This window comes from Aminobacter sp. MDW-2 (assembly GCF_014250155.1).
Classification (GTDB): Bacteria; Pseudomonadota; Alphaproteobacteria; order Rhizobiales; family Rhizobiaceae; genus Aminobacter; species Aminobacter ciceronei.
Genome location: NZ_CP060197.1, coordinates 1204782 through 1435467, shown reverse-complemented (window position 1 = coordinate 1435467; position 230686 = coordinate 1204782). Strand labels below are relative to the sequence as shown.

Annotated in this window: 210 protein-coding genes and 10 pseudogenes (1 of these 220 running past the window's edge); 84 read left to right on the top strand and 136 right to left on the bottom strand. The window is 60.9% G+C overall.

From position 1 onward, the window contains the following. Positions 1 to 147: 147 nt before the first annotated feature. A complete protein-coding gene (locus tag H5P29_RS06980) occupies positions 148 to 1173 on the bottom strand; it encodes a hypothetical protein (protein WP_185910287.1) in 1026 nt (341 codons plus the stop codon). Between the two features lie 147 nt (positions 1174 to 1320). Here H5P29_RS06980 and H5P29_RS06975 point away from each other — a divergent pair, with 147 nt between their 5' ends. After that, positions 1321 to 1677: a helix-turn-helix domain-containing protein gene (locus H5P29_RS06975; RefSeq protein ID WP_185910286.1), complete on the top strand. Its 357-nt coding sequence runs from the start codon at positions 1321 to 1323 to the stop codon at positions 1675 to 1677. A 27-nt stretch (positions 1678 to 1704) separates the two neighbouring features. On the opposite strand, the gene terL (H5P29_RS06970) is transcribed toward H5P29_RS06975, so the two are convergent. The 15 genes from terL (H5P29_RS06970) to H5P29_RS06900 form a co-directional block, all read right to left on the bottom strand. After that, positions 1705 to 3201: a phage terminase large subunit gene (gene terL, locus H5P29_RS06970; protein WP_185910285.1), complete on the bottom strand. Its 1497-nt coding sequence runs from the start codon at positions 3199 to 3201 to the stop codon at positions 1705 to 1707. 4 nt (positions 3202 to 3205) lie between these two features. Beyond that, positions 3206 to 3787 carry a DUF5681 domain-containing protein gene (locus H5P29_RS06965; RefSeq protein WP_210328472.1) on the bottom strand — a complete coding sequence of 194 codons (582 nt, stop codon included), beginning with the start codon at positions 3785 to 3787 and terminating at the stop codon, positions 3206 to 3208. Continuing rightward, a complete protein-coding gene (locus tag H5P29_RS06960; protein WP_185910283.1) occupies positions 3784 to 5313 on the bottom strand; it encodes a DNA methyltransferase in 1530 nt (509 codons plus the stop codon). The genes H5P29_RS06965 and H5P29_RS06960 overlap by 4 nt, the downstream gene beginning before the upstream one ends. A 323-nt stretch (positions 5314 to 5636) precedes the next feature. Further along, positions 5637 to 5729 carry a hypothetical protein gene (locus H5P29_RS32490; protein WP_246787027.1) on the bottom strand — a complete coding sequence of 31 codons (93 nt, stop codon included), beginning with the start codon at positions 5727 to 5729 and terminating at the stop codon, positions 5637 to 5639. A 418-nt stretch (positions 5730 to 6147) separates the two neighbouring features. Then, a complete protein-coding gene (locus tag H5P29_RS06950; RefSeq protein ID WP_154387483.1) occupies positions 6148 to 7233 on the bottom strand; it encodes a sugar phosphate isomerase/epimerase in 1086 nt (361 codons plus the stop codon). Between the two features lie 11 nt (positions 7234 to 7244). Next, positions 7245 to 7388, bottom strand: coding sequence for a hypothetical protein (locus H5P29_RS06945; protein WP_185910282.1), 144 nt, complete (start codon positions 7386 to 7388; stop codon positions 7245 to 7247). A 40-nt stretch (positions 7389 to 7428) separates the two neighbouring features. Further along, the gene (locus H5P29_RS06940; protein ID WP_185910281.1) at positions 7429 to 9006 is read right to left on the bottom strand and encodes an ABC transporter substrate-binding protein; all 1578 of its coding nucleotides are present in this window, start codon (positions 9004 to 9006) and stop codon (positions 7429 to 7431) included. Between the two features lie 289 nt (positions 9007 to 9295). Beyond that, positions 9296 to 10330: a YeiH family protein gene (locus tag H5P29_RS06935; protein WP_154387480.1), complete on the bottom strand. Its 1035-nt coding sequence runs from the start codon at positions 10328 to 10330 to the stop codon at positions 9296 to 9298. 169 nt (positions 10331 to 10499) lie between these two features. Next, positions 10500 to 11807, bottom strand: coding sequence for a histidinol dehydrogenase (gene hisD / locus H5P29_RS06930; protein ID WP_154387479.1), 1308 nt, complete (start codon positions 11805 to 11807; stop codon positions 10500 to 10502). A gap of 23 nt (positions 11808 to 11830) precedes the next feature. Beyond that, the gene (locus H5P29_RS06925; protein WP_154387478.1) at positions 11831 to 12697 is read right to left on the bottom strand and encodes an ABC transporter permease subunit; all 867 of its coding nucleotides are present in this window, start codon (positions 12695 to 12697) and stop codon (positions 11831 to 11833) included. Then, positions 12694 to 13482 (bottom strand): taurine ABC transporter ATP-binding protein, encoded by a 789-nt coding sequence (locus H5P29_RS06920; protein ID WP_154387477.1) that lies wholly within the window; start codon positions 13480 to 13482, stop codon positions 12694 to 12696. The genes H5P29_RS06925 and H5P29_RS06920 overlap by 4 nt, the downstream gene beginning before the upstream one ends. A 51-nt stretch (positions 13483 to 13533) precedes the next feature. Next, a complete protein-coding gene (gene tauA, locus H5P29_RS06915; RefSeq protein ID WP_154387476.1) occupies positions 13534 to 14529 on the bottom strand; it encodes a taurine ABC transporter substrate-binding protein in 996 nt (331 codons plus the stop codon). A gap of 72 nt (positions 14530 to 14601) precedes the next feature. Then, the gene (locus H5P29_RS06910) at positions 14602 to 15330 is read right to left on the bottom strand and encodes an aspartate/glutamate racemase family protein (RefSeq protein ID WP_246670933.1); all 729 of its coding nucleotides are present in this window, start codon (positions 15328 to 15330) and stop codon (positions 14602 to 14604) included. Then, the gene (locus H5P29_RS06905; RefSeq protein ID WP_154387475.1) at positions 15327 to 16526 is read right to left on the bottom strand and encodes a DegT/DnrJ/EryC1/StrS aminotransferase family protein; all 1200 of its coding nucleotides are present in this window, start codon (positions 16524 to 16526) and stop codon (positions 15327 to 15329) included. Before H5P29_RS06905 ends, H5P29_RS06910 begins: the two co-directional genes overlap by 4 nt. Positions 16527 to 16544: 18 nt before the next feature. Continuing rightward, positions 16545 to 17573, bottom strand: coding sequence for a D-cysteine desulfhydrase (locus H5P29_RS06900; protein ID WP_154387474.1), 1029 nt, complete (start codon positions 17571 to 17573; stop codon positions 16545 to 16547). Positions 17574 to 17687: 114 nt separating this feature from the next. Between H5P29_RS06900 and H5P29_RS06895 the strand changes: the two genes are divergently transcribed. After that, complete coding sequence (locus H5P29_RS06895; RefSeq protein ID WP_154387473.1) at positions 17688 to 18599, top strand: LysR family transcriptional regulator; 912 nt, start codon at positions 17688 to 17690, stop codon at positions 18597 to 18599. Positions 18600 to 19160: 561 nt separating this feature from the next. On the opposite strand, the gene H5P29_RS06890 is transcribed toward H5P29_RS06895, so the two are convergent. From H5P29_RS06890 to H5P29_RS06870, 5 genes are all read right to left on the bottom strand, one after another. After that, the gene (locus H5P29_RS06890) at positions 19161 to 19604 is read right to left on the bottom strand and encodes a response regulator (protein ID WP_154387472.1); all 444 of its coding nucleotides are present in this window, start codon (positions 19602 to 19604) and stop codon (positions 19161 to 19163) included. Positions 19605 to 19747: 143 nt separating this feature from the next. After that, positions 19748 to 20047: a DUF982 domain-containing protein gene (locus H5P29_RS06885; protein WP_154387471.1), complete on the bottom strand. Its 300-nt coding sequence runs from the start codon at positions 20045 to 20047 to the stop codon at positions 19748 to 19750. Between the two features lie 16 nt (positions 20048 to 20063). After that, a complete protein-coding gene (locus H5P29_RS32485; protein ID WP_246670934.1) occupies positions 20064 to 20336 on the bottom strand; it encodes an NADH dehydrogenase ubiquinone Fe-S protein 4 in 273 nt (90 codons plus the stop codon). Between the two features lie 218 nt (positions 20337 to 20554). Beyond that, positions 20555 to 21064: an Hsp20/alpha crystallin family protein gene (locus H5P29_RS06875; RefSeq protein ID WP_154387469.1), complete on the bottom strand. Its 510-nt coding sequence runs from the start codon at positions 21062 to 21064 to the stop codon at positions 20555 to 20557. A 94-nt stretch (positions 21065 to 21158) separates the two neighbouring features. Then, entirely contained in the window at positions 21159 to 21626 is a 468-nt protein-coding gene (locus H5P29_RS06870) for an Hsp20 family protein (RefSeq protein ID WP_154387468.1), read from the bottom strand. 245 nt (positions 21627 to 21871) lie between these two features. On the opposite strand from H5P29_RS06870, the gene H5P29_RS06865 reads away from it, so the two are divergent. Further along, positions 21872 to 22123, top strand: coding sequence for a hypothetical protein (locus tag H5P29_RS06865; RefSeq protein ID WP_154387467.1), 252 nt, complete (start codon positions 21872 to 21874; stop codon positions 22121 to 22123). Here the strand turns inward: H5P29_RS06865 and H5P29_RS06860 are convergent. Together H5P29_RS06860 and H5P29_RS06855 are read right to left on the bottom strand one after the other, a co-directional pair. Continuing rightward, entirely contained in the window at positions 22117 to 22407 is a 291-nt protein-coding gene (locus tag H5P29_RS06860) for an usg protein (RefSeq protein ID WP_154387466.1), read from the bottom strand. The genes H5P29_RS06865 and H5P29_RS06860 overlap by 7 nt on opposite strands. Next, positions 22407 to 22754 carry a hypothetical protein gene (locus H5P29_RS06855; protein ID WP_154387465.1) on the bottom strand — a complete coding sequence of 116 codons (348 nt, stop codon included), beginning with the start codon at positions 22752 to 22754 and terminating at the stop codon, positions 22407 to 22409. Before H5P29_RS06855 ends, H5P29_RS06860 begins: the two co-directional genes overlap by 1 nt. 330 nt (positions 22755 to 23084) lie before the next feature. Here H5P29_RS06855 and groES point away from each other — a divergent pair, with 330 nt between their 5' ends. The 9 genes from groES (at position 23085) to H5P29_RS06810 (ending at position 30817) form a co-directional block, all read left to right on the top strand. Beyond that, on the top strand, positions 23085 to 23399 hold the full coding sequence (groES, locus tag H5P29_RS06850; RefSeq protein WP_067966797.1) for a co-chaperone GroES: 315 nt from the start codon (positions 23085 to 23087) through the stop codon (positions 23397 to 23399). A 33-nt stretch (positions 23400 to 23432) separates the two neighbouring features. Then, a complete protein-coding gene (gene groL, locus H5P29_RS06845) occupies positions 23433 to 25061 on the top strand; it encodes a chaperonin GroEL (protein WP_185910280.1) in 1629 nt (542 codons plus the stop codon). Positions 25062 to 25118: 57 nt separating this feature from the next. Beyond that, a complete protein-coding gene (locus H5P29_RS06840) occupies positions 25119 to 25340 on the top strand; it encodes a hypothetical protein (RefSeq protein WP_154387593.1) in 222 nt (73 codons plus the stop codon). Between the two features lie 127 nt (positions 25341 to 25467). Beyond that, positions 25468 to 26805 (top strand): Do family serine endopeptidase, encoded by a 1338-nt coding sequence (locus tag H5P29_RS06835; RefSeq protein WP_185910279.1) that lies wholly within the window; start codon positions 25468 to 25470, stop codon positions 26803 to 26805. Positions 26806 to 26849: 44 nt separating this feature from the next. Continuing rightward, positions 26850 to 28037 carry an NEW3 domain-containing protein gene (locus H5P29_RS06830; RefSeq protein WP_154387591.1) on the top strand — a complete coding sequence of 396 codons (1188 nt, stop codon included), beginning with the start codon at positions 26850 to 26852 and terminating at the stop codon, positions 28035 to 28037. Continuing rightward, positions 28037 to 28975: an ABC transporter ATP-binding protein gene (locus H5P29_RS06825; protein ID WP_154387596.1), complete on the top strand. Its 939-nt coding sequence runs from the start codon at positions 28037 to 28039 to the stop codon at positions 28973 to 28975. Before H5P29_RS06830 ends, H5P29_RS06825 begins: the two co-directional genes overlap by 1 nt. Then, complete coding sequence (locus H5P29_RS06820; RefSeq protein ID WP_154387590.1) at positions 28965 to 29918, top strand: ABC transporter permease; 954 nt, start codon at positions 28965 to 28967, stop codon at positions 29916 to 29918. Before H5P29_RS06825 ends, H5P29_RS06820 begins: the two co-directional genes overlap by 11 nt. A gap of 264 nt (positions 29919 to 30182) precedes the next feature. After that, positions 30183 to 30485 (top strand): DUF982 domain-containing protein, encoded by a 303-nt coding sequence (locus H5P29_RS06815; protein WP_154387589.1) that lies wholly within the window; start codon positions 30183 to 30185, stop codon positions 30483 to 30485. Between the two features lie 32 nt (positions 30486 to 30517). Continuing rightward, complete coding sequence (locus H5P29_RS06810; protein ID WP_246670945.1) at positions 30518 to 30817, top strand: DUF982 domain-containing protein; 300 nt, start codon at positions 30518 to 30520, stop codon at positions 30815 to 30817. A gap of 5 nt (positions 30818 to 30822) precedes the next feature. Here H5P29_RS06810 and H5P29_RS32480 read toward each other — a convergent pair. The 4 genes and pseudogenes from H5P29_RS32480 to H5P29_RS06795 all read right to left on the bottom strand — a co-directional run. After that, positions 30823 to 30948 (bottom strand): annotated as a pseudogene (locus H5P29_RS32480) (carboxymuconolactone decarboxylase family protein); the annotation flags it as partial. A gap of 244 nt (positions 30949 to 31192) precedes the next feature. Beyond that, positions 31193 to 31778: pseudogene (locus tag H5P29_RS06805) on the bottom strand (SMC-Scp complex subunit ScpB); the annotation flags it as partial. Between the two features lie 141 nt (positions 31779 to 31919). After that, a complete protein-coding gene (locus H5P29_RS06800) occupies positions 31920 to 32168 on the bottom strand; it encodes a DUF680 domain-containing protein (protein WP_154387586.1) in 249 nt (82 codons plus the stop codon). A gap of 115 nt (positions 32169 to 32283) precedes the next feature. Further along, the gene (locus H5P29_RS06795; RefSeq protein WP_154387625.1) at positions 32284 to 32538 is read right to left on the bottom strand and encodes a hypothetical protein; all 255 of its coding nucleotides are present in this window, start codon (positions 32536 to 32538) and stop codon (positions 32284 to 32286) included. A 451-nt stretch (positions 32539 to 32989) separates the two neighbouring features. Here H5P29_RS06795 and H5P29_RS06790 point away from each other — a divergent pair, with 451 nt between their 5' ends. The 3 genes from H5P29_RS06790 (at position 32990) to H5P29_RS06780 (ending at position 36498) form a co-directional block, all read left to right on the top strand. Then, on the top strand, positions 32990 to 34363 hold the full coding sequence (locus H5P29_RS06790) for an efflux RND transporter periplasmic adaptor subunit (protein ID WP_154387626.1): 1374 nt from the start codon (positions 32990 to 32992) through the stop codon (positions 34361 to 34363). A 2-nt stretch (positions 34364 to 34365) separates the two neighbouring features. Further along, positions 34366 to 35109 (top strand): ABC transporter ATP-binding protein, encoded by a 744-nt coding sequence (locus H5P29_RS06785; RefSeq protein ID WP_154387627.1) that lies wholly within the window; start codon positions 34366 to 34368, stop codon positions 35107 to 35109. 168 nt (positions 35110 to 35277) lie between these two features. Next, positions 35278 to 36498, top strand: a complete 1221-nt coding sequence (locus tag H5P29_RS06780; protein WP_185910278.1) for an ABC transporter permease — start codon at positions 35278 to 35280, stop codon at positions 36496 to 36498. A 582-nt stretch (positions 36499 to 37080) separates the two neighbouring features. Here H5P29_RS06780 and H5P29_RS06775 read toward each other — a convergent pair. Beyond that, entirely contained in the window at positions 37081 to 37953 is an 873-nt protein-coding gene (locus H5P29_RS06775) for a LysR family transcriptional regulator (protein ID WP_159097857.1), read from the bottom strand. Between the two features lie 148 nt (positions 37954 to 38101). Here H5P29_RS06775 and H5P29_RS06770 point away from each other — a divergent pair, with 148 nt between their 5' ends. Next, on the top strand, positions 38102 to 38365 hold the full coding sequence (locus H5P29_RS06770) for a DUF4242 domain-containing protein (protein ID WP_185910270.1): 264 nt from the start codon (positions 38102 to 38104) through the stop codon (positions 38363 to 38365). A 1144-nt stretch (positions 38366 to 39509) separates the two neighbouring features. Here the strand turns inward: H5P29_RS06770 and H5P29_RS06765 are convergent. From H5P29_RS06765 to H5P29_RS06750, 4 genes are all read right to left on the bottom strand, one after another. Continuing rightward, positions 39510 to 41210: a recombinase family protein gene (locus tag H5P29_RS06765; protein ID WP_154387443.1), complete on the bottom strand. Its 1701-nt coding sequence runs from the start codon at positions 41208 to 41210 to the stop codon at positions 39510 to 39512. Positions 41211 to 41284: 74 nt separating this feature from the next. Further along, complete coding sequence (locus H5P29_RS06760; RefSeq protein WP_185910277.1) at positions 41285 to 41827, bottom strand: DUF2924 domain-containing protein; 543 nt, start codon at positions 41825 to 41827, stop codon at positions 41285 to 41287. Positions 41828 to 41849: 22 nt separating this feature from the next. Beyond that, positions 41850 to 42290, bottom strand: coding sequence for a DUF3489 domain-containing protein (locus H5P29_RS32475; protein ID WP_246341055.1), 441 nt, complete (start codon positions 42288 to 42290; stop codon positions 41850 to 41852). 165 nt (positions 42291 to 42455) lie between these two features. Next, entirely contained in the window at positions 42456 to 42722 is a 267-nt protein-coding gene (locus tag H5P29_RS06750) for a hypothetical protein (RefSeq protein WP_154387441.1), read from the bottom strand. A 313-nt stretch (positions 42723 to 43035) separates the two neighbouring features. Here H5P29_RS06750 and H5P29_RS06745 point away from each other — a divergent pair, with 313 nt between their 5' ends. From H5P29_RS06745 to H5P29_RS06730, 4 genes are all read left to right on the top strand, one after another. Continuing rightward, positions 43036 to 43503 carry a MucR family transcriptional regulator gene (locus tag H5P29_RS06745; protein ID WP_154387440.1) on the top strand — a complete coding sequence of 156 codons (468 nt, stop codon included), beginning with the start codon at positions 43036 to 43038 and terminating at the stop codon, positions 43501 to 43503. Between the two features lie 357 nt (positions 43504 to 43860). Next, positions 43861 to 44766 carry a site-specific integrase gene (locus tag H5P29_RS06740; RefSeq protein ID WP_154387439.1) on the top strand — a complete coding sequence of 302 codons (906 nt, stop codon included), beginning with the start codon at positions 43861 to 43863 and terminating at the stop codon, positions 44764 to 44766. 3 nt (positions 44767 to 44769) lie between these two features. Next, positions 44770 to 45963 (top strand): IS91 family transposase, encoded by a 1194-nt coding sequence (locus H5P29_RS06735; RefSeq protein ID WP_185910276.1) that lies wholly within the window; start codon positions 44770 to 44772, stop codon positions 45961 to 45963. Continuing rightward, positions 45960 to 46190 carry a hypothetical protein gene (locus H5P29_RS06730; protein WP_154387438.1) on the top strand — a complete coding sequence of 77 codons (231 nt, stop codon included), beginning with the start codon at positions 45960 to 45962 and terminating at the stop codon, positions 46188 to 46190. Before H5P29_RS06735 ends, H5P29_RS06730 begins: the two co-directional genes overlap by 4 nt. 198 nt (positions 46191 to 46388) lie before the next feature. Here the strand turns inward: H5P29_RS06730 and H5P29_RS06725 are convergent, their stop codons facing one another. The 4 genes from H5P29_RS06725 to H5P29_RS06715 all read right to left on the bottom strand — a co-directional run bounded on the left by H5P29_RS06725 (position 46389) and on the right by H5P29_RS06715 (position 49339). Beyond that, entirely contained in the window at positions 46389 to 47906 is a 1518-nt protein-coding gene (locus H5P29_RS06725) for an E2 ligase fold family C protein (protein ID WP_154387437.1), read from the bottom strand. Positions 47907 to 47910: 4 nt separating this feature from the next. Next, positions 47911 to 48204: a Mov34/MPN/PAD-1 family protein gene (locus H5P29_RS32470; RefSeq protein ID WP_246787026.1), complete on the bottom strand. Its 294-nt coding sequence runs from the start codon at positions 48202 to 48204 to the stop codon at positions 47911 to 47913. A 191-nt stretch (positions 48205 to 48395) separates the two neighbouring features. Next, positions 48396 to 49016, bottom strand: a complete 621-nt coding sequence (locus H5P29_RS32465) for a putative metal-binding protein (protein WP_154387436.1) — start codon at positions 49014 to 49016, stop codon at positions 48396 to 48398. After that, complete coding sequence (locus tag H5P29_RS06715; RefSeq protein WP_246787025.1) at positions 49013 to 49339, bottom strand: DUF2604 domain-containing protein; 327 nt, start codon at positions 49337 to 49339, stop codon at positions 49013 to 49015. Before H5P29_RS06715 ends, H5P29_RS32465 begins: the two co-directional genes overlap by 4 nt. A 192-nt stretch (positions 49340 to 49531) precedes the next feature. Between H5P29_RS06715 and H5P29_RS06710 the strand changes: the two genes are divergently transcribed. Both H5P29_RS06710 and H5P29_RS06705 read left to right on the top strand, forming a co-directional pair. Continuing rightward, positions 49532 to 49894, top strand: a complete 363-nt coding sequence (locus tag H5P29_RS06710) for a transposase (protein WP_154387445.1) — start codon at positions 49532 to 49534, stop codon at positions 49892 to 49894. Then, entirely contained in the window at positions 49891 to 50742 is an 852-nt protein-coding gene (locus H5P29_RS06705; RefSeq protein WP_154387435.1) for an IS3 family transposase, read from the top strand. The genes H5P29_RS06710 and H5P29_RS06705 overlap by 4 nt, the downstream gene beginning before the upstream one ends. Positions 50743 to 50814: 72 nt before the next feature. On the opposite strand, the gene H5P29_RS06700 is transcribed toward H5P29_RS06705, so the two are convergent. After that, complete coding sequence (locus H5P29_RS06700) at positions 50815 to 52887, bottom strand: bifunctional diguanylate cyclase/phosphodiesterase (RefSeq protein ID WP_154387434.1); 2073 nt, start codon at positions 52885 to 52887, stop codon at positions 50815 to 50817. A gap of 922 nt (positions 52888 to 53809) precedes the next feature. After that, a complete protein-coding gene (locus tag H5P29_RS06695) occupies positions 53810 to 54253 on the bottom strand; it encodes a hypothetical protein (RefSeq protein WP_154387433.1) in 444 nt (147 codons plus the stop codon). A 409-nt stretch (positions 54254 to 54662) separates the two neighbouring features. On the opposite strand from H5P29_RS06695, the gene H5P29_RS06690 reads away from it, so the two are divergent. Then, positions 54663 to 55385 (top strand): GGDEF domain-containing protein, encoded by a 723-nt coding sequence (locus H5P29_RS06690; RefSeq protein WP_185910274.1) that lies wholly within the window; start codon positions 54663 to 54665, stop codon positions 55383 to 55385. 70 nt (positions 55386 to 55455) lie between these two features. Here the strand turns inward: H5P29_RS06690 and H5P29_RS06685 are convergent, their stop codons facing one another. Then, positions 55456 to 55887: a MucR family transcriptional regulator gene (locus H5P29_RS06685; RefSeq protein WP_246670929.1), complete on the bottom strand. Its 432-nt coding sequence runs from the start codon at positions 55885 to 55887 to the stop codon at positions 55456 to 55458. 362 nt (positions 55888 to 56249) lie between these two features. Here H5P29_RS06685 and H5P29_RS06680 point away from each other — a divergent pair, with 362 nt between their 5' ends. The 3 genes from H5P29_RS06680 to H5P29_RS06670 all read left to right on the top strand — a co-directional run bounded on the left by H5P29_RS06680 (position 56250) and on the right by H5P29_RS06670 (position 59915). Next, complete coding sequence (locus H5P29_RS06680) at positions 56250 to 56471, top strand: hypothetical protein (RefSeq protein ID WP_154387430.1); 222 nt, start codon at positions 56250 to 56252, stop codon at positions 56469 to 56471. A gap of 296 nt (positions 56472 to 56767) precedes the next feature. Further along, positions 56768 to 58981, top strand: a complete 2214-nt coding sequence (locus tag H5P29_RS06675; protein WP_185910273.1) for a bifunctional diguanylate cyclase/phosphodiesterase — start codon at positions 56768 to 56770, stop codon at positions 58979 to 58981. Positions 58982 to 59579: 598 nt separating this feature from the next. Then, the gene (locus H5P29_RS06670; protein ID WP_154387428.1) at positions 59580 to 59915 is read left to right on the top strand and encodes a hypothetical protein; all 336 of its coding nucleotides are present in this window, start codon (positions 59580 to 59582) and stop codon (positions 59913 to 59915) included. A 283-nt stretch (positions 59916 to 60198) separates the two neighbouring features. On the opposite strand, the gene H5P29_RS06665 is transcribed toward H5P29_RS06670, so the two are convergent. Next, positions 60199 to 61110 carry a LysR substrate-binding domain-containing protein gene (locus H5P29_RS06665; protein WP_154387427.1) on the bottom strand — a complete coding sequence of 304 codons (912 nt, stop codon included), beginning with the start codon at positions 61108 to 61110 and terminating at the stop codon, positions 60199 to 60201. 104 nt (positions 61111 to 61214) lie between these two features. Between H5P29_RS06665 and H5P29_RS06660 the strand changes: the two genes are divergently transcribed. Further along, positions 61215 to 62363, top strand: a complete 1149-nt coding sequence (locus H5P29_RS06660) for an acyl-CoA dehydrogenase family protein (RefSeq protein ID WP_185910272.1) — start codon at positions 61215 to 61217, stop codon at positions 62361 to 62363. Between the two features lie 220 nt (positions 62364 to 62583). Here H5P29_RS06660 and H5P29_RS32460 read toward each other — a convergent pair. Together H5P29_RS32460 and H5P29_RS06645 are read right to left on the bottom strand one after the other, a co-directional pair. After that, positions 62584 to 63184, bottom strand: a pseudogene (locus H5P29_RS32460) (IS630 family transposase); the annotation flags it as partial. A gap of 602 nt (positions 63185 to 63786) precedes the next feature. After that, complete coding sequence (locus H5P29_RS06645) at positions 63787 to 64659, bottom strand: LysR family transcriptional regulator (protein WP_246787047.1); 873 nt, start codon at positions 64657 to 64659, stop codon at positions 63787 to 63789. A gap of 148 nt (positions 64660 to 64807) precedes the next feature. On the opposite strand from H5P29_RS06645, the gene H5P29_RS06640 reads away from it, so the two are divergent. Next, positions 64808 to 65071, top strand: a complete 264-nt coding sequence (locus H5P29_RS06640; protein ID WP_185910270.1) for a DUF4242 domain-containing protein — start codon at positions 64808 to 64810, stop codon at positions 65069 to 65071. 468 nt (positions 65072 to 65539) lie between these two features. Here the strand turns inward: H5P29_RS06640 and H5P29_RS06635 are convergent. The 5 genes and pseudogenes from H5P29_RS06635 to H5P29_RS06620 form a co-directional block, all read right to left on the bottom strand. After that, positions 65540 to 65813, bottom strand: a pseudogene (locus H5P29_RS06635) (IS21 family transposase); the annotation flags it as partial. Between the two features lie 96 nt (positions 65814 to 65909). Further along, a complete protein-coding gene (locus tag H5P29_RS06630) occupies positions 65910 to 66827 on the bottom strand; it encodes a trypsin-like peptidase domain-containing protein (RefSeq protein ID WP_185910269.1) in 918 nt (305 codons plus the stop codon). A 54-nt stretch (positions 66828 to 66881) separates the two neighbouring features. Beyond that, complete coding sequence (locus H5P29_RS32455) at positions 66882 to 67346, bottom strand: thermonuclease family protein (protein WP_246787024.1); 465 nt, start codon at positions 67344 to 67346, stop codon at positions 66882 to 66884. Then, positions 67333 to 67635, bottom strand: coding sequence for a thermonuclease family protein (locus H5P29_RS32450; RefSeq protein WP_246787023.1), 303 nt, complete (start codon positions 67633 to 67635; stop codon positions 67333 to 67335). Before H5P29_RS32450 ends, H5P29_RS32455 begins: the two co-directional genes overlap by 14 nt. A 295-nt stretch (positions 67636 to 67930) precedes the next feature. Then, on the bottom strand, positions 67931 to 68947 hold the full coding sequence (locus tag H5P29_RS06620; protein WP_185910268.1) for a hypothetical protein: 1017 nt from the start codon (positions 68945 to 68947) through the stop codon (positions 67931 to 67933). Positions 68948 to 69094: 147 nt separating this feature from the next. Between H5P29_RS06620 and H5P29_RS06615 the strand changes: the two genes are divergently transcribed. Further along, positions 69095 to 69451: a helix-turn-helix domain-containing protein gene (locus H5P29_RS06615; protein WP_182576197.1), complete on the top strand. Its 357-nt coding sequence runs from the start codon at positions 69095 to 69097 to the stop codon at positions 69449 to 69451. Between the two features lie 31 nt (positions 69452 to 69482). Here H5P29_RS06615 and terL (H5P29_RS06610) read toward each other — a convergent pair whose 3' ends face one another. The 5 genes and pseudogenes from terL (H5P29_RS06610) to H5P29_RS32905 all read right to left on the bottom strand — a co-directional run. Beyond that, positions 69483 to 70979 (bottom strand): phage terminase large subunit, encoded by a 1497-nt coding sequence (gene terL / locus H5P29_RS06610; RefSeq protein ID WP_185910267.1) that lies wholly within the window; start codon positions 70977 to 70979, stop codon positions 69483 to 69485. 4 nt (positions 70980 to 70983) lie between these two features. Continuing rightward, positions 70984 to 71406 carry a DUF5681 domain-containing protein gene (locus tag H5P29_RS06605; protein WP_185910266.1) on the bottom strand — a complete coding sequence of 141 codons (423 nt, stop codon included), beginning with the start codon at positions 71404 to 71406 and terminating at the stop codon, positions 70984 to 70986. A 152-nt stretch (positions 71407 to 71558) separates the two neighbouring features. After that, complete coding sequence (locus tag H5P29_RS06600; RefSeq protein ID WP_185910265.1) at positions 71559 to 73088, bottom strand: DNA methyltransferase; 1530 nt, start codon at positions 73086 to 73088, stop codon at positions 71559 to 71561. A gap of 252 nt (positions 73089 to 73340) precedes the next feature. Continuing rightward, entirely contained in the window at positions 73341 to 73517 is a 177-nt protein-coding gene (locus H5P29_RS32910) for a hypothetical protein (RefSeq protein ID WP_371818651.1), read from the bottom strand. Between the two features lie 214 nt (positions 73518 to 73731). After that, a pseudogene (locus H5P29_RS32905) lies at positions 73732 to 74109 on the bottom strand (transposase); the annotation flags it as partial. Between the two features lie 661 nt (positions 74110 to 74770). On the opposite strand from H5P29_RS32905, the gene H5P29_RS06590 reads away from it, so the two are divergent. Then, entirely contained in the window at positions 74771 to 75130 is a 360-nt protein-coding gene (locus H5P29_RS06590; RefSeq protein WP_182576205.1) for a helix-turn-helix domain-containing protein, read from the top strand. A 25-nt stretch (positions 75131 to 75155) separates the two neighbouring features. On the opposite strand, the gene H5P29_RS06585 is transcribed toward H5P29_RS06590, so the two are convergent. The 5 genes from H5P29_RS06585 to H5P29_RS06565 form a co-directional block, all read right to left on the bottom strand. Beyond that, positions 75156 to 75785, bottom strand: a complete 630-nt coding sequence (locus H5P29_RS06585) for an alpha/beta hydrolase (RefSeq protein ID WP_154387511.1) — start codon at positions 75783 to 75785, stop codon at positions 75156 to 75158. A 38-nt stretch (positions 75786 to 75823) separates the two neighbouring features. Then, the gene (locus H5P29_RS06580) at positions 75824 to 76780 is read right to left on the bottom strand and encodes a glutathione S-transferase family protein (RefSeq protein ID WP_154387510.1); all 957 of its coding nucleotides are present in this window, start codon (positions 76778 to 76780) and stop codon (positions 75824 to 75826) included. Between the two features lie 66 nt (positions 76781 to 76846). Beyond that, positions 76847 to 77248 (bottom strand): DoxX family protein, encoded by a 402-nt coding sequence (locus tag H5P29_RS06575; RefSeq protein ID WP_154387509.1) that lies wholly within the window; start codon positions 77246 to 77248, stop codon positions 76847 to 76849. Between the two features lie 34 nt (positions 77249 to 77282). After that, positions 77283 to 77918: an NADPH-dependent F420 reductase gene (locus tag H5P29_RS06570; protein ID WP_154387508.1), complete on the bottom strand. Its 636-nt coding sequence runs from the start codon at positions 77916 to 77918 to the stop codon at positions 77283 to 77285. A gap of 120 nt (positions 77919 to 78038) precedes the next feature. Then, a complete protein-coding gene (locus H5P29_RS06565) occupies positions 78039 to 78926 on the bottom strand; it encodes a LysR family transcriptional regulator (RefSeq protein WP_246341094.1) in 888 nt (295 codons plus the stop codon). Positions 78927 to 80305: 1379 nt separating this feature from the next. Between H5P29_RS06565 and H5P29_RS06560 the strand changes: the two genes are divergently transcribed. Beyond that, positions 80306 to 81520: a M24 family metallopeptidase gene (locus H5P29_RS06560; protein ID WP_154387506.1), complete on the top strand. Its 1215-nt coding sequence runs from the start codon at positions 80306 to 80308 to the stop codon at positions 81518 to 81520. A gap of 302 nt (positions 81521 to 81822) precedes the next feature. Here the strand turns inward: H5P29_RS06560 and H5P29_RS06555 are convergent, their stop codons facing one another. Then, positions 81823 to 82602 carry a creatininase gene (locus H5P29_RS06555; RefSeq protein WP_154387505.1) on the bottom strand — a complete coding sequence of 260 codons (780 nt, stop codon included), beginning with the start codon at positions 82600 to 82602 and terminating at the stop codon, positions 81823 to 81825. 98 nt (positions 82603 to 82700) lie between these two features. On the opposite strand from H5P29_RS06555, the gene H5P29_RS06550 reads away from it, so the two are divergent. From H5P29_RS06550 to H5P29_RS06530, 5 genes are all read left to right on the top strand, one after another. After that, on the top strand, positions 82701 to 83615 hold the full coding sequence (locus tag H5P29_RS06550) for a LysR substrate-binding domain-containing protein (RefSeq protein ID WP_154387504.1): 915 nt from the start codon (positions 82701 to 82703) through the stop codon (positions 83613 to 83615). A 91-nt stretch (positions 83616 to 83706) separates the two neighbouring features. Continuing rightward, positions 83707 to 84843, top strand: a complete 1137-nt coding sequence (locus H5P29_RS06545) for a spermidine/putrescine ABC transporter substrate-binding protein (RefSeq protein ID WP_154387503.1) — start codon at positions 83707 to 83709, stop codon at positions 84841 to 84843. A gap of 130 nt (positions 84844 to 84973) precedes the next feature. Further along, positions 84974 to 85819: an ABC transporter permease gene (locus H5P29_RS06540; RefSeq protein ID WP_154387628.1), complete on the top strand. Its 846-nt coding sequence runs from the start codon at positions 84974 to 84976 to the stop codon at positions 85817 to 85819. Next, on the top strand, positions 85816 to 86652 hold the full coding sequence (locus H5P29_RS06535) for an ABC transporter permease (protein ID WP_154387629.1): 837 nt from the start codon (positions 85816 to 85818) through the stop codon (positions 86650 to 86652). Before H5P29_RS06540 ends, H5P29_RS06535 begins: the two co-directional genes overlap by 4 nt. Further along, positions 86649 to 87743 carry an ABC transporter ATP-binding protein gene (locus tag H5P29_RS06530; RefSeq protein WP_154387630.1) on the top strand — a complete coding sequence of 365 codons (1095 nt, stop codon included), beginning with the start codon at positions 86649 to 86651 and terminating at the stop codon, positions 87741 to 87743. Before H5P29_RS06535 ends, H5P29_RS06530 begins: the two co-directional genes overlap by 4 nt. A gap of 30 nt (positions 87744 to 87773) precedes the next feature. Here the strand turns inward: H5P29_RS06530 and H5P29_RS06525 are convergent, their stop codons facing one another. Continuing rightward, on the bottom strand, positions 87774 to 88775 hold the full coding sequence (locus tag H5P29_RS06525; RefSeq protein WP_154387553.1) for a GlxA family transcriptional regulator: 1002 nt from the start codon (positions 88773 to 88775) through the stop codon (positions 87774 to 87776). A 113-nt stretch (positions 88776 to 88888) separates the two neighbouring features. Here H5P29_RS06525 and H5P29_RS06520 point away from each other — a divergent pair, with 113 nt between their 5' ends. From H5P29_RS06520 to H5P29_RS06480, 10 genes and pseudogenes are all read left to right on the top strand, one after another. After that, positions 88889 to 90142 (top strand): sarcosine oxidase subunit beta family protein, encoded by a 1254-nt coding sequence (locus tag H5P29_RS06520; protein WP_154387554.1) that lies wholly within the window; start codon positions 88889 to 88891, stop codon positions 90140 to 90142. Between the two features lie 11 nt (positions 90143 to 90153). Further along, positions 90154 to 90456 (top strand): sarcosine oxidase subunit delta, encoded by a 303-nt coding sequence (locus H5P29_RS06515; RefSeq protein ID WP_154387555.1) that lies wholly within the window; start codon positions 90154 to 90156, stop codon positions 90454 to 90456. Beyond that, positions 90453 to 93452 carry a sarcosine oxidase subunit alpha gene (locus H5P29_RS06510; protein WP_154387556.1) on the top strand — a complete coding sequence of 1000 codons (3000 nt, stop codon included), beginning with the start codon at positions 90453 to 90455 and terminating at the stop codon, positions 93450 to 93452. Before H5P29_RS06515 ends, H5P29_RS06510 begins: the two co-directional genes overlap by 4 nt. A 10-nt stretch (positions 93453 to 93462) precedes the next feature. Further along, a complete protein-coding gene (locus H5P29_RS06505) occupies positions 93463 to 94023 on the top strand; it encodes a sarcosine oxidase subunit gamma (protein WP_154387557.1) in 561 nt (186 codons plus the stop codon). 317 nt (positions 94024 to 94340) lie between these two features. Beyond that, positions 94341 to 94754: a hypothetical protein gene (locus H5P29_RS06500; RefSeq protein WP_154387558.1), complete on the top strand. Its 414-nt coding sequence runs from the start codon at positions 94341 to 94343 to the stop codon at positions 94752 to 94754. Between the two features lie 206 nt (positions 94755 to 94960). Continuing rightward, on the top strand, positions 94961 to 96667 hold the full coding sequence (locus H5P29_RS06495) for a hypothetical protein (protein WP_154387559.1): 1707 nt from the start codon (positions 94961 to 94963) through the stop codon (positions 96665 to 96667). Positions 96668 to 96685: 18 nt separating this feature from the next. Further along, on the top strand, positions 96686 to 97642 hold the full coding sequence (locus H5P29_RS06490; protein ID WP_154387560.1) for a LysR family transcriptional regulator: 957 nt from the start codon (positions 96686 to 96688) through the stop codon (positions 97640 to 97642). Between the two features lie 298 nt (positions 97643 to 97940). Beyond that, on the top strand, positions 97941 to 98414 hold the full coding sequence (locus H5P29_RS06485; RefSeq protein WP_182576171.1) for an ASCH domain-containing protein: 474 nt from the start codon (positions 97941 to 97943) through the stop codon (positions 98412 to 98414). A gap of 543 nt (positions 98415 to 98957) precedes the next feature. Next, a pseudogene (locus tag H5P29_RS32445) lies at positions 98958 to 99579 on the top strand (IS630 family transposase); the annotation flags it as partial. Then, positions 99572 to 100600 carry an IS630 family transposase gene (locus tag H5P29_RS06480; protein ID WP_210328471.1) on the top strand — a complete coding sequence of 343 codons (1029 nt, stop codon included), beginning with the start codon at positions 99572 to 99574 and terminating at the stop codon, positions 100598 to 100600. The pseudogene H5P29_RS32445 and the gene H5P29_RS06480, both read left to right, overlap by 8 nt. 86 nt (positions 100601 to 100686) lie before the next feature. Here H5P29_RS06480 and H5P29_RS06475 read toward each other — a convergent pair whose 3' ends face one another. The 5 genes from H5P29_RS06475 to H5P29_RS06455 all read right to left on the bottom strand — a co-directional run bounded on the left by H5P29_RS06475 (position 100687) and on the right by H5P29_RS06455 (position 106595). Further along, positions 100687 to 102207, bottom strand: coding sequence for an amidohydrolase family protein (locus H5P29_RS06475; protein WP_154387562.1), 1521 nt, complete (start codon positions 102205 to 102207; stop codon positions 100687 to 100689). Positions 102208 to 102489: 282 nt separating this feature from the next. Next, positions 102490 to 103584 (bottom strand): ABC transporter ATP-binding protein, encoded by a 1095-nt coding sequence (locus H5P29_RS06470; protein WP_185910264.1) that lies wholly within the window; start codon positions 103582 to 103584, stop codon positions 102490 to 102492. Further along, entirely contained in the window at positions 103581 to 104417 is an 837-nt protein-coding gene (locus H5P29_RS06465) for an ABC transporter permease (protein ID WP_154387629.1), read from the bottom strand. Before H5P29_RS06465 ends, H5P29_RS06470 begins: the two co-directional genes overlap by 4 nt. Continuing rightward, complete coding sequence (locus tag H5P29_RS06460; RefSeq protein ID WP_154387628.1) at positions 104414 to 105259, bottom strand: ABC transporter permease; 846 nt, start codon at positions 105257 to 105259, stop codon at positions 104414 to 104416. Before H5P29_RS06460 ends, H5P29_RS06465 begins: the two co-directional genes overlap by 4 nt. A gap of 199 nt (positions 105260 to 105458) precedes the next feature. Beyond that, on the bottom strand, positions 105459 to 106595 hold the full coding sequence (locus H5P29_RS06455) for a spermidine/putrescine ABC transporter substrate-binding protein (RefSeq protein ID WP_154387361.1): 1137 nt from the start codon (positions 106593 to 106595) through the stop codon (positions 105459 to 105461). A gap of 539 nt (positions 106596 to 107134) precedes the next feature. Here H5P29_RS06455 and H5P29_RS32440 point away from each other — a divergent pair. From H5P29_RS32440 to H5P29_RS06440, 3 genes and pseudogenes are all read left to right on the top strand, one after another. After that, positions 107135 to 107504: pseudogene (locus H5P29_RS32440) on the top strand (transposase); the annotation flags it as partial. 307 nt (positions 107505 to 107811) lie between these two features. Then, positions 107812 to 108351, top strand: a pseudogene (locus H5P29_RS06445) (ISNCY family transposase); the annotation flags it as partial. Between the two features lie 513 nt (positions 108352 to 108864). Further along, entirely contained in the window at positions 108865 to 109773 is a 909-nt protein-coding gene (locus tag H5P29_RS06440; protein WP_154387362.1) for a LysR family transcriptional regulator, read from the top strand. On the opposite strand, the gene H5P29_RS06435 is transcribed toward H5P29_RS06440, so the two are convergent. From H5P29_RS06435 to H5P29_RS06415, 5 genes are all read right to left on the bottom strand, one after another. Beyond that, positions 109770 to 110504 (bottom strand): helix-turn-helix transcriptional regulator, encoded by a 735-nt coding sequence (locus H5P29_RS06435; protein ID WP_182576234.1) that lies wholly within the window; start codon positions 110502 to 110504, stop codon positions 109770 to 109772. The genes H5P29_RS06440 and H5P29_RS06435 overlap by 4 nt on opposite strands. A 91-nt stretch (positions 110505 to 110595) precedes the next feature. Beyond that, positions 110596 to 111195: a HupE/UreJ family protein gene (locus H5P29_RS06430; RefSeq protein ID WP_154387363.1), complete on the bottom strand. Its 600-nt coding sequence runs from the start codon at positions 111193 to 111195 to the stop codon at positions 110596 to 110598. A 68-nt stretch (positions 111196 to 111263) separates the two neighbouring features. Continuing rightward, positions 111264 to 112487 carry an agmatinase family protein gene (locus tag H5P29_RS06425; RefSeq protein WP_108606004.1) on the bottom strand — a complete coding sequence of 408 codons (1224 nt, stop codon included), beginning with the start codon at positions 112485 to 112487 and terminating at the stop codon, positions 111264 to 111266. 365 nt (positions 112488 to 112852) lie between these two features. Next, positions 112853 to 114475: an APC family permease gene (locus H5P29_RS06420; protein ID WP_210252544.1), complete on the bottom strand. Its 1623-nt coding sequence runs from the start codon at positions 114473 to 114475 to the stop codon at positions 112853 to 112855. Positions 114476 to 114720: 245 nt separating this feature from the next. After that, on the bottom strand, positions 114721 to 115656 hold the full coding sequence (locus H5P29_RS06415; protein WP_154387365.1) for a LysR family transcriptional regulator: 936 nt from the start codon (positions 115654 to 115656) through the stop codon (positions 114721 to 114723). Positions 115657 to 115887: 231 nt separating this feature from the next. On the opposite strand from H5P29_RS06415, the gene H5P29_RS06410 reads away from it, so the two are divergent. Next, a protein-coding gene (locus H5P29_RS06410) for an IS5 family transposase (RefSeq protein ID WP_154387366.1) occupies positions 115888 to 116657 on the top strand; the annotation gives its coding sequence in 2 pieces (ribosomal slippage) (positions 115888 to 116199 and positions 116202 to 116657; 768 coding nt in all). 81 nt (positions 116658 to 116738) lie between these two features. On the opposite strand, the pseudogene H5P29_RS32435 reads toward H5P29_RS06410, so the two are convergent. Both H5P29_RS32435 and H5P29_RS06405 read right to left on the bottom strand, forming a co-directional pair. Beyond that, positions 116739 to 117102: pseudogene (locus H5P29_RS32435) on the bottom strand (CusA/CzcA family heavy metal efflux RND transporter); the annotation flags it as partial. 733 nt (positions 117103 to 117835) lie between these two features. Continuing rightward, positions 117836 to 119299 (bottom strand): aspartate aminotransferase family protein, encoded by a 1464-nt coding sequence (locus tag H5P29_RS06405; protein ID WP_154387367.1) that lies wholly within the window; start codon positions 119297 to 119299, stop codon positions 117836 to 117838. Between the two features lie 831 nt (positions 119300 to 120130). Between H5P29_RS06405 and H5P29_RS06400 the strand changes: the two are divergent. After that, positions 120131 to 120637, top strand: a pseudogene (locus H5P29_RS06400) (DDE-type integrase/transposase/recombinase); the annotation flags it as partial. A gap of 250 nt (positions 120638 to 120887) precedes the next feature. Here the strand turns inward: H5P29_RS06400 and H5P29_RS06395 are convergent. The 6 genes from H5P29_RS06395 to H5P29_RS06370 all read right to left on the bottom strand — a co-directional run bounded on the left by H5P29_RS06395 (position 120888) and on the right by H5P29_RS06370 (position 126394). Continuing rightward, positions 120888 to 121349: a carbon monoxide dehydrogenase subunit G gene (locus H5P29_RS06395; RefSeq protein WP_067956337.1), complete on the bottom strand. Its 462-nt coding sequence runs from the start codon at positions 121347 to 121349 to the stop codon at positions 120888 to 120890. 369 nt (positions 121350 to 121718) lie between these two features. Then, entirely contained in the window at positions 121719 to 122723 is a 1005-nt protein-coding gene (locus H5P29_RS06390) for a glyoxylate/hydroxypyruvate reductase A (RefSeq protein ID WP_246670921.1), read from the bottom strand. 87 nt (positions 122724 to 122810) lie between these two features. Further along, the gene (locus H5P29_RS06385; protein ID WP_246670922.1) at positions 122811 to 124034 is read right to left on the bottom strand and encodes a TRAP transporter large permease; all 1224 of its coding nucleotides are present in this window, start codon (positions 124032 to 124034) and stop codon (positions 122811 to 122813) included. 64 nt (positions 124035 to 124098) lie between these two features. Continuing rightward, positions 124099 to 124575, bottom strand: coding sequence for a TRAP transporter small permease (locus H5P29_RS06380; RefSeq protein ID WP_067956331.1), 477 nt, complete (start codon positions 124573 to 124575; stop codon positions 124099 to 124101). Between the two features lie 35 nt (positions 124576 to 124610). Beyond that, positions 124611 to 125417, bottom strand: coding sequence for an Asp/Glu racemase (locus H5P29_RS06375; RefSeq protein WP_246787022.1), 807 nt, complete (start codon positions 125415 to 125417; stop codon positions 124611 to 124613). Then, on the bottom strand, positions 125414 to 126394 hold the full coding sequence (locus tag H5P29_RS06370) for a TRAP transporter substrate-binding protein (protein ID WP_185910263.1): 981 nt from the start codon (positions 126392 to 126394) through the stop codon (positions 125414 to 125416). Before H5P29_RS06370 ends, H5P29_RS06375 begins: the two co-directional genes overlap by 4 nt. Positions 126395 to 126670: 276 nt before the next feature. Here H5P29_RS06370 and H5P29_RS06365 point away from each other — a divergent pair, with 276 nt between their 5' ends. Continuing rightward, positions 126671 to 127615 (top strand): LysR family transcriptional regulator, encoded by a 945-nt coding sequence (locus H5P29_RS06365; protein ID WP_067956329.1) that lies wholly within the window; start codon positions 126671 to 126673, stop codon positions 127613 to 127615. A gap of 91 nt (positions 127616 to 127706) precedes the next feature. On the opposite strand, the gene H5P29_RS06360 is transcribed toward H5P29_RS06365, so the two are convergent. From H5P29_RS06360 to dctP, 4 genes are all read right to left on the bottom strand, one after another. Further along, complete coding sequence (locus H5P29_RS06360; protein ID WP_067956327.1) at positions 127707 to 128975, bottom strand: ArgE/DapE family deacylase; 1269 nt, start codon at positions 128973 to 128975, stop codon at positions 127707 to 127709. A 73-nt stretch (positions 128976 to 129048) separates the two neighbouring features. Next, complete coding sequence (locus tag H5P29_RS06355) at positions 129049 to 130362, bottom strand: TRAP transporter large permease subunit (RefSeq protein WP_154387369.1); 1314 nt, start codon at positions 130360 to 130362, stop codon at positions 129049 to 129051. 5 nt (positions 130363 to 130367) lie between these two features. Beyond that, entirely contained in the window at positions 130368 to 130883 is a 516-nt protein-coding gene (locus H5P29_RS06350) for a TRAP transporter small permease (protein WP_067956325.1), read from the bottom strand. A 202-nt stretch (positions 130884 to 131085) separates the two neighbouring features. After that, on the bottom strand, positions 131086 to 132102 hold the full coding sequence (dctP, locus tag H5P29_RS06345) for a TRAP transporter substrate-binding protein DctP (RefSeq protein WP_169808302.1): 1017 nt from the start codon (positions 132100 to 132102) through the stop codon (positions 131086 to 131088). Between the two features lie 250 nt (positions 132103 to 132352). On the opposite strand from dctP, the gene H5P29_RS06340 reads away from it, so the two are divergent. From H5P29_RS06340 to H5P29_RS06330, 3 genes are read left to right on the top strand one after another with little or no spacing between them, the layout of a single operon-like run. After that, complete coding sequence (locus H5P29_RS06340) at positions 132353 to 133222, top strand: xanthine dehydrogenase family protein subunit M (protein ID WP_067956323.1); 870 nt, start codon at positions 132353 to 132355, stop codon at positions 133220 to 133222. After that, positions 133219 to 133707: a (2Fe-2S)-binding protein gene (locus H5P29_RS06335; protein WP_067956321.1), complete on the top strand. Its 489-nt coding sequence runs from the start codon at positions 133219 to 133221 to the stop codon at positions 133705 to 133707. The genes H5P29_RS06340 and H5P29_RS06335 overlap by 4 nt, the downstream gene beginning before the upstream one ends. A 1-nt stretch (position 133708) precedes the next feature. Further along, the gene (locus H5P29_RS06330; protein WP_154387370.1) at positions 133709 to 136051 is read left to right on the top strand and encodes a xanthine dehydrogenase family protein molybdopterin-binding subunit; all 2343 of its coding nucleotides are present in this window, start codon (positions 133709 to 133711) and stop codon (positions 136049 to 136051) included. Positions 136052 to 136143: 92 nt separating this feature from the next. Here H5P29_RS06330 and H5P29_RS06325 read toward each other — a convergent pair whose 3' ends face one another. The 6 genes from H5P29_RS06325 to H5P29_RS06300 form a co-directional block, all read right to left on the bottom strand. Then, positions 136144 to 137622, bottom strand: a complete 1479-nt coding sequence (locus tag H5P29_RS06325) for a pyridoxal-phosphate dependent enzyme (protein WP_154387371.1) — start codon at positions 137620 to 137622, stop codon at positions 136144 to 136146. A 9-nt stretch (positions 137623 to 137631) separates the two neighbouring features. Next, positions 137632 to 138840 (bottom strand): diaminopropionate ammonia-lyase, encoded by a 1209-nt coding sequence (locus tag H5P29_RS06320; RefSeq protein ID WP_154387372.1) that lies wholly within the window; start codon positions 138838 to 138840, stop codon positions 137632 to 137634. Positions 138841 to 138965: 125 nt separating this feature from the next. After that, positions 138966 to 139649 carry a GntR family transcriptional regulator gene (locus H5P29_RS06315; protein ID WP_208993679.1) on the bottom strand — a complete coding sequence of 228 codons (684 nt, stop codon included), beginning with the start codon at positions 139647 to 139649 and terminating at the stop codon, positions 138966 to 138968. Positions 139650 to 139736: 87 nt separating this feature from the next. Then, positions 139737 to 140069, bottom strand: coding sequence for a cupin domain-containing protein (locus H5P29_RS06310; protein WP_067956317.1), 333 nt, complete (start codon positions 140067 to 140069; stop codon positions 139737 to 139739). A gap of 32 nt (positions 140070 to 140101) precedes the next feature. Next, positions 140102 to 141757: a thiamine pyrophosphate-binding protein gene (locus H5P29_RS06305; protein WP_169808301.1), complete on the bottom strand. Its 1656-nt coding sequence runs from the start codon at positions 141755 to 141757 to the stop codon at positions 140102 to 140104. Beyond that, positions 141747 to 142523: an SDR family oxidoreductase gene (locus H5P29_RS06300; RefSeq protein ID WP_158282797.1), complete on the bottom strand. Its 777-nt coding sequence runs from the start codon at positions 142521 to 142523 to the stop codon at positions 141747 to 141749. The genes H5P29_RS06305 and H5P29_RS06300 overlap by 11 nt, the downstream gene beginning before the upstream one ends. Before the next feature lie 167 nt (positions 142524 to 142690). Here H5P29_RS06300 and H5P29_RS06295 point away from each other — a divergent pair, with 167 nt between their 5' ends. Continuing rightward, a complete protein-coding gene (locus H5P29_RS06295; protein ID WP_185910262.1) occupies positions 142691 to 144148 on the top strand; it encodes an aldehyde dehydrogenase family protein in 1458 nt (485 codons plus the stop codon). Positions 144149 to 144819: 671 nt separating this feature from the next. Then, on the top strand, positions 144820 to 146046 hold the full coding sequence (locus tag H5P29_RS06290; protein WP_067956305.1) for a cyanate transporter: 1227 nt from the start codon (positions 144820 to 144822) through the stop codon (positions 146044 to 146046). Between the two features lie 131 nt (positions 146047 to 146177). Here H5P29_RS06290 and nadE read toward each other — a convergent pair whose 3' ends face one another. Beyond that, positions 146178 to 146999: an ammonia-dependent NAD(+) synthetase gene (gene nadE, locus H5P29_RS06285; RefSeq protein WP_246787046.1), complete on the bottom strand. Its 822-nt coding sequence runs from the start codon at positions 146997 to 146999 to the stop codon at positions 146178 to 146180. A gap of 199 nt (positions 147000 to 147198) precedes the next feature. After that, positions 147199 to 147459, bottom strand: coding sequence for a hypothetical protein (locus H5P29_RS06280; protein WP_246341081.1), 261 nt, complete (start codon positions 147457 to 147459; stop codon positions 147199 to 147201). Between the two features lie 138 nt (positions 147460 to 147597). On the opposite strand from H5P29_RS06280, the gene H5P29_RS06275 reads away from it, so the two are divergent. Further along, positions 147598 to 148536 carry an IS481 family transposase gene (locus H5P29_RS06275; RefSeq protein ID WP_067967844.1) on the top strand — a complete coding sequence of 313 codons (939 nt, stop codon included), beginning with the start codon at positions 147598 to 147600 and terminating at the stop codon, positions 148534 to 148536. 521 nt (positions 148537 to 149057) lie between these two features. On the opposite strand, the gene H5P29_RS06270 is transcribed toward H5P29_RS06275, so the two are convergent. After that, positions 149058 to 149765 (bottom strand): GntR family transcriptional regulator, encoded by a 708-nt coding sequence (locus H5P29_RS06270; RefSeq protein WP_067956303.1) that lies wholly within the window; start codon positions 149763 to 149765, stop codon positions 149058 to 149060. A gap of 210 nt (positions 149766 to 149975) precedes the next feature. Between H5P29_RS06270 and H5P29_RS06265 the strand changes: the two genes are divergently transcribed. From H5P29_RS06265 to H5P29_RS06245, 5 genes are all read left to right on the top strand, one after another. Then, positions 149976 to 150917, top strand: a complete 942-nt coding sequence (locus H5P29_RS06265; RefSeq protein ID WP_067956302.1) for an ABC transporter permease — start codon at positions 149976 to 149978, stop codon at positions 150915 to 150917. Then, positions 150917 to 151798, top strand: coding sequence for an ABC transporter permease (locus H5P29_RS06260; protein WP_067956301.1), 882 nt, complete (start codon positions 150917 to 150919; stop codon positions 151796 to 151798). Before H5P29_RS06265 ends, H5P29_RS06260 begins: the two co-directional genes overlap by 1 nt. 9 nt (positions 151799 to 151807) lie before the next feature. Beyond that, positions 151808 to 153403, top strand: coding sequence for an ABC transporter ATP-binding protein (locus tag H5P29_RS06255; RefSeq protein WP_067956299.1), 1596 nt, complete (start codon positions 151808 to 151810; stop codon positions 153401 to 153403). 106 nt (positions 153404 to 153509) lie between these two features. After that, the gene (locus H5P29_RS06250) at positions 153510 to 155024 is read left to right on the top strand and encodes an ABC transporter substrate-binding protein (protein ID WP_246341011.1); all 1515 of its coding nucleotides are present in this window, start codon (positions 153510 to 153512) and stop codon (positions 155022 to 155024) included. 66 nt (positions 155025 to 155090) lie between these two features. After that, positions 155091 to 156251 carry a Xaa-Pro peptidase family protein gene (locus H5P29_RS06245; protein ID WP_083948398.1) on the top strand — a complete coding sequence of 387 codons (1161 nt, stop codon included), beginning with the start codon at positions 155091 to 155093 and terminating at the stop codon, positions 156249 to 156251. A gap of 390 nt (positions 156252 to 156641) precedes the next feature. Here the strand turns inward: H5P29_RS06245 and H5P29_RS06240 are convergent, their stop codons facing one another. Next, positions 156642 to 158120, bottom strand: coding sequence for an amidohydrolase family protein (locus H5P29_RS06240; protein WP_154386994.1), 1479 nt, complete (start codon positions 158118 to 158120; stop codon positions 156642 to 156644). A 118-nt stretch (positions 158121 to 158238) separates the two neighbouring features. Beyond that, complete coding sequence (locus H5P29_RS06235) at positions 158239 to 159807, bottom strand: ABC transporter substrate-binding protein (protein WP_067956292.1); 1569 nt, start codon at positions 159805 to 159807, stop codon at positions 158239 to 158241. 193 nt (positions 159808 to 160000) lie between these two features. Between H5P29_RS06235 and H5P29_RS06230 the strand changes: the two genes are divergently transcribed. Next, positions 160001 to 161476 carry an amidohydrolase family protein gene (locus tag H5P29_RS06230; protein WP_067956291.1) on the top strand — a complete coding sequence of 492 codons (1476 nt, stop codon included), beginning with the start codon at positions 160001 to 160003 and terminating at the stop codon, positions 161474 to 161476. An 88-nt stretch (positions 161477 to 161564) separates the two neighbouring features. Here H5P29_RS06230 and H5P29_RS06225 read toward each other — a convergent pair whose 3' ends face one another. Next, entirely contained in the window at positions 161565 to 162311 is a 747-nt protein-coding gene (locus tag H5P29_RS06225) for an aspartate/glutamate racemase family protein (RefSeq protein WP_067956290.1), read from the bottom strand. Between the two features lie 11 nt (positions 162312 to 162322). Continuing rightward, complete coding sequence (locus tag H5P29_RS06220; protein ID WP_067956289.1) at positions 162323 to 162958, bottom strand: flavin reductase family protein; 636 nt, start codon at positions 162956 to 162958, stop codon at positions 162323 to 162325. 137 nt (positions 162959 to 163095) lie between these two features. Here H5P29_RS06220 and H5P29_RS06215 point away from each other — a divergent pair, with 137 nt between their 5' ends. Then, positions 163096 to 163773, top strand: coding sequence for a GntR family transcriptional regulator (locus H5P29_RS06215; RefSeq protein ID WP_067965981.1), 678 nt, complete (start codon positions 163096 to 163098; stop codon positions 163771 to 163773). Between the two features lie 16 nt (positions 163774 to 163789). Here H5P29_RS06215 and H5P29_RS06210 read toward each other — a convergent pair whose 3' ends face one another. Genes H5P29_RS06210 through H5P29_RS06180 form a run of 7 tightly spaced genes read right to left on the bottom strand, consistent with a single transcriptional unit; the run spans position 163790 to position 170574 of the window. Then, a complete protein-coding gene (locus H5P29_RS06210; RefSeq protein WP_154386995.1) occupies positions 163790 to 164770 on the bottom strand; it encodes an ABC transporter ATP-binding protein in 981 nt (326 codons plus the stop codon). Then, on the bottom strand, positions 164767 to 165750 hold the full coding sequence (locus H5P29_RS06205; RefSeq protein ID WP_154386996.1) for an ABC transporter ATP-binding protein: 984 nt from the start codon (positions 165748 to 165750) through the stop codon (positions 164767 to 164769). Before H5P29_RS06205 ends, H5P29_RS06210 begins: the two co-directional genes overlap by 4 nt. Further along, positions 165743 to 167239 (bottom strand): amidohydrolase family protein, encoded by a 1497-nt coding sequence (locus H5P29_RS06200; RefSeq protein ID WP_154386997.1) that lies wholly within the window; start codon positions 167237 to 167239, stop codon positions 165743 to 165745. The genes H5P29_RS06205 and H5P29_RS06200 overlap by 8 nt, the downstream gene beginning before the upstream one ends. Then, positions 167236 to 168429, bottom strand: coding sequence for an amidohydrolase family protein (locus H5P29_RS06195; protein WP_154386998.1), 1194 nt, complete (start codon positions 168427 to 168429; stop codon positions 167236 to 167238). The genes H5P29_RS06200 and H5P29_RS06195 overlap by 4 nt, the downstream gene beginning before the upstream one ends. A 5-nt stretch (positions 168430 to 168434) precedes the next feature. Beyond that, the gene (locus tag H5P29_RS06190) at positions 168435 to 169385 is read right to left on the bottom strand and encodes an ABC transporter permease (RefSeq protein WP_154386999.1); all 951 of its coding nucleotides are present in this window, start codon (positions 169383 to 169385) and stop codon (positions 168435 to 168437) included. A 17-nt stretch (positions 169386 to 169402) separates the two neighbouring features. Continuing rightward, a complete protein-coding gene (locus H5P29_RS06185; protein ID WP_154387000.1) occupies positions 169403 to 170371 on the bottom strand; it encodes an ABC transporter permease in 969 nt (322 codons plus the stop codon). 59 nt (positions 170372 to 170430) lie between these two features. After that, on the bottom strand, positions 170431 to 170574 hold the full coding sequence (locus tag H5P29_RS06180) for a hypothetical protein (RefSeq protein WP_154387001.1): 144 nt from the start codon (positions 170572 to 170574) through the stop codon (positions 170431 to 170433). Positions 170575 to 171370: 796 nt separating this feature from the next. Here H5P29_RS06180 and H5P29_RS06175 point away from each other — a divergent pair. After that, positions 171371 to 173179 carry a HAMP domain-containing methyl-accepting chemotaxis protein gene (locus H5P29_RS06175; protein ID WP_154387002.1) on the top strand — a complete coding sequence of 603 codons (1809 nt, stop codon included), beginning with the start codon at positions 171371 to 171373 and terminating at the stop codon, positions 173177 to 173179. Between the two features lie 150 nt (positions 173180 to 173329). On the opposite strand, the gene H5P29_RS06170 is transcribed toward H5P29_RS06175, so the two are convergent. The 6 genes from H5P29_RS06170 to H5P29_RS06145 all read right to left on the bottom strand — a co-directional run bounded on the left by H5P29_RS06170 (position 173330) and on the right by H5P29_RS06145 (position 178135). Continuing rightward, positions 173330 to 173761 (bottom strand): heme-binding protein, encoded by a 432-nt coding sequence (locus tag H5P29_RS06170; RefSeq protein ID WP_154387003.1) that lies wholly within the window; start codon positions 173759 to 173761, stop codon positions 173330 to 173332. 97 nt (positions 173762 to 173858) lie between these two features. Further along, the gene (locus H5P29_RS06165; RefSeq protein ID WP_154387004.1) at positions 173859 to 174671 is read right to left on the bottom strand and encodes an ABC transporter ATP-binding protein; all 813 of its coding nucleotides are present in this window, start codon (positions 174669 to 174671) and stop codon (positions 173859 to 173861) included. A 23-nt stretch (positions 174672 to 174694) separates the two neighbouring features. Beyond that, complete coding sequence (locus tag H5P29_RS06160) at positions 174695 to 175459, bottom strand: ABC transporter permease (RefSeq protein WP_154387005.1); 765 nt, start codon at positions 175457 to 175459, stop codon at positions 174695 to 174697. A 153-nt stretch (positions 175460 to 175612) separates the two neighbouring features. Next, positions 175613 to 176155 (bottom strand): VOC family protein, encoded by a 543-nt coding sequence (locus H5P29_RS06155; protein WP_208993677.1) that lies wholly within the window; start codon positions 176153 to 176155, stop codon positions 175613 to 175615. Positions 176156 to 176183: 28 nt separating this feature from the next. Beyond that, positions 176184 to 177176: an ABC transporter substrate-binding protein gene (locus tag H5P29_RS06150; protein ID WP_208993675.1), complete on the bottom strand. Its 993-nt coding sequence runs from the start codon at positions 177174 to 177176 to the stop codon at positions 176184 to 176186. Between the two features lie 47 nt (positions 177177 to 177223). Next, on the bottom strand, positions 177224 to 178135 hold the full coding sequence (locus H5P29_RS06145; RefSeq protein ID WP_246787021.1) for a fumarylacetoacetate hydrolase family protein: 912 nt from the start codon (positions 178133 to 178135) through the stop codon (positions 177224 to 177226). Positions 178136 to 178265: 130 nt separating this feature from the next. Between H5P29_RS06145 and H5P29_RS06140 the strand changes: the two genes are divergently transcribed. Together H5P29_RS06140 and H5P29_RS06135 are read left to right on the top strand one after the other, a co-directional pair. Continuing rightward, positions 178266 to 179075 (top strand): glutathione S-transferase family protein, encoded by an 810-nt coding sequence (locus tag H5P29_RS06140; RefSeq protein WP_185910261.1) that lies wholly within the window; start codon positions 178266 to 178268, stop codon positions 179073 to 179075. 11 nt (positions 179076 to 179086) lie between these two features. Beyond that, positions 179087 to 179686 carry a malonic semialdehyde reductase gene (locus H5P29_RS06135; RefSeq protein ID WP_154387007.1) on the top strand — a complete coding sequence of 200 codons (600 nt, stop codon included), beginning with the start codon at positions 179087 to 179089 and terminating at the stop codon, positions 179684 to 179686. A gap of 104 nt (positions 179687 to 179790) precedes the next feature. Here H5P29_RS06135 and H5P29_RS06130 read toward each other — a convergent pair whose 3' ends face one another. From H5P29_RS06130 to H5P29_RS06120, 3 genes are read right to left on the bottom strand one after another with little or no spacing between them, the layout of a single operon-like run. Beyond that, positions 179791 to 180195, bottom strand: coding sequence for a RidA family protein (locus tag H5P29_RS06130; protein WP_185910260.1), 405 nt, complete (start codon positions 180193 to 180195; stop codon positions 179791 to 179793). Beyond that, complete coding sequence (locus H5P29_RS06125) at positions 180192 to 181106, bottom strand: dihydrodipicolinate synthase family protein (RefSeq protein WP_154387009.1); 915 nt, start codon at positions 181104 to 181106, stop codon at positions 180192 to 180194. The genes H5P29_RS06130 and H5P29_RS06125 overlap by 4 nt, the downstream gene beginning before the upstream one ends. Before the next feature lie 5 nt (positions 181107 to 181111). Further along, a complete protein-coding gene (locus tag H5P29_RS06120) occupies positions 181112 to 182068 on the bottom strand; it encodes an alpha/beta hydrolase (protein WP_067956255.1) in 957 nt (318 codons plus the stop codon). A 194-nt stretch (positions 182069 to 182262) separates the two neighbouring features. On the opposite strand from H5P29_RS06120, the gene H5P29_RS06115 reads away from it, so the two are divergent. From H5P29_RS06115 to H5P29_RS06070, 10 genes are all read left to right on the top strand, one after another. After that, the gene (locus H5P29_RS06115) at positions 182263 to 182667 is read left to right on the top strand and encodes a VOC family protein (protein ID WP_067956254.1); all 405 of its coding nucleotides are present in this window, start codon (positions 182263 to 182265) and stop codon (positions 182665 to 182667) included. 100 nt (positions 182668 to 182767) lie between these two features. After that, positions 182768 to 183703, top strand: a complete 936-nt coding sequence (locus H5P29_RS06110; RefSeq protein WP_154387010.1) for a 2-hydroxyacid dehydrogenase — start codon at positions 182768 to 182770, stop codon at positions 183701 to 183703. 81 nt (positions 183704 to 183784) lie between these two features. Continuing rightward, on the top strand, positions 183785 to 184435 hold the full coding sequence (locus tag H5P29_RS06105; RefSeq protein ID WP_067965975.1) for a GntR family transcriptional regulator: 651 nt from the start codon (positions 183785 to 183787) through the stop codon (positions 184433 to 184435). A 303-nt stretch (positions 184436 to 184738) separates the two neighbouring features. After that, positions 184739 to 185683, top strand: coding sequence for a sugar ABC transporter substrate-binding protein (locus H5P29_RS06100; protein WP_185910259.1), 945 nt, complete (start codon positions 184739 to 184741; stop codon positions 185681 to 185683). Positions 185684 to 185781: 98 nt separating this feature from the next. Then, entirely contained in the window at positions 185782 to 186585 is an 804-nt protein-coding gene (locus H5P29_RS06095; protein ID WP_067956248.1) for a sulfite exporter TauE/SafE family protein, read from the top strand. A gap of 181 nt (positions 186586 to 186766) precedes the next feature. Next, positions 186767 to 187894, top strand: coding sequence for an ROK family transcriptional regulator (locus H5P29_RS06090; RefSeq protein ID WP_067956247.1), 1128 nt, complete (start codon positions 186767 to 186769; stop codon positions 187892 to 187894). A gap of 110 nt (positions 187895 to 188004) precedes the next feature. Beyond that, complete coding sequence (locus H5P29_RS06085) at positions 188005 to 188700, top strand: ABC transporter permease (RefSeq protein WP_371818650.1); 696 nt, start codon at positions 188005 to 188007, stop codon at positions 188698 to 188700. Next, positions 188697 to 189494 carry an ABC transporter ATP-binding protein gene (locus H5P29_RS06080; RefSeq protein ID WP_067956241.1) on the top strand — a complete coding sequence of 266 codons (798 nt, stop codon included), beginning with the start codon at positions 188697 to 188699 and terminating at the stop codon, positions 189492 to 189494. Before H5P29_RS06085 ends, H5P29_RS06080 begins: the two co-directional genes overlap by 4 nt. A gap of 31 nt (positions 189495 to 189525) precedes the next feature. After that, entirely contained in the window at positions 189526 to 190500 is a 975-nt protein-coding gene (locus tag H5P29_RS06075; protein ID WP_371746551.1) for an aliphatic sulfonate ABC transporter substrate-binding protein, read from the top strand. Positions 190501 to 190569: 69 nt separating this feature from the next. Continuing rightward, the gene (locus H5P29_RS06070; protein WP_154387013.1) at positions 190570 to 192060 is read left to right on the top strand and encodes a sulfatase; all 1491 of its coding nucleotides are present in this window, start codon (positions 190570 to 190572) and stop codon (positions 192058 to 192060) included. A gap of 207 nt (positions 192061 to 192267) precedes the next feature. Here the strand turns inward: H5P29_RS06070 and H5P29_RS06065 are convergent, their stop codons facing one another. The 13 genes from H5P29_RS06065 to H5P29_RS06005 form a co-directional block, all read right to left on the bottom strand. Next, positions 192268 to 192621, bottom strand: coding sequence for a DUF779 domain-containing protein (locus H5P29_RS06065; protein ID WP_067956239.1), 354 nt, complete (start codon positions 192619 to 192621; stop codon positions 192268 to 192270). Positions 192622 to 192774: 153 nt separating this feature from the next. Next, positions 192775 to 194292, bottom strand: a complete 1518-nt coding sequence (gene adh, locus H5P29_RS06060) for an aldehyde dehydrogenase (protein ID WP_154387014.1) — start codon at positions 194290 to 194292, stop codon at positions 192775 to 192777. 172 nt (positions 194293 to 194464) lie between these two features. Then, on the bottom strand, positions 194465 to 194869 hold the full coding sequence (locus H5P29_RS06055; RefSeq protein ID WP_067965970.1) for a GFA family protein: 405 nt from the start codon (positions 194867 to 194869) through the stop codon (positions 194465 to 194467). Between the two features lie 88 nt (positions 194870 to 194957). Next, on the bottom strand, positions 194958 to 195923 hold the full coding sequence (locus H5P29_RS06050; RefSeq protein WP_154387015.1) for a helix-turn-helix domain-containing protein: 966 nt from the start codon (positions 195921 to 195923) through the stop codon (positions 194958 to 194960). Between the two features lie 137 nt (positions 195924 to 196060). Continuing rightward, entirely contained in the window at positions 196061 to 197863 is a 1803-nt protein-coding gene (locus tag H5P29_RS06045) for an NAD(P)/FAD-dependent oxidoreductase (RefSeq protein WP_154387016.1), read from the bottom strand. Between the two features lie 303 nt (positions 197864 to 198166). Continuing rightward, on the bottom strand, positions 198167 to 200065 hold the full coding sequence (locus H5P29_RS06040) for a sigma-54-dependent Fis family transcriptional regulator (protein ID WP_154387017.1): 1899 nt from the start codon (positions 200063 to 200065) through the stop codon (positions 198167 to 198169). A 125-nt stretch (positions 200066 to 200190) separates the two neighbouring features. Beyond that, positions 200191 to 200736, bottom strand: a complete 546-nt coding sequence (locus H5P29_RS06035; protein WP_067956234.1) for a chromate transporter — start codon at positions 200734 to 200736, stop codon at positions 200191 to 200193. 3 nt (positions 200737 to 200739) lie between these two features. Further along, positions 200740 to 201324: a chromate transporter gene (locus H5P29_RS06030; RefSeq protein ID WP_154387018.1), complete on the bottom strand. Its 585-nt coding sequence runs from the start codon at positions 201322 to 201324 to the stop codon at positions 200740 to 200742. A 1-nt stretch (position 201325) separates the two neighbouring features. Continuing rightward, the gene (locus H5P29_RS06025; RefSeq protein ID WP_067956232.1) at positions 201326 to 202960 is read right to left on the bottom strand and encodes an ABC transporter ATP-binding protein; all 1635 of its coding nucleotides are present in this window, start codon (positions 202958 to 202960) and stop codon (positions 201326 to 201328) included. Positions 202961 to 202962: 2 nt separating this feature from the next. Continuing rightward, a complete protein-coding gene (locus tag H5P29_RS06020; RefSeq protein WP_154387019.1) occupies positions 202963 to 203862 on the bottom strand; it encodes an ABC transporter permease in 900 nt (299 codons plus the stop codon). Between the two features lies 1 nt (position 203863). Continuing rightward, positions 203864 to 204781 (bottom strand): ABC transporter permease, encoded by a 918-nt coding sequence (locus H5P29_RS06015; protein WP_067956228.1) that lies wholly within the window; start codon positions 204779 to 204781, stop codon positions 203864 to 203866. 72 nt (positions 204782 to 204853) lie between these two features. Next, complete coding sequence (locus H5P29_RS06010; RefSeq protein ID WP_246341009.1) at positions 204854 to 206380, bottom strand: ABC transporter substrate-binding protein; 1527 nt, start codon at positions 206378 to 206380, stop codon at positions 204854 to 204856. 47 nt (positions 206381 to 206427) lie between these two features. Next, positions 206428 to 207054 carry an RraA family protein gene (locus tag H5P29_RS06005; protein WP_154387020.1) on the bottom strand — a complete coding sequence of 209 codons (627 nt, stop codon included), beginning with the start codon at positions 207052 to 207054 and terminating at the stop codon, positions 206428 to 206430. Positions 207055 to 207184: 130 nt separating this feature from the next. On the opposite strand from H5P29_RS06005, the gene H5P29_RS06000 reads away from it, so the two are divergent. Both H5P29_RS06000 and H5P29_RS05995 read left to right on the top strand, forming a co-directional pair. Next, complete coding sequence (locus tag H5P29_RS06000) at positions 207185 to 208075, top strand: LysR family transcriptional regulator (RefSeq protein WP_067956216.1); 891 nt, start codon at positions 207185 to 207187, stop codon at positions 208073 to 208075. Between the two features lie 178 nt (positions 208076 to 208253). Next, positions 208254 to 209183, top strand: coding sequence for a DUF4105 domain-containing protein (locus H5P29_RS05995; RefSeq protein ID WP_246790444.1), 930 nt, complete (start codon positions 208254 to 208256; stop codon positions 209181 to 209183). A gap of 83 nt (positions 209184 to 209266) precedes the next feature. Here H5P29_RS05995 and H5P29_RS05990 read toward each other — a convergent pair whose 3' ends face one another. Continuing rightward, a complete protein-coding gene (locus H5P29_RS05990) occupies positions 209267 to 210361 on the bottom strand; it encodes a fatty acid desaturase (RefSeq protein ID WP_154387021.1) in 1095 nt (364 codons plus the stop codon). A gap of 225 nt (positions 210362 to 210586) precedes the next feature. Here H5P29_RS05990 and H5P29_RS05985 point away from each other — a divergent pair, with 225 nt between their 5' ends. Next, positions 210587 to 211852, top strand: a complete 1266-nt coding sequence (locus tag H5P29_RS05985) for an AGE family epimerase/isomerase (RefSeq protein WP_067956213.1) — start codon at positions 210587 to 210589, stop codon at positions 211850 to 211852. A 16-nt stretch (positions 211853 to 211868) separates the two neighbouring features. Here the strand turns inward: H5P29_RS05985 and H5P29_RS05980 are convergent, their stop codons facing one another. After that, positions 211869 to 213851 carry an acyltransferase family protein gene (locus H5P29_RS05980; protein WP_154387022.1) on the bottom strand — a complete coding sequence of 661 codons (1983 nt, stop codon included), beginning with the start codon at positions 213849 to 213851 and terminating at the stop codon, positions 211869 to 211871. 232 nt (positions 213852 to 214083) lie between these two features. On the opposite strand from H5P29_RS05980, the gene H5P29_RS05975 reads away from it, so the two are divergent. After that, entirely contained in the window at positions 214084 to 215415 is a 1332-nt protein-coding gene (locus tag H5P29_RS05975) for a sensor histidine kinase (protein ID WP_067956207.1), read from the top strand. Between the two features lie 11 nt (positions 215416 to 215426). Here the strand turns inward: H5P29_RS05975 and H5P29_RS05970 are convergent, their stop codons facing one another. Beyond that, positions 215427 to 216509: a DNA topoisomerase IB gene (locus tag H5P29_RS05970; RefSeq protein WP_154387023.1), complete on the bottom strand. Its 1083-nt coding sequence runs from the start codon at positions 216507 to 216509 to the stop codon at positions 215427 to 215429. 203 nt (positions 216510 to 216712) lie between these two features. Between H5P29_RS05970 and H5P29_RS05965 the strand changes: the two genes are divergently transcribed. Beyond that, positions 216713 to 217480 carry a metallophosphoesterase family protein gene (locus H5P29_RS05965; RefSeq protein WP_312874174.1) on the top strand — a complete coding sequence of 256 codons (768 nt, stop codon included), beginning with the start codon at positions 216713 to 216715 and terminating at the stop codon, positions 217478 to 217480. Positions 217481 to 217488: 8 nt separating this feature from the next. On the opposite strand, the gene H5P29_RS05960 is transcribed toward H5P29_RS05965, so the two are convergent. The 6 genes from H5P29_RS05960 to H5P29_RS05935 all read right to left on the bottom strand — a co-directional run bounded on the left by H5P29_RS05960 (position 217489) and on the right by H5P29_RS05935 (position 225017). After that, positions 217489 to 219861 carry a polysaccharide biosynthesis tyrosine autokinase gene (locus tag H5P29_RS05960; RefSeq protein WP_154387025.1) on the bottom strand — a complete coding sequence of 791 codons (2373 nt, stop codon included), beginning with the start codon at positions 219859 to 219861 and terminating at the stop codon, positions 217489 to 217491. A gap of 152 nt (positions 219862 to 220013) precedes the next feature. Then, entirely contained in the window at positions 220014 to 220907 is an 894-nt protein-coding gene (locus H5P29_RS05955; protein WP_067956202.1) for a UTP--glucose-1-phosphate uridylyltransferase, read from the bottom strand. A gap of 64 nt (positions 220908 to 220971) precedes the next feature. Beyond that, entirely contained in the window at positions 220972 to 221922 is a 951-nt protein-coding gene (locus tag H5P29_RS05950) for a glycosyltransferase family 2 protein (RefSeq protein ID WP_154387026.1), read from the bottom strand. Then, positions 221912 to 222841, bottom strand: a complete 930-nt coding sequence (locus H5P29_RS05945; protein ID WP_067956200.1) for a glycosyltransferase family 2 protein — start codon at positions 222839 to 222841, stop codon at positions 221912 to 221914. Before H5P29_RS05945 ends, H5P29_RS05950 begins: the two co-directional genes overlap by 11 nt. After that, positions 222838 to 223824 carry a glycosyltransferase family 2 protein gene (locus H5P29_RS05940; protein ID WP_154387027.1) on the bottom strand — a complete coding sequence of 329 codons (987 nt, stop codon included), beginning with the start codon at positions 223822 to 223824 and terminating at the stop codon, positions 222838 to 222840. Before H5P29_RS05940 ends, H5P29_RS05945 begins: the two co-directional genes overlap by 4 nt. Positions 223825 to 223853: 29 nt before the next feature. Then, positions 223854 to 225017: a glycosyl transferase family 1 gene (locus H5P29_RS05935; protein ID WP_154387028.1), complete on the bottom strand. Its 1164-nt coding sequence runs from the start codon at positions 225015 to 225017 to the stop codon at positions 223854 to 223856. Between the two features lie 166 nt (positions 225018 to 225183). Here H5P29_RS05935 and H5P29_RS05930 point away from each other — a divergent pair, with 166 nt between their 5' ends. After that, positions 225184 to 226584: a polysaccharide pyruvyl transferase family protein gene (locus H5P29_RS05930; protein WP_246341091.1), complete on the top strand. Its 1401-nt coding sequence runs from the start codon at positions 225184 to 225186 to the stop codon at positions 226582 to 226584. Here H5P29_RS05930 and H5P29_RS05925 read toward each other — a convergent pair. The 4 genes in view from H5P29_RS05925 to H5P29_RS05910 are tightly spaced (at most 40 nt apart) and all read right to left on the bottom strand, a layout consistent with a single transcriptional unit that may run on beyond the window. Continuing rightward, positions 226486 to 227946 (bottom strand): lipopolysaccharide biosynthesis protein, encoded by a 1461-nt coding sequence (locus H5P29_RS05925; RefSeq protein WP_067956195.1) that lies wholly within the window; start codon positions 227944 to 227946, stop codon positions 226486 to 226488. The two genes, H5P29_RS05930 and H5P29_RS05925, sit on opposite strands and share 99 nt — an antisense overlap. Beyond that, positions 227943 to 229124, bottom strand: coding sequence for a glycosyltransferase (locus H5P29_RS05920; protein WP_154387029.1), 1182 nt, complete (start codon positions 229122 to 229124; stop codon positions 227943 to 227945). Before H5P29_RS05920 ends, H5P29_RS05925 begins: the two co-directional genes overlap by 4 nt. A gap of 33 nt (positions 229125 to 229157) precedes the next feature. Next, complete coding sequence (locus H5P29_RS05915; RefSeq protein WP_154387030.1) at positions 229158 to 230237, bottom strand: glycosyltransferase; 1080 nt, start codon at positions 230235 to 230237, stop codon at positions 229158 to 229160. A 40-nt stretch (positions 230238 to 230277) separates the two neighbouring features. After that, on the bottom strand, positions 230278 to 230686 hold the 3' portion of the coding sequence (locus H5P29_RS05910; protein WP_067956191.1) for a UDP-glucose/GDP-mannose dehydrogenase family protein. The gene runs 923 nt beyond the window's last position; only the last 409 of its 1332 coding nucleotides appear in the window; its start codon lies beyond the right edge, outside the window; the stop codon is at positions 230278 to 230280.

The following is a 230686-nucleotide window of genomic DNA, read 5'->3' as shown; positions in this document are numbered from 1 at the left end:
CTGGTGCAGACGGATCGCCGCATTTTAGCGACCCTCCCCTTTTCTCGGGCTTAGAGCCTGCGGTCTCATGTTCGGGGTTGCTTGGGCTGACTGGTGTGTTCGCCACTGGCAACGTCGGAAATTCTCACGACATCAAGCCGTTACCAGCTATCGCTCTGAGACAAAGCCAAACCCCTCAGGTCCGAACTTCGGCAAGAAATCCTTCTTGCAGAACCGCTTGTCACCACCACTTAGGATGCCATTGGCGATCACCAGATATGGCTCGACCTTGGCGGTGAACGCCTTCTGGTCGACGTCGTGCGCCTGCAGGTAATCGACCATAGAGGCCGCATTGAAGTCGTAGCCGCAAATCTCAGCTCCCCTGATCGCAAGTGCAGCGTTGAACAGGACTTCATTGTCTAGAGATGCGACCGGCTGAGAGGCTGCGGCCGGCACCTCTGCCGCCTCTTTGACCGCATTGCTGATCTCGTCGACCGATTTTTGTCCGCAAAGGGCGAGGCCGGCGTCAATCACAGCGTCGACGAGCTTGATATGTGTCCCGCGTTCGAGTTCTTCGACCGGTGCCACCTTGTCATTTGCCAACACGATGCCGTCGCCAGCCTTGTGGCGAACAAACTGCCGGGCCTTGCTATTGGCGGCAATGAAGCGCTCGCCGATGGTGAAGAAGACCGCGTTGTTGCCGTCGACGAAGCAGATCACGTTGGTCGAAAGCTCCTTGATCGACCAGGCACCCGCCGGGACATCCTGTTTGACCAGGACCTTGGTTCTCGGTTCCCGATAGCTCACCCGTTTGCCCAACGCCTTGTTGATGTGGGTAAGGCCGACAATTTCAGGGGCTGATGGGCCAGCAGGCGTAGCTGTGGTTGTCGTGGCAACGACATCGGTGGTTGCCCGTGGCGAAGGCCCGGCATCTTCCGGCGGCCGACTTGCTGATTGAGGTTCTGGTGCTGGTGCAATTACTGTCGCGCCGCCTTGGTCCCGAGGGGCAGGCGCCCAGCCCAAGGCGATTGCAATAACAAACGGCCCGATCAGGATGCCAGGCAGTCCCAGGAAGAATGCCTGGGTTCGCGATCGAAACGGCGGCACTGGCCTGAACAGGCTCGCCAAGACAAATATCAGTCCGAAGAGCCAGACGATGACGAGCAATGCCGTCAGGTCGTTGGAAGCACCCATGATTCGTTCTCCAATGGCGTCCGGGTGTCTGACCGGATCGTAAGCATCATTGGAGTGGACATTGGCGTACTATCGATACGATTTACAAGTCAATTCCGTATGTTAGATCGGTTCAAACTCCGAATGCCCGCATTCATGATACGGCTCATGGAGCTCAAACAGGCACTCGGACGTCGGATCAAAACGCTGCGCGACCTGCGTGGGCTGACGCAAAACGACCTCGCTGCTGAAATCGGCCGCAGTCTTGATGCTGTCTCAATGATCGAGAGGGGGCTCAACTGGCCATCAATGGCCACGGTGGAGAGGATGGCTACTGCCTTTAAAGTATCGACGACGGAGCTGTTCAACGACCTCGGTACAACGGGCTCGGCCAACGGCCAGGATTTGGTGGTTGTCGGCAGAGAACTGCTGGCTAAACTCGGCCAGCCAGAACTCGAGGTGGCTGTGGCGACGCTTGAAGCGTTGGCTCGCAAATCAGCGGCAGCATCTAGCGCTCGCCCGTGAAAGGGGTCGGAGCCGCCATAACCGTTATCAGCGCCGATTGATAACGTCGCGCCTTTCGCGAATACGCTGACCAGTCGTCGGATCGAACCTCAGAATACGATTGCCGAGAGACTGCATGAAACGCAGGAATTGCTCCATGCTATCGACCTGATCGTCGTGTCGCGAACCTGGGAAGGCCAACACCTCTTTCAGGAATTCGCCACGCCACAAGGCAACTTCCGGGATGAGCACCCTGCCTTGCTCAATGAGCGAGGATACGCCGGCAACGCGGCTGACCTTGTCGCCCCGAGGGGTGCTCTTGGGGAGGTACGCGTCCCGATAGACTAAGGGTAGATCCTTGAGGAGCGCGAACCCTGTTCCGGCGCGCTCGATCAGGATGATGCCGGGCCGAAACTGACGCGCAAGTCGTAAGGCCTCTTTGCGCAGATCGGGATACTCAAGCTTCTTGCGACACAGGTCGAGTAGATAAAGTTGCTTTCCCTTGACGCCCCAGGTTGTGCAAACGGAGAAATCGTTTTGCTCCTCAGCGCTCGAAGCGGTGTCCCAGCTTTGCGCGACCAGATCGAACTCTTCTCGTTTTGGCGGCGTACGGTAGCTCCTTAACCAGTCACGTCGGATCAGATTGCCGGTCAGCGGGATCGGCTCCTGCTGATATTGTGCCGAGAACTGATGTGTGCCGATGTCTTGTCTTAGGGCGTCAAGATGGTCTTGGCCCTCCCGATCCTGCTGGATCAGTTCGCCAGCCCGGCGGTGATAGGTACGGTTGTTGAGGCCATTGCCGGTACGGTAGATGGTATCGACAGTGGCAATCGCGGGGATGTTCAGAACTGTCCAGCTATGGTCGTCGCGCTCGGTCAGGTGCCCGACCAGATCGTTTTCGTGGAGGCGCTGCATGACGATGACGATCGCGCCATCCTTCTTGCTATCGAGGCGCGACACAACTGAATTGTGATACCAGGTGTTGACTGCGGTTCGTTCGGCGTCCGACATCACCGAGCCCGCCTTGATCGGGTCGTCGATGATGATGAAGTCGCCACCTCGTCCGGTGAGTGTTCCGTCAACTGAGGTGGCGTAACGAAACCCGCCTGACGTGGTCTTTTGCTCGATCTCGGTGTTCTTGGTCTTGCTCAGCCGGGTCTTTGGAAAAAGACTGGCGTAGAGTGGGAGATCCAGAACACGCCTGAACTCATTCGAAAGGCTCTTCGTTAGGTCCTGCGAGTAGGAGATGGATATCACCTTGCGTGTCGGGTCTCGCCCCAGAACCCAGGCGGGGAAGGCAATCGAAGCGGCAAAAGACTTAAGGTGTCGTGGTGGAAGCGTGATGATGAGCCGCTTTAAGGCACCACGTTCGACTTCCTCGAGATGCCAGGCGATCGCGTCGATATGCCAATTGGGCTGATAGCCGTCGCCGTTGAGTTCGCCGAAGACACTACCCACAAAGGCGCTAAGCGACCTTCGCCGCAGCTCTGCGAGAAACTGCGACGGGTTGTCTAGGGCGATGAGAGTTGGCTGAGCCCCACTCATCGAGTTAGTCCTCTCGCTTTCTGCTTTGAGGACCGATCGACATATCCAGTGCAGTGTCACCGAGAAGATGCCGGAGTTGGGCTTGGTCAGCGGGTGAAAGAGCCTGCTCATGAACTGGATTGTGTTCAGGCTCGGCATCCTCGCCCGCAATCACGATCAGCGCCTTTACGGTGTTGAGGTCGCCCTTGATGGCTTTCACCATCAACGACTTGATCAGGGCCTCTCGCTTGGTGATCCTGCGGGTGCCATCGCCGTCACGGATCTCAATCAACTGCTTCAGCTCTCGCTGAAGGATAGTCTTGAGCGACAGGATTTCTTTCGGCCGACCTTTCGGGTTGCCGCTTTTTCCCGGTTTGAATTGCGTCGCCTTTGGCGGTTTGCCATAGCCGACATCATAAGGCTTGCTGGCGCTGTTGCCGATGCGCACCGATTGCGATGGGGCATTCGGCGTGCTGGGCGGAGCCTTACCATAAGGACTGGGAGCTGCAGCCTGCGACGGCGGCGGCCGACGGCGCCGCGGCGCTGCTGCATCATGAGATGATCGGACAGGATTGCCCGTGGGGTCGCTTCGCGAGGGCCCGCTCATACCCGACCTCCCTTGCTGGCAACGACGCCCGGCTCCATGAGCCAGGTCGGAACACGCCGGCGCCGCGGTACGGGAGGGTTGGATTGCCCCAAGCCAACTTGCTGTGCAGAGGCCGGCATGACCAAAGAACCGTCGTTGAGAGGGCACGTATCAAAGGTGTCGGTGCCGTCTGTCTGGCCAGAACTTTCGGCGCGACGCATCTCGCTCATCGCATGGAAGCCAAGGCCTGTCTCAGCGTGAACCGCCTCGATGCCGAAACGCTCTTCAAAGCGCCGTAGAGCGACATCGACATAAAGCGGATCGAGTTCGACACAGCGCGCAACCCGACCCGTCTTTTCTGCGGCGATCAGCATGGTGCCGGAGCCACAAAAGCCGTCAATGACGATGTCGCCACGTCGCGAGGCATCCTTAATGATGTCGGCGATCAGGTCGACCGGCTTGACGGTGGGATGATCGGCAAGGCGTTTGTTGCGTTCTCGGCCAAAGCTGTTGAACCCAGGTATATCCCAGACATTGGTCCGGTTGCGGCCATGACGTCCAAGCTCGATGTTGTTGAGATGGGAAGCGCCGGGTTTTTTGAACACGGCGCAGAGTTCATGGGCGGAGCGGTACAGGCTTCCCATGCCACCCTTCATCTTGTTCCAGACAGCGAGGTTGAGCAGTTCGTAATCAAGCCCGCGTCCCGCCGCGAGCAGGGTTTCGATGTGTTTCCAGTCCATGAAGGAATAGATCAGGCCGCCAGGCACGAGGTGCCCAGCCATTGCCGACAAGCTCGATGTGAGGAACTGCTCAAACTGCTCAGGAGACATCTCGCCCGAGGCTTCGGCAAACTCCCGGTAACGGGTCTCTCCGAGCCCCATGATGCTGGCGATCCCGACATTGTAGGGCGGATCGATAGCAACAAGCCGTGCCGTCTCCCCACGCAACAAGGCGGCATAGGTTGCCTGTAGCTTGGCGTCTCCACAGATCAGACGGTGTTGTCCGACCTGCCAGACATCGCCGAGCCGAGACACTGCAACATCAGCGGGAACAACATCCAATTGATCGGCCGGATCACTGCCATCCCCGGCATCAAGCACAACATCGAGCTCTCCTGTCGAAAACCCGGTCAGCTCAAGCTCGAAGGTGGTGTCGAGCACCAGGATGTCTTCGAACTCAAAACGAAGTGCACTCTCGTCCCACGCAACGCCTTCGGCGAGTTTGTTATCGGCAATGCGGTAAGCCCTGATCTGAGCCTGAGTCAGATGATCAATCCGGATGACTGGCAGTTCCGAAAATCCGAGCCGCCGCGCCGCTTCGAGCCGGGCCAGGCCCGTGATCACCGTAAGGTCTGCGTCGACGATGATCGCCCCGATAAAACCGAACTGTCCGATGGATCGGGCAACCGCTTCAACATGGCGCTCAGTTATTTTGCGCAAAGCTCGCTTGGGCTCGATCAACCGGTCGATCGCAATCATCTCGACCTCGGGATGATTGGATCTGGCCCGAGCATCGTCAAAGCTACCTGCACCTTGTTTGTTTGACATGACAAAGACCTCCTCGTTCCGCCGGAGAGATCCGGCGAGATCAGCAAGATTGAAATTTTCGAAAGGCCTGCCCGTCCGCACTACAGGTTTGGGCCATCCCTCAGCGGGACAGCTAAATGTTGCTGATTCGGGTCTCAGAGAACAAGCATGGAGACAAGTATTTTTTCGCATGCTTCACAACGGCCCGCGCCGTGACAAGAAATTGGTGAGGGGGTGCAAGCACAGGATAAGAATATAGTGATTTGAGTATCACTAATGTTACGAAAAACAGAAACACGTGTCGAGTTTCCTGAGTTCCAGCTTGCTGTTTGTTCGCATGACGATCAGCCGATCGCGGCAGCGTCATCGATACGGTAGCGTCGTACTCGGTCTTTGCCGGTCTTGCTGGTGAGTTTGAGGCCGAGCTTCTTCTTCACAGTCCCAGAGAGGAAGCCGCGCACCGAATGGTGCCTGCCAGCCAGTCGCCTTGATCAGTTGATCAGGCGTTGTTCCCTTGACCAGCCTGTGCTTCTTCAACACCACATCCGTCTTGGTTCAGTCGGTCGGGCCTTCATGACGATGTTGCCGCGGAACACCACCTCGCCGATGGTCTTTTTCTATCCGCGCCTTCTTAGGTAGCCGTACGCTGACCTTATTCCAGCCCTCCCATTCGCCGTATCACTCGTTGATGACGGACGGCCGGCCCACAGGTATCGGTCAGGCAGTAGAGGATTGTCGGCCTTGAATAGGCAGGCGCCGCTACCCGACACTGAAAACCATCGGCGAGCCCGACAGAGGTCGTGGTTCGCAGGTACCAGTCCCTGCTCCCGCCAGCGGCGCCTTTGACTAAGTGACCTAGGCGGTACTCAGTGGCAGGCCGAGCTCCTCGCAGATTCCCCTGATATGGACCGCACTCGTCTTGATGTAGTCGACCGTCTCGGCATAGTGGTAATTCTTCACTGCCCAGGCAGCGAAGCTTTCGCGGTCCAAAACCTCGCCGCTGGCGATGCGGGCGGCGTAGTCCTGCACCATCTTCATATAGTCGGCATATTCCTCGACGCTGAGGTCGGGGTGGCCTTCGAGCCATTTCGGATCGGCGATCTCGATGATTAGTTTGGGCGGATTGCGCGGCCGGTCGGAGAAGGATTCGTAGTTCTCGATCGACAGGTTGAGATCAGGATTGGCCGCGGCCAGGATCGGCATGATGGCGCGGAAATCGACGACGCCGCCGCCGCAAGGACGCATCTGGAAGTCGAGCACCTCGCCGTCATAGGCGATCAGCGCGTCCTTGATGTGGGACTGGCGCACATAAGGTGCCACGCGCTTCGCCGCCCAGACAGGGTGCTCGGCGCGCTGCAGCACGTTGGCCGTGTCGAAGACGATACCTGTCGTATCCGGTCCGACTTCCTCGACCAGCCGTACCAGTTCGAAAGAGGTGATCTCCTCATGCGTCTCGAGGTTCAGATGGATGCCGAGGTCACGGGCGATCGGCGCGAGCTTCTTGAGGAAACGCGCGGTGGCGTCGAGTTGCTCTTGCCAGGTCACGTCGGTGCGGAAGCGGTCATAGGCGAAGCGGCCGGTATAGGCCGGCTTGTAGTTGGCGGTCGCCACCCAGAGTTCGCGGCAGTCGATGTCGGCACAGGCCTCCATCATGCGGCGAAAGCCGAGCACGATGTCGCCGTCACCAATCAGGCGCAGTTCGGGCGCCTCGGGCGTTGCATAAGGATTGACCTTGCCAAGTCCGGTTTCGAGATACATGCCAAGTTCGTCGGCGCGCTGCTTGATCTCGCCGAGATAGCTGGCATCCAGCGTCGGGCTCATGTCGAGGACAGTGCGGAAGAACAGACCCTCCATGCCCAATTCCTTGGCATGATCGAAGCTGGCCACAGGTCCGCGCTTGGTGGCTTCCGGAATCTTGCGGCCATCGACACCGATACGCATCGGCAGTCTCCTTAGTAAATGTCAGTTTGCGGTTTCGAGGCGGCGCGCAGCGCGACGGGCGTGGCCGACTGCAGGATCGGGCACCGGTGCGGCGGCCAGGAAGCGACCGCGCCGGCTGCCATCTGGGCCTCATCGCCGGGCATCAGCTTGATCATCAGAACGACCAGCGAGGCCAGTCCCCATCTCAGACCTCGCTTACGGCTTGGCGAGCCGGAAGTCCGCCAGCTCGGCCGGTGGAGCGAGCATGCTGGCCTTGAGGTCTGCAAGCGTGCCGACACGGTAGGCGGCTGGCTTGTAGACACCATACATGTCGACCATCACGGAGTCATTGTCGAGAATGGTCTGGACCTGCTTGTAGATGTCGCAACGCTTGGCGTCGTCGGCGGTTGCGAGTGCGGTGTCAAGCAGCTTGTCGACCTCGGGATTCGAATAGCCGGTGCGGTTGGTGCCGACGGCATCCGACTTGTAGCCCTTGACCAACATGATTCCGGCGTCGGGGAGTTGGGCGAAGTCTTCGAGCAGCATCATCTGCGGGATCGAGTTCGGATCCTTGAGGCTGGCGAGGTAGTTCGGGAAGGCGATAGGTTCGAGTTCGAGCTCGACGCCGATCTCGCGCAGGTTCGACTGAAACAGGGTCGCTTCCTGCTTCTGCAGTTCGAACACCGGCTGGAAGTTCATCTTGAGCTTCAGGTTGGCGGCGCCGGCCTCGGCGAGCATCGCTTTGGCAGCGTCGAGATCGCGCTTCACCTCTGGCAGTTCAGGACGGCAGTCGAGGCGGGCCGGCAGCGGGCCATTGGCGATCTTGCCGTTGCCGCCACGGATGCCGCGCAGGCCGCCAGCATAGTCGTAGACCATGCGTAGCGCCTTGCGCACCTTGGGATCGGCGGTCGGGCCGACCTTGGTGTTGAACAGCACCTCGGCCTGGTAGCTGGCGTTGATCGGCACCACCTTCAGTGCCGGGTCGGTGGCCATGGCGGCCGCGTCACGGTCGGCAATACTGAAAGCAACATCGACATTACCCGCGCGCAGTTCATCGCGAAGTGTCGAGCTTTCGTCGATGCGGCGGATGACGATGGATTCGGGGCGGCCGGCTTCGACTGCCCAATAGCCCGGGAACAGGTCGATCACCACGGCCTGCGACTGGTCGCCCAGCACGTAGGGGCCCGAGCCGGCATCATGCGCCTGGAGCCAGCCTTGGCCGTCGTCGGCGCCCTTGTTGGCTTCTACCAGCGCCGAATTGAGAATATAGATCTTGCTCAACGACGGTAGGAACAGCGTGTTCGGCTTGGACAGGTTGATGGTGAGGTGGGTGTCGTCGGTGACGGTTGTCGAGTCGTAGCCGTCGATCAGCGAGGCGACGCCGGTGCCGAGGCGCTTCAGGCGGTCGAGCGTGTAGGCTACATCCTTGGCGGTCAGCGCCGTGCCGTCATGGAACTTCACGTCGGGACGCAGCGTAAACGTGATCGACTTGGCATCATCCGAATAGGCGTATTCGGTGGCCAGGCTGCCGACCAGCTTGGTGTCGTCGTAGGTCACCAGCGTGTCATATAACGCCCTCGCGATGGTGTTGGTCTGGTTGTAGTCGGCGCGCAACGGATCAAGCGTATTGATCTGGCCGCCCCGGCCAACAATTATGGTATGCTCGCGATCCGCGGCCAATGCCGTCGAACCGCCCAGGCCAACAGAAATAGCGAGTGCAACGCCGCCAGCGGTCACCAGAAACTGCCGCCGGCTGTGCGACAGAACCGAAAAGATCAAGAAGAAAGCTTGCATTAACTGAACTCCCTTGCTCCGTTTAGTGTCATTGTCGATCATCGCTGCAATTTGATCTACGGTCGGCGTACCCCGAATTCTATCTTATACTTTGTTTGGCAGCTGATCGCGCGATTGACGGACAGCGAACTTCTCCTGCAATGCATACCCATCAATACCTATCGGCCCGAGCAGTATCTTTCTCCCTTGCATGCTAACAGTGACCATTCGTTGGACCTCACGAAGTCCTGTCGCTTGATCGAGATCGCTCTTCTCGCACCAAGGACTGTGTTGCGTTCCAGCGGTTTCATCAGGCGTGCCCCAGATAGTAGATGCCGGCGAGGATGAAGAGGCCGATGAAGATGGTCTCGGCGACGATGAGGGCGACGGCGTCGCCGCCGACGTCGAGTACTCGGCGCAGCGAAGTCTTCATGCCGACAGCGACGATGCCGGCGAGCAGGGCCCAGCGCGATGTCTCCATACCGACCTTCGACACCGCCTCCGGGATGAGGCCGAAGGAGTTGATGGCGGCGAGAATGAGGAAGGCGATGACGAAGCCGGGCAGCAGCGGCGGGCGCTTGCCGCTCTCGCCAACCGAGCCGACATTGCGGGTGGCGAGCGAGACGATCAGCACGACCGGCGCCAGCATGGTGACGCGGATGAGCTTGACCAGCGTCGCCGTCTCACCCGCCTCAGGCGAAACCGAGAAACCGGCGCCGACGACCTGGGCGACGTCGTGGATGGTGCCGCCGAAGAAGATGCCGGTGGCGCGCGCGTCGAGGCCGATGGCCTGGGCGATCATCGGGTAGAAGATCATGGCGAGCGTCGACAGCACCGTCACCGACAGCACGGTGAAGATCAGGTTACGCTCGGAGAACTCGTTCTTGGGTAGCACTGCGGCGATTGCCATGGCGGCTGAGGCGCCGCAGATGGCGACCGAGCCGCTGGTGATGAGGGCAAGGCGCCAGCCGCGGCCGAGAAGTTTGGCTGCGGCGAGGCCGAACAGGATGGTCGCGGCGATCGCGGCAACCAGAAGCAGGATGGTGCTGGCACCGAGCCCGATCAGCAGGTCGACGCTGATGCGCATGCCGAGCAGGGCGACACCGATGCGCAACACCTTCTTGGCGCAGAAGTCGATGCCGGCGACGCAGCGTCCTTCCTCCGACAGGAAATGGAACGCAATGCCGAGCAGCAGCGCCATCAGCATCGCCGGCGCGCCATAGTGGTCGGACAGGAATTGTGCCGCGATCGCCACCGCACCGGTGACGGCAAGGCCAGGCCAATAGGTCTGTACCACCGAAGGCAGACCCTGGAAGTGCCCTTGTATCGCTGAGGCAGTACTCATTAGTTCAATCCTGGTCATTAAGCCGTAAGCGGAGGAGCTTGATATCCGCCCTTAACAAGCGGGCTGTCGTCTATTGGGAGCGCGCGCTACGTCCGCTTCGCGGGCACACGTCAGCACGTTCGATGCCGGCAATCGGCATCGAACTGTCCATCATCGCGGCTACGCCCGCCTATTCGATAGCAGTCAGGTCAAAGGATTCGGTCGGGAAAAACTTGGCCAGCCTGACGTCTGCTGTACGGGCATGACCCTCCATCCCCTCTAACCGTGAAATGCGCGCCGTTGCCTCCGCGACCGAACGTGAGCCCTGCCGGGTGGATCGCTGCCAGGTTACCGTTTTCATATACTTGTGAACGGATAGGCCTCCGGTATAGCGAGCAGCACCGGAAGTCGGCAACACATGATTGGGTCCGGCGGCTTTGTCGCCAAATGCTACCGTCGTTTCTTCGCCGAGGAATAGTGAACCATAGGCGCGCAGACGTGCGAGCCACCAATCCAGATCCCTCGCTTGGATGTGCAAATGTTCTGGAGCGTATGCATCCGCCACGGCGGCCATTTCGTCACGGTTCGAGCAAACGATTACTTCAGCATAGTCGTGCCATGCGGCGGCAGCACTCTTGGCATTCAACTCCGGCAAGGTAGCTATCAGCCCAGGCACAACCTTAATAACCGCTTCTGCGAGACTCTCGCTGTCTGTGACGAGCCAGACTGGGGAGTTGTAACCATGTTCGGCTTGCCCAACGAGATCCCAGGCTACGATCATGGGGTCAGCCAAGCTATCCGCCACAACCATCGAATCCGTCGGCCCGGCGAACATGTCGATGCCAACGCGGCCAAATAAGATACGCTTGGCCTCCGCCACATATTGGTTTCCTGGACCCACAAGAATATCAGCCTTCGGCAGGCCAAACAGGCCGAAAGCCATCGCCGCGACGCCCTGTACTCCACCGAGGTTCAAGATCCGATCGGCACCGCAGAGCTTCATCGTATAGAGCATCGCGGCGGGAATACCGGTTCCTGGTTTTGGCGGCGAGCAGGCCGCGACGTGCGAAACACCAGCAACCTTTGCCGTCGTGATAGTCATTATCGCGGACGCGATGTGACTGTACCGACCGCCCGGCACATAGCAACCAGCCGCTTCTACCGGCAGCTGCTTCTGACCGACCCAAAAACCGGGCTGCACCTCTAGCTGGCAGTCGGAGATTGTTGCCTTTTGCGCTTCCGCGAAACGACGAATGTTATCGTGAGCAAAGCGGATATCCGCTTTGAGCTTCTCCGGCACGGCCTGTTCAGCAGCCGCCACCTCCGCATCCGAAACCAGCACATCGCCGTGCCAGTTATCCAGCTCCCGAGCAAAACGCAGCGCCGCAACATCACCGTCGTGCTCGATCTGGTTGAGCATCGACTGAACCGAATTGCGGACCTCGTCTTGACCACTTTCAGCCGTGCGTTCGGCTCTTTTAAGGTAGGTAATCGACATGATTTCTATTGCCTCAGCAGCGGTTATACTTTGCCCTTCCACGGCACGGCTTTACGTTCGACATAGCGCATCAGCATGTCGAAGGCGTAGGCGATCGCCGCGATGATAATGATGCCCATGATGACCGTCGGGGTCTGCAGAAACTGTGACGCCGACAACACCATGTAGCCAATGCCTTTGGTGGCAGCGACCATCTCGGCCGCAACCAGCGTCGTCCAACCGAACCCGATCCCAATGCGCATTGCCGTGAGAATTTCCGGCAAGGCCGCAGGTAGGATTACCTGGCGCAAGACCTGCCATCGCGACGCTCCAAAGGAATAGGCCGCGTGTACCTGCTCGATTGCCGCCGAGCGAACGCCGGAACGCGCCCCGAGCGCGACAGGTGCAAAAACAGACAGGAATATCAGCAGCACCTTGGACATCTCGCCGATGCCGAACCAAATGATCATCAGTGGCAGGTAGGCGAGCGGCGGGATCGGTCGGTAGAACTCGATCGGAGGGTCAAACAGTCCGCGAGCTGCAGGACTCATTCCCATCGCCAGTCCTAGCGGAATGCCGATGACACATGCGAGCAGGAAGGCGCCAAATACGCGCGCGGTTGAAATCGCAATGTGTTCCCAGAGCGGCGTCCCGGTGAAGCCATTCGCAAGAACGTTGGCGAATTCAGTTGCTATGGCCTGCGGCGAAGGCACGAAGAGCGGCTTGACCCAACCGAGCGTTGTTACCAGCCACCAGAAGAGCAGAAGTCCGCCTATCGTCGCTAAGCTGAGCTTGAAAGTGTCGCCCTGCCCTGGCACTCCATAGGTTTCGCCCGGCTTTGAAGGACGAGAACGCGAAAGGCGTCCTAAGAAACCGGCTCCAGTTGTGGGCACGCTGTTGTCGGCACTCATGCTGCTTCCTCCTCGTCCGCGAATATGATGCTCAGAACCTTTTCACGCATGGCGATGAAGTCGGGCGCAGCCTTGACCTGTCGTGCGGTCATCCCCCCGAGGAAACGCTGTGAGAAGGGCAGATCGAAACGGTGCGCGATACGGCCCGGTCGAGGTGACATAACGACGAGTTGAGTCCCCATGAACAAGGCTTCTTCAACACTATGCGTGATGAAGAAGACGGACTTCGACGTTTCCTTCCATACCCTGAGGATGAGTTCCTGAGCTTTTTCTCTGGTCAACGCATCGAGGGCGCCAAGTGGTTCATCCATGAGCAGCACTTTTGGATCGCACGTCAGCGCTCTCGCGATACCCACCCGCTGCTGCATCCCTCCTGACAGCATGTAGACCGGCGAATCTTCGAACCCCCGCAAGCCAAGCAACGAGATATACTTGTCAGCCACGGCATAGCGTTCTTCGCGCGGCGTGCCACGAATCTTCAGGCCAAACGCGACATTGTCGCGAACGTTCAACCACGGCAGCAGCGCGTGTTTTTGAAACACAACTGCCCTGTCAGCGCCCGGTCCTGCGACGCGACGTTGGTCGAGTAGGATTTCGCCGCTGGTAGGGGAGAGAAAGCCAGCTATGAGATTGAGCAACGTCGACTTTCCGCAGCCCGACGCACCGAGCGCCACTACAAAATCGCCATCGTTTATTTTGAGTTCGATCTGCCTCAATGCCTCAACGGGTGGCCTGCCGCTGCCACTCGGATAGACAACAGAAGCGTTCTTTATGTCGAGCGCCATCTTTTCCTCCCGAGGTCCCGGTTTCCACTTGGAAACCGGGACACTTCGTCCTCACTTTCCTGCCTGCTTGGCGATATCGACGTTCACAAAGCTGTTGTAATCGCCAAGAGCGCTGTTGATCCGGCCCGCGCCTTTTAGAAACTCTGCCGTCGCTTTCATGGTAGCCGGCGCGCCGCCAAGCCATGTGTCGCCCACTTGGTCGGAAAGTGGGACAAAGGCGAACCCCTTGAGGATAGTCGGAATCTGCTCGGGAGCGGCGCCAGTTCGTTCAGCGATGGTCTTGACGGGAACGCTGTCCGGCGTCCAAGCGGCCGGATCTGCCAGATACGCCAGGTTCGCTTCGTTCATCGTTTTGGCGAAGGCCACCAGTGCGTCGCTGTTGGCCGCGGCGAACTCTTTGTTGACGACCCAGCCGTCAAATGTCGGGAACCCCCAGGCAGCGGTCTTGTCAGCGCCCACCAGCAACGTGCCATTCTTCAAAATTTCGGCTTGCACCGGCTGCCAAATGAAGGCCGCGTCGATCGCGCCTTGCTGCCATGCCGCGGCTATCTGGTCGGGCGGCATATTCATGACGGTGACGTCAGTCTCGGATAGACCTGCATGCTTGATCGCCCCCATCAACGAAAAATGCGCCGTCGAGCCGACGGGAACTGCAACGCGCTTTCCTTTGAGGTCATCAAGCTTCGTGATACCGGATTCGTTGCGCACAATCAGCGACTCGGCCTCACCGATCACCTGTGCAAACATGAAAAGTTGAAGGTCAACTCCCTGACTGGCGGCAATCGCCAGAGGCGAAGATCCGAGTTCTGCAAGCTTAATGTCGCCAGACGCCATTGCGGCGATCACATCTGCGCCTGAGGCGAACTTGCGCCACTCGATATCCCAACCGGTGGCTGCTTCGAATTTTTTCTCCGCCACAGCAACCTGCATCGGTGTCGGGTTTCCGAACTCGCCGATGACAACCTTTTCAGCCGCTGTCGCAGCTCCCATCACCATGCCGACAATGAGCGCAGATCCAGATAGTATTTTAATTGCGTTCCTCAACATGTTCTCCTCCATCCAGTAGGAATCTAACAATTTCTATGGTAGTTTCTGTTTTCCTCACCCCGACGCGGGTCCTTATCTAATCACCGAAGTATTCAACCCGGTTGTTGCGAATTTTACGATAGCGTCAGCAAGCACGTCGATGCTGTCGACTACACGATACTTGCCTGAGATTGCGTCGGTTACGATCGAAAACTCACTGCAAGCGACAAGTAGAGCGTCCGCGCCGGCCTTGATCAGTTCATCTGCCGCAACGCTTAATGTCTCGCGTGCAGCTGCGTTGGCGCTCGAGATCTTGATGGCACGGATGGCTGCGAGCATGCGTTCGTCATCAGAAGGAAAAAGCGTCGTGATATGCCGCTTCGCGAACGCGCGTTCATAAATTCCAGTCAACCGGATCGCCGGCGAAGCCAGAATGCCAACACTAAATGACCCCGCCTTCATTGCCGCTACCCGCTCTGCGGCAAGCTCCACCATATCCAGGAAGGGTATCGTGGTCGCCTCGACGATAGCAGGCGCGTAGTTGTGGGCGGTATTGCAAGGCATAGCGAGGGCCTCAGCGCCGGCTACCTCTAGGCCCCGCGCCATGTTGGCGAGAACCGGTCCCGGATCCTCACCACCACCTTCAATCAGCGCCTTGATCCGAGACGGAACCTGGGTGTTGTTGTCGACAAACATCGGAACATGGTCGGCATCATCAGTCGCCGAAGTGCGTTCGATAACCTTCGCCATGAGCAGAACAGTGGCTTCCGGGCCCATTCCACCAATAATTCCGACCTTTCGGAGCGGGGCACGCAACATCATGGCTCCCCCCTACACAGATTGCGGACACAGTCGGCGATTACGTCTGCGATGAGTTCGCAATCCTCCAGTGTGAATGTGAGCGGTATCCGCATATCAAACAGGCCGGAGAGAACCTCGTCGGTGACGGGCATCGGTTGAGGCTCGAAATACCGCCAGCTATGATGATTGCTGGTAAATGCGATTGGAACGTCAGCACCAAACCATTTCAGTTCCACCCCGCGGTCGAAGTTGGCGGCGACGAATCTTTGCGCGGCATCCGCCGAGATGCCCGGAATGCAAAACTGGATCGAACTACCAACGTAGCGCTCTTCGTCCGGCCGTTCAGGAACGTGAACCTGCGGTATAGATTTGAGCGTCCGCTCGATGACACGATATCGATCATTCCATCGACCGATGTTTGCCTCCAGAGACGCCAATTGCGGTCGTAAGATCGCTGCCCGCAGATTGTCCATTCGACCCGACATGTTGGGCGTTTCAAGGCGAACTGTATCGAACACCGATTTGTCCGGCGCAGCGCCGTGACGCTCGTAAAGCATGTACGAGCCGGACAGAATGATGGCACGCGCCATGAACTGTGGGTCGTTTGAAGTGATCAGACCGCCTTCACCAGAGTTCATGTGCTTGTAGGTTTGCGTGCTGAAACAACCCGCGAGGCCAAAATTGCCGCTTTTCACGCCGTTCCAAGTGGCACCCATGGTGTGCGCGCAATCCTCGATCAGGGTAACGCCTGTTTTCTCGATAAGAGCCTGTAGCCGCTCCATGTTGGCGAGATGACCTCGCATGTTGGACAGGAGCAGAAAGCGCGCCCCGGTGAGGTCGACCTTGCGGGCGAGATCATCAAGATCAATGACCAGATCGTTCGTGATTTCGACGAGTACCGGCCTGCCTCCAGCGCTTACAATCGCCCCTGGCACCGGCGCCAAGGTAAAGGCATTGGTTAGCACCACCGCGCCCGGCGCCAGGCCGGCGGCCCGCAAACACACACTCATCGCGTAGCCGCCCGAGGCACAGGCCAGACAGAACTTGGCGCCTTGATAGGCAGCGTATTCCGCTTCAAGGGCGGAAACGATCGAGGTCTCGCCAGCAAGAGAGTTGTAACGATGAATGCGGCCGGAGCGCAAAACGTCCACCGCAGCAGCGATTCCATCTTCGCTGATTGGTTCCTGCTGGGTGAAGTTACCGGTGAAGCGCTTCATGTTGCGGGTTGCCTTATGTCATTCGGCCGCAACGGATGCTGGGCGACGATCGTAACCAAAGGTGTTGGTATAGCCAAACAGCGCGGCTGATCCGCCGGTGTGCACGAAAACGACGCGTTCGCCTTTTTTGAAGTGTCCCTTTCGGACCAAGTCAATCAGTCCGGCTGCACCCTTGCCGGAGTAGACAGGGTCGAGCAGTAGACCTTCGAGCCGCGCGAACATTTCGATTGCCTCGATACCCGCCGGCGTAGGAATGCCATAACCGTCCCCGACGTAATCGGTGTTCGCGACAATGTCTTCGCGTTGGACGACGCCCGGGCAGCCGAGTTTTTCGGCTGTGGCGACTGCCAGGATATAGACGTTCTCCTCCTGCTTCTGTTTTGGCGCTCGGACACCGATGCCCAACAACGGAATATTGGCGCTGATCGCTTTTAGGCCGACGATGAGCCCCGCCTGGGTCCCCGCACTACCAGTCGCATGCACAATGTGATCAATAGTAAGTCCGAGGTCATTCGCCTGGCTCACCAGCTCCAACGCACAGTTTGCATAACCAAGAGCGCCTGTTGGGTTCGAGCCGCCCCCGGGGATCGTGTAAACCTTTCGCCCACTGCTCCGGAACTTGTCTGCCAGAAGCTCCATCTCTGCATTCATATCGAGGCCACTGCCGCGTTTCTCGGTGGTAGCTCCATGGAGATGATCCAGGAAGACGTTGCCATTATGATTGTAGTTCGGATCATTCGATCCGGTTCGGTCTTCCAGTAGAATATGGCAATCCATACCGAGTTTAGCCGCAAATGCGGCTGTCTGGCGAGCGTGGTTCGACTGCGTTGCGCCTTGTGTCATCACAAGGTCGGCGCCCTGCGCCAACGCTTCCGCCATCAGGAATTCAAGCTTGCGTGTCTTGTTGCCACCTGTCGACAGCCCGGTGCAGTCGTCCCGCTTTATCCAGATTTCAGGACCGTTCAGTTCACGCGACAACCGCTCCAAAGGCTCTAGAGGGGTCGGAAGATGGCCCACGCGGATTCGCGGGAAACGCGCCAGGTGCATAGCGAATAGCTCCTCTCGAAAAAATGCTTCACCGGTATATTCTCGCAACATATCTGGCTTTTCAAATGCATAATTATCGACATAATATGCACTTTCTGCATTTTGAGGTGCCCTATGCGCGGAGAATGGCTAGAGGACATTCTAGCGGTATTTGATACGGGCTCCCTCAACAGGGCGGCCGAAGCGCGCTTGCTGACGCAGCCTGCCTTTTCCAGGCGCATCGCCGCTATTGAAGACTACCTCGGCGTTGAGTTGCTCGATCGGTCCCGCAAGCCGGCAAGCCTGCTGGCTGGCGTCAAAGACCAAGAGCTCAAGATTCGTGAGATTGTTGCCTTGACCCGTGAACTGGTTCTCGATCTCAAAACGCAAGATCGGAAAAGTCACAACCAAATCGTCGTCGCCAGCCAGCACGCCCTAACGACATCAGTAGCGCCGCACTTCGTTAGATTTTTGACGTCTGAGATAGATCTGAATATCCGCCTGCGCTCAGCCAATCGTGATGAATGCACAGCGATGTTAATGACCAAACAGGCTGACCTAACCTTTACCTATCGCGCAAACTACGAAGAGGCTCGAACGAGAGGTGACTACATTGAGGAGATCGTTATCGGAGAGGAACGGTTCGTCCCGGTGGCTTCTTCCGATTGCTCAGCAATGTTTCGTGACGCCTACAACAAAGGAGAACTGCCAGTCATTGCGTATCCATCCAATGTCTTTATGGGCGAAGCGATGATCCGTGAAATCTATCCCTCATTGAGAAGTTCTACAACTATTCGGAAGCGCACAGAGACAGCCTTAACCCTTGCAGCACATCAGTTGGCTTTGGCTGGCGTGGCCGTCGCTTGGGTTCCTCGTTCATTGGCCGAATCAGATTTAGCGCTAGGACGTCTCGACTGCTTGGTGGACATACTTCCAGAAACGACTTTTGCGATTACAGTCCAGCGACTAGAAGGTCACAAGACAGCCACGGAAGGCGCTGTGTGGGACACCATCGGAATGTATTCCTATGTGGGACCTAGCGGCTGATAGCAAGCTCAGACGCATTTGGCGGTAGAGACGCGAACGTTACTGCGCTGATTCTACCTTTAATAGTGGCGGAGCCTGTCGCTCAAAGCCCTTCTCCGCCGCCCCACCCGTTCAAGCAGATCGAGTTCAATAACGGCAACGAGGGTATGAGATCCGATGCAGTAGTGGCGAATAAGTGGAGGGAACTTCTCAAGGCGAGCATCGTTGTAGGCGAAAATGAGGGTCTGATGTAAACGTATCGGTACACCGTAGTTGGCGTCATGGTCGATGGTCGACGGAAACCACGAAGGGAACATAGTCCTTGGCGTGCTGGTCATGAATTAGAACTGGCACTGATAAGCGCGCTAGAAAATGGGGGGCTGCATGATCCAAGGGAGGTAGCCGGCACGACTAGTCCTTGGAAACATATTCCTTGCTCCGAGGAGTTTGCCGACCGGGAATGTCGGCCAGCCAGCCGGCATGCAAGAAGCCCATGGTATCGACCCGCAAGCGAGCGCTAGACAGATCCGAAGCGGATTCGTCGCGCATCCTAAGAACTTCGAGGTTGGTCGGTAGTTGCACCTAACGGAGCGACGGTGCCAACTTCATCTGCGTCGGCGCAGTTGGCAATGCGCCCCCCGCGCCTCGGTGAATGTAGGCATTGGCAAAATCGATCACGCGAATAAGCGTCTGCGGTTCATAAGGCTTGGTGAGTGCTCCGATAGCACCGGCAAAATCTTGCGGGATCAGCTCAGGCGTTGCGGTCATAAACACCACCAAGACGTGATGATGGTTTGCCAGTCGAAGGGCAATCTGCGGCCCTGTTAGACCGTCTTTTAGATTAAGATCGACGAGAGCCAGATCTGGTGTGTGCAGTCGAGCTAGCTCCAGCGCCCGCTCTGCGTGATCCGCCATGCCCACCACGACCATCCCTAATTCGATCAACTGAAATTCCAAGTCTAGCGCGAGAAATATTTCATCCTCAACAATAAGTACCTTGAGCGTTGGCTGACTGAATTGAACCATCCTGAAATCCTTATCGCGCAACGAAAGCGCATGCCTTCCGCGTGCGCCCGCCAATGTCGCTTGGCAACAGAAATCCCCCCCAGCAGGAAAGGTTCCCTGGGCAGCCAGAAGGGGCGCTAAGGATGCGAATTAAGCAGCATTACTCAAAGTGCGCTTTGGCGCGACTGCTTTCGACCGTCCTTCGGCAATGGCGGCAATAGCTCGGCGCTGATCAGAACGCCGGCAATTCTGGCAAAGCTGACAAAGGCTTGTCGCGCCTCTTCGGCGGACATTTGTCCGGCGATCGCCGCATTGCAGCTTCTCTCGGCGCAAGTGAACACCGGCCCCCGACGACCTGTCGGCCAGTGCTTCAGGAACCTCATCGCATCCTGGACCGAGTCGATCTCTTGGACAGCGCCGTTTGTTTCAACCTGCACCGGAGCCAAGAAAGTGAGTTTTGCCATGCTTACCTCCCTGTGGTTATGTCAGGTGCCTTGAGCTGCATTTCCGTGGCTCCCGGAGAAGCGATCGAACGTTTGGTCGAGGCCGTTCTGGCGGGGAATTCACCACGGCGTAGGCTAGGTTTTGCCTTTCAGCGAAGGCTATGGCCGCTTCCAGGGTCGGAAAATCAAGCGTGACCTGGGTCAGCGTATCATCCCCTCCGGTGTAGCCCATCAAAGCGTCAATGAAGGGCGGCGTCCGCCGTTCGAACACCAACCGCCACGGTTGAGCCCCGCTGCGGGCAGAGGTCATAACGGAATGGCCAGGCCGGAAAATCCGCGCCGAACTTTGCCCGCTCAGTGGTGGCCGCTTGGCGGGAAACGACAGCTGACTCGTTGCGTTCGCCGTCCGCCCGCAATTCAACTGGATGCGATCCGTCTCGACGTTTGGTGTCAGCGGCGCCGTCATCGACTCCTCCTCGCCTGAAGATGCCGGCCGGGACCTTGGGCACCCGACCGGCCAGTCAGCGATCATTTGGTGGTATTGATCGCGATGCGCTTGGCGTTCGCCTGCGCCTTTTCCGTCTTGGGCAGGGTCACTGTGAGGACGCCGTTCTTGAATGCCGCCTCCACCCTGTCCTCATCAACCTCGCGGCCAAGAGCAAGGCGCCGCTCGAAACGCCCGTAATAGCGTTCGCTGAACTGACGATCCTTGTCTTCGGTTTCCGATTTCTTCTCGCCGCGAAGTGTGAGAACACCGTCGTCAAGCAGAACCTCGACGTCGTTCTCGTCAAGTCCGGGCATTTCCGCGACCACCCGGATTTCCTTGTCGTTCTCCGAGAATTCGACGCTTGGCCAGGCGCCGTTGCGAGGCGTCATGCGGCCAAACACCGACGGTGTGTCAAATCCCCGGAACACCTCGTCGAACAGCCGGTTGACGTTGCGATGCAGCGACATGAACGGATCCATGTCTTCGCTGCGATAGATCGTCGGAGCCTGGTTATTGCCACGGTTCCATGGAATCAGGTCACGCACACTCATTGTCGTTTCCTTTCGTCTTTCTTGTCCTTTCTCGTCAGGTCACGACGACACCCCACCCCAGATGGGGTGTCGCGCTGGCCGGGTTCAGGTAAGATCATGCCGCTACGTTGCCTTCGATCCGCTTCGACGCAGACTTCTTGTCAGCGTCGGCGTTAATCGCGATCCGTCGGGGCTTCATCTCCTCGGGAATTTCCTTCTTGAGGTCGATGATCAGCAGGCCGTTCTCGAGCTTGGCACCCATGACACTGACATGGTCGGCGAGTTCGAATCGACGGTCAAAGGTCCTCATCGCCAGTCCATGGTGGAGATACAATACCTCGCCATTTTCTGTCTTCGAGCCGTTGATGACGAGCAGGTTCGGCTCATGGGTGATCGAAAGCTCGTCTTCTGCGAACCCAGCGACCGCAAGCGCGATACGATAGGTGTCTTCACCGAGCTTGACGATGTCATAGGGCGGCCAGTTGTCGGCCTGAGGTGAACTGGATCTTTCGAGCAGATCGAAAATCCGGTCGAAGCCGATGCTCGACCTGTAGAAGGGGGAGAAGTCCATATTTGTTCTCATAGCTACATCCTCTTTGGAGCAACATAGGTACGAGGAAGCGCCAAGAAGCCTGGCGCTCCCTGACCGTGCCGGCCCTTTGCAGCGGCCGACGAATTATGAGTTGGGAAGCGATCTGCGCGACGTCAAGGGGCGAGCAATCGAGCCGACATTTTGACGGCGTGGTGACGGATTGGCAGGCCCGAGCCGCTGGAAAGCGCTCCGTCCAATGCCCATCTAGTTCGCTGGCGAATCGATGGAGGCAAGCGATGACCATGACGCGGGAAGACGTTGTCTCGGTCCTCGGACCGGTGGACGATACCGTAATTGCGGAAGTGATCCTGTCCGGCGCTTCGCTCGATGAACTCAGGGAGGCGTGGGGTTGGGCTTTCGGCGACGACGCGTTGATGGGGCAAGGCCGCCCACTGCCCGGAACGCGGGTTGCGGCACTGATTGACTTGATTGAGCCCGACGATGACGAGATAGAGGGCCCGGCTGCACCGGGCCCTGGTGCTCACTGAATCGTAAACACCCCGTCCACTGCTTGCCATTCCGCAGGTTTGATCAGGCGGTGGTGGGCAACGCGCACGGAATGGAGCGCGCCTTCAAGTTCCTGTTCCCAGTAGCTGAGGAAACCTTTCAGCGTCGGGAATTCCGGTGCGAGGTCGTATTCCTGCCAGACAAAAAGTTGCAACAACCGCGGGTAATCAGGAAGGTGATAATGAATCTCCGCGGTCGTGAGGCCGTAACCGTCCATCTGGAGCCGCAATTCTCTGCTTAGCACAAGCTTCTTCTCGGTCACCATCAAGCGTCCAATCTTTCCGGACGTTCGCGGTTGCCGCCCTGGTCGAATTTGGAGGCGACGTCGGCGCAGATTTCATCGAGCCGGCGAAGCGCATCCATGACGGCATCGAAAGTCACCGGGGCCGCAACGCCTGGTGGCTTGCGCAGGGCCGGTATGGATTCGACCGCGCATGCATCCGATGCCCAGGAGGCAAGAATGGCGCGCTTTTCCTGAATGTCGAGCTGATCGTCCGTCACCACATCGTCGGGATGGCTGAAGAACCGGGCCGGGAAAAGCAGACGGTCCAGTGACAGATCCGCGGTTTCAGGGGCGAGCGAGGGGATGATCGTCGGGACGGTTCGTTCCATCGATGGTCCTCCGTTAAAAAATCTCCTTTGCGTTGACGTTCCGACGGGTCCTGAGCGAACCATAGTCGGACAAAAATTTTGGAGGATTCGAACGAAATTTCAAGCCCCCGCAATCGCGGCTTCGCGGCGGATAGCTGCATGAATACAGCGTGCTAGCACTCCACAAGGCCGAGTGCTAAAATTTTTCCAACCACCTCTTGAAACTTAAAAACACCTCACCCAGATCGATTGCGCGCGATGCCGAAAAAGGGTCGCGCACCCCGCGCCGGATCCGCTTCGGATGCGGCGCGGAGGAACCTCAAAAATCTGTTTGTCCCTGAGGAGAACGACATGACGTTCCGTCCATTGCACGACCGTATCTTGGTCCGCCGCATCGAAGCCGAGGAAAAAACGGCTGGCGGCATCATCATCCCCGACACCGCCAAGGAAAAGCCGCAGGAAGGCGAGGTCATCGCCGTTGGTCCGGGCGCCCGCGACGACAGCGGCCAGTTGCTGTCGCTCGACGTCAAGGTTGGCGACCGCATCCTGTTCGGCAAATGGTCCGGCACCGAGATCAGGCTCAATGGAGAGGATCTCCTGATCATGAAGGAATCCGACGTTATGGGCGTGATCGATGCCGCGGTCCAGGCGAAGAAGGCCGCCTAGGTGGCACCCGGCGTTTAAGAAGGAGCAAGAAAAATGGCTGCTAAGGAAGTCAAATTCCATACCGAAGCCCGCGAGAAGATGCTGCGCGGTGTCGACATTCTCGCCAATGCTGTGAAGGTCACGCTCGGTCCCAAGGGCCGCAACGTTGTGATCGACAAGTCGTTCGGCGCCCCTCGTATCACCAAGGACGGTGTCACCGTCGCCAAGGAGATCGAGCTGGAGGACAAATTCGAGAACATGGGCGCGCAAATGGTGCGCGAGGTCGCGTCCAAGACCAGCGACATCGCCGGCGACGGGACCACAACGGCGACCGTGCTTGCCCAGGCGATTGTCAAGGAAGGCGCCAAAGCTGTCGCTTCCGGCATGAACCCGATGGATTTGAAGCGCGGCATCGACAAGGCGGTCGACGCCGTGGTCGCGGAACTCAAGGTCAATGCTCGCAAGGTCACCAAGAACGACGAGATCGCACAGGTCGGAACGATTTCGGCCAATGGTGACGCCGAAATTGGCCGTTTCCTCGCCGAGGCGATGCAGAAAGTCGGCAACGAGGGTGTCATCACCGTCGAGGAGGCAAAAACCGCCGAAACCGAACTCGAGGTCGTCGAAGGCATGCAGTTCGATCGCGGTTATCTGTCCCCCTATTTCGTCACCAACCAGGACAAGATGCGCGTCGAGTTGGAAGAGCCTTATGTCCTGATTCACGAAAAGAAGCTGTCCAACCTGCAGGCTTTGCTTCCGGTTCTGGAGGCGGTGGTCCAGTCTTCCAAACCGCTGCTGATCATCGCGGAGGACGTCGAGGGCGAGGCCTTGGCCACCCTTGTCGTCAACAAGTTGCGAGGCGGCCTCAAGGTCGTAGCCGTCAAGGCGCCTGGCTTCGGCGATCGCCGCAAGGCGATGCTGGAAGACATCGCCATTCTGACCGGCGGCACGGCGATCTCGGAAGATCTCGGCATCAAGCTCGAAAATGTGACGCTGAACATGCTGGGCCGCGCCAAGAAAGTGGTGGTCGAGAAGGAAAACACCACCATCGTTGACGGCGCAGGCTCCAAGATCGAGATTGAGGGGCGTGTTGCCCAGATCAAGGCTCAGATCGATGAGACCACCTCGGACTACGATCGTGAGAAGCTGCAGGAACGCTTGGCCAAGCTCGCCGGGGGTGTCGCCGTCATTCGCGTCGGCGGCTCGACCGAGATAGAGGTGAAGGAGCGCAAGGATCGCGTTGATGACGCGATGCATGCCACCCGGGCGGCAGTTGAAGAAGGCGTGTTGCCGGGCGGTGGTGTTGCCTTGCTGCGCGCGGTAAAGGCTCTCGACAATGTCCAGGCCGAAAATCCCGACCAGAAACACGGCGTCGAGATCGTGCGGCGCGCCCTCGAAGCCCCGGTGCGACAGATTGCGGAAAATGCTGGGGCCGAAGGCTCGATCATCGTCGGCAAGCTGCGCGACAACGCCGAGTTCGGCTACGGCTGGAACGCACAAACCAATGAGTTTGGCGACCTCTACAGCCAAGGGGTCATCGATCCGGTGAAGGTGGTGCGCACAGCACTTCAGGACGCTGCGTCCGTCGCTGGCTTGCTGGTCACCACCGAGGCGATGGTGGCCGAGAAGCCGAAGAAGGACGCTCCGGTGCCTGCAATGCCCGGCGGTGGCATGGACTTCTAAGAGACAGATAGGCCGTGTCCGCGTCTATCCGGGCGCGGACACCCCGATGGGACTGCCATGGATATGATCAAGATCAACAAGATTGCGCCGCCGCAACGTGCGGCGACCGAACTGGATTATGAGACCGAGCTGAAAACCGTGCTGGAACCGGTACTGACCGAGGTGCTCGACATGACTGAATCCGCAGGCTGGGACCGGCGGAAGGCGGCGTACACGGTGATGTTCTTGGCGGCGCGGCAGCTGTCCGACGGAAAAGCGAACCCGAAAACGGATGTTTGACGCGGTCGCAAACTGAAACTGGCGTTCGCCGGCAAATGAGAGGAACGGACAATATCGTCCGTTCACGGTAGAACCGATGGCCAGCCGGTGGCGTCGAAAGGAGGAAACTAGAGTTCGGGGCCGAAAAATGACCACGCATTCGTCGAGTTATCTTGCTGCGCTTTCGGCAATCTTTCTTGTTTTGGCGCCGACGCCCGCATTGGCAGCCGCACCGCAGCCCGTCATTAGCGCCAGCGCCGAGCGCCCTCTTCCCGATGTTTTGCAAGAAGTGACGCCGGCTGTCGTCAACATTGCGGTCACCTCCGGCTCCGCAGCCCAGACCAATCCGCTTTACAATGATCCCTTCTTCCGGCGCTATTTCAACATGCCCGATGCGCAGCCGAGATTGAGCGCCGGATCGGGCGTCATCGTCGACGCCGAAAAGGGGTTCGTCCTCACCAACCATCACGTTGTTGCCGACGCCAGCGAGATCACGGTGACGCTGAAGGATCGGCGCCGCTTCACAGCTGAATTGATCGGCAGCGACCAGGCGACCGACATCGCGTTGCTCAGGATTAAGGGCGATAGGCTTACTGCCCTTCCCTTCGGGGATTCCGATACGCTTCGCGTCGGCGAACCGGTGGTGGCGATCGGCAATCCATTTGGTCTCGGCCAAACCGTTACCGCTGGTATCGTCAGTGCGCTTGGCCGGAGCGGCATCAACATCGAGGGCTACGAAGATTTTATCCAGACTGATGCCTCGATCAATCCGGGCAATTCCGGCGGCGCATTGGTGACACATGACGGGCGTTTGGTTGGCATCAACACTGCCATCATCGCGCCGGCCGGCGGCAATATCGGCATTGGCTTCGCTGTCCCGATCGCGATGGCGTCGACTGTGATGAAGCAACTCATTGAGCATGGCGAGGTGCGTCGGGGTCGTATCGGCATCGCCATCCAGGATTTGACGCCGGACCTCGCAGACGCGCTCAAACTCACCGAGAATTCCGGCGCCGTTGTCAGCAGCGTCGAAGACGGCTCGCCTGCTGCCCAAGCCGGGCTACTGGCCGGCGACGTGATCATCAGTGTCGATCAGCACCCGATCTCCGGCTCAGCCGATCTGCGAAACCGGGTTGGCCTAGCACCCGCCGGATCGGAGGTGGGCATCGAGTACCTGCGCGACGGCGCGCGAAAGTCTGTCACTCTGCGTATCGAACCTGAAAAGGGAGCAAAAACGGCGGCGCTGCCCGATCGTCTGGAGGGCGCGCAAATCGAAGATGCCGCTGGAAACGTGTTCGTTTCCCGCGTCGACGAAGGCAGCGCCGCAGCCCGTGCCGGCCTGCGAGCTGGGGACGTGATTGTCGCGGTCAACCGGCAGCCGGTCACAACCACGGTCGAACTGGCCACGGCACTGCGCAACACCGCCGGCACGATCGCGCTGGATCTGTTTCGTGGTGGGAACAAGCTCTTCCTGGTTATCCGCTAGGAGCATCCGAGTAGAGCAACGTGTTCATCGATTGGGAGAAGGAGATGAAAAAATCTGTTCGATGGATAATCGCCGCAGGAGCGGCCATTGCAGCGGCGTTGATCCCGGTTCCGGCGCTCGCGCAGGATCAACCAGCAAATCCTCAAGAGTTAACCGGCTTCTGGCTGACGACACCGCATCCTGACCTGGCGATCCGACCCGGCGAGACCGAGTCGATCCCGCTGACTTTGCGTAACCACAATCTGCCGCCTCAGCGTGCGTCGCTGGAGGTGTCAGGCATTCCCGATGGCTGGAAATGGTCGATCAAGGGTGGCAACCGCGAGGTTGGGGCCGTCATTGTGTCGCCCAATGCCACGGAAGAGGTCAAGCTCGAGCTGACGCCACCGGAGGGTGCGACCGGCACGAGCGTGCCGATCGACGTCAAGGCTCGCTACGGCAATCAAACGGCCGATTTGCCGATTACCGTGAAACTATCGGATGCATCCGAGGGCGGCTTGGAACTGAAACCGGAATTGCCGGCGCTGCGGGGTACTGCGCGCTCGACCTTCAGCTTCAAGGTCGAAGTGACCAACAACGGCGCCGAGGAAAGCTTGGTCAACCTGGCCGCCACTGCCCCCGAAGGCTTCCAGACACGCTTTAAGCGCGGGTATGGCTCGGAAGAAATCACCGGCTTGCCAATCGAAGCCGGCGCCACTCAAAACATTACGCTCGAGGTCACACCGGCACGCGCCGCGCCAGCTGGCAGCTATCCGATCGCCATGGAAGCTGCGGGTGGTGGCGCCAGCGCCGCGACAGAACTCAGCATTGAGGTGACGGGTCAACCGGAGGTCGCGTTGAGCGGCCCTCAGGAACGGCTTTCGGGCCAAGCGGTTGCCGGCAAGGAAACGACTTTCCCCTTTACGCTTGCCAACACTGGGACTGCGCCAGCGACGGATATCGAACTTTCGGCCTCGCCACCCACTGGCTGGAAGGTGGAATTCGAGCCGAAGACCGTTGGCACGCTTGCGCCGAACGCTACCAGCGAAGTCAACGTAAAAATCACACCGTCCGAGCGTGCTATCGCCGGCGACTACATGATCAATGTTCGCGCCAGCGGTGGAAGCGTGTCGGAATCGGCGCAGTTCCGCGTGACGGTCAATACATCGACAATGTGGGGTGTTGCCGGGCTCGGCGTCATTGCCGCGGCCGCAATCGTCCTCGGCATGGCTGTAATGAGGTATGGGCGGCGATGATGAACACCACAGTCATAACAGCAACTGGACTGGTCAAACGCTACGGCACGGCAACCGCGGTCGCAGGAATAGATCTGTCGGTTGAAGCAGGAGAAGTTGTCGGACTGCTTGGGCCGAACGGCGCGGGCAAGACAACCACAATCCTGATGCTGCTCGGCTTGACCGAGCCGAGTGAAGGCAGCGTACGCATCCTTGGCAAAGATCCTCTGCGCCAGCCCCTTGAGGTCAAAAGAGAGGTTGGCTACCTGCCGGACGCCGTCGGTTTCTACGATGCCATGTCCGGCCGCGAGAACCTGGCTTATACCTCCCGTCTCGCAGGCATGTCAAAGGATCTTGCTCGTGAACGGATCGCCGCGGCCCTCGAAAAGGTGCGACTGATTGAGGTCGCCGATCGGCAGGTCGGCACCTATTCCCGTGGCATGCGGCAGCGTCTTGGCATTGCAGAACTTCTCATGCGCAAATGCAGCGTTGCCATTCTCGACGAGCCGACTTCGGGTCTCGATCCCCAGTCGACCCAGGAATTGCTCGACCTGATCCAGGCATTGAGCCGCGACGGCATGACCATTTTGTTGTCGTCGCACATGCTCAACGTGGTTCAATCGATTTGCCATCGCATCGCACTGTTCAATAAAGGCAAGATCGGCTTTCTGGGCACGATAGAGGAGCTGGCAGCGCAAATTGGTGGCGGCGCCTTCATCGTAGACGTTGAGGCGGACGGCATCGATCTCGCCAAGGCGGCCGGGATGGCGCTGGGGGTACGATCTGTCGTCCCGGGACGACATGGACACTGGCTGGTCGAAGCGGAACGCGACGTGCGCCCGGAACTAGCTCGCTTCGTCGTTGAAGGCGGCGGAGCGTTGAAGAACCTCGACTTGCGTCAGGCAAGCCTCGACGAGGCGTACACTCGCTATTTCAGGGAGGTTGGCCATGATGCGTGAAGGCTCCCCCTTCAAAGGGGTCGCGACCATCGCCCTCAAGGAAGCGGCCGATCACATGACCAGCGCACGCATGCACCTGATCATGCTGCTTGTCCTGCTCACCGCCATCGGCGCTGTTTATGGCGCGATCGGTCGCATCAGCCAAACCACGGCTGAGGATCCCTACCTGTTCCTCAAGTTGTTGACCGTCGCTCAAGAGCCCCTACCGTCGTTCGCTGCATTCCTCGGCTTTCTGCTGCCCCTCGTGGCAATCGCGCTCGGCTTCGATGCCATCAACGGCGAGCACTCGCGCCGGACCATGAGTCGGCTCCTCTCGCAGCCGATCTATCGGGACGCTGTGCTCTTCGGAAAGTTCCTGGGTGGACTGCTGGTCATTGCGATCGCGCTGCTGACGCTATGGCTTCTCATGGTTGGCCTCGGCATCCTTTTCCTTGGCCTTCCGCCGTTGGCTGGAGACCTCGTTCGCGGCATCGCATATCTGGGGGTGACACTGGCATACGCTGGCGTCTGGTTGGCGCTTGCGATCACGTTTTCAACGGTCATTCGCTCGCCCGCCACTTCTGCGCTGGCGGCGCTGTCGGTCTGGCTGGTGCTGACAGTGTTCTGGGGAATGATCGCCCCGTTGATAGCAAATGCTTTCACTCCGATCGATCCGCTCGACCCGATGAGTGTCATCACGCAGTTTGAGACGCAGCAGGCTGTTGCAAGACTGTCGCCGCAGATGCTCTACGGTGAAGTGACAGCGATGCTGCTCGACCCAGCCGCCCGTTCCGTCGGTCCGCTGTTCTTCGATCAGGTCCAGGGTGCAATCGTCGGCGCGCCGCTACCCACAATGCAGAGCCTTCTGATCGTATGGCCACAGATCTCAGGGCTGGTCGCTGCAATGATCCTGCTCTTCACCATTGCCTATGTCGTCTTCCAACGCCAGGAGGTCAGGGCATGACGTCGACGCGTCTTAATCATTGCCTCGGCGCCCTCCGAAGGCGGGATACTGATCTCCCCGATGCCTCGGCCTACTGCATCGGGGAAGTAAGAACGTGGCTAGACGGTCGCGAGCATCCGCTATGCCTTGACGGCATGGCTCGAGGCACCGGTGAAGGCCTACAGCGCCTTGCCCCCGCTTCGCAACGTGCATGAAATATCCGAGCGCTGCGAGTTACAGACAATACCGCTTGCCAAAGCGTCCGATGAAGAAAGGAGGAAACCAATGGAACACAACCTGTTCGAACGTCCCGTCACCATCCTCGTCGGTCTCGGTTTCCCGACGGAGGTCAAGTCCGTGACTGAAGCCATCGCAGTTCTTTACGAATGGCCACCGTCAAGAAGGGATCCGGCGCATGTGATTGCTTTCCACGCCTGCAAGGCAGCGCTCGCCGGTGAGATCGAAGCGGAAACCGCCCGCGGCATGTTTGTCGCCTTTGCCCGGAGACATGACCTTCTTGCCCCACGATCCGAAAATGTAGCCCCAACCCCTTCGATTGGCGAATTCGGTGCGGCCACAATGCACTGAATGGCGGCCAAGCTCGGCGCGAGCGTGCCAACATGGTCCGCGAAGCAAACCTGATGGATAAAACGATGAACGATGTGCGCTTTCCAGATCCGGTTAAGCTGACGCTGAGGCCCTGGGGCGAACGTGTCGTTGCAAGTTCGTTGGAAGCGATCGAGTTTATGAACGAGCATTGGCCTGACTGGGCTCGCGGTCGCTCGTATCGAGCCGCTTATCGCGCATGCCGCGACGCTCTTGATGGCTGGCGAGCGCCGAAAGAGGCCCGAAAGGCTTTCATGAAAGCTGCAAGCCGTGCCGGTTTGATCTCGTCAACCAAGAGACGACAGCACCTCTGAAGGGTGTCGCGGCGGCTCAGACCATTATCCATCGCGCGGTTAAGGTGATACGGCATCTGCGCCACCTCGCCCGAAGCGATCAGCTCAACGACCGTGATCAGGCTCCGGTCGCGCGGCTTCATGTCCGGACGCAACGCGTTGAATGTCGTCCGACATGATGGGTGCCCTTTACTGAACAAGTGTAGGCCCGTCGGTAAGCCCGGCCATGATAGCAGCTGTGGCTATGCGTTTCATATGACATCCTTCCAAGTCTGCATCAGTAGCCGAACGATATTGGATGAACAAATCCGATAGGTTTCATGAATGTCACTCATAAAATGAAGGCAATCCCACGCTGACGGCACTTGAATGCTCAACGGCGGAGTTGCGCCGGACCTATTCATCGACCTCTATGCCAATTTGCGATGCGTCACCGCCGGCCAACTCCAGCAGGATGTCGCCAGCCAACAGCTCTTCCTTAGACAGCAGTCCCGCATCCTCAAGCGCTTCAAAATCCGGCAGATCGCGCAACGTGTCGAGCCCGAACTCAAGCAGGAATTCTTTCGTCGTGACATAGGTGTAGGGCGCTCCCGGCGTCGGGCAGCGCGGTCCGGAGGCGATAAAGCCGCATCTGCGCAACGTGCCGATCAGATCACGGCTGATCTCCTTGCCGAAGAAAGCGGAGAGCTCGGCGCGAGTGGATCGGCTGGAAATACGCCACGCACATCAGCACCAACGCCTCCGACTGCGAGAGGTCTATTGTGCGTTCATCGGCGCCGGTGCGAATGGCGTCGGCGTAGGCCGGCCGCGTCAGCTGCTTGCCGACGATGCGCGCAAGAACCTCGCGCGGAACGGGTTCGCTCGCCGCGAAGATGGTCGCCTCGACGCGGTTCATCCATTCGCGCCAACGAACTTCTGGGGGCGCTGATTCTACCTTTAATAGTGGCGGAGCCTGTCGCTCAAAGCCCTTCTCCGCCGCCCCACCCGTTCAAACAGATGGCATCCCGGCGGTTTGTCTTCACCCGATCGCCGGGCTTCCTCGGGATTAGCGACGAGGCGACTATGGTGCAGGCGCAATCCGCAACTGCGAACCATAGTGCCCTTCTGAACCCTGAAACTAAGTTCAGTTGAACGTCGGTACGATCCACGGGTTGATGTCGATACCGATCCGCGGCTCTTTCGCGCCGATGGAGTTGGTGGTTGCCGGGCCGCGATCGTCCCTGATCGAGCCCGTCGAACCGCAGTCGAGCTTTTTGCTGGATACGGTTTGGCTGCACACCGTGGGTTCGTGCGTCGTCTTGTTGGTGTCGTTTGCCAGCGCAAAATCGCTCGTCGCAGCGAGCGCCGCGAGTGCCAGAATAGTCCGTCGCATTGTCATCTCCTTGCGCATAAACAGATCAGGGGGGCGCTGCCCCCCTGCGTGCGTTGCGTTGGATATCTAAACCTCTCAGGAGTTGGCTAACTCCGGGGGCAGATCACAGCTAAGTTCAGCTCCAGAACTGATCACAATTCGTGACGGCAGTATTAAGCTGCTTCTTGTCATTAGCGCTGCCGGTGTTGGAACCCGTCTGGCCATTTGCATTCTGTTTGGCAATGTTGTCGACGCAATTTGCGATTGCCTTCGCTTGGCCTTGGTCGTTATTAGGATTGGTATCATCTGCATTGAAGGCCAGCGCAAAAGTGCTGCCCATGGAAAGTGCGAGGGCAGTTGCGAGAAGTGTATTTGTCAGCTTCTTCATCATTTCCTCCATCTCACTTTACAGCCAATAGGTCTCCGGCCGATTCCGAATTCACATTCGCAATCGCGCTGATACAAGTCACCGGAAACGACGCAGAATTAACGCCCACTAAGCGGCATTTTCAAGAGTTTTCAAGAATCCGTGACGCATCGAATCGATTGATTCTTTGTTATCTAGATCGTTAGATTGATCTAAAAGACAGTGACATCCCCCAATTGGGTCATGTTATTTCGATGACATAGATCAATTTACTTTCGCGTATTCGTATTTTATGCCTTAAAGACGGTGATCGTCTCCTGAATTTCTCTACCTTCCGCAACCGCTCGTTATGGAAACGCGCCTCGCATTGGAATAGTGTGCTCGGATGGGCGACACCTCAAATGGAAGTCGACATGTAGCAGCTTGACGCAAAATGGCGGTACCGCGCTGTTTTGTCCGGCAAATGTGAGCTCAAATGAGAAAGCTGGTCGGATCCGTCGCCGTCGTGCTTCTGGGTGCCGGGGCCGTGTATGGCATGGGAAGCAGTGTCGGATGGCCTCCTTGGCGGGAGGCCGCAGCCGCGACGCGCTACATGACGGCACCCGTCGAACGAGGCGACGTGGTGCAAACCGTGTCCACGACCGGAACACTGAATGCCTTCGTCACGGTGGAGGTGGGGACGCAGCTTTCCGGACAAGTTGCGCGTCTTTTCGTCGATTTCAATACCAACGTAAAAGCTGGACAAGCGCTGGCGCAACTCGATCGCAAGAGTTTTGAGGCACGCCTCGCAGAATCCAAAGCCTCAACTGCTGTCGCTGAGGCCGCCGTAAAAATCCAACGCTCTAGATTGGAACGCGCCCGGATCGACCTTCGCAACGCTGAGGCACAGCGGGCAGTTCTCATGGCCCGACTGGACAATGCCCGAGCGCAATCCGAGGTCACAGGCAACACATTCGAACGGTCCACTTCGCTTCGGAAAATGGGCAACACATCCAAAAGTCAGACCGAACTGGCACGCGCGGCACGGGATTCAGCAGCTGCTGAAATGCGGGAGGCGGAGGAAATTGTAGCCGCGCACGAACTGGTTGTGGCCGGAGCAGCGGTTGATTTGGAACGGTCGCAAGCCGAACTCGATAGCGCACTTGAAACCGTGCGTCAGAGGGAGGCTATCGAGGACTCGATGGAGATTGACCTTGAGCGCACGACAATTCGTTCCCCTATCGACGGTACCGTCGTCGGTCGGAATGTCAGTGAGGGTCAGACGGTGGCGGCAAGCCTCGAAGCTCCCGTCTTGTTCACCATTGCTGGCGACCTTCAGCGCATGGACATCTATGCACGCGTGGACGAGTCGGACATCGGCAAGATACGTGTTGGCCAAGCGGCTCAGTTCTCTGTCGATGCCTATCCGGATCGGCGTTTTTCCGCGATGGTACGTGACATTCGCAAGGCTCCGCAGGTCACGCAAAACGTTGTTACTTATACTGTCGTTCTTGGGACCACCAATCCTGGAGCACTTTTGCTTCCGGGGATGACCGCAACCGTCCATGTCGTCACATCGCAAGCCAGGGATGTCCTCCGCATACCGATGACCGCTTTGCGCTTTGCGCCAAGTGTGGCTGATGGGTCAAAGGAGCTCTCCCCCGGCAACGGCAACAATGGGGTGCAGACTACTGTGTGGACGCTTGACGGGACCCGGATTGCTGTCCCGGTAAGCGTCGTACTTGGTGACGATGATGGGAGCTATGCCGCATTGGTCGTCGGAGACCTGAAGGAAGGGGACCAAATCGTCGTAGGCGAAGCGGAAGAGGCAGCGCGAGACCGATTGTTCGGCTTCCGGCTTGGGTTCTGAACATGCTCCTCAAAGCCATTTCCCTCTCGCGGAGCTACGACCATGATAGCACCACTACCGTTGCCCTGCGCGACGCGTCATTCGATCTGATGGATGGTGAGTTTGTGGCGATCATGGGACCTTCGGGCTCCGGTAAATCGACGCTCATGAATATCATCGGTTTACTTGACCGACCAACATCCGGCAGCCTGATTTTTGCGGGCGAGCATACTGCGAACCTGTCGCCCGATCACGCAGCGCGGTTGCGGAATTGTCGGATCGGCTTCGTGTTCCAGTCATATAATTTGCTGGGCCGCAACACGGCTTTGGAGAATGTAGAACTGCCCCTCGTTTACGCGGGCGTGCGTAGACGCGAGCGTGAGCTGCGTGCGGCGGAAGCATTGGACAAGGTGGGGCTTTCTGACAAAGCACAACGATGGCCGCTGCAGCTCTCAGGTGGCGAGCAGCAGCGCATAGCAATCGCCCGGGCGCTCGTAACAGACCCCGCGCTAATCCTTGCAGACGAGCCCACTGGAGCGCTTGATAGCCGGACGGGCAACGAAATCATGGCGCTCCTCCAGCATCTCAATGAGCAGGGACGTACCATCATCATGGTGACGCATGACGACATCGTCGGAAGTCATGCGTCACGCATCATAAGGCTGCAAGACGGCACGATCATCGGCGACCAGGACGTACCTGATCGCTTGCTGACCGGGCCGACTGGGCGCAAATTACGTGGATGGGGCGTGACCGGCTTCGGTTAGTTCCTCAAGTAGTGACTGGAGAGCGTTCGAGTGCGTGCACGGGTAGGTAGCAAGGCAGACGATGGCTGTCCCCCGCTTTTTGGGATCATGGACAGTTGCTCATTCAAGCTCACTTGACCGGGAGAATCTCGATCAGGTCAGGCGTCCCCTGTTAGCAGGAGCAGTGACTTGAACTGGTGGGAGGGGTTTCGCATCGCGCGCAGGGCGCTTTGGGTGAACAGGCTGCGCAGCTTTCTCACCATGCTCGGCATCGTTGTCGGGGTGGCCTCGGTCATCGCGATGGTCGCGCTGGGATCGGGCGCAAAAGCACAAGTCGAAGAACAGATCCGATCATTCGGGGCGAATGTCTTGGTGATCGAGCCGATCGCAGGCCAAAGCGGCGGCGGTGCCCGCCTGGGCACTCTGACCGAGCCCGACGCCCGAGGCATTGCCGGGCTCCCCCCCGTGCGGGCAGCCGCGCCTTCGGTTCGCGGCCACGCTCAGATCGTACGTGGCAATAGAAACTGGAGCACAACCGTCAATGGTACGACCGTAGACTATTTTGTGGTCCGTGATTGGCCACTTTCGGCTGGACGACAATTCTCCAGCAAAGAAGAAAGTAGTGCTGACAAGGTCGTGTTAATCGGACACACGGTCGCCCAAGAGCTGTTTCAGGGAGGCAATCCAATTGGAGCCGAAGTCCGGATTCTGAATGCACCTTTTCAGGTCATCGGTGTTCTAGCGGCCAAAGGCCAGTCCGGTGCGGGGACAAACCAAGACGACGTCGTATTTGTTCCGATTTCCACCGCAAAGAGGCGGCTCTTCGGGGGCGGCGACGATGGCGACCGCCAGTCTGTTGCCTACATTCTTGCCAAGATAGTAAGTGAAGAAAAAGTCGGACCGGCGGTTGCTCAAATCCAAGCACTGCTGCGCCAGCACCACCGCCTAGGGTCGGATCGCGACAGTGATTTCATTGTTATCAATCCGGCAGAGGCTATGGCACTGCGCAACGCCACGACAACGACATTTGCCTGGCTGCTGGCTTCGATCGCATCGGTGTCCCTGCTCGTTGGCGGCATCAGCATCATGAACATCATGCTGGTCTCGGTCACCGAACGCACTCGCGAGGTCGGAATCCGGCTTGCCATGGGCGCGCGACGCAAGGACATACGAACCCAGTTCCTGATGGAAGCCATTACGCTCTGCCTGCTCGGAGGGTTGATAGGCCTCGTTCTAGGCGCCGGGATCGCCATTGCAGCAGGCCGACTCGCCGGATGGCCCATTTTCATTGGGCTCAACGCGCCGGTGCTCGCCATCGTTTTCTCCGCCTCGGTCGGTTTGTTCTTCGGATGGTATCCGGCATCCAGAGCAGCTCGGCTTGAGCCGGTTGAAGCACTTCGCCATGAGTAATCGAGTGGCCTGCCGACCGTTTGTCGGCCTGTTGAGAGGGCCCAGCCAATCAGATGGTTGGCCATTGTGTTTCTCTTAGTTTTTGGGAACAATGCTTAGGTCGGTTTTCGCGGGGGCGTTAAGCCAGAGCGGCATCAATGAGTGAACGACCCGTTAGCGCAGGCGACCATGTCCTTGTGCGGCTTGAAGTGACCCACCGACTTAACGGCGGCTATTTGATCTTGGCTGGGCCTGGCGTCACACCGATAACCGTCCATGAGGACGAAATCCTAACATTTGCGGCAGTCCAACGAGAGGCACCTGAAGGGAACGCCTGCTCGCTTAGCTGCGGTTGAGTAACCCCCATCGTCCCACGACGATTTCACTGGCCGACGCTGCTGACTTGGCCGGGTTCCGCAATCGTCCACGACATCGGCGCTGGCGCCGCAAGAACCATCGGTGGCACTCTGACAATGGCATCCGCCGTGAGTGAAAATAGCAAGCAGATAACTTCCCGTCGTATAGGGCGCATCCGGTCTCGATGAAAAAGCCGAGCAACTATGTCCGCCTCGCGGCTTAGCCCAGATCGCCGACATCGTCGATTCAACCCGGCCAATCGTATTTCTGGGCAGCGCGAACCATTGCTGCGGTGGCCGGACTGAATTGCCTTCCCGGCACGGTTACAAGGGAAATGGTCCGCGTCACCGACGGCTCGACAAGCGGACGCTGCAGAAGTTCGGGCAACGTGACGGAGTATTCCGGCATGAAGGCGAAGCCAATTCTGGCGAGCACCATCGATTGCACCCAGTCTTCGCGCTCAGAGCGAAAACGGGCGTACAGGTTCACATTGGTCTGTCGACAAACATCCATCACCATGTCTCGCATCTCGCATGACAGGCGATCAACATACGGTTCGTCGGAGAGGTCGCTCAACCGGATGGCGTCAACGGCCGATAGCCGATGGTCGGGCGGGAATATGACGACATAGCGTTCCTTGTAGAGCTCTTGGACGCGGAAGAAATCGCCAAGGCCGTCGAGAGGATTGAGGACGGCCAGATCGAGTTCGCCGCTTTCGAGACGGCTTTTCAGATCGCCAACTTTTCCTTCGCTGACCTCAAGGTCTACTCCGTGGAATTCCTTCTGGAACCGGGCGAGAAATCGCGACAGCTTCACATGGCCGATGGTTGACATGATGCCAAGGCGAATGGGCACCTGATCTAGAAGCCTGAAATTGTCGGCGAGAGTCCGGGCCGCTTCCGCCTCCTGCTTGATGTGTTGCAAATGCGGGAGAAGCGACCGACCGAACTCACTCAGGAGAACACGCTTTCCTTCCCGGTGGAACAAGGCCGCGCCAAGTTCATCTTCGAGGGTCTTTATCGCCTTGGTCAGGGCGGGCTGCGACACATTGCATTGGGCGGCCGCCTTGGTGAAGTTCAAAGCTTCTATGGCCGCCAGCACATACCGGACCTGAGACATCTCCACGGTTGACCCCTCCCAGAGCTCCTCGGAACAGGATGATACCATACCGATCCATAGCCGTCGGTTATGGATCGATAGAAAACAAGTCGTTCCCAGCGGGCCCTGATCGTGGTCTGCTCTCCCCGCATGAAAAGAGGAGGACGAGATGAGCGTCTATATGGTGGAACGGGATCTCAAAGGGATCAGCATGGAAGCCCTTGGTGGCGCGCAGAAAGCTGCGATCAGCAAGGCAACTGAGATGTCAGCCGCAGGCACGGAGATCAAGTATCTTCGCTCAACCTTTGCGCCCGAGGACGGCCGCTGCATGTGCCTCTTCGACGCCAATTCCGATGCCGACGTTAAACGTCTGAACGACGATGCAGGCCTGCCCTACCACAAGATCGTCCCGGCACTTGATCTTACACCGTGACCGATGAGGCCGCCTTACAAAGGGCGAGCGCAACTCCGCCTACCCAACGTTGCCGTTTTGTTCCCCGGCGGCGTTTTGCTTTTGGCATAAGTCGACGGGCCGGATCGTGAAGGAAGTGCGTGCGGCGAGCGAGCCCGCAAGCGTTGATTGCGGCGCTGGCCTTGCTGCCAGATTGGTACTGTGAAACCCGCTCGCGCTTTGGACTGAACTTCAAATCACCGCGCGAGCTCATCCGTCTCAGTGCTTAAACCCAACCGCCGGCTGTCCGGCGAAACGGGGTCCACTCCAGCATCCAGAGAGTCGCTGTCGCCGTACCGGACCCTCGGATCGATCAGGTGCGCAGGCGCTTCTTCAACAGATTGAACGATGACACCTTCTACAGCCATGGCTCGGGATCGTCCCTGAGCGGCGGCCTTACTCTGACGCTGCACAGGAAAGCGCCACGCATAGGGGCGTCATACCTTGCCGAAGTGAAGGGCCTTTTCTGGGCGTGCTCAATCGGGCGGGCTCAGTCACAAGCACCATGCGAGGGTCGTTGGGGTCAATATCAACCCGAAGTCTCCTCTCTTGGGCTGCGCTGGTCATTGTGGGTTGAGGTACCCAAGATCAGCCGCCTTGATGCATTGCAGCAGTGATGGCTTAGGTTCGTGACGTTTCCAGTCGCTTAGGTGATCCGACGGTTACGCCGCCTACCCTGCACGGATACCGAAATTCCCTACTAGGCTGAAAGACATTCCCTGTTCCGTTTCATAGGGAATTGCGACGTAAACCTCTGCGCTGCCTCAACAATTCGTCGCACAGAACCGATGAAGCACCTGAAACGTGACGAAATTCCCTGAATTTGGGGTGCTATCAGGCTAATCGTCGGTTGAGGCCCGTTCGCGAGAGACTGCGCACACCACCAGCGGAATATTGGCAAACCACCACTTCTCCCCTCGCTCAGAATTACCTCGACTTTTCCGTGGCTTAGCGCAGAGAGAGACCCAAGGGCTGGTCTCACCGGGCCCTGAGACCGGCAATTCTGGGGCAATTGCGGGCGCCGTCTCTGTGGCCGTTTTCCGTGACCAATTCGCCGGACAAATGATTATGCCTGCATCCCAAGGATGCAGGCATAACTGTGAGCTTGAACAGCGTGTTGCTGGAGTTAGCTGCGAAGCTGAGCGGCCTGCGCTGACCAATCCATCGATAGATCCAGCCGCGCCAAAATACGTGCGGACAGCTCGACGGGTTGCAAGCCCGTCAAGATCTCATTGGTAAGCTGCGGCGAGAGGAATGCCAGCGGTAATAGGCGACTAATCTCGGCCGGATGCACGTCGAAGTGATCGGCGATTTCGACGAGCGTGATTCCGGCTCGCTCGGTGAGCATTGCAAGGTAGAGTTGGGCCTTGGCAATGAGGGCTACAAGCGGCGCGGCCGGTTGCCGCGCTGGAGCATTTTCGGGATCCAGGATGAGTCGCGCTTCAATACCGCGTCGCTTGAATACGATCGGAACGACGATGGTTTCTATGGTAACGGTACTGGGATCTGTCGCGCTGGCCTCAACCAATTCAGTTTGAACGCTGACGTCGATCAGCATTCGGATCAAGGCAGCACGGTCGATGTCAAAGCAGATCTCCGTTGCAGAGAGTGTGATCCGTTTGAACAACATCTGCAGAATGGCCTTTGCCTGGACATTCGTTTGGCAGGACGCCAAGCGGTCGGCTATCTGTGATGCGCCGCTCAAGCCTGAAAGAACCATGTCTGGCGCGATATCAGCAGCAATCCACTCCGAGAGCTTGATCTGATCAGACAGTAGCCTCCTTGCGAAGGAGCGGACGACGTTTTCCAGCTCCGAAGCCGAAACGCGCCAGCCGCCCTCATCACGACGATCCTTCGGCAGGAGTCGGCTCGAGATGTAGTAGCGATAGCGCTTGCCACGATTGGTCGCATGGGTTGGCCGCAGCCGGTCTCCAGTTTCGTCAAAGACAATCCCTGACAGCAAATGCGTATCGGGATGAACGGACGAACCCTTCGCTCGGACGGCCCCTAGTGCCATCAATTCTTGGACCTTGTCGAACAACTCATTGTCGACGATGGGTTGGTGTTCACCGTCGTAGATGTTGCCGAGATGACGCAGCTTGCCAGTGTAGAGCGGATTGGCCAGCATCTTGTAGACCATGCCTGCATGCATCCGGCGGGTAAAAGGAACGGCACCGACCGCGCTGGCCGCTTGGCCGATCGCCTGCCTGTTTACCTCAGCTACAAGCGCCGGCACCGACCGAAGTTGCACATAGCGTTCGAACAGGCCGCGCACGAATCCGGCTTCCGGCTGTCTGATGACCAACTTTCTCTGCTGCACCGCATAGCCCAGTGGCACAGTACCTCCCATCCACATGCCCTTCTTCTTGGAGGCGGCGATCTTGTCACGGATGCGCTCGGCAGTGACCTCGCGTTCAAACTGGGCAAAGGACAGGAGCACGTTAAGCGTGAGCCTGCCCATTGAGGTGGTCGTGTTAAACTGTTGGGTGACGGAGACGAACGAGACATTGCTGTCGTCGAATATCTCGACGATGCGCGAGAAATCCATCAGAGAGCGGGTCAGTCGGTCGATCTTGTAGACCACCACGACATCTATCTTGCGATCGCGGATATCCTGGAGCAGCCGCTGCAATGCCGGTCGTTCCATCGTACCGCCCGAGATGCCACCATCATCATATCGGTCAGCGACCAGTTTCCAGCCAAGCCCAACTTGCGAGGCGATGAAAGCGGCACATGCTTCACGTTGAGCATCGAGTGAGTTGAACTCCTGATCGAGACCTTCCTCACTCGATTTGCGGGTGTAGATCGCACAGCGCAGCTTCGACATACCCAGCCTGGCTTCATCCGATGGCTGCCGGGTGCTGCCATTTCCGTAACTGTGTGACCGTCTTGAAGCCGCACTCATCGTGTCACCAGTCCGAAAAACCTTGGTCCCGACCAGTGGGTTCCAGTGATCTTGCGGGTAATTGCGGTCAGCGAGGAGTAGAGCTTACCCTCGAAGACATAACCACCTTCGATCACGTCGACGACATGTGTTCGGCCGTTCCAGTCGCGTATCAACCTTGCGCCCGGCTGTGCATCGCGGCGCTTCGGTTTCGATAAGCTTCCACTGCCCGTTTTGGCTCCAGCCGCCGCCAACGGCTGTTCACGGCGACTTGTGCTGGCAAGAGGCACGGTAGCTTGGGTACCATCAGTTTTCTGGGCGAGCTGATTGGCGCGGCGATCGGCCAAGGTCTTACTAACGTCCGCCATGGCGAACTTGAGGCGGCGGCGCGTCTCGGCGGAGTAGCTGCCGAGACGTTTGGCCTGGAGATGCCAGGCGGCCGACCGGATCAGGAGCTCGCGGCGCACACTGGTCGGGGGCAAGGAGCCATACTGCTTTTGCCAACGAGCGCTAAGTTCGTCCCGCGAGAGGGTTTCCAGTTCCGCAAGCTCCTGCTCCAAGTTGCCATCCGCTCTCATGGCGTCAGACCACCGCGGCGGCGTCATTGATGCGATACCGGCGCAAGCCGTCTTTGCTAGTCTCGCTGATAAGGTTCAGACCGAGTTTCTTCTTCACGGTTCCGGAGAGAAAGCCGCGCACCGAATGGGCCTGCCAACCGGTGGCGTCGATGAGCTGATGGAGCGTCGCGCCCTTGGTCAGCCGTAGCTTCTTCAGCACCATCTCTGCCTTGGTCTCGGTTGGCCGAGTCTTCTTGACCTTGGTCACTGACGTCTCGGATGTAGGCGCGCCCTTCGGCATCGTCTTCCCACGCACGACCTGTGCTTTGCTCTTCGGAGCCGGTTTCGCAGCGGCGCCCGGGTCGCTTGCAGCGCCCGCGCCTGCCTCACCCATCATAACGTCACTGGCAGCCTCTGCCCGCTTAAACTCGACTGCATCCGAGGTCGAAGTTTTGGAAATGGCCATAGTCTTTCTCCGCAAATCACAGCGCCGAACCATTCGGCGCCGGTACTGACGGAAGCCCGCATCTGGCGGGCGAAGAACTTTTGGGCGGGGTGGCCTCTCATCTCATCGGGGCAAAAGCCTCACCCCGTCTTAAGCAACCATGCTTGCTTTGGTCTGGAAGTCCACTCAGGTTGCCGATCGGCGCTGCGCTGCATGCACAAGGTCGAAGGCATCTCGCCAACTGCTCGATGCCCGTCCAATTGCGTCGCTGCCGACCTCTGCCAGCACGGTAAGCGCTGTCGGCTCAATGTTGTCTTGTGCAACCGCCAGGACCGTCAGATTTGAGATCACCGCATTGAGCCGTCGCAGTTCCGGCTCGATTCCAGACAGAACTGCTCGGAGGCGGGCATCGCCGTCATCCTTCAGCTGGGTCTTTACTTCTTCCTTCGGCATGAATGCCTCCGCCATTGCGTTCGACACCACACATGCTTGCTGTTGCCTGGAAGTCCAGCGGGAGATGACCAAATGTGCAGAACAAATTCTGACACCTAAGGATAGGTACCCTCAGTCGCACATATTGGAGTTAAGCAGCATGCGCAAAAATACGCTCCATCAGCTCACATCAGCTGTATTTTGCGAATGACACCGTCATACGGAGAATATTGTGTTATTCAGAAAATCTTTGGCTCATTTTCAGTTGCCGACATCAGTAGCTTCTATTAGACAGCAGTGGTGACCCCTCAAACATTATTCATTAAGGCTGGCCATGTCTGACAAAATTGCCGAATCCACGCTTCTGCTGCCCCTAACTGCAGATATTGTTGCTGCCTACGTATCGAACAATCCTGTGCCCGCCGCCGAACTCGCTGGTCTGATCAACCAGGTGCATCAGTCAGTTCAGGCATTGTCCACTGGTTCGAGCACCGAACCAGCCGGACCAACCGAAGTCCAGAAGCCAGCTGTCCCCATTAAGAAGTCCGTCACTCCGGATTACATGATCTCACTCGAGGACGGCCAGAAATACAAATCCATCAAACGCCATCTGATGTCCAAGTATGGCATGACGCCGGCAGACTATCGCGCCAAGTGGGGTCTCCCGAGCGACTACCCGATGGTGGCTCCCAATTACTCAGCGGCGCGCTCCGAACTTGCCAAACAGCTGGGACTCGGGCGGAAGCCGGCCAAGAATAAGAAAGCTCCTGCCAAGGCGAGCCGCACCGCAAAGAGCAAGTGATACGCGCGCTGCCAACGAGCGATCTGACTGGCTACTAGGGTCGGGACGTGCTTCGCGCCATTATCAAGGGCAAGGGACGTCGATTGCCAGCGTCGGTGTCCGACGGCGACTTCTTAAAGCGAGCATTTGTGCAGTCGGAGGATATCCTAACCCCTGCACCCCGACGTGGACTTCCGTTGAACCATTCATAATCCAGATGAGGCGCCTTCAGGTTCTGCACGACAGCTTTGCGCCTCCATGCACTAACCCGCTTCGCGGGAGGTCGCCTCGTTCTGAGATGACGCGACAGGCATGGGCCTTGAGCGGGTAGAAGCTGCGGCCTGACCATGGAGTTCCCTTCAACGAGAGGAACTCGCCATGGATACCCTGTTGACCAATGCACCGACCACGCCGCTTCGCCAGCGCATGCAGCAAGACATGCTCATGCGCGGCCTGGGCTCCCATACCCAGCAGGACTACGTTCGTCACGTCCGGCGCTTCGCAGTCTTCCTCCGACGCTCTCCCGATTCCGCGACGTCCGAGGACATCCGCCGCTTCCAGCTGTATCAGCATGAAAACGGCGTCGGCCCTGCGACGATAAACGGTGGGGTCTCCGCACTGCGGTTCCTGTTCCTGGTGACGCTGAAGCGGCGGGATCTCGCGCGTGCGCTGGTGATCACCCGGTATCAGCGCAAGCTACCCGACGTGCTGAGCGTGGAGGAAGCCGCCCGGCTGCTCGAAGCAGCACCAGGCATCAAGTACAAGGCCGCGCTCGGCGCCGCTTATGGCGCTGGTCTTCGTGTGTCCGAGGTCGCTCATCTCAAGGTCGACGACATCGACAGCACGCGCATGCTGATCCGCGTTGAACAGGGCAAGGGTCGCAAGGATCGCAACGCTATGCTCTCGCCGCAGCTGCTGGAACTGCTGCGGCTGTGGTGGCGCGAAGGCAAGCGGCGCGGGGTGATGCTCCCGCATGGCTGGCTGTTCCCCGGGCGCAGCTGCACCGATCCGATCTCTTCGCGGCAACTGCACCGCGCGGTTCAGGAGGCAGCCGAAGTCGCCGGCATCCGCAAGCGCGTCAGCCCGCACACGCTGCGGCACAGCTTCGCCACCCATCTGCTCGAACAAGACGTCGACATCCGCGTCATCCAGGTGCTGCTCGGCCACAGCAAGCTCGATACGACCGCGCTCTACACCAAGGTCTCGACCCGGACGATCCACGCGGTCGCCGGGCCACTCGACCGGCTCATGGCACTGATGGAAGGCAAGACGCAGCCCGGCTGATCCGTGCGCGCAGACCTGGAGGTCGCCGACATCTTCCGTGCCGCCGGTCCTGCCTACCGGGCCGCCCATGCCAGACACCTGGGCCTCACCCAGCTCAAGGTCATGTCGGCGATCGAGCACTGCCGCACCACAGCTCTTGGTGGTCATGTCGAAGCCTGCGAGGACTGCGGCCAGTGGCGGATCGCTTACAATAGCTGCCGCAACCGGCACTGTCCGAAGTGCCAGGGTGCGGCCGCGCGCGCCTGGCTTGCCGAGCGGGAGGCTGACCTACTGCCGGTCGGCTACTTCCATGTCGTGTTCACGCTGCCCGCCGAGGTCGCCGACATCGCCTTCCAGAACAAGGCGCTAGTCTACGACCTGCTGTTCAAGGCGGCATCGGAGACCATGCTGACCATCGCGGCCGATCCGAGGCACCTCGGCGCGCGCATCGGCATAACCGCTGTGCTCCACACCTGGGGCTCGGCGATGACCCACCACCCGCATGTCCACATGATCGTACCAGGCGGCGGCATCGCGCCGGACGGGAGCCGCTGGATCTCGTCGCGCCCGGCCTTCCTTCTTCCCGTGCGCGTGCTCGGCAAGCTCTTCCGCCGGCTCTTCCTCGCACGGCTGATCGCGCTGCACGACGCCGGCCGGCTCGCCTTCTTTGGGTCGATGGCGTACCTCGCCGAACGGCGGGCCTTCCTGCACCACTTGGCTCCCGTCGGGAAGAAGCGCTGGGTTGTTTACGCCAAGGCACCGTTCGGGGGACCGGAGGCCGTGCTCGCCTATTTATCGCGCTACACGCACCGGGTCTCGCTCTCGAACCGCCGGCTGATCAACTTCGACGAGAGCGGCGTCACCTTCCGCTACAAAGATTATCGTCGCAACGGCACCGACCGGCAGCAGGTCATGACGCTCGCGACTGATGAGTTCATTCGCCGCTTCCTGCTCCATGTCCTGCCGCGCGGCTTCCACCGCATCCGTCATTACGGCCTGCTCGCCGGCTCGACTCGGAAGAACCGCATCGCACGCGCCCGCGAACTGCTTTGCGTTGCCCCACCTCCCGATGACGATGCCCAGGACGAACCGGACGAATTCCGCCCGTCATGCCCGTGCTGCGGCGGACGCATGATCGTCATCGAGGCGTTCGAACGATGGAGGCAGCCGCGCGCACCGCCAGACACAACCACGGCGAACCCGGAGAACCATCCATGATTTGGCATGGCATGCTCAACCTTCAAACCGCTGGCACTCAGTCTCCGGTAGCGGATCTGCACACGCACATGGTGACCATCGACACCGACAGAGATGTGTCCGGCTGCACGCCGAGCCTGGAAAGCCGCGCACAAACTTCATGGAGCGGTCCGCTCGTGTCGATTACGGCGCTTCCGCGAGACGGTTACGCCATCGCCGACATCAGCCGAAAATCGAAATCCCCATAGACATCGACTGTGGCCCGCGGGTTCCTGCATGAGAGGCTTTCGTACGCCGGCTGGCACCCGAAACCCTTCACCATTCCAGTCGTTCGGCAGGCCCTTCCGAGTTCCTGAAAGCGGACATTGCTTTCGCTACGGCACCCGAAGGAACCGTAGCCGGGCCGATAGCGAAAACGTCGGTGGGCGTCGCCGATGCCGGACCTCTTAGGGGTACAAAGTCCCGTAGGCCTCAGTGTAGTCTGAATCCTGACAGATACAGCGCCCGAGCTGATCTTTCCTGCGGCGTTCGGTGATCACGTCTCTGGGCATCTTACGCTGCAGGTTGAGTTTTGCGGTGGTCCAGGCTGGAGTATTGCCGCCTGCGCCCTTCACGATCTCTGCCGCAAGCATGACGCCTGCCATGGCCGACTGGAACGCCATCGGTATTTCGACCTGCACCGGCCTGCCGCCTCCCGTAAGCTCGAAGACGACGCCACCGCAAATCGTCCCCTGATAAAAATTGCGAAGCGGCTGACCGACAAAAGGCAAGAGCGGCTCCGGCGGGACCGTCAGCCTACCCGCGATCTCGCGCATGAGATCCGGCGTCACCGGCGCTCCGTTGTGAAGCATCGGCCGCACCACGTCCATGATCCGGTCCTCAAGGCCCAGGGCCTGCGCGACTACCTGGTCTTCGCTGGGCGTAACACCGTTTGGTAGGTATAGACATGCCAAGCAGGCCATTTCGCCACCGAAGTCGTGGTGCGACACCCCAAGGTCACCGCGCTGCGTCCATGAATTGACGATCCGACGCGGCAGCGCAGCCTGGACGGCGATACGGTCGGCGGCTGTATCGAGCGCCACTGCGACATTTCGCAGGGAGCCCATCGCCGCCAATGTTTGCCACTTGACGCCTTGGCCTTCTACGACAACGGCGCTTTGGCCCTTCAGGTATCGGCGGGCAAGCTTGACCTTGCTTTGCCCCACGTCCCGCTCAAGCGCCATGACGTAGCGTTGCAGGTTGCTTTGGTCCAGTTCCTCCGCGTCGACAACCGACAAGCGGCCCTGGAGTCCTTCTACCCGGGCGAGCGCCCACAGAGTGCCATTGCCAATCGCCCCCACGCCAAGCAGATGCATGTCGTCAAGCATGGTGGCGTTAGCAAGCGGCGGATTGGCGTTTGAGCCGGGAAGATAATCAAAGAGCGAGAACGTGACGTCGCCGTCCATTCCGACGCCGCCAAGCTGCCCCGAGAAGACCAGCCGGAAAAGGTTGGCCGCTGCGATACACGCGGCGGCCCCAGCGCCAAACATATTGTCGCTTGTGCCCGAAGCCATGGGGTGGTTGGGTGAAAATCTGGCGAGCCAGCCGTCTGACCCCGCGTACAGCTTGGGACACGAGACTTGGGGGTCTGCCGATCCGATTACTAGGCACTGCGTGATCTTGGCCGACTTTCGGGGCAGGATCGTAATCTGGCCGTTGATCGAACGTGCCAGCGACCCCAGGCTTCTGGCCAGCTTCTTCGACTGCTCCCCCGCAGGAAGCAGGCAGATGGTTGGGTAGAAGCGCGATACCAGCCTGACGAGAAGATCGAGGTTTGCCCGTCCTTCGGACGAACATGCGTCGTCGCCAAAGGCGATCCCGATAACCAGGCCGTTGAGCAGTCCTTCGAAGGTTCTGGCGTCGAAAGCCTGCAGCACCTGGGAAGCCGCCGTGGCGGTGCGGCCGAAATAACTTGCAAGCGACATGACCTCACCCCACGATCTCGATCAACCGGCCCACATCTGCCGGCGGCACATGCGTCCACAATCCCCGCTGATCAAGCCTATAGACAGCCGTGCGAGACAGGTCGGCCGGCCCCCTTGCGAAATCCGGCACTACCAGCGACAGGGAGCCGGCCGCCGTCGCAAGCGCGTTATCGTCGTCGGTATCTGAGTGGTAGGCGTCGGTCGGATGGCTGTGTATTTGCGCAAGGATGCGCAGGCCATGGTCAAAGAGCCACACATTGATGCGGTGCAGTTCGTTTCCGTCGACGTAAACGCCCACGCCGTCTGGCCCTCGTATGAGCCGTTGCTCCGGGATCAGGGCCCTCTCTACCGTCGCCGTGTCGTCGGCTACTTGGCCAACCCAAAGTCCCAGGCCCTCATATCCCAACCGCCCTACGTCAAGCAGGTGCGAGTGGACGTCATCCAGGGCGACGCGCGGCACTACAAAACGCTTAGCGGCCGCGAGTCCGCCTACCTTGGCAGCGCTGCGAGGTTCACGTTGAACCCGGCGAAGGTCATCTGTTGTATCTGGTAGTTCACCGACTGGATCGGATTTATCCCGCTGGCCCAAATTTGCTCGAGAATAAAGTGCAACGAGCCTTCGCCAGAGCGACGATGCAACAGCCATGAGTCACCTGTATGAGCGGGATGATCGTGATACTCCCGGACGCCGGGGAGGCACACGAACGGTACATCTTCAGGATCGTGGGCCTGAAGCAGCGGCTGATAAGACAACTGCTGCTGCTGCGCCAAGGTGGCGACGGTATCGGGAGAAGCTTCCCCTACCCCGTTGAGCCGAAGCATTTGGAATCCCAAGCTCTTGAGCGGAAGGGCCTTCCCTGTTGCCGGATCGATGAAGGTCACTGAGGGCGGAACAAGATCATAGTTCGTGAAATCGAGCCGAACCCCACAAACCAAGATCCTTGGCGTCACCTTCACGGCGGCAAATAGCACCGTGACGACGGGGAAGGTGGCGTCCACCAGGAACCACCCGCGTTGCCGGTAGGTTTCTTCAAGCTGGCGATATCGCACAATTTCTCGGTCAAACTTGCGTCGAGAAACGGCCTCGTTGACGTATTGGCCGTCGATCAACCCGCGGCACCAGCCTTAAGGCTGAGGAACAACCTTTGGCCATCGACAATGCCAAGATCCTCGACCTTCTTGCTGCCATCAAGAACCGTACCGCCCTCATCCTTGAGTTCCCAATTCTCGGGAGGCTGCCCAACATTGCCGGAGTCGGTGAGGGCCTTGGCGATCACGGTGTGAAGCGGCGCATTGACGTTGGCTTCCACCGAAACCGGTTCGCCATTGACCACGATCGTCAGCGTTATCTTGTTCTTCGACGCCGTTGGCTTGGCAGTCGGTTCAATTTCAGTCTTTGGAGATTTTGCCATCTGCTTACTTTCGGTGAACACGAATCGCACATTATCAGAAGTATTGGTCCAAGTTGACCGGATTCGTTTCATGGGTGGAGGTCGCACCATGCGGTAAGGTGAGTATGTTGATTGCCACTGAGAACTGACCCGGCACTGGAGTGAACCCCGCTGGCTGGACCACGAGGACCCGAAAGACTGATACGCTCGATGGGCCTTGAACGAGGAAGGCTCATGAAGTCACGAGGTCCATACCGTCGGCATTCGACGCGATTCAAATTGCAGCTTTGCCAGGACATCCGCAGCGGCGTGATCGGGCGCCGTGATGCCCAACACACGTATAACGTTTCGGCAAATCTCATCCAGCTTTGGCTGACACAGTTCGACCGAGGCGAACTGAATGACGAGGAAGCCGAAGCCAGCGTCATCGCAGAATATGAGGCGCGCATCGCAGCTCTTGAGCGCAAGGTCGGCCAGCTCACGATGGAACTGGATCTTGCCAAAAAAACGCCGCGCCAGCCGACCGCCGGCGACAGCGACAGATCCTTCATCGTCACCGGCTCGCGGCCTGTTCCATCAGACGGGGGTGTGAAGTGATCGATCTGCCGAGGAGCACCTTCTACTATCGCGCCAAGGCCAAATCGACCAAACTCTCGGACACGGAGCTCGTCACCCTCATCGAGGACATCCAGGATGAATTGCCTTGCTATGGCTATCGACGGGTGACCCACGAGCTTGGCCGCCGCGGGCACGTGGTCAACCATAAGCGGGTTGCGCGGGTGATGAGGGAGGCAGGCTTGGGAATCAAGCCGCGGAGGCGCTATGTCCGCACGACCGACAGCAGTCACGATTCCCCGATCTGCCCCAACCTCTACCGCAATATGATCCCGGATCAGCCCGATATGGTTTGGGTTGCCGATTTCACATACATCCGAATTGCCACCGGCTTCTGTTATCTGGCCGTCATTCTCGATGCTTGCAGCCGCAAGGTTGTCGGCTACGCCTTGTCCCGACGGCTGGACACGCCATTGGCACTCGCAGCCTTGCGCTCCGCTCTGACAAGCAGGAGACCGCCATCAGGTTGCATTCATCACACCGATCGTGGGTGCCAATACGCATCCGAGACCTACCGAAGAGCACTCGAAGCCGCTGGACTGCGCGGCTCCATGAGCGCAATCGGCAACCCCTACCACAATGCGCAGGCAGAGAGCTTCATGAAGACTTTGAAGGTCGAGGACGTCTACGCGGCTGGATATGACAGCTTTGCCGATGTGGCCGAACGATTGCCCAGGTTCATCGAAGAGGTCTACAATTCGAAACGGCTGCATTCCGCCCTTGGCTATCGAACACCAGAGGAATTTGAAATTCAACTCGCTCAGAGGCGGCTTAGTTTGGCGTCCTCGCCTGGTCCAGCCCGCGGGGTTCACTCCAGCTTACTCCAGTAGGTATGCCCCATAGAAAGTCTTCGAAGAAAAGGGGCGATCGAACCATCAGTTCTTCAGGGCGCTGCCCTGGTGTCACATACGCGTGCGAACAGGGGGCTGCCGATCCTCTGAGGCCAGGTTGAGCGTCCGTAGGAATGCTTCGAAGCTGTCCTCGGAGAGCGGCTTGGAAAGGAGGAAGCCCTGCAATTCATGACAACCTTGCGATCTCAGAAAAGCCTCTTGTGCAACGGTTTCCACACCCTCTGCTGTCACCTCGAGGCCGAGGTTGGTTGCCATGGTGATTATCGAACGGACAATTGCGGTGTCTTCCAGACTACTGTTCGGCTGGATCTTCCGAATGAAGCTGCGATCGATCTTGATCTTGGTGAGTGGGTACCGGGTGAGATAACTCAAAGATGCATATCCCGTCCCGAAATCATCGAACGCGATACCGATGCCTTTCGCGCGCAACCGCTTTAGCGGGACAAGGATGGAATCATCGAGATCGAGTGCAATGTTCTCGGTGATCTCAAGCTCCAATGCCTGCGGCGGCAACCCGCTTTCATCGAGAGCATGATCGACGTCCCGGAGTAAAGTGCCGCAGCGGAACTGAGCCGGAAAAAGGTTGACGGCAATCCGGGGTAGATGCATCGAGCGCCAGACAACGGCGGACTTGCAAGCCGTGGTTAATATCCATCGTCCTACCTCTGGCGCAGTGGCGCTTTCCGCTAATGCATCAACGAAGGCTCCGGGCAAGAGCAGGCCCTTTTGGGGATGACGCCAACGGATCAATGCTTCGGCGCCGCTGACGGTCCTGTTGTCAGCTCGGAACTGGGGCTGAAAGTGAAGAGTGAACTCGCCATTGCCGCAGGCCCTACGAAGCTCAAGGTCAAGGTTTCGACGCGCCTGCGCCTTGGCTCGCAGCTGTGGTATATAAAACCGTCGGGTCTGTCGGCCGGCTGCCTTGGCATCGTGGAGAGCCAAACCGGCGTTCGCGATTAGTTCGTCTGCGCTCGTCCCGTCTGTCGGTGCGATTGCCACCCCGACGCTGGCCGAAATGAAAACGATGTGGCCATCGATGTTAAACTGCTCCCTCAGTTGGCCCTGCATTTGTTCCAGAACCTTGGTGACGACAGCCGGATCGTCGCAATCCGGGCCAATCACGGCAAACTCGTCGCCGCCGGATCGGTAGATGCTTGCTCCAACGCCAATGTCGGTCAAGCGTTGCGCGACCGACCTCAGAAGCGCATCGCCGACTAAACGTCCGAGCGTATCGTTTGTGTTTCTGAAACCGTCGATGTCGAACTTCGCCAGCGATATCAGACGACCACCGGCTTTGGACAGTAGTGCTTCGAGATCTTCTTGTAGGCTCACGCGGTTGGGCAGCCCGGTCAATTGATCGAAGAGAGCCAATTGTCGAAGTCTCTCCTCGGCAGCTTTTCGCTCGGTCGTATCGCGGCCGATGAAGTAGTAGCGCTGGTCAGCTTCCGACCAGACGCCGGACCAAGAAAACGGCACCGTGTGACCTTCATGGTGAACATATCTACAGCTGAAATTGCGCACGTTACGTCCGCGGCGCGCACGGCTCATTTCACGGCTGGTGTTGTACAGGTCAGCCGGCAGTACGAAGTCTCCGCCTAGGCTGCCAATCATCTCCTCCGGACTGTAACCGATCGTATTGATTGAACTCGGGCTGACGCGCACGAGCTTTCCACGACGATCCATAACGAGGATCAGGTCGAGCGAAGTCTCGAACAGCCGCTGCCTTTCAATAGACTGCTGAGCGAGCGCATCTGACCGGCGCTGAATTTCGAATTCGGCCTGGGCCCGCTCCTTGGATGCCAGAGGCAACCAGCGGAGCGTCAGCAGCCACAGCACGACACACGCGGCGACTACGTTCGCGACTTTCGGCAGTATAAGATAGCTCGGGTTACCCAGAAGGGTCGCGAACGAGTCTGGCAAAACCCCGTAGACACTCCCAAAGTACAGCCCGAAAAAGAGATTTTCGGCAATATTTCGAACTGTATCGAGGAGCAACACCGCGACCAGGAGCCTAACGGTGCCGAAGGTCCGCGGATTTCGTATGTATGCAACGCATAGTGTCGCGAAGACCGCCACCCAGAGGGCGATGATTACCCAATAGATTAGGGCGGCAGCGATATCCATGACATCAAGCCCCTCGGATAAGTGCTCGACGGAAAAAACTTAACGTTCTGATTTGATGTGCCCACTCTGGGGTAGCAGTGATGACAAATTTGGACCAGATAAAGTTGCTCCCTTTATCAACGCGAACGGACCCAGGAGCGATCACTGGCCAAGCCCAAGTAGATTTGAACCGCGCTCGGACACCTCTCACAATGCACTAACGCGAACACCAGCCTTCAGTTCCAAAACGTAAAAACAGTTCCGCTGCAACGGTTCGATACGGTGAATTAACGGTTATCCGGGGAGTCCCGCAGGACTTAGTCCAACATTGCCGCAGTCGGATACTTCTTGGTCCCATAGAATACGATGTTTGACGGCAGACTGACCCTGTCTCTGGACAGCGTCGGCGTGTTCTTGGGCGACTACCGCATCAGCGAAAACCTTGGTGACGTTTTCGCTGGCAGTGGCAACACGCGCGCCAACCAGACGCTTGATCAAGTTGCCCACATTGGCGGCGAGCCCGCTGCGAGCGGCAGCGCAGTTCTGCAGGAGGTAGCAAGGCGCTTGTGGGGAAGTGTTCTAAACGTAGATGGCAATCACTTCGTAGCTGTCGGTTCCCTCAACGTGTGTTCGACCCCGATCCCCATTATGCAATCCTCCCGCGCCCGCTCTCGAAACGCATTCCGATGTAGGGTAAACGAGTCTTGGTTTCGGACCCTGCAGTTTTGCCTCGTATGGACATCGGGCGGCTGAATTGTCGCGCCTCGCATCTCAGCACCGCCTATGCTGGCCGTTGCCCGGATACTTCCCTGGCTGCTCTTCATCCAAGGATCGTCTCGACTTGCTGTCGCACTTATCGTTACTGCGAACACGAGCTAGTTTGGCCAATCAAGGCGCCCTCAGGCCGGCCTTCGATTCTGATATGGCGAGCCAACAATCTGTATCAGGCTGGCGAAAGCGCCGAACTTGGGAATGACTGTACCGCCACTTGGTTTCGACAGGGCAAAACTCGACTACTGTCCTTGCGAAGCGCAAGTTGAACGGCGTGGCCGTCGGCCCCGGCGACCCTCACCACACCGCAGCCGCTAAACCCCATGGCTTTGGTAAACTCGACTAACGGCTGCCGCAATCGATTTGGCTTTGTGAGAGAACGTAAGAGCTTGCAAAGTTCATGAAGGTCAATTTCAAAGGCCTGCGGGTTTGCAAGTACCGCGTTGCAGCGTTTGATTTTGCTGGCAGGCGGCAAGTCTGTGCTTGGGGTGTTGACGCTAGGCGCGTCACGTCTGCTGCCGACACTTGTGTCTGCTGCCGTGGCTGCTCCGCTGAGTAGCAGCAGGACGATGGTTCCAAACAACATTTTTTTAGAAGCTGCCGACGCATTGGCCATGCTTGCTTCCTCCTACTGCGCTAGTAGTCTTAAGCGCTTCGACAAATGGCGGTTTTCATACTGTATTTCATAACCTTTAAATTCTTGCGTGTGGATAGTGACGTAGTTTAATAAAATTCTCCAAATACCAAACCGCACACCCAGACGTAATTGCCTGATCGCGACCTCAACCTCGCGCCGTCGAGTATGGGTCGGCCGAAGATCCCGCAAAACTCGAAGGGCCGGATATGAGCAGCCCCATTTACCATCCCGCAACGTGCAGCTTCCCAAAGTGGCAAGACAGGAACGGGGGCTATGATGCTAACCGTTGGCCTATCATTTTTGCCCTTTCATAAGGGATGCTTTAATGAGCTTGTCCTAGTTTAAAGAAATGACTCGGCGCAATCTCATCCTCGCAAAAGCAGCCGTCGTGACCGCGATTGCGGTTGTTTCCACTTTTGCACTTTCATTCTCTAGCCGACTAGCCCTAGGAATGCCGATCGACTGGCTCAGTTGGGTAGAGTGCATCGTGATCCCTATTGTCATCGCAATGCCAGTCGCCTCGTATATTTTTCATCAGTCTGAGATGTACAAGGAAGCCAGTGAGGCGCTCGCGAGATCCCATGCGGCATTGAGCGAGACCCACGAAAAACTCAACTATTCGACAAGCCATGATCCGGCGACCGGACTCCTGAACCGAGAGGCCTTCATTGGTCACCTGGCTCGTGTGGGCCGAGACGAAGAATATGACATGCTGCTCCTGATTGATGCCGACGATTTTACAAAGATCAATGACCAGCACGGCCATGCCAAAGGCGACGAGGCCTTAAATCGGATAGCCAAGGCTCTTCTGTATGCTACTCGCCCCAGCGATGTTGTGGGCCGAACTGGAGGGACAGAGTTTGGCGTCATCCTGCGTGGCGTCGACAAGGACAGTGCGATGTTGCGGGCGGAGATGATCAGACGGCAGGTCGAGACAATTCGCTGGATGAAAAGCGATCGCGGAAGCATCAGGACGACAGTCAGCATAGGCGGCGCCGAAATGCGGGGCTCTGTCGATACAGCACAGAGCCTGCGTCAAGCCGCTCGATGCTTATATGAGGCAAAGCAGCAGGGACGAAACCGTGTCTCATTCACCTACAAATTGGCATAGCCTTTCCCGGTAAGTGGACCAGAGGTGTTGCTGTTAGGCGATGTTGGGAGCAGGAGCATTTGTCGTGGTGCTATCTCACCAGTGCCGGTTTGGTCTTGCGGCCGAGCCCCAATTCCTTAGCCATCCGAGAGCGCAGTGCTGAATAATTGGGTGCGACCATGGGATAATCGGCAGGAAGCCCCCACTTTGCCCGATATTCCCCCGGAGTTAGTTTGTAGTTTGTCTCGATGTGATTTTTAATAGATTTAAACTTACGCCCATCTTCCAAGCAAATAATATAGTCTCCCGTCACGGAGATCTCAATCGGTACCGCAGGCCGTAAAAATCGAGGGTTGGAAGATGGTCCTCTCGGCGAATTTATTTCAACAAAAGATTTGTGAATAATTCCTATAAGATTGCCAACTTCATCTAAAGGTACAGCATTATTTGATAAATATGCGGAAACAACTCTCGCAGTGAATTGTACAGGAGAAATAGCTTCTACAAGCCTAGCAGATAGCATTTCCATTATTTTGTTCCCTTTTATTTTTATGTGATGAAATGGCCTATACGATGCTTTCCCCAGGGGCAAGATGCAATCAGGGTTGCATAACTGCGCGCAATAAATACCTTGGCGTGTATTTCGTCGTGCTACTCGCTACGGGTGGTTGTACTTTGTCAAGAGCACGCGCGCGTGTTGATTGACGTTGTGTTAGGATCAGCTAAATCACCTGCTTAGCCCCCCAGGTTGGCTCTGCCCGGGACACGCACATCGCTGGCGTGTATTGAATGAGTGACGACTTGCACGCTTGATCGCGTTCGTGAAAATGCCGAGTGCTGAAGCAGCGCTACATCGCGACAGCAGATCCAAAACTGGATGGTAGAATGCTTGACCTCGAACTGTCCGAAGCCCAGGAACTGGCGCAGGCTATGGGCGATCCGGAGTTCACTGACACTCTAGACGCCTATGAGGCCCTCGAAGTGTTGAAGCTGCTGACCGACGCCAAACTGGACGCCGACTCGACGGGCGATCGGCACCTTAGCCGCGAGATTGGTATGGGCATGCAGATCGCTATAGAGATCGCAGTCGGCCGTTTGATTCACTGACCATGGCAACTTAGGAAACCGGCGCGCGACGCCCTTGATCCTGCAAATGGCGGCGAGTCGGCATCGCTATCTCTGTTGACCGCACATGGTTGGCCTGAGGACCCTTTTTTACACCAATAGCTTTGACACCCACAAAGGAAGATCCACCACAGATTGAGGCATATTTGAACCCGGCAGATCATAGTTGGAATGGTCACATATTTAGAGGTTAAATTAGGTAATTCTTATTGAGTTAGAACTTAATCCATCGAGGAACATTACGCCAAGCAACAAATTTACCTTTCATGAGCTCTTCAATGGCCGGCGTGCATGTCCCTCCTCTCGGTTCGGGTTATCAAAAAAGAAGGATCCTCATAACCGCCGTTGTTCTCTCGCTTGGGATAGCAGCGGTGCTAGGGGCTGTCGTCAGCGGTGCTATCTATTCCATTGTGCGCACCGCCGATGAACTCGATGAGACAAGGGCAACTGGCGCCGCGGCGTCCGTACTAGAGTCGTTGCGTTCACAGATGGCCGGTACAGTCAGGGATAACGCATTCTGGGACGAGGCTTATCGCCAACTGGATTCGCCAACTCGAGATGCCTGGCTGATCGAGAACTGGGGATTCCCAAGTTTAGACTATCCGCTCTATGACATGGCACTGGTGATTGGACCCGACGACAAACCGCTGCTGCACTACCGCTCTGGCAAACCAATGGATGTGCAGCCCAGCGAGGTTTTCGACAGCTCCTTGGCTCGCCTCGTAGAGCGAGCGCGCGCTGCTGATGGCCTCCAAGGAGACGTCCATGCCGGTTTCATAGGAACAGTGCACGGGCCTGCGGTAATCGGCGCTGCGCGCATCCGTCCCTTCCTTCAGGGCATCCCACCGCCAGAGTCTTACATTCTGATATTTGAGAAGGATCTTGACGCCAACGCAATCAATGAGGCTGCGCAAAAATTCAACCTCCGTGGCCTTCAACTGACTGATACCCGCGTGGAGGGCACTATTGCGGTGCCTTTAAGAGATATTGACGGAAATACTGTAGGCTTCCTCAGCCTTCCATCAGAGAAGTCGGGAACACGCAGCTACGAACGCGTACGTCCGCTCATTTTCGGAGCGGCTGCAACACTGCTCCTGCTGATCGCCGGCATTGGCATAATTGGGCTGCTTTCGGTGCGTTCGCTCGCCAAAGAAGAGGCCCGTGCGAGAGAAAACTCGCTCCACGATCATCTAACCGGCGTGCTCAATCGTCCGGGCCTGTTCGAATATGTCGACAATCTCGCGCCCGATATATGCCGTTCGGCCATGATCGGCCTGTATCTGGTGGATATTGACGGCTTCAAAGCCATCAACGACCTGTGGGGGCAACACGTTGGCGATAAACTGCTAGGGGCTGTCGCAGCGCGCTTGACCGAGGAACTGCCCCCGGGAACAGCGATTTCTCGGTTGGACGGTGACCAGTTCGCGATCGTGTCGTTGGCCGACGCAGCCGGCAAGGTTGCCCATTTGCAATCCGCCGTAGGTGACGTGTTCGCAGAACCTTTCAAGATTGGACGACGCGAGATCGAGATCGGGGTCAGTGTCGGCGTGGCCGAGGCCGCATTGTCACAGGCGAATTTCCACGACTTGTTACGACAAGCCGAAATGGCTCTGCACCAGGCAAAGCATGGTTCAGATGGCGCGACGGTCGTCTTTCACTCGCAAATGGAAGCCGAACTTATTGAGCAAGCGAAGCTTGAACAACAGTTAATCGAGGCCCTGGATCGGCACGAGATCAAGGCCGCATTCCAGCCGGTCGTAGATGCACGTAGCGGGGATCTTTGCGGTGTGGAAGCACTGGCAAGATGGAACAGCGCGAACGGTCCGATTGCTCCCGATGTGTTCATACCAGTTGCTGAGAGGGCCGGGCTCATTGGAATACTGGGATCTCAAATCCTGGAACAAGCCATAGCCCAAGGCTCACGCTGGCCAGGCTTGCAGATTGCTGTGAACGTCTCCCCCGTGCAACTCCGCAATCGATACTTCGCTGGGGGCCTAAAGGCCACGCTCGATAAGTTTGGGTTTGAGCCCCACCGTCTTACAATCGAACTCACAGAGGGCGTTATTATTTCCAATGCCGATCAGGCGAAACGATCAATCTCCGAGATCAAGGCGCTCGGCATTAGGGTTGCTCTCGACGACTTCGGTTCCGGGTTTGCGAGTATCGGCGCCTTGCGGCAATTCCGCTTCGACCGCGTCAAGCTAGACAAGTCTCTTGTCGCGAGTATCGAACACAATGCGCAGGCTGCAGAAGTTTTCGATACCACTATCAAACTGGTAAATGCTCTCGGGGTCCCTGTCACCGTCGAAGGAATTGAGAATCGGCACCAGGCGGAGTTTGCCCGACAGGCCGGGAGCCATCAATTGCAAGGTTACTGGTTCTCCAAACCTCTGTCGAAGGAGGAACTGACCGAGTGCTTCCTTAGGCGCGACCGCTTGAGAGAGTTTCGGGTGGCTGGTTACGACGCTGTCGCCCATCAGCCGCTGGTATGAATATCCGGCCATCAAGGCCGACTTTGGGAGTGGAGCATGTGCCGGCCTCATGTGGAAGCGTGCTGGTAAGCGTCGGACGAAGAAGACCCCGCTCCCTGACAGGAGCGGGGCCTCAAATGTGCCTCGCAGGTAAAGTACTTGTTGGTAGAGCGCGTCAGGCGGGGTTGGGGGGGCACGCTCTACATCGCAACCATATCAAAACGTATTTCACCAGCAATAGCTAATATCTATTGACGTCTACGTTAGTGCGGCGGCGCACGAAAACAATATTCGATACCGACAGCGCAGTCGGAGCCCCGGGGCAAATTTGCCGAAATCTCCATCGACAGCAAAAAAATCTAACAAGGCACGCAAAACCCAGTGGCCGGCGACACGGGTTGGCGAGATTGCGCGCCTAAAAATGCACATGACAGAAGGTTAGAGGTCGGTTCTGCGAAAGCAGCCAGGCTGATATCCTGTGCGAAAAGCTTGGTTCTTAGCAACCAAAAGGACGCATTTAGCTTATTTATGCTGGCCTTTCCAATCTTCTGTATAGCATACGGCAGGTACACGAAGCGGGCATTTCATAGACTATCAGACGTTCTTGAAGGCTGCTAATATGGATATAAAGACTGACGAGTACAGCGCTTGGATCGAAGGCACTGACCTATATCTCAGTGGGGTGATGCGCCTGGAGAACAAGGCCGCTTCGGAGATCACGTCACTGGTACGTGACCTCCTCAGCTCTGGACCACCAGTTCTTACGGTGCACCTGTCCGACCTGGAATTTCTCAACTCGCAAGGCAGGAATATTCTGGCAAAATTGGTGATTGAAGCCCGAAATCATCCTCAGGTCCGGATGGTGTTTCGGGGCAATAGCAATATTGCATGGCAGGAACGGTCGCTGCCAAATCTCAAGAGAATATATCCGGGCCTAGTGCTGCTTATGGATTAAAAAGCGAAGGCCTGCCGGGGGGCTGCCCCGATGCCTAGTGGTCAGACTCAGACACTTCGAACCCTCAGAGTGGCTCACGCGGGGCGGTTTGCGTAGGGCAGCTTTGCGGACGAACCTACGGTGGGACGATACGCCGTTCAGACCTACACCGATCATTTACTGGGAAGCGACTTGCTGCAGCACAGCTGCGGCATGCCTGCCATTCGGGGTCGGCGCGATGTATCGATTGAGGTCATCTTCTGTGCGCGGGAGCCAGCGCACCGCGAATGTTTGACAATCGGCTTCACGCGGAGGCTTGTCGCTGCATCCAGCGAAGCAGGGCTTCCAAGGCCCCGGGCCTCGGGTGCTCGGCCCGATAGACAAAGTAGAAGCCGTAGCCGGGCAGAACGATATCGCTGACTCGCAGAAGACGGCCATCGCGAAGCTCCCGTGCAACGAGCACGTCACTACACAGCCCAAGACCCTGTCCGGCTACGATCGCTTCGATCCCGTGGTGCTCTTCGTGGAATTTCAGTTGCGGTGGCCGGACGGCGCCGCTGATTCGGTAGCCTGCCGCTCGGGCCGCAGTCTCCCAATGACGCCAAGTGGGCGCACCTGCGTCGGTCAGGGGCCAGCCGACCTCGACACGTGGCAGATCGAGGATCGCCTGAGGCTCGATCATGCGGACGCCTCCCTGAAGAATCGACGGCGCCGCAACGACGTGGAAGGTATCGCGAAGTAGCTCCACCGCGACTCCATCTGTCGGGGATCCCCGCGCATAACGGATCGCAACGTCAACTTCGCCCGTGCGAAGGTTCAGTACCGTATCCGTTCCCACAAGGTCGAGCGTCGATCCCGGCGCTTCCGCTCGCCAGCTTTCCAGGCGCGGCAGCAGCCAGCGCGCGGCGAAGGCGCTGGTTGTCGTCACCCGAAGATGGCCGATCGGGCTGCCAGGGGTAAGGCGCGCAAGCTCGTCCGAGATCGACAGAAAAGCGTCCCGGACAACCGGCAGAAGCTGTGCGCCCGCAGTGGTGAGCTGCAACGGCCTCGGCTGGCGCTGAAAAAGGGGCTGGCCGCAATAGCGTTCCAGTAGCCGTATCTGGTGGCTGACGGCTGTGGGTGTGACGGACAGTTCCTCGGCCGCCTTCCTGAAGCTAAGAAGGCGGGCCGCGGATTCGAAGGCCTGAAGCTCTCGAAGAGGCGGAAGGCGGTGCATGCGTCGAATTCTAGATGAATTGTACTCACCTTGCGCCGAATTCTTTGCTGTTGCCGCGCATCTCATCGAGTCCGACCATTCCGGCATTCTGGAAGGAGATCATCATGCTGGACGGACAATCGGCATCGACCGCTGCAACCATGATCGAAAGGTTCGAACAGATCCGCCCTTTGCTGGCAGAGCAATCCGGGCGCTTTGACGCGGATCGAAGGCTGTCGGACGAGGTGTTTGGTACCTTGAGCGAAGCGGGGTTCTTCCGCCTTCTACTGCCAGCTCAACTGGGCGGATGCGGGCTTTCGCCCCTCGACTTCATGACCGTGGTCGAGCATGCCGCAGCAGTTGATGGAACAATCGGCTGGCTCGTCGGAAACGGAGGCGGCATTTCGCGCGCTGGCGGCTATCTGCCGTTGGACGCCGCACAGAAGGTGTTCGGGAAACCGTCGGCCTTCGTCGCCTCAAGCACAAGCGCGATTGGCAAGGCGGTCCCTGCTAGGGGTGGATACCGCATCACAGGCCGGTGGCCTTTTGCCAGCGGCGCGCCACACGCCACGACCTTTGCCCCGCTTTGTGAAGTGAACGAACGCAGTGGGCGGATCGTTCTAGCGTTCTTGCCCCGTGAGGCCGTCAATCTGATCGACAACTGGCATGTGTCAGGGATGAGAGGCACCGGAAGCTGGGACTTCGAGGCAGACAATGCGTTCCTGCCAGCCGAATTCGTTTGCGACTTTCAGCCAAATCCTACCCACGCCGGTGTCGTCTATCGCCTTCCGGGCATTTCCGCCTTTGTCTGGACTGTTGCCACAGTGCCGCTTGGGATCGCGAAGGGCGCAATCGACGCGCTCATCTCGTTAAGCTCCGGCCACCGTCGTCAGGGCATGACCGTCCCTTTCGCAGAACGCGAACTGGCTCAGGCAGAGATCGGGCGCTGCCTTTCGCAGTGCAGGGCGGCTGGCGCCTACATGCGGTCAGCCATGTCGGCCTTGTGCGCGTCCGTCGAAAGCGAGGGCTCTGATCTGGTTGCGGCCCGGATCAACTACCGGCTTGCCTGTTCTCACGCCGCTGAAGTCGCAGTGAGCGTCGTACTGCGGGTGAACGATCTGATCGGAGCCCGGGCTCTTGCCGAGTCCCAGCCCTTCGAGAGGCGCGAACGCGACGTTCGCGCGGCGGCCAAGCACATCGCCATGAGTGCCGAGCAGTTTGTGATCGGTGGCCGCTACACTCTTGGCGGCGATATCAGCGGCGCAAGCTTCTAACGATGAGCGCGCTGGTCCCGACGTACTCCGCCGCGTCGGTCCGCTGTAGAGCTGCCGGGGCCGGCCGATCTTCGGCGTCGGGCGCGTGATCATCTGTTTCCACTGGCTGGTCCAGCCCCGTCCGTCTGATCGCGAGGATCGCGGTGGGGAGGCTTGGCCCTACCCGGAAGCGCCCAGCGGCCGCGAGCGGCGAGCCTATGGGCGCTGCGAGGCTATCGGGCTTGCCGATCACGCTCCCGTCGAGCACGTCAGAGTGACGAACAGGGTGGTTGTGCCGTGGCGCTTGTAGTCATGGGTCATCGTCGCGCCTCGGCCCTTCTTGAGCGGCAGGCGCGGCTGTGTCCGGTCGAGCGCTTGGATCTGGGACTTCTCGTCGACGCATAACACCACGGCATGAGCCAGAGGTGCCACGTAGAGCCCGACGATGTCATGCAGCTTCTCGGCGAAGGCAGGATCGGTCGAGAGCTTGAAGCGCCGCCAACGATGCGGTGCCACGCCATGTGTCTTCCCGATCCTCTCCACTGTCGAGACGGCGAGCCCGGAGACCTTTGCCATCGCACGCGCCGTCCTGGCTTCATGCGGCGGTGGCCTGAGCGTCATCTCGACAATTGCCTTGGTGCGGTCTTCCGCAACCGGTGCCCTTCCAGACGGTCGCCTTCGCTGATTGCCGCCATGATGGCATTCGTTCCCAGGCCTTCCGCGCTGAGCAGCACGATCCGGGCGCGCCAGACATGCTTCTGGGCCGAATTGCGGTCAGCGGTGATGCCCTCAAGCCGACGACTATTAGCATCGCTGAGTGTGATGGAAATCCCAGTGCGCATACCGCAGACTCGCACACGCCGCCATCTGACGGAATTCCCTTCGGGACTCATCCGTCTCGATCATACCACTAGTCTAGCCTATGACACTTACGTGGCTGCCCCCCTTCGGGTGCGGCGGCCATGCCGCAACGTGCAAGCGAACCAGATGGTTGGCCATTGTGTTTCTCTTAGTTTTTGGGAACAATGCTTAGGTCGGTTTTCGCGGGGGGCGTTAAGCCGGAGCGGCATCAATGAGTGAACGACCCGTTAGCGCAGGCGACCATGTCCTTGTGCGGCTTGAAGTGACCCACCGACTTAACGGCGGCTATTTGATCTTGGCTGGGCCTGGCGTAACACCGATAACCGTCCATGAGGACGAAGTCCTAACATTTGCGGCAGTCCACGAGGGGCACCTGAAGGGAACGCCTGCTCGCTTAGCTGCGATTGGGTAACCCCCATCGTCCCGCGACGATTTCACGGGCCGACGCTGCTGACTTGGCCGGGTTCAGCAATCGTCCACGACATCGGCGCTGGCGTCGTGTAGGGCGCATCCGGTCTGGATGAAAAAGCCGAGCAACTATGTCCGCCTCGCGGCTTAGCCCAGAGGCCCGAGAATCGTCGTTTTAACCCGGCCAATCGTATTTCTGCGCTGCCCGAACCATGGCTGCGGTGGCCGGACTGAATTGCCTTCCCGGCACGGTTACAAGGGAAATGCTCCGTGTCACCGACGGCTCGACAAGCGGACGCTGCAGAAGTTCGGGCAACGTGACGGAGTATTCCGGCATGAAGGCGAAGCCAATTCTGGCGAGCACCATCGACTGCACCCAGTCTTCGCGCTCAGAGCGAAAACGGGCGTACAGGTTCACATTGGTCTGTCGACAAACATCCATCACCATGTCCCGCATCTCGCACGACAGGCGATCAACATACGGTTCGTCGGAAAGGTCGCTCAACCGGATGGCGTCAACGGCCGAAAGCCGATGGTCGGGCGGGAATATGACGACATAGCGTTCCTTGTAGAGCTCTTGGACGCGGAAGAAATCGCCAAGGCCGTCGAGAGGATTGAGGACGGCCAGATCGAGTTCGCCGCTTTCGAGACGGCTCCTCAGATCGCCGACTTTTCCTTCGCTGACCTCAAGGTCTACTCCTTGGAATTCCTTCTGGAACCGGGCAAGAAATCGCGACAGCTTCACATGGCCGATGGTTGACATGATGCCAAGGCGAATGGGCACCTGATCTAGAAGCCTGAAATTGTCGGCGAGAGTCCGGGCCGCTTCCGCCTCCTGCTTGATGTGTTGCAAATGCGGGAGAAGCGACCGACCGAACTCACTCAGGAGAACACGCTTTCCTTCCCGGTGAAACAAGGCCGCGCCAAGTTCATCTTCGAGGGTCTTTATCGCCTTGGTGAGGGCGGGCTGCGACACATTGCATCGGGCGGCCGCCTTGGTGAAGTTCAAAGCTTCTATGGCCGCCAGCACATACCGGACCTGAGACATCTCCACGATTGACCCCTCCCAAAGCTCCTCGGAACAGGTTGATACCATACCGATCCATAGCTGCCGGTTATGGATCGATAGAAAACAAGTCGTTCCTAGCAGGCCCTGATCGTGGTCTGCTCTCCCCGCATGAAAAGAGGAGGACGAAATGAGCGTTTATATGGTGGAACGGGATCTCAAAGGGATCAGCATGGAAGCCCTTGGTGGCGCGCAGAAAGCTGCGATCAGCAAGGCAACTGAGATGTCAGCCGCAGGCACGGAGATCAAGTATCTTCGCTCAACCTTTGCACCCGAGGACGGCCGCTGCATGTGCCTCTTCGACGCCAATTCCGATGCCGATGTTAAACGTCTGAACGACGATGCGGGCCTACCCTACCACAAGATCGTTCCGGCACTTGATCTTACGCCGTGACCGATGAGGCCGCCTTACAAAGGGCGAGCGCAACTCCGCCTACCCAAAGTTGCCGTTTTGATGCCCGGCGGCGTTTTGCTTTGGCATAAGAAAAACCTTCGGCCGCAATCCAGGGGAGATTGCGCGTTCGCGGGCAAAGCCGCCCGGCAGATAAAGGTCGAAAAGCTAGGGTCCGATTCCGACGTGTGGAAATCTTTCAGGCCGCGGCCAATCCGGATAGGTTTGGAAGACGATCGCGAGCTGTGTTTTCCTACATAGAGGTTCACCTAACTTCAGGGGCAAGTCCGGAAACCAACACGACCATTTCGCCTGTGGCGCAGCACTCTACCTGTGGTCATCGCGCTGATTGGCAAAACCGCCGGCGACGTCGTGCTGCTGCTAGCAGGCTTCTCTGATTGAGATCATTGAAGGCAAGCTGCTCCTGGTTTGTTTATCGGATCAACAACGGGGCCGCCGCATGATAGGGCCGCGAAGCTCCTCGTAGATCCGGATCAGCGTCAGCCGCTCCCGCTGCGGCTTGCCCGCATTCGCCGACAACAGGCGGTCCAGTTCCTCGCGCCAGGCGCCCATCCGGGGATAGGGATGGTGCTTGCGCTCGTAGCGGAACTCCGTCTCGCCCGAGCGCAGCACCTTGCGCACCACCTTCCGGGAGACCTTCAACTCCCCGGCAGATCGCCTTGATCGACTTCCCCTGCACCAGCGACAGCCGGCGTATCTTTGCAATCGTCTCCACCACCAACATCCAAAACACAAATGCCTCCGATCAAACCGGAGTCATCTTGATGACCCCACGTTAAGGGGTCCCGTTTTGGACGAAAATCACCCCTCAAACGGGGTCCTAATTCCACGAAAAATCACAGTAGGTCGTCGCTCGGCAGGAGGGGTCCGCCTCGCAGGCATTCTGGCACTGCATTTGCGACACCGAGCGTAACGTGGCGTAGTCGAAGCCGATGACGTCATGATTGTCGAGATAATTAAAGCTGCGTGTGAGGGGAGTCTCCGCAGGCGCCTGCTGTGATTGCGCTGGCTGCGTCGAGGCTACCTGCACGCTGCCATGACACAGAACCTGGACTACTGCTGGTGCGACACGCTCGGCCAGATCCGCGGTCGAAAGTAGCGACTGGCTCGCTTCCGCCGTCTGGTACGAGATATCTCTGCTTTGCAAGAAGAGCTCGAGAACATTCACCCGGAGGGCAAAGTTGACGTTCTGCGGAAGTATGCCGGTCTCGCCGACAAACTTTGAACCGAGTACTGCGGTGGCGACCCCGAGGATCGCACCCCTATGATCAACCACCGGCCCACCGGAATTGCCAGGTTGAAGAGGCGCTGAAATTTGCATGTACCGCGTGTCGTTGTCGATTCCGACCAGCGAGTTGATATTGCCTGTGGTCACCTTGATAGAATCGGAGAGCACGCCATGGAGTGGGAAGCCAAAGGCGGCGATATCCTCGCCCAAGCGGGGCTGTGAGGACTGCAACTGAAGGAATGGCTTGCCGATGCCGCCGGCCAGTTTCACTGCCGCAAGATCGTTCTGTTTGTCGATCTTCCATTCGGTCGCTTCGCCAAGCGAAGGGACGGTGGCACGCTGGCACCCTTCAAGCACATGGGCATTGGTGATGAGCCAGCCATCGCTGTTTATCAAGAACCCGGTGCCTGAACTCGTCACGTCCGATTGCGCTGTCGCTTGGGTCGCAAGTCCGCAAATCAAAGTTGCGGCAACAAACAGCCGCCCTACACAATTACCGAGTTCGCGCACGATATTCCCCCAAGCAGCCCAGGACACTATAACCAGACACTCGACTGGCTCAAGTCACTGGCGGGCCGGCCGCCAGCCAGCTTGCTGCGCTTCCACTTCTGAACAGAACCAGCGCTCGCCTTTTGAGGCAGTGACCTTTGTCTTCGCGTAAAATTTCTGGTCTGGCATGTGATAGATGCGATCGCCGTCGGCTGCGATGTTCCCCTTGATCCGACAGGACGACGACACCAGGCCATAGCGCGGCATTGTTGTGGCCGGCTCCTCTGGTACATGGACAATCGTGGGTTCAGCAGTCTCGCCTCGTTGTTGGGCGCGCCAATCCCATGGTGGTTGGAATGAACCAGACCAAATGCCAATCCGCTTGGCTTTGGCGGCGTCTTGATGGGATGCGTAGACTCCATTGCTGTAACGCGGCCAGTCAAGCGCGTGGCCGTTGCGTGCCAACCACTCGGCGATGTTCGTGCCATCAGCGCGGCGGCAATTGCCGACAAAGCGGCCATAGCGATCACCGATCGACAAACGCGCAACGGGTCGGGGAGGATCGTTCGAGATACTCTGCAAGGGCTGCGGCTGCGACCGAGCCACACCGATAGTTCGCGCCCTTTGCATCCTTACAGATTTGGGCTGATTCCGGTGCGTCGATGCCGTTGATGCGGACGCGTTCACCCCGGATTTCGATGGTGTCGCCATCGATAACCGATGCTCGGCCGATAAGCGGCTGCACTGGGATCTTGAGATGAGTAGGCGGCTTCTGATCAAATCCGAAATAACCTGTCACGGCCGACGCCAACATCAACAGGCTCACCATAGCTGTCGATCGGGCACGGGGCAGGTTCCACCGCGGTCGCTTCGGAGCGGCCACCATTCGGAGTGGTGTTCGAGGTGACGAGAAGTGCAGCGACCGCTTCATATCCAACGCCTGTTTCCTGGAAAAACTACCCTTTGGTCTTTGCAATCTGGTGCAGACGGATCGCCGCATTTTAGCGACCCTCCCCTTTTCTCGGGCTTAGAGCCTGCGGTCTCATGTTCGGGGTTGCTTGGGCTGACTGGTGTGTTCGCCACTGGCAACGTCGGAAATTCTCACGACATCAAGCCGTTACCAGCTATCGCTCTGAGACAAAGCCAAACCCCTCAGGTCCGAACTTCGGCAAGAAATCCTTCTTGCAGAACCGCTTGTCACCACCACTTAGGATGCCATTGGCGATCACCAGATATGGCTCGACCTTGGCGGTGAACGCCTTCTGGTCGACGTCGTGCGCCTGCAGGTAATCGACCATGGAGCCCGCATTGAAGTCGTAGCCGCAGATCTCGGCGCCCCTGATCGCAAGTGCAGCGTTGAACAGGACCTCATTGTCTAGAGATGCGACCGGCTGAGAGGCTGCGGCCGGCACCTCTGCCGCCTCTTTGACCGCCTTGCTTATCTCGTCGACCGATTTCTGTGCGCAAAGGGCAAGCCCGGCATCGATGACCGCGTCGATGAGCTTGATATGTGTCCCACGTTCGAGTTCTTCAACCGGTGCCACCTTGTCATTTGCCAACACGATGCCGTCGCCAGCCTTGTGGCGAACAAACTGCCGGGCCTTGCCATTAGCGGCAATGAAGCGCTCGCCGATGGTGAAGAAGACCGCGTTGTTGCCGTCGGCGAAGCAGATCACTTTGGTCGAGGGCTCCTTGATCGTCCAGGCACCTGCCGGGACATCCTGTTTGACCAGGACCTTGGTTCTCGGTTCGCGATAGCTCACCCGTTTGCCCAACGCCTTGTTGATGTGGGTCAGGCGGACAATTTCAGGGGCGGATGGGGTAGGAGGCGTAGTTGTGGTTGTTGCGGCAACGACATCGGTGGTTGCCAATGGCGAAGGCCCGGCATTTTCCGGTGGCCGACCTGCTGATTGAGGTTCTGGTGCAATTGTAGAGCCGCCTTGGTCCCGAGGGGCAGGCGCCCAGCCCAAGGCGATTGCAATGACAAACGGCCCGATCAACATGCCAGGCAGTCCCAGGAAGAATGCCTGGGTTCGCGATCGAAACGGCGGCACTGGCCTGAACAGGCTCGCCAAGACAAATATCAGTCCGAAGAGCCAGACGACGACGAGCAATGCCGTCAGGTCGTTGGAAGCACCCATGATTCGTTCTCCAATGGCGTCCGGGCCTCTGGCCGGATCGTAGGCTTCATTGGAGTGGACATTGGCGTACTATCGATACGATTTACAAGGCAATTCCGCAGGTTAGCTCGGTTCTAACTCTGATTGCCCGCATTCATGATACGGCTCATGGAGCTCAAACAGGCACTCGGACGACGGATCAAGACCCTACGCGAGCTGCGTGGGCTGACGCAAAACGACTTCGCGGCCGAACTCGACCGCAGTGTCGATGCGGTCTCGATGATCGAGAGAGGGCTCAACTGGCCATCAATCGCCACCGTGGAAAGGATGGCTGCTGCGCTCAACGTGTCGACGACAGAGCTGTTCAACGATCTCGGGACGACAGGCCCGACCAATGGCCAGGATCTGGTGGTTGTGGCTCGAGAGCTGCTGGCGAAGCTGGGGCAGCCAGAGCTCGAGGTGGCCGTTGCGACACTTGAAGCGTTGGCTCGCAAATCAGCGGCAGCATCTGCCGTTCACCCGTGAAGGGATTGAAGTCCGTGCTCACCAGCCCTTGTCAGCGCCGATTGATAACGTCGCGCCTTTCGCGAACCCGCTGACCCGTCACCGGATCGAATTTCGGCATACGATTGCCGAGTGCCTGCATGTAACGCAGGAATTGCTCCATGCTATCAACCTGATCGTCGTGTCGCGAACCTGGGAAGGCCAACACCTCTTTCAGGAATTCGTCGCGCCACAAGGCAACTTCCGGGATGAGCACCCTGCCTTGCTCAATAAGCGAGGACACACCTGCGACACGGCTAACCTTGTCGCTGCGGGGGGTGCTCTTGGGGAGATACGCGTCCCGGTAGACTAGGGGTAGCTCCTTGAGGAGCGCGAACCCTGTTCCAGCGCGCTCGATCAGGATGATGCCGGGTCGAAACTCTCGCGCCAGTCGTAGGGCCTCTTTGCGCAGATCGGGATACTCAAGCTTCTTGCGACACACGTCGAGCAGATAAAGTTGCTTACCCTTGACGCCCCAGGTGGTGCAAACGGAGAAGTCGTTTTGCTCCTCAGCGTTCGAAGCGGTGTCCCAGCTTTGGACGACCAGATCGAACTCTTCTCGTTTTGGCGGCATGCTGTAGCTCCTGAGCCAGTCACGTCGGATCAGATTGCCGGTCAGCGGGATCGGCTCCTGCTGATATTGTGCCGAAAACTGATGTGTACCGATGTCTTGTCTTAAGGCATCGAGATGGTCCTGGCCTTCTCGGTCTTGCTGGATCAGTTCGCCGGCCCGGCGGTGATAAGTACGGTTGTTGAGGCCATTGCCGGTACGGTAGATGGTATCGACAGTGGCAATCGCGGGGATATTCAGGATGGTCCAGCCATGGTCGTCACGCTCTGTCAGGTGACCCACCAGATCGTTTTCGTGGAGGCGTTGCATGACGATGACGATCGCGCCGTCCTTCTTGCTATCGAGGCGCGACACCACGGAATTGTGATACCAGGTGTTGACCGCAGTACGCTCGGCGTCTGACATCACCGAGCCCGCCTTGATCGGATCGTCGATGATGATGATGTCGCCACCTCGCCCAGTAAGGGTGCCATCGACCGATGTGGCGTAACGAAATCCACCTGACGTGGTCTTTTGCTCGATCTCGGTGTTCTTGGTCTTGCTCAGCCGGGTCTTTGGAAAAAGACTGGCGTAGAGTGGGAGCTCCAGAACACGCCTGAACTCATTCGAAAGGTTCTTCGTCAGATCCTGCGAGTAGGAGATGGATATCACCTTGCGCGCCGGATCTCGGCCCAGGACCCAAGCAGGGAAGGCAATCGACGCGGCGAACGACTTAAGGTGTCGTGGTGGAAGTGTGATGATGAGCCGCTTTAACGCACCACGCTCAACTTCCTCGAGATGCCAGGCGATCGCGTCGATATGCCAATTGGGCTGATAGCCGCCGCCGTTGAGTTCGCCGAAGACACTACCCACAAAGGCGCTAAGTGACCTTCGCCGCAGCTCTGCGAGAAACTGCGACGGGTTGTCTAGGGCGATGAGAATTGGCTGAGCCCCACTCATCGAGCTAGTCCTTCCGCTTTCTGCTTTGAGGACCGATCGACATATCCAGTGCAGTGTCACCGAGAAGATGCCGGAGCTGGGCTTGGTCAGCGGGTGAAAGAGCTTGTTCATGCACGGGATTGTTTTCAGGCTCGGCATCCTCGCCTGCGATCACGATCAACGCCTTTACTGTGTTGAGGTCACCCTTGATGGCTTTCACCATCAACGACTTGATCAGGGCCTCTCGCTTGGTGATCCTGCGGGTTCCATCGCCGTCACGGATCTCAATCAACTGCCTCAGCTCTCGCTGAAGGATGGTCTTGAGCGACAGGCTTTCTTTCGGCCGACCTTTCGGGTTGCCGCTTTTTCCCGGTTTGAACCGCGTCGCCTTTGGCGGTTTGCCATAGCCGACATCATAAGGCTCGCTGGCGCCATTGCCGCCGCGCACGGAATGCGGTGGCGCAAGCGGCCTGTTGGACGGAGCCTTACCAGAAGGACTGGGAGCTGCAGCCAGCGGTGGCGGCCGACGTCGCCGTGGCGCTGCTGCTTCATGAAATGGACGGACAGGACTGTCAGTGCGATCGCTTCGCGAGGCTCCGCTCATACCGCACCTCCCAGTACCTTGCTGGCAACAACGTCCGGCTCCATGAGCCAGGTCGGAACACGCCGGCGCCGCGGTACGGGAGGGTTGGATTGCCCCAAGCCAACTTGCAGTGCAGAGGCCGGCATGACCAAAGAACCGTCGTTGAGAGAGCAAGTATCTAAGGTGTCGGTGCCGTCTGTCTGGCCAGAACCGCGACGCATCTCGCTCATCGCATGGAAGCCAAGGCCTGTCTCAGCGTGAAACGCCTCGATGCCGAACCGCTCTTCAAAGCGCCGTAGAGCGACATCGACATAAAGCGGATCGAGTTCGACACAGCGCGCAACGCGACCAGTTTTTTCTGCGGCGATCAGCATGGTGCCGGAGCCACAAAAGCCGTCGATGACAATGTCTCCGCGTCGGCTGGCATCCTTGATGATGTCAGCGATCAGTCCGACCGGCTTGACCGTCGGATGATCCGCGAGTCGTCTGTTTCGCTCTCGGCCGAAGCTGTTGAACCCGGGTATATCCCAGACATTTGTTCGATTGCGGCCATGACGGCCAAGTTCGATGTTGTTGAGGTGGGAAGCGCCGGGCTTTTTGAACACGGCGCAAAGTTCATGGGCGGAGCGATACAGGCTTCCCATGCCGCCCTTCATCTTGTTCCATACAGCGAGGTTGAGCAACTCGTAATCAAGCCCGCGTCCGGCCGCGAGCAGGGTCTCGATGTGCTTCCAGTCCATGAAGGAATAGATCAGGCCGCCAGGCACGAGGTGCCCAGCCATTGCCGACAAACTCGATGTGAGGAACTGCTCGAACTGCTCAGTCGACATCTCGCCCGAGGCCTCAGTGAACTCGCGATACCTGGTCCCGCCCAACCCCATGATGCTGGCGATCCCGACATTGTAGGGCGGATCGATAGCAACAAGCCGTGCTGTCTCCCCGCGCATCAAGGTGGCATAGGTTGCCTGTAGCTTGGCGTCGCCGCAGATCAGGCGGTGCTGCCCGACTTGCCAGACATCGCCGAGCCGAGACACCGCGACATCAGCGGCAACAACATCCATCTGATCGGCCGGGTCGCTGCCACCCCCGGCATCAAGCACAACATCGAGTTCGCCGGTCGAAAAGCCGGTCAGCTCAAGCTCGAAGCTGGTGTCGAGCACCAGGATGTCTTGGAATTCCAGACGTAGCGTGTTCTCGTCCCAGGCAACGCCTTCGGCGAGCTTGTTGTCGGCAATGCGATAAGCCCTGATCTGAGCCTGAGTCAGATGGTCAATCCGGATGACTGGCAGTTCCGAGTATCCGAGCCGCCGCGCCGCTTCGAGCCGGGCCAGGCCCGTGATCACCGTAAGGTCTGCGTCGACGATGATCGCCCCGATAAAACCGAACTGTCCGATGGATCGGGCAACCGCTTCAACATGGCGCTCAGTTATTTTTCGCAAAGCTCGCTTGGGCTCGATCAACCGGTCGATCGCAATCATCTCGACCTCGGGATGATTGGATCTGGCCCGAGCATCGTCAAAGCTACCTGCACCTTGTTTGTTTGACACTACAAAGATCTCCTCGTTCCGCCGGAGAGATCCGGCGAGATCAGCAAGATTGAAATTTTCGAAAGGCCTGCCCGTCCGCACTACAGGTTGGGCCATCCCTCGGCGGGACAGCTAAATGTTGCTGATTCGGATCTTAAAAAATAGGTATGGGTGCAAGTAATTTTTCACACACCTCACAACCTCTCGCGCCGCGACAAGGAATTGGTGATGTGGTGTACGTTTATCATAATAACTATACGTATAAACTCAAAACTACATAACATACATTGCAAAATATACAGATACGATCGCGCGAATTGCCTCACGCTGGCCCTTGCTCCTTCGAGTGTATCGCTGAACAGCCAACCGGCCAGTGGCAAAAACCCCGATGTCGCGCTCCAGAAGGTTGTTGTCCATCGGCATCCTGCCGTCCTCGGTGTGGCGCGTCAGATAATCCCATTGGTTTCGGGTATAGGAGGCTGTGTCGCCGAGCTGTCAGGCAAGACCTTGGGGCGATTTCGTCGAGCCATACCTTGAGGGTGTTCCGGACGGGTACGCTGTTTGCTGGCGGAAGCGGCGAATGCAGTCGGCCTGCTCGCTTGCAAGTATAGCCATCACTCGTCAATATGCTGCGGTATTCACCGAGGAAGGCCTGCTGGGTGTATCTGGCCGCGGCCAGGCTGACAGTAGAGCAGCACGATCGGCTGTTCACTGTCCTCGCCGCTCCGGTAGGCCCATATATACGATGTGTCGGTGGCCGCCCTGTTCCTTCCTTTAGGACTTGAACCGTCGTCTCGTCGCCATGGATGAGAGGCTGTGACCTGAGCCGCAGTTTCAGTACATCATAGATGCGATGCAGGTGCTTCTCGCTCGAACCGATCACCACCCAATGCCCCAGAGCGCCTCGGCTGACAGGAACGCCGGCGCGCTCAAAGGCTTGTGCTACGCGATAGAGTGGCGTGCCGTCGACGTATTTGTGAACAAGAGCGAAAGCCAGGGTTGAGGCCGTGGCGATGCTGCCCGGCAAGGGCTGCGTCGGCATCGGCGCGGTCACGACCGGCGTGTTGATACCGGAGCGGTCACAATTGCGGCAAGCGTATTTGAAGCGCGCATTCTGCAGACCTTTGCCTTCTCCTCAATATGAAGTTGCTTGGTAACGGCCTCGCCCATGCGATGCATCTGGCCACGGTTTTGGCGCCCGGCGAAGCTCGGGCTTGAGCATGGCCGTGTCTAGCCTGTCGGTTTTCGCCCGTCGTTGTTCACGGTTCACGGCGACGCTGGTCGAATGGATGACATGAGCGTCTGTGCCTCGCGTCCGCAGCCACCGGGCCAGCGAGAAGCCGTCTCGACCAGCATCGAAGGCCGGTGCGACCCGGTCTATCGGCATCCCCGCAGCCTCCGCCTCCGATCGCCAACGCGTGATCAAACCGAGCAATGCATTGGGATCGGGATCGAGTTTCTTGGAGGGGGTGTCGCTGAACGCCGGGAAGCATTCCGGCCACAAGCCAGCTATTCTGACTCATTTCTATCACGACGAGCACAGTGCGAGCTTGATCCAATACAGTGATTGATCGGCTGAGATCCTCGACTTTGGACATGATAGTCTATCCTTCGGGTTGATCGTACGACGATGGTGCGACCTCGCCGTGTTCCCCCATAGCTTCTCAGGCCGCAGAGCACTCAAGAGCAAAACGTGCGCAGAAATTCGCGCTCTTACATCTGGCGAACAGCCCGCTCCGATCCTCGATCGCATCGGCGACAAGTGGACGGTGCTGGTTGTCCGCCTGCTGGTTATTGGCCCGCTGCGGTTCAATGCGCTGAACAAGTCGATCGGAGGTCTGTCAGCCAAAGTCCTGTCGCGGGCTCTCAGGGACCTTGAGCGCGATGGGCTGGTAACCCGGACGGCATTTCCGACAGTCCCGGTTACCGTCGAATACGACCTTACCCCGCTTGGCCGAACGCTTACCCGGACGCTCGGGGCGCTTTCACATTGGGCGGAAGAAAACATTGAGGCCGTTCACACCTCGCAACGGCAGTATACCGACAAATCAAGCCGAAGATGAGCATACGCCAAGCGCATGTGCTTGATCATTTGGCTTCGCTTTTCAGTGCAGCGGCCAAGAAGGCTGCGCCCAATTGCGCGCCTTCGGTGGTGATGGTGTGGCCAACGCCTGGAAGAATGTGACTGTTGGCATCGAGGCCCAGTTCGCGCAGGGCTGCCATTGCCTCGATTGAGGCGCCAGCTGGTATCACCGGGTCCGCCGCACCATGCACCGCCAAAACCCGTGGCGATCCGGTTTGCATGAAAGGTCGCGGCGACGCGAGACGGCCCGAATAGGCGACAACCGCACCAACCGGCCAACGCCCGGAAACAATGGCATCCAGCGCCATGATGGAGCCTTGCGAAAACCCGACGAGGACAACCCGATCGAGGTGGTTCAGGAGGCCATGCTGTTCGATGGTGCCGCGCAAGGTATCGTCGAACGCGGGCCTTGCCGCAGCAATGCGTTGCGGCCGGTTCGCCTCGGTCACAGCGGAGATGCTGAACCATTGCCGATCGGCGCCACCCGCGTCAAAGGCGAACGGGCCATCTGGTGCGGCGAACGCAGCCGTGGGTAGCGATGGCTGCCACGCTTGGGCGAGCGGCATGAGATCGGCCCCGCGACTGCCAACGCCGTGCAAGAAGACAACAAGGCTTTTGGCGTGGGAATTGTTCATTGGAGAATTGCCTGTGCTTACTAGCGGTCAACCATTGGTTAAAGGCCGAGATCGCTGAGATCGGGACCGTCGGGCACGATGCCGTTCGGGTTGAGCGACCTGATCGAATAATAGCCCTTCTTGATATGGTCGATATTGACCGTATCAAGAACCCCCGGAATGGCGAGAATGCGCTTCAGATACGCCGACAGGTTGGGATATTCAGCAAGGCGCCTGAGGTTGCATTTGAACAAGCCGTGATAGGCGGCATCGAAGCGCACCAGCGTGACAAACAGCCGGATATCTGCCTCGCTCAACCGGTCGCCGAGCAGGAAAGGAGTTCTGGCCAGGCGCGCCTCAAGCTCGTCCAGCATAGCAAAGACACCACGGTAGGCCTCGTCATAAGCGAGTTGGGTCGTGGCGAAGCCGGCGCGGTAGACGCCGTTGTTCAGCGTCGGATAGATCTCCTCATTGAGCGCGTCGATGTCGGCGCGTAAGGCCTGCGGATAGAGGTCGACGCTTTCGTCAGCAAGCGCCCCGAAGCCTGAATTGAACATACGCACGATTTCGGCGGACTCATTGCTGACGATGGTCCTGCGCTTCTTGTCCCACAGAACCGGAACGGTCGCGCGGCCGGTGAAATCGTCGTCGGCCCGACTGTAAAGTTCATGCAGATAGGTCGCGCTATTGAGTTCGTCCCGGTTGGCGCCTGGATAGTCGCCGAAGCGCCAGCCTTGATCGGTCAGAGCCGGCTCGACCACAGAGACCGACACGATGTCTTCGAGCTTCTTCAGCTTGCGGGCAATGAGCGTTCGCGACGCCCAAGGGCAGATCAGCGCGACATAGAGGTGATAGCGGCCGGCCTCAGCATTAAAGCCGGCTTCGCCGGTCGGTCCGGCCCTGCCGTCAGGCGTGATCCAGCTGCGGAAACTGGAAATCTGGCGAACGAAGCCGCCTTTTTCGTCCTTGGCCTGGACTGGTTGCCAGTCTTCGGTCCACTTTCCGTTTACAAGCATGCTACGTCTCCGTCGCCAAAGAAGGTGGCCCGGGCGCGGCCGGATGTGGACCGCGTCCGGGCGGAATCAGCCACGCACCTTTTGCAGGGCGTAGGCGCCGTTCCCGAGCAGCGCCAGCGAGGCAAGCGCGACAGCCCAGAATGCTGGAAACTCCCAGCCACCATTGGGGTTGCTGAAAAAGAACCCGGCGGCGCCATGTGGGGCGTAGATCGAGCCGAGCAGGATCGGGATCAGCGCGATAGACACCCAGCGGGTCCAGACGCCCGCAATCAAAGCGATGCCACCGAGCAGTTCTGCAGCGATGACCAGATAGGCCAGCGGTCCGGGAAAACCGAGGCTTTCGAAGAAACCGGCGGTTCCTGCTGGTGTGAAGATGAAGATCTTGAGGCCTCCGTGGGCGAGGAAGAGGATGCCCATGCTGACGCGCAGCAGTAGGCCAGCGAGATTGGCGTTGTTTGTATCGTTCATGCTCGTTACTCCTGATGGTTGCTTTTTTGGAACGTTAGGCGGTTGCGGTCTGCCAGGTGGGGGCAATATCGGTGCCGAAACCACGCATGTAACCCAACACGATGTTGAGGCCGGCGACCGGCTCCAGATAGCGCGCCATACGCAGTCCGCCGACCTGGACGGGAACGAAGCCGGACTTGGCAACGATTGCCTCGACCGTGTCGATCGCACCCTGGTCGTCGCCGGCAATGAAGACGGTGGCGGGCTTGTCGCCAACCTTGCCGCCCGCCTGCAGCACCGAGGCGAAGATCGTATTGAACGCCTTGACCACGTTGGCCCTGGGCGCGAGCTTCTGGATGTCCTCGCCAGCGCTGGTGGAATGGCCGATGGTCAGCCCGGCGTAGTCGGGGGTCAGCGGGTTGGTGATGTCGATGACAATCTTGCCTTCCAGACCGCCTGCCGCGGCAATCGCCTCGCCAGCTGCGTCGAATGGCACCGCGAGAACGACGATATCAGCATTGTTGGCCGCCGAAGCGATGTCCGTGCCCGAGACAGTGCCGCCCAGTTCACGGGCCGCTTCGCTGGCACCGGCGGCATCCCGTGAACCTAGCGTGACGGAATAGCCGGCCTTGGAAAATACACCGGCAAGGCCCTTGGCCATGTTGCCGGTTCCGATAATCGCAATGGTCATGATTGTGTCTCCTTGAGCAACGCGCTTGATCAGCGCCGATGGCGAGGAGATAGCGCGTTTCCACTGAAGATATTATCCGAGGAAAGGGAAGCTATTTGCTTCCAAAATGGAATTAATCGGCTACCAGCCTTTGTCCCAATCTGGGCCGCTGCGGTAGTGGGCTACCAGGAAGTCCACGAGCAACCGGACCTTGATGGCGAGATGCCGGCCGGGCGGATAGAGGGCATAAATGCCAAGCGGCTTTGGTTCGAATCCACGAAGTAGGGGAACCAGTCGTCCCGCGCGAAATCGGGGGCCGGCGATGAAGCTCGGAGCGCGCGCCACACCGAGACCCGCCTCGGCGGCCGTCAGCGCAACATCGGCATTGGAAAAGCGCAGCCGACCGGCGACTTCGATGAGCGTGTCACTGCCGTCCGGCTCTCGAAACGCCCAGATACCAGGTTCACGGAAATTGGTGTCGATAATGCAATTGTGCGACTTCAGGCCGATTGGCGTGCGCGGCACTTCATGTTCTTGCACATAGGCCTCGGACGCGCACACCACGATGCGCGCTTCACAGAGATGCCGAGCAATCAGGCTGGAATCAGCAGGGCTGCCGATGCGGATTGCGGCGTCGAAACCCTCGTCGACCAAGCTGACGACCCGGTCCGAAAAACTGACGTCGAGTTCGATCTGCGGGAACTGTCGGGCGAACTCCACAAGAACCGAAGCCAGTTGGGCAGCGCCGAAGGAGACGGGCGCAGTCATTCGCAAGCGCCCCTTCGGTGTGCCGGAAACGTTGCGTACCGCCTCCTCGAGCGCGTCGAAATCGGCAAGCAGAACCCTCACGCGTTCGAAGTAGGCCTGCCCCGCTTCTGTTGCCGCCAGTGCGCGGGTGGTACGGTTGAGCAGCCGAACGCCAAGTTCCCCCTCCAATCGCGAAATCAGCTTCGAGGCCTGTCCGGCACTGGTTCGCAACCGTTCGGCGGCCCTTGCAAAGCTGCCCGCCTCCATCACGGCAACAAACATCCTGTCACATTCAAGCCGATCCATGCGAAACCAGTAGCGGCAGATGGCTTACAGTCCAAGGGGGCAGGTCATTTAGGACAATTGCTTCTAATCGATCCGGACCACTTGCTGCGAAAATATCGCGGTATTCGGCTCCAGCCTGCCATACCGCACCTATCGGTCCGAATTGTCATTTCAACCAGAATTCTGGGCCGTCTTGCCTGTCATTCTGGATAACGGTATTTGGTTCATGGAGTTCTCGACAAAAGCGATGGCGCCGTGATGGTTGCCATGTCTGGGTCGCAGGCACTGACCACTTAACGCCTCCCCGCGTATTGATCGCTAGCGGCGACAGCGCTGCTGTCGGACACTGCGGACGAGCAAGTCGGGCGCCAAAAGTGCTGCAGTGATCACAGGCAGCGTGGGATGATTATCGGCTCAGTTCGATTTGATCTGCTCGAACCAGAGCATCGGCAAGTCAAGTCCGTGAGCTACATCGGCCGAGGCGATATCGATCATTGTCTCAAAGATCTCGGTGACGATCGTTGGATCAAAAAAGGCAAGGCGCAGAAGCTGGGAACGTAGCGCTCGTCGAGATTTTCCTGATCTGCGATCTCGCGCGCCGACTTTGCAATGGCCAGTTAGCAGGTCAGCGTATCATGTCGCGCCGCGGGTAATTGCCTTGATGGGTCTTGTTGGCGGCAGTTGGCCCAGCATTTCCTGATGCCGTGATGAGGTGCGGATGTTAACCTCGACCGCTGTCATGTCGCTGTTGCGCCTGCAATGCTGTCCAGCGTCAGCTCTATCGTGATGCGGTCGCCACCGATCGTCACCGAACTGATCAGCGATTGAATTGCATTCCCGCTGGTCGTTTGAACCGGTCACCTGCAGCTGGGCAGTCATGGAGACGCGACATTGATCCGCGCTGCGCAGGGGCGTGATCGTCCAGCCAGTTTTGGTCATTTAGCTTGTGAAATGGCCCTTTAGTTGCGGGCAGCTGTCAATCGGGTTCGCGCTGCCATTGCCGGGGTCATGGTCCTTTGCGAAGTCGATGCTTCATGATGATCGGGTCGGGCGCCTCGGCGTGTGCAACGACGTTCGCCCGCGAACGGATCGGATGCATATCTGCTACGCCATCTTTCCGCTGCCCCACTCAAAGCTGGTGCCGTCAACCCAGAGGCAGTGGAGCAGAACGAGAGTTTTGCTGCACTTGGGTCGGATCGTGCCATGGTTGCGCTATGGGTAATAGGGAGCTCACCGGACACTTTGCATAGTCCGTGATGCGGGATAGCTCCTCCATTAAGATCTGTTATTCGAACATTAGGTGAATAAATTTTGGAAATGCCATTGTCAGAACTAAGCTGTGCTGGATCAGATCCTATTCAAGGAGGAGCAGCCCGATGACCGACGACATGTTGCATGTGATGAAGTGGCACAATGGCGAGAAGGAGTTTTCGCCATTCTCCGATGCCGAAATGGCCCGTCGCCAGAACGATGTGCGCGGCTGGATGGCAAAGAACAACGTCGACGCGGCGTTGTTCACGTCTTACCACTGCATCAACTACTATTCCGGATGGTTATACTGCTACTTTGGTCGCAAGTACGGCATGGTCATTGACCACAACAATGCTACCACCATTTCGGCCGGTATCGATGGCGGCCAGCCGTGGCGCCGTAGCTTCGGCGACAACATCACCTATACCGACTGGCGCCGTGACAATTTCTACAGCGCCGTACGCCAGCTGACGCCGGGCGCCAAGCGCGTTGGTATCGAGTTCGACCATATTTCGCTCGATTTCCGTCGCACGCTTGAAGAAGCGCTGCCCGGCGTCGAGTTCGTCGATGTCAGCCAGCCCTCGATGTGGATGCGCACCGTCAAGTCGCTCGAAGAGCAGACGCTGATCCGCGAAGGCGCCCGCGTCTGCGACGTCGGCGGCGCGGCTTGTGCTGCAGCAATTAAGGCTGGCGTGGCCGAGCATGAAGTCGCCATCGCCACCACCAATGCGATGGTTCGCGAAATCGCCAACTCGTTCCCGTTTGTCGAACTGATGGACACCTGGACCTGGTTCCAGTCGGGCATTAACACCGACGGCGCCCACAACCCGGTGACCAACCGCAAGGTGCAGTCCGGCGATATCCTATCGCTCAACACCTTCCCGATGATCTTCGGCTATTACACTGCACTTGAGCGCACCTTGTTTTGCGATCATGTCGACGATGCAAGCCTCGACATCTGGGAAAAGAACGTCGCGGTTCACCGTCGCGGTCTCGAGCTGATCCAGCCGGGCGCGCGCTGCAAGGACATCGCCATCGAGCTCAACGAAATGTACCGCGAGTGGGACCTGCTCAAGTACCGTTCGTTCGGCTACGGCCACTCGTTCGGCGTGCTCTGCCATTATTATGGCCGCGAGGCCGGCGTGGAACTGCGCGAGGACATCGAGACGGTTCTGGAGCCCGGCATGGTGGTGTCGATGGAGCCGATGGTCATGCTTCCCGAGGGCATGCCGGGTGCCGGCGGCTACCGCGAGCACGACATTCTGATCGTCAAGGAAGACGGCGCCGAAAACATCACCGGCTTCCCCTTCGGTCCCGAGCACAACATCATCAGGAACTGAGGGCGGTGTTCTACATCCCCCACGATTGCCCCCGGGAAGCGGTGGACCGGCATTGCCGGTCCACCGCGACCGCGTTGCATCCGGCTGCGCTGCTGGCCAGGGATATCGCCCGCTGGGTAAAGCGTCTGGGCGCGCGCATGACTGCCCGTGTCCCCGAAGAGACGGTGTCTCGGCCGGCATCCGTCGCGGCTTGCGAGCGCGGCGGACTGACCCCGCCGAGCCGGCCTTTTTGATCCCGTCCTTGGCAACAAAAAAAGCCGCGGTCGATGCCGCGGCTTTTATTGTGCCTGGAGGTGGAAAGTTCAGCGCGGGAATTCCCTCTCCAGAGCCTGAACGATGCCGTCGGCACAGACCTGTAGTAGCAGCTCACCTTTATCCGCTGTCGCATCCTTGGGCGAGGAGAGCGTGCCGCTGGCGGGCGTCCATTCCGGTTTTGGCGGGTAAACGTCGTAGGGCGGGAAGGTTGCCGGCGCATGGTCGACCGCGCGCTCAAGGCTGACCTGGTGGGGGTAGAGCGCCAGCATCAGGGAGGTTTCGAGCACCCCGCCATGTTCCAGATCCCAGCCAGCGAAGCCGTCGGGATAGAGCCGGCCGATCGTCGCCTTGTCGACGAAGTCCCAATAAGACAGGACGACGATCTTCATGTCGTCGATGCCGGCCCATTTGAGCTCACGCAGTGCAAGGTCGATGCCCTCGATGATGAACCACGAATTCTCGAAATGGCCGTTGACCAGGCAGATGCGGCGAACGCCGTGGCGGGCGAATTCCCTGATGACGTCGCGAAGAGCTGCGACCAGGGTTGCGCCGTCAAGGCTGGTGGTGCCCGGCAGATGATTGCCGCCGCCGGACTTCTGATGCGACTTGTAGCCATAGGTGAAGGGCGGCGCGACCAGCGCGTCGATGCGGCTGGCGACGCGCCGAGCGAACTCGACCGGCAAGAGCACGTCGACATTCATCGGCATGTGGTGGCCGTGCTGCTCCATCGAGCCGATCGGCAACAGGATTGCCGTGGTGCCACCGCGAACACGGGCGTCATAGTCGGGCCAGGAAAGCTCGGCGGCGAAGACAGATTGTTGAGGCATGGTCATCTCCCATTTTGGCTGATGGGGCAAAGATTTGAGCCCAACCTTGTGATATGAGAAATTTATAATCTTCATCCTCGCATGAGGAAACGAAATCCATGCGCAACATCATAAACTTCCAGACCGACCTGCTCCGCACCTTCGTCTCGGTCATCGATCTAGGCGCCTACACCAAGGCCGGCGACATGCTGGGGCGTACCCAGCCGGCGATCTCGCTGCAGATGCGCCGGCTCGAGGAACTGGTCGGCGCACCGCTCATCAAGCAGACGGGCCGTTCGCTGACGCTCACCGGTGAAGGTGAGATGCTGTTGAGCTACGCGCGCGAAATCCTGCGGCTCAACGACGAGGCGGCGTCCTATTTCAATCGCGCCAAGATAGCAGGGGTGCTGCGCGTCGGCCTGCCGAACGACTATGCGGTGGCGTTCCTACAAGGGGTGATCACTGAATACACGCGTCAGCATACTGAAATTTCGCTCGAGATCTATTGCGGCTGGAGCGCTGAAATCCTCGATCGGCTGCGGGCGGACGAACTCGATCTGGCCATTGCGATGGTCAACACTGATCGCGCGCAATACCTGTCGCGGTCATGGATCGAGCGGCCGATCTGGACGGCGGCGAACGAGGTCACGTTCGATCCGGCGGCAGGCATCCCGCTTGCTGCTCATCCGGAAGGGTGCGCGTACCGGGCGCGGATGATCCAGGCGCTAGATGCGGCGCAGATGCGCTGGCGCGTCGCTTATACCGGGCCGGGTATCTCTGGCCTGCAGAATGCCGTGATCAACGGTCTGGGTGTAAGCGCACTGACGCGCTACACTTTGTTGCCGGGGATGCGTGTACTCGGCGAGGACGACGGGTTCCCGCCGCTGGCCGAAATCCGGGTTGGCCTGTTCTACAAGCATCCGCGCCTGTCGGACGCCGGCATCCGGCTGGTCAACCACATCATCGCCCGGCTGGATGAGGCTGGCGTCTCCGGCGACCCCGTCAGGCGTCATGTGGAGCTTGATCGTCAATAAGCAATGCAAATGGCTCAATTATAAGAATTAATTTTCCAAATGCACTTGCGCTTCCTAACCTTGCGGCAACAACAACCAAAAGGGGAATGCGATGACCATCAAGGACGCATTGTCGGGGCCCCGTACCCGGCGCGAGATTCTGAAGGGTGCAAGCGTATTGGGCGGCGGAATCCTGGCGATGCCGTATCTCAGCCGGCTGGCCTTCGCCGCTCCTGTTGAGCTTACCATGCTTGCCTGGTACGGCCATGCCGAACCGGATGTCGTTGCCGAATTCGAGGCGGAAAACAACGTCAAGTTCAAGCCGAAATACTATACCGGCGGCGACAACATGCTGGGCCTGATCGCCCAGTCGCCTCCCGGCACCTTCGACGTCATCCTTTCCGATGCCGAATATGTCCAGCAGCTCAATTCCGCCGGCTATATCGAGCAGCTCGATCCCAAGGACTACGCCTTCGACGACTATTTTCCCGAGTTCCAGAAGTTCGCCGGCCACTGGCAGGACGACAAGCTGTACTCGGTTCTCACCCGCTTCGGTTTTCTCGGCGTTGCCTACAACACCGAAGCCGTCACCGAAAAGGAGGCTTCGACCTACAACGTCTATTGGGCCGAAAAGCTGAAGGGCAAGGTCGGCCATTTCGACTGGCATCTGCCCAATCTCGGACAAATCAGCCTGCTCGAAGGCAATGCCTCGCCCTACGACATCGGCGAGGAGGAATGGGGCAAGCTGCAAGAGAAGATGAAGACGCTGCGCCCGCAGATCGGCGGCTTCTTCGACTACGGCGGCACATTCTCATCGTTGCAGAACGGCCAGATGCTGGCCATGGCGGGCATCGGCGACTGGATCACCGGGACGCTGGAGAAGAACGGCGCCAATGTACGCACCGTGATTCCGGAGGAGGGCGGCCTGCAGTGGACTGAGTCCTTCTGTATCGGCAAGGGCTCGACAAAGGCCGACCTCGCGAAGAAGTGGATCCAGTACATCACCTCGGCCAAGGGGCAGGTGAAATCTGCCAATATGGCGGCCTATCCCGCGCTTATTCCCAGCCAGAAGGGCTGGGAGCTTCTGGCCAAGGAAACGCCCGAGGAAGCCAAGCGTCAGGGCATGTTGCTCAATGAAAGCAACGTCATGGACATGATCCGCAATGGCCGGATCAAGTACCGGCAGCTGCCGGTGCAGCAGAGCCTCGAGGACTGGAACGACTTCTGGTCCGAATACAAGGGCTCGTAAGATCGGCGGACCTCGCGTTCGGAGTTTCTGGTAATGTTCGTTGGGCGGGCCGCTGCGCTCGCCCATTCATTCCGGCAATCCTGCAGGGCGGTTGGCCGTGCAGTCGTGTCTTCAGGTTGGAATCGCCGCGATGCGGAAATCAATCACACTTTACGGACTGACATTCTCTCTGCCGATGCTGATCTGGCAGGCGCTGTTCTTCCTCGCGCCGCTGTTGTTCCTGATCGCCCTCAGCTTCTGGACGGTCAAGAATTTCCGCATGGAACCGGATTTCGACACCGTCAACTGGGTCAGAATGCTCGGTCGCGGTGTCTTCTGGGACGCCTATCTGCGCACCTTCGCCCTTGCCACCGCCGCTGCCGTAATCACCAGCGCGCTGGCTTTCCCCTGCGCCTACGCCATCGCATTCAAGCTCACCGAAACCGCGCGCCGCTGGGCCATCTTCCTGATGGTCATCCCCTTCTTCACCAGCTATCTGGTGCGCGTCTATTCCTGGCAGATATTCCTCTCCGACAACGGCATCATCAACGCACTGTTCGCTAAGGTCGGGCTCGGACCGTTCGGCATGCTTAACTCGGTGTTCGGCACGATGGTCGGCTATCTGACGTTGAGCTTTCCGCTTGTCGTTTTGCTGCAGCTGTTCAGTCTGATCTTCGTCGACAAAAACCTGATCGAGGCCGCGCACAACCTGCGCTGCGGCCGGTTGCGCACGGTCTTCGCGGTGATCGTGCCGGCCGCCAAGGTCGGCCTGGTGATCGCGGCGCTGTTTTGCTTCATCCTGACCTTCGGTGATTTCGTCAGTCCGCTCTATCTCGGCGGAGGCGACCCGCCGACACTGTCTATCCTGATCACCGACACCACCAAGTCGGGCCAGCAATGGCCGCGCGCGGCGGTGATCGCGCTGACCATGATCGCAACGCTGCTCGCGGTCGCGTTCGCCGCGGTGGGCTACGCCTACAAGGAGCGCGGACGATGAACGACTTCAATCGCAACTGGCTGATCGACTGGGCGCTGAAACTCTACATCCTGCTGGCCTTCGCCTTTATCTTCGCGCCAATCGCCGCGAGCTTCGTCTTCTCGTTCAATGTCGACCGGTTCCCCTCGCTTCCGCTCGGCGGCTTCTCGACGATCTGGTACGAGACGGTCGCCGCCGACCCGCTGGTCTGGGAAGGCCTGCGCAACACGATGGTCGCCGGTGTGATCGTATCGGTGCTGGCGACAGTGATCGGCTTTGGTGCTGCTTATACCGACTTCCGCTACAAGTTCTTCGGCAAGACCCTCTATGTCGCGCTGGCCCTTCTGCCACCCACGATCCCAGTCGTCATCCTCGGCCTGGCGATGCTCGCCTTCTTGTCCAACATCAACCTCTCGGGCGCCATCCATTCTGTCATCATCGCCCATGTGGTCTTGTGCGCGCCCTTCGCCATGGCGATTGTTCGGTTGCGCCTGTCACAGATGGACCCTTCACTCGAAGCCGCGGCTTGGAATCTCGGTGCGAGTGAATGGAAGGCGATGCGTCATGTCATCATCCCGTTCTGCAAGCCGGCAATCTTCGCGGCCCTGTTCCTGACTATGGCAGTCTCGTTCGATGAATTTGCAGTGGCCTGGTTCGTCTCTGGACTGAATGAAACCTTGCCAGTCAAGGTGCTGGGCTTCCTGCAAGGTCAGGTCAGCCCGCGTATCAACGTCATCGGCACCTTCGTCTTCATCGTTTCGATGACGTTGGTGGTGCTCGCCCAGATCCTTCTCATGAAACGAAGCGGTCCGCCCAAAGCGTCCGCGGAAATAGCCGGAGTACCGCTATCATGACCGACAAGGCTCTCGTCGTCTTCGACGGCGTCGTCAAACGCTTCGGCAGTTTCGTCGCTGTCGAAAAGATGAACTTCGAAATCCGCAAGGGCGAGTTCCTTGCCATCATGGGTTCCAGTGGCTGCGGCAAGACGACGACGCTGCGCATGCTGGCTGGACTGGACGCCCCGACTGAAGGCGAGATCCGCCTTGGCGGCAAGCGCATCAACGACCTGCCGACCTGGCAGCGCGACACGCCGATGGTGTGGCAGAGCCTGGCGCTGTTTCCGTTCCTTACCGTGCGCGAAAATGTCGAGTTCTCCCTGCGCATGCGTGGGGTGGAAAAGGCCGAGCGGCGCAAACGCGTCGACAAATGGCTGGAGCGCATGCAGATCACCGAGTTCGCCGATCGCAACGTTGCCCATCTGTCCGGCGGCCAGCGCCAACGCGTGGCCCTGGCGCGCTCGTTGGTGACGGAACCGGACATCCTCCTTCTCGACGAGCCGCTATCGGCGCTGGACGCTCATCTCAAAGTGCGGATGCAGACGGTGCTTTCGAACCTTCAGCGCGAACTCGGCATCACCTTCGTCTATGTCACGCACAGCCAGTCTGAGGCATTCTCCATGGCTGACCGCGTCGTCATCATGAGCCGTGGACGGATCGAGCAGATCGGCAATCCGCAGGAGATTTACCGCGCGCCGCGAACCAAGTTCGTCGCTGAATTCCTTGGCTCGTCGAACATTTTTGCCGGCAAGGTCTCGAACGTGAACGGCAAGGCGTTGAAGATCGCGACGCCGGTGGGCGAGTTCGATGTCGCCCCGAACCCAGCCAAAGCCCTCTCCAAGGGCGACAAGGCGACCTTTGTGGTGTCGGGCGACCGGATACAGTTGAGCAACCAGCCCCCGGCTGACGGCTACGACGGGTTGCAGGCGCAGGTGGTCGGCGAGGAGTTTGTTGGCGCAACCGCCGTCATCCATCTGGAGGGCGCCGACCGTATCGAGATCAAGGCGCAGAAGAGCCACGACGAGCTCGAACATATCAACCTTGAGCCTGGCGCCAAACTCTGGGTGTCGTGGCGTCCGGAAGCGACGCACATTTTGCCCGGAGAATAAGTGCCGTTGATCGTGCCGCTTGCCGGCGGTTCACGTTGCTGCGCGGAAAACTGCGGGCGTCACGCCACGCCGTTCCCGGAAGGCGCGGATGAAATGTGATGAATCGCAAAAGCCCGTGGATGTCGCAATCTCTGTCACCGAGTGGTCGGTGTGGCGCAGCAGGAACTCCGCATATTCAAGTCGCATGATCTTGTAGGCCAGGGTTGGTGCCATGCCCACGGCATGCTGGAAGTGGCGTTCGACCTGGCGCCGGTTGGCGCCGAGCCGGCGCGCGACGTCTGCCGCCGACAGCGGGGCATCGATATTTTGCTGCATCAGCAGCAGTGCCTTCTTCACCAGTCCGTCGTCGGTCGCCAGATCGAGTGGAATGCCCGGCTGGGGCTTTTCGGCGCGCAGCGCGTCGTCGATGATCATAATGTGCAGGCTCTTGCGAGCCTGGGCGCGGCCGACATGCTTTTCCACCAGATGCGCCGCCAAATGCGCCGAGCTCGCCCCGCCCGAGCAGGTCAGCCGGTCGCGGTCGACGATAAAGATCTGATCGGAAACGGGCCTGAGCCCGTCGAACTGTTCCAGGAAGTCGGCGTGATGGAACCAGCTGACGCAGCAGCGGTAGCCGTCCATCAACCCGGCGCGGTGCAGGATGAAAGCGCCGGTGCAGACACCGACGAGCGGCACCTTCGATGCCGCAGCCTTCTGCAGATAGCGCGTATATTCCGGGCTGAGATTGGGGATCTCGTCGATCAACCCGCCGACGACGACGATGTAGTCATACTTGTTCGGATCGCCGAGGCGCTCGTTGGGCTGCACCATCACGCCACAGCTCGATGACATTGGGCTCATCGTGTCCGATAGCACCGTCCACTCGCACAGGATCTGCCGGCTGCGGTCGCCCTCGTCGGCGGCGAGGCGCAGCACGTCGACGAAATTAGCAAAAGCGCACAGCGTGAAGCGGCGGGCCAAGATGAAGCCGACCGACAGGCGCGCCGCTGCGTTCCGCTTCTGCGGCTGGTTGGATCTGACGCTGCGTTCCATGGGGCTCCCGTATGCATGCTGTCGCACGTGTAACATTACGCTGACGCAACTGTTCTGTCCAATCTTGCGCCGTTCAGCGATAGTGCGGCCATGTTGAACTCCGGGGGTGCGTTATGACCCGCTTTTCGTTTTCGTCACTTCTGTCCAATGCCTTGACCGGCAACAAGAACTGGGAGCTGCAGTGGCCCGATGCCCAGCCCAAGGCCGAGTATGACGTTGTCATCGTCGGCGCCGGCGGCCACGGCCTGGGCGCTGCCTACTATCTTGCCAAGGAACACGGCATTACCAATGTCGCCATCATCGAGAAGGGCTGGCTTGGCGGTGGCAACACCGGCCGCAACACCACGATCATCCGCTCCAATTATCTCTATGACGAAAGCGCGATGCTTTATGAGCACGCGATGAAGCTCTGGGAAGGGTTGAGCCAGGAGCTCAACTACAACGTCATGTTCTCGCAGCGCGGCGTGATGATGCTGGCGCATTCGGTGCATGACACCCAAAGCTTCAAGCGCCACATCTATTCGAACCGGCTCAATGGCATCGACAATGAGTGGCTGACTCCCGAGCAGGCAAAAGAATATTGCCCGCCGATCAACATCGCAAAGGACGCCCGCTATCCGGTGGTTGGGGCAGCCTTGCAGCGCCGCGGCGGCGTCGCCCGCCATGACGCTGTTGCGTGGGGTTATGCCCGTGGTGCCGCGGCGCGCGGCGTCGATATCATCCAAAACTGCCCGGTGACTGCTATCCGCCGCGACGCTTCCGGCAAGGTCATTGGCGTTGACACTCCGCGAGGCTTCATCAAGGCCAAGAGGGTTGCGGTTTCCGCCGCCGGTGGCACCTCGGTTGTCATGGATACCGCCGGTGTGCGGCTGCCGCTCGAAAGCTTCCCGCTGCAGGCGCTGGTTTCCGAGCCGGTCAAGCCGATCTTCCCTTGCGTGGTCATGTCGAATTCGGTCCACGCCTACATCAGCCAGTCTGACAAGGGTGAACTGGTCATCGGCTCCGGCACCGACCAGTACGTCTCTTACAGCCAGCGCGGCGGCCTGCCGCTCATCGAGCATACGGTGGCGGCGATCTGCGAGGTGTTTCCGATCTTCACCCGCATGCGCATGCTGCGCAAATGGGCCGGCATCGTCGACGTCACGCCAGACCGTTCGCCTATCATCGGTAAGACGCCGGTTCCCGGGCTGTACGTCAATTGCGGCTGGGGTACTGGCGGGTTCAAGGCAACCCCTGGCTCGGCCCATGTCTTCGCCCACACCATTGCCCGCGACGAGCCGCATCCGGTCAATGCGCCGTTCACGCTCGAACGCTTCACCACCGGCCGGCTGATCGATGAAGCCGCAGCCGCAGCCGTCGCGCACTGAGGAGATACAAGATGCTGCTCATCCGCTGCCCCTATTGCGAGGCCGAGCGCCCGGAACTCGAATTCACCTATGCCGGCGAGGCGCATATCGCGCGTCCCGCCGATCCGTCGAAGCTGAATGACGATGAATGGAAGACGCATCTTTTCATTCGCAGCAATCCGCGCGGCACCCACTTCGAACGCTGGCGACACCAGCATGGGTGCGGGCGTTTCTTCAATGCCGTTCGCGACACCGTCAGTGACAAGTTCGCAATGACCTACAAGGCCGGGCTGCCACGCCCGACAGAGACCGAACTCGAGAAAGCACGGTCATGACCAGCTACCGCATCCCAGAAAAAGGCCGCGTTAACCAGGGCAAGCCGGTGCGCTTCACCTTCAACGGCGCAAGCTATGTCGGTTTCGAGGGCGACACGCTCGCCTCGGCGCTACTTGCCAACGGCGTCCATCTCATTGGCCGTTCATTCAAGTACCATCGCCCGCGCGGCTTCTTGTCGGCCGGCTCGGAAGAACCCAATGCGCTGGTCGGCACCGACCGGGGGCCGGGTCGCTTCGAACCCAACACGCGCGCAACCGTGCTGGAGGTGTTCGACGGGCTGAACACCACTAGCCAGAACCACTGGCCGTCGCTGAAGCGCGACATCGGCGCTGTCAACGACGCGCTCTACATGCTGTTTTCCGCCGGCTTCTACTACAAGACCTTCATGTGGCCGAAGTCGTTCTGGAACAAGGTCTACGAGCCGATCATCCGGGGCGCCGCCGGTCTCGGCAAGTCGCCGACCACGCCCGACCCCGACACCTATGCCAGCCGCTTCGCCCATTGCGATGTGCTGGTGGTCGGTTCCGGTCCGGCCGGTCTTGCCGCAGCGCTCGACGCCGGCAAGAGCGGCGCCAAGGTGATCCTGGTCGACGAGCAGGCCGAGCTTGGCGGTTCGCTGCTGTCTGAAACGGACGCGGGCATCAACGGCCAGAGCGGCTGGCAGTGGCTCGAAGAGGCACGCAGCGCGCTGGCTGCGATGAACAATGTCACGGTGCTGACGCGCACCACGGCCATCGGCTACTATCACCAGAACCTTGTCGGCCTTTGCCAGCGTCTGACGGACCACCTTCCCAACCCGCCGGCGGATGCCCCGCGCGAGCGGCTGTGGAAGGTTCGCGCCCACCAGGTCGTTCTGGCCCAGGGCTCGATCGAAAAGCCGCTGGTGTTCGAAGGCAACGATCGCCCGGGGGTCATGCTTGCGGGCTCGGCGCGCAGCTATCTCAACCGCTACGGCGTTAAGGTCGGCAACCGTCCCGTGATCGTCACCTCGCACGATTCAGCCTGGCTCGCCGCGTTCGACCTGGCTGAGGCAGGCGTCAAGGTGGCAGCCATCATCGACATCAGGCCCAATGTGTCAGGCCATCTGATGGAAAGCGCCGCGGCCCTCGGGGTCGAGGTGCTGTCCGGCTGGACCGTCACCGGCACCAGCGGCCGGCTGCGCGTCGCCTCCGTGCGCGCCAATCCGGTGAGCCGCAGCGGCGTGGTTGGCTCGGCGCGGACAATCGCCTGCGACGCGCTGCTGATGAGCGGTGGCTGGACGCCGAGTATCCACCTGTTCTCGCACACCAAGGGCAAGCTCGACTGGAATGAGGAAGGCCAGATGTTCCTCCCGGGTGAGGCCACCGAAGAAAGCCGCTGCGCCGGCGCCGGCAATGGCGTGTTCAGCCTTGCGGCAGCACTTGCCGAGGGTGCCGCAGCCGGTGCGGCAGCCGCTTTGGACGCCGGGTTCGCGGCGAAAGCCGCGTCCTACAGGGTCGATGGCGAACTGGTGCTGACGGGCGCCAATAACCGCGAGCTGCCGACCGACAGGAACACTTCGAAGGCCAAGGCCTTCGTCGATTTCCAGAACGACGTCACCGCCAAGGACATCCGGCTTGCGGTGCGTGAAGGCTTCAAGTCGATCGAGCACATCAAGCGCTACACCACCACCGGCATGGCAACCGACCAGGGCAAGACCTCGAACATCAACGGCCTCGCCATTGCCTCTGACGCGGTCAAGCGGCCAGCGCCGGCGGTCGGCCTCACCACCTTCCGCCCGCCCTATACGCCGACCACCTTCGGCGCCTTCGCTGGCTACAATCGCGGCGAACTGTTCGAAGTGACGCGCAAGACGCCGATCGATGGCTGGGCCGAGCAGAACGGCGCGGAGTTCGAACCGGTGTCGCTGTGGCGCCGGGCCTGGTACTTCCCGAAAAAGGGCGAGACCATGCATGCCGCCGTGGCCCGCGAATGCAAGTCTGTTCGCGAATCCCTCGGCATGTTCGATGCCTCGACACTTGGTAAGATTGAGATCGTCGGGCCGGACGCCGCCGAATTCATGAACCGCATGTACACCAACTCCTGGACGAAGCTCGCGCCCGGTCGCCTGCGCTACGGCCTGATGCTTGGCGAGGATGGCTTCATCCGTGACGACGGCGTCATCGGCCGCCTGACCACCGATCGTTTCCATGTCACCACCACCACCGGGGGTGCGGCGCGCGTGCTGGGCATGATGGAGGATTATCTCCAGACCGAGTGGCCCGACCTCAAGGTATGGCTGACTTCGACTACCGAACAGTGGGCGGTGATCGCACTCAACGGGCCGAACGCACGCAAGCTGATCGAGCCTTTGGTCGAAGGCATCGACCTGTCGGACGAGGCATTCCCGCATATGTCGGTTGCCGAAGGCAAGATCTGCGGCGTGCCAACTCGCCTGTTCCGGGTCAGCTTCACCGGGGAACTTGGATATGAGATCAATGTGCCGGCGCGCTACGGCCGGGCGGTCTGGGAAGAGCTTTATCGGGCCGGCCAGCAACATGGCATCACGCCTTACGGCACCGAAACCATGCACGTTCTGCGCGCCGAGAAGGGCTATATTATCGTCGGACAGGACACCGACGGCACCGTGACGCCTGATGACGCCGGTCTCGGCTGGGCGATCGGCAAGGCCAAGCCCGACTTCGTCGGCAAGCGTTCGCTGACTCGGCCCGACATGCAGAAGGCTGACCGCAAGCAGCTCGTCGGCCTGCTCACCACCGATCCGAACACGGTGCTGGAGGAGGGCGCGCAGATCGTCCTCGATCCGAGCCAGACTTTGCCGATGAAGATGGTCGGCCACGTCACTTCGTCCTACTGGAGTGCTGCGCTAGGACGCTCGATTGCCATGGCGGTGATCGAAGGTGGCAAGGCCCGAGAAGGCGAGACCATCCACGTGCCGACGCCGGGGCGGACCCATACGGCCAAGGTTGTCGGAACGGTATTTTTCGACCCCGAAAACAAGCGCCTGAGCGCTTAGGAGGACGGTCATGCTGCATGAACATCATCCGCTGATCGGCCGCGAGATTGCCGTTCGCAAGGTGACGCCGCTAAACATCCGCGCCGTCGCCGACGGAGCCCGCTTCGTCCTGAGGATAGATCCGGCACAAGCGGCGCAAGCTGCAAAGGCATTCGGTTCGCCATTGCCGGGCAAGATCGGCGACGTCACCGTTTCCAAAGGCAGGCTGGCCGTCCGCCTTGGGCCAGACGAGTGGCACCTGGTTGTCCCGCTGACGGAACAGGAGGCAATCGAAACGGCGTTTGCCAAGCTCTATGCGACGGTGCCGCATAGCCTTGTCGATGTCAGCCATCGCGAGATCGGCATCGCGGTCGAGGGTGTCGCGGCCATGTTGGCATTGCGCTCCGCCATCGCGTTCGACATCGGGGGGATGCCGGTCGGCACGGGCTGCAGGACCATCTTCGACAAGGCGCAGATCATCCTTGTCCGCGAAGCAGAAGACCGGTTCCGCATCGAGGTCTGGCGTTCATTCGCCGACCACGTCTGGGGTATCCTCGACGCCGCCAGCCGCGAAATCGCACTCGGTATCTGACGTCGTCCTCAGGGAGGAAGCCATGTCGAATAACCAACCCCTTCGCATCGCTCGGCGACGCGGCATTAGTTGGTGCTAGGAGCAAAAATGCGCAACGCTTGATATGAACGCAAAAGGCCGGGCCTACTGTGCGGACAGTTGTCAATATTTCTGAACGGGATCGACCGCCAATCGGATTTGCCCTTGAGAGATTGCGAATTGGTGGACGAAGCAGACGATGGGTGCTAATTCGCCATAGACGGGGTGATCGCCGTTCAGCTCAGCGGGACGACCCGATGTGTCTGGCTTCTCCGGGGACGACCCCTAGAGGGTCGGTTATGACACCGGACTATGTGCCCGCCTTCGACAGCCTTCGCGACTTGTTTCCACGTGTGACTTGTATCCGATCGGTAATCGCGTGGGTGGTTGTCGCCGCGTTTCAGACGTGGGGGGCAACATGGACAGCTGCTCCTCTCTCCCCAACCGTTGGCGTCATTTGTTTCGTTGTTCTGTTCGCGACCGTCCTGACGGCGTCCTTTAGCGTAGTGCGCCAAGCTGACCATCTTCCTACTGTTCTTGTCATCGGCTTGATGACGGGCAATACAGTGATCTTGGGAATCGGTGCAGCCGAAACGACGCTGTTGATGCTGACGGTCGTGCTGACCTTTCTAGGGCACAGGACGTCGCCGATCCACGCTATGATGCATCTGATGCTGTTCGGCGTGTTTAGCGTCTTGTTGCTCAGCAGTTAAACGTAATGCAACCGCTTTCACTAATTGAATCTTGGGCCGCGTTGGAGTGTCTGGCACCATCGACCTATCGGCGCCGAGAAGCTTTGGCGTCAGGAAACCCACAGTGGGTTGCGCGGCTAAACGACAGTCGCGTTCCCTGGGAGCAGCCAGAGCACGGGAAGCCTGATCATGACCTCTATTATCAGGTCGTAATCGGGTCAATTCCGATGGCTTTAGCCTATTCTCGTCTTGCCGAAAAATACCGTGCGGAGATTCCACGCTATCATTCTCATGACCGATCTCCTCTCGCGTCCGTCCTTGTGGATAGGAATGGTCTGATCACAGGCCGTCATGGAGTGGCAGTTTCGAGCTTCGCTTGGGGGCTGCCAAAAGCGCTCAAGGGGAACTTGCGCGAACTAACGGCATTGCCCTGCGCAAAGCAGGCTATTTTGGGGCAATTATACGAGGAGTTGCATGATACAAGCGCTAAGGCACTGACCTACGCTGCGATCAAATCAGCCTATTTGCTTCTCTTGGATCAGATTGGTCTATCTGAGGAATTCGCCGAACCGCCCAGCTTCGCCTTGCGGGTTTTCCATCGTCGGGACTTGGGACGCCCGCCATCACCACTTCAAATTGACTCGGATTTTCTATCTGATCTGAGTGCTGTCCGCCAGCTCGTGAGATGCGGCAAAGTCCCTGCTGCTCTTAGTCGATATCTGAGGATTTCGTCTGTCGAACATGATGGGTCGCACTGTCAGGGTTGTACCAAGGTGACGGAGCAGGCTCCCGACGGCCAACGGCCAGAACGAAACTGGGCCAAGTCCCACCCCACTCTCAACTTTACAAGCGGCGACAGCTTGTTTGCAATCAACGCAACCCAATTCGCAGACAAACTGCATTTGATTTTCGACCTGGTTGCAACGTGCATTATGGAGCGCGCCCGTCGGATGCTCGCCTTCGAGAAGGCGGAACATGCGTTCACCGCCGTACAACCTGGCGGCGCCCACGCTCCAAAGCTCTATCGCCTCCACCCAAGCTTGAAAGGACAAGAGATTGTAATCGCGTCCACTAGCAACCAACCTATCAAGGACATTTGTGAAGCTATTGTCGCGGCCGACCGAAACGAGAGCGATTGGTCATATTTCCGATCAATAAGCGATCACGTTTACAACCCTCGGCTGGAACAGCACACGGCGGCCGTTAACAGCGCAGAGTTAAAAACGAAAGGGCTTCTCGCTGCCGTGCTTGGCAACGCAAAAAATCGCTCAGATTTCATCAGACCGTTCTGGCGGAATCCGGATACCAGCTTCCGAACATATCTAAGATTTCTCGACGGCCGCAGCATTCGCCGCAAATCCTATTCTGTGATTGCTCAGGAGAGACCTCCTTTGCACAAACAGGCACAGGACACTTGGTCGGAGTTGCGGGGGCGTTTGGCGATCTCAAACCCGTCCCTCTCCGGGCCAGGTGAGTTCGCCATGGCTTTGGAGATCCACAAGGCCTTTGTCGACGTTTCCGGACATTATCTCTTGCACAATTTGTCTGCGTTGATGGAGATCATTGAGTCGGGATCCGTGCGAAACGACGTTGAACGAGAACAGATAGCCGACCTTTGGTCGTCGCTCTTCCTAATTGTCCCGATTGTCTCAACCAGTCTCAGTTCCGTCGATCGTTTGTTTCGGTATGTTCCATCAGGAAGCTTCGGATGGTCGGTCATTGATGAGGCAAACCGCGCCTTACCGCAGACCGTGGCGGGGCTACTGGGACGGACTCGGAAGGCAATCATCTTTGGCAATGAAGGCCGAAGGAATGATAGCGTTCCTAGCGATTCGCTGGCCGCAAGTGTATTTGAGCATTTTGGAATATCTTCTGGCGATTGCAGCAAGCAACTTCAGTCTTGTTGGACGTTTGCCAGAGAAATAATCGGCTGATACCAAGAAAGCCTACTCATGTTCAACAGTTCTCGCAGTTTCAAAAAGTCTAGAAACGAATCAAAGTTCGCACGAGATGTAGATTGGAATCTTTTTAAGGTATTTGAGGAGATCGTGAAGGCGCAAGGGGTTACAAACGCGGCGCTTACTCTGAACCGCCAGCAACCTGCAATTAGCTTAGCGCTGCGTCGCCTTGAGGTCGAACTCGGCGTCAAACTTTGCCACCGCGGTCCTCGCGGCTTCAAGATGACAGATGAAGGACAACTGCTTGCTGGCACGTGCGCCCAGATGTCAGAGATTGTCCGATCGGTTCCGTCGCAAATGGCTGGAACAAAGACAGATATCCGCGGGCGCGTGCGCGTCCATCTGATCAGCAATCTCGTCAATGACGTACTCGACCAAGCAATTTTCTCTTTCAATCAAAAATACCCGGCGGTCGAAATTATCATAGACGTTGCTCCCTGGGCCGATGTGGTGAAGTCCTTGCTGCAAGATGAGATTGACATCGGGCTCGCCCCTTCGCGATCACCACGCGCCGAGATCAGGTATCAGTATCTGTTCAGCGAGGTTCACCGGCCCTACTGCGGCAGAAATCACCATTTTTACGAAAGTCGAATCGACGACGCAGCTTTGTTGGCGGATGAGAAGTTCATTCTTACAGGGGCCGACGAACCTGTCGAACTGACCGATTTTCGGCTCCGTTATGGACTTGGGCGCTTATCGGCTGGAATGTCGGAACATCTAGAGGAAGCAAAGCGTATGACGGTCTTAGGAGTTGGACTTTGTTTTCTTCCCGACGGCTTTGCCCGACCTGACGTTGAGGCGGGCCGTCTGTGGCCACTGCTTTCGCAGGGTGATGTTCCTCAGATGGATATTTTTGTGATGACGAACGCTGTAGCGCCGGCACGTCTCGCTCGCCAACTGTTGGTCGATGAACTTGTTCAGCATGCAATGCGCGTGGCCGCCGAGCATTAAACGGATCAATGCTTATGATTGGATATTCGGGGGTTTATGGTCCGCAATAATCTCTCAAATAGTAGGTGGATAAACAGCTACACCACAAGCAAAGGCCAACCACGAGCGGCGCAATTCATCTCCGTGAAACAGAAGCGATCTGCCTTACGCATTTGCGGCCGCAGCGTTTGAAGATCACTTAGAACGTGGCCATCGTGGTGTAGACGGATTGCTGAAAGGGCCGGCGTAGGAGAATTTCGTGCGTTCTAAGCCGAAGCACACCTCTCGGTCAGTCGCTTGGGATATGGGAGACTATCACATGATTGGAAAAAAGACCGCCGAAGTGCGCGCATTTTGGGAGAGACAGCGAACGGCGCTGGGTATCGATACGGAGCTGTACCATGCGAGCACGTTCGCCGATGTGAGATTTGCTACGTATCACGATGAACTTCTAGGTTTGGTTGCAGCGGGCAAGAAGCGAGCGACGGCTCATATGCAGCTTGATTTCGAGCGCAACAACATTCGCCAGCGCGGCGTTGGCGACTATTGGGTGGTCCTCAATTCCGCGTTTGAACCGCGCTTCCTGATTCGTATTACTGATGTCGATGTACGGCCCTTCAACCAAGTCGAGCAGTCTTTCGCCGAACGGGAAGGCGAGGGCGACAAAAGTCTGGCCTATTGGGCGCGTGTTCACCGCGAGTACTTCGAACAGCAGTGCGCTGAATGGGGTGTTCTCTGGAGTGAAAGCCGACCCACGGTGTGTGAAGGATTTGAGGTTCTCGCTACCGCTTAAGAAAATTGGTGCCGTGAAGGCGAGACTGAAACGGATCCGTGCCGGAGGGTGACGACACAATATAGACGCCCGTTGCAGCGCCTCCTGCAGCGGGTCCGCCACTCGATTGCGACAAAGCCTTCTCTTTTCGGCGCAATGGCCGTTGGCGAAGAACCTGAAATGGCGGATGCGGTGGAAAGCCAGCCGGCAGTAGGAAAGCGCCTTAGGAACTCGAGCGCGACAATTGCGCCATTAGACATTGCCGTTGATGGTCCTGATCAAATGGGAAATGGCAGTGGCGTCGCAATCGGTATAGCTTCCGAGATAGCCTAGTGTACCTGCTGTGGTCTGCCGAATGGCGACTTGACTGAGGCGACCCATTAGAGGAAGCGGACCTCGGGAAATTTCCGCTTGACCGCGGCGGGCGCCGTTAAGTGGCAAGATCGCTAAAAGCTCACCCCTGTCCGCGTCACATAAAAATAGGCAACTATCGGTTCTTTCCTAACATAAGAGTCCGGCTCTGGATTCGCTTTTGCGCATGCGAGTCTTGGGCATGGCACAGGAATATCCTTCACCGTTTCGCCGATCGTGCCCGTCTGAGGGCGCCCATAAGGGATGGCAATGCGCCACAAAAGCCTGCCTAGCTAGCGTGTCGAGATCGTGCTGTTGAGCGCCGCTGGTGTCGGCATGGTCAATATCATGCGGCGGCACCGGCAAGTCCAAGACTTGCGTGTGGCCCTGGCAGGAGCGCTTCGCCGCGAAAGGCCGGGAGGGTTGCTGCGCGACAGGATGCGGCCGTCCCGCATTCCGCCGCTCGGGCCGGACATGCAAGAGCGGGTGGTGGCGCTGACGCTCGCCGATATGCCACGCGAGACGAGGCATTGGACGGCGGACGCCATGGCCAAAGCCGCTGGCATCAGCGCCAGCGCGTTCCGGCACATTTGGATGGCGCATGAGCTGCAGCCACACCGCTGGCGGCAGTGTTCGAGCTGTTCAACGATCCGAAGTTCGTCGATTAGCTGCGCGAAGTCGTCGACGTCTATGTCGACCGCCGGCTCACGCCATCGTGCCGTCCGCCGACGAGAGGAGCCAGATACAGGCGCTCGACCGCACCCAGTTCGGCCTGCCTATGAAGAATGGGAGGCTCGCAACCATGACCCACGACTACAAGGTAAGCGGTGTTTCCGGACAAGGCGGCGCGGTCGCTCTCGGACCGTTGCCGGATGATCCTGCTCTGTGCAGAGGGTCTTCAAAGCAAGGAAGTCGCTGAGCGGCTCGGCGTGCATGAACACACGGTGGGGAAGTGGCGCCGGCGTTTTGTGAAAGACCGGATCGAGGGGCTCACAGATGAATACCGCCCCGGCCGTCCGCGCACGGTGATGGACGCACAAGTGGCCGAGGTGATCGAGCGCACGCTGAACAACACGCCCAAGGATGCGACCCACTGGTCGATCCGCGGCATGGCCGCCGAGACGGGGCTTTCGCACACTACCATCCGCCGGATCTGGAATGCGTTCGGCCTGCAACCGCACCGGAGCGAGACGTTCAAGCTGTCCACCGATCCGCTGTTTGTAGACAAGGTGCAGGATATCGTTGGGTTGTACATGGCCCCGCCAAACCGGGCTATCGTCTTGTGTGTAGATGAGAAATCGCAAATCCAGGCGCTGGACAGGGAACAACCGGTGCTGCCGATGGTGCCGGGTGTCGCCGAGCCGAGAACCCACACCTATATTCGCCACGGCACGACGTCGCTCTTCGCCGCGCTCGACGTCGCCACAGGAGCGGTCATCGGCAAATGCTACAAGCGCCATCGCGCGACCGAGTTTCTGGATTTCCTCAAAGAGATCGACCGGCGCGTGTCGGCAGGCCTGGACGTGCACATCGTCATGGACAACTATGCCACCCACAAGACGCCGAAGATCAAGGCGTGGCTAGCGCGGCGCCCGCATTGGCATGTCCACGTCACGCCAACCTCGGCCAGTTGGATCAATCAAATCGAGCGCTGGTTCGCCGAACTCACCCGGAAGCAGTTGCAACGCGGGGTGCACAGATCCACGACGGAACTGGAGGCCGACATTAACCGCTTCATCGAGGCCCACAACGAAAAACCCAAACCCTACAAATGGGTCAAATCCGCAGACGAAATCCTCGCCTCCGTCAAGAGGTTCTGCCAGCGAACACAGAAAACCCTATGCGGCGAACTTTAGATTCAGGTGACTAGATTCTCGGCCGCGCACCAAATGCCGCGTCAGCGACTCAGCTCCCCTGCGCATCTTCTCACTTAGGGATCACATCAGGAAAGCAACCATTCGTTAGGAGGTGCGCTGTAGCGGTTTAGCTCAATATTCTCGCCGCAGCAGTGTTTATGTATCTTCTTGAAGTATGGCTCGAAGCGCCGGTTGAGCTCTTCGACACCCTTGTGATGTTCGCTGAAGGCATCGTATCGCTCACGCAGTTCGCGCACCAGTGCGCCTTCGTTAACCTTGGTTAGTTCACCGTCGTCAACGACTATTTCGCCATTCACAAAGACCTTCTCCACGGACGAACCGTTCTCACAATAAACGAGGTGGTTCAAGAGATCATTCTGCGGAGTAAAGTTGATCGTCTCGAGGTCAAATAACACGAGGTCGGCGCGCTTTCCGGTTTCTATCGAGCCAATTTCATTTTGAAGTTGAACGCTCCGCGCGCCCCCCATGGTAGCGGCATAGATGATTTCTGAAGCCGTGGGCCACAGACCATATTCTGGGGTGGTAACCTTGTGTAGCAGTCCCGCGACCTGCATAACATCGAGCATGCGGCTCGTATCGTTGCTCGAAATCCCGTCTGAGCCCAGCGCTACATTTACGCCCGCGTCGAGCAATTTCCGGAATGGTGCAATACCGGCGCCAAGCTTCTGATTCGAAATTGGATTGTGCGCGACCGACGACCCACGCTCGGCCATGCAGGCAATATCGCGATCAGTCACCCAGATCGAGTGAGCAAGCGTCGAAATATTCGTCAGCACACCGAGGTCGTCAAGATACTGCACGAGGGTCCGACCGTAGAATTCCCTGCCTGCTACCGCCTGTACCTTAGTCTCCAAAACGTGGATATGATAGGCGCTCTTGATCTCACGCGCGAAATCATGCACTGCCTTCAGCATCTCTTCTGTGCAACGCTGTGGCCCCGAGGGCGCAACCAGATAGCGTAAACGGTCGGAGCGATCTTGATGCTTCTTCACTACTTCCCCCGCGAAGTCGAGATAGTTCTTCACAGTCGGGACCTTGATTCTGGAGACATCTGCGATCAGGTCGCGCGGCAGATATTCGCGCGTGAAGGGTATCGTGTCGACGAACGGTCGATTGATTACGTGGCCCGATACGTTGGCGCGTATACCGATATCGTGGTAGGCATCGAACACCGCATCGATGGCGTCCATACCCTGCACTGGGAGTTCGATAATATCATCGACGAGGCAGGTTACGCCGTTCTTGAGCGATTCCATCGCCACGATCATTGAACGCAGGTAAATCAGCCGTGGATCGAGTGCCTTGGTTCCCACGAGCGGGTAGGAATAGAGCATCCAGATCTCGAGTGGCATGTTGTCATACCGGCCCTTGAACATTGCCTCCCAAGAATGGACGTGGGCGTTGACGAGGCCCGGAATGACAAGTCGATTCCGACCGTCGATTCTACGAGCGCCATCCGGCGTCACAAGCGGCTCTCCGACATGTGCGATGCGGGAACCCTCGATGAGAATGTCACCCTTGAACGGACGGGTACCGTGCGCTGCGTCGACCGCAATTATGTTGGCTTCGGATATATGTATGGTCATCTTAATCCTCGCGTTCGCGTTTCAAGAGCGTGAACTCGTCGGCGGAAGACAAAAAGCAATTTACCGACTAGATGGGTGCGTCTTTCCGCGCTATATTTAATCTACGCTGCTAGAGAATTATCGCAATACACCTGCAATGCATCCATACTTAAGCTTGCAATCACATTCATACTAAAATAATTATGATAATTAAGATTTATTATGCAGATTATTTGACATTTTTGCTTCTTGGCTTCTTAGCATTAGATAATAACACGCTGATAAATTACCAATGTATAACCGTTATTCTCCGGGCAAAATGTGCGTCGCTTCCGGACGCCACGACACCCAGAGTTTGGCGCCAGGCTCAAGGTTGATATGTTCGAGCTCGTCGTGGCTCTTCTGCGCCTTGATCTCGATACGGTCGGCGCCCTCCAGATGGATGACGGCGGTTGCGCCAACAAACTCCTCGCCGACCACCTGCGCCTGCAACCCGTCGTAGCCGTCAGCCGGGGGCTGGTTGCTCAACTGTATCCGGTCGCCCGACACCACAAAGGTCGCCTTGTCGCCCTTGGAGAGGGCTTTGGCTGGGTTCGGGGCGACATCGAACTCGCCCACCGGCGTCGCGATCTTCAACGCCTTGCCGTTCACGTTCGAGACCTTGCCGGCAAAACTGTTCGACGAGCCAAGGAATTCAGCGACGAACTTGGTTCGCGGCGCGCGGTAAATCTCCTGCGGATTGCCGATCTGCTCGATCCGTCCACGGCTCATGATGACGACGCGGTCAGCCATGGAGAATGCCTCAGACTGGCTGTGCGTGACATAGACGAAGGTGATGCCGAGTTCGCGCTGAAGGTTCGAAAGCACCGTCTGCATCCGCACTTTGAGATGAGCGTCCAGCGCCGATAGCGGCTCGTCGAGAAGGAGGATGTCCGGTTCCGTCACCAACGAGCGCGCCAGGGCCACGCGTTGGCGCTGGCCGCCGGACAGATGGGCAACGTTGCGATCGGCGAACTCGGTGATCTGCATGCGCTCCAGCCATTTGTCGACGCGTTTGCGCCGCTCGGCCTTTTCCACCCCACGCATGCGCAGGGAGAACTCGACATTTTCGCGCACGGTAAGGAACGGAAACAGCGCCAGGCTCTGCCACACCATCGGCGTGTCGCGCTGCCAGGTCGGCAGGTCGTTGATGCGCTTGCCGCCAAGGCGGATCTCGCCTTCAGTCGGGGCGTCCAGTCCAGCCAGCATGCGCAGCGTCGTCGTCTTGCCGCAGCCACTGGAACCCATGATGGCAAGGAACTCGCCCTTGCGGATTTCGAAGTTCATCTTTTCGACAGCGACGAAACTGCCGAAGCGTTTGACGACGCCGTCGAAGACGACGAGAGCCTTGTCGGTCATGATAGCGGTACTCCGGCTATTTCCGCGGACGCTTTGGGCGGACCGCTTCGTTTCATGAGAAGGATCTGGGCGAGCACCACCAACGTCATCGAAACGATGAAGACGAAGGTGCCGATGACGTTGATACGCGGGCTGACCTGACCTTGCAGGAAGCCCAGCACCTTGACTGGCAAGGTTTCATTCAGTCCAGAGACGAACCAGGCCACTGCAAATTCATCGAACGAGACTGCCATAGTCAGGAACAGGGCCGCGAAGATTGCCGGCTTGCAGAACGGGATGATGACATGACGCATCGCCTTCCATTCACTCGCACCGAGATTCCAAGCCGCGGCTTCGAGTGAAGGGTCCATCTGTGACAGGCGCAACCGAACAATCGCCATGGCGAAGGGCGCGCACAAGACCACATGGGCGATGATGACAGAATGGATGGCGCCCGAGAGGTTGATGTTGGACAAGAAGGCGAGCATCGCCAGGCCGAGGATGACGACTGGGATCGTGGGTGGCAGAAGGGCCAGCGCGACATAGAGGGTCTTGCCGAAGAACTTGTAGCGGAAGTCGGTATAAGCAGCACCAAAGCCGATCACTGTCGCCAGCACCGATACGATCACACCGGCGACCATCGTGTTGCGCAGGCCTTCCCAGACCAGCGGGTCGGCGGCGACCGTCTCGTACCAGATCGTCGAGAAGCCGCCGAGCGGAAGCGAGGGGAACCGGTCGACATTGAACGAGAAGACGAAGCTCGCGGCGATTGGCGCGAAGATAAAGGCGAAGGCCAGCAGGATGTAGAGTTTCAGCGCCCAGTCGATCAGCCAGTTGCGATTGAAGTCGTTCATCGTCCGCGCTCCTTGTAGGCGTAGCCCACCGCGGCGAACGCGACCGCGAGCAGCGTTGCGATCATGGTCAGCGCGATCACCGCCGCGCGCGGCCATTGCTGGCCCGACTTGGTGGTGTCGGTGATCAGGATAGACAGTGTCGGCGGGTCGCCTCCGCCGAGATAGAGCGGACTGACGAAATCACCGAAGGTCAGGATGAAGCAAAACAGCGCCGCGATCACCAGGCCGACCTTGGCGGCCGGCACGATCACCGCGAAGACCGTGCGCAACCGGCCGCAGCGCAGGTTGTGCGCGGCCTCGATCAGGTTTTTGTCGACGAAGATCAGACTGAACAGCTGCAGCAAAACGACAAGCGGAAAGCTCAACGTCAGATAGCCGACCATCGTGCCGAACACCGAGTTAAGCATGCCGAACGGTCCGAGCCCGACCTTAGCGAACAGTGCGTTGATGATGCCGTTGTCGGAGAGGAATATCTGCCAGGAATAGACGCGCACCAGATAGCTGGTGAAGAAGGGGATGACCATCAGGAAGATGGCCCAGCGGCGCGCGGTTTCGGTGAGCTTGAATGCGATGGCGTAGGCGCAGGGGAAAGCCAGCGCGCTGGTGATTACGGCAGCGGCGGTGGCAAGGGCGAAGGTGCGCAGATAGGCGTCCCAGAAGACACCGCGACCGAGCATTCTGACCCAGTTGACGGTGTCGAAATCCGGTTCCATGCGGAAATTCTTGACCGTCCAGAAGCTGAGGGCGATCAGGAACAACAGCGGCGCGAGGAAGAACAGCGCCTGCCAGATCAGCATCGGCAGAGAGAATGTCAGTCCGTAAAGTGTGATTGATTTCCGCATCGCGGCGATTCCAACCTGAAGACACGACTGCACGGCCAACCGCCCTGCAGGATTGCCGGAATGAATGGGCGAGCGCAGCGGCCCGCCCAACGAACATTAGCTTTTCAGTCGAGCCTAGCGCGCAATCCATCCATCGAACGACAACAACGGACGGAGCTGGATTTCCAAAGGCGCATATCGCTAGTTCAGATGGAAAGCACTAGGAGCCCTTGTATTCGGACCAAAAGTCGTTCCAGTCCTCAAGGCTCTGCTGCACCGGCAATTGCCGGAATTTGATGCGCCCGTTACGGATCAGGTCCATGATATTGCTCTCATTGAGCAACATGCCCTGGCGTTTGGCTTCCGCCGGAAAATCCTCCGCTAGCAATTCCCAACCTTTCTTGTTCGGAACCATCGCGGGATAGGCCGCCATATTGACCGACTTCACCTGCCCCTTGGCCGAGGTGATGTACTGGATCCACTTCTTCGCGAGGTCGGCCTTTGTCGAGCCCTTGCCGATACAGAAGGACTCAGTCCACTGCAGGCCGCCCTCCTCCGGAATCACGGTGCGTACCTTCGCACCATTCTTTGCTAGAACACCAGTGATCCAGTCGCCGATACCGGCCATCGCCAGCACCTGGCCGTTCTGCAGCGACGAAAACGTCCCGCCAAAATCGAAGAAGCCACCGATCTGCGGGCGCAGCGTCTTCATCTTCTCCTGCAGCTTGCCCCAGGCCGCTTCGTCGATGTCGTATGGCGCGGCATTGCCGTTGAGCAGGCTGATCTGGCCAAGGTTCGGATGATGCCAGTCGAAATGGCCGACCTTGCCCTTCAGCTTTTCGGCCCAATAGACGTTGTAGGTCGAAGCCTCCTTCTCGGTGATCGCATCGGTGTTGTAGGCAACGCCGAGGAAGCCAAAGCGCGTGATAACCGAATAAAGATCGTTACCTTGCCAGTGCCCGGGAAAATGTTGGAATTCGGGGAAAAAGTCGTCAAACGGATAGTCTACCGGGTCGAGTTTCTCAATGTAACCCGCAGCGTTGAGCTGCTGCACATACTCGGCATCGGAAAGGATGACGTCGAAGGTTCCTGGAGGCGACTGGGAGATCAACCCAAGCATGTTGTCGCCACCGGTATAGTATTTCGGCTTGAACTTGACGTTGTTTTCCGCCTCGAACTCAGCGACGACATCAGGTTCAGCGTGGCCGCTCCAGGCAAGTATGTTTAGTTCGACCGGTTGCGCAAACGCCAGACGATTGAGGAATGGCATTGCAAGAACGCCTCCGCCCAACACACTGGCACCCTTCAGAATATCGCGACGGTTGTGGCCCTTTTGCAAACCCTTATGCACGTTCATCGTATTCCCCTTTTTGCGATTTTATATTGTTCGGTCAACAACTAGCCCGACAGCAGACGGTGACGCGGATTCATCGCCCTTGAAACCGGCCCTGATAAGAAGCGGTCAGGTGAACATCTAGGCCTAATCTCGCCCCTTTGGGCCACTTATCATCCAGAGATTGGCACAGGCATAAACCCCCGAATATCACATCTTTCGCATTGTTCTTGTTAATGCACTGCAGCCGACTTTCGGAGCCGATGGGCACGTCCATGGATGCCCCTATCCGAAGCGTTCCAGGTGACGAAAGCTGCATTACCGGTGGCATCAGGAATATGGCGGCCTGAACCAGAAGCGTCTAAGGAGCGTACCGGTTTATGCCGTTGTGGCCCATCCCGCCACTTGCGGTGAAGCACGATCGCTTATACGTGCCACCGCGAGATAGCCTGCTGTTTTTTTCCCTTTTTGCGATCGCGACGCCCATAAGCTGGACGCTCCTAACCTCGCCAAATCAGGCGTGTTGTGATTCCCTCGGTCCGTTCGCAGCGGATGGGGGGCCGATGGGGAATACGCCTGGATTCTTCGGCATCGATGACCGTCTTCAGCGGCTGAGCGATCTGGGCGATCAGCTCGAAGCCTATCGGCGGATGTGGACTTCGAGGCGTTCCGACCTGTTCTGGAAAAGGCGCTTACCTGTACGCGCGGGCGGCACGGTGGCCGACCGCCGTACGATCCTGTGATGATGCTGAAGGCGTTGGTGAGCCAGACGGCGAACAATCTGACGGACGAGCGCACCGAGTTCCTGATCAACGACCGGCTGTCGTTCGTGCGGTTCCTGAGCCTAGGGCTTTCGGACAGGGTTCCCGACGCGCGCACGATCTGGCGTTTCGCGAAAGACTGACGAAGGCCGACGCGATCCAAGCCTTGTTCTAACGCTTCGATGCGATGCTAGCCTTGGCGCTTACCCTGAACGCCCTCTGAGGGTAAGAACGATGCCTAGTGTCAACGACCGGCCCCTGGTCAATATCGCGGGGCAAGCGGCGCATACCGACATCATCGAAAAAGGCGCTCGGCACAGTTCGGCGGTCGGCATAAACCGCCAAGATGAACGACATCGATCCTTCGCCTGGCTCACAGAACGCTTGAGCGTATCGCCGACCCCTAGCCGTACCGCGATCTCGGCCAACCCCTGCCCTGGCATCATCACGCCGACTGAACGGCCACGGCTGTGCGCTTCGAGCAGATCATCCCCCAGAGCGAGCGGCACGTGCCGGCCGGCGAGAAGTTGGTCAGCCTGTTCGAGCCTCACGCCGATATCATCGTCAAAGGCACCCGCGACGTCGACTACGGCCACAAGCTCAACCTGCCACCGGCAGGAGCGGCATGATCCTCGATCTGGTGGTCGGAGCGAGCAACCCGGCCGACAGCGGGCGATTACTGCCGATGCTGGAGCGCCACGTCGCCTTCTATGGTCAGGCACCGCATCAGGCGGCGGCCGACGGCGGCTTTGCTAGTCGCGGCAATCTGAGCTAGGCCAAGGCCTGGGGCGTGCGCGACATGGCTATCTACAAGAAGGTGGGACTCAGGATCGAAGACATGGTCAAGAGCCAATGGGTCTATCGCAAGCTGCGGAACTTCCGCGCCGGCATCGAGGCCAACATCTCATGACTGAAGCGCGCCCATGGCTTGGTGCGCTGCACGTGGCGCGGGCTCGACCACTTCAAAACCTATGTCTAGTCCTCCGTCCTACAATCTCGCCCTCTTCACCCGCCTCTGACGCAACGGCCAATTCGGCAGGCCGCCGAACGACATGCTAACTGTTCGCATGGCTCGAATTGTGAGGGTTCACCTGCAGCGCCTGTTCCGCCAATGCTGCCGCGGCTAGCAAGGAGGCTTTGGTCATTTCGCAGTATCTGACGACTGCGCGATATTCACCAGGACGCGCGCTTCGGGATCGTCGGGGGGGGGCTCCATGTCACGTAGCTTCCAGCTGGTCAGCAGCAGTTGTCCCGAACGGAAAGCTCGATCGACTGGGCAATCCTGATCTTGGGCCTAAAGTCGACGTGCCCTCACCGCAAAGACCCAGTACAAGATGCTTCTTATCCGCCGCATATGCCGGTAGACATCTCTCGAGTTCATCCGTCTTTTCTCCTTTTTTTGCCTTGTCTCGGCCAGATTTTTGGTCTTGCCCGATGCAGGCTTGGCGTTACGAATAAGAGTGATATATTTGGCCGCACGACCATCGCGGCTATGCAATGCCGGATTGCATGTCGCCGGAGCCAAAGTCTTCATGACGTCAATCGATGATTTCGCCCGTGACCTCGATTGGAATTTGCTGAAGATATTCCACGAGATCGTGCAGGCCGGTGGAGTAACAAAGGCAACGGACCGTATTCTTCTGAAGCAATCCGCCATAAGCCTCGCACTCCAGCGTCTCGAAGGGCGGATCGGGACTGTCCTTTGCAGGCGTGGTTCGGCAGGTTTCGAGCTGACGGCTGAAGGGATATTATTGGCTGAACTCTGCGCTCCAATGATGCGTGCGGTTCGCGAAATTCCAAGCCTTGCCAGTGAAGCGTCGAGCGAAATCCATGGGAATCTGTCGATTGGGCTGATTAGCAACTTCGTCAGTGGAACCTTGGACATGGCGATAGCCCTCTTTCACACCAGGTTTCCGAACGTGGAGCTTGTTGTCTCGACGATGGCCTCGGCTCACGTAGCGGGCTCCGTCATGCGCAGTGAGATCGACATCGGGGTGGCTCCTTCCAGAATCATGCGTCCGGAACTCAGATACCGTTTTCTTTCGAATGAGCTTCACCGGCCGTATTGCGGAATTCATCATCGGCTGTTCGGTGAAAAGTTCGACGACCCGCTGGCTCTCGCGGATGAGCGTTTCATACTTACTGGCAGCGATGAGCCCGATGAATTGCGCGCGTTTCGGTTGCAATACGGGCTCGGCCAAAAAATATCTGCCGTCAGCGAACATCTCGAGGAGGCAAGGCGGTTTGCACTTCTCGGAATAGGGCTTTGCTTCTTGCCCGAGAGCTATGCGTCGGCGGATGAAGCAAATCGAAGATTGTGGCCTTTGCTTCCACGTCAAATGGCTCCATCCGTCGGCGTTTATGTCATTGACAAGCCGAGTTTCCCGGAGCTTGCACGACGCGACAGGCTCCGTGAGGATTTTATCGCCTGCCTCAGTTAACGGCGTCGACATTTTGATCGCCGTCCGTCAGTCGCCTGCCAGGCGGCGCGGTAGGAAATCACCGAGAGAAGTCGAATTGGCATTTTTATCAACTCGCACGGGCCGTGCGGTGCACTGGCGTCGAAGAACAGACTATCCCCCGGTTTCATCCGGTAGAGGTTGCTGTCGTGCCGATAGAGTATCTCGCCTTCGAGCATGTAGAGCAGTTCCAGACCGTCATGATGGAACACAGGCAGTTCATCCAAAGGCTGCGAGAGGCTTACCAGATAGGGTTCGACCACCACACCGGCTGTGTTGGAGCCAGAACCAAGCAGATCATAGTGGTGGCCAGCTCGGGTGCCACGCCGTTCGACATTCAGCCCTTGGCCGGCCTTGACGAAGACAGCATTGTAGTTTTCTTCGTAGCGTCGAAACAAGGCCGTCGGCGACACTCCAAGCGCGGACGACAGTGCCTGCAGCGTATCGAGCGAAGGCGAAATACTGCCATGCTCCACTTTTGAAAGCATGCCGATCGATATGCCTGCTGCTGACGCCAATTCGGTGGCACTCAGGCCGTAACGGATACGGATCGAGCGGATCTCACGACCAATAGCAGCCTGCAGGCGCTCGCCTTCATCGATATGATTTTTGCCAGCGTCATGGCGGTCGACGAAGGCGTTCGTATGCTCAAATGAGAGCTGCTCGGGTAACATGTCGGCCGACTGCTCCACGGAACCGGATAGGCCAGTCATCCAAGACTCCTTCGCAAAGCGCCAGTTTGGCAAACGAAAAGACGGTGTTTGCGGTCAAGAGGCGCCCCAATGGGACGCCTCTTAGTTGGGGTCAGAGGATGCCGGAGAGAATGGCCACCCCAGCGAGCGCACCGACGCCGCCTACACATCTAACAATGGATGCGCCTCTCATTTTGGTGGCGCGGTCGAGCAGAAGGCCGCCAACAAGGCCCAGCGTGTGCAGCAATGCTGTGGCGGCCATGAAACCAGCGGCATAGGTCAGACCTCCGGCGCTTTCTGGCATCTCCGCACCATGGGCATAGCCATGGAAAATTGCGAAGAAGCCAACCAACCCCATTGCTGCAGCAACCGGTACACTGAGACCAAAGGCGACTATCGCTCCAAGCACGACAATTGAGGCTGCGATTCCCAGTTCGACGAAGGGCAGGCCTGCGCCGGCAAAACCGGCCCAGCCGCCGAGGGCCATGACGCCAACAAAGCTGGCGGGAACGAGCCAGAGCGCCCGACCGCCGAGCTGTGCCGCAAGGACTCCAACCAACGTCATCGCCAATACGTGGTCGAGACCAGCCAGTGGATGGGCAAAACCGCCGGAAAAGCCATGAACGTCACCGTGTCCTGGGTGAGCCATCGCCAAAGTGGGGAAAGTAACGACTGCTGCAGTCAGCAGCGTGCGAATGCTGAATTTAGACATGAACCACCTGCACTTCCGTTCGAATTATCGATGTGGTCTTGAGAAAAAGGCTGCAAGCGACGCCATGCTCAGCCGACCCGCGCCTTGTCGCGATGGCCAAGTTTGCCGTTCGCGATCAGCGTGCCCAAAGTGTCGAGAACAACTCTGCAGGCAAGTTGGGCTGTATTATCATTGACGTCATAGGGCGGCGAAACTTCAACCACCTCCATCCCGCACAGTCCCTCGGCCGCGATCGTCCGAATTATCTCGAAGGCTTCGCGAGGCATCAAACCACCCGGCTCCGGCGAGCCTGTTCCGGGCGCAAAGCCTGGGTCAATCGAGTCGATATCGAAGGAGAGATATACCGCCTTACACCCTTCCCAAGCCATCTCAAGGGCCATTTCGGCCACCTTTTTGGCTCCGTGCTTCTCCAGGTCGAACATCGTCATGACACTGGTGCCACGCCTCTGGGCGACCGCGCTGCCTGGACGGTTCCCGTACCATCCCCCGATGCCGAGCTGGACCAGGTTCTTGGGATGACAATTTGGCAAGCCAACATCATGCATGTGGCTATGATCGCGGTGTGATATCTCGCGCCCCTCATGTGTAGTCCAGAACCAGGGCGTGGTGTGCATCCGCTCATCCATATCCTTCTCCTGGATATCGATATGCCGGTCGATGTGAATGATGCCGACATTGCCGTCGATGTGCGGAGCGATCCCGCGGACATTGGGGAAGCCGAGGCTGTGATCGCCTCCGCAGATGATCGGGAAGACGCCAGACGTATAGATGTGCGATACGGCCTTGGTGACTTGATCGAAAGTCTTTTCGATGTTGCCAGGAATGACAAAGATGTCGCCGGCATCGCAGAGGTCCAACTCCTCGTAGATGTCAACGCCGCCATCGAACCAGTAACCGTCATAGAGAGCGGAGATCCTCCGAACGGCCTGGGGCCCAAACCGGGTGCCTGGTCGATAAGTGGTCGCAGAATCGAACGGCGCGCCGACGAATGCGGCTTCGTATTGACCAATCTTGCGGATGTCCTCGCAATAGGGGACTTTCATGAAAGTATTGATGCCGGCGAAGGCAGGCTGGTGGCCGCGGCTGAACAGCGAGATGCTGCGGTCGACCACTGACGATGCCGCCTCCAGACCCAACTCAAGCGACCGGGCAGTCTCCTCCTCCTGCTTCTTTTGAGAGATGCGCGAAAGTCGATCAAGTGCCTGCCTGCCATCCGTCGAGTTTCTTATTTCCTCGGCATGAGAGTGGCTATGGTCGCCGCTGTGGTGATGATCGTGAGGTCCATTTCCCATTGCTTATTCCTAGGTTTGATAGATCGTTCCAACGGGTCTTTGTTGAAATCACACCCGAGTTATTCGATATGTCGGATACTCACTGCACAAGACCCAATTGCCAAACCATCTAATTATTGTGTAGCAACTCGGAAGGTCTACTCAAGAAATTATCCAATAAGTAGACCTCATCAAGGATGATATTTTCAGACTACTATTAGATCAACACCCTACTTTTCAATGAGCAACATTGATCAGGTCAATCCGCAACCACATGCCTAGGCACCGGACAGCTGACGTAAAGCATCGACCCCACCGAGAGCAGGTCCCGGCGGGGTCGACAGCTTCTCTAGCAAGCGGCTTCGATGGCGCTGCTATTGAAACACTTACATTTGATAGGTGGCGAGCAGATGCCCGATGTAGATCGTCAAACCACCAGTGACGAGAACGACATAGGGCAAATTCCCCGCGCGTTTTTTCATCGGCACGTCGCCCTCCATCAGGTCTGCTTGCATCCACTCAGGAAATTTTCCGCGATCGGTCACGTAATGACGGAACAGGAAGATCGGGATAATGCCGGCAGTGATCGCAAGGCTAGCGAGCAAGGCTCGTTCGCCCCAGAAGTCAGCCCCCCATCCCATGATCAGCAGGTTGATATAACCACAGATCCCGCCAACCCAAAGCAGCCAGTTGGGACAGCGATACGGCCTCGGGGCTTCTGGCCTATCTATCCGATGCAGCCACCCGGCCTGTAGGTTGAGGAACACGAAGATCATGTAGGTAGTGTTGGCGAGCACAATGAGGAACACATAGTCCGACAACATGAGCAGGAAAGCATTGAAGATCAGATCGGTCCACATGGCGGCGACGGGTGCGCCATGGCTATTGAGCCTGGACAGATATTTCGGCAGCCAGCCGTCATGCGAACCTTGATAGAGTGTGCGCGATGACCCTGCCATTGCAGTCATGATGACCAAGCAAACCGACAGGATTAGCATCGTCATGATGATATTGGCCAGCACGGGGCCGGCCCCCACCATCTGCGCCATCACTCGACCAACGCCGGTGCCGTCATAGATGCCAGGGTCGAGCATTCCGTCCAGGCCGAGATAGCCTTGGAACGCGATCGGCACGACAGTGTAGAACAGGATGCACAGCAATCCAGAATAGACCAGCGCACGCACTGTATCATATCCGGGATTCTTGAACTCGCGGACATAACACACCGCCGTTTCAAACGGATAGGTGGACCAGGCAGCCAGCAGCAGGCCCGCTGCGAACGTTGTATAGCCAACCATGTTCCAAGTGCCGGCAGCAGGCTGTCCCAACGCATCCTGAGTGAGGGGAACAAAAGGCAAAAAATTGCTCGAATGCACATCGCCTGTGAAGAGCGGAACAATGCCGATAAGGAAGAGCGGCACCAGCACTGCCACGGCTACCGCCATCTGCACCTTTGCGGCGTTCAGGACACCACGATGCTGGATCGCAAACACCGTCAGCATCAAAAGCATGCCAAGCAGGAAAGTCGAGTTGATGCGCAGGTGAAGGCCCGATTTGATATAGCTCAGGTCCAGCAGCGTGATCGACCAAGTGCGTATCGCGGCGTCAGCCGGAAACAGCATCTGCAAAACATAGCCGGCCGCGAGGCCCGATCCGACTGCCAAGACAGGAGACCAGGAGAACCAATTGGTCCAGACCGAAATCGGTCCAAGCATCTTGCCGTACCGCACCCATGCCATGGCGCCATAGACCGACGCGCCGCCCGACTTGTTCGGAAACAGGCCCGATATCTCCGCGTAGGTGAAGCATTGGATGAAGCCAATAAACATAGAAACAATCCACACCAGCGGAGAAATGTTGCCCATAGCCGAGGCAACAGCGCCGATGGAAAAGAGCACGAGGACGGGGGTTCCCGCCGCGAACCAGAAGGCGTGCGTCCAATCGAGTGTACGCTGAAGGGAATATGATGGCGCTTCATGTGTGGCTATGAGCGCCGGCGTTCCGGGCATTGAGAATTCCTGCGTTCCGGCTTCCATGCGGGTTCTCCTCCATTATGAGTCATTGATGACCCTGCTTTTTGCCTATTGAGAACACATGGAGGGCGCCGAGAAACCTACCGCGCAGCTATTTTGTACATTGACGACACCAATGTTCGCCGACCGACGGCTCGTGCCGTCGCACTAAAAATTTATGCTAATATATTTGAATATTTCTAGATTCTCTTCGATAAGAGACATATCGTTGAATTAAACAACTATTGAATAATATCGCTCGTAACTTCTACAAACTTCTCAATGAACGCATCTCTGGCGGCTCGCTTCTGTGAATGAATGTTGCTGATGAGGTATATATCGCACGATAGGTCCTCGGTCCGACCCAACAATGGCCAAAGCAGACCATCGTCAACATCGGCAGCGACAAACTGCTCGGGAAGGATGCACACTCCAACGCCTGCAACGGTCAGACGCCTTGCTTCCTCAAGATTTGGAGTTCTCGCCGTTACCTTTTGTCCCAGGCGATGTCTAAGACGGAAACTTGTAAGTGAATCTGGCTCATCGGAGCCAGTCAGGATGAACGCTTCATCACTGAGAGTAATCGGGTCTGGCAACTCATTAAAAAGACGATGCTGTCTTCCACAGTATATCCTATGATACTCCCGCGCCAGGAAATCATATCTGAGATCGCTATGCCTATACAATATTGGTGATATGCCAATATCATAGTCATTATTTACCACACATTTTGTTATATCGCCCCAGGTCAATACGTCAAGTTTTATTAAAACGTCAGGATATTCAGAGTTGTATTTTATAAAAATTCCGTCCATTACACTGCTTGCAAAATTACTAATGATAGCAACATCAAGTTTTCCAGAGATATTGCATCTCGAGTTGTCGATCGCATATTGGGACTGCTCTATACCTTCATGAATATGCTTTACACAATCATACAAGATTCTCCCCTCATCAGTGAGTTCAAATCCTGCGCGTCCCCGCTGGCACAGCCTGCTGCCGACGACAGCTTCGAGACGTTTCAGAGCCAGGCTGATGGTGGATTGTTTCTGCCATCCAACATTGGCAGCAGCGGTGATGCCATTAGCCTCGACTATGTCATAGAATGTCTTTAGTAGGTTCCAGTCGAGCCGCTGGCTGAATTGCTGCATTCGGCGTTTAAGATCGTCATTTGGCATCTGCGACCACTTCCTGACTGCGATATTCTTCCAAGGCGCCGTGCTGCGCGCTGCTTTTTGCGAGCCAATCAATTAATCCCGAAGAAGCGTATCATAACTCACCTCACCAGCGGCATGATTGGGAACGCAATTTCCCTCAACTCCGATCGCCCTCTAGGTCACATACCCATAAACGGGATTCCCATTTGGCATCGGTTGTGATTCCCTTCCTGCAATCAGCGGGAGGTGATCATGGCGCGTTTCGATCTGTCGGATTTCGAGTGGTCGGTGATCCAGCCTCTGCTTCCGACGAAGGTGCGCGGGGTGCCGCGCGCCGATGACCGCAAGGTGCTGAACGGCATCTTCTGGCGGCTTCGCACGGGTGCTCCCTGGGCCGACATTCCGACGCGCTACGGTCCGCACACGACCTGCGTCAACCGCTTCAACCGATGGCGCAGGGCTGGCCACTGGGCGCGCATTCTCGAAGCTGTATCAGCCGCTTACGATGGTGACGTGCAGATGATCGACTCGTCTTCGATCCGGGTCCACCAGCACGCCGCCAACGGTCAAAAAAAGACGAGCGATCCCGTTGCATGGGTCGCTCGCGCGGCGGCCTGACCATCAAGATTCATGCGCTCGTCGATGCCGAGGGCCGTCCGATCCGCCTCAAGCTGACCGAGGGCCAGGCGCATGACGGACGCTCGGCCGCCGACATGTTCGAAACGCTGGAGGCCGGACACATCTTGCTGGCTGACCGCGCCTATGACGGCGATGCGCTCCGCGCCGCAATGGCCGAGCGGGGCGCATGGGCCAACATCCGCGTCATGCCGAACCGCGTCAAAATCTTCCCATTCAGCGCGTGGGTCTACCGCCAGCGCAACGAGGTCGAACGGTTCTTCAACAAACTCAAACACTTCAGGGCCGTCGCCACCCGCTACGACAAGCGCGACGACAACTTCCTCGCTTCCGTCCAGCTTGCTTCAATCCGCATCTGGTTGCGTAGTTATGAGTCGGTCACCTAGCTCTATATCCGCAAGCGTAGCGAAGTCGAACCGGCGGTTCCGGCCGCGTTTGCCGACGCCACACTCGCTCGGCAGCGCGCCTTCGCGCGCAATGGAGTCTGGATCGCTGCGAAGCGCACGGGGGTATCGTATCGAGACACCGTAGCGCTCCCATCCGTCGACGGTAGACGTAATGATCGTCGCACTAGCGCCATCGAGATGACATTTTGGACGTGGCCGATCGGGCCATGTCGGCCAGGGGCAACTCGGTCAGGAATGATGTCGAGGTATTAGCCGCCAACCATCCTTTCGGCATAGGCGCTGGAAGTTCCCGGGACCGACAGCAGGACCGCTTCGGTCTGGCGGGTGACTTTTCCATGTCCGAGAGATCGGTGCGGTATACTTTGACGCCTCCTGGAGTAGACAGCATGTCGATGCGGGCGTGGATCGGCATGGTCCGTGCGTTTTAAACGCCAAAAAGTGCCTGTGTTCATTGAGTCCGAATCACGAATTGGTATCGCACCGAAATCGGGCGTCGCTGCCCAGCCCGCTGTTTTGTTTGTCTATGCCTGTGGCTAGCCACTCATGGCATGGGTTGTTGGGTGGACAGACCAGGAACGCGACATTCATGGCCCAGAATGTTCTAGCCTCAAGGGTCATACCGTATCCTTCGTGCCAATGCTGACGCTCGGCGTGCCCGACAGCGGCACCCACCGCCGTGATGCTCGGAGCGCTGCCCTGTCCGCAGCTCTTTGCCGAACGCCCCGAAATCGTCGGCGGCCTGAACGGATCGGTAGTGGAACCGTCCCTATCGAATTGCGGGAAGGGGCCCAACAGCTCAACCATAAAGGGGACGATGTCGACCCGGTATTTCCGACACTCAAGGATCAGGAGAAGGCGAGAGACATCATCACCAACGGGTGGGACGATATCGTTGGTGTCAAGGTGCAGTGCCTACTCCCTGAGGAGTACCTTGGCCCTATGTCCTTCAACAGTAGCATGGCTTGCGAAGCGCCGATTCCTCAGTAGTCAGCTTTGGATGGTCCACCTGCTACGTGGGCGGCAGGCAAGCGAGAAATTGGCTCCTGTGGCCATTGTCACTGCTGGGAGGTCTACGGTTGAAGCGACGGCAGTCGATTGGCAGTTGTATAACTCGAATTGGCCAACCATTTGACGTACGTGCTGGGTGAAAACCCCTTTCAAGGGGTTGCTGTGTGCAGGCGATCGCCTATGCGAATCACCTCCCGCACGAGAAGATCCAGATCCTCCTGCCGTGTACGGTGGTTGGCGATCGCGGCACGCAGGCAATGCTCGCCGTGGACGGTCGTGTCGGACACGACGGCGATGCCTTTTTCCTGTAGCTGTAGCATGATCTCGACGTTGATGTCCTTTCGCCGGGGCGCATCGGCATCGTGCGGCCGGTAGCGGAAGCACACGATGTTGACAATGGTCGGCGCGACCAGTTCCAGCTTCGGCTCGGCTTCGATCCTTTGTGCGAGATGGCGAGCCTGCGCGATAGCTTGGTCTATCAGCCGCCCGAATTTCGCGGCGCCATGTTCCTTCAGCGCCATCCATATCTTTAGGGCCCGGAAACCGCGCGAGGTCTGCAAGCCGTAGTCGGAAAGCCAGCCGCCCGCCGCCAAGCCGCGCGGCGCTGTTTCGAGATACTCGGCCGTCGTCGCGAAGGCGCCGCGGTGTGCGGCCGCATCGCGGACCAGCGCACATCCCGCTTCGAACGGAGCATGCAGCAGCTTGTGCGGGTCCAGAGCTATGGAATCGGCACGTTCGATGCCGCGGACCAGATACCGGTTTTCCGGCGCAATCGCGATGAGTGCGCCGACACAGCCGTCCACATGAAGCCAGAGCCCTTCGCGCGCTGCAAGGTCGGCGAGCGCAGGAAGGTCGTCGATCGCGCCCGTATTGACCGTGCCCGCATTCGCGATGATGCAGGCGGGACGGATGCCCCGCGCGCGATCCTCCGCGATCGCTGCTTCAAGCTCCGCTATGTCCAATCGGAGCGCTGCGTCGGTGCCGACGCGCATCAATGCACCGTTGCCGAGGCCGAGCGCCTCCACGGCCTTTCGGTGGCACGAATGTATCTGATCCGACCCGTAGAAGCGCAGCGGCTGCGGCATGGCCGCGACGCCATGCTCGCGAACGTCCACTCCGGCCTTGACGTTGCGCGCAACGGTCAGCCCGATCAGGTTCGCCATCGAGCCGCCGCTGACGAGCGTGCCGCTGGCCTCCGCCGGAAAGCCCAGCATCTCCTTGCACCAGTTGACGACCTGCCTATCGATGAGGGCTGCGGCATGGTTGCCGCCGCCGACGTTGGAGCCCTGGATCGCGGCCAGGAAATCGCCGAGCGCGCCGGTGAAATTGCTGGAGCCCATGTACCAAGCCCAGAACCGCGGGTGGATATTGCCCATAGGATAGGCCATCACGGCGTCGACGACCGTACGATAGACCTCGTCGAGCGGCGTAGCGCCGGTCGGCAGGGGGGTGCGGAAGATGTCCCGCACGTCCGCGGGCATGGCCTGCCAGACCGGCCGGTCGCGCACGTCGCGGAGATGGCCGATCGCATCGTCGACGACACGATGCAACAGGGTGGCGACCTCCGACCAGTCGGAAGGATCGAGTGTTTCTTCCTTCGGCATCCGGTCCATTGCCCGCGTCCCTTACGCCACAGCCTGGAACTGGGAGCCGGACGTGAAAGCGCCAGCTCTTCCTCGCTCATCTCGGCCTCGATACCGTCGAAGAGCAGTGTCATCATATGACATTCGCCCGTGTCGAGGTGTCAAGGTCGCGTTGCCAAGTTCAGCGGTCCATTCGGTTATTCTTGGCAGCTTGCGACGATGCAGGAAGAAGTCTCGTATGACGAGCTTGCACCTAGGCCTGCCGCTAAAGTGGCTGTGCATCGCGCCTGAGAAAACCGGCACGCGCCGGCTCAACAGCCGGCGCGTGCCGCAGATTGCCTAAGTTTTGCGATAGATCGGCCCACCTGAAATCTAAGGGGAATTTGTGTCGCAAAAATCCAATGCGAAAGTCGGAGATTTGCGACCGACTTTTGCGGCAATCAGGGCTTTCCGTATGCGGCGACCCTACCGCTTGCCTCGATCCTTGCCAGATCAAGGTTCCCAATCTTGCCAGCGTCGCGCATCGCATCCGGGGGGGATAGGAGTGGCCACACGACCGCCGATCAGGGAAAGGTCACAAGGTCACAGGGGGTTCCGTGTTTGCGAACCTCGCATTCCCTGCCGCCGCTTGATACGTTCCCTGTTCCAACGCCTAGGGAAATTCGGTGTAAGCCACTGAACTGTCGCGGCATTTTGCGGCGTCCGATCACGGAAGCAGGTGAAATCGGGCGAATTTCCCTGAATATTGGCTGCTATCAGGGAACCTGGATGCTGAGACCCTTTCGCGCGAGACTGCGCACACCACCAGCGGAATTCACCAAAATCCCGTCCTCAGGAGGCGAGGTGCTCGCCTGCCCCCCGCTGCGTCTCTTCGTTGCCATAGATCGAACGTCCAAGTTCGCCTATGCGCAATTGCACGAGACGGCGGGCAAGATGTTGATGGTCCAGTTCCTTCAGGATCTGATTGCGGCCGTGCCCTATGCCATCCACATCGTTCTAACCGACAACGGCATCCAGTTCACCAATCGGACCTGCGATCAGCACGCCCCTCAGCACGTCTTCGATGACATTTGCGACAAGCATGGCATCAAGCACCGGCTCACAAAGATCAACCATCCTTGGACCAATGGCCGGGTCAAGCGGATGAACCGAACCATCAAGGAGGCAACCGTCAAGCGCTTCCATTATGACGACCACGATCAACTGCGTCGGCACCTCGCCGACTTCATCTCAGCCTACACCTTCGCGCGCAGGCTCAAGACCCACAAGGGCCTCACACCCTATGAGTTCATCTGCAAAATCTGGGAAAAGGAGCCAAAACGGTTTCCGGTTAATCCAACCCATCAAATGCCGGGACTAAACACATAGCTGCTGCGCAAAGCCCATCAGCAGGGCCGGAGTGAGTTCGACGTCCGCTGGCGCACTGGCCGACAAAAAAAGGTTCCATCCACCAGCCTCTTCAGGGCCAACACGGCATCCATGCTCGTTCGCGGCACCGCTGCTCAGAAGGAAGAACGAAGGGATAAGCCGGAAGACGCCCTTCGGTGATGCCCATAGCCCTCCGAGCAAGCGCTGCGCGGGCGGATCGCCATGCAATCTTAGTAGGGAGCTACCTGAACTAAGTTGCTGCTGCGCCCGACACCAACTTGTTGAATGTCGAGAAGAACTCCGCCGCTAGCTTCTTCGATGTGGAGACGATCAGCCGGCTGCCCAATTGTGCTACCTTGCCGCCGACGTCAGCGCTTGCCTTGTAGGTCAGCAGCGTCACGCCTGGACCATCTTCGGTCAACGTGACGTCCGCACCGCCTTTGGCAAAACCCGCGATACCGCCCTTACCTTCACCGGAGATCGTGTAGAACTTCGGTGCATCGATGTTGGACAGCGTCACCTCGCCGGCGAAGCTCGCCTTGATAGGCCCGATCTTCAGTACGACTGTCGCCTTCATGCGATCGTCTGATGTCTTCTCCAGCGCTTCGCAGCCAGGAATCGATGCCTTCAGCATCTCGGGATCGTTGAGGCCTCGCCACACCGTGGCTATCGGTGCGGGAATGCGCTCTTCGCCTTCAATAATGAGGGACATGTCGGCTCCTTTTCGATGATTTGGATAGAGACGGCAACAAACGGTCACCGCACCTCGCCGAAGGAATGTATGCAATACAAATTACATTGTCTACAACATAAATGAGAATGCCTACATGCAGTGAAAGCAGCGTCGCCTCTAGTGCGGCCAACCTGCTTCCGAGACCGTATCAAGGGCACTGGCGTCATCCCATTTCGCCAAGACGGCGCGAGACGTACATTCCTGTATTCGAAGGTGATGCTGCCAAAGCAAATCAGTTGATGCCGATACCAAGCTGTATGACAAAAATGGGGAAGAACCGCAGGAAGCCAGCGATCCTCCCCCATTTGCCCTCGCTCTCGTGTGGTCCGCTTGACCGCATATCGCTAACTAGTAGCCTCTGGCTGGCTTCGTGAGATGCAGCGGCTTGCTCCCTGCCGCCACGCGGCGGATGCTTTCGGCCACATCGCGCGCGGCCGCCTCCGGCACAGTAATACTCGCCAGGTGCGGCGTAACCAGAACATTCTCCATCGCCCAGAACGGGTGATGCTTCGGAAGCGGCTCGGTCCAGAATACATCGAGCGTAGCACCACCAATCTGCCCGGACTGGAGAGCAGCGACCAGAGCCGGCTCATCGACAACCAAACCGCGCGAGGCATTGATGAACTTAGCGCCTCTTGGCAAGGCGTCGAAAACGGCCTTGCCGATCAGATGGCGGGTCGAGCCGGTAAGGGGCAACATGTTGACCAGAATTTCGACCTCGGCCAGGAATGAAGCCATCTCCGCGCCGGAGTAGCAGGTAACCCCTGATATCTGTTTCTCTGCCTGATCCCAGCCTCTCACGTCGAAGCCCGCGTCAGCCAGCGCGGAAGCGACAGCGGCACCGAGATGCCCAAGCCCGAGCACGCCAACCTTGATGCGGTGTAAGGCCCGTGGGTGAATGTAGCGCCATTCGCCGAGGCGCTTTGCGGTTTCGAACTCATGAAAATCGCGGGCGTAACGGATAACAGAAAACAGCACATAGCTTCGCATGAGCGCCATCATCCCCGAATCCGAAAGCCGCGAGATCGGCACATCGGGCAGGTCTGAGCGCTCGGCAAGGGAGTCGATGCCAGCGCCGAGATTGATGACGAGCGACAGGTTGTTGAATGGCTCGAAGAACCCGGGAAACGGTTGCCAAGCCAGAACAGTGCGGATTTCGTCTGGGTTGCCGACATCCGGATAGATGCGGAAATCCAGCGACGGTAGCTCGGCTTTGAGGACTCGCGCCCATTCCACCGGGTCGTCGAACTCCGAATAGAACAGAAGCGCGCCCAAGTCCTGCCCCGCTTTGGAATCGGTCGATTGGACGATTGTAGATGCGGACATGAGTTCACCAGTCTTTGCTGATGCCAAGGCTCACGTTCCCGCAAGCGGGCACGGCAGCCTGGCGTTTCGAGGAGAGGAGCACCCGCCGGACCCGCCGGCGGGTGGAGACTTGCGCTACATCACCAGGTTGGGAAGCCAGGTAGCGATCGAGGGGACAAAGATCAGCAGCAGGAGGAACAGGAACATCGCGATCAAGAAGGGCGTGTTTGCCCTGAACGTCGCGATGACGTCTTCCTTGCCAATGCGGGCCGCCACGATCAGCGCCAAGGCAACTGGTGGTGTCACTTGTCCAAGCACCACCGTAACCACCATCAGAACACCGAAATGCACGAGGTCGATGTCGAGAGCCATCAGCGAAGGCAACAGGATAGGCATGATCATGGGTATCAGCGGATCGAGGACCATACCCGCGATGAGTGCCAGCAACAGCATGAGCATGATCTGCGGAACGGTCGATTCAAACGGGAACAGCGTCTGCATCAGGTCGGCCAGAGCGACGGGTACCCTCGCCTCTGACAGAGCCCAGCCGAGCGCCACCGAAAAGCCCACGACCAGCATGACTTCACCCGTGAGCACCGTCGCCTCCACCAGGACAGTGCGCAGGTCCCTGAACGTCAAAGTCTTGTAGACGGCCATGGACAAGAGCAGGGCATAGGCGACAGCGAACGCACCGGCTTCCGATGGCGTCAGGATACCGAACACCAACCCGCCGAGGATCAGTCCGGGAAGTCCCATTGGCAAAAGGGCGCGCTTGCCCGTTCGCATCACTTCGTGCCAGGCAAAGCACTGCATCGGCTTCCAGTCATTCTTGCGGGCAAGGATGGCCACGGTCAGCATCAGCGTTCCTGCTAGCACGAGGCCCGGCACCAGACCGGCAAGGAACAGTGCCCCCAAGGAAGTCCCCGTCACGGCGGAATAGAGGATCATCGGCGAGCTGGGCGGGACCAGGATTCCAATGCCCGATGAGGTCGCCGAAAGCGCGGCCGCGAATGGACCCGGATAGCCGTTCTTCTTCATCTTCGGGATGATCACGGACGCGCTGCCTGCCAGATCGGCGACCGAGGTTCCGATCATGCCTCCGAACATCACGCTCACTGCAATGTCGACATGGGCTAGGCCGCCACGCATCCAACCAAAAATCGCCGCGGCGAGGTCGAATAGCCTGTCGGCGATGCCGCTGGCATTCATTATGCCACCGGCCAGGATGAACAGCGGCAATGTAATCAACACGTAGTCGCTGATGCCCGACAGAACTTGCTGGGGCAAGGAAAGCTCCCAGCCACCACTCACCATCAGGAAGACGATAACGGAGGATGCGAGCGCGACGATGATGGGCATGCCCATCAGCGCCAAGACGCAAAGCGTTAATATCACTGCGAGTGCAAGGAAAAGCATGACAAGGTCACTTCCGTTTGAATAGGGGGACCAGAAGGGTCGTGGCCAGTCCGAGCAGCGCGAAGAACAGCCCCGCGATCACGATACCCTTCGGCAGGCGCAGCACCGGCGAAGCATCGCTTCCGAAGATCATGAGGTACTGCCAGGCCAGCCACGCACAGTAGAACATGGCTGCCGAACCCAGAACCGCGCAGAAGCCGGCAACCAAGCGCAAGCGACCTGTCGACAGCCGACCGGTGACGATGTCGCAGCAGATCAGGGACTGCCGCATGCCGGCCATCATTATGCCCAGGGCGGTCAGCCAGACCATCAGGTTGATGGCGATTTCCTCTGCCCAGGGCAGCGGTGTCGAGAGCGCGTATCGACTGAAAGCATTGAGAAACACCAGAGACGCCAGTCCAGCCATCACCAGCATGGCGAGCGTTTCGAGCATCCAGTTCAAGGCCGCGACAAGCTTGTTCCGAAACGCCGGCAACTCGTCCATCTCTCCATGGTCCAATTGTGCAGGAGCAACTGGGGTCATGCAGCACCTGATGCTTTCGGGGAGGCCATCCGGCGGGCGAACAACGATCCGTATCCCGGCTTTGCACCGTTGACGTCGAGCACCTCGAGGCAATGCCAGAACGACGCCTGCACGGCCGACACGACCGGTTTGCCCAGGGCTGTCTCCAGTGCCTCGATAGCTCCCGCCGAGCGGAAGTTGGTGCAACTGATGAACACGGCGGTCGCGTCGGGATGATCGGTCTCGCGCACGAGATCGTAGATCTGTTCCAACGGAACCTCGGCCAACGCCTGGTCCTTATCGATGCCTAGATTGCGGCTGCTCACGACCTTGTGGCCGTTTTCTTCGAGGAAGCGGATGGCACGCGCGTGGACGCCATCCACGTATGGCGTGACCAGGGCCACCTTTCCGGCCCTCACCGCTGCCAGCGCGGCGAGCGTCGCGGTAGAGGCAGTTGTGATCTTCGGCCCAGGAGCCCAGGCGGCCAACTTCCTGCTGAGCGCGACGTCATAGGCCGTTCCATGGAGGAAGGATGCGCTGGTTCCGCCAAAACATAAAACATCGATCGGCGCCGAACCGAGGAGGCGCGCGGCCTCCTCGAGCTGTGGTGCGTTCATCATCTCCTGGATGCCCTCGACGGTCACTTTGGGGAGCTTGATGCGCGCGGTGTGGACAGCGACACCTTCGGCTGCCATTGCCCACATTTCAGCTTCCATGACCACGCTCGAGGCCATGAAAATCAGGCCGATCCGCGCCTTGTAGCCGTCACCATCGTAACGGAACGCCGGGCGGGGATCGTTCGGTTTCACGCTTCCAACGCTCACTTCGTCATCTCCAGCGCCTTGGCCATGAATTCAGGAGTTACGACCGAAGCCAGCTTCTCAGCGATCGGTGCCGCGGCTGCGGCGAAGGCTGCAGCGTCGACCATGTTGACCTCGACGCCGGCCGCCTTAAACTCGTCGATGAGTTTGGCGTCACTCTCGTCCGATTGCACGCGGGTCGCCTCGCCTGCCTTCTTGGCAGCCTGCTTCAGCTTGGCCTGCAATTCCGGCGTCAGCGCATCCCAGGCCCGCCCGTTCATCGTCAGGGTGATCGGCGTGTAGACATGGTTGGTGATCGAAACGTACTTCTGCACTTCGAACAGCGAAAACTCCTTGATGACCGACATCGGATTTTCCTGTCCGTCGAGCGCGCCCTGGCGCAAGGCGACGTAGGCTTCACCGAGCGGCATGGGCGTCGGCGCGGCGCCGAGCGTCTGGAAAGCGAGGATGCGTCCCTGATTGCTGGGGGTTCGCAGCTTCAGCCCCCGCAGGTCTTCCGGCTTGTTGATCGGACGAACGTTGTTGCTGATCACCCGGAAGCCGAGTTCACCGTAGCCGATGACTTGAAGGCCCGTGGTTTCGCGCAGCGACGTCGCGAGCATTTCCCCAAGCTCGCCATCCATCGCGGCTCGCGCCTTGGATTTGTCGGGAAACATGAAGGGCATGTCGAAGACGGCGAACTTGCTGTCGAGCGACACGATGTCGGATCCCATAGAAACGATCTCAACCTGGCCGGCCCGGATCAACTCGGCGAGTGCTCCTTCGTCGCCAAGCGCGCCGCCCTCGAAGTAGTCCATGGCAACGTCGTCGCCGGCCAGCACCTTGAGCTCATCGCGGAACGTCCCGAGCATGACATTGGTGGGGTCGCGGCCCGTCGTTTCCACCGCCAGGCGCAGCTTCGTCTGCGCGCTGGCGGCCAAGCCGGATCCCAATACGACGGCAATCGCTGCTGCAGCGACGACGCTCAATTTCCTGATCATGTGTCTTTCTCCCATTTGTTGTTTGGACACCGCGAAGCCCCCGCAAGACAGCGGACGGATTCGCGGCGATTCCCGCGAAAAACGCTCAGCGTTTGTCAGCTTCTAATTCGTCGCCCCCGTTCCCTTGAGGGGCGATGCGAATGCATCCCGTCGTTTGGCCCCTGCGGCTGCCTCTGCGAGCAGTCCGCCTTGGCGCGACCTTTCTGACGACGACTTGAACATGCTCGGTCGATTAGAGATAATACTTTTAATCGGCCAACAAGATAGGTTTTCCCTATGCACTTCTCGTTGCGCAATCTGGGCTACATCGTCGCCACTGCCGAACTCGGTAGTGTCACGGATGCTGCCAAGGGGCTGAACGTGTCGCAGCCGACGATTTCCGCCGCAATCGCCCACGCGGAGGCTGAGCTCGGTGCCCAGATATTCGTGCGCCATCACGCCCGCGGCATGACGCTCACAGTCGCCGGACGGAAGCTGGTCAGCGAGGCTCGGCTGTTGCTTAGCCATGCGCGCGACTTTCAGCGCAGCATGCAATCGCTGGCCGATGGCGAAGCCGGTGAAATCACCATCGGCTCGTTCATGACCCTGGCTACCCGCTTCATGCCAGCACTGCTCAGTGGCTTCTCCCAGCGCCTCCCGGGGATCGCCGTCAACCTCGAGGAAGGCAACCAGCAGGACATTGTCGACGGCCTGCTTTCGGGTCGGCTGGAGCTCGCGCTTTCCTACGCCTACGCCCTGCCCGACGAGGTGTTGGGCGAGCGTTTGGCGGAGCTGCCACCCTATCTGCTGGTGGCGGGCGACCATCCGCTGGCCGGGCGTGAAAGCGTAAGCCTCAAGGAACTGGCCGCCGAGCCGTTCATCCTGCTCGATCTGCCGCATTCGCGCGAGTATTTCTTCAACCTGTTCCTGACATGCAAGGTCGAGCCGCGCGTTGTCTACCGCTCGCGATCCTACGAATTGATCAGGGGCCTGGTCGGTCACGGCCACGGCTTCACCATCCACAATGCCGTGCCCGGCACGACGATCGGCTATGACGGTTCGAAGATCGCGGTCGTGCCGATCCGCGAGACGCTGCCGCCCGTCCATGTGATGAGCCTGCGCCTTCGCCGGCAGACGATGCGTCCGGCCGTGAAGGCCTTCGCCGAATATCTGCGCGAGGCATTTTCGCCGGGCGGAATCTTTCGCCAGCCCACCCCCGCAACGCGGGCAAAAGGTCGCTGATGACGCGACACCGCCACCCGAGGGACTGGCTGATCCCATTGCGGGATCAGCTATCCATTGAAGCCCGCAAATCGGCGCGGGCACGGGGGCGTCAGTCGCGCGCGCCACACCAGTCGTAGATACAGAGCGCCATCACCTTGATGGCGGTCAGGTAGTCTTCGATCGAGACATACTCGTCATTGGCATGCATGACCGCTGTCGAGCCGGGCCCGAAGATCACCGTCGGCGTCTCGCCATAGCTGTTGAGGAAGCGGGTATCGGCAGCCCCCTGGCGTCCGCTGATTTCAGGCTTGCGACCGGTCAGCTCGGTGAAGTTCCTCGACACCAGGTCGACGATGGCGTGATCTCTCGGGATTTCCGAGGCTTCGGCGTCATAGCCGACGAAACGCACGACCGGCGGGTGCTCGCGCATCCACTCATCTTCCGCCGCTACCTTGGCGATCTTGTCGACGAGGCTCTGCTTGACACCTTCATGATCCTCGCCCGGTACGGTTCCGATGCTGCCTTTTAGCACCGCACTCGCCGGGAAGGCGCTCGGATAATTGCCCGCCTGGAAGCTGCCGATGATGCAAGGCAACGAGTCGATCGCGCTGGGATAGAGCGGATGCTTGACGGTCGCGACGCGATGATCTTCGAGTTCCTGAACTGCCTTGACGATCTTGTTGCCGAGGTCGATGGCACTGATGCCGAGATAGCGTTGCTGGATGCCCGCCGGCTTGCCCTGCACGTCGATCTGAAACCAGATGCGGCCAATACATGCGGGCTGAACCGCGAGGTCACTCGTCTCGCCTGAAATGCCGGCGTCAGCCTTGTAGCCTCGGATAACGGTATCGAGCGTGCCGTGACCGCTGACCTCCTCGTCGATGACGACGTTGATGTAGACGTCACCCTTGAGTTCGACACCCGCCTCCTTCAAGAATTCGACGGCGAGGATATGGCTCGCTACGCCGCTTTTCATATCGCAGGAGCCGCGACCATAGATGCGGCCATCCTTGATCGACGCCGACCACGGATTGTCGCTCCAGCCTTCGCCATTTCCGACAGGGATAACGTCGGTGTGGCCGTTGAGCAGCAACGAACGGCCACCACCACTGCCCTTCCGCGTGCCAACGATGTTGGGGCGGCCTTCATAGCCCCGATCGACAGGCCGATAGCCGGGGTGTTTCTTCAGCTCTTCCCAGTTGGTCTCCCACATGTCGACATCGAGGCCGATGCCGTTCATGTAGTCGGCGACGAACGCCTGGATAGCGGCCTCGTCACCGGTCACGCTCGGGATCGCAACCATTTTCTGGAGAAACTGGACGGCTTTGTCACGGTTCTTGTCGATCGTGTCCAGGATGGCCTGTCGTTGACTGGTCAATTTCAACTCCAATAATGTCGGTTGTGGCAAAAAAGGGGAGCCGCACGCCGCAGAGGCGCCGCGCGGCAAGCGGCTATTTCATCTGATTGGGGAGCCAGAGAACGAGGTCGGGCATCGCGATCATCAGTCCCATCAGGATCATGTTGATGATGATGAATGGAATTGCGGCCCGGTAGATGTCGCCCATTGTCGTGTTTCGCGGCGCAATCCCCTTCATGACGAAGAGCGACAGGCCAAAGGGCGGGGTGATCGTCGCCATCTCCAGATTGACCATCATGATGATGCCGAACCAGATCGGGTCCCATCCCATCTGATGGACGATCGGCAGAAAGATCGGGATGGTCACCAGGACGATCGAAGTCTGCTCGATGAACATGCCGAGGAACATCACGATCAGTTGCATCATGATAAGCAACAGCAGCGGATGCACGGGCATGTCGCCGGCAAGATTGGTGATGGCGCTTGTAGCACCGGAGAAGCTCAGGAGCTGGCTGAACGCGGCTGAGCCCGTAAGGATGATCAGGATCATCACCGAAAGCTGCATCGCCGAGCTGACGCCCTTAACAAGCACCTGCCAGTTCAGCTTCCTGTAAATCATCGCCAGGACAAAGGTGAGGAAGGTGCCGATTGCCGCCGCTTCCGTCGGCGTCGCGGTTCCGAAGAAGATCAGGCCGATGATCATGAAGACAATGCAGATTGGCGGCACCAGGTAGAGGGCTGCATCGTTGAGACGCTGGGTGATCGGCACGCGCGTCACCTGGTAGGACGGGGCGACCTCCGGCTGCAGCGTTGCCCTGATGACGATGTATCCGATGCACAGGACGGCGAGCAGGATGCCCGGCACGATGATGCCGATCAGGATCTTGGCTACGGAGAAGCCGCCGAGGCTTGCCAGGATGATAGCAAGCGTGCTGGGCGGGATGAGGATCGCCAGCCCGCCGCTGGCCAGGATCGGACCGATCGACATCGACTTGGCGTAGCCACGTCGCTCCATCTCGGGCGTCAGTGTCGAACCAAGCATCGCCACCGAGCCCATGGCCATGCCCGTCAGCGTGCCGAGCAGCGCACCGGCGGCGATGGCCAAGACCGAAAGGCGGCCCGCTACGAAGCCGAGCCATTGGTCGAGAACCTCGATCATCCGCTGAGCAATGCCTGAATGGAACATGATCGAGCCCATCAGGATGAACATGGGAACGGGCACGAGCACAAAAGTAGAGATGGAGCTATCAATGCTCAATATAAGCTGGTTGAAGCCCGAGACGCCGCCCCAGAGGTAGAAGACGCCGGCAAGGTTAACGAGCAGGAAGGCGATTGCGACCGGCAGGCCGATGACCATCAGCACGCCTAGACCGGCAAAGAACAGCAGAAGAAATTGCCACCAAATCATGGCGATCAGGCCTCCAGACGCGGGGTATCGGAAAACACGGCTTCGCCTCGGTAGAAGCGGGCAGCGCGCCTGAGGAACTCGACGCCGAGAAGGAAACAGCCGATGGGAATGACGATGAGATTGACCGCACGCGGGATCTCCAGTTCGGCCGCGACGACGATGCCACGTTGCAGCGACAGTATGACGGCCTTGGTCGCGAAGTAGGTGATGACGAAGCACACGGCACTGCCGATCAGCGAACTCACGAACATCACGACCCGCTGGGTGGTGGGGCGCAGATTGCTGGTGACGATGTCGACCGCAACATGGCCATCTCGGCGCAGCACCCAGGCTGCGCCAAGGAAGGTGATGTAAACCATCATCGTGCCGCTGATCTGGTCGATGCCGAGGATGCCATGATTGAACAACGCCCTGAGCACCACCTTAAGAACGGTAGCGAGCATCATCAGGACCAATAGCGCGCTGGCAATGAAGCCGAACAGATTGAGTATGAAATCGAGTGAGCGTTCAAGCTTGCCCATAACCTTGTCCTGATTGCCTTTCTCGTACCGGCTCGGTTGCCGGCGCCTCGTCGCAGACGAGGGCTTGTTAGCGGGTCCATACGATGGCGCCTGAAGATAGCGCCTGGAAATGGTGCCCGGCCAGCACAGCCGTGCGAACTGATTCGCCGCAGGCAAGGTGAACGCAGTTCCGCGGGATTGTCGCGGAGCTGCGTGTTATGCGTTACTTCTGGCGTTCCAGAAGCTTTTCCGCCTCAGCGAATTCCTCCGCAGGCATCACACCTTGGAGGTAGGTCCAAAGCGATTCCTGGGCCAGGTGGGTCCAGGCTTCCTTCTTGTCGGCGGGAAGCTCGAGCTGCGTCATGCCGCCTTCCTTCATCTTGGCGAGCTGCTCGGTCTGCTTCTCGGCGAACCAGCCGCGCGTCCATTCCTGGGTGCCAGCCACGGCCTTAAGCACAACCTCCTGGTTCTCGGGCGATAGGCTGTTCCACTTGTCGAGGTTCATGTCGAGGCCGACACCACTGCGATACATGGGCTGCTCGATGAGATACTTACTGACGCTCTGCCAACCGTAATTTGCGAACCCGTCGGCGATCGGCCATGTGAAGCCGTTGACAGTGCCCCGATCCATGGCAAGAAAGATCTCTGATGGCGGCAGCGTGATGGATTCAGCTTTGGCCGACTGAACGAAGTAGCGGGTCAGCGGCGGCACGCGCAGCTTCATGCCGGCAAGATCGTCGAGCCCAGCGATCTCTTTCTGCGCAATCAAGAAGTGCGAGCCAACACCGGGATCACCGGCCGCGTGGCCGAGATAGCGGACGCCGTGGTTGCCGTACATCTTGACCATGAAGTCATAGAGGTCGCTGCCGGGCCCCTTGTCGGCCACCTGGAATTTCGACAGCTCGGTGACATAGCCGCCGGGAACGATGCCAGCCCAATAATTGGGTGCGCCATACCAGATGTCGAATACGCCGTTTACGAGCGCTTCAGGCTGGTCGAAAGGCGGCAGGACATCTTCCGCCCCCATGTATTGAACGACAATCTTGCCGCCGGACAGCTCATTGACGAGATCCTTGAACTTGTGGCCAACGGCTGCGTAAGGCGACACTTCTGGTGCCCAAGCGCCGACCATCTTCAAGGTGACAGTTTCATTGGCGTGCGCGGCGGTTCCGCCGAGCAGCGCAAAACCAAGGGCTGCCACGCTCCCCCAGTTCGGCGCATAGCTTCGCATTGCAGACATTGTGTTCCCTCCCTTGGCAGCTCGCGCTCGACGCTGGCTGCGCTGAACTCGTCGACCTTCGCCGCCCACAGGTTTCCTCCCAGTCGGCGATGACTCAGCATAATGCGGAATCCTCATAGTTGTCTACAATCTTTTTTTCATTGCATACAACTGCGGCCTCGCTTAGTTTGCTGACAGGCGGCCGAGACCGTATTGATGGGTTCGGGTGGAGACTCCGTCAGGATTCTCCCCCTTTGTTAAGAGGGAACTGATGAGGCCAGCGTCATTCGAGTATCACCGCGCGACCTCACTCGAGCACGCGCTCGAGTTGCTGGGCGAATTCGGCGAGAACGGTCGGCCGATCGCCGGTGGCCAAAGCCTTGTGCCGATGATGAATTTCCGGTTGGCGCGGCCTGGCCATCTTGTCGACATCAATCGCCTGCCGCTCGATGCGATCGAAATCGTCGGGCCCGTCCTGCGGATAGGCGCGTTGACTCGGCACATTGCCTATCTCGACGATCCCTGGATCGCGCGGCACTTTCCCGCCTTTCTCGACGCAGTCCACTACATCGGCCATCCGACGATCCGGCGAAACGGTTCGATCGGTGGCAGCATTTCCCATGCCGACCCAACCGCCGAGCTGCCGGCCGTCTCGGTGCTCTACGATGCCGATATCGTCGCTCGCTCGGTCACGGGCGAGCGACGCATCAAGGCACAGGAGTTCTTCCTGAGCGCCTATGTGACCGCGCTCGAACCGGGTGAAATGGTGGTAGCGGTAGAGTTTCCGATTCCGCCGGCGTCATCGACCGGCAGTTTCATCGAACTGGGCGAACGCAGCGGCGACTTCGCAACGGCATCGATCGGAATCTCGCTGGAGCATGGCGGCGGCAAGGTCGTTCGGGCAGCCATGGTCTGCTGTGGCGCGGACCTGTTCCCCATGCGGGCGCCGGACGTGGAAGACTTCCTCGTCGGCAAGTCCCTCGCAGATCCGCCCGCTGCCGAGGCTGGTCGCATCTTCGCCGCCTCGATCGACCCGGTCGACGACCACATTGCCTCAGCAGACTATCGCCGTGGCCTGATCGCCGAACTCACGCACCGCGCCATCGAGGCGGCCTGCACCAGAGCGCTGGACAAATCATGATCGACATAACCCTGGAAGTGAACGGAAAAACCAAGACGCTGAGCGTCGAACCCAGACGCCTGCTTGCGGATGTCCTGCGCCAGGAATTCGGCCTGTCAGGCGTCCATATTGGCTGTGCCCACGGTGCCTGCGGCTGCTGCACAGTGCATCTCGACGGGACACCGCGGCTTTCGTGCCTCACCTTCGCCGCTCAGTGCGACGGCTCAGCGATCCGGACCGTCGAGAGCATTGGCGGGCCGACAGCGGAACACGCGCTTCAGCAGGCTTTCCGCAGCGAGCACGGCCTGCAATGTGGCTACTGTACCCCTGGGTTCATCATGACGCTGGTGCCTTTCGTCGAAGAGATGGTCGAGCAGAAGCGCCTGCCCGGCGATGAAGAGATCCGCGAAGCCATGAGCGGCAACATCTGCCGCTGCACCGGATATCACGGCATCGTCGCGGCCGTCCGCAAGGCGGTCAATCTGGGCCTTGGCGGAGGAATGTGAAATGATGGCTGATCGTCCCAAACATATCGGCGCCCGCGTCCAGCGCTTCGAGGATACACGCCTGCTGTCCGGCTCGGCGCGCTACGTCGACGACATCCGCTTGCCCGACATGCTCCACCTCTCATTCGTTCGCGCAGACACGGCACATGCCAACATCGTCGAGATAGATACCTCGGCGCTGGCCGATCTCGACTATGCGACCTGGGTGTTTACCGGCAAGGATACCGCCGGGCTGTCGATGAAGGCGCACCAGGACTATCCAGAAATGCAGTATTCCGAGCAGCCGCTGCTGGCTGAGGGCAAGGTGCGTTTCGTCGGCGAACCGGTCGCCGTGGTCCTGGCCGAGGATGCCTACAAGGCCGAGGATGCTGCCGAACTCGTCTTCGTCGATTACGAGACCCTGCCCGTCATAGGCACCATGGCACAGGCGCGAGACCCCTCGCTTCCACCGCTGTTCGACGGCTGGGCCAGCAACATCATCGTTCAACGCCAGATGAAGGGCGGCGATCTCGAAGCGGCAAGGGCCGCGGCCGCCCACATCATCAAGCGCACCTACAGCACCCAGCGCCAGGCTGGCGTGCCGATGGAATGCCGGGGCGTCGTCGCCAGCTACGACCATGCCGACCGCGTGCTCACAGTCTGGTCGTCAACCCAGATGCCGCACCTGGTACGCACCTACATCTCCGAGGAACTGGACCTGCCGGAATCCCGCATCCGTGTGGTCGCGCCCGATGTTGGTGGTGGCTTCGGGGTCAAGGGCCAGGTGTTCGGCGACGAGGTCCTGGTCGCCTGGCTCGCCATGAAGACCGGACGTCCGGTCAAATGGATCGAAGACCGCCGCGAACACCTGATTGCAAGCATCCATGCCCGCGACCATCAACACACACTTGAGGCATATGTCTCGGCCGATGGCCGGCTGCTCGGGCTCAAGGCGGATATCACGGTAGACAACGGCGCCTATTCGACCTTTCCGTTCACCTCTGCGGGCGAACCCGGCATGGTCGGCAAGGTCCTGCCTGGCCCCTATGACTTCCAGGCCTACGAGGCGACATTCCGTGCGGTCGCGACCAACAAATGCGCGATCGGCACCTATCGCGGCGTCGCACGCCCCTCGGCGGTGTTCTCCCAGGAGCGCCTGATGGACGACATCGCCAAGGAACTGGGCATGGACCCATTTGCCTTCCGGCTAAAAAACATGATCCGGCAGTTTCCGTACAAGAACGTGCTTGGCTTCAGCTACGACGAAGGCTCCTACGCGCAATCGCTCGAGCAGATGCAGGCGCTGCTGGCCGAGGACGTGACCGAAGCTGCGGCCTCGCGCGGTTCCAGCACCAAGCGCGTGGGCGTCGGCATCGCCTGCTTCATCGAGCAGACGGCGCATGGCACGCCCGATTTCACCAGGCGCCGCGTGCCGATCGAGACCGGCTATATCGCTGCCCGGGTCGAGATGTCGCCAGACGGCGAGGTCACGATCGACCTCGGACTGCAAAACCATGGTCAGGGTCTCGAAACGACGATGGCCCAGGTTGCCGCCGATGCGCTCGGGGTGAACCCGGAGAACATCTATGTCCGCCACGGCGACACGTTGACCACGCCCTATTCCGTAGGCACCTGGGGTAGCCGCGGTGGGGCTCTGGGTGGCGGTGCCGTGCATCTTGCCTCGCTCAAGCTCGCCGCCAAGCTGAAAGCCATCGCCGCCCACCTGCTTCAGGCCAAGCCGGATGAGATCGAACTGTCAAACGGCAATGCCTATGTCCGCGATGCCGAACAACGTTTCATTGCCATCCGCAAGCTCGCGCGGGCAGCGCTGCGCAACGTCGATCAGCTTCCCGAGGGCATGCAGCCGGGTCTTGAAGCCGAGCAACGCCAGGATGGCCCCAGGGACGGCACCTATTCGAATGCGGTGCATGCCGCCGTTGTCGAAATCGACATCGCGACCGGCAAGATGAAGTTGCGGCGGTTTGTCGTGGTCGAAGACTGCGGCACCATCCTCAACCCGCTGGTGGTGGACGGCCAGGTACGCGGCGGCGTTGTCCAGGGCATCGGCTCGGCCATGTTCGAGCATTTCATCTACGATGCCGAATGCCAGCCCCTGACCACCAGCTTTGCCGACTACCTGATGCCGCTGGCGCCTGAAATCCCCAACATCGAGGTTCATCATATCGAGACCCCTACCCCGTTGACACCGCTGGGTGCCAAAGGCCTGGGAGAAGGCGGAGCGATTGGCCCTGCGGCGGCCATCGCCAATGCGGTGGCCAATGCGCTGGACGTCGGCGTCTCTTCGACACCGCTGAACACCAATGCGATATGGAAGCTCTCGCAACATCTTCGCGGGGCGGCCTGAGGCCGCCGCCCTGCCAAAGTGGAGGCCAACAAAAAAAGGCCGGCGGAGCAATCCGCCGGCCTTTTCCGCTTCACTCAGCTTCGACCGCAGCCTCAGGCAGCTGCGGTGTTGAACTCAGCGATGAGCCCGTCCCACACCGGAACCATGGCCATCAGGCCGTCCCAGAAGGACTGTTGGCGCCGGCGTGAGAAATCCTCAAGCGATACGCCCTGCTGTTCCACCCAGGTGTAGTAGCCGAGATTGAAGATGCGCTCGCGATCAAGCCGCGTCAGCTCGATCATTGCATCGGTCCGCACGCCCGCCAAATGCTCGCCGAACACTTCCGCTGCCGACAGCGCATCGAACACGCCTCCGAACGAAGCATCCAGGACCTTGCCGAGCTGGGATTCGTACATCGCAGCACCATCGGTGGCGACCGTCAGGACGACGTCTTCGGGACCAAGATCCAGATATCTGGCCAGCTTGATTGCCGCCACGATGTTGGCGATCGATGACAGGCCAAGATGGGTGAAGCTGCCGATCGTCTCGTCCGACAGACCTTTGTGATTGCGCAGATACGCACGCCCTGCCGGATGGTTGAAAAGCAGGTTGAGGCTATCGGGAGAACGCTCGGATACCCCGATGACATAGTCCGTATTGAAGACATTGTGGATCAGCGGCACATGTTTGTCGCCGATGCCCTGGATGTTGTGCTCGCCATAGCCATTGTTGAGCAGCGTCGGGCACTCGGTGGCTTCCACGGCAGCGATCTGACAGCCCAGGCGTTCCTTGAGATGGTCACCTGCTGCAAGCGTACCGGAGGAGCCGGACGCGGCGACGAACGCCCGCGCCCTGAGCTTGCCGTTTGTATTGACGGCGTTGAAGACCCGCTCCAGCGCCAGTCCGGTCACCGCGCGGTGCGCGATGTAGTTCCCATATTCGCTGAACTGGTTGAGGATGACGTTGCGCGCATCCTTTGCCAGTTCGTGGCAGGCGTCGTAGATTTCCTTGAGGTTGCTTTCGCTGCCTGGCGTACGCAGGATGTCGCGCGGGTCGGCGGTCCATTTTTCCAACCAGCGGAACCGCTCGGGGCTCATTCCTTCCGGCAGCACGGCAACACTGCGCGCCCCAAGGATCGTCGATATCGCAACCCCGCCGCGGCAATAATTGCCTGTCGATGGCCACACCGCGCGCTGGTTGTCGAGATCGAATTGTCCGGTGACCAACCGAGGCACCAGACAGCCATATGCCGCCAGCACCTTGTGTGCCGCAATCATCGGAAAGCGATCGCCGACCGCAACGACGATCCTGGCGCGCACGCCCGTCAGTGCTTCAGGCAATATGATATGGCACGGTGTTTCAGTCTGTCCGCTCCGGTCAGGCCCATTGTGCCAGTGAACGCGAAAGAGGTTGAGCGGGTCGGCGGCATCCGGTTCGATACCGGCCAGTGCAGCGAGAGCCGTCGGATCGATGGTCTCCGGCCGCGCCAGTTCGGATAGTTTCGGCAGCTTGACGCCAGCTTGCCTGAAACGGGCAGCAGCCCGGCCGCGCACATCGGCGTCAACAACATCAGTTGCAAACAGATCGCTCATCGACGTCCCTCACAAGGCCGCAGCATGGGCGTGAAATGCCGGTGTCGCCGCCCCATGCAGAAGCGCTTCATAGAGCTCCGGATCTGTTGCACCTTCGGTGCCGATCAAAAGGATATGCGAGCCGGCGTCGAGACCGAGCGTGGCACGCATCGATGGGTCGCCAGCAGCGGCGATCAGTCCTGCAAGGCCTGCAACGCCGGATTCGCCAATGCGTAGCGCTGGGTCGTTGGCGACGGGACGGGCAAGCTTTCTCAACGCATCGACGGCCGCGCCATCACCGACATCGAGGTAATAGTCGGCACTCTTTTCGAGAATTTCCCAGGCTGTCAGCGACGGCTCATAACATTCGAGCATCGCCATCACGGTGGCGTCACCGGCTTCGATCGACATCCGCTTGCCGGCGGCGGCACTCATCTGCAGGCAGGCCGCCTTGTCGGGCTCGACGACGATGAGTTTCGGGCGCTGCGCCCCGTCCCGGTCCAGAAAATATCCGGCAACGACCGCTGCAAGACCACCGACGCCCCCCTGAATGAAGACGTGCGTGTAAGGCTGCCTTGCCTGGGCGGAGATCTCGCCCAGCATCAAGGTGTAACCCTGCATGACCATGCCGGGGATTTCGGTGTAGCCCTCCCAGGCAAAATCGGAGACCGTCGTCCAGCCTTCGCGGTTCGCCGTTTCGCTCGCTTCTGCGACGGACTGGTCATAATTGCCATCGGTCCGCCGGATCTCGGCTCCAAAGCCGGCAATGGCCTTTTCGCGCCCGACGGAAACCCCGCTGTGCAGGAAGATTACGCACCGGCAGCCGAACATCTGGGCGCCGGCCGCAACGGAGCGGCCATGGTTGCCATCGGTGGCGCAACACACGGTGAGGTCGGCTGCGACCTGCTTGACCGCTTCGGAGAGCAACTCGGCCGGTTCGACATCACGACCGAGAACCCGCGCTGCATGGTCACGAACCAGGCGGGCGACGGCATAGGCGCCGCCGAGCGCCTTGAAGCTGTACAGGCCATAGCGGTGGCCTTCGTCCTTGAGATCGACAGATGCGATGCCCAGGGTCGCAGCGAGACCAGGAAGGCTCTCCAGCGGTGTCGGCGCATAGATGGGAAAGGCGGGAAGAAATTCACGGACGATCGCGGGAGCGCCAACGCCAGCAATCGCAGCTTCCGTTGCGCTGAGGGGCATGTTCCGCTTGGCGGAGCGATTCTCGACTAACTTCATTGCGAACCTCATTTGCTCTGCCGGGCACATCTGGCGCCGGACCTTTGGGCAATGCTCTCCAGGAGCCAGCGCGCGCGTCTCCGCGCGCCGCAAGCGACGTCGTCGTCCAACCGGTTTGGCCGGGTCTATTCTAGATTTTCGGTCTCAAGTGCGAGCAGCACATCGGCAGCCGCGCCTGCCAGCAGATCGACGTGCTGGCGCATCAGGCTGTGTGCCAGTTCTTCGTCGCCCGCCACGATCGCATCGACGATACCCCGATGCTCGATGACGGACTTCGCCATCTTGCGCGGCGTCGTGATGTGACGCCGATAGACATTGAGCCGGTTGCGCAGCTTGCGGCTCTCGACCTGCAGGAAGACGTTGCGCGAACCGCGGAAGATCGTGTCATGGAAGAGGTTGTTGGCTTCATAGAAGCCATCGTGGTCTTCCTTTTCGGCTCTCGCTGCGCACTCGTCGTGCCATTTGCGCATTTCGGTGAGCTCGTCGCGCGTCATCCGGCGGGCGGAAAGACGGGCCGAAAGCCCCTCATACTCCGCCATGATCTGGAACATCTCGATCAGCTCGGCGGTGGTAAGCCGCTTGACCGTCGCACCCTGGTTCTTGCGGATGTCGACGAGGCCGCTTGAGGCGAGATGTCGAAGCGCTTCCCGCACCGGGGTGCGCGAAACCTCAAAGCGGCGTGCAAGCGACTGCTCGTCCAGCCGGTCGCCCGGCTTCAGCACGCTGTTGAGAATGTCATCTTCAAGAAGGCGGATCAGGTTGTCCGCAGACAGCCTGGTTTCCCTCTCGTCATCCATGACTTCGCTCACCGTTTACTCCCAGATCTGCCGCATCTGACGTTAGATGCATCCTTGGCGGACGCGATGCAAGCTTTCCGCCACCGATCCCGCTCAGGCTTACTGCTGAATTGTGATGACCAGGTATTCCGCCTGCTCATCCGCCTCATTGACCGTGTAGTGCGGGTCGCCCGGCTCGAACAGGACGGACTCGCCCGGCTTGAGCGTGAAACGTTCCTTGCCCGTGTCGAAGGTCATCTCGCCCTTCACCATGTAGAACGCCTGCGCCCAGTCGTCGTGATGATGAAGATCGCCGCCGCCACCCTTCGGAGCTTTCGAAAGCTGGATGCAGAAATTGTTGCCTTTGAAGGGCACGATGTCGAGCACATTGAGGCCACCAAAGTGATTGGGCGGGGTGATGCCCGTGGCCGCAGAGTTCTTCCATATGTTCATGCTGTCTCTCCAGATATCTTCGTGAACAACGGCTACGAGATGTAGGCCATGTAAGGGCTGATGACGCTGCGCACCGGCACCTGGATCAGCGCCGGCTTGCCGCTGGCAATGGCGTCGGCAAGGGCCTTCTGGATGGCATCGGCATCGCGGGCAAAATAGCCTCGCCCGCCCAGTCCCTCGGCAACCTTTGCCCAGTCGCGACGTGGCAGGTTCATCTCGTAGGTTTCACCGAAGCTCTGTTCCTGTGGCAGGGCGATCGCCCCCCACATCTCATCGTCGAGCACGACAATGATGAATGCCCGACCGTAGCGTTCGGCGGTATCGAGTTCCGAAATGTGGAATCCAACGCCACCATCGCCGACGAACACGATTACCGGCGCATCCGGATCGGCAAAGCACGCGCCCGCGCCATAGGGAACCTCGGCCCCAAGGGCTCCGGACTGGCCGGCGCGGAGATAACGGCCCACTGCCGGAACACGCAGCCGCGCATCCGCCCAGAAGTCGATATTGCCATGCGAGGTGACGAAGATCGCATTGTCGGGCGCAGCAGCACTTACCGCATCTATCGCAGCGACTGGGTGAATGCCTGTGGCATCGCCCTCGCCCAACTGGCTTTCGCGCTCGCTCTGCCAGGCCGTGACCAGGCCGTCGCTCCAGAGCCGATCGATCTGCAAAGGTGACATCTCGGCAACGACGTCGAGAAAGGCTGCAGGCGATGCGGCAATGGCGATATCGGCCTGCTTGTTGCGATGCAGCAGTTCCTGGTCGGAACAGACCTGAATGATGCGGGCGTCCTGGCCAACCGTGTCGCCGAATTCGAGATCGAATTCGAAATGATGGCCGAGCAGCAAAATGCAGTCCGCTTCCTTCATCGCCCTTCGCAGCGTTGCATTGCAAGGCGCGTAGGCAGGTCCCATCCACCTGGGGTGCCGCTCATCGACGATGCCGCGTGCAAGCCGCATCGTGGCGAATGCGAGGCCGTGCTTTTCGACCACTTCCGTGATCCGATCGGTGCGGTCCCAGAACAATTCATCGCCAAGGACAAGCAGCGGTCTCTTGGCCTGCGCCAGCAGGGTGCGCGCTGCGTCGGCATCACGTGCGGGCACGCCGGCAATGCCGGGCATCGGCGGACAGGCGCTCGCCACCTCGGTGCTCAGCGGAGTCGACAGAATGTCTGTCGGCACCTCGAGGAACACAGGACCGGGCCGACCGGCCCACATCTTGCGCCAGGCAATGTCGAGATATTCCTGCAGCCGGTTCGGATCGGTGCAGCGCGCAGCCCATTTGGTGACCCCCTTCATGATCGGCAGGACATCATAGGCCATTCCGGCGCCACGTTCGGCCGACTTGGTACCGGCCTGGGCTCCGACGATGATGACCGGCGTGCCGGCGAGCATGGCGACGAGCCCTGGCGTAACCGCATTGGTAACGCCGGGTCCGAGCGTGACGACCGCAGCACCGGCCTTGCCGGTGACCCGCGACTGGGCCTCGGCCATAAAGCAGGCTGCGGCCTCGTGGCGGGCATGGATGAGCGGAAGCCCCTGATGCGCACAGGCACGATAAACCGAATTGATCGGCCCGCCCGAAACGGAAAAGATGTTCTGCACGCCGACGGCCTTGAGCCAGGCGACGACGGCTGCACCGCCGTCCATGGTTGCGCTCTTGGCGGACTGGTTCTTAGTAAGCACGAGATTTTCCTCCGTCGAGGGCGATGGCCGTGCCGGTAATGAAACCGGCCCGCTCGGAGGCGAGCGTGGCGACAATCGCGCCGAAATCATTGGGGTCGCCGAACTTGCCGACCGGCACTTCTTCAAGCCACAGCGCTTCCGCCGCCTTACGGTCCAGACCGTCTCGATCCATGCTCGACTGGATCAGATACTCCATGCGGTCGGTGGCAAACGGCCCCGGACAGAGGCAGTTCACCATGATGCCTTCATGGGCGAACTCGATGGACAGCGACTTGGCCAGGCCGACCACAGCCAGGCGCACCGAGTCCGACAGAACCATGTTGGGCTGGACCACCTTCACGCCGACCGTCGTAATGAAGATGATGCGGCCCCAGCCGCCGGCCTGCATATGCGGCAGCACCGCGTGAGAGAGCTCGACAAGCGGCAGAAGGCTCTCGTTCAGCGCCTGCTCCCATCCATCGCGTGAAACGCTGAGGAATGGTCCGGCAGCAGGACCGCCGGTATTGCCGACAAAAATGTCGAGGCCACCGAAATTGGCCACCACCTCGTCGACCGCCGGCTTGAGCGTCGTACGGTCCGTCAGGTCCATCTTGACCGCAATTGCATCGGCTGCACCCGCATCAAGCAGTTCGCGCACAAGATCCTGCATCGCTTCGGTGTTGCGTCCCGCGACGGCAACCCACGCACCCTCGGCGGCCAGCGCCAGGGCAGAGGCTCTGCCAAGCCCGCGGGAAGCGGCTGTAACCAGCGCGCGCTTACCTTTCAAACCAAGCTCCATTTGGCCCCTCACTCCCGTCTGTCGATGAATTCTGGCTACCAGCGTGTAAACACGTTGTCAATTACTGTAGACAATCTTTTTTATTTTGCATACAACCATGATGGAAAAGTTGCCAATCCGGCAGCGAGCAGAATGCCCAACCCATGGAGATTCACGTGACTGACCGCGCCTACATTCCAATCGTCGTCGGCAATAAGGTTCTCAACGAAGGCTCCGACGGCGTCGGCCAGTCTTTCGACCCGGCAACGGGCGTGCTGGTCGCCGAGTTCGCACGTGCCGGAGCAGTTGAAGTCGACATGGCAGTCGCCGCGGCGCGCGAGGCGTTCGACAATGGACCCTGGCGGCGCATGCGTCCGTTCGAGCGTGGTCGCATCCTGCACCGCATCGGCGAGTTGATGCTGCAGCGGCGCGACGAGATCGCCCGCAAGGAAAGCATCGACAGCGGCAAGCCCCTGCGCGACTCCTATTGGGAGGTCGACTGCTCGGCCCGCTTCTTCGAATTCTATGGAGGTGCCGCCGACAAGCTGCATGGCAGCTCGATCCCGCTTGGGCCCGACTGGTCGGACTGGACGGTCAAGGAGGCGATCGGCGTCAGCCTCCACATCATTCCGTGGAACTACCCCTTCCAGCTCATCGCCCGCGGCGTTGCGCCGGCGCTTGCCGCCGGCTGTGCCGTCATCATCAAGCCGTCGGCCGACACGCCCGTCACGGCCTATGAATTCATGAAGATATGCCAGGAGGCCGGCCTGCCCGAGGGCCTGGTCAATCTGGTCAACGGCCGCGGTTCCGTTGCCGGCGACCTGCTCGCCCGCCACAAAGGGGTCGACCAGATTACCTTCACCGGCTCCGTGCCGACAGGCGAGCGCGTACTGGTCGCCGCCGCCTCGCACGCCATCCCCTGCAACATGGAGCTCGGCGGCAAGTCACCGCAGATCCTGTTTGCCGACGCCGATCTCGACAAGTCGCTGCCGATCGTCGCCGGCGGCTTCCTTACCCATTGCGGCCAAGTCTGCAACGCCGGAACCCGGCTGTTCGTCGAGCGCTCGATCCACGACCGCGTCGTCGACAAGCTGCATGCCCGCATCAGCGCGATGACGCTCGGCGCCGGCGTCGACGATCCGGACATGGGGCCGCTGATCAGCAGGGCACACAAGAACGATGTCGAGCGCTATTATGACATCGCCCGCAAGGACGGCGAACTGCTGCTCGGCACCGACCTGCCGAAATCGGCTTCACTCGCCGAGGGCGCCTTCGTCAGGCCGGGCCTGGTTATAGGAGCCAACAACAGCACCCAGATCGCACGTGAGGAAATCTTCGGGCCGATCCTGACCGTCATTCCGTTCGACACCGCTGAAGAAGCCGTTGCCGGTGCCAATGACTCGCCCTTTGGTCTTGTCGCCGGCATCCACACCACCAACATCAACAAGGCCCTCGGCGTCGGCGAGAAGCTGCGTGTCGGCCAGGTGTGGATCAACGCCTTCGGCGTCGGCCTGGATGTCGAATTTCCCTTTGGCGGCTTCAAGCTGTCGGGCTTCGGCCGTGAAAAGGGTCTCGAGGCGCTTAGCGCCTACCAGCAGGTCAAGAACTTCGCGATCCATCATCCGCTTGCCTAACTGCCCCCCCGACGGCCGGTGGGTCCATCAGCCGTCACAAACCTTCAGAAAGTGTGTCGGCGCTGGGCCATACCGTACGGGCTCCGCAGAGGCTGCTTTCTCAGTGGCGGCGGCAGAAGTGCTCGGTGCCCGGCCGCCGGCGAGCAGCGTCGGACAAGCCATACGAGACTTCCTCCTCGGTGCCAAAGTCAACCGTCACCGGCTACGGGAGGCAGCGCCGCCGCAGACTCATCAGCCCCCTGCACAGGTTTCGAAGTTCCCGAAATCCCTGTTCATATTGGTAAGGAAATACAACGTAAACTTCTGCATAACCTCAACAATTCGCCGTGGAAAATCGACGAGAACTTGGCGCTGGCCGCGAGATCATCGAGTGAGACTCGTTCGCAACGAACCGCACACCACAGCGGATTTTCCCGTAAGTTCGATCTCCTCGCCCCATGGTCCCGCTCCAGTCGTGCGGCGTGGTCATGCCTGCCATTGGGAGTGCGCATGTTGGCCATGAAAACATCTAATTGGCGCATGCGGCGCACAACGGCTAACCGTCAGCCTATGTGGCGATCATCCTGTGGCAGCGAACGGCATGCCAGGATCGTCGAGATGCTGATCAACACGCCGACGACCTCGACCGCTCCAGGACGGCACGTTCGGCTGCCGAGGGATAGCCCACGCAAATGGACAAGACCAAGACTGCGTGGACAAACCAACGATGGACGATGCTCGCCCTCGTCGTAATGATCGGCGTCAATCTACGACCCTTCATCACCGCACCAGCCACCCTGCTCCCGTCCATCGTCGAAGACACCGGCATGGGATATGCCGGCATCTCGTTGCTCACTTTGCTGCCGATGGCGCTCATGGGCATCGGTGCCTTTGTCGCGCCGGCCATTCAGGCCATGGTCGGAACACGGCAAGGGTTGCTGGCAGCACTCGCCTTGCTGATGGCGGGGTCCTTGCTGCGGTTCGTCGCCTTCAATGACGCTACGATGATCCTGACGGCCATTCTGTGCGGTGCGGGCGTCGCCTTCGTCCAGGCCGTGTTTCCCGGGATCATCAAAGCTCGCTTCCCTGCAAGCGTACCGACGGTCACCGGACTGTATTCGGCCATGATCATGGCCGGCGGCGCGGTTGGCGCGCGGCTGATGCCTGCGTTGGCAAATGCAGGATACAGCTGGCGGGCGGCTCTCGCCTGGCTGGCGGCGCCCGTTTTCGTGGCGTTGCTGGCCGCCTCCCGCGTCCTCGCCAATGCGAAAGCGACGGGACCTGCCAGGCCGATGACAAGGCTGCTTCTGCTGCGCCCGCGCACCTGGGCACTGATCGCGGCGTTCGGGCTGGTCAACAGCGGCTACTCGTCGATGGTGGCCTGGCTTGCACCCTACTACCAGGCCCAGGGCTGGACGAATTCGCAAAGCAGCAACCTGGTAGCCATCATGGCACTGTGCCAGGCGGTCTCGGCCTTCGGCCTGCCTTTCCTGGCCCGCGGCGCAAACGATCGGCGACCCTGGCTCTTGTTTACGGCCGCCGTCCAGATCATAGGCTTCCTGGGCCTGGCATGTCTTCCAGCACCCTGCGCCTGGTTATGGGTCGCACTCTGTGGCGTGGGCCTCGGCGGCAGCTTCGCGCTCGCCATGGTAACCGCCCTCGACCATCTGCCCCGCCCAGATCAGGCGGGCGCACTTGCCGCGGCCATGCAAGGGGGCGGGTTCCTGATCGCGGCGCTGGGACCTTACGCCATGGCACTGATGCATGGTTTTACTGGGAGTTTCGCGACCGGCTGGGTCATGCACGCCATGCTCGTAACCGCAAGCGCGCTCGTCTATTTCCGTTTCGATCCCAGCCGTTACGGCGAGGTCATGGAGCCGATCGAACCATATCGATCCAGTCCCTCTGCGGCTGCCTAGTTTGACAGCGCATTGCCTTCCGGTGACGCCCGGAAGCACGGTTCGGAGGATGGATCTGCAGCACGCTTTTGGCCGCTAGCCACAAGCACCACCAACAGCGCATTCAACAAAGAATGGGGTCGGGTAAGCGCTTATTCCGGCGCGACCGGCAAGGCACGTTTGTGCGCTGTCGCCAGATGCATCGCGAGGATCCGCTGGCGAGCAGGTTCGGCAATCGATTTGCCTTCCAGAAAGTCGTCGATGTTGTCGTATGTTACGCCATACACCTCTTCATCGGGCCGCAGCGGCGCATCGTTTTCGAGGTCTGCAGTAGGCACCTTTTCGATCAGTGTCTGCGGTGCGCCAAGATGCGCGGCGATCGCGCGAACGCGCCGCTTCGTGAGACCTTGAAGTGGCGTGATGTCGGCAGCCCCGTCGCCGAACTTGGTGAAGAACCCCATCAGCGCCTCTGCCGCATGGTCGGTTCCGATCACCAGGCCGCGCACGGCACCCGCCAGCGCATATTGCGCAATCATGCGCTGGCGAGCCTTGATGTTGCCCAGGTGAAAATCCAGCCGGGCCGGCTCGAAGAGGTCACCTGCATCACGACGGACGTCCGCCAACATGGCGTCCGCCGCCGGATTGATGTTGATCGTCACCGTGCGGTCCGGGCCGATCGCATCGAGCGCAGTCTGCGCATCGGCCTCATCGGCCTGGATGCCATAGGGCAGGCGAACGGCGATGAATTGCGCCTCATGACCGTGGTCGCGCAGGCGCCGGACGGCGGCTTGCGCCAGCATCGCAGCAGTCAGGGAGTCAACACCGCCGCTGATCCCAAGGACATAGGCGCGCATCGCGGATGCCCTTAGGTAGTCGGCCAGAAACGTGATGCGCCGCTCGGTCTCCGCACCGGCGTCGAAGACCGAAGCCACCCCAAGGGTCCGGATGATGTCAGCCTGTAGCTCAAGCACGATGCGCGCTCCCCGTTGTGGTCTGGCAGTACCAGCTTTTGGCGAAAGAAGGTCGCGCAGGTAATTCGCGAAGTACCGGCAGTGTCAATGCCCCTACATCGAGAAGGCATTGCCGACTTGCCGGACTTTCACGAGCCGAGGCCGCGCAGCCCTCTGGGGAAGCTGACGCGGCCTGTTCTGGTCATTTCGGAGTGCGAGGGGCTCAGACCAGCACGTCGCCGTCGCGGGCGACGATGCGTCCGCCCGAAATGACCAGCTTGCGCGGGGGGCAACGGATCAGCGCATCGGAGACGTTTTCGGCATCGACCAGCACGATATCGGCGCGCGAACCCGCGACCAGGTCATGCACGTCGCGTCCGACAAAATGCGCGCCGCCCTTGGTTGCCAGTTCCACGGCAGCAAGGAGTTTGTCGTCATGGCGCAGACCGCTCAACCGTGCGAACTGATGCGCGACGCGCAGCATGTCGCCATCGCCGAAGGGCGACCACAAATCGCGGGTGCCGTCGGTGCCTAGCTGTCGAAGCTATGAAGGTTGTTCATTCGAGGAGGGACTGAGAAGCTGGGGTTGCGAAGCCAACCAACCTTCAGTTGAGCTCCCCGAATGAACGTCCATAAGAATGCGCGTCTGACGCCGTCAGGTCGAGTGCTTTTGGTGCAACGAATTGAACAGGGCTGGAGCGTGCGGCGTGCTGCCGGTTCGGCCGGGGTTTCGGAACGAACGGCTTATCGCTGGCTCGACCGCTACCGGGCCGGCGACCGGGTTCTGCACGATCGCAGTTCGGCTCCGCACCGCTGCCGGCATCGGCTGGCAGCCATGCAGGTGTCGCGGATCGAGCAGTTGCGGCGCCAGCGCATGACCGGGCCGGCAATTGCCCGGTCCTTGGGCCTGGCGCGCTCGACGGTAGGCTTGGTGCTGCGCCGGCTGGGACTGAACCGGCTGGCCTGGCTCGATCCCCGGCCCCCGGTGTTGCGCTACGAACGGCAGCGGCCGGGCGAACTGATCCATATCGACATCAAGACCTTGGGCCGTATCGACGGCGTTGGCCATCGGATCACGGGTCAGCACCAAGGCCATCATCGCGCCCGAGGCATCGGCTACGAACACCTGCATGTCGCCATCGACGATGCCTCGCGCCTCGCCTATGTCGAACTGCTGCCCAGCCTGGGCCGGGATGATGCCACCGGGTTCCTCAACCGGGCACTGGCCTGGTACGCCAGGCTGGGCGCCAGGGTTGAGCGGGTGATGACCGACAACGGCTCGGCGTATCGCTCCAAACTGTTCGCCCAGGCACTCCAAGGTGCCGGTGCCCGACACATCCGCACAAGGCCCTACACCCCGCGCACCAACGGCAAGGCCGAGCGCTTCATCCAGACTTCGCTGCGCGAATGGGCCTATGCCAGGCCATACGCCTCATCGAACGAACGCGCCAAGGCCATTCACCAATGGGCAGCCAACTACAACCTGGCACGCCCACACTCGGCCCTTGGAGGCATCAGCCCGTTCCAAAGACTGAACAACCTTCTTGGAAACGACAGCTAGCCCGAGAGGCACGGAACGTTGCCGCATCTGCTGCCAGGGAAGCGGCGCCGTACCGCCCATGGCAACCGTCGTCCATGAAACACCCGCTTCCGCGAGCTTCTCGACGATCTCCTCCTGGACGTTCTGGGGCAGCGTGCCGAGCACGAAGCCGTGCGAGATGGTGACGCGGGTCGGTAGCGCCAGTCCCAATCGTTGCACGTCGCAGTTCCCGCGTGGGTTGCCAAATCAAACCTGTGCCCCAACTTGTCCAATTCGAATTGATGCGGGCAATGCCATCTTGGCAAGCCACGTGTTGTCACCAACTGCTATTTGCGGAACTTGCGGACCCACCCATTTTGCGATTGTTGCGGCCCTGGGCGCGATGCGATGGCCATTCTGCATGGTTTCGCCGAGCGTTTTTCGACGGGCCGGATCATGCACGCCATGCTCGTGACGGCAAGTGCGCTCATGTATCTGCACCCGCCGCCATAGGTCATGCCGCCAGTCAAGACACCGGCTGCCGCGACACCCTTTGAGCGATGCTAACCCAGCCCCTCCGACGCTGCGTAGCTCGACAATGCATCGCGAATGTCAGCGTGGCGATCCCTGGGCAGAACGGCTCGCGTGGTGATGGACTCAAGATGGTGGATCATGAGGTTTGCGGCGCGCTTTTGGTCGCCCGCCACGAGTGCGCCGAGTATTTCGTGGTGTTCCGAAACCGCGCATTCGGAAGAATGAGGGCGGCCGTAAAGCGCAAGGATAAGTGAGCTGCGTGAGACAAGTTCATTGACGAAGCGGGCAAGGGTGGCGTTGCCGGTCATCGACGCCAGCAAGGTGTGGAACTCCCCCGCGAGCCGAATAGAAGCGGAGCTGTCGCCGCTGCGCGCGGCCTCTTCCGCCGCTATGTGTTCCTTCAGCTGCATTTGCTGAGCCGTTGTCAGCCGCCCCGACAGCGTCTCCGTCACCAGGCGCTCCAGGGCAAAACGGGTGCTGAACAGATCCTGCCCCTCCTCGAGACTGGGAGTGGCCACTGCGGCTCCCCGATTGGGGCGCAGTTCCACCAGACCTTCTTCGCTCAAGCGCACCAGGGCTTCGCGCACGAGGGTCCGGCTGACGCCCAGTCCTTCGCCGATTGAATCTTCGGGCAGCTTCACCCCAGGACCGAGGGCCTGATCCAGGATCGCTCTTTTCAATGCACGGTGCACCGCCTGAGCACGTCCGCCATTGCCCTTTTTTTCAAGTCGCCGCATCAGGTTTTCCCCACCCAAATTGCATACAACATTGCTCATAAATCCACTACGATCGAGGCGTTCTTCATAGACCGTCGTGAACGCGGCCGCCAGCGGAAACCATGAGAATCGACGTTTCATGAGCGATTAACGATTGTTGTCCGCAGTTTTGTATGCTTATGATAGGCACTATCGTATACAATACATTGTCCACTTTGGGAGGAATTCGACGTGCTCGCCTTCATTGCCAAGCGGTCGCTCGCAGTCATCCCGGTGATGGCCGTTGTCTCGATAGTGGTGTTTCTCTTGTTGCGGCTGAGCCCGGGCGATCCCGCCTTGGTCATCGCCGGAGAGAATGCCGATGCCGCGTCCGTCGAGCGGATTCGGATGGCCCTGGGCCTCGACCAGCCGCTTGTCTCGCAGTTCCTGATCTGGATCCGGAACATGCTGGGCGGCGATCTGGGCACGTCGATCTTCTCGAAGCTCCCGGTGACGGAACTGATCGCGCAGCGCATCGAGCCCACGGCCTCGCTGGCTCTGGCCACGATGCTCTTCGCAATTCTCGTCGCCGTTCCCTTGGGCACAGTTGCCGGCGCTACCGCCGGAAGCTGGCTCGACCGCACGCTGATGGCGGTTTCCGTTATCGGCTTCTCGGTCCCCGCTTTCGTGCTCGGCTACTGCATGATCTATGTGTTCTCGCTGCGACTGGGCTGGGCGCCCGTGCAAGGCTTCACCAGCATATCCGAGGGAATCCTCCCATTCTTGCGGAGCATCGCACTGCCCACGGTGACGCTTGGGCTGGCCTATCTGGTGCTGATCGCACGCATCACACGCGCCAGCGTGCTTGAAATGATGGGCGAAGATTTCATCCGCACGGCCCGCGCCAAAGGGGTCTCCGAACGATTGGTCATAACCCGTCATGCCTTGCGCAATGCCGCGATCCCGATCCTCACCGTGATTGGAATTGGCGTGGCACTGCTGATCAGCGGCGTCGTGGTGATCGAGACGGTCTTCAACATTCCCGGCATCGGTCGCCTGGTCGTCGATGCCATTCTGAAGCGTGACTATCCGGTCATCCAGGGCGTGATCCTGATCTTTTCGGCTGTCTATGTCCTGGTCAATCTGGCCATCGACATCGGATATGCCTTGCTCGATCCGAGGGTGCGTTACTAATGACGATGCTGTCGCAACCCGTTGCCGGCGACGAGCCGCGCAACCCGCTCTTCGATCTCGCCTTCCAGGCGTTTCGCAATCCCTCCGTGTTGATTGGCGGGACCATTGTCGCGGCAATCATCATCATGGCGCTCGCGGCGCCGCTGCTCGGCACCGTCGATCCAGTCCGCATCGATCCGGGAATGCGGTTGAAGCCGCCGTCGGATCTCGCCTGGATGGGCACGGACCTGTTTGGACGCGATGTCTACAGCCGCATCGTCTATGGGGCCCGCAGTTCCCTCCTCGTTGGCTTGAGCGTAGCGGCCGTGGCGATCTCCCTCGGCGTGCTGGTCGGTCTCGTTGCCGGCTACTTCCGCGCTATGGACATCATTGTCATGCGTGTCATGGACGGGCTGATGGCGATCCCGACCTTCCTGTTGGCGATCGCTCTCGTCTCGCTCACTCGCGCCAGCATCGGGACGGTCATCGTCGCCTTGACGATCCCCGAAATCCCCCGCGTCGTGCGGCTTGTGCGCAGCGTCGTGCTGACTGTGCGAGAAGAGTCCTATGTCGAGGCCGCCATCTCGGTTGGCACGCCCGCGCCACTGATCCTCGTGCGCCATATCCTGCCGTCCACCATCGCACCGCTGCTGGTGCTCGGCACCTATATCTGCGCCCAGGCAATCCTGATCGAGGCCGGGTTGAGCTTCCTCGGCACCGGGCTTCCGCCCGAGATTCCGAGCTGGGGCAACATGATCTCCGAGGGGCGGACCTTCTTTCAGGTGACCCCGCGCCTCGTCTTTCTTCCAAGCCTTTTCCTGGCGTTGACGGTCCTCGGCATCAATCTGCTCGGCGACGGTCTGCGGGACACGCTGGACCCCCGTATCGCCAAACGGATGTGAGCAAGAGACATGACCACTCAGCCACCTATCGTCGATATCCGCAATCTGACCGTATCACTGCCGATCGGCGGCGACCGCCGCAGCGCGGTCGAGGAGGTATCGCTCTCGGTCTCTAAAGGCGAAATCGTCTGCGTCGTCGGTGAATCAGGCTCCGGGAAATCGGTAACCGCGCAGGCCATCATGGGGCTGCTGCCCAAGACATTCGCACGCCCGTCCGGCGCCATCATGTTCGACGGCGAAGACATCCTCCACACCTCGACGCAGCGATTGCGGGCGTTGCGGGGCCGCGACATCGGCATGATCTTCCAGGAGCCGATGACCGCACTCAATCCGGTCCATACCGTCGGCGCACAGATCGACGAAGTGCTGCGCACGCATCTTTCGCTCCCGTCCGACGAGCGTTTCGACCGCGTCGTCAATGCGATGGAAGAAGTCGGCTTGCCTGATCCGAGCCGGCTCTATCACACATTTCCGCACCAGCTGTCAGGCGGTCAGCGCCAGCGCGTGCTGATCGCGGCGGCCCTGATCCTTGAACCGCGATTGCTCATTGCCGACGAGCCAACCACCGCGCTCGATGTCACCACCCAGGCGCAGATTCTCAGGCAGATCCGCGACCTGCAGCGCAGCCGCGGCATGGGCATTCTGTTCATCACGCACGACATAGGCGTCGTTGCCGAGATCGCCGACCGGGTTGTGGTCATGAAGTCCGGCAGGGTCGTCGAGAGCGGTCCGGTGCATCGCATTCTCACCCGGCCGGAAGCAGACTACACACGCATGCTGATCGCTGCGGTTCCGACGCTGCATGCGGCAAGGCCCGAGGAGCCCACGCAGGGGCCGCTTGCGCTGGAGGTCAACGGCATCGCCAAGACCTACAGCGTTCGCAGCACCTTCGGCGCGGCGCGCGAGGTCGTCGCGCTCAAGCCGACTTCACTGACATTGCATCGTGGCGAAACGATTGGCGTCATCGGCGAGTCCGGTTCGGGAAAGTCGACGCTGGCGCGCTGCATCACCCAGTTGATCGAGCCGACGGCCGGTGCGGCGAGGCTGGTCGGCGAAGCCGGCGGCAAGCCCTTCCGCAGGCGCATCCAGGTCGTATTCCAGGACCCTTACCGCTCCCTCAATCCGCGCCGCACCGTCGGGCAATCGATCATCGAAGGACCGATGAACTTCGGCGCCTCGAAGGCGGACGCCTGGGCCAAGGCCCGCGAACTGATGTCGCTTGTGGGCTTGGAGCCGAAGGCGCTCAATCGCTACCCGCACCAGTTCTCGGGCGGCCAACGGCAGCGCATTTCGATCGCGCGCGCCCTGGCCATGGAGCCGGAAATACTGGTGGCGGACGAAGCCGTCTCGGCGCTTGACGTTTCTGTTCAGGCCCAGGTGCTGAAGCTGATCGACGACGTTCAGAAACGCTTCAATCTTGCCATCCTGTTCATCACCCACGACCTGCGCGTCGCAGCCCAGATATGTGACCGCATCCTCGTCATGCACCGTGGCCAATTGGTCGAAGAAGGCAGCGTACGTGCCGTTTTTGCCTCGCCATCACACGATTACACACGCCGCCTGCTGGACTCTATTCCCGGCAGGCAGGTCGCAGCCGCCGCTTGAGGCGACAAAAGATCCAAGGAGGAGACCTATCATGCTGTCACAAATGAAAAGTGCATGTCGTACATTCCTGGCATCCGCCATTCTGTTGGGCGGGATTGGAACGGCCATGGCGGAGACAACGCTGCGGTTCGTCCCGCACGCCGACCTTCAGGCGCTCGACCCCATGGGCTCCACCGCCGACATCGTGAAGATGCACGGCTTCCTGATCTACGACACGCTGTACGGCCTCGACGAGACGTTCGTACCGCAGCCACAGATGGTGAAAGAGATGGTGCTGTCGCAAGACCGCAAGACCTATCGCTTCACCTTGCGCGACGGGCTGAAATGGCATGACGGCCAGCCGGTCAAGGCCGAGGATTGCGTTGCTTCGCTGAAGCGCTGGGCCGCCCGCGACGCGGCCGGCCAGTTGATGAACCGCGTCCTGTCGGAAATGAAGGTGGTGGACGACAAGACCTTCGAACTGGTCTTCAAGGAGCCTTACGGGCTGGTGCTTGAGTCGCTGAGCAAGGTCGCCTCCAACATCCCGTTCATGATGCCCAAGCGCATCGCCGAGACGGACCCGTTCAAGGAAATCGAGGAATATGTCGGTTCCGGACCGTATCGCTTCGTCAAGGAGGCATGGGTTCCCGGCAACAAGGTCGTCTACGAGAAGTTCGCCGATTATGTTCCGCGTTCGGAGCCGGCCAGCGCATTTGCCGGCGGCAAGATCGCCAACGCCGACCGCATCGAATGGCTCGTGATCCGCGACCAGCAGACGGCACTTTCCGCATTGCTCGGCGGCGAGGTCGATGTCTGGGAGAACCCGTCGCTCGATCTTCTGCCTGTGCTGCAAGCCACGCCAAGCATCAAGACCGAAACCGTCAACAAGACGGGCAGGCAGGCATTGCTCTTCTTCAACCATGTGATCCCGCCTTTCGACAACCCGAAGGCGCGTCAGGCGATGTTCTGGCTGACCAACCAGACGGCCTATCTGCAGGCGATCAACGGCAATCCGGACTTTTTCCGCACCTGTGCCTCCTTCTTCATCTGCGGCACGCCGATGGAAACCGACGCGGGACTTGACGCCTTGAAGGCGCCGAACCCCGAAAAGGCCAAGGAACTGTTCAAGGAAGCCGGCTGGGATTTCTCCAGGCCGATCGTCATTCTGGATCCGACCGACGAGTCGGTCGCCCATCCGGCAACCGTCGTAACCGTCCAGGCGATGCGCGACATCGGGCTCAATGTCGATGTGCAGGCGATGGATTGGGCGACGGTGCTCAAGCGCCGCAACTCCAAGGAACAAACCAGCAATGGCGGTTGGAACCTGGTCCATTCAAGTGTGGGTGGTCAGGTTGTTTCCACTCCGGTGTGGAGCATCACCTACTCGGCGGCATGCGAGAAGGGAATATTCGGTTGGCCCTGCGATCAGCAGCTCGAAGACCTGCGCCTGAAATGGGCGATGGCCGAAGGCGTGGAAGCGAAGAAGGCGGTGGCAGCTGAATACTCGACGCGCGGCTTCGAAACCGGTCATCACGTGCCGCTCGGCCAGTGGACCACCTACCTCGCGCATTCGGACAAGGTTTCCGGGCTTCTCTCCACCAATGACGTGCCGGTGTTCTGGAATCTGAAGAAGGCCGACTGACGCGAACCTTCACTTGACGGCGGCACGCTAGTGCCGCCGTCCCTGCTCCCAATCCGAGACGTGGAAATGACCGAGAAATTCGACCGACTTGCTTTCGCCCCTGAAGAATATCTGGCGCGACGCGACGCCCTGCGCGCGCTAATGGTGAAACGCGGCATCGACGTCGTGGTTCTTACCACGACCGAGAACACCTACTACCTGACCGGTTTCGGTTCGCTCGCCTATGGCGCGACCGCATTGGTCATGCGGGTCGATGGCAAGGCAGTGTGGGTCATGCGCCGCACGGAACTCAGTAACGTCCGGGCGCTTGCCGACCAGCTTTGGGTCAATGAAGGCATCGGCGTCGCTGACGGTGATAGCCACGCCGAAGTGCTCAACACCGCCATAGCAGACCTTGCCGATGCAAATGCCGTCGTGGCCATGGAGTTTGCAGCCGTTCAACCCATCCTCAGGGGCTTTGTCGGTCCACGCAATGATGGGCGGAAACTGGTGGACGCCTCAGGACTTGTCGAACATCTGCGCCGCATCAAGAGTACGGCGGAGATCGACCTGATGAAGCGTGCGGGCGTGATGGCGGCGCGCGCTTGCCGCGACGGTTTCGAAGCGCTCACCGAAGGTATAACCGACAGCGCCCTGGCAGCCGTGGTTACCGACAGCCTGCTGCGCAATGGCAGCGGTCGCATGGCACAGATGCCCAATGTCTGCGCCGGGCCTCGCAGCGCAAGGGCGCATGTCACCTGGTGCGGCGCGCCCATCCTGCGTGGAGACCTCATCAACATCGAGCCGGCCGCATCGGTTCATGACTACCACACCCCGATCTACCGATTCTATTCGATCGGCGCGCCGCAGGACATTGTCCGGCGCATGTTCGACGTCTGCCGTTCGTCCCTTGATGAAGGCTACGCGCGAATCAGGCCAGGCATGACGTCGCACGAAGCGGCCAGGATCTTCGAGACTGTCATCGAAAAGGCCGGGTTCGCCGAATACATGGTAACACGACCGGCCTACAGCATCGGCGCGGCCTTCCCCCCAGGTTGGGGAGAAGACAATGTGATGGCGATCCGCAGTGGCAACGAGCAGTTGCTTGAGGAAGGCATGTGTTTTCACGTTGTGCCCTGCCTCTACAGGGACGGCATCGGCTGCGTCGCGGCCAGCATGCCATCCGTCTTGACGCATAATGGCTTTGAATCGCTCTCCCAGGACGAGGTCGTGTTCGGCATCAAGTGAATGTCGGCCACGACGGCCGAACAAAAGCTGGCCCCGTCCCCTGAACCGGCGGGTCAAGGACACTTAAGCCCGGCCAGCTTTCGCTTGACCGGGCTTGAGCAGTTGAAGCCCAGCCACCCCCTACTTGGCTATTCGCGGCTGCAGGGGACGCAGAGCGCTTCGGGTGGTGCGTGCGCGACCTGAGGCCGGCGAGCAGAACCAGTGAGGCGACATAGGGCAGGATCAGGAAGAAATGGTGCGGGATCGACACCCCGACCACCTGGGCATCGATCCCCACCGCCTCAAGCAATGCGAAGATGAAAATCACCGACCATCCGGGACGGCATCCAGTTGCCGGCGATGATGGCGAAGCCTGACGTAAGCTCCAGCCAGCCGACTGCCCCGTCCTCCTCAATTCAGGATTGGATAGCTCGGCGCGAAGATCTCCGACACCGGCGGATGCTCAAAGCTTCTGTCGGGATACTTGGCGATCAGCCCTTCGAACTGCTGCTGGGCGCGTTCGCGGGCGGCAAGTATGTCGAAACCTGCGAGCTTGCCCTCGAACATCGACAGGCGTCCGTCGACGAACACCGCCTGCGTGACCTTGCCCGAGCCGCCGAGAACCAGTGTGGTGATCGGATCGACAGTCGGCGTCATGTAGGGGTCGTCGAGGCGGAAGATCGCGATGTCGGCCTTGGTGCCGGCGGCAAGCCGACCGATATCGGTTCGGCCCAGCGCCTTGGCGCCGCCCAGCGTGGCGGCATCGTAGAGATCCTTGCTGAGAACGGCGTCGGATGCCTTCTCGCTGATCCGGCATCCGACGAGTCCCATCAGCAGGTTCATCAGCATGTCCTGCGGTGCCGTGTCGGTTGCCATGCCGATGTTGATGCCGAGCTTCCGGCAGGAGGCGAAGGAGTTCAGCGTGCTGCCCATGCGCGCCGACACCAGTGGCGAGTGCGCGATAGAGACGCCGTTTTCGGCATAGAGCTTCAGGTCGTCGAGCGAGGCATGGGTGCCGTGCGGGGTGATCAGTCGCTCGCTCAACAGGCCATGATCGCCCATCCAGCGCGGCCCAGACACGCCATGCAGCTTGTGCATGGTGTCGAGCTCAAGCTTGCCCTGGGCCATATGCAGCCGCACCCGGCAATCGAGATCGCGCGCCGCAGCCATCGTCCGCTGCAGGACTTCGAGCGTGCAGGTCTCGACCCGGTCGGGCGCGAGCATGCCGTTGACCAGCCCGCCATGCCGGCCGTGCTGGCGCTCGATGAAAGCTATCGCATCGTCGAGACCGGCCAGCCCTCGTGCTTCGTTGAAGTCAGGCACGATCTTGCCCGGCGCCTCCAGCACCATGCCGCCCGAGCGGTAGGCGGGGCTGAGAAACACGCGAAGACCGAGGTCACCGGCCGCGTCCGCTGCCGCATCGAATTCGGCGGCCGTCTCGCCCCATTCGCGATAGTAGAGCGAGGCAATAGGTGCTGCCGACGTGACGCCGTTCAGCAAGGACAGGCCGAAGGCGAACTTCTTCTGGAAGGCCAATTCCTCGGGCGAATACATCTCGTAGGGTCCACGCTCGACATAGGAGCGCGGCCAGATGCGGCCCTTGGCCCATCCGGGCTGGTTGTCGTGGACGAGCACATAGGTGTCGATGTCGGACAGCGCATCGAGGTCGATCAGGCCGGGGCTGATCAGGGCTGCGCCGAAGTCGATGCGTCTCGCCACCTCGCCATCGAAGCGGCGGCCGGCGAAGATGACCTCGCCCCCTTCGACCACCAGCTCTCCGCGCGGCACCAGGCGATGCCCTTCGCCGTCATAGGCAAGCAGCCAGTCGGCGGTCATGAGGGTACGGCCGGCCGGCCGCTGGCCAAGGGTCAGCTCTTCGGGACGTGTCATCGCCAATCCAGTCTGAAGTCGTCGCGCCTGCCGGCGAGCGGGCGCTGCCAAAGAAAGGGCGCTTCACCTTTCAGGATGAAGCGCCCAGGTCTTCTTGGGAGTTACGGTTTGGCTGGGCTTAGTCGCCGGCCATCTGCGTCAGCCAGTGGCGCGGCTTGTTGTCCGAGCGGAAGTCGACGCTCTTGACCTTGGCCTGCGTCGCCCAGGCGATCGGCTGCTGGTGCAGCGGAACGAGGATCGTGTCGTCCTTGGCGATCTTGAGGGCTGCTTCTTCCAGCGCCAGGCGCTTGGCGACATCAGGTTCCTGCACGGCCTGCGCAACCAGCTTGTCCAGCTCCGGATACGACCATCCGCCATAGTTCGAGACGCCGACCTTGTCGTTCTTGGTCGACAGCACCTGGGCCAAGATCGAGTAGGCGTCGAGCGTCGGCTCGTTGGCCCAGCTCAGGTTGAACATGTCGGCCTTGCCCTGCGTGCGCTTCGGCGATTGGACGGCGCGCGGCGCAATGTCGATCGAGACGTCGAAGCCGGCGCGCTTCAGCATGTTGGCGATGCCGGCGCAGAAGTCCTCCTCGTTGATGCTCTCGTCGTTGGAGCACATGTAGGTGAACTTCAGGCCTTCCTGGCCGGCTTCCTTGAGCAGCGCCTTGGCGCGTTCCGGATCGGCCTTGCTGTAGGTGTCGAGCGACTTGGCATAGCCTGCGATCTCAGGCGCGATCAGCGAGCCGGACGGCCGGGCGAGGCCGCGCATCACCTTGGCGTTGATCAGGTCGCGGTCGATCGCAGCCTCGACGGCCTGACGTACACGCACGTCGTTAAACGGGCTGGGACGACCGTCTTCCAGCTTCTCCTTGCGGTTGAAGCCGAGGAAGACCGTGCGGAACTCCTGCTTCTTCAGCACCGTCAGGCCGGGCGTGCTTTCGAGACGCGGCAAATCTTGGATCGGCGCGGAGTCGACGAGGTCGACTTCGCCCGACAGCAGTGCTGCGACACGGGTCGCCGGCGAGGCGATCGGCATGTATTCGATGCGGTCGAGATTGTGCTTCTTCTCATCCCACCAGAGATCGTTGACCAGCAGCACGGTCTTGCTGTCGGCGACGCGGCTTTCGAGCTTGAAGGGGCCCGTGCCGTTGGTGTTGTGGGTGGCGAAGCCTTCCGTCTTGGTGTCGACGGCGGTCGGCTTCTCCGTGTTGTTGTCCTTCAGCCACTTGCCGCTGAACATGAAGATGTTCGTCATGTCGTTGAGGAACAGCGACGTCGGCGCCGAGACCTCGATGTCGACCGTGTGGTCATCGACCTTCTTGCTGCTGACGTAGAGCGGGATGTTGCCGCGCAGCGGCGAGGCCGGATCGGTGACGCGGTTGAGCGAGGCGATCACGTCGTCCGCGGTGAAGTCGGCACCGTTGTGGAACTTGACGCCCTGGCGCAGGGTGAAGCGCCAGACCTTGTTGTCGATCAGCTCCCACTTGGTCGCCAGCGCCGGCTCGATCTTGAAGTTGGCGTCGTAGCGAACCAGGCCCTCATAGATGTGGTTGAGGAACGACAGGTTGAACGTCGACGCGATCGAATCAGGATCGAGCGAATAGATATCGGCGCGGCCGCCCCAACGCAGGGTTTCGGCACTGGCCGGTGCCGAGATGGCGATTGCTGCAACGGCACCGAGAATGAGTTTCTTAAAGCGAGACATTTTACCTCCCAAGGATCGCGCTTACTGGAACCCACCATCGATCTGATCGACAGGATTGTCAACAATCTTGTTGACGCAATTTCGCTGAATCGGTAGCAAAATTACGTCGGGTCACGCTGACGCCATGCGGCGTCGAGCCAACCGACGGGGCTGCCAGAAGGCCGGCGGCCAGCGGAAATGGAGGAAAAACCGCATGAGCGATCTGCTGTTGCTGCACGGAACCATCGTCACCGTCGACCCCGATCGACGCATCATCGAAGACGGCGCAATCGCGATCAGGGATGACAGGATTGTCGACATTGGTTCGGCGAGCGAGCTCGAACCACGGCATCAGGACAAGAAGGTTGTCGACTGCCGTGGCAAGCTGATCATCCCCGGTCTCATCGACGCCCACGGCCATGCCGGGCACGTGCTGATCCGCAGCGTCGCAGCAGACACAAACTCGATGTGGATGCAGATCGTCACCCCGACCTACTACCACTACATGACGCGCGACTATTGGTATGCCGACGGCCTGGTATCGGGCCTCGAGCGCCTGCGCGCCGGCGTCACGACAGGTGTCAGCATCATTGCGTCGATGCCGCGCAGCGACGATCCGGTCTTTGCCAGCAACCATGCCAAGGCCTATGGCGAGATCGGCCTGCGCGAGATCATCTGCGTCGGCCCGGCCGGCCTGCCCTGGCCGCATCCGGTCACACGCTGGGAAAGCGGCAAGCCGGAACGCCGACACATCTCCTTCGAGCAGATGATCGAGGGCGCAGAGGCAACGATCCAGGAGCTGAACGGCAGCGCCGACGGGCGCATCAAGGTGTTCCTGACGCCCTTCACCATCGTGCCGTCGCTCGATCCGTCCAACGCCAGCACACCGGACCGGGCGGTCAAGCTCACCGACAATGACCGCATGCAGGCCCGCCGCGTGCGCGAAACCGCCCGCAAATGGGGCGTTCGTATCCACTCCGACGCCTTCGCCGGCCAGATCCGCATGGCCTTCCAGGACAAGGAAAACGCCATCCTCGGACCCGACGTCCACCTGCAGCACTGCTGGGGCATATCACATGAAGAGGTCGACATTCTTGCCGAGACCGGCACCTTCGTCACGCACGCCCCACCCGGCCGCTCGACGCCGATCCTCGACATGATCTCCAAGGGTGTGCCGGTTGCCGTCACCTCCGATGGCGTCTCGCCGAGCCGCCACTTCGACATGTTCCAGATGGCGCGGCTTGCCCAGTACACGCAGCACCTGCTGCACAATCACGACCGCTATTTGCTGCCGCCGGGCAAGATGTTCGAGATGATCACCATCGACGCCGCGAGAGCACTCGGCATGGACCACGAGATCGGCTCGCTGGAGGTCGGCAAGAAAGCCGATATCGCCATCATCAACATGCGCCAGCCGCATCTGACGCCGAACTGGATGGTCGTTCACCGGCTGGTCCAGCAGGTTCTCGGCAGCGACGTCGACACCGTCATCGTCGACGGCAAGATCCTGATGGAGGGCGGCAAGGTGCTGACCACCGACACGGAACAGGCGCTCGATTTCGGCGAGCGCGAGGCGCAGGCCCTTGTCGAACGGGCAGGCCTTAAGGCGCACATGCACGATCCCGCCTGGGGCAAGCTCTATCGCACCTTCGAGGAAGCGGTGGTGCCACCGGCGCCACCGGTTCTGTAAGATCGGGCATCGATGGCTGCCTGCCGAAGCAGGCAGCCACCATCCACCAAAGCAAAGGGGTCCAAGGGCCCCTTTGTCGTTTCCGGTACTAGCTGTTCGCCGCTATCAGCGGCAGATCGACATCGGCAGGCGCCGGTCCCTTCTGGCGCGGGAAATCATAGGCGTTGACCTTCGACGTGACATAGCCGGCGCCGACAAGCGCCTCTGCGATCTTCAGCGCGGCGGTGACGCCGTCGATGACCGGCACGCCCGTCGCCTTGGCCAGACGATCGCACAGGCTCGACATGCCGGCACAGCCGAGGATGATCGCCTCGGCGCGGTCATAGAGCTTTGCCCGCTCGATCGTCTCGACCAGCAGCCGCTCTGCCGTCTCGGGGTCTTCCTCGAGCCCGAGCACAGGCAGATCGATGGCATGCACGGCGCGGCAATGGTGCCCGGCGCCATAGGCCTGGACGATGTCCTCGATGATCGGCACCGAGCGCGGCAGCGTGGTGACGACGGAGAAGCGGCGGCTGATGGTCATGGCCACCTGCACGGCTGCCTGGCAGATGCCGATGACCGGCCCCTTGGCGACTTCGCGGGCGGCATGCAGGCCCGGATCGTCGAAGCAGGCGATCACATAGGCGTCGACGCCCTCGCGCTCGCCCTTGCGGATTTCCGACAGCATGTCCGGCACCGCCAGCGCCTCGTCGGCGCTGCCTTCGATGCTGACAGGCGTCCTGGTCGGGTTGACGGCGCTCACATGCGTCGCCGCATTGGCAACGCGCAGCGCGCTTTCCAGCGCCTGGTTGGTCATGGAAGCGGTCGAATTCGGATTGATCAGGCGGATATGCACTTTGCTGGATCCTACTCGCCGCGTTCGTTTGCCTTGAGCACATCCGCGATCGTCGGTGCCTTCAGCACGAACTGGCGGTCGGAGGTGATGTAGTTGTCTGCGTGAAGCCGGGCGATCGGCTGGTAGACTTCGGGGTTTACATACCGTCCCGCCTCGTCGAGGCAGTCGCGGCGCACATGCATGTGCACCACTTCGCCCAGCACGAGCAGGCGGCGCGGATATTCGATCAGCCGTTCGACACGGCATTCGAATGCACATGGCGCGTTGGTCACATAGTCGACGTCGATCTGGGCGCCGCGAGCGGTGGGCAGCCCCGCCATCTCGAGTTCGTCGACATCGCTTTCGAAGCCGAGGCCGCAGACCAGCATCTGCTGCGACAGCGCCATGTCGACCATATTGACCACGAACTCGCCGGTCCGCCGGATGTTGACCACCGTGTCCTTGTCCTCGCCGGAAAGACGCGGCTGGATACCCAGCACGACGATCGGCGGCTCATGCGAGAATACGTTGAAGAAGCTCATCGGGGCTGCATTGCTGCGCCCCGTGGCCGTGCGGGTGGTGACGAGCGCAATCGGCCGCGGACCAATGAAATTGGTCAGCAGACGATAGCGGCTTTCCATCTCCAGCCTGGTGAAATCGAACTCCATATGCCCTCTCAAACCCGAACCGCTTGGTACACAATTTTATGCTGGATTGTCCGCAAAATGGGATTCGGGTAATTTATTGGAATGTTGACTTTTAAGTGTCCATGACGAATGTCGGCCATCGCAGGAGGCAGCGCTTCATGACCGAACAAGCAAGCGTTTCGACACAGCAGATCGTCGAAAAAGTATGGCTTTCTATTGCCGAGCGGCGGCTGCGTCCGGGCGTCCAGCTCAAGGAAGGCCAACTGGCCGAAATCTTCGACGTCAGCCGCGCGCGCATTCGCCAGGCATTGACCGCGCTCGAGCGCGAAGGGCTTGTCACCATCATCCCCAATCGCGGCGCTTTCGTGTGCCAGCCATCCGTCGACGAGGCCCGGGAGGTGTTCTTCGTGCGCCGATCGGTTGAGCGCTGCGTCATCGAGCGCATCTGCACGTCGCGGTCGAAGGCCGACGTCCTCAGGTTGCGCAGCCATGTCGCGCGCGAAAGGGTCGCAAACGCCAACGACGCCACCACCGACATCATCAAGCTGTCCGGTGGCTTCCACCTCCTGCTCGCCGAGCTCTCCGGATCGGACTTCCTCTTCGGCATGATGCGCGACCTGATCTCGCGCACCTCGCTGATCACCGCCGTGTATCGCAACACCGCGCGCTTCAATTGCGGGCCGGACGAACATGACGAAATCGTCGAGGCCATTGCCGCCGGCGATGTCGAAAAGGCCTCGCGGCTGATGCAACATCATCTCGACCATGTCGAGTCCGAGCTGGACCTCAGGGAGGTCCGCGACATGTCGCACGACCTCAAGGCCGCCTTGGCGTAAACCGCATCCCTCAACGTCATTCATCGGTCACGAGGTGACATGCCACGCGCGTTCCACCCGCGAGCGTGCGCACCGCCGGGAGCTCGGACGAGCAGCGTGCGGTGGCCATCGCGCATCGCGGATGGAACGGACAGCCCGACGGCGGCTTGAGCGGGCTTGGCACCTCGCCACCTGCAACGACGCGATCCCGGTGCGGATCCTTGACGTTGGGGATCGTCTCGAGCAGCAGCTGCGTGTAGGGATGGCGCGGCTTGGCAAACAGTGCCTCCGTCTCCCCCTCTTCGACGATGCGGCCGAGATACATGACCGCAATGCGGTCGGACATGTGCCTGACCACGCTCATGTCGTGGCTGATGAACAAATAGGTCAGGCCGAACTCGTCCTGCAACTTGCGCATGAGGTTCAGCACCTGCGCCTGCACCGAGACGTCGAGTGCCGACGTCGGCTCGTCGCAGACCAGAAAGCGCGGCTCGCCGGCAAGCGCACGCGCGATCGAGATGCGCTGGCGCTGGCCGCCGGAGAATTCGTGCGGGAACTTGTCGCCGTCCGACGCCGACAGGCCGACGGTCTTCAACAGCTCCACCACGCGCTCTTCGATCTCCGCCGCCGTGTTCCTGAGCTTGAGCTCGCGGATCGGCTCGGCGATGATGTTCTTCACCCGCCAGCGCGGATTGAGCGAGGCGTAGGGATCCTGGAAGATCATCTGGGCCGCCAGCGGCTTGCCGTCCTCGCCGGGAGCGAAGCGCATCTCGCCGCCATTGGCCCGGTAGAGGCCCGTCACAAGGCGGGCGACCGTCGACTTGCCGCAACCGCTTTCGCCGACCAGGCTGAGGCAACCGCCCAACGGCACCTCGAAGCTGATGTCGTTGACCGCCTGCAGGTACTGGCGCGGCTTGCGCTCGACCACGCGGTTCAGCCACGGCGCCGACACGTCGAACGTCTTGACCAGCCCGTTGACGCTCAGCGCCGAGGTCTTGTGTGAAGTCATCGCGGTCATGCGGTTCCTCCTGCATTTATCCAGCAAGCGCTTGCCCCGTTGCCCGCAGTCACAAGACCCGGCCGTTCACGCGAGCAGCGTGGCCCAGCGTCCTTGCAGCGCGGGTTGAAGGCACAGCCATCGGGAATGGCGTCGAGCCGCGGCATCGAGCCGTCGATCTGATTCAGCTGCTTGACGCGCGCGCCGAGTGCGGGGATCGAAGCCATCAGCCCCCGCGTGTAGGGGTGCTTGGGCGCATGCAGCACCTCGGCGACAGGTCCGATCTCGACGAGGCGACCGGCATACATCACCGCAATGCGGTCGGCGGTCTCGGCAATGACGCCCATGTCGTGCGTCACCAGCATCACCGCCGTCTGCTTCTCCTTGCACAACTTGCGCAGCAGCGAGGTAATCTGCGCCTGGATGGACACGTCGAGCGCGGTGGTCGGCTCATCGGCGATGATCAGCTTGGGTGAAGCGGCCAGCGCGAGCGCAATCACCACGCGCTGTCGCATGCCGCCCGAAAACTGGTGCGGATACTGGCAGAAGCGATCCTCCGGCGAAGGAATGCCGACATCCTTGAGCAGCGAGATCGCCCGTGCCCTGGCCTCGGCCTTGCCCATGCCGAGATGCTGGCGGATGGTTTCGGTCAGCTGTGCACCGACGGTGAACAGCGGGTTGAGCGAAGTCAGCGGGTCCTGGAAGATCGCACCGATCTCGCGGCCGCGGATCGTCTCCATCTCGCGGTCGTTGAGCTGGTCGATGCGGCGATCGCCAAGCCAGATCTCGCCTTCGGCGATGCGGCCCGGCCGCTCGAGCAGGCCCTGGATCGCCAGGCCCGTCATCGACTTGCCGGCACCGGACTCGCCGACGACGCCGAGGATCTCGCCGGGTCGGATCGAAAGGCTCACGTCGGAGAGCGCGGTGGCAACCCCGCGGCGGCCGGGAAACTCGACCTTGAGGTTGCGTACTTCAAGCACTGCCTTCTCGGCTTCAGCCATTGTCGTTGACCTCTATCGGATAGCTGGGCGGGAAGATTTCCGAAACAGGCGGGTTGCCCCAGCTGCGTTCCGGATACTTGGCGATGAGACCGTCGAACTGGCGCTGCGCAAGCTGGCGCGCGGCCTTCATGTCGATGCCGGCAACCTTGCCGAAGCGCATCGACAGGCGCCCGTCGACGAACACGGCCTGGGTGACCTTGCCCGATCCGCCGGTTACCAGCGTGGTGATCGGATCGATAGATGGCGCCATGACCGCGTCGTCGAGGCCGAACACGGCGATGTCGGCGCGCGCGCCTGACATCAGCTTGCCCAGGTCGTCGCGGCCCAGCGCCTTGGCGCCGCCGAGTGTCGCTGCGTCGAACAGATCGGCACTCCGGACACGGTCCGGAGCCCGGTCGTTGATGCGGCAGGCGATCAGGCCGACAAGCAGGTTCATCAGCATGTCGGCAGGCGTCGTGTCGGTGCCCATCGCGATGTTGATGCCACGTTCCTTGCACTTGGAGAACGAGTTGAGCGTGCTGCCGCCACGGGCCGAAACCAGCGGGCAATGCACGATCGACACACCGTTCTCGGCATAGAGACCGAGGTCTTCCTCGGTGGCGTTGGTGGCATGCGGCGCGATCAGTCGGTCGTTGAGCAGACCGGCGCGTGCCAGCCACACAGGTGCTGTCGCACCATGCAGCTTGCGCACGGTGTCGACTTCCATCGAGCCCTGCGCCATGTGCAGGCGGATCTTGCAACCGAGTTCTGCAGCCGCGGCTTGCGTCTGGCGCAGCAGCTCCTCGGTGCAGGTCTCGACACGGTCCGGCACCAGCAGGCCGCGCACCAGGTCGCCATGGCGACCGTTCTGCCGCCCGATGTAGTCGACGGCGTCGCGCAGTCCGGCGAGGCCGCGCTTCTCGTCGAACACCGCTTCCATGCAGCCCGGCTCTTCAAGCACCATGCCGCCGGCGCGATAGGCCGGGCTGAGATAGACGCGCAGGCCAAGCTCTCCGGCCGCATCGGCCGCCGCGTCGAACTCGGCAACCGTCTCGCCCCACTCGCGATAGAACAGCGAGGCGATGGGCGCAGCCGTGGTGATACCGTTCAGCAGCAGCTGGCCGAAGGCAAAACGCTTCTGGAAGGCCAACTCCTCCTGCGAATACATCTCGTAGGGGCCGGCTTCGACGTAGTGGCGCGGCCAGACACGGCCCTTGGCCCAACCCGGATGGTGGTCGATGCCCAGGATGGTGGTGTCGAGATCCGACAGCGCATCGAGATCGATGAGGCCGGGGCTGACAAGTGCATTGCCGAAATCGATGCGGCGGGCGACCTCGCCGGCAAAATCGGTACCGACATAGATCACCTCGCCACCGTCGATGACGACCTGGCCATTGGGGATCAGCCGGTGGCCACCATCGCGGTGACCGAGCACCCAGGCGGCGGTGATGAGCGTGCGCCCTTCGGGACGCTTGCCGAGTTCGAGCGTGTCGAGAACCTGTCTTGTCATGGCATTTCCACCGTGGCCTGGCCGTTGCGCGCGGTGACGCGACCGCCCTTGACGACCAGCGGGCGCGGCGCGACATCGACCACGGCGTGGGCCAGCGTCTCGCCGGTCAGCAGGGTCAGGTCTGCGTTGCAGCCTTCGGCGAGGCCGTAGCCCTCGATGCGCATGACATCCGCGCCGCCCTGCGAGACGACGTGCAACACATGCGCCAGCTCGATGTCCGAGCGCAGGCCGTTCTTCATGCCGACCACCTTGGCGCGGTCGAGCATGTCGGGCTGGCCCCAGGGGCCCCAGGTGTCGCGGATGCCGTCGCAGCCGGCGCCGACGCGGACGCCTGCCTGCTTGAGGCGCATGATCGACGGCACGGTGGCCGACGGCGCACCCGTGGTCAGGATCGCCACGTCGAGTTCGGCGATCTGTTCGATCAGCTGGCCGACGCGCAGATAGTCGTTCATGCCGAGTGCAAAGGCGTGGCTGATCGCAACCTTGCCCTGCATGCCGTTGGCGCGGATGCGCTCGAACATCAGTTCCATGGTGAAGGCGCCAAGATCGCCCGCCTCATGGAGGTGAATGTCGATCGGGCACTGGTGCTTCAGCGCCAGGGCGAAGAGCGCGTCGAGCTGGCCCTTGGGGTCGCGGTCGATGCCGCAGGGATCGATGCCGCCAAGAACCTCGCAGCCCTGGCTGAGTGCCTCGTCGAGCAGTTCCAGCGTGCCAGGCATGACCATCAGGCCCGACTGCGGGAAGGCGACGATCTCGATGTCGATGACGCCTTTCAGCTTCTCGCGGGTTTCCATGATGCCGTCGACGAGCGCCAGCTTGTGGACCGGATCGATGTCGACATGGCTGCGGATATGCGTCGCGCCATGGGCGGCGAGGCCGATGGCATGGCGCATCGACTGGCGATGTGGGTCGATGCCGATCTCGATGCGGTGCTCGCGCTCGAAATCGATGCGCTCGCGCAGCACGGCGCGGCGATTGTTCTCGTGCCAGGGCATGCCCCAGGTGGTCTTGTCGAGATGGGTATGCGCGTCGATCAGGCCCGGAATGGCGATGGCGCCCTTGCCATCCTCGACCGGCATGCCGGGGTCTGGCTCGAAACGGCCAATGCCGGCGATCCGCCCGTCGCGGATCAGCAGATCGGAATTCGCACCGCCATAAGGACGAACGTTGCGAAGCAACAGGTTGGTCATCACGCTTACCTCAGTTTCGGATTGAGCAGGTCGCGCAGCCAGTCACCCAGAATGTTGACGACGACGACGAGCAGGCAGAGCTGGATCACCGGAAACAGCACGATCCACCACGAACCGGAGAACAGGAACTGGTTGCCAATGCGGATCAGCGTTCCGAGCGACGGCTGGCCGGGTGGCATGCCGATGCCAAGGAACGACAGCGTCGCCTCGGTCAGGATCGCCATGCCGAAGTTCAGCGTGGCGGCGACCAGTACCGGCGTCAGCGTGTTGGGCAGGATGTGATGCGCCAGGATACGACGAGCGGGCACTTTCAGCAGGCGAGCCGCCTGAACATATTCCTTGTTGCGCTCGACAATGGTCTGTGCACGCACGGTGCGCGCATATTGCACCCAGGACGACAGCGCGATCGCGAACACCAGCACGGCCGCGGCACCGATCTCGCGCAGATCATCCGGCAACATCTGGCGCACGACGGTCGACACAAGGATGGCGATCAGGATCGTCGGGATCGACAACGTGATGTCGCCGAAGCGCATCAAGAGATTGTCGACGACACCGCCAAAGAAGCCGGCGCACAGGCCCGCGGTCATGCCGATCAGCAAGGACAGCACCACCGAGAAGAGGCCGATGACGATGGATATGCGCGTGCCGTAGAGAATGGCCGACAGCATGTCGCGCCCTTGCGTGTCGGTGCCGAGCAGGTAGGGCCACTCACCCGTTGGCTCCCAGATCGGCGGAAGCTCGGCCTTCCACATATCGAGCTGGGCAGCATCATAAGGGTTCTGCGGTGCGATCAGCGGCGCAAACACCGCAGCCGACACCAGCACGGCCAGGATCACGGCGGCGATCATCGCCGACTTGTTGCGGGTGAAGGACCACCAGACATCGCTGTTGCGGATGCGCTTGAGCAGGCCGGGACGGGCGGCAGCGCCGGTTTTGGTAACGTCTGTCGTCATCGACTGGACTCCAGCTGTCAGTGCGAGGCACGCAGGCGCGGATCGATCACGGCATAGGTGATGTCGACCAACGTGTTCAGCGCGACGAAGATGAAGGAGATGATGCAGAGATAGGCGGCCATGACGGGGATATCGAGGAAAGTCACCGCCTGAATGAACAGCATGCCCATGCCCGGCCACTGGAAGACGGTCTCGGTGATGAGCGCGAAGGCGATCAGCGAGCCGATGTTCATCGCGGTCATGGTCACCACCGGCATCAGGCAGTTGCGCAGCGCGTGGCGGAAATAGATGCGCCAGCGCGGAATGCCGCGGGCGCGGGCGAACTTGACATAGTCGGAGCGCAGCACTTCAAGCATCTCGGCGCGGACGAGGCGCATGATCAGCGTGATCTGGTAGAGCGACAGCGACACCGCCGGCAGGATCAGCGCCGCGCGTCCGGACGGCGTCAGAAGGCCGGTCGACCACCATCCCAACTGCACGACCTCGCCGCGACCGAAGGACGGCGACACGCCGAGGATGACAGAAAACACCAGGATCAGGAGAATGCCCACGACGAAGCTCGGCAGCGACACGCCGACGATCGACAGGAATTGCAGCGACTCCGTGTACCATCTCCCCCGCTTGATCGCGGTCAGCACGCCGAGCGGCAGGCCGACGACCAGCGAGATCAGTGTCGCCACCAGAACAAGCTCCAACGTCGCCGGGAAGCGCTCTCCGATCAGGGTCAGCACGTCCTGGCCATTGCGGTAGGAGATGCCGAAATCGCCCTGTGCCGCATTCGCGACGAAGCGCGCAAACTGGGTGGCAACGCCGTCGTCGAGACCCAGCCGCTCGCGAATGGCATCACGGTCCGCCTGCGTCGTCTGTTCGGTGACCATGAGCTCGACCGGATCGCCGGCGAGACGGAAAATCAGGAAGGCGAGCATGGCGACCGCCAGCATGACCATGATGGCATTGGCAATGCGGCTTATAGTGAAGACCAGCATGTGGAGCCTCGCGGGGTGGACGGAGCCGGAGCGCCTGCTGCGCCGGCTCCACGTGGTGTTTACTGGGCGAAATGAGTCAGCCGGTGGTGCGGCTTGTTCTCGGTAAGCTGCGCGATATCAGCGCGGAGATCCTCTTGAGGGCCTCCGCATGGCAAGGCGTCGAAAAGCCCGCGGCCTGCCGCGAGGATCAGCTTCCTGAACATGTGAGTTCTCCACCACTTCGTTTTGCCCCAGCCCCCTTTGGCGGGGATCTTTTCATGAAGCGATGGCGGCTCGGGGCCGCCAATCTGCTCGCCGCATCAACCGGCTGCACCTCCACTGCCTTGCCGATTGCCGCCTGCGTGCCAAAAGCTACGAAGTCGCAACACACATGTCAACCATATTGTCGACAATCTTCTTTATTTTTGCCAACAGACGACTCAAACCAGCCATGAGCGGCCGACAGCCGGACCAATGGCGGTGTCGTCAGCCTGCTTGCAGGTCGGCCCAGCCACCGGCATGCTGCCGCATCTTTGAAAAGATCTGCGCCCAAGCCCCACCTTCTTGCCGGCCACCGGTGCTTGCAGCCGCATCAAGCGGAGAGGGCCCGAGGCGCTCATCGAACATCGCCGGGATCTCCCGCCCGCTCTGGAAGATCGGCCTGAGACATCGCTCGGTCCGTCAATCGCCAAAGCCCGGCAAACCAAGTCCGACGACGTAAATTCTGCAACAACGCCCCCTCACATGGCGTGTCGTCGGGCGATTGTTCTTTGCCTGCCTTGGACGCTGCATGTCGCGCTTCGATGACCAAGCGCGCATCAACACTGATTTATTTCTTTGAATTAAAGTATAAACACAAAAATGAATCGACAAGTTCTTTTGAAATCGCCCTGGTTGCGGCATCTCGAAATTATTCCCGCATTGCGATAGAGAATTTTGTGGTGCCGATACATGACAGTTTAATAAAGTTGCAATCTGCGGCGCGGTACTGAGCCATATCAAATCGAGCCGGAACCCGTCATGACGATTAGATTAAAGCTCATTGCCAGTATCGCCCTTCTCGCCGCTTTGTTGCTGATTTCAGGCGGCACCGCCTTTTTGGCGCTGCAATCAGTGTCGGAGCGCACCCGCACCATTGTCGTCGATCGCGTCGAGCCGATGACCCATCTGAAGACCGTCGCGGACATGTATGCCGTCAACATCGTCGACACGGCCCACAAGGTCAGAAGCGGCGCGCTCGATTGGGCGGAAGGCGAAAAGGCGTTGCGTGTCGCCATCGATGCCATCGACCGCTCCTGGACGGCCTATGCGTCAACGACGATGACATCGGATGAAAAGGCGCTGGCCGACGGGTTCGCAGGGCTTCGCGAGAGTTCGAGAAGTGAGATCGACACTCTGGTCGGTATCATCGCGCGAAAGGATCAGGCAGCCCTCGATCGCTTCGTCGGCGAGCGGCTCTATCCGACGATCGATCCGCTTGCCACGCCCATCAGCGACCTGGTCTCGCTCCAGCTTCGCGTGGCGCAGGAGGAATTTGCCGCCGCAAACGAGCTGAAATCTACCATCGTCCTGTGGATGGGCGCGCTCGCGGTCATCTCGTTGGCCATCGTTGCCTTCTCGGTCTGGCTGGTGATCGGCGGCGTCACGACCCCACTCAAGCGCATGCAAGAGGCAATGCGCCGGCTGGCGTCCGGCGACACGGTGACAGGAGTTCCCTATTCCGGGCGCCGCGACGAGATCGGCGATATGGCCGGAGCGGTCGAGGTGTTCCGCCAGGCGGCCATTGCCAACCGGCGCATGGAAGAGGAGGCGCAAGCCACGCGGGCACGGGCCGAGAGCGACCGCATCCGCCTGACGGAGGAAGCCGAAGCCGCAGCCCAGGCGCGACTGGAGCAAGCGACATCGGGGCTTGCGGCCGGTTTGCGCCGGCTTGCCTCGGGCGACCTGTCGTTCCAGCTCGATCAAGCCTTTGCGCCGGATTTCGAGCCGCTGCGCCATGATCTCAACGCCGCGATCGGCCAGCTCGGCGACACGCTGTCGGCCATCACCCTGTCGGCCGGATCGATCGACAACGGAACCCGCGAGATCAGCGTCAGCGCCGACGACTTGTCGCGCCGCACCGAACAGCAGGCAGCGTCGCTCGAAGAGACGGCTGCCGCGCTCGACGAGATCACCGTCAATGTCTCCAACTCCGCCAAGCGCGCCGACGAGGCGCGTGCCGTGGCGATGCGGGCCAATGCCAGCGCCGCCCAGTCGGGCGCTGTGGTGGGGAACGCGGTCGAAGCCATGGGCCGGATCGAGGAAGCCTCCGGCCAGATCTCCAACATCATCGGCGTCATCGACGAGATCGCCTTCCAGACCAACCTTCTGGCGCTCAACGCCGGCGTCGAGGCGGCGCGGGCGGGCGATGCTGGCAAGGGCTTTGCCGTCGTCGCCCACGAGGTGCGCGAACTGGCGCAGCGCTCGGCCAAGGCGGCCAGGGAAATCAAGGAACTGATCCGCAATTCGAGCGTCGAGATCGAAGCCGGTGTCAAGCTGGTGCGGCAAACCGGCGAGGCACTGAAGACCATCGAGACCTATGTCGTGACCATCAATCAGCACATGGACGCGATCGCCACCTCGGTGCACGAGCAGTCGACCGGCCTCGGCGAAGTCAATACCGCGGTCAACCAGATTGACCAGGTCACCCAGCAGAACGCCGCCATGGTCGAGGAGACCACCGCCGCCAGCGTGACGCTTGCCGGCGAGGCCGCCCGGCTGCGCCAGTTGATCGCGCAGTTCGCGCTTGCCGAGACTTCGCCACCTCAGAGCCAGCGTCGCGCAGCCTGACAGCCCACAGCTGAACCGCAACAGCCGCTCCGGCAAATCGCCGGAGAGGCTGCGCCGGAACTAACGTTGAAGACACTTGGCAGAATCGGCGACCTTGCTGGCGGCTATGACGAACCGCCTCGCCGTCGCCTCGATGGCTCGTTCAGACCATCACTCGACCTGATGCCTGAGACCTGCCGCCTCGATCCCAGCAACGGCCACGAGTTCGTCATTGTCCGACGTGTCACCAGTGACGCCGACGGCGCCGAGGAGCTTGCCGGCCTGGTCGCGCACGAGCACGCCGCCCGGAACGGGCACGATCCTGCCGCCGGAGACGGCATTGAGCCCCTCGACAAAGTGCGGCCGCTCCCTCGCGGTCTGGTCGAGCCAGCGCGACCCCATGCCGACCGCCAGCGCGCCATAGGCCTTGCCCGCGGCGATCTCGTAGCGCAGCAGCGAGGCACCGTCCTGTTTCTGGAAGGCCTTCAGATGCCCACCGGAGTCGAGCACCGCAATTGTCAGGGGCTTCATCTTCGCCTCGGCGCCCTTTTCGAAGGCTGCAGCGATGATGGTGTTGGCTATGGAAAGCGTCAGTTCAGTCATGTGGTTTCCTCGGAAATTCTGGGTCAAAAAAAGCGGCCGCCAGCCAGTGGCAGCCGCGAGAGTGCGATCGAAATGCCGTCAGTGTCCGGCGAGGTGACTACTTCGTCACGCCCATGATCTTGCCGAGATAGGCGACATATTCGCCGAACTGCGGCAGCGCGCGGGTGGCGGCGGCGTCGCGCGGACGCGGCAGATCGATCACCACCTCTTCGATGATCTTGCCCGGCCGGTCGGCCATGACCAGCACGCGGTCGGACAAGAACACGGCCTCGGCAATGCTGTGGGTGATCAGCATCACGGTCTTGCGGTGCTCCTGCCAGATGCGCAGCAGCTCGACATTGAGCTTGTCGCGGGTCAGCGCGTCGAGCGCGCCGAAGGGTTCGTCCATCAAGAGAATCGGCGGATCGAGCACCAGCGCCTGGCCGATCGAGGCGCGCTGGCGCATGCCGCCCGACAGCTGGTGCGGGTGGGCGTCGGCGAACTTTGAGAGCGACAAAACCTCCAGCACCTTGTCGACCGCTTGGTCGCGGGCTTGCGCCGGCATCTTTCGGATGCGGGCGCCGAGCTCGACATTCCTGCGCACGGTGAGCCAAGGCAGCATGTTGTTGGTCTGAAAGACCACGCCGATGTCAGGTCGCGGCGAGTGAATCGCCTCGCCCCTGACCGTCGCCGAGCCACTCTCATAGGGGATCAGGCCGGCAATGATGCGCAGAAGCGTGCTCTTGCCGCAGCCACTCGGCCCGAGCACCGAGACGAATTCCTGGTTGCGGATGCCGAAATTGATGTCTTCGAGCGCCGCGACCTTGCCGAAGTGCTTGTTGAGCCCCTTGGCTTCGATGTGGATGGCCAAAGGCTGGGCGGCCGGCTGCGCGCCACCCTTGTTCGCCTCGATGGTCGCCGTAGCCGACATGGTGTCCTCCCGAACTGCGATATTCATACCTGGATACCCCGCCACCAGACCGACTTGGCCGCGAATTCAATGGCCGCATAGAGCACCAGCGAGATCAGCGTGATGACGATGATGCAGCCGAAGACGAGGTCGGTGCGCGACGAGGCAGTGCCCAGCATGATGAGGTTGCCCAGGCCGCGGTCGGAGCCGACGAGCTCGCCGATGATGGCGCCGATCATCGCCAGCGGCATCGCCACGCGACAGCCGTCGATGAAAGCCGGCAGCGCGCTTGGCAGGCGCAGCGTCGTGAAGGTCGTCCACGGGCCGGCATTGAGGGCGCGGAAATGCTCTTCCAGGTTCTTGGCCGTGCCGGCAAAGCCGCCGAGCGTGGCGACGACGATCGGGAAGAAGGCGAACAGAAAAGCCATCGCCACCTTGGAGACGAAGCCGTAGCCGAACCAGACGATCATCAGCGGCGCCAAGGCGCTTTTCGGAGTCGTCTGCAGCGCCGTCACCAGCGGATAGATGGTGCGCTGGGCGAAAGGCGAGACATAGACGATCATGCCGATGATGATGCCGACGACGACGGCGGCGATGAAGCCGATCAGCACTTCGGCCAGCGTGTACATGGAGTGCTCGAAGATCTGGTCGCGTGACTCCCAGATCGCCACCGCGATCGCCGAGATCGGCGGCAGGATGTAGCTTTTCACTTCGAAATAGCGAACGCCGTATTCCCAGAAGAGCAGGAACGCTCCGAAAAACGAGACGACTTGCGCGTATGCGACAAGCCTTGGACTTACGCCTGACATATTGGCTCCTCCTGATAGGCGTCCGGGGGGGGGCCTCACAGGCAGCAACCCCGGCAAATCTGTGTGTCGCATCCGGTCTGTCCGGTGCGCTCTTTGAGCAAGGGCGCCAGCATGGCCGGCGCCCTTCGTCTCGGTGGCTTGCAGGTCCTCGGCCTACTCGCCCAGCTTGTCCTTCACCACCTGGTGGGGCGGCGGGACAAGGAAGCGCTTGAAATGCCACTGGTCGAAGGCGTCGATGTTGCGCGCCCAGACCTGTGCGACATGCGGGTTGTCTTCGGTGACCTGGATCATGTCGCAATAGATCTCGCAGTTGTTGCCGTCGGGATCCTTGAACACGAGGAAGCAGTTGGCGCCCGGGCCATGCTTGCCGATGCCGCGGACGATTTCCACGCCGCGCTCCTGCAGCATCTCGGCCGCTGCCTCCATGTCCTCGAGGCTGTCGACCAGGTAGGAGAAGTGCTCGAGGCCGGGCCTCGAATACTTCGGCAGGTCGTCGCGATCGGGCGAGTCAGCCGGAATTTGCGACAAGGCGAGGTCGTGATGGTCGGCGCCTGCACGCAGGAACACCATCTTGTCCTCGATCCAGTCCGAGACCTCCAGGCCGACGACATTGGTGTAGAAGTCGACGGACTTGTGGATGTCACGAACCATCAGGACCATGTGGCCCAGCTTCCTGACGTTGATCTTCTTCTTCATGTTCCTCATCCAGGAGTGAAGTCAGCCCTCAGCGGCTGATATTGCGGTAGAGGTCGTCGGTCTTGATGCTGTCGTCGACGACGAAAGCTTCACGCACGAAGCCCATGGTCTTTTCCATGCGGTCGGCACGGACGAAACCCAGCTCCTTGTTCTCTGCGTTCGGATCGCGGACAAGCGCGTTGATCTGCTTGATCTGCTCCAGCACGATGCTCTTTTCGAGCGTCGGATACTGCTTGACGATCAGATCGGCGGATTCATCCGGGTTCTGCGCGAGGAACTCATAGCCACGGTAGGAAGCGTCCAGGAACTTGTCGACGACCTCGGGCTTCTCGGCCAGCATCTGCTCGGTGGTGACGAAGCCGCTGCCATACATGTCGAGACCGAAGTCGCGATACTTGATCATGCCGATCTTCTTGCCACTCTCGCCGGCATTCTCTGTCAGGATCGGCAGGCTGGCGCCTTCCCAGCACTCGGCGAGATCGACCTTGCCTTCCAGGAAGGACGAGGTAATGACGGCCGGGTTCATGCGCAGCAGCTTGAGGTGATCCTTGGGCAGGCCATTGTCGACGAGCCAGCTCGGCACGATGTTCTGCACCGGCGATGTGGCGCCGCCGCCGACCGACTTGCCGGCGAAGTCGGCGAGCTTCTTTTCGCCCTCGCCGTCCTTGGTCAGGTAGCAGAGCGCGCCCGGCCACACCGTGTTGATCGAGCCGACGAAAACGGCCTTGCCGCCACTGGCGCGGTTGAGAATGACCGAGACAGGATCGCCATAGCCGATGTCGAACAGGCCCTGGTCGATCTCGTTGACGGTGCGCTGGCCGCCATAACCCTGGTAGACGGTGACGTCGAGGCCAGCCTCGTCATAAAAACCCTTGGCCTTGGCGACCAGGATGCCACCGACGCTGCCTTGCGGCAGCCACGACATGTTGAATGCGACCTTCTCGGCCGCCGAGGCGGCGGCCGTCATGCTTGCAACGGCACCTGCCAGCGCGAGCCCGCGCAGTGCTTTCCCGAAACTCATTGCCATACTGTCCTCCTCAGTGTTGGGCCTGGTTTTTTGGATGCTTCTTACCCGACCGGCATGGACCGGATCGGATTTGTTATGGCGCCGACCTTCTCTACGGCAGCCGTGACGATGTCCCCGCAATTGAGGAACTCGCCGGTTCCCATGCCGACGCCGTCAGGCGTGCCGGTGGCGATCAGGTCGCCCGGCCGAAGCGTCAGGATCGACGACAGATAGGAGATCTGCTCGGCGACGGAAAAAATCATCGAACCGGTACTGTCGTCCTGCTTGCGCGTTCCGTTCACGTCCAGCGTCAGGCGCAGGCTCTGCGGATCGCCGATGCAGGCGGCCGGCACGAGCCACGGACCGAGCGGGGCGAACGTGTCGAAGCTCTTGCCCCGGAACCAGTCGAATTTGAAGGGGAAATCGGAGCGGCGCGTGAGATCGCGCGAGGTGATGTCGTTGATGACCGAATAGGCAGCGACATGCTCGAGTGCCTTCTCGACCGGAATGTCGCGGCCGCCGATGCCAATGACTGCCGCCAGCTCGACCTCCCAATCGACCTTCTGCGCCCGCTCCGGCAGGATCACCGCCGCATCGGGACCGATGACGCTCGAATCCGCCTTCATGAAGACATAGGGCTGGCTTTCCGACTTGGCGGCCAGCACCGTGCCCATCTCCTGGGCATGCTCGACATAGTTGGACGCAGTGGCGAAAATGCGGATCGGGCGATAGGGCTCGCAAAGCTGCGTTCCCGTTCCCAGCGGCTCATATTTTGGACCTGCAGCGGCAACGTTCTCGGCGAGAGCCGCCAAAGCCGGCGCCACGTCCAGCCAGCGGTCGAGCATGCCCGCCACGCCGGCTGAAATCCACTTGTCCCAGGCCTGTGCGTCCTTACCCGTAAGGCGTGCCACCAGCGCGAGGTCATAGACGCCCTGCTCCGTCACCAATACGGGCCGAACTTCGTCCCTGATCACTCGTTGTCCTAGCGCGTGCCACACCACTGGCTGGCTCCTTCCTTGTTGCCTGCTATCGTTGTTGCATACATTTCATCATCTGTGTATGCATGTCAAGCATGAGGTGCGCACGGAAAGCGAGTTTCTAACGATGTCTGAAATCGAATTGTTCCATGAATGGGGTTCGGTTCAGTCCTTCAAGGTCCGCATGTGCCTGGCCGAGCTCGACCTTCCCTGGACCTCGCGCCGCATCGACCTGTCGCGTTTCGACAATCTCACCCCGGCCTATCTCACAGTGCACCCCAAAGGGCTGGTGCCGGCGCTACGCTGGAACGGCGAGGTCTTCGTCGAATCCTCCGACATCAACGAGCTGCTCGTCGACATTGCCGGCGGCAGGCTGCTGCCATCTTCGATAGAAGAACGCGCACGCGCGCGAAGCTGGGCTCGCTTCGAAGACGAGGTGGTGCACCCGGCCATCCGCCCGCCGACCTTCAATCTCATCCTCAAGGCGCGTGTGGCGAAAATCGCCCCTGCCGCATTCGCCGAAATGATCTCGCGACATCCGCTGCCGGCACGACGCGACGCCTATCTGGCCGCGGCGCACGCGCCCTTCGATCACGCGGCCGTCGTCACCTCGATCAGGACGTTCCGCGACGTGATGGCCAGGATGGAGCGAGCATTGGCTGAAAGACACTGGCTGGCAGCAGACAGCTTTTCGCTCGCCGACGTGGCCATGGCCGCCTTCGTCGACAGGCTCGACCGACTGGCCATGCCCGCCTTGCTCGCCGCCTTTCCCAGAACGTCCGACTGGGCGACGCGAATCCGCGCCCTCAAGTCATTCGCCGAGGCCCAGGGCCCGGACAACGCTCGCCCCGATCCACTCGTCAACACAGCTGCCGTGGCCACGCTGATCGCCGAGGCGCACGGGCAAGCTCCAACACTGGAAATGGAACGCTTCTGATGGATCACGCCATGAAGATCGACACACTGGACGACGGCAAGACCCTGCTCGACCGCCTGTTCTTCGACGCCCGCAGCCAGAATGGTTGGCTCGACCGGCCGGTCGATCTCGCGCTGCTCGAACGAATCCACGACATCGCCAGGATGGGGCCGACGAGCATGAACTGCTCGCCGCTGCGTATCGTCTACCTGGCGACCGATGCGGCACGCGAAAAGCTGAAGGCGGCGCTGGCTGCGGGCAACGTCTCCAAGATCATGACCTGCCCGGTCGTCGCCATCTTCGCCACCGACTACGCTTTTGCCGAGAAGATGCCGTTTCTGTTCCCCCACACCGACGGCAAAGGCCATTTCGAGCGCAATCCGCATCTCGTCGACGACACAGCCTTCCGCAACGCCACGCTGCAGGCCGCCTATTACATGCTGGCGGCGCGTGCGCTCGGCCTCGACTGCGGGCCGATCTCCGGCTTCAACCGTGCCGCCACCGACGAGATCTTCTTTGCCGGCACGGCCATTCGTTCAAATTTCATCTGCGGCATCGGCCATGGCGATCCGGCCAAGCTGTTTCCCCGCCACCCGCGCCTGCCCTTCAACGAAGCCTGCACGGTGCTTTGATCTGCGCCTGAAAAGAAAATAGCCCCCGACGCAAGCGCCGGGGGCAGGCTATGGGTGTGGTAACAGGCGGTCTGAAAAAGTCTTGAAACAGGTCTGCCTGAAAATCAGTCCGGCCGGCGCGCCACGACCTTGAGCTCGACCACCATGTCCGGGTGCGGTAACTGGCGGACGCCGACGGTGGTGCGGGCCGGGCCGTCAGGCCCGAACCACTTGTTGTATTCGCAGTTCATGGCTGGATAGTAGGCCATGTCGGTGAGGAAGATCGTGACGTCGACCAGATCCGAGAGCGTGCCGTCGACCGCGCGCAACGTCTCGGTGATGTTGGTGACGATCGCCCGGAACTGCTCGGCCACGTCGTAGATTGCTTCGCCCGCCTGCCTGGAGACACCTGCAATTGTGCCGTCCTTCTGCCGGGCGCTGACGCCTGACAGGAACAGCAGGCCGCCCGCCTCACGCAGGAAAGGATAGTTGGCGAGCGGCTTCGGCCTGACGGCTGCAGCAGTGCTCACGCCGCCTTCTCCAGCGCCCAGGGCGAGAAGCCGGCCTGGTCGACCGCAGCGAAGAACGTCTGCTCGGCCTGCGCGTCGAGTTCGACCAGCGGCGCGCGCACGGTGCGCCAATCGTTGTAGCCGAGTTCGCGCGCGATCAGTGACTTCATCGCCTGGATCATCGGGAACTGCTGGAACAGCGTGCGCACGGTGACAGCCTGGGCGAAGGCGTCGGTCACGCCCATCTTTGGCGTGTTCACCACCGCCTCGACCATGCCCTTGGCATTGACGTTGGCGGTCGCCGAGATGCAGCCGACCGACCCCCTGGCCATCGTCTCGCCGAGCAGGATCTCGGAAGCCGGGAAGACCTTGAAGCCGTCGCCGATGTCGAGATAACGCGCCAGGTTTTCGCGGTCGCCCGAGCTGTCCTTGATGCCGACGACGTTGGGATAGCGGCGACGCAGGCCCTCGACCAGTTCGACGGTAACAGGCACGCCGGTGAATTGCGGGATGTGATAGAGCACCACCTGCAGCTTGTCCGAACCGACAGCTTCGATCAGGCGGCCATAGTGGCGGATCAGCCCTTCGGTCGTTGCCGGCTTGAAGAAAAACGGCGGCAGCACCAGCACGGCGGGCGCACCCGCGTCGACCGCCGCGCGCGTCAGCTCAACGGTCTCCCCGAGCGAATTGTTGCCGGTGCCGGGCATCAGCGCCGAGGCAGGGATGCCAGCAGCAACCACCTCATCGAGCAGGCGACGCTTTTCCGAAATCGACAGCGAAGCTGCCTCGCTGTTGGTGCCGAAGATCGCAAGGCCGGCACCCTGCTCGACGACCCAGCGGCAATGGCTGAGGAAATGCTGCGAATTGACTGTTAGGTCCGGATTGAACGGCGTCAGAACCGGGGCGTAGACGGAGAGAAGCTCCTGGGTCATGGGTCTCACTTTCGCTTTTGACAGGACAATCCGCAGGGAAAGAGACCGCATTCGTCGATGGCGAAGCGCATGATCTCGTGTCCCAGTTCCTCTTCGTGCGTATCGAAATGCGCGACGATGGATGTGTGGTTGTGGCGGCTCAGCTGGACGAAGCGCGGCGCCTTGCCGGTGCGCATCGCATGCCGCTGGACGAACTCGGCGCCATAGGCGTCGATGTAGCGGTTCTCGAACTCGGCAACGGCGACCATCACCGGCAGCGCACTGGTTCCCGCATGAATGACCGGCGACAGCGCGTCGTAGGCCGCCTCGTCGTCGCCGAAATACTGGCGGACGTTGTTGGCATTGGGATTGGTGGGCAGGCTGTCGGCCCTGAGCCGCGCGCTGATCAGCACCGCCCCTCTGATGTCGGGGCTCGGAAGCCGCCCGACATTGGGGTCGTGGAGGTAACCGGCGACATGGCAGCCGCCGGCGGAATGGCCAACAAGCAGGATCGCGCGCGGATTGCCGCCGAAACGCTCGATGTTTGCGGCGATCCAGTCGATCGCCGCCGCCACGTCGCGCGCGCCTTCGGGGTACTGCGCGCCGGGCGCCAGCCGGTACTCGACATTGACGCCGACGAGGCCCTGGCGGCTGAACCAGCGCAGCACATTGTCGTAGATCAGGCCGTCCACGCTTTTCGAGCCGCGCGTAAACGCGCCGCCATGGACAAAGACGACGACCGGCCGGCCGCGCCCGGACGCGCAACGGCTGCTGCTTTCGAAGACGTCGAGGCGATGGGCGGGATCGGCGCCATAGGCCAGGTCGCGGTGGACGACGATGCCGTCATTGGCGGCCTTTTCCTGGTGATGGTCGCGATAGACGTCGAGCACCACCTTACGGCTCGCGCCGAGATCGTCGTTCCAGACCCTGCCTATGGCATCCAGTCGCGCCCGCTCATCAGGCGAAAGTCCCGCAAATCGCATTTCCGCTGTCCCTGCTCCTCGCAGAGGGGCCCTCAAGCAGGTGTACCCACTCCCCTCTTTTGTTGCTGAATAGCAGTCAATTTCACACTTGACAACATATTTGCATACACAGATTAGTATTTGCATACACAGATGAGAGTCTGTGTTGCGGGGCGGCTGCCGCCTCGCCGTCAAACCCTGTGAAAGGAAAACCAATGGCCAAGTTGCGCCATCTCGCCATCGCCGTGTCCGACCCGGAAGCGGCCGCCCAGTTCTTCGAGAAGGCCTTCGGCATGACCCGCGCCGGCCAGGCGATGCGCGGCGTCTACATGTCCGACGGCGTCATGAACGTCGCCCTTTTGAACTTCGGCGAAGAGCCGGTTCCGGGCTTCGAGACCGAGAAGGACTACAACGGCATCATCCACTTCGGCATGTGGGTGGATTCGGTCGAGGAGACCGACGAACTGGTGAAGGCTGCCGGCGGTTCGTACATGAACGGCCGCAAGGAATCGAACCCGAACGTCTTCTACGAAGTGAAGTACAAGACCCCCGAAGGCATCGTTTTCGACGTCACCGAGAACGGCTGGAAGGGCGCGGTCAAGAACGTCAACGCCGCCTGACCTGGCCCGAACCAATGCCGGAGCAACTAGCACCCCCGGCATCGGGCCATGTCACGGCCGCCGGCTTGGGCGGCGGCAAGAACGGAATGGAGCAATCGAGATGGCCAAGTCCAAGATCGCGGTGACGATCCCCGTATCCGACACCTGCCTGTCGCGACTGTCCCAATCCTACGACGTGATCACGCTGCCCGCAGGACTGGGCAGCGGATCACCGGAGATCGATTTCAGCGGCGTCTGGGCGGTGCTCACCAACGGCAGCACCGGCATGTCCGACGGCGAAATGGGCAGGCTGCCGGACCTAAAGCTGGTTTCCGCCTATGGCGCGGGCTACGAGAATGTCGACGTCGAGGCCGCAAGGCGCCGCGGCATCCACGTCACCCACGCGCCGAACACCAACACGGAGACTGTCGCTGACCATGCGCTCGCGCTGATGCTGGCGATCTCGCGCGACATCTGCCGGCGCGACCGCCGCCTGCGAGAGGGTGCCTGGGGCGCGATCCGCTCGGCCCGGCCGACGCTGTCGGGCGCAACCCTCGGCATCATCGGCCTCGGCAACATCGGCCAAGGCGTGGCAAGGCGCGGCGAAGCCTTCGGCATGCGCGTCGCCTACACCACCCGCAATCCAGTAACCGACGTCGACTGGCAGCACGTGCCCGACCCGATCGTGCTTGCATCGATGAGTGATTTCCTCGTCATCGCCTGCCCCGGCGGGCCGTCAACGCGACATCTCGTCGACCGCCGCATGCTTGCGGCACTCGGGCCGGGCGGGTTCCTGGTCAATGTCTCGCGCGGCATGGTTGTCGACACTACGGCACTGGTCGAAGCCCTCCGTGAAAGCCGAATTGCCGGCGCCGGCCTCGACGTCTTCGAAGGCGAGCCTGAGCTGCCCGCCGGCCTCGCCGACCTCGACAATGCCGTGCTGACACCGCACATGGCCGGACGCTCACCGGCGGCGGAAAACGCACAGATCGACGTCTTTCTCCACAACCTCGCCGCGCATCGCAACGGCGGTATACTCAAAGCCCAGCTTGCATAAATCTCGGGCTGTCACTAAATCGATTTGGGATTTGCCTCGCGGCAGATCGCCATTTGCCGTGAAAACCGGAAAGCCGAACGCATGACCACCATCGCCTCGCAGATCTACCAGGCCCTCGCCGAGGAAATCGCCAAGGGCGTGATGGTTCCTGGCCAGAAGCTCGAAGAAAAGGTCATCGCCGAGAAGTTCGGCGTCTCCAGAACGCCGGTGCGTGACGCCCTGCGCGAACTCGGCGCCCGCGGCCTGATCGAGATGAATCCGCGCCGCGGCGGCGTCGTCGCCCGCATCGACACCGAACAGATGGCCGACATGCTGGAGGCCGAATGCGAGATCGAGGCCCTGTGCGCCCGCCTCGCTGCGCAGCGCATGAGCGCGCTCGAGCGCGAGCAGCTTTATGAACTGCACCGCCAATACGCGGCCTGCGCCGCCGAAAAGGACATCGAGGGCTGCCGCGACATCAACCGCAAGTTCCATGATGCCATCTGCCGTGGCGCCCACAGCGTCACCATCACCGCGATGGCGGTCGACCTGCGCGTGCGCCTCGCCCCTTTCCGCCAGCACCAGGCCGGCCCCGCCGACATCCGGCTGCAGCAGTCGCTCGACGAGCACCAGAAGGTCGTCGACGCGATCCGCGCCAATGACGGTCCGGCTGCCTTCGCCGCCCTTTACCAGCACAACGCCCGCCTCAGCGCCGGCGTCATGAGCCGCTTCGCCGCCGAAGCGGCCAAGTAGCCCAAGGCATCATCCCGACACCGAAGTTGACCTTGCCTGGCCACCGGCCGGGCCACTTGCGCTCGCCTTGGGTTGACCGAGCAACACCCTGCATTCCCGCCAACTCACGCCTTGCCTGCCGGCGCAGCCGCACGCTTTTGCGCAAGCAGGTATACAAGAATGCGGATGTGCATATCAAATCATTTGCATTCTCAAACTCAACTGTGCATACATGATAATCGCATTGCATACTACAAGGTACCTGTAGCCGCCGGCACATCGAGCAACGGCGATATTCAAGACCCGAATTCTGGAGGAGAAATCATGGGCAAGAATGCACGGTATTTGACTTTGGCTCTGGCGATGGCGGCAACAGGCATGCTGTCGGCACCGGCCATGGCGGCCGAGAAGACGATCGGCGTCACGGTCCCCTATTTCGGCTCGCCGTTCTGGAAGGCCGGGCTCTACGGCGTCGAGACCGCCGGAAAGGAAAAGGGCTACACGGTGCTGAAGGGCGACGCCAAGGACAAGGCCGAGGTCCAGATCGAGCAGATCCGCAGCTACATCGACAAGAAGGTCGACGCCATCATCATCGGCGCCGCCGACGCCGCAGCCGTCGGCCCGGCGGTCGAGGAAGCCATCGACAAGGGCATCCCTGTTATCGCACTGTCGGTGCCGCCAAAGTCCGACCGCCTGACCTCATTCGTCGGCGCCGACAACATCGGCATGGGCCGCCTGCAGGGCATCTGCCTCGGCCGCGCCATCGGCGGCAAGGGTGAGGTCGGCCTGTTCGCCGGTCCGGACGAGATCTGGGCCAAGCTGCGCGTCACCGGCTTCAAGAACACCATGGAAGCCGACTTCCCCGACATCAAGATCGTCGCCGAAAAGGCCGGCGGCACCAAGGATGCGGGTGTCGCCGCGGTCGAATGGGCCAAGGCCCATCCCGAGATGCACGGCATTTTCACCGCCGCCGACACCATGGCCGTCGAGTCGATCAACCAGCTCGGCGCCTCCGTCGAGAAGATCAAGGTCTCGACCTCCAACCTCAACGATGATGCACGCACTGCCCTCGAAAATGGCAAGCTGACCTGCGCCTCGCTGCAGCCGGCGGTGGCCATGGGCCGCGACGCCGCCCGCGAGGCGATCGCCGCGATCGAAGGCGGCAAGGTGCTCGGCCGCATCGAAGCGCCGGCCCTGCTCGTCACCAAGGAGAAGGTCGCCGGCTACGACTTCTCCAAGATCATAGCCCCGGCCGACTACCAGCCGTAAGCGCAACGTCCGGCGGCACTTCAGCCTGACACATCAGCAAAGGGGAATCCGGCCGGCCCGGGTTCCCCTCGTCTTTACCAGCCCAGAGAAATCAAGCGATGTTGACACTTGCAATTGCCCTCGTCCTCTCCGGCGCCGTGGCCGGCCTTCTGGCCGGACTGTTCGGCATCGGCGGCGGCGCCATCCTCGTCCCCGTCCTGGTGCAGGCGCTTGCCATGCTCGACGTCGATGAAAGCATCCGCATGCATCTGGCGGTGGCGACCTCGCTCGGCATCGTCGTGCCGACCTCGATCCGCTCCTTCATGGCCCACCGCAAGCATGGCGCGGTCGACATGCCGCTGCTCAAAAGCTGGGCAATCGTATTGCCTATCGGCGCCATTCTCGCCTCGGCGGTCGCAGCCGTCATTTCCGGCGCCAGCCTGAAGTGGATCTTCACCGCGATCGCCACCATGGTCGGCGTCAAGATGCTGATCAACAAGCCGGGCTGGATCGTCGCCCAGGACCTGCCCGGCCAGCCGGTGCGTTCACTCTACGGCCTGTTGATCGGCTTCCTCTCGACGCTGATGGGCATCGGCGGCGGCATCATGAACAACACCTTCATGATGCTCTACAACCAGCCGATCAAGCGGGCGGTGGCGACCTCGTCCGGCGTCGGCGTGCTTATTTCCATCCCCGCCGTCATCGGTCTGATCGTCGCCGGCTGGCACAAGACCGACCTGCCCGAATTCTCGCTCGGCTACGTCAACATGCTTGCCGTGGCGCTGATCATGCCGATATCGCTCGTCACTGCCCCCCTTGGCGCGCGTATGGCCCATGCTGCCTCCAAGCGCGCGCTCGAAGTGTCCTTCGGCGTCTTCCTGCTCGCCGTCTCGGCCCAGTTCGCCTGGTCGCTGCTGGCATAGCGGGAGCACGGCACCGCTTCGGGCTCGCTATCGAACAGGGGAGCGCGCCGATCTCATTCGCCAGCCGGGACACTCTGGCCGTTCGTCGGTTCGGATGTCGATCCTTTGCTCCGCCAACCGAACCTGTTGACTCCTCCCATATTAATTTCTAAAGTTTAGAAAATAATATGGGAGGAACCGGATGGGTGTTCATCACGGCCATATCTTGCGCATCCTCAGGGATGAAGGACCGCAGTCGCGGGCCGACCTGTCGCGCCGGTCGAAGCTGTCGGCGACGACGCTGACCCATGTCACGGCTGCCCTGCTGCGTGATGGCTCGATCCTCGAAGGCGACACCAGCCTGCCCAACGGCGTGGTCGGCCGCCCCGCCCAGGCGGTGAAGCTGGCGCCCGACGCCCGCAGCGTCGCCGGCGTCCATATCGGCGCCGGCAATGTGCAGGTGGCGATCACCGATCTCCTCGCCCGCCCCAAGGCCACCGCCGCCTTTGCCTTCGACACCGAGGCTGCCGATCCCGACGAGATCGTCGGTCAGGTGTCGAGGACTGTCACCGAGCTTGCCGCCGAAGTGCAGGTCGAGACCAGCAGACTGCTTGGCGTCGGCATCGGCGTGCCCGGCCCGGTCGATCCGGCGCGCCGCACGGCGCTCGCCTCGATCAATGTCGGCTGGCGCAACGTGCCGCTCGCCGACAAGCTCGAAGATGCGCTTCGACTGCCGACGACGGTCGAACACAATGTCAGCGCCATGGCTCTGGCCGAAAGCCACTACGGCATCGGCAAGAATGTGCCGGCCCTGCTCTACATCTACCTGCGCACCGGCCTTGGCGCCGGATTGATGGTCGATGGCGCGCCGTTCAGGCCGGGCGGCCATGGTGCGGTCGAACTCGGCCACATCCAGATCGTGGCCGAGGGCAAGCGCTGTGCCTGCGGCAATGTCGGCTGCCTCGAAACCTTCGTCTGCGAGCGCGCTTTGATGGACGCCGCCGGCCTCAAGGGCGCGGCGCCCGACAACCTGCTCGCCAGGGTCGAGCAGAACACCGCCGCCTGGGACGTCGTCGTTCGCCACCTCACCACCGCGCTCGCCAGCGCCGTCAACATATTGAGCCCCGACCTGATCGTCTTCGGCGGTCATCTCGGCGACGCGCCGCAATCACTGTTCGAGCGGCTGGAACGGGACCTGCCGCTCCGCATCATGCCGCATATGCGCGACATATTGAGCATCCGCCGCGCCACGTTCGGAGCGCAGTCCGGCGCCATCGGCGGCGCGGCCGTTGCACTCGACCAGTTCTTCTATTCGGGAGCACTCCATTGAGCGCCGCCTCGTCGACCGTCGCGGCCTCCACTGGCACGCTTCTTTCGCGCGTCGGACCACACCTCCCCGGCCTCGCTCTCAACGCCCTCGCCTTCCTCGTCGGCCTCGCCATCTGGTGGGCGATCACGGCAGCCAAGCTGGTTGTCCTGCCCGGGCCGCAGGAAGTGTTCGTCCGCGCCATCGAACTCGCCGCCAACGGCCAGCTCGCGCTCGACATCTTCTCCAGCCTCAAGCGCGTGCTCACAGGCTTCCTGCTCGGCGCAGCACTCGCCATCCCGGTCGGCTTCCTGATGGGCTGGTACAAGATCGCCCGCGCGCTGATCGAACCTTACGTCCAGTTCTTCCGCATGATCCCGCCGCTGGCGGTGATCCCGCTCGCCATCGTCACCATGGGCATCGACGAGGCCCCCAAGATCTTCGTCATCTTCCTTGCCTCGTTCCTGTCCTGCGTCGTCGCCACCTATCAGGGAGTCATCAGCGTCGACCGCACTTTGATCAACGCAGCCCGCGTGCTCGGTGCCAGCGACAGGGTCATATTTCCGCGGGTCGTCATCCCGGCGTCGACCCCCTTCATCCTCGTCGGCGTCCGCATCGGCCTGGGATCGGCCTGGGCAACTGTCGTCGCGGCCGAGCTGATCGCGGCGCAGTCGGGCCTCGGCTTCCGGATGCAGCAGGCCCAGCTCTATTACGACCTGCCGACCATCTTCGTCAGCCTGATCACCATCGGCGTGCTCGGCCTGCTGATGGATCGCCTGCTTCAGGCGACCGAACGCCGCCTCACCAGTTGGCAGGAGCGCGCCCAATGAGCCAGCCCAAGCTTTCCTTCCAGCCCAAACTTTCCTTCCAAAATGTCAGCCGCCGCTTCGGCGAAGGCGACAAGTCGTTCCTGGCGCTTGACCGGCTCAACCTCGACATCGCCGACGGCGAGTTCGTCACCGTCGTCGGCCCGTCCGGCTGCGGCAAGTCGACGGCGATGAACATCGCCGCCGGCCTGATGGACGTCTCCGACGGCAAGGTTCTCGTCGACGGCAGGCCGGTCAGCGGCCCGGGGCCGGAACGGGGCGTCATCTTCCAGCAATACGCCCTGTTCCCATGGCTGACGGTGCGCCAGAACGTCGAGTTCGGACTGCGCATCAAGGGCCTGCCGGCGTCGGAGCGGCGCCGCATCTCCGACCATTTCATCGGGCTGGTCGGGCTCCGCGACTTCGCCGACGCGCTGCCCAAGACTCTGTCGGGCGGCATGAAGCAGCGCTGCGCGATTGCCCGCGCCTATGCCGTCGACCCGACGATGCTTTTGATGGACGAGCCGTTCGGCGCGCTCGACGCGCTGACCCGGGTGCACATGCAGGACCAGTTGCTCGACACCTGGAGCCGCGAGCGCCGCACCGTCTTCTTCATCACCCATGACGTCGACGAGGCGGTCTATCTCGCCAACCGCGTCATCGTCATGGCCGCCCGGCCCGGGCGCCTGCACAAGATCATACCGGTCAACCTGCCGGCCGAGCGCAACGAGGATGTGCGCCTGTCCAAGGAATTCACCGAGATACGCAACCAGGTCTGGCACTCGGTCTACCACCAGAAGCCGCAGGTCGAGGCCTGACACCAAAGGGAGGACTACAATGAAGATCAAATTGACCAGGCGCGGCTTTCTCGCCGCAACCGGAAGCGCGCTGGCCGCACCCGCAGTGTTGTCGCTCGGCAGTCCGGCCCGCGCACAGGCCAAGCCGGTGCGCGTCGGCTACATCGCCGACTATTTCGGCACCAGCCTGACAGCCGTTGCCAGCGACCAGGGCCTGTGGGCCAAACATGGCCTCGAACCGGAACTCAAGGTGTTCACCAACGGTCCTATCCAGGTCCAGGCGCTCGGCGCCGGCAGCCTCGACTTCGGTTATGTCGGTCCCGGCGCCTTGTGGCTGCCCGCCTCTGGCAAAGCCAAGATCGTCGCCATGAACGCGCTTGGCCTGTCCGATCGCGTCATCGCCCAGGCCGGTTTCAACTCGATGGCCGACCTCAAGGGCAAGAAGGTCGGCGTGCCCGAGGGCACATCCGGCGACATGCTGCTGCGCCTCGCGCTCGCCAAGGCAGGCATGCAGCTCTCCGACGTCGAGGTGGTCAAGATGGACCCGAGCACCGTGGTCTCGGCCTTCGCCTCCAAGCAGATCGACGGTGCCGGCATCTGGTACCCGCTCGTCGGCGTCATCAAGAAGACCGTGCCCGACCTGGTCGAGGTCGCCCAGAGTGCCGATTTCTTTCCCGCCAATTCCTTCCCCTCGGCCTTCGTCGCCCGTAACGAGGTTGCAGCGGAAGATCAGGACACGGTCAGGAAGATGATCGCCGTGCTCAAGGACGCCAACGACTTCCGTGCCGCCGACGTTCCGCGCTCGGTCGATATCACCGCCAAATTCCTCGGCGTTCCGGCAGACCCGCTGGTAACCGAGAGCAAGAACGGCAAGTACCTGACCAGTGCCGAACTTGCCGCCGCCACCAAGGACGGCACCGTCGCCGGCTGGCTCAAGGGCCTCAACGAGCAGTTTGTCGCTTTCGGCAAGCTGAAGGACCCGCTCGATCCGAAGGACTACTATCTCGGCGATCTCTACGCCGGCTGATCGAGTCTGCTTGCCCCGCCGCTTTGGCGGCGGGGCCTTTCCCGACCTCTCCCATCCAAGCGTGACCCCATGAACGTTCTCTACATCGACATCGACAGTCTCCGCCGCGACCATCTCGGCTGCTACGGCTACCACCGCAACACCTCGCCTGCGATCGACGCTCTGGCGGCAGACGGCATCCGTTTCGAGAACGTCTATGTCTCCGACGTGCCCTGCCACCCGTCGCGCACCGCTCTCTGGAGTGGCCGGCACGGGTTGCGAACGGGCGTCGTCGGTCATGGCGGCACCGCCTGCGAACCTTTTCGGGAGGGTGCTGAGCGCGCCTGGGCCGGCACCTTCTACGAGGAAGGCTGGATGAAGGCGCTGCGCGACCTCGGCTACCACACCGCCACGATCTCGTCCTTCGGCGAGCGCCATGGCTGCTGGCATTGGTATGCCGGCTTCAACGAGATGTTCAATCCCGGCCAGGGTGGCATGGAGAATGCCGACGACGTCGTCCCGGTGGCCGTCGACTGGCTGCGCCGCAACGGCAAGTCCAGGAAATGGTTCCTGCATGTCAATGTCTGGGATCCGCACACCCCCTACCGCGTACCTGAAAGCTTCGGCGACCCGTTCAGGGACGATCCGATCCCGTCATGGATGACGCGCGAGGTCCTTGCCGAGCAGATGAAAGGCTATGGCCCACATAGCCCGATGGAGCCGCGCGGCTATGACGCCGATCCCTCCGGCTACCCTCGCATGCCCGTCCCCATCGATGACCTCGCAAAGGCCAAGGCCTGGTTCGACGGCTACGACACTGGCGTCAGATATGCTGACGACCATGTCGGCATGCTGGTCGCCACGCTGAAGGACCTCGGCCTGTTCGACGACACCATCATCGTCATCGGTGCCGACCATGGCGAGAACATGGGTGAACTCAACGTCTGGGCCGACCACCAGACCGCGGACGAATACACCTGCAACGTGCCGCTGGTCATGCGCTGGCCCGGTGTCGCCGACATGCGCGGCGTCAACGAGGGCCTGCACTATCACTTCGACTGGGCCGCGACCCTGATCGACAAGCTCGGCGGCAAGGTGCCCGAGGTCTGGGACGGCAAGTCCTTCGCGCCTGCTCTGGCAGCGGGTGAACAGGGTGGCCGCGACTTTCTGGTGCTGTCGCAGGGCGCATGGGCGGTGCAGCGTGGCGTGCGTTTCCGCAGCGAGGATGCCGACTGGCTGATGCTGCGCACCTACCACGACGGCTACAAGGACCTCGAACCGATCGAGCTCTACAACCTGACCTACGACCCGCACGAGCAGCACGACCTCGCCGTCGAGCGGCCCGACATCGTCGCCCATGCGAGCAAGCTCCTGGAGGACTGGCGTTCGGCCACGCTTGCCCGCAGCGAGACCGACGTCGACCCGCTGGTAACCGTCCTGCGCGAGGGCGGTCCCTATCACTGCAAGGGCGAGTTGCCGGCCTATCTCGAACGCCTGAGGGCCACCGGCCGCGCCCATCACGCGGACAAGCTGGAAGAGCGCCATCCCGGCCCGAAGGCGCGGACGGCAACGACGCGCTAGCGCAATTCCAGGAAAAGTGTGCAGCGGTTTTCCGTCCGGAATTGCGCAAAAGCAGGAAGATAGAGAGGTTCCGCGGTTCGAAGAAAAGCGGAACCTCGCTAACGACGGCACGGACCCCGCCGGGCAAATCGTTCCGTTTCCGCGACGGCTTGTCCGGCTGTCTTCTGCGGCGCACCAGGCACTATGCGATGAGCAGGCTGAGCGCTGTCAGGCCGGTCGGGCGCACACCGTCGAGCGCGTCAGAAAACGCTTCTCGCGGCCGTTGTCGAGCGAGAACATGCCGCCGCGCCCCGGCACGACGTCAATGATCAGGTCGGTGTGTTTCCAGGCCTCGTATTGGGAGGCGCTGATGTAGACAGGCGTTTCGCCGATGGTGCCCAGCCGCACGTCGTTGTCGCCGACGATGAAGTCGGAGCGCGGATAGCACATCGGCGACGAGCCGTCGCAACAGCCGCCGGACTGGTGGAACAGCACCGGCCCATGGTCGGCGATGATCTCGTCGAGCAGGGCGACTGCTTCGACCGTGGCGGAGACCTTGTCGAGGGGAGGATGCGAGGGCATGGGCGGAGTTCCGGGTTAGCTTTCCTCTCCCCGTTCACGGGGAGAGGATGCCGGCAGGCAGGTGAGGGGCAGCGCAGACATTGCTGGTTCGAGCCGCCCCTCATCCGCCCCTTTCGGGCACCTTCTCCCCGCAAGCGGGGAGAAGGAAGAGGCTCAGAAAAACCCGAGCTTCTTCGGGCTGTAGCTGACCAGCATGTTCTTGGTCTGCTGGTAGTGGTCGAGCATCATCTTGTGCGTCTCGCGGCCGATGCCCGACTGCTTGTAACCGCCGAAGGCAGCGTGCGCCGGATAGGCGTGGTAGCAGTTGGTCCAGACGCGGCCGGCCTGAATGGCGCGGCCGAAGCGGTAGAGCCGGTTGGCGTCGCGGCTCCAGATTCCGGCGCCGAGGCCATAGAGCGTATCGTTGGCAATCGACAGCGCGTCATCATCGTCCTTGAAGGTGGTGACCGAGACAACCGGCCCGAAAATCTCCTCCTGGAAGATGCGCATCTTGTTGTGGCCCCTGAACACGGTCGGCTTGACGTAATAGCCGCCGGCAAGGTCGCCCGGCAGGTTGGCGCGTTCACCGCCGGCCAGCAGCTCGGCGCCTTCCTGGCGGCCGATGTCCATGTAGGACAGGATCTTCTCCAGCTGCTCCGACGAAGCCTGGGCGCCGATCATCGTCGCCGGGTCGAGCGGGTCGCCCTGGACGATCGCCTCGACGCGCTTCAGCGCCCGCTCCATGAACCTATCGTAGATCTTCTCATGCACCAGCGCGCGGCTCGGGCAGGTGCAGACCTCGCCCTGGTTGAGCGCGAACATGACGAAGCCTTCGATCGCCTTGTCGAAGAAGTCGTCGTCTTCCGCTGTCACGTCCTGGAAGAAGATGTTGGGCGACTTGCCGCCAAGTTCAAGCGTCACCGGGATCAGGTTCTGCGAGGCATATTGCATGATCAGCCGGCCGGTCGTCGTTTCCCCGGTGAAGGCGATCTTGGCGATGCGCGGGCTCGACGCCAGCGGTTTGCCGGCCTCGAGGCCGAAGCCGTTGACGATGTTCAGCACGCCCTCGGGCAACAGGTCGCCGATCAGGTCGGCCCACAGCATGATGGTGGCGGGCGTCTGCTCAGCCGGCTTCAGCACCACGCAGTTGCCGGCAGCGAGCGCCGGTGCCAGCTTCCAGCAGGCCATCAGCAGTGGGAAGTTCCACGGAATGATCTGGCCGACGACGCCGAGCGGCTCGTGGAAGTGATAGGCGACAGTGTCGTCGTCGATCTGCGACAGGCTGCCTTCCTGGCCGCGCAGCGCGCCGGCGAAGTAGCGGAAATGGTCGATGGCAAGCGGCACGTCGGCGACGGTCGTCTCGCGGATCGGCTTGCCATTGTCCCAGGTCTCGGCCAGCGCCAGAAGGTCGAGGTTTTCCTCCATACGATCGGCGATGCGATTGAGGATCAGCGCGCGGGTCGCAGGTGCTGTCTTGCCCCAGACGTCCTTGGCCTTGTGGGCGGCGTCGAGTGCCGCCTCGATGTCGGCCGCATCGGAGCGGGCAACCTCGCCGAGCGGCCGGCCTGTGACAGGCGAGATGTTTTCGAAATAGCGGCCGGCCTTCGGCGCTACCCAGGCACCGCCGATATAGTTGTCATAACGCTTGGCAAACGGCACCTTGGCGGTACGCGAGAATTCCACCTTGTTCATGCTCTTCCTCCCGAGAAGCAGCGCCGCGGCATGCGGCGCGTCGGGAGGCAGACTTGCCGGGACTTCGACAGTTGTCAGCCGGGCTGCAAGCGGGGCCCGTCGCGATGTGTCGCAGTTCTGCGACACATCTGCCAAACGCACTGGCAGCCGGCCGAAAGGCGGTGCCGGGACCTCAGATGTAGGAGGTGATCGCAGGCGGTTCCCACCACCTATTGTCGCGGCCATTGCCATAGTTGACGGGCGCCGCTGCAAGCTCGTTCGGATCGACGTCGTCGAGACATCCGATCTGGATGGCAACGAAGTCGCCGCCGATCGCCTCGACATGACCTTGGCTGAACGGCGCGCAGCCGCATGTCGAACAGAACAGATGATGCCCCTGCATGGTGCCGAAGCCGTAGTCGGTCATGGCGTCCTCGCCCGACAGCAGGCGAAACTGTGCCGGCTTGACCAGCGCGTTCCACGAGCGCCGCTTGGAGCAGATCGAACAGTTGCAGCGCGCAGTCCCTGCCGCGAGATCCATGTCAGCCTCGAAATGCACCTTGCCGCAATGACAGCTGCCCCGGTAAGTCTTGATCACGACGTCCTCCTCGATGAACTGGCCGCGACATACCACCCGGCTCCTGCCATCTTGATGTCAGGAGACTTGTCAGCATCCGTTGATTTCGTCAGGTGGCGCGGTGGAGATCGAGCCGGTTCATCTTGCGATGCAAGGTCGCGCGGCTGATGCCGAGCATACGCGCGGCAAGCGCGACATTGCCGCCGGCGCGGGCCAGCGCGCGCTGCAGCACGGCCCGCTCGGCCTCGCGCAATTCTCGCTCCGCCACCACGCTGCCGCCCAGCAGGTCGGCTGCCGGCATGGGTTTGGCAAAGCTTTCGGCGGTCAGCCCGAGCGCCAGCCTGGCGCTGCGCGTCGCGCCGATGACGAGATCGTCGGCATCGATGGCAAGCAGGGCGCCGGCGCTGCGTTCGGCCACCGGCGCCAGCATGATGCGGGCATCGGGGAAGGCGAGCCGGAAATTGTCGGCTTCGATGCGCCGGGCGGCGTCCCCCACCGCCAGCGCGATGAGGTTGACAAAGCCCTCGGTCAGGTCGGCACGGCAGGACGAGACGTCGAGCGCCGCGGCCAGCTTGCCTTCGTGGTCGAAGATCGGCGTGGTCGTACAGGACAAAGCCGTGTTGCGCGTCAGAAAATGCTGGCCGCGATGGATTGTCAGCGGTCGCTGCTCGACAAGGCAGGTACCAATGCCATTGGTGCCCTCGCTCTCCTCGCTCCACACCGTGCCGGTCCACAGTCCCCAGTCATGGAAGGTCTCGTCATCGGCCAGCGCACCGCGGCGCTCGACCGGCACGCCGTCGCGATCCGCCAGGAGCACGCAGCAGCCGACCCCGCCGACGGCGAGGTAGAGCCGGTCGAGGCTGGCCTGGGCGACCGCGATGAGCGGCTCGATGCGCTGCCGGGCGAACACGAGCTCGGATTCGGTCAAGCGTTTGGGCGGGCTGCGATGGGTCGGATCGAGATGGTGATGCGACGATCGCTGCCAGGACGCGACCAGTGCCGAACGCGCGGCCTCGCTCGACTTCAGGGCAGCCTGCACCTTGTCGGCATGCTCGGTGACTGCGGTGCCTCTCATCCTCTCCTCCGGCGGCGTCTGCACCTCTTCCCGTACCGCATAGTCGTTGCCTGCTTCCGAAATCGGGTCAAGTAGCCCTTAGACGTATGCGGATGCCGGCCGGCGGAGCCAACGCCCGCCGGCCGCGTGGTTTGACATCAGGACTTGTGATGGACCTCCTGCAACCCGTAGATGTCGGTTGCGATCCCTTCCTTGCGCGCCTTGAGCTGCAGCGACAGATACTGCGAATAATGCCTGGACTGGTGCAGGTTGCCGCCATGGAACCACAGCGCGTTTTGCCGGGTCGGCTTCCACATGTTGCGCTGTTCGCCTTCCCACGGCCCGGGATCCTTGGTCGTGCTCGAGCCAAGTCCCCAGCACTTGCCGACCTTGTCGGCGACGTCCTGGCTGATCAGGTCGGCGGCCCAGCCGTTCATCGAGCCATAGCCGGTGGCATAGACGATGAGGTCGGCTTCCAGCTCGCGCCCGTCTTCGAGCACGATCGAGGTCTCCGTCAGCTTCTCGACGCCGACACCGCTGACCAGCTTGATCCGGCCATCGGCAACCAGCTCGCAGGCGCCGACGTCGATGTAGTAGCCGGAGCCGCGCCGGAGGTACTTCATGAACAGGCCGGACTCGTCGTCTCCGAAGTCGAGCATGAAGCCGGCCTTCTCCAGCCGCTCGTAGAAGGCGGCGTCCTTCTCGCGGATCTTGTTGTAAATCGGCACCTGGAACTCGTGCATGATACGGTAGGGCAACGAGGCGAAGATCAGGTCCGCCTTACGTGTCGTCATGCCGGCAGCGACCGCGCGCTCGGAATAGAGATCGCCGAGCCCGATCTCCATCAGCGAGTCCGACTTGACGATGTGGGTCGAGGACCGCTGCAGCATGGTGACGTCGGCGCCACCCTCCCAGAGGGCCGCGCAGATGTCGTGCGCCGAGTTGTTGGAGCCGACAACGACAACCTTCTTGCCCCGGTAGGCATCGGGCCCCGGATGCTGGGAGGAATGCTGCTGCTCGCCCTTGAAGACGTCCTGCCCCTTGAACTTGGGAACATTCGCCTTGCCCGACATCCCCGTCGCCAGCACCAGCTGCTTCGGCTTCAGCACGATCTCCCGTCCGTCGCGCTCGACCACGACCGTCCACTCGCGCGTGGCCTCGTCATAGCTGGCGGACTTGCAACTGGTCGAGCTCCAGTAGTTGAGCTCCATCACCTTGGTGTACATCTCCAGCCAGTCGCCGATCTTGTCCTTCGGCGCAAAGACCGGCCAGTTCTCGGGGAACGGAATGTAGGGCAGGTGATCGTACCAGACCGGATCGTGCAGGCAGAGCGACTTGTAGCGCTTGCGCCAGCTGTCGCCCGGCCGCTCGTTGCGTTCGACGATGATGGTGGGCACGCCGAGCTGCCGCAGTCGGGCGCCCAGCGCGATGCCGCCCTGGCCGCCGCCAATGATGACGACATAAGGCTGCTCGGAGAAGCCGAGCTCTGCGGCCTCCGCCTCGCGCTTTTCCTTCCACGTCCGGCGGCCGGCGTCGCTGCCATGTTCGGCACCCATCGGACGCAGAAGGCCCTTGGGCTCTTCGTGACCCTTCAGCTCACTCATCGTCGTCAGCAGCGTCCAGATGAGACCGTTCTTGAGCCTGACATGGCCATAGCCGCGCGCCACTGCAGTCTCGAACTCGAACCAGCCGTCGGTGATGCCATCATTCTGGCTGGCAAGCTCCTTTTCGTCCTGGCGGAAGCGCCCCGGCTTGATCGATGCCAGCTGGCTCTTCAACATGTCGCGGATCTGGTCGTGGCCCTCCATGGTCTTGAGGTTCCAGGTAAACGTCACCAGGTCACGCCAGTAACAGTCTGCCTGGAACAGGTTCACCGCCGCTTCGATGTCGCCGCCGGCAAGCGCTTTTTCCAGCTTGGCGAGAATGTTGTCGATCTTGGTCTGCGGGCTGTCGTCGAGCATGTTGTTTTCCTCCGAATTGCCGATGATTGTTCAAATGGCGAGCGCGCGGTCTCGCGCTTTCCCGGGCGGTCCGGCCGGCGAGACGGATTCTCGTCTCCGGCTGTTCCGCAGCTTTCAGCAGGCCGTCGCGGCCCTGGCTGTTCGACATGGCTTCCTCCGATTCCAGTCGATCCATGGACAGCAAGCGCCGTGCCAAGTCGCCGGCGCCGGGAAAAGACTTGATTTCCTGGGGAAACGCAGGCGCGGCCTGTTGCACCGCGCCTGCCGCATGCCACAGCTGTTGCAGCGGCAAGCTGCAACAGCTCAGTTGAGCGCGGTCAGGCCGTAGCGCTTGATCTGGCGGTGGATGGTGGAGCGGTCGACGCCCATGCGGCGGGCGGTCTCGGAAATGTTCCAGCCGCAGGCCCCGAGCATCGCTTTCAGCGCCGCCGGTCCGGCACTGGCGTCATCGAGCCGCACGGCGACCGCTGCCGCCGACGTCAGCGTCTCCGGCAGGTCGCCGGGTTCGATCACGCCGTCCTGGCAAAGCGCTGCAGCAACGGCGATCACATTGTCGAGCTCACGGATGTTGCCCGGCCAGCCATGGGCGCGCAACGCCAGGAGTGCCGCCGGCGAGACTGCAAGTCGCTCGCCGACCGGTCGGTGGCGGGCTACGACCGTCTCGAGCAGCCAGTCGAAGTCGCGGCGCTCGCGCAGCGGCGGGATCGAAAGTGTCGCCGCATTCAGGCGGTAGTAAAGATCCTCGCGGAAGCGTCCCTCCCGCACCAGCAAGCCGAGGTCTCGGTGCGAGGCCGAGATGACCCTGAGGTTCACTGGTCTTGGCCGCGCAGCGCCCACCGGCAGCACCTCCCGTTCGGCCAGGACTCGCAGGAAACGGCTCTGCAGTGAAAGCGGCATGTCGCCGATCTCGTCGAGGAACAGTGTGCCACCGTCGGCCTCCTCTATCAGGCCCTTGCGCCCCTTGGCGGAAGCACCGGTGAAGGCGCCCGGCAGGTGGCCGAACAACTCGCTTTCGATCAGTTGCTCCGGGATCGCGGCGCAGTTGATGGCGACGAACTTGCCCTTGACGGCAGCACCGTCATGGATGGCCTTGGCCAGATATTCCTTGCCGGTGCCGGTTTCGCCCTGGAGCAGGATCGGCAGCGGCTTGCCAGCCAGCTTCGCCGCCTTTGCCTGGAGAGTCGCCATCTGCGGATCGCCGCCGCTCAGGCCACGCAGCGACACCGGAATCTGCTCGCGCGCCAGCACCGGCGCCTGCACCTTGTGGTGCGGCTCGATGGCGTGGGCAAACAGCGCGTTGCCGTCGCGGGCGAAGACCAGGCGATCCTGAGTCGGCCGCCGCCGGGTGAGATCCGGCAGGTCGTCGATCTCCATGTCGAAGAATCGCGCGATCGGCTGACCGATCAGCCCATCCGGTTGGCGCCAGTCGAGTCCGACAGAGCGCGCCAGTATCTTGGCGCCGCCATGGGTCATGCCGATGATGCGGCCCGAGCCATCGATGGAAATCGCCGCCTCCGGGTCGACGTCGAGGAACTCTGGCGAGCGGGCAAAGCGCAGCACCCATTCGTCCCGGGTCTGGGCCATCAGATTGGCCAGCTCGATGCGGCGCACGGTGGCGGCGACCAGATGCAGCGCGAGGTTCTGGCTGGTCTTGCGGATCGGCGAGCTCAACAGGGAGATGTCGAGCACGGCGGCAAGATCGCCACTGGTATCGTAGACCGGCGCGGCGGTGCAGGACAGCGGCGTGTGCGTGTTGTCGAAATGGTCGGTCTGGTGGATCGTCAGGGCCTCACCCGCCTCCAGGCAGGCGCCGACGGCGCAGGTTCCGGCGCGCGCCTCCGACCACTCGGAGCCGAGATACAGGCCGGCCTTGCGGAGATTGTTGTCGAACAGCGGGTCGCCCAGAAACTCGACCGTCACGCCCTTGCGGTCGGACAGCAGCAGAACATAGTTCTGGCCCGCCACCTGCCGGAACAGGTTTTCGAGGCCCGAGCGGGCAATGGCGATCAGTTCCTCGGACTGCTGGCGATGCGCGCGCAATTCGCCATCGGGCAGGATATAGGCCTCGCACGCCTGGGTAGGGTCGAGACGATGCTGCTCGATGCAGCGCAGCCACGACTTGACCACTTGCTCGTCACGCCCGGTCGAGGCACCGAGGCTGACGCTTTCGATCTCGCGAATATGGTCGGAATGCGAAAACATCGGCACTGCAGCACGCCTCCCAACGCCCCGCCTCCCATTTCCTCCTGATGCCACATGACTGCATGGCATGTTGGTAATGTAAAGGACGCAACCGATGCAGCAGGGGGCACACGCCTCCAGCCTTGTCAGCCCGTAGCTCCGAACTGGGCCCACAGCAGCATCGTCCCCGCCCCGGCGACAAGCACGCCGACGGTGGGACAGCGCGGCATCCAGAGCAGCAGTGCGGCCGAGGCCACGGCGATCCCGGCTGCAAGCAGACCGCCGCCAGCGAGCTGGAAAATGGCCATGACGCCCGCAATGATCAGCCCCACCCCGACGGGGGCGAGGCCCTCGCGCATCGCCTTGTGCCACCGCTTTGCCTTGTGGGCATTGGACACCTTGATGACGCCGTAGCAGAGCAGCGAAGACGGCACGAACAGGGCCATGGTCGCGGCCAGCGCTCCCCACCAGCCGGCGACCTTCCAGCCGATAAGCGTCGCAAGCATAGTGCCCGGTCCGGGTGCAGCGCGGGAGATGGCAAACAGGTCGATGAACTCACGGCTGCTGATCCAGCTGTGCACCGCGACGGATTCGTGCTGGATACCGGCGATGATCGCCGAGCCGCCGCCGATCGACAGCAGCGAAAACGGCACGAAAACGGCGATCAGGGTGACAAGGTCGTCGTCGCGCATTGATCAGCTCGGACGCCAGGCAAGGGCGACGCTGATCGGTGCCACGACAAGGACGACGGGGATCAGCGGCAGCTTCATCAGCCCGACGGCGATGGCGACGACGGCAATCACGACCAAGCTCGGTGGAAACTTCATGGCGCGCTGGACACCCTTCAGGCAGATCACCAGCAAAAGCCCCAACGCGGCATAGGCCACGCCATTCGACGCCGCCTCCAGCATGGTCACATCGGGCAGGGAGTCGAACACTGCGCTCAATGCGATCACGGCAAAGAACGGGCCGACGAGGAAGCCGAGCACACAGGCGATGCTGCCAGCAAGGCCGCGTAAATCGTCGCCCATGCAGATGACCAGGTTGACGACATTGGCACCGGGCAGCATCTGCGAGATCGCGAGCGAGCTGGCGAAATCCTCGTCGCTGATCCAGCGGTTGCGCAAGACGAACTCCTGGTAGAGCCAACCTGACAAACCGCCGCCGAAGCTCAGCAGCCCGATCTTCAGGCAGGCGAGGAACAGCGCGCCCAGGCCTGGGGCAGGCCGCATTGCGTTCAACAGCTGCGGCTCTACAACCGGATCGGGAATCGACGTCATCTCAGGCCGCCAGCGCGCCCGGCTGCACTTCGCTCGCCGCCAAAAGTCGCCTGGTGTAATCGTGCTGCGGCTTGCCGTAGACCTGCTCGGTCGGGCCCTGCTCGACGATCTTGCCCTGGTACATGACGATGACCGAGGTGGCGAAGTCGCGGACCAGCGCGAGATCGTGGGCAATGAAGATGTAGGACAGCCCCATGTCGCGGCGCAGTTCCTTGAGCAGGTCGATGATCTGCGCCTGGATCGAGACGTCGAGCGCCGACACCGCCTCGTCGCAGACGATCAACTCCGGCTGCAGCGCCAGTGAGCGGGCGATGGCGATGCGCTGCCGTTGGCCGCCGGAGAACTGGTGCGGGTAGCGCTCGGCATGGTCCGGCAGCAACCCGACCTTCTCGAGCAGTTCGGCGACACGCTCACGCCATTGCTGCCTCGGCAGCACGCCCGCATGGATCGCCCACGGTTCCGACACGATCTGCTGAATGGTCATGCGCGGATTGAGCGAAGCGGTCGGGTCCTGGAACACGAATTGCACGCGCCGCCGGACCTTGAAGGTCTCGGCGGCCGACAGCTTGAGCAGATCCTTGCCGTCGAAGTCGATCGATCCCGCCGTGGGTGTGTCGAGCCCGAGCAGCATGCGCGCCAGCGTCGACTTGCCGGAGCCGGATTCGCCGACGATGCCAAGCGTCGCACCGCGCGACAGCTTGAAGCTCGCGTCGTCGACCGCCTTGACCTGCGGCTGCGGCGCGCTGGAAAACAGCTTGGGGCGGCCGAAATAGACCTTGGAGACATTGCGCACCTCGAGCAGCGGCGTCGGTCCCGCCTCGGCTGCCTCGTTGACGCTGAAGCCATGGCGCCCCGGTACCGCGTCGAGCAGGCGCTGGGTATAGGGATGGCTCGGCTGCGATAGTACCTTGGCCACAGGTCCTGCTTCGACGATGCGCCCGCCCTGCATGACCACGACCTTGTCGGCGACCTTTTCGACGACGCCGAGATCATGGGTGATGATCACCATGCCCATGCCGCTGTCACGCTGCAGCTCCTTCATCAGGTCCAGCACCTGCGCCTGCACGGTGACGTCGAGCGCGCTTGTCGGCTCGTCGGCGATTAGAAGGTCGGGCTGCAGCGCGATCGCCGAGGCGATCATGATGCGTTGGCGCTGACCGCCCGAGAACTGGTGCGGATAGTCGCGCGCGCGCCGCTCCGGATCCGATATGCCGACGCGGCCGAGCAGGTCGATGGCGCGTCGCCGCGCCGTGTCGGCGTCGATGCCGTGCACGCGCATCGTCTCGGCGATCTGCCAGCCGATCGGGTAGACCGGGTTGAGCGCGGCGAGCGGGTCCTGGAAGATCATCGAGATGCTCTTGCCGTTGACCAGGCGCCGGTCCTCGGCAGAGGCCTTCAGCAGGTCCTGGCCACGGAACAGGATCTGCCCGGACGAGATCACCGCCGGCGGCGTGTCGACGAGGTTCATCACCGCAGAGGCGCTGACACTCTTGCCGGAACCGCTCTCACCGAGGATGGCCAGCGTTTCGCCCCTGTCGACAGTCCAGCTGACGTCGTTGACGGCATGCACGATGCCCTTGCGCGTCGGGAACTGGATGCTGAGGTTCTGCACCTTGAGAAGTCTCGTGTCGGGCATTGTCATTCCGCCGAGGTTTGCAGGCGCCAGCGTTCAACCGGATCGGTCACGACGCGGAGCCAGTTCGAGAACAGATTGAGCGACATGGTGACGAGCATGATCACGAGGCCGGGCCAGAACGCCACCCACCAGGCCGAGCCGATGTAGTTGCGCCCGTCCGAGACCATCAGGCCCCAGGTGATCTCGGGCGGCTGGATGCCGATGCCGACGAAGCTCAGGCCGGATTCGACGAGCATGACGAAGGCCATTTCCAGCGCCGCGAGATTGATGACGGTCGGCAGCACCATCGGCGCGACATGGCGAAACAGGATGCGCCAGGTCGAGGCGCCCATGGCGCGTGCCGAGGTGACGAACAGCCGTTCCTTCAGCTCGAGCACTTCGGCACGGACCGTGCGCAGGAAGATCGGCACGCGCGAGATGGCGAGCACCAGGATGACGTTGGCGACGCCGGGCTCGAACACGAACAGCACGATAACGGCGAGCAGAAGCGACGGAAAGCTCATGATAGCGTCCGCCAGGCGCAACAGGATCGCGCTGACGGCGCCCTCCTTGAAACCGGCGACGAGGCCGAGCGCACCGCCGACCACCAGCGAAGTCAGCACCGCCGTTCCGGCGATCAGGATGGTATTCTGGCTCGCCACGATGATGCGGGCGAGAACCGAGCGTCCGAGCGCGTCGGCGCCGAGGATGTAGAGCCATGGCCGATCGAACGAGAACGGTGCTGCGTTGCGCTGCATCAGGTTCATGGCGCGGGCCTGGTCGGCGAGCAGCGTCGGCCCCAGTGCAACGCAAACCAGGACGATGGCCAGGAAGGCGGCCGAGACCAGGGCGACCTTGTCGCGCAACAGGCTCGAGACGATGTCGCGGAGTGCCGACGGCGTTGCCTGTGCGGGCCTGGCCATCTCAGCTGTGCCGGATGCGTGGATCGACGAGCGCATAGGTGATGTCCACAACGATGTTGATGATGAAGACGGCAAGTGCCGTGACCAGCACTGCGGCCTGGATGACGGCAAAGTCGCGCAGCAGCACGGAATCGATCATCAGCTTGCCGATGCCGGGAAAACCAAACACCGTTTCGACGATGACTGCCCCATTGACGATGCCGGCGGCCTGGTCGCTGGCGACCGTGATGACAGGTAGCAGCGCGTTGCGCAGCGCGTGAACGAAGACGATGGCCCTGGCGCGCACGCCCTTGGCTCGCGCCGTCTTCACATAGGCCGAAGACAGCGCCGTGATCATCGACGAGCGCACGACCTGCACCAAGACACCTGTTGGCCTGAGGCAAAGCACTGCGACCGGTAGGACCCAGTGCCAGGGCGTTCCGGTGCCCGATGTCGGCAGTACGCGCAGCCAGACGGCGAAGACGATCACGCCGACGATCGCCACCCAGAAATTCGGCGTGCTGGCGCCGATCAGCGAGATCAGGCTGGCGATGCGGTCAAACAGCCCGCCCGGACGGAAGGCGGCGAGCGAGCCGGTAACGATGGCGACCGCGATGACGATCGGCATGGTGATCGCCGCCAGCATCAGGGTCGTCGGGAAGGCCTGCAGCACGACCTCGACGGCCGGCTTCGAATACTGGATCGACTCGCCGAGATCGAACTGCAGCAGGCCGCCCAGGAAACGGAAGAACTGGACATAGACCGGATCGTCGAATCCGAAGCGCTGGTTGAACTGGTCGCGCATCTCCTCGGTGGCGTCGAGCGGCAGATAGAGGTCTGCAGGCGAGCCGGTGAACCTGGCCAGAAAGAAGACGAGGATGATCAGCAGCGCCAGCGACAGCACGCTCTGCAACGATCGCTTGAAGATGAAATTGCCCATTCTCCGCCTCCTCCGCCGGACATGGTTGACACGGGAGGGCGGCGCCGGCGATCGGCCGGCGCCGTTCCAGTGTTACGACGGTGACTTGACGACCAGCTTGGCAAGCTGCAGCTCGACCGCGTTGGCAATTGTCGGCGTGAAGTCGATGCGCTTGCCGACCCGCATGTAGTTGACCATGTGGAACAGCGGCGCGTCGGCGACAAGGTCCTCGTAGATGTAGCGGAAGGTCTCCTGGTAGAGCTTGGCGCGTTCCTCGCCCGAGGCCATGCCGGCGTCAGTGATCAGCTTGTCCACCTTGGCGTCGTGGATTTCGCTCTGGCGGCCGTCGCTGTGATACTTGAAGAACGCGGTGAACTGGGCGTCTCCGCTGTTGTTGTCATGCATTGTCAGCAGCGCGTTGGCCTGGCGACCGGCGGCGAACGGCTTGTTGGCCGCCTCCAGCCACTGTGTCATCTCGAGATTGTCGAGCTTGATCTTGAAGCCTACGGCCCGCAGCATCTCGGCGGCCGCCTCGACGAACTCGTTCGAGTTGGCGAACATGCCGGGGCGGCCGATCATGCGGATCTCGGTGTCGACGGGCACGCCCGCGGCCTTTGCCTCGGCGAGCAGCGCCTTGGCCTGTTCGGGGTCATAGGGCCACGGCACGAGGTTCGGGTTGTGGCCGAGCACGCTCGGGCCGACCTGCTGGGTGGCGAGTTCCGCCTTGTCGCTGATGACGCTGCCGAGGAATGCCTTGCGGTCGATCGCCAGGTTTAAGGCCTTGCGCACGCGAATGTCGTTGAGCGGCGGAATGTCGGCGGAGAGACGGAACATCGCACTGTCGGAGTTCGGGTAGACCTTGTCCGTCTCCGGATTGGTCGCATCCTGCGGCGCGATCGAGAAGGCCAGGTCGGCCTCGCCGGTTTCCACCATCGCGGCCGCGACGGAGGATTCGCTGCGCCAGACATAGGTGGCGTCTTCGATCTTCGGCTTCTCGCCCCAATAGCCGTCGAAACGCTTGATCTTGACGTTCTCGCCCTGGGTCCAGCTGACGAAGTCATAGGGGCCGGTGCCGATCGGCTCGGTCGTGTATTCGCCCTTCGGCGTCTTCGCCGATGCGATCGCCAGTTGCGCCAGCAGCGTCGGCAGGATCGGCATCGGCGTCTTGGTCATGAACTCGACGGTGTTCTCGTCGATCGCCCTGGCAGTGATGTCGACGCCGCCGAAATATTTGGTGCGGGTGATGCAGGTCAGCTTGGGATCGAGCGTGCGCTCGAGCGAATAGACCACCGAGGCCGCATCGAACGGCGTGCCGTCGTGGAACTTGACGCCCTTGCGCAGGTTGAAGCGCCAGGTCGTCGGCGAGGTCTGCTCCCAGCTTTCGGCGAGGCGCGGAATTGTCGTCTGCTTGGCATAGTCCAGCTCGACCAGCGTCTCGACGACATTCTGCTTGATGATGCGGCCGATGACCGAGCGCGGAGTCTCGCATGGATCGAGCCGGTCCGGCCCGCCCGGCAAGACGATAGTCACGGCATCGCCCGACTGGGCCATGGCCGCTGGCATCGGCGACAGAAACAGCGCCGTCGAAAGCCCCAGTGCGGTTTTCCTGAATGCGTTCATTTCAAACTCCTCCCGAGTTCTAGTTGATTTCGTGAAGTCCGTCGCTGCTAGACGGCGCGCAGGCGCGCACCCGTCCTGAAGCCCTCCAGCTTCAGTCGTTCCTTCTCCTCCTGGGCACGGATGCCGGGCAGGATGTCGGCCGCCACCTTCGGCGACAGGGCGACGACGCCGTCCTCGTCGCCGACGACCAGGTCGCCCGGATGAACGACGAGGCCGCCGATGGCGACGTCGACGTTGATGGCGCCGGGGCCATTCTTGTAGGGGCCGCGATGGGTGACGCCGCGGGCAAAACAAGGCAGCTTGCTGGCCTTGATGGCTGCGACGTCACGGATAGCTCCGTCGATGACGAAGCCGGCAACACCAAGGGATTCGGCATGGGCCAGGATGATCTCGCCGATCAGCGCCTGGCTGGTGTCGCCGCCGCCGTCGACGACGATGACGTCGCCGGGACGCGCAATGCGCAGCGCCGCATGGATGGCGAGATTGTCGCCACGACGCGTCCGCACCGTCAGCGCCGTGCCGACCAGCTGTCCGCCGGCATGAAAAGGCAAGAGGCCGACCGCGCCCGGAAGACGATCCAGATTGTCGCTGACGATCGACGTCGCGACATTGGCGTATTGTCTCAGCAGATCGTCCGCAACGGGTGCTGCGGACGGCAATTCGGTGACGGTCATGATAGCTCCTCCCTTGGCGACCGCGGACCAGCGGCCTCCAGTCGTCAAAGGGATAGGAGTGTCACCTCCTGAAGAAAAGCGATATTAATGCATCAGAAGGCATCACTATTCTTCATATCAGGAGGAATTCATGTTCACGATCAAGCAGATGGAGGCGCTTTACTGGGTCAGCACGCTGGGCAGTTTCGAGGCTGCTGCCGACTATCTGAACATGGTCCAGTCGACGATCTCCAAGCGCATCGGCGAACTGGAGGCCAGGTTTTCAACGCCGCTGTTCCATCGGACCGGGCGCAAGCCGGTCCTGACGACCAAGGGCGAAGAGATCCGCGCAATCGCCGAGCAGATTCTGCGCCTGAACGATCGCCTGAACTCACTGGCAAAGAAATCGTCGGTTCCGTCATTCCGCTTTCGCCTTGGCGTCACTGATCTCGTCGCGCTGTCATGGCTGCCCGAACTGTTGTCCGGGATTCTCGACCGCTATCCGATGATCACGCTCGAACCCGAGATCGACCTCACCGCCTCCCTGCTCGAGCGCCTGGTCGACCGCCGCCTCGACTTCGTCATCTGCCCGCGTGTCATCCAGGAGCCGCAATTCGTCAGCACGCCGCTTGGCGCCATCGAGCTTGTGTGGATGTGCAGCCCGAAGCTGTTGGACGGCAAGGACAACGCGACGTTGAGCGATCTCACCAAGCATCCATTGCTGATCCAGACGACCGGCTCGATCCTGCGGCCGATCCTGCACAGCGTCATCGACAACCCGAATTTGCCGTTCAAGCGGACGATTTCCTGCAACAACATGGTGGCGCTGGCTCACTTGGCGGCCCATGGCATGGGCGTCACCATCCTGCCGCACGCCTTCTTCAGGAACATGGTCGCCGATGGCCGGCTGTGCGTCGTGCGCACCGAGATGGAGCTGCCCAATCTCGAATACTTCGCCACCTTCAGGAACGATTACCATGTGCAGTTCTGTGAGGAAGTCGCGGCCCTGAGCGCCGAAATCTGCGATTTCCGGCTGCAATAGGTGCCGCGCAAATCGCCACTGGCGTGCCGATGCCGCCTTGCCGCCGGACAGCCGATCTGCGATCTCGGCGTGAGCATCGAAATGAACCCGACCGGAGTTGGCAGTGCGCAGTGTGGGCTTGATCGTTTCGGCCATCGTCCTTGTCATCGCCATCGCGCTCACCACCGCCTGGGCAGCGATGGCGCTTTGGTATCGGTTGCCGGCGCCTGACATCGCCAGGGGACTGGCCGCAGGCTTGTTCGTCCTGCTCGGCATCGCAGCCGCCATCGCCCTGTTCACGCCCTGGCGCCTGCATGGGCTGGCACTGTTCGCCATCGGCTTCGCCGCGGTGCTGGTATGGTGGAACACCATCGTTCCGTCGGACCATGCCGAGTTTGCGCCCGACGTGGCCCGGCAGGTCACCGGCCGGCGCGACGGCGACATGCTGACCCTGACAGATGTCCGCGACTTCGACTGGCGCAGCAACAGCGACTTCACCGAACGCTGGACGACGCGCAGCTACGACCTGAGCAAGCTCAAGACGCTCGACCTGTTCATGTCCTACTGGGCCGGGCCCGAGATGGCCCATGTCATCATGAGCTTCGGCTTCGAAGGCGGCGATCAGCTCGCCTGGTCGGTCGAGGTCCGCAGGCAGAATGGCGGTCAGTTTTCGCCGATCGCCGATCTGTTCAAGGCAAACCCGCTGGTCATCGTCGCCGCCGACGAGCGCGACGTCGTTGGTGTCCGCTCGAACATTCGCGGCGAGGACGTCCAGCTCTATCGCCTCAACGTCTCACCGACCGCCGCCCGGGCGCTGCTGCTCGGTTATGTCGCCGATGCCAATGCGCTGGCCGCAACACCGCGCTTCTACAATTCGATCACCACCAACTGCACCACCGTCATCTTCAGGATGATGCGCGCCGTCGGCGACGTCACCCCGTTCGACTGGCGCCTGATCGTCAACGGCTACCTGCCCGAATATGCCTATGACCGTGGCGCGCTCGACACACGCATGTCGGTGCAGGAGCTGCGCAGCCGCGCCCATATCGCCCAGCGCGCGCTGGCGGTTGGGCTGACCGGCGATTTCTCGCGGCTGATCCGCGAGGGCGTGCCGCAACCGGCCCTCTAGACGGAACCTGGGAATTGGAGGTCGTTTTCAGCCAGAAGGCGCCAAGCTCTGGCACTGCCGGCCATCACACCGCCAAGAGGCAGCTAGAACTTGGCTTCGGCGAAGGTCACGAGGCGACGGCGATCCTCGCACCACAGCGCGAGATTGACGCAGCCGACGCTCTTCCAGAAAGTCAGCTTCACCGTCTGGCTGGCATCGCGAAGCTCGGCATTGCTGTCGAAGCAGGCCTGCAGGCGATAGAACGGCACGCGGCTGCACAGATGGTGGATGTGGTGCAGGCCGATCGAGCCGGTGATCCACTGCGCCACAGCGGGCAAGGCATACCACGAGCTGCCGCCAAAGGCCGCGACATGCAGGTCCCAGGCGTCGCCCGCATCCCAGCGCGTCTCTTCGAACTGGTGCTGGACGTAGAACAGCCAGCCGCCGGCCCAGGCGCCCATCACCACGACGGGCAGAACCGCCAGCATCACCGCCCAGCCGGCCAAGAGCACGAGGCCGCCATAGACCAGCACCAGCGCCACGTTGAGGCCGCCGGCGCTGCGCCATGCCTCGACGCGCGGAATGGCGTCGTTGTAGGGCAGCCGGTGCATGATCAGAAAGTAGATCGGCACGCCGATGACGATCAGGATGATCGGGTTGCGATAGATGCGATACATCAGCCGCTGGCTGGTGGTCATCGCCTCATATTCGGCAACCGTGCGCGTATCGATGTCGCCGATGCCGCGTTTGTCGAGATTGCCCGAGCCGCCATGGTGCACGGCATGCGCCTTCTGCCATAGCGTGTAGGGCGTGAAGGTGAAGACACTCAGCGCCCGGCCGATGGTCTTGTTGGCCATACGCGAACTGGTGAACGAGCCGTGACCGCAGTCATGCTGGATGGCAAACAACCGCACCAGGAACGAGGCACAGACCGGCGCCAACGCCACCATCAGCAGCCAGCGCCAACCGCCGAGCAGCGGGCCGGCATAGGTTGCGAGCCAGATAAGCGTTGCACCCATCACCAGGAAAGGTATCAGCGTCACCGCCAGTTCGAACGCCGCGCGGCGGTCGTCGGGGTCGCGAAAGCGGTTGCAATGCGAGGCTAGCCGGCGAACGAGCGCCTTTTCAGCCGCATGATCCGCACCCTGGGCAGACCCTTTGGGCAGGTCGTCCGCCTTGGACGACATCAATTTCGTCATTTAGTCCCCGAAATCTCGCTGCCAACTCGGTCAAGCGCGCCATTTGTCCATAATGCGCGGCACGCGCCATGGCTAGTGGCACCACCGTGGCATATTAGCCGTATCCAGCGTCTATGCACCGCTGGACGCAAATCATGGCGTTTTCCTGTTGAGTGCGCGGGCCATTACGTCTTAGGTCGGGGAAATCATCGAGGCGCGGCCAGCAGCCGCAGGGAACTCCTATCCATGGCTTCTTTGGAAATTTCCGCCGGCTCGGCCAAATGGACCACGCTTCCAAGCCATCGCTTGTGGTTGTTGCAGCAGGCCGACGCGCTGTTCTCTTTCTTCGAACGCCAGAGCCTCAATCCGCTCGGCGGTTTCCACGACCTCGACGATCATGGCCACCCGCTCGCGCCGGGCGCCGTCCCCGGCCGCTTCGCCGGCCGACAGATCCACGTCACCACGCGCCTGGTGCACTGTTTCTCGATTGCCCATCTGATGGGACGCCCCGGCGCCGACGTGCTCGTCGACCACGGCATGGATTTCCTCTGGAACGGCCATCGCGACACAGCCAATGGCGGCTATTTCTGGGGCGTCGGTTATGACGGTCCGACCAACGACACCAAGCAGGCCTATGGCCATGCTTTCGTCCTGCTTGCCGCCTCCAGCGCCAAGGTCGCCGGCCACCCCGACGCCGACCGCCTGCTGACCGACATCTCAACAATCCTGTCTGAAAAATTCTGGGAAGAGGCGCATGGCGCGGTGGCGGAAGAGTTCAGCCGCGACTGGCAGCCGCTCGACAGCTATCGCGGCCAGAACTCCAACATGCACCTCACAGAGGCGCTGATGGCCGCCTTCGAGGCGACTGGCGACAGCATCTATCTCACCATGGCCGAGCGCATCGCCGACCTGATCATCCGCCGCCATTCGGCTGCCGCCGGTTGGCGCCTGCCCGAGCATTTCACGGCGGAATGGAAGCTCGACCGCGATTACTCCGGCGACCCGATGTTCCGCCCTTATGGCACGACGCCTGGCCATTCGCTCGAATGGGCACGGCTGCTGCTGCAATTGTGGGAGCTCGGCGGCCGCAAGCATGCCTGGCTGCCGGACGCGGCAAGGAACCTGTTCGGCCAGGCGACGGCAGACGGTTGGGATACCGCCAAGGGCGGCTTCTATTACACGCTCGAATGGGACGGCTCGGCCCGGATCAGGGATCGCTACTGGTGGCCGTGCTGCGAGGCGATCGGTGCCGCGTCCGTACTCAACGCCATCGGCGGCGACGCTGCCTACGAGGCCTGGTACCGCCGTATCTGGAGCTTCTGCGCCAGCCGCTTCATCGACCGCGCCAATGGCGGCTGGCACGCCCAGCTCGACGACGATCTCAAGCCCAATGCCGGCCCGTTCTACGGCAAGCCCGACATCTACCACGCGCTCCAGGCCTGTCTGATCCCACTGTTGCCGACCTCGGGCAGCATCACCCGTGGCCTGCTGCAGACGGGCATCCGCCTCTAGCAAGATCGGTCCGGCCTCACGGCCAGCGCGCCGCCACCTGGTTGCCGAAGATCGCGCGCTGCATCGAACCGGCAAGGGTCGCCGCAAAAGGCGTGGCGATGTGGTGGCGGTCGCGGAAGGTCAGCTTGCCACCGATCATCGCCGGGCAGGTCGTGTCGTTGCAGAACAGCTCGGTCAGGTCGACATAGCGGACGCCATCAAGCCCGGCGCTCGCCACTTGTTCAGTCTTCGACACCCGTTCGTCGATCGCTTCCCGTCGCGGCGTGTCGCAGACCGTACTGCTCCTGCCCTGCCACAACGAACGGGCGACACAACGGTCGAGATATGACTTGTGAACGGGAACATCCCTGAGCAGCACGACCTCGGCGCCGGTTTTGCGAAGCGCCGCAAGCGATGCCCTCAGGCCACCCGCCCAGACGTCGCGGCTGACCAGATGCTTCAGCCCGCCATTGACGTCGTTTTCGACGTAGCTGTAGGAAAACTGCGAAACGATCACCGCATCGGGCTTGAGGCTGGCGATCTCCTTCATTGCCGTCTGCCGCCACGCATCGCATTCGGAATAGGCCCGCATCAATCGCACGTTCCATGTCGGCACCACCGCCACCGAGCAGGACGATTTCAGATAGGTCACCAGCCGCCAGTTGTTGGTCTCGGCAATCTTTGCCAGCGGCGTCGACCAGTGGTCGGCATGCGAATCGCCGAACAGCACGATCGTCTTTTGCGGCTTCGATGCACCCAGACTGCAGCTGCGCGGCTTGGTCTGCTCGAGGCTGGCAACGCAGGCGCTGTCTATCTGGCGCGCCGACGACGAACGTGCAGCACTGTCCGCGATCAACTTCTGCTCCGGGCCGACACTTCGCGCAGCAATCTGAGCTGCGCCAAAGGACAATGTCACGCCGAGCGAGGTCAGCAGCGCCGCCAAACCCAGCGAGCGCAGCGAACCGGCCGAAAGCCAGCCATTGGAGCGAACAGGATTCTCGACATACCGATAACTGAGGAAGGACAGGCCGACCGTCACCGCCAGGCAGGCAAGCCTGCCGGCAAGCGTAAGGTCAGGCCACAGGATCGTCGCATAGACGATGACGGGCCAGTGCCAGAGATACAGCGAATAGGACAGCTTGCCGGTCCATTGGAACGGCGGCAGCGACAGCAGGCTTGCCGGCCCGACAGCACTCTTGCGGGCGCCTGACAGCAGCAGCATCGCCGTGCCCGCGACCGGCAGCAACGCGATGAAGCCGGGGAAAGGATCGGTCTCCGAGACGCTGAGATAGGCGACGGCGATCAATGCGATACCAGTCCAGCCCATGACAGGCGAGAATCGAAAACCCGATGCCCAGCGCTCCGCCACAACAAGCGAAACGAGCCCGCCCACAGCGAATTCCCAGGCCCGCAGCGGCGAGAAATAGAAGGCCCAGGGCTGCGACTCCGAGGTCATCAAGGCGCTCACTCCGAACGACACCAGTACAACCACACCGAGGATGAGCGCGATACCCCTTGCCCCCGGCCGGAACCACGCGACCAACAGCAGGAACGCCGGCCAAAGCAGATAGAACTGCTCCTCGACCGACAACGACCAGAAATGCAGAAACGGGTTGCTGGCCGTGTCGGCGGCGAAATAATCGAACGACCAGCGCAGCAGCCAGAGATTGATGACGTAGCTCGAGGCAAACAGCGCACCCTTGGCGTAAAGCTGCTGCTCGGACGGCGCGAGGATGAAATAGCCGGCGGCAAGCGTGGTGGCGATCACCAGAAGCGATGCCGGCAACAGCCGTCGGGCGCGGCGCCCATAGAAGCGCCAGAGATCGACGGTCCCGCTACGGCCGATCTCCTGAATCAGGTGGCGGGTGATCAGATAGCCCGAGATGACGAAGAAGATATCGACGCCGATGAAACCGCCCGGCAGGTCGGACAGGCCGAAGTGAAAGGCGATCACGCCGCTGACGGCGATGGCACGCAGGCCCTCGATGTCGGGGCGGAAGGTGGTGACAGGTGCCGTCATGTCTTTGCTGCAACGTGTGCTGTGATGTGCGTGCTGGACATGACGGCAGGTTGGGCGACCATGCCCGCGGGCACAATTCAAACTATGTTGCAATGCAACATGAAAGCCGCCTTTCCGAACACCTTACCCGGGAGAAACGCGTGCATTTCCGCGCCTTCGAGTGTCGATTTCTGTATGAACGGAACTCATGCGGGCATTGGTCGTTAATGCCCCACGGAACCAGGGCGGCCACATGACGAATCGCGAGACTTTGCTCGGCGGGCTGCCGGCTGCGGTCTATACGACCGATGCCAGCGGGCGGATCACCTTTTTCAATGAAGCCGCAGCAGCACTCTGGGGTCACCGGCCCGAAATCGGCAAGGACTCGTGGTGCGGCTCCTGGCGGCTTCGGACGGCGGAGGGCGAACCGCTGGCACATGGCGACTGCCCGATGGCGCGGGCCCTGAAGGAGGGTCGGGCGATCCGCAACGCCGAGGCCATAGCCGAGCGGCCAGATGGCACTCTGGTGCCGTTCCTCGCCTTCCCCGCGCCAATACGCGACGAAACCGGCGAGATAACGGGTGCCATCAATCTTCTGGTCGACATCTCGGCCCAGAAGCAGGCCGAGATACAAACCCAGCGCCTCGCCTCGATCGTCGAATCTTCCGACGACGCCATCGTCAGCAAGGATCTGTGCGGCGTCATCCAGAGCTGGAACGCCGGCGCCACCAGGCTTTTCGGCTACAGCGCCGATGAAGCCATCGGCAAGCACGTCCGCATGCTGATCCCAGATGACAGGCAGGACGAAGAGGACGTCATCCTCGGCAAGGTGCGGAGCGGTCAGCGCGTCGACCACTTCGATACGATCAGGAAACGCAAGGACGGCAGCCTTGTCTTCATTTCGCTCACCGTATCGCCGGTGCTCAACGGCGCCGGCAAGGTCATCGGCGCCTCGAAGATCGCCAGAGACATTACCGAGCGCAAGGAAAGCGAGAGCCGCATCCGCATGCTCATGCGCGAGGTCAACCACCGGGTGAAGAACCAGTTCGCCGTCATCCTGTCGATGATCCGCGAGACGGGCAAGCACGCAACGACGATCGCCGAATTCGACACCCAGATCCGCAACAGGATCATGGCGCTGTCGCAGTCCCAGGATCTGCTTGTCGACGGTGACTGGCGCGGCGCTGACCTGGCCGATCTGGTCAGCAACCAGATCCGGCCGTTTGCCGCCGAGCGCCGCATCACCATATCGGGCGAGCCGGTCCTGCTGTCGACGATGGCGGTCCAGAATCTCGGCATGGCCTTTCATGAGCTTGCCACCAATTCGGCCAAGCATGGCGCGCTGTCATCCGATCTTGGCACCGTCGAAATCGGCTGGACCGCTTCCGATCGCTTTCGCCTGACCTGGAAGGAAACCAACGGACCGACCGTCGGAAAGGCCTCGCGCAAAGGATTTGGCCGGATCGTGCTCGAGCGCGTCGCGCCTTTGGCGCTGAACGGCGTAGGCCATCTCAGCTTCCAACCAGATGGCGTCACCTGGACGCTCGACGCACCGCTTGACCTGGTCCGGACGCCCGCTCCCTGACGGCAGTAGCTTCACCTCTGCAGTCGGCTTCGCTTCTCTTGCCGCGAAAGCCAGGCAAGAGTGATGCGCTCGTCGACGTCAAGCTGCGAGCCGGCCTTGGGGCGGGACGCAGCCAGCTCGTCAGACAACCGCCCTTCCGACCACGCCAAAATCACTTCCGGATGAATGTAACCTTTTCGGCAGACGGCCCGCGTGTTGCCGAGGTGCCTGGCAACGTCGTCAATGACTTTGTTGCATGCCTGCGCCCTCGCTTCCGCCCGCTCGGGCACCGGCGTTCTGGAAAACAGCGCCATCGCGCGCACGGTTCCGCCCCAGGTGCGGAAATGTTTGGAGCTGAAAGCTGCGCCCGCCGCAGCTCGAATGTAGTCATTGACGTCCTGAGACCATATCGGCGCCCGCGCACCATTGTCGTCGAGATATTGAAACAGGGTCTGGCCGGGCAGTTCCTGGATGCTGCGCACGATCTTTGCCATACGCCTGTCGACCAGCCGCAAACGCCATTCTTTTCCCGATTTGCCCTTGAAGGCGAATCTGAGCGTCGAACCTTCGATGTCGACATGGCGGTTGCGTAGCGTCGTCAGCCCGAAGCTGCCATTCTCCCTGGCATAGGCGGCGCCACCCACCCGGATCATTGTATTGTCCAGCAGCCATACCACCGCTGCGACGACCCGCTCGCGCACCATTCCGCGCAGCCGCAAATCCTTGTCGATCCGGCGGCGCAGCAGCGGCAGCGCGCGTGCAAATTCGGCCAGGCTCGAGAATTTGAGCTCGTCACGCTTTTCCGACCAGTCGGGATGGTAGCGATATTGCTTTCGGCCACGCTGGTCGCGTCCCGTCGCCTGGATATGACCGTTGCTTTCGGCGCAAATCCACACATCAGTCCATGCCGGAGGAATGGCAAGCGCATCGATGCGCGCAAGAACCGCCTTGCTGGCGACCTTTCCGCCATTGGCCGTTTCGTAGAGAAGGCGCTTGCCTGCCCTTTTCCTTGATATGCCGGGCTCGTCGTCGCTGACATAAGCCAGCGATGCGTCATGCGCGGCCTCGGCATTTTCGTCCGGCACGCGCCGGGACTGCTCGGTGTCTTTCCGCATCGGTGCGATCCCTCGGGATCAACGCTAACTTGGATGCAGCTCATGGGTTCCGGCACGCTGTTGCTTGCAACGACATCCTGGTTCAAATCAAGCATGCCAACGGCTACGTTCAGGAAACGGAAACGCCCGCCGCGCACTGTGATCTCAGGCACTGACGTGCCCGGCGTCGGGACGCAACCCGACAATTTTAGCGAGGCGACAGGCTGGTCAGCTTTCTGAATTTCCGTTCGCAAAGACAGTCACCCGGGCGTCGGCGCATCGAGATCGACCTGTTCGGAACGGTCGTCTATGCGATCGGCGACGTCCATGGCTGCTATCGCGAACTGCGCACGCTCGAGGACAAGGTCGTTGCCGACGCGGCCATCCTGCCCGGCCGCAAGCTGATCATCATGCTTGGCGACTATATCGACCGTGGCCCCGATTCGGCACAGGTGATCGATCACCTCATAGCCCCGCCGCCACCAGGCTTCGAGCGTCTCTGCCTGATGGGCAACCACGAGACCCAGACGCTCGACTATCTCGACGGCAAGCTGTCACTGGCTCGGTGGCTGTCCACGGGTGCACGCAGCACGCTGTTCTCCTACGGCATCGACGCCGAGCATCTCGGCGAACTCTATGGCGGCGGCAACAGGCTCGACGACCATATTCGCGCAACCATCCCGCCGGAACACATCGCCTTCATGCGCGACCTGCCGATCATGGCCTATTCCGAACGCTTCGTGTTCGTTCATGCGGGCATCCGGCCCGGCGTGCCGCTGCTCGACCAGGAAGACGACGACCTGCTCTACATCAGGGAGGAGTTCTTCGAGGCGTCGCGCCGGCTCGACCGCTGGGTCGTGCATGGCCACACGCCGGTTGACCATCCGCGCATCGACGGCCGCCGGCTGGACATCGACACCGGCGCCTTCAAGACCGGTCGGCTGACGGCGGTGCGCATATCAGGCAAGAGCGGCAGGCTGTTTTTCTCCTAGCTCGCGACCTAGGCCTTGGCTTTGGTTTCGCTCCTGTCGATATAGTAGCTGGAATAGCGTTCCAGGAACTGCTCGGAGCCGCCATAGGCGCCGTAGCGCGGCAGTTTCTTCAAGTCGACCTTGTTGAGCACCAGGCCGAGCACCTTGCTGGCGATCTGCGGCTCGGCGCCGAGCCCGGAGCGGACCAGCGGACGCGGGGTAGCACCCCATTCCGCCACCAGCACGAAACCGTCGGCCAGCGGCGCGAACGCCTTGGCGTCGACGACCGGCCCGAGTGGCGGCAGGTCGACTATGATGTAGTCAAACGTCGCCTTGGCGTCGTCGATGAAACGCCGCATGCCGGCCGACGACAGCAGTTCGCTGGTATGCGAAAAGCGGCCGCGCACCACCGCAGGCACGATCGCCATATTGCTCTGGCGGTCGACCTTCACCACCGATTGCCAGCCCTGGTCGTTGACCACGGCTTCCACCAGCCCTTGCTCGGCATTGATGCCAAGGCTGCGGCTGAGGCCCGGATTGCGCAGGTCGGCGTCGATCAACAGCGTCCTTGCACCATTGCTGGCGATCAGGCCGGCCAGATTGGCGGCAACCGTCGACTTGCCCTCGCCCGGCAGCATCGAGATGACACCGATCACCTTGCTGCCGATGTCCTGCAGCACGACGTCGCCGGCGATCTTGGTACTGCGCAGCGTTTCCGCGAACATCGACGCCGGCTGGTCGACCGCGATGCGCATCCTGGCCCGGCGTTTCATAAGCTCCGCCGCGCGCGACGGCGGCGGCGTGCCCATATTGCCCGTCTTCCCGGCGTCCTTCCTGTCCTCGTTCGAGGCGATGAGTGGCAGGTAGCCGAGGAACTTGACGCCCAGCCTTTCGCGCACGTCCTCCGCGGTGCGGAAGAAGCGCTCGTTGAATTCGTTGAGTGCGCCGAAGGCAGCACCGAGGACGACGCCGAGCACCAGCGCCAGGCCAAACACCATCGAGGTCCGCGGGCTCGACGGGCCGCGCGGCATCGTTGCTTCCGAAATCACCCGGACCTTGGCGATCGGGAAGGAGCGCTGCTGCGACGCCTCCTCGTAGCGCGACAGGAAGGTCTGGTAGAGCGTGCTGAGTGCCGTCGCCTGTTGCTGCAGTTCGCGCAGCCGCACCTGCGCCTGGTTGGCGCTCGAGTTCTGGCCAGTCGCCTCCGACACGGAGTTGCGGAGCGCGGTCTCGCGCGACTGCGCCACCTCGAATTCGTTGCGATAGGTTTCGGAAAGCTGGCTCAGCTCACGGAAAATCTGGTTGGCGAGGTCGCTCTGTTCCTTGCGCAGTGCCACCGCCTGAGGGTGGTTGGGACCGAAGCCGGCCGAAATCTCCTGCTCGCGCTTCGATACGCCGGAATGGCGCTTCTTGAGCTCCGAGATCAGCGGATTGCCTGCCTCGGCCGCCGACAGGGTTGAGTTGCCGACCGCCGCTTCCGGCCCGCTCTCGACGATGGTGCGGTATTGTTCGTAGCGCGCCCGCGCCTTGGCGGTATCGGCCTGTGCGAGGATCAGCTGGGCGTTGAGATCGGAAAGCTGCTGCTCGGCGATGGTTTCGCCGCGCGCCGCCGCAAGGCCGTTCTCGGCGCGGAATTTTTCCACCTCGAGCGCAGCCTTCTGCGAACTCGTGCGCAGTTCCTCCAGCCGGCCTTGCAGCCAGACGGCCGCCTTTTCGGTGGCGTCGAAGCTGGCATCCAATTGGTCGGCGACGAAGGCATCGGCATAGGCTTTGGTGATCGCAGCCGCCAGTTGCGGATCATGCGCGCGGTAGGCCATGGAAATGACATAGCTGCGGCCGGAGCGCTCGGCCATGATGTTGTTCTGCAGCATCGCCACCGCCTGCTCCTTGCGGGCGGCGTCGGCCATCGCCTTGCGTTGCGCATCGGTAAGTTCGGCGCCGCCGGCGATCTCGGGCGCGGAACGGAAAACCTGCAGGAAGCCGCGAGCGTAGCCGACAAGCGTCGACAGCAGCGATTGCGGCGGCTGCATGAAGCTGGCGTTCTGGTCGAGCTTCTGCTTCTCGACCACCACGGCAGCCAGCCGCGCCGACTTGATGATCTCGATCTGGGACAGGATCGCCGCATCGGTCTGCATGTTGACAGGCGTCGCCGACACCTCGTCGACCATCTTGTTCATGCCCTCGTCGATCAGCACGCGGGTCGACGCCGTGAAGGTCGGTGGCGTCGTCTGCAGATAGACAAGCCCGAGCAGCAGGCCGATGACGGCGCCGACGCCGACCACCTTGGCCTGGCGCTTGGCCATCGCCAGCAGGCGTTCGAGGTCGATGAAGTCGCTCCCCTCGCGCGCGTCCTCGCGAGACGCGGCAAGGCGGTTGCCGAAGGGAAAGCTGGCGTAGTTCATCTGCGTTCCAGTTCTTGCCTGAGCAGCGGCCGCTGCTCGCTGGGTTCTGGCGAAGCCGACTTCAGCTACGCAATCTACCGCGCCCGACGGGCACGGCTCTTTTCGAACACCGTCGTGGCGGCCATTCCAGCCGCCGCGACGGACCGATCATGTCAGGCCGCGACGACGTGATCCTGCTCGGCGACCATCTCGCGGATGGCATCGAGCACGGAATCGCGGATGTCGGCCCGCTTCAGGGCAAAGGCGACATTGGCCTGGATGAACCCTTCCTTGGAGCCGCAGTCGAACATCCGGCCATTGAATGGCCGGGCGAAGAAGGCCTGGCTCGCGGCAAGGCGCACCATTGCGTCGGTCAGCTGGATCTCGCCGCCGGCGCCACGCTTCTGCGTGCCCAAAAGGTTGAAGATTTCCGGTTGCAGGATGTAGCGGCCGTTGATGTAGAAATTCGACGGCGCCTGGGCCGGTGCCGGCTTTTCGACCATCGCCGTCACCTCGAAGCCCGAACCGACATCGGGGCCTTTGCCGACGATGCCATACTTGTTCGTTTCACTCGGATCGCACTGCTCGACGGCAATGACGTTGCCGCCTGACACGGCATGCAAGTCCATGATCTCGGCCAGGCAGCCGCGCTTGCCGAAGGACACCATGTCGGGCAGCAACAGCGCGAAGGGCTCGTCGCCGATGATGTCGCGGGCGCACCAGACGGCGTGACCGAGGCCGTGCGGCGCCTGCTGGCGGGTGAAGCTGGTGGCGCCGGGCACAGGCAGCAGGCTCTCCAGCGACCTGATCTGATCGACCTTTCCGGCCTGTTCGAGCGTGCCGACGAGTTCGGGGTGAAGGTCGAAATAGTCCTCGATGACAGCCTTGTTGCGGCCGGTGACGAAGACGATGTGCTCGATGCCGGCCTCCAGCGCCTCGTCGACGGCATACTGCACCACCGGCCTGTCGACCACGGGCAGCATCTCCTTGGGCATCGACTTGGTCGCGGGAAGGAACCGCGTGCCGAGACCCGCCACCGGGATCACCGCTTTCCTGACTTTCTTCATCGTGCCAATCCTCTCGCTCATGTAACTCTCCTCGTCTTGTTCTTGGCCGCTCCGGGCACGCGCATCATGTGCCGGACCGGTATGCGAACTGCCTGGCAAGCCGGCGCAGCCGGACTTCTATAGGCATCCGCAAATGTCGAACCGCCGCCGGGTCCCCCAGTGCGGTCCGTACCGCCTTGAGCGGCGACCGCTGCTTGATGTGCGTAACCAGTGACAGGAATGAGGCAGCCTGGGAGAGGCTCCGGGCACGTCGCGTGAACGCCTTTTTCGCCTCTCCGTCGAGCCAGTAAGCCGCCTCGAAGATGGCATCCGCCCGCTGCATCGCCTCGACGTGCTGAAGCTCCAGAACTCTTGAAATGGAGCCGTTTCGCACGTGATAGGCATAGCCTACAGCGGGTTCGACGATGCAGCCGCCGCCCCGCGCGAGCGCGCTGGCGAGCAGGATATAGTCCTCTCCGATGAGCAAATTCTCGTCGTAACGGAGCTCATTTGTCTCGAGATATTCACGCAAGAATATCGGCTTCATGTAACCAAAATTGAACGTCGCCTCGAAGACGACATTGCTGCTGATGAAGTCCGCCAGCGTCAGATTGCCGAGTTTTTCGAGATAGCTTTCGGCGAACATTACTTCGCTTGGCCTGCCGTCGTCGTGAACAACCACGATGTTGTCGACCGCTATCGCCGCAGAGCCAGCATCAGCCCTGCCGATCATTGCCGAAAGCCTGTCGGGCAGGACGGCATCGTCCGCATCGAGCACGGCGACCCAGCGCCCCAGCGCCGCATCGAGGCCAGCGTTGCGCGCTCCACCTGGGCCGCGATTTTTCTCCAGCGCCACGACCCGCACACGCGGATCGGCATAGGCCCGTGCAAGCGCAATCGTCGCGTCGGATGAGCAGTCGTCGACGACGATCACCTCGACGGTGACGCCTTGCTGTGCCAGCGCGCTGTCAATGGCGCGGCCGAGCGTTGCCTCGGCATTGTAGGCGGCGATGACGAAGCTGACGTCAGGCTGCATCCTGGCCTCCCTCTTTGCCGTAGAGACGCAGTTCACGTGCGCCGGCCAGCCCGCTCAGCACGCCCAAATGCATCACGCCACGCAGCAGGCTGCGGTTGCGGCTGACCGGCTGCAGCGCGGTCAGCCCCGCCGCGGCAAAGCAGTAGCCGGCCTTGGCCGAGGCCCGTACGAGCTCACCGAAGCGACCAACGCCACTCCGCTTGGCGCCAAGCAGGCGACCATGCGTCTGCCCGACACGGAAGCGCCGCGTCGTCAGCCAGCGGAACGAGGCGCGAGACGCCGGAACCGGCTCCTCCACCCAGGCCTCCGCGGCATAGCTTATGCGACCACCGGCACCGAACACCTGGTCGAAGAATTCGGTGTCCTCGCCGCCCGACTGGCCGCGCTCCAGGCTGAAGCGGCGGCCGGCGATGCTGGGCGAAGCGATCCGGAGCAAGGCATTACAGGTGTAGCCGGTGCGGATCTCGCCCCGAACGAACACCGGATAGGTCGAGTGAAAGTCGCCGACCTGCATCCAGCCCGGGGCTCCCGTCCCATAACGCGCCTTGACCGGCCCGAGCACCACCTCGGCACCGGTCGCCTGCGCGGTCTCGACGAGCCGCTTCAGCCACATGCCTGTCGCCTTCTCGTCATCGTCGATGAAGGCGACGAAATCGGCCGAGCTGGCATCCAGGCAGGCATTGCGGGCAAGCGAGATGTTGCGCGCCGGACAATGGACGTAGCGAACCTCGAGCGAAAGCTCGTCCGCCAGAACGGAGACCAGTTCCGCAGCACTGGGCACCTCGTCATTGTCGGCCACGACGATGCCGATGCGATACCCCGCGGGTAGGTCCATCGCCGCAAGCGACTGCAACGTGTCGGCCAGTTCGCGCCGCCGGAAGGTGCAGACGCAGATGTCGATGCTGGGCATTTCGGTCATGCTGGGCGCCCCCTTGCCGGCAAGGCAGCGAGTTGGAGCCAGAAGCCGAGCGACCAGGCGAAATGCATCACCATCGCCGACACGCCGGCGAGCGCCAGCCCCGGCTTGCCGGCCCGCAAGGCAAGGGCAGCGCCATAGCTCAGACAGATCGCCGCCCAGACGAGGACAGGCACGGCGAAGATCCAGTGAACGACGGCGAGGCTTGCGAGCAGCGCCGTCGGCGCCACCATCAGCGGCACCATCTGGCGGAGCCTGGGGATGACGCGGTGTTTCAGCACGTTCCGCGCCCGTCCCCTGCCATAACCGAGATACTGGTGGAACAGGCCGCCAAGTGAAGCACGCGGAAAATAGGTCATGCGGGTGCGCCCGCTCATCCAGATGCGGTAGCCGGCCTGGCGCAGACGATGGTCGAGCTCGGCATCCTCATTGTGACTGAAGCTCTCGTCATAGCCGCCGACATCGCTGAACGCTGCGATGCGCATCAGGGCGTGATGGCCGTGATCGACCCATTCCCCGGCCGAACCATGCCTGTGCTTCGACCCACCTGTGCCGAGCTTCGAGTTCTGCGCAGCCGCAGCCGCCTGCTGCACGGTGCCGCGGCCTTCGGTCAGCATCGAAACGACGAGGGAATCGGCGCCAGACGCCAGCGCTTCCTCGAGCAGCCGGTCGCAATAATCGTCGGGATAGCCGCCATGAGCGTCGATGCGGATCAGATAGTCGACGCCACGACCGAAGCGTTCGACGGCCAGGTTCACTGCCGCACTCTGGATGCGCGCCGGATTGTCGATCAGCACGACATTGTCGTCTTCGGCAGCAATGCCGGCAACGATGGTCCGGGTCGCATCGCGGCTGCCGCCGTCGGCGACGATGATCATTGCGCCGAGCCGCCGGGCAGAGGGCCGCAGTTGGGCCAGAAGGCCGCCGATATGGCGCTCCTCGTCGAGGCACGGAATGATGATGATGGCGGAGGACGTTTCGGTCATGCGTCTGCTTGTGTTGGTTGCGTTGAAGGTCAGGCGGCGATGGCGCCAGGGCTTTCGCCGTTTTGGGCGGCGACCCGTTCGAGCGTCGCCACCATCGCCCGGCAATCGGCCAGGTCGCAGATCCAGTTTCGCGGATCACGGGCAAGCACTTCACCGCGCAAGGCGGCGTAACGTTCGCACGTCATGCCCGAGAGCGCTTCCGCCAGAGCTGATGCCGACGGCTCGGGCAGCATCAGCCCGATATCGAGGCGCTCGAGGAAGCGCGCCGTCTCGGTGCCGGCCATGGCGATCGGCACCGTACCGAACCGGCAGCTTTCATAGAGCCGGTTGGGCAACAGCCATGTCGAGTTCTGACCTTCCTCGAAGAAGTCGATCGCCCAGGCAAAGTGCGCCTGCGCGTAGATGTCGACCATGTCCTCTGGATTTCTGTAGGCACCCTTAAACTCCAAATGGGGCTCGGATGCGACGAAACCGTGGAAATCCGGAAACTCCGACAGCGCGGGGCGGCCGCGCAACACGACCTTGAACCGCCCCTCCGTCCCACGGCTGAAAGCGGCCAGCAGTTCGAGCGACTTGCGGCAGCGCAGCGCCCCGAACCAGCCGATCGTCCAGGGCTCGCCCGCCGGCGCCGGCGACGGCAGCGCTTCAATGCGCGGCTCGAGTTCCAGGAGCTTGTTCTCGACCAGTTCGATGGGGGCGTCGATCTGCCCGAACCGTTCGAAATAGTGCCTGACGAAGGCCGGCGAGCTGGTCAAGAGCAGGCCGACATTGCGCCCGAACAGGCGCTCGGCGCCACGCAGGCCCTTGCCCAGAAAATCCTCGCGCAGCACCAGCCGGTGGATGTCTAGGCACTCGTAGACAATGGGCGTCGACGCACCGAAAACCGAACGGGCACGTTGCGCCAACGCCAGCATTTCGAGATTGCGGGCAACGATCACATCGGGCGTCACCACCGATTTCAGCGAAGCGCCGATACGCGTCGCCGCCATTGCAACCGCACCCAGCCGCTGCGCAAAACGCCCGTCGCGGGTGTGACCGAGGTCGATCGGCGTAACGCCTTCGACGTCTTCGAGTTCTTGCGTCCGGCGAAAACCAGCGAGCGTAACGCGCGCGCCACCGGCCTTGAGCATGATGATCCGTCGACGGACTGCCGGGTCGGAAACATCGTGCACCAGGTACAGAACATGCAGCATGAATTCACGCTCGCAGTTTGGCCCACCGACGACGAAGCTAGTGCACCTATTGCTGCGTCGCAACAAATATTGACTGGTCGCACCTCAAATATTGTTGCGCCGCAAAATGGCCCGGTTAGCCTGTACTTATCTTCCCGACGCGACCAATCCGAGGAGGCTAGCCCCCATGAAGACTGTCCCCATGAAGACTGTCATCGTCGAAAACACCGTCTGCCTGAACACTGGCGATGCGGCGATCCTGCTGGCCATCCGGCACATCCTCAAGGCGGCCTGTCCGGGCGAGTTGCGCTTCCAGGTGTTCGATAGCCAGCCCACGGTGGCGTCGCGGCTTTATCCCACGCAAGCCTATCCCGATATCGAGATCCGCAAGCTGCTGGCCGAATCGATCTTCAAGTACCCCTATGACGACAACCGCCTGAAGAACCTGGCCAAGCCGATCTACAACCGCCTCGCCCTGAGTGCGCTGCGCCACTACGGCAAGAGCCGCGCCCTGGACGAGACGATGTTCAGCGCCGAGGACCGTCGCAGCCTCGACATGTACCGCCAAGCCGATCTGGTCGTCACCACAGGCGGCACCTATCTGGTCGAGAACTACAATCTCGAACGCCGCCTCAACCAGTTCCGCATCGACGCGATCTTCGGCAAGGACCCGGTATTCTTCACCCAGTCGCTGGGCCCGTTCGACAAGGACTACAACCGCCGTGAACTGAAGCCGGCCTTCGACCGCAGTCCGTTGATCCTGTTGCGCGACAGACGCTCGCACGGCCATCTCGACGGGCTCGTCGACAATCCCGGCAAATGCCATGTCGTCGCCGATTCGGTGTTTGCACTCGCCGACAAGAAGCGCATCGAAACGATGCTCTCGGCCGGCACGCCGCCGGCACAGACCGGCCGTGTCGGCATTTCGGTACGACACTGGAACTACGTCAATGACGGCGCCGACGGCATGCACCGCTACATGGCCTCGATCCGTGATATCGCCACAAGCCTGGTGCGCGACCACGGCAAGCAGGTGACCTTCGTCTCGACCTGTCAGGGCGTGCCGGAATACGCACATGACGATTCGAAAACCGCACGGGCGATCGTTGCCGAACTCGATGCCGATGTCGCCGCCCATGTCGACGTCGACGCCGGCTTCCACACGCCCGAGCAGTTGATGGAACTGGTCAAGGGCTTCGACTTCGTCGTCGCCACCCGCATGCACATGATGATCATGTCGCTCTGCGTCGGCGTGCCGGTTCTGCCCATCGCCTACGAATTCAAGACCCGAGAACTTGCCAAGCGCGTCGGCCTGGCCGAGTTGCTGCTCGACATCGACTCCGTGACCCCTGAAGAGGCCGCCCAAAAGCTCGCGACCTTCACAGGCGATCTCGACCGCCTCAGGAAAACGACCCTTGCAGCGGTGCTGGAAGAACACGCCTCGGCCATGTCGGCCGCCGATCTGGTCCGGCCGCTGCTAGCGGATGCGTCAGCGAATGTTGCGGGCGATGGTCTTCCACGTCGCGACGAGGGCGCGGCGCGACTGCGGAACGGCGACCATGAAGGCGAGCGCCACCGCGTAGCTTAGGGCTGCCGCGGTGATCGCCGCCACGATGTTGGACTGGGCGATCAGCGCAGCCGGCAGGTGGTCGTAGGCCAGCCAGGTCATGGCCGCTGCGATGATCAGCAGCCCCTGCACCATCAGGAAGTCGAGCGCCGTGACCGGGCCGGTCCGCCCGATCATCACCGCCAGCACCGGCAGCCTGAGCGCATAGCCTGAGATGGCATAGGCAGCGGCGACGCCGACTGCACCCCATTTCAGCCCGGCAGCGAATGACAGCGCCGTCGTCAGCGCCGAATAGACGCCCCAGCGGAACATCGTGCCGGTCTTGCCCTGGCAGATGAAGATCCAGCCCGTCGTGCTCGACACCGGCTGCATCAGGCCGGCAATGCCGAGCCAGGCGAAGATCGGCGCTACGCCGAGCCAGCGTTCGCCGAACAGGATGGAAACGACCGGCTCGGCGGCAATCGTCAGGGCGGCGATGCCGGGAACGGTGATGAACGCAAGCAACCAGTTGGTGCGCAGATAGAGCTCGCGAAAGCGTGGCTTGTCGTCCTGGATGCGGCTCAGCAGCGGCACCATCAGCCGCGACAGCGGCTGGTTGATGTTCTGCAGCGGAAACAAAAGCAGCTTGTAGGCGCGGTCGTAGTAGCCGAGCTCGACCGGACCGGAAAACTTGCCGATCAGGATGTTGTCGAGGTTGCGCGAGAAGAAGTTGACGAGGTTGAAGCCGGTGAGATTGGCGCCGAAGGACAGGATCTCGCGCTCCACCTTGATGCTCGGCCTGCCCGGTTTCCAGCGCGTCGCCAACCATGCACCGGCGAGCGTCACCACGGCGCCCGCCGCAGGTCCGATCACCAGCGACCAGTAGCCGAGCCCGGCATAGGCCGCAGCGATCGCCGCGCCCAGGCCGGCAAGGGCGGTCGCGACGTCATTGATCGCCAGCTGGCCGAATTGCAGGTTTCGGTTCATCAGGGCCAGCGGCAGCGCCGCAAGACTGCCGAGCAAGAGCGGCGTGGCGGCGGCAAGCGTGATGCCGGTCATCCTGCCATCGGCATAAAATGCCGACACCGCCGGCGACAGCGCGGCAATCACGATGGTGCAGATCAGCCCGGCCAGCGCGCTGATCCAGAACACCTGGTTGAGCTGCTGACGGCTGATTTCCGGTCGCTGGATAACCGCCTGCTGCAGGCCGAGATTCTGGAACAACCCGACAAAGGCGACGATCGGGCCAACCGAGGCGACGAGGCCAAAATCCTCCGGCGCCAGCATCCTGGCCAGCACCACCACTGAAACGAACTGGATGCCGATCTTGATCGCCTGCGCCGCTGCCGTCAGCGCGCCGCCGCGCAGCGCTATGCGCCCGAGTTGCTGCGCTTCCGCCGTCATGCGGCAACCTTCGTGGCGGCAAGACGGAACAGCGTATCGGCGAAAGCGTCGTTGAGCCGGCCGGAATCGAAATCCTCCTCGACCTTGCGCCGCGCCGCGCGTGCCAGTTCTTCGCAGGAGCCGGGATTGTCGGCGATCCAGACCAGCTTCTGCGCCAGCGCGCCGACGTCCCGTTCGGGCGCCAGAAGCCCGGTCCTGCCGTCCTCGATCAGCTCGGGAATGCCGGAATGATAGGTGCTGACCACGGTCAACCCCGCAGCCATCGCCTCCATCAGCGCCACCGGGATACCTTCGAGGTCGCCGTCGCCCGCTTTGACGCTGGGCAGCACGAAGACATGCGCCTCGGCCAGCCGCTGTTTGACCTCGCTGTGCGGACACGGCCCGCGAAAGGCGACGCGCCCGGCAATGCCGAGACTTGCAGCCAGTTGTTTCATGGCATCGAGCAATTCACCGCCGCCGATGATCGTGTAGGACCAGTCGATATCGGGCCTGACGGACTGCACCTCGCCGAGCGCGCGAAGCGCGAACTCGATGCCCTTCTTCTCGGTCAGCCGGCAGACCGAGATCAGCGCCAGCCTGCTATCCCGGCGCTCGCCGGCCCGAAAACCGATCGTCTCGGTATCGACGCCCATATGGTGCACGGCAACCCTGTCGGCGCGCGCGCCGGCCTCGATCAGCGCATCGCGGAAGAAGCCGTTGACCGGCAGCTGCAGCGCGCCTTGGCGGAACACCACCTCGTAGCGCGACAGCGAGCCGTCATGCATCGGCGCGCCGACATCATGGCCATGGAAGATCGTCACCAGGGGAGCCGATATCCGCCGCTGCTTCATCGCCCTTGCGACCCGCAAGCCGTTGTTGCCGAAATGCGCGACGATGACATCGTATTTTTCGAGCTTGCCGGCAAAGGCAATGTCGAGCGCTGTCGACGCCTTGTCCCAAAGCTTGCCCGACCAGCGGCGCAGCGACGGGCGCAGCGGGCCGAGCGCACCCCACCATTGCGCGACGCCACCGGGCAGGTTGCGCCAGCGCGGATCGTCGATGTTGCGCTCCTTGCCGAAGGTCGTCTCATTGCAGATGACGCCGACTTCGATGCCGCGCGCAAGGCAGCCCTCGATCTGGTCGAGCACGAAGGTCTCGGACAGCGACGGGAACTTGTCGACGACGAAACAGACCTTCATCGAACGGCTCTCCAGAACCCTGACGGCATCACCTCAGGCAGCCTTGTTCAGGCCCTGCGTCACGGCCTGCTCGAGCACGCCCATGAAGGTGGCGAACTGCGCGTCGGGGTCGAGTTGCGCGCGTCCGGCAAAGGCGCGCGCGGCCGCCGACTGCCGGTCATACCAGGCCTTGTCCTGCCAGAGCCGACGCACGGGTTCGACCCAGTCGTCGAGCGGCGCATCGTAGTCGAGCACCACGCCGCCCTCGCCAACCGCCTCCGGCAGGCCGCCGCGGCGCGAGCCGATGACCGGAATGCCGCTGCAATGCGCCTCCGAGGCGACACGGCCCCAGGCCTCCTCCCATTTGCTCGGCGCGAGCAGGATCTTCGTCCGGCCATAGACCGTCTTCATGTTGCTGGTTCGGCTTTCGAGCCGGACATTGCCGAGCGGCGCGATCGTCTGCTCGATACGGGCGCGGTGATCGTCGGCCAGCTTCCAGCTTTCGACGAACAGGAACGGAATGTCGGGGCAGCGCCCGGCGATGCGCACCGCAAGCTCAAAACCCTTTTCCTCGTAAGGATTGATCAGCGTGACGAAGTCGCCTGACGTTTCCGTGGCGTAGTGGGCGGGATTGATCGTCGGCGGAATGACAGTCGATTCGATGCCGAAGCGCTGGCCATAGGTGCGCGCGGTGAATTCCGAATTGGCGATGTAGCGCGCCTGCCGCAACTCGCTGAGATCGCCGCCAAGCTCGTGGAATTCGACATTCCGGAGATAGACGACCAGCGGAATGCCCTGGGCCTCCAGTGCTTTCCCGATCGGCACCGACTTGTGGCACTGGACCACGGCAACGTCGGGCTTCAGCTTCTCCACTGCAAAGCCTGCGGCCTCCCATGGAAACCAGGCCCGCACCACGGGATATCCAGGGAAGCTGTCGATGACGGCGCGTTGTCCGGTCAGCTTCATCTTGGCTCTCGCCTTGAAGCCGAACATGCCGTCGCCGAACAGCGCGGCCAGCACCGAAGCCTCGTGGCCATGGGCGCGCAATTGCTCGACCAGGTGATGCGTCGACGACTGAACGCCGCCGCTGAACTCGGGCGTGTAGCCGTTGCCGCCTGCAAACAGAACCTTCATGTCCCTGCTCCGATATCGAGTTGGTTGACGGCCTCGCGCCTCACCCGGCCTTGCGGCCGATGGAGACGTATTGGATGCCGTGGCGGGCGACCACCGCCGGGTCATAGAGGTTGCGGCCGTCGAAGATGACGGCGGTCTTGAGCTGGTCACGGATCAGCTCGAAGGACGGCGCCCTAAAATTCTTCCACTCGGTGGCGATCAAGAGTGCATCGGCGCCGCGCAACGCCGCCTCCTTGGTACCGCACAAGGTGAGGTCGTCGCGCTGGCCATAGATCTGCTGCGCCTCGTTCATCGCCTCGGGATCATAGGCCTGCACCCTGGCGCCGGCTTGCCACAGCGCCTCCATCAGCACCCTCGATGGTGCCTCGCGCATGTCGTCGGTGTTGGGTTTGAAGGCCAGACCCCAGAGCGCAAAGGTCTTGCCGGTGAGGTCGCCGTTGAAGTGGCTC

Coding starts and splice junctions, on each gene's coding strand:
- H5P29_RS06980 (WP_185910287.1), bottom strand. CDS start 1,173: ATGGGTGCTTCCAACGACCTGACGGCATTGCTCGTCATCGTCTGGCTC.
- H5P29_RS06975 (WP_185910286.1), top strand. CDS start 1,321: ATGGAGCTCAAACAGGCACTCGGACGTCGGATCAAAACGCTGCGCGAC.
- terL (WP_185910285.1), bottom strand. CDS start 3,201: ATGAGTGGGGCTCAGCCAACTCTCATCGCCCTAGACAACCCGTCGCAG.
- H5P29_RS06965 (WP_210328472.1), bottom strand. CDS start 3,787: ATGAGCGGGCCCTCGCGAAGCGACCCCACGGGCAATCCTGTCCGATCA.
- H5P29_RS06960 (WP_185910283.1), bottom strand. CDS start 5,313: ATGTCAAACAAACAAGGTGCAGGTAGCTTTGACGATGCTCGGGCCAGA.
- H5P29_RS06950 (WP_154387483.1), bottom strand. CDS start 7,233: ATGCGTATCGGTGTCGATGGCCGCAAGATTCCGGAAGCCACCAAGCGC.
- H5P29_RS06945 (WP_185910282.1), bottom strand. CDS start 7,388: ATGATCAAGCTGATGCCCGGCGATGAGGCCCAGATGGCAGCCGGCGCG.
- H5P29_RS06940 (WP_185910281.1), bottom strand. CDS start 9,006: ATGCAAGCTTTCTTCTTGATCTTTTCGGTTCTGTCGCACAGCCGGCGG.
- H5P29_RS06935 (WP_154387480.1), bottom strand. CDS start 10,330: ATGAGTACTGCCTCAGCGATACAAGGGCACTTCCAGGGTCTGCCTTCG.
- hisD (WP_154387479.1), bottom strand. CDS start 11,807: ATGTCGATTACCTACCTTAAAAGAGCCGAACGCACGGCTGAAAGTGGT.
- H5P29_RS06925 (WP_154387478.1), bottom strand. CDS start 12,697: ATGAGTGCCGACAACAGCGTGCCCACAACTGGAGCCGGTTTCTTAGGA.
- H5P29_RS06920 (WP_154387477.1), bottom strand. CDS start 13,482: ATGGCGCTCGACATAAAGAACGCTTCTGTTGTCTATCCGAGTGGCAGC.
- tauA (WP_154387476.1), bottom strand. CDS start 14,529: ATGTTGAGGAACGCAATTAAAATACTATCTGGATCTGCGCTCATTGTC.
- H5P29_RS06910 (WP_246670933.1), bottom strand. CDS start 15,330: ATGATGTTGCGTGCCCCGCTCCGAAAGGTCGGAATTATTGGTGGAATG.
- H5P29_RS06905 (WP_154387475.1), bottom strand. CDS start 16,526: ATGAAGCGCTTCACCGGTAACTTCACCCAGCAGGAACCAATCAGCGAA.
- H5P29_RS06900 (WP_154387474.1), bottom strand. CDS start 17,573: ATGCACCTGGCGCGTTTCCCGCGAATCCGCGTGGGCCATCTTCCGACC.
- H5P29_RS06895 (WP_154387473.1), top strand. CDS start 17,688: ATGCGCGGAGAATGGCTAGAGGACATTCTAGCGGTATTTGATACGGGC.
- H5P29_RS06890 (WP_154387472.1), bottom strand. CDS start 19,604: ATGGTTCAATTCAGTCAGCCAACGCTCAAGGTACTTATTGTTGAGGAT.
- H5P29_RS06885 (WP_154387471.1), bottom strand. CDS start 20,047: ATGGCAAAACTCACTTTCTTGGCTCCGGTGCAGGTTGAAACAAACGGC.
- H5P29_RS32485 (WP_246670934.1), bottom strand. CDS start 20,336: ATGACCTCTGCCCGCAGCGGGGCTCAACCGTGGCGGTTGGTGTTCGAA.
- H5P29_RS06875 (WP_154387469.1), bottom strand. CDS start 21,064: ATGAGTGTGCGTGACCTGATTCCATGGAACCGTGGCAATAACCAGGCT.
- H5P29_RS06870 (WP_154387468.1), bottom strand. CDS start 21,626: ATGAGAACAAATATGGACTTCTCCCCCTTCTACAGGTCGAGCATCGGC.
- H5P29_RS06865 (WP_154387467.1), top strand. CDS start 21,872: ATGACCATGACGCGGGAAGACGTTGTCTCGGTCCTCGGACCGGTGGAC.
- H5P29_RS06860 (WP_154387466.1), bottom strand. CDS start 22,407: ATGGTGACCGAGAAGAAGCTTGTGCTAAGCAGAGAATTGCGGCTCCAG.
- H5P29_RS06855 (WP_154387465.1), bottom strand. CDS start 22,754: ATGGAACGAACCGTCCCGACGATCATCCCCTCGCTCGCCCCTGAAACC.
- groES (WP_067966797.1), top strand. CDS start 23,085: ATGACGTTCCGTCCATTGCACGACCGTATCTTGGTCCGCCGCATCGAA.
- groL (WP_185910280.1), top strand. CDS start 23,433: ATGGCTGCTAAGGAAGTCAAATTCCATACCGAAGCCCGCGAGAAGATG.
- H5P29_RS06840 (WP_154387593.1), top strand. CDS start 25,119: ATGGATATGATCAAGATCAACAAGATTGCGCCGCCGCAACGTGCGGCG.
- H5P29_RS06835 (WP_185910279.1), top strand. CDS start 25,468: ATGACCACGCATTCGTCGAGTTATCTTGCTGCGCTTTCGGCAATCTTT.
- H5P29_RS06830 (WP_154387591.1), top strand. CDS start 26,850: ATGAAAAAATCTGTTCGATGGATAATCGCCGCAGGAGCGGCCATTGCA.
- H5P29_RS06825 (WP_154387596.1), top strand. CDS start 28,037: ATGAACACCACAGTCATAACAGCAACTGGACTGGTCAAACGCTACGGC.
- H5P29_RS06820 (WP_154387590.1), top strand. CDS start 28,965: ATGATGCGTGAAGGCTCCCCCTTCAAAGGGGTCGCGACCATCGCCCTC.
- H5P29_RS06815 (WP_154387589.1), top strand. CDS start 30,183: ATGGAACACAACCTGTTCGAACGTCCCGTCACCATCCTCGTCGGTCTC.
- H5P29_RS06810 (WP_246670945.1), top strand. CDS start 30,518: ATGGTCCGCGAAGCAAACCTGATGGATAAAACGATGAACGATGTGCGC.
- H5P29_RS06800 (WP_154387586.1), bottom strand. CDS start 32,168: ATGCGACGGACTATTCTGGCACTCGCGGCGCTCGCTGCGACGAGCGAT.
- H5P29_RS06795 (WP_154387625.1), bottom strand. CDS start 32,538: ATGATGAAGAAGCTGACAAATACACTTCTCGCAACTGCCCTCGCACTT.
- H5P29_RS06790 (WP_154387626.1), top strand. CDS start 32,990: ATGAGAAAGCTGGTCGGATCCGTCGCCGTCGTGCTTCTGGGTGCCGGG.
- H5P29_RS06785 (WP_154387627.1), top strand. CDS start 34,366: ATGCTCCTCAAAGCCATTTCCCTCTCGCGGAGCTACGACCATGATAGC.
- H5P29_RS06775 (WP_159097857.1), bottom strand. CDS start 37,953: ATGTCTCAGGTCCGGTATGTGCTGGCGGCCATAGAAGCTTTGAACTTC.
- H5P29_RS06770 (WP_185910270.1), top strand. CDS start 38,102: ATGAGCGTCTATATGGTGGAACGGGATCTCAAAGGGATCAGCATGGAA.
- H5P29_RS06765 (WP_154387443.1), bottom strand. CDS start 41,210: ATGTCGAAGCTGCGCTGTGCGATCTACACCCGCAAATCGAGTGAGGAA.
- H5P29_RS32475 (WP_246341055.1), bottom strand. CDS start 42,290: ATGGCCATTTCCAAAACTTCGACCTCGGATGCAGTCGAGTTTAAGCGG.
- H5P29_RS06750 (WP_154387441.1), bottom strand. CDS start 42,722: ATGCCGAAGGAAGAAGTAAAGACCCAGCTGAAGGATGACGGCGATGCC.
- H5P29_RS06745 (WP_154387440.1), top strand. CDS start 43,036: ATGTCTGACAAAATTGCCGAATCCACGCTTCTGCTGCCCCTAACTGCA.
- H5P29_RS06740 (WP_154387439.1), top strand. CDS start 43,861: ATGGATACCCTGTTGACCAATGCACCGACCACGCCGCTTCGCCAGCGC.
- H5P29_RS06730 (WP_154387438.1), top strand. CDS start 45,960: ATGATTTGGCATGGCATGCTCAACCTTCAAACCGCTGGCACTCAGTCT.
- H5P29_RS06725 (WP_154387437.1), bottom strand. CDS start 47,906: ATGTCGCTTGCAAGTTATTTCGGCCGCACCGCCACGGCGGCTTCCCAG.
- H5P29_RS06710 (WP_154387445.1), top strand. CDS start 49,532: ATGAAGTCACGAGGTCCATACCGTCGGCATTCGACGCGATTCAAATTG.
- H5P29_RS06700 (WP_154387434.1), bottom strand. CDS start 52,887: ATGGATATCGCTGCCGCCCTAATCTATTGGGTAATCATCGCCCTCTGG.
- H5P29_RS06695 (WP_154387433.1), bottom strand. CDS start 54,253: ATGGCCAATGCGTCGGCAGCTTCTAAAAAAATGTTGTTTGGAACCATC.
- H5P29_RS06685 (WP_246670929.1), bottom strand. CDS start 55,887: ATGCTATCTGCTAGGCTTGTAGAAGCTATTTCTCCTGTACAATTCACT.
- H5P29_RS06680 (WP_154387430.1), top strand. CDS start 56,250: ATGCTTGACCTCGAACTGTCCGAAGCCCAGGAACTGGCGCAGGCTATG.
- H5P29_RS06675 (WP_185910273.1), top strand. CDS start 56,768: ATGGCCGGCGTGCATGTCCCTCCTCTCGGTTCGGGTTATCAAAAAAGA.
- H5P29_RS06670 (WP_154387428.1), top strand. CDS start 59,580: ATGGATATAAAGACTGACGAGTACAGCGCTTGGATCGAAGGCACTGAC.
- H5P29_RS06665 (WP_154387427.1), bottom strand. CDS start 61,110: ATGCACCGCCTTCCGCCTCTTCGAGAGCTTCAGGCCTTCGAATCCGCG.
- H5P29_RS06660 (WP_185910272.1), top strand. CDS start 61,215: ATGCTGGACGGACAATCGGCATCGACCGCTGCAACCATGATCGAAAGG.
- H5P29_RS06645 (WP_246787047.1), bottom strand. CDS start 64,659: ATGTCTCAGGTCCGGTATGTGCTGGCGGCCATAGAAGCTTTGAACTTC.
- H5P29_RS06640 (WP_185910270.1), top strand. CDS start 64,808: ATGAGCGTTTATATGGTGGAACGGGATCTCAAAGGGATCAGCATGGAA.
- H5P29_RS32450 (WP_246787023.1), bottom strand. CDS start 67,635: ATGGTGAGCCTGTTGATGTTGGCGTCGGCCGTGACAGGTTATTTCGGA.
- H5P29_RS06620 (WP_185910268.1), bottom strand. CDS start 68,947: ATGGGTGCTTCCAACGACCTGACGGCATTGCTCGTCGTCGTCTGGCTC.
- H5P29_RS06615 (WP_182576197.1), top strand. CDS start 69,095: ATGGAGCTCAAACAGGCACTCGGACGACGGATCAAGACCCTACGCGAG.
- terL (WP_185910267.1), bottom strand. CDS start 70,979: ATGAGTGGGGCTCAGCCAATTCTCATCGCCCTAGACAACCCGTCGCAG.
- H5P29_RS06585 (WP_154387511.1), bottom strand. CDS start 75,785: ATGAACAATTCCCACGCCAAAAGCCTTGTTGTCTTCTTGCACGGCGTT.
- H5P29_RS06580 (WP_154387510.1), bottom strand. CDS start 76,780: ATGCTTGTAAACGGAAAGTGGACCGAAGACTGGCAACCAGTCCAGGCC.
- H5P29_RS06575 (WP_154387509.1), bottom strand. CDS start 77,248: ATGAACGATACAAACAACGCCAATCTCGCTGGCCTACTGCTGCGCGTC.
- H5P29_RS06570 (WP_154387508.1), bottom strand. CDS start 77,918: ATGACCATTGCGATTATCGGAACCGGCAACATGGCCAAGGGCCTTGCC.
- H5P29_RS06565 (WP_246341094.1), bottom strand. CDS start 78,926: ATGTTTGTTGCCGTGATGGAGGCGGGCAGCTTTGCAAGGGCCGCCGAA.
- H5P29_RS06560 (WP_154387506.1), top strand. CDS start 80,306: ATGACCGACGACATGTTGCATGTGATGAAGTGGCACAATGGCGAGAAG.
- H5P29_RS06555 (WP_154387505.1), bottom strand. CDS start 82,602: ATGCCTCAACAATCTGTCTTCGCCGCCGAGCTTTCCTGGCCCGACTAT.
- H5P29_RS06550 (WP_154387504.1), top strand. CDS start 82,701: ATGCGCAACATCATAAACTTCCAGACCGACCTGCTCCGCACCTTCGTC.
- H5P29_RS06545 (WP_154387503.1), top strand. CDS start 83,707: ATGACCATCAAGGACGCATTGTCGGGGCCCCGTACCCGGCGCGAGATT.
- H5P29_RS06540 (WP_154387628.1), top strand. CDS start 84,974: ATGCGGAAATCAATCACACTTTACGGACTGACATTCTCTCTGCCGATG.
- H5P29_RS06535 (WP_154387629.1), top strand. CDS start 85,816: ATGAACGACTTCAATCGCAACTGGCTGATCGACTGGGCGCTGAAACTC.
- H5P29_RS06530 (WP_154387630.1), top strand. CDS start 86,649: ATGACCGACAAGGCTCTCGTCGTCTTCGACGGCGTCGTCAAACGCTTC.
- H5P29_RS06525 (WP_154387553.1), bottom strand. CDS start 88,775: ATGGAACGCAGCGTCAGATCCAACCAGCCGCAGAAGCGGAACGCAGCG.
- H5P29_RS06520 (WP_154387554.1), top strand. CDS start 88,889: ATGACCCGCTTTTCGTTTTCGTCACTTCTGTCCAATGCCTTGACCGGC.
- H5P29_RS06515 (WP_154387555.1), top strand. CDS start 90,154: ATGCTGCTCATCCGCTGCCCCTATTGCGAGGCCGAGCGCCCGGAACTC.
- H5P29_RS06510 (WP_154387556.1), top strand. CDS start 90,453: ATGACCAGCTACCGCATCCCAGAAAAAGGCCGCGTTAACCAGGGCAAG.
- H5P29_RS06505 (WP_154387557.1), top strand. CDS start 93,463: ATGCTGCATGAACATCATCCGCTGATCGGCCGCGAGATTGCCGTTCGC.
- H5P29_RS06500 (WP_154387558.1), top strand. CDS start 94,341: ATGACACCGGACTATGTGCCCGCCTTCGACAGCCTTCGCGACTTGTTT.
- H5P29_RS06495 (WP_154387559.1), top strand. CDS start 94,961: ATGGCTTTAGCCTATTCTCGTCTTGCCGAAAAATACCGTGCGGAGATT.
- H5P29_RS06490 (WP_154387560.1), top strand. CDS start 96,686: ATGTTCAACAGTTCTCGCAGTTTCAAAAAGTCTAGAAACGAATCAAAG.
- H5P29_RS06485 (WP_182576171.1), top strand. CDS start 97,941: ATGATTGGAAAAAAGACCGCCGAAGTGCGCGCATTTTGGGAGAGACAG.
- H5P29_RS06475 (WP_154387562.1), bottom strand. CDS start 102,207: ATGACCATACATATATCCGAAGCCAACATAATTGCGGTCGACGCAGCG.
- H5P29_RS06470 (WP_185910264.1), bottom strand. CDS start 103,584: ATGACCGACAAGGCTCTCGTCGTCTTCGACGGCGTCGTCAAACGCTTC.
- H5P29_RS06465 (WP_154387629.1), bottom strand. CDS start 104,417: ATGAACGACTTCAATCGCAACTGGCTGATCGACTGGGCGCTGAAACTC.
- H5P29_RS06460 (WP_154387628.1), bottom strand. CDS start 105,259: ATGCGGAAATCAATCACACTTTACGGACTGACATTCTCTCTGCCGATG.
- H5P29_RS06455 (WP_154387361.1), bottom strand. CDS start 106,595: ATGAACGTGCATAAGGGTTTGCAAAAGGGCCACAACCGTCGCGATATT.
- H5P29_RS06440 (WP_154387362.1), top strand. CDS start 108,865: ATGACGTCAATCGATGATTTCGCCCGTGACCTCGATTGGAATTTGCTG.
- H5P29_RS06435 (WP_182576234.1), bottom strand. CDS start 110,504: ATGACTGGCCTATCCGGTTCCGTGGAGCAGTCGGCCGACATGTTACCC.
- H5P29_RS06430 (WP_154387363.1), bottom strand. CDS start 111,195: ATGTCTAAATTCAGCATTCGCACGCTGCTGACTGCAGCAGTCGTTACT.
- H5P29_RS06425 (WP_108606004.1), bottom strand. CDS start 112,487: ATGGGAAATGGACCTCACGATCATCACCACAGCGGCGACCATAGCCAC.
- H5P29_RS06420 (WP_210252544.1), bottom strand. CDS start 114,475: ATGCCCGGAACGCCGGCGCTCATAGCCACACATGAAGCGCCATCATAT.
- H5P29_RS06415 (WP_154387365.1), bottom strand. CDS start 115,656: ATGCCAAATGACGATCTTAAACGCCGAATGCAGCAATTCAGCCAGCGG.
- H5P29_RS06405 (WP_154387367.1), bottom strand. CDS start 119,299: ATGGACCGGATGCCGAAGGAAGAAACACTCGATCCTTCCGACTGGTCG.
- H5P29_RS06395 (WP_067956337.1), bottom strand. CDS start 121,349: ATGTCCCTCATTATTGAAGGCGAAGAGCGCATTCCCGCACCGATAGCC.
- H5P29_RS06385 (WP_246670922.1), bottom strand. CDS start 124,034: ATGCCCATCATCGTCGCGCTCGCATCCTCCGTTATCGTCTTCCTGATG.
- H5P29_RS06380 (WP_067956331.1), bottom strand. CDS start 124,575: ATGGACGAGTTGCCGGCGTTTCGGAACAAGCTTGTCGCGGCCTTGAAC.
- H5P29_RS06370 (WP_185910263.1), bottom strand. CDS start 126,394: ATGATCAGGAAATTGAGCGTCGTCGCTGCAGCAGCGATTGCCGTCGTA.
- H5P29_RS06365 (WP_067956329.1), top strand. CDS start 126,671: ATGCACTTCTCGTTGCGCAATCTGGGCTACATCGTCGCCACTGCCGAA.
- H5P29_RS06355 (WP_154387369.1), bottom strand. CDS start 130,362: ATGATTTGGTGGCAATTTCTTCTGCTGTTCTTTGCCGGTCTAGGCGTG.
- H5P29_RS06350 (WP_067956325.1), bottom strand. CDS start 130,883: ATGGGCAAGCTTGAACGCTCACTCGATTTCATACTCAATCTGTTCGGC.
- dctP (WP_169808302.1), bottom strand. CDS start 132,102: ATGTCTGCAATGCGAAGCTATGCGCCGAACTGGGGGAGCGTGGCAGCC.
- H5P29_RS06340 (WP_067956323.1), top strand. CDS start 132,353: ATGAGGCCAGCGTCATTCGAGTATCACCGCGCGACCTCACTCGAGCAC.
- H5P29_RS06335 (WP_067956321.1), top strand. CDS start 133,219: ATGATCGACATAACCCTGGAAGTGAACGGAAAAACCAAGACGCTGAGC.
- H5P29_RS06330 (WP_154387370.1), top strand. CDS start 133,709: ATGATGGCTGATCGTCCCAAACATATCGGCGCCCGCGTCCAGCGCTTC.
- H5P29_RS06325 (WP_154387371.1), bottom strand. CDS start 137,622: ATGAGCGATCTGTTTGCAACTGATGTTGTTGACGCCGATGTGCGCGGC.
- H5P29_RS06320 (WP_154387372.1), bottom strand. CDS start 138,840: ATGAAGTTAGTCGAGAATCGCTCCGCCAAGCGGAACATGCCCCTCAGC.
- H5P29_RS06310 (WP_067956317.1), bottom strand. CDS start 140,069: ATGAACATATGGAAGAACTCTGCGGCCACGGGCATCACCCCGCCCAAT.
- H5P29_RS06290 (WP_067956305.1), top strand. CDS start 144,820: ATGGACAAGACCAAGACTGCGTGGACAAACCAACGATGGACGATGCTC.
- H5P29_RS06280 (WP_246341081.1), bottom strand. CDS start 147,459: ATGCTGCGCGTCGCGCATCAGTTCGCACGGTTGAGCGGTCTGCGCCAT.
- H5P29_RS06275 (WP_067967844.1), top strand. CDS start 147,598: ATGAACGTCCATAAGAATGCGCGTCTGACGCCGTCAGGTCGAGTGCTT.
- H5P29_RS06270 (WP_067956303.1), bottom strand. CDS start 149,765: ATGCGGCGACTTGAAAAAAAGGGCAATGGCGGACGTGCTCAGGCGGTG.
- H5P29_RS06260 (WP_067956301.1), top strand. CDS start 150,917: ATGACGATGCTGTCGCAACCCGTTGCCGGCGACGAGCCGCGCAACCCG.
- H5P29_RS06255 (WP_067956299.1), top strand. CDS start 151,808: ATGACCACTCAGCCACCTATCGTCGATATCCGCAATCTGACCGTATCA.
- H5P29_RS06250 (WP_246341011.1), top strand. CDS start 153,510: ATGGCGGAGACAACGCTGCGGTTCGTCCCGCACGCCGACCTTCAGGCG.
- H5P29_RS06245 (WP_083948398.1), top strand. CDS start 155,091: ATGACCGAGAAATTCGACCGACTTGCTTTCGCCCCTGAAGAATATCTG.
- H5P29_RS06240 (WP_154386994.1), bottom strand. CDS start 158,120: ATGACACGTCCCGAAGAGCTGACCCTTGGCCAGCGGCCGGCCGGCCGT.
- H5P29_RS06235 (WP_067956292.1), bottom strand. CDS start 159,807: ATGTCTCGCTTTAAGAAACTCATTCTCGGTGCCGTTGCAGCAATCGCC.
- H5P29_RS06230 (WP_067956291.1), top strand. CDS start 160,001: ATGAGCGATCTGCTGTTGCTGCACGGAACCATCGTCACCGTCGACCCC.
- H5P29_RS06220 (WP_067956289.1), bottom strand. CDS start 162,958: ATGGAGTTCGATTTCACCAGGCTGGAGATGGAAAGCCGCTATCGTCTG.
- H5P29_RS06215 (WP_067965981.1), top strand. CDS start 163,096: ATGACCGAACAAGCAAGCGTTTCGACACAGCAGATCGTCGAAAAAGTA.
- H5P29_RS06210 (WP_154386995.1), bottom strand. CDS start 164,770: ATGACCGCGATGACTTCACACAAGACCTCGGCGCTGAGCGTCAACGGG.
- H5P29_RS06205 (WP_154386996.1), bottom strand. CDS start 165,750: ATGGCTGAAGCCGAGAAGGCAGTGCTTGAAGTACGCAACCTCAAGGTC.
- H5P29_RS06200 (WP_154386997.1), bottom strand. CDS start 167,239: ATGACAAGACAGGTTCTCGACACGCTCGAACTCGGCAAGCGTCCCGAA.
- H5P29_RS06195 (WP_154386998.1), bottom strand. CDS start 168,429: ATGACCAACCTGTTGCTTCGCAACGTTCGTCCTTATGGCGGTGCGAAT.
- H5P29_RS06190 (WP_154386999.1), bottom strand. CDS start 169,385: ATGACGACAGACGTTACCAAAACCGGCGCTGCCGCCCGTCCCGGCCTG.
- H5P29_RS06185 (WP_154387000.1), bottom strand. CDS start 170,371: ATGCTGGTCTTCACTATAAGCCGCATTGCCAATGCCATCATGGTCATG.
- H5P29_RS06180 (WP_154387001.1), bottom strand. CDS start 170,574: ATGTTCAGGAAGCTGATCCTCGCGGCAGGCCGCGGGCTTTTCGACGCC.
- H5P29_RS06175 (WP_154387002.1), top strand. CDS start 171,371: ATGACGATTAGATTAAAGCTCATTGCCAGTATCGCCCTTCTCGCCGCT.
- H5P29_RS06170 (WP_154387003.1), bottom strand. CDS start 173,761: ATGACTGAACTGACGCTTTCCATAGCCAACACCATCATCGCTGCAGCC.
- H5P29_RS06165 (WP_154387004.1), bottom strand. CDS start 174,671: ATGTCGGCTACGGCGACCATCGAGGCGAACAAGGGTGGCGCGCAGCCG.
- H5P29_RS06160 (WP_154387005.1), bottom strand. CDS start 175,459: ATGTCAGGCGTAAGTCCAAGGCTTGTCGCATACGCGCAAGTCGTCTCG.
- H5P29_RS06155 (WP_208993677.1), bottom strand. CDS start 176,155: ATGAAGAAGAAGATCAACGTCAGGAAGCTGGGCCACATGGTCCTGATG.
- H5P29_RS06150 (WP_208993675.1), bottom strand. CDS start 177,176: ATGAGTTTCGGGAAAGCACTGCGCGGGCTCGCGCTGGCAGGTGCCGTT.
- H5P29_RS06140 (WP_185910261.1), top strand. CDS start 178,266: ATGTCTGAAATCGAATTGTTCCATGAATGGGGTTCGGTTCAGTCCTTC.
- H5P29_RS06135 (WP_154387007.1), top strand. CDS start 179,087: ATGAAGATCGACACACTGGACGACGGCAAGACCCTGCTCGACCGCCTG.
- H5P29_RS06125 (WP_154387009.1), bottom strand. CDS start 181,106: ATGACCCAGGAGCTTCTCTCCGTCTACGCCCCGGTTCTGACGCCGTTC.
- H5P29_RS06120 (WP_067956255.1), bottom strand. CDS start 182,068: ATGCGATTTGCGGGACTTTCGCCTGATGAGCGGGCGCGACTGGATGCC.
- H5P29_RS06115 (WP_067956254.1), top strand. CDS start 182,263: ATGGCCAAGTTGCGCCATCTCGCCATCGCCGTGTCCGACCCGGAAGCG.
- H5P29_RS06110 (WP_154387010.1), top strand. CDS start 182,768: ATGGCCAAGTCCAAGATCGCGGTGACGATCCCCGTATCCGACACCTGC.
- H5P29_RS06105 (WP_067965975.1), top strand. CDS start 183,785: ATGACCACCATCGCCTCGCAGATCTACCAGGCCCTCGCCGAGGAAATC.
- H5P29_RS06100 (WP_185910259.1), top strand. CDS start 184,739: ATGGGCAAGAATGCACGGTATTTGACTTTGGCTCTGGCGATGGCGGCA.
- H5P29_RS06095 (WP_067956248.1), top strand. CDS start 185,782: ATGTTGACACTTGCAATTGCCCTCGTCCTCTCCGGCGCCGTGGCCGGC.
- H5P29_RS06090 (WP_067956247.1), top strand. CDS start 186,767: ATGGGTGTTCATCACGGCCATATCTTGCGCATCCTCAGGGATGAAGGA.
- H5P29_RS06080 (WP_067956241.1), top strand. CDS start 188,697: ATGAGCCAGCCCAAGCTTTCCTTCCAGCCCAAACTTTCCTTCCAAAAT.
- H5P29_RS06070 (WP_154387013.1), top strand. CDS start 190,570: ATGAACGTTCTCTACATCGACATCGACAGTCTCCGCCGCGACCATCTC.
- H5P29_RS06065 (WP_067956239.1), bottom strand. CDS start 192,621: ATGCCCTCGCATCCTCCCCTCGACAAGGTCTCCGCCACGGTCGAAGCA.
- adh (WP_154387014.1), bottom strand. CDS start 194,292: ATGAACAAGGTGGAATTCTCGCGTACCGCCAAGGTGCCGTTTGCCAAG.
- H5P29_RS06050 (WP_154387015.1), bottom strand. CDS start 195,923: ATGAGAGGCACCGCAGTCACCGAGCATGCCGACAAGGTGCAGGCTGCC.
- H5P29_RS06045 (WP_154387016.1), bottom strand. CDS start 197,863: ATGCTCGACGACAGCCCGCAGACCAAGATCGACAACATTCTCGCCAAG.
- H5P29_RS06040 (WP_154387017.1), bottom strand. CDS start 200,065: ATGTTTTCGCATTCCGACCATATTCGCGAGATCGAAAGCGTCAGCCTC.
- H5P29_RS06035 (WP_067956234.1), bottom strand. CDS start 200,736: ATGCGCGACGACGACCTTGTCACCCTGATCGCCGTTTTCGTGCCGTTT.
- H5P29_RS06030 (WP_154387018.1), bottom strand. CDS start 201,324: ATGACGTCGATTCCCGATCCGGTTGTAGAGCCGCAGCTGTTGAACGCA.
- H5P29_RS06025 (WP_067956232.1), bottom strand. CDS start 202,960: ATGCCCGACACGAGACTTCTCAAGGTGCAGAACCTCAGCATCCAGTTC.
- H5P29_RS06020 (WP_154387019.1), bottom strand. CDS start 203,862: ATGGCCAGGCCCGCACAGGCAACGCCGTCGGCACTCCGCGACATCGTC.
- H5P29_RS06015 (WP_067956228.1), bottom strand. CDS start 204,781: ATGGGCAATTTCATCTTCAAGCGATCGTTGCAGAGCGTGCTGTCGCTG.
- H5P29_RS06010 (WP_246341009.1), bottom strand. CDS start 206,380: ATGAACGCATTCAGGAAAACCGCACTGGGGCTTTCGACGGCGCTGTTT.
- H5P29_RS06005 (WP_154387020.1), bottom strand. CDS start 207,054: ATGACCGTCACCGAATTGCCGTCCGCAGCACCCGTTGCGGACGATCTG.
- H5P29_RS06000 (WP_067956216.1), top strand. CDS start 207,185: ATGTTCACGATCAAGCAGATGGAGGCGCTTTACTGGGTCAGCACGCTG.
- H5P29_RS05995 (WP_246790444.1), top strand. CDS start 208,254: ATGGCGCTTTGGTATCGGTTGCCGGCGCCTGACATCGCCAGGGGACTG.
- H5P29_RS05990 (WP_154387021.1), bottom strand. CDS start 210,361: ATGACGAAATTGATGTCGTCCAAGGCGGACGACCTGCCCAAAGGGTCT.
- H5P29_RS05985 (WP_067956213.1), top strand. CDS start 210,587: ATGGCTTCTTTGGAAATTTCCGCCGGCTCGGCCAAATGGACCACGCTT.
- H5P29_RS05980 (WP_154387022.1), bottom strand. CDS start 213,851: ATGACGGCACCTGTCACCACCTTCCGCCCCGACATCGAGGGCCTGCGT.
- H5P29_RS05975 (WP_067956207.1), top strand. CDS start 214,084: ATGACGAATCGCGAGACTTTGCTCGGCGGGCTGCCGGCTGCGGTCTAT.
- H5P29_RS05970 (WP_154387023.1), bottom strand. CDS start 216,509: ATGCGGAAAGACACCGAGCAGTCCCGGCGCGTGCCGGACGAAAATGCC.
- H5P29_RS05960 (WP_154387025.1), bottom strand. CDS start 219,861: ATGAACTACGCCAGCTTTCCCTTCGGCAACCGCCTTGCCGCGTCTCGC.
- H5P29_RS05955 (WP_067956202.1), bottom strand. CDS start 220,907: ATGAAGAAAGTCAGGAAAGCGGTGATCCCGGTGGCGGGTCTCGGCACG.
- H5P29_RS05950 (WP_154387026.1), bottom strand. CDS start 221,922: ATGCAGCCTGACGTCAGCTTCGTCATCGCCGCCTACAATGCCGAGGCA.
- H5P29_RS05945 (WP_067956200.1), bottom strand. CDS start 222,841: ATGACCGAAATGCCCAGCATCGACATCTGCGTCTGCACCTTCCGGCGG.
- H5P29_RS05940 (WP_154387027.1), bottom strand. CDS start 223,824: ATGACCGAAACGTCCTCCGCCATCATCATCATTCCGTGCCTCGACGAG.
- H5P29_RS05935 (WP_154387028.1), bottom strand. CDS start 225,017: ATGCTGCATGTTCTGTACCTGGTGCACGATGTTTCCGACCCGGCAGTC.
- H5P29_RS05930 (WP_246341091.1), top strand. CDS start 225,184: ATGAAGACTGTCCCCATGAAGACTGTCATCGTCGAAAACACCGTCTGC.
- H5P29_RS05925 (WP_067956195.1), bottom strand. CDS start 227,946: ATGACGGCGGAAGCGCAGCAACTCGGGCGCATAGCGCTGCGCGGCGGC.
- H5P29_RS05920 (WP_154387029.1), bottom strand. CDS start 229,124: ATGAAGGTCTGTTTCGTCGTCGACAAGTTCCCGTCGCTGTCCGAGACC.
- H5P29_RS05915 (WP_154387030.1), bottom strand. CDS start 230,237: ATGAAGGTTCTGTTTGCAGGCGGCAACGGCTACACGCCCGAGTTCAGC.